The 230,686-nt window shown below is 67.7% G+C and carries 202 protein-coding genes, 9 tRNA genes and 1 pseudogene (1 of these 212 only partly in view); 154 read left to right on the top strand and 58 right to left on the bottom strand.

Annotation, left to right across the window (positions count from 1 at the left end; translation table 11 throughout):
* From CTB96_RS13900 to CTB96_RS13870, 7 genes are all read left to right on the top strand, one after another.
* On the top strand, nt 1-1,312 hold the 3' portion of the coding sequence (locus tag CTB96_RS13900; protein WP_248283379.1) for an FAD-binding oxidoreductase. Its footprint begins 149 nt before the window's first position; only the last 1,312 of its 1,461 coding nucleotides appear in the window; its start codon lies off the left edge, out of view; its stop codon occupies nt 1,310-1,312.
* A gap of 86 nt (nt 1,313-1,398) precedes the next feature.
* Nucleotides 1,399-2,433, top strand: coding sequence for an LLM class flavin-dependent oxidoreductase (locus CTB96_RS13895; RefSeq protein WP_110127451.1), 1,035 nt, complete (start codon nt 1,399-1,401; stop codon nt 2,431-2,433).
* A 106-nt stretch (nt 2,434-2,539) separates the two neighbouring features.
* Entirely contained in the window at nt 2,540-4,759 is a 2,220-nt protein-coding gene (glgX, locus tag CTB96_RS13890; protein WP_110127450.1) for a glycogen debranching protein GlgX, read from the top strand.
* Nucleotides 4,760-4,763: 4 nt separating this feature from the next.
* On the top strand, nt 4,764-7,130 hold the full coding sequence (gene treY, locus CTB96_RS13885; protein ID WP_110127449.1) for a malto-oligosyltrehalose synthase: 2,367 nt from the start codon (nt 4,764-4,766) through the stop codon (nt 7,128-7,130).
* On the top strand, nt 7,127-8,911 hold the full coding sequence (gene treZ / locus CTB96_RS13880) for a malto-oligosyltrehalose trehalohydrolase (RefSeq protein ID WP_110127448.1): 1,785 nt from the start codon (nt 7,127-7,129) through the stop codon (nt 8,909-8,911). The genes treY and treZ overlap by 4 nt, the downstream gene beginning before the upstream one ends.
* 26 nt (nt 8,912-8,937) lie before the next feature.
* Nucleotides 8,938-9,450, top strand: a complete 513-nt coding sequence (locus tag CTB96_RS13875; protein ID WP_110127447.1) for a hypothetical protein — start codon at nt 8,938-8,940, stop codon at nt 9,448-9,450.
* Between the two features lie 37 nt (nt 9,451-9,487).
* Nucleotides 9,488-10,039, top strand: coding sequence for a hypothetical protein (locus CTB96_RS13870; RefSeq protein ID WP_110127446.1), 552 nt, complete (start codon nt 9,488-9,490; stop codon nt 10,037-10,039).
* Here the strand turns inward: CTB96_RS13870 and CTB96_RS13865 are convergent.
* The gene (locus CTB96_RS13865; RefSeq protein WP_110127445.1) at nt 10,036-10,893 is read right to left on the bottom strand and encodes an oxygenase MpaB family protein; all 858 of its coding nucleotides are present in this window, start codon (nt 10,891-10,893) and stop codon (nt 10,036-10,038) included. The two genes, CTB96_RS13870 and CTB96_RS13865, sit on opposite strands and share 4 nt — an antisense overlap.
* Nucleotides 10,894-11,039: 146 nt before the next feature.
* Between CTB96_RS13865 and CTB96_RS13860 the strand changes: the two genes are divergently transcribed.
* Complete coding sequence (locus CTB96_RS13860) at nt 11,040-11,600, top strand: YceI family protein (RefSeq protein WP_110127444.1); 561 nt, start codon at nt 11,040-11,042, stop codon at nt 11,598-11,600.
* A gap of 87 nt (nt 11,601-11,687) precedes the next feature.
* Here CTB96_RS13860 and CTB96_RS13855 read toward each other — a convergent pair whose 3' ends face one another.
* The 4 genes from CTB96_RS13855 to sepH all read right to left on the bottom strand — a co-directional run bounded on the left by CTB96_RS13855 (nt 11,688) and on the right by sepH (nt 15,845).
* Nucleotides 11,688-12,419 (bottom strand): TMEM175 family protein, encoded by a 732-nt coding sequence (locus tag CTB96_RS13855; protein WP_110127443.1) that lies wholly within the window; start codon nt 12,417-12,419, stop codon nt 11,688-11,690.
* 9 nt (nt 12,420-12,428) lie between these two features.
* The gene (locus CTB96_RS13850) at nt 12,429-13,415 is read right to left on the bottom strand and encodes an FUSC family protein (RefSeq protein ID WP_345788782.1); all 987 of its coding nucleotides are present in this window, start codon (nt 13,413-13,415) and stop codon (nt 12,429-12,431) included.
* A 96-nt stretch (nt 13,416-13,511) separates the two neighbouring features.
* Nucleotides 13,512-14,666 carry a winged helix DNA-binding domain-containing protein gene (locus tag CTB96_RS13845; protein WP_110127441.1) on the bottom strand — a complete coding sequence of 385 codons (1,155 nt, stop codon included), beginning with the start codon at nt 14,664-14,666 and terminating at the stop codon, nt 13,512-13,514.
* Between the two features lie 48 nt (nt 14,667-14,714).
* Nucleotides 14,715-15,845 (bottom strand): septation protein SepH, encoded by a 1,131-nt coding sequence (gene sepH, locus CTB96_RS13840; RefSeq protein ID WP_110127440.1) that lies wholly within the window; start codon nt 15,843-15,845, stop codon nt 14,715-14,717.
* 199 nt (nt 15,846-16,044) lie between these two features.
* On the opposite strand from sepH, the gene CTB96_RS13835 reads away from it, so the two are divergent.
* A complete protein-coding gene (locus CTB96_RS13835; RefSeq protein ID WP_066599570.1) occupies nt 16,045-16,338 on the top strand; it encodes a DUF4193 domain-containing protein in 294 nt (97 codons plus the stop codon).
* A gap of 7 nt (nt 16,339-16,345) precedes the next feature.
* Here the strand turns inward: CTB96_RS13835 and CTB96_RS13830 are convergent, their stop codons facing one another.
* Entirely contained in the window at nt 16,346-16,801 is a 456-nt protein-coding gene (locus tag CTB96_RS13830) for a DUF3093 domain-containing protein (protein WP_110127439.1), read from the bottom strand.
* 38 nt (nt 16,802-16,839) lie between these two features.
* On the opposite strand from CTB96_RS13830, the gene dut reads away from it, so the two are divergent.
* From dut to CTB96_RS13795, 7 genes are all read left to right on the top strand, one after another.
* On the top strand, nt 16,840-17,364 hold the full coding sequence (gene dut, locus CTB96_RS13825) for a dUTP diphosphatase (protein WP_110127438.1): 525 nt from the start codon (nt 16,840-16,842) through the stop codon (nt 17,362-17,364).
* Nucleotides 17,365-17,447: 83 nt separating this feature from the next.
* Entirely contained in the window at nt 17,448-18,041 is a 594-nt protein-coding gene (locus tag CTB96_RS13820) for a DUF3710 domain-containing protein (RefSeq protein WP_110128491.1), read from the top strand.
* Nucleotides 18,042-18,094: 53 nt separating this feature from the next.
* Nucleotides 18,095-18,889 carry a DUF3159 domain-containing protein gene (locus tag CTB96_RS13815; RefSeq protein ID WP_110127437.1) on the top strand — a complete coding sequence of 265 codons (795 nt, stop codon included), beginning with the start codon at nt 18,095-18,097 and terminating at the stop codon, nt 18,887-18,889.
* A gap of 151 nt (nt 18,890-19,040) precedes the next feature.
* Nucleotides 19,041-21,857 carry an aconitate hydratase AcnA gene (gene acnA, locus CTB96_RS13810; RefSeq protein ID WP_110127436.1) on the top strand — a complete coding sequence of 939 codons (2,817 nt, stop codon included), beginning with the start codon at nt 19,041-19,043 and terminating at the stop codon, nt 21,855-21,857.
* Nucleotides 21,858-21,953: 96 nt separating this feature from the next.
* Nucleotides 21,954-23,921, top strand: a complete 1,968-nt coding sequence (gene dxs / locus CTB96_RS13805) for a 1-deoxy-D-xylulose-5-phosphate synthase (RefSeq protein ID WP_110127435.1) — start codon at nt 21,954-21,956, stop codon at nt 23,919-23,921.
* A 168-nt stretch (nt 23,922-24,089) separates the two neighbouring features.
* Complete coding sequence (locus tag CTB96_RS13800; protein ID WP_110127434.1) at nt 24,090-24,473, top strand: MerR family transcriptional regulator; 384 nt, start codon at nt 24,090-24,092, stop codon at nt 24,471-24,473.
* Nucleotides 24,470-25,450: an aldo/keto reductase gene (locus CTB96_RS13795; RefSeq protein WP_110127433.1), complete on the top strand. Its 981-nt coding sequence runs from the start codon at nt 24,470-24,472 to the stop codon at nt 25,448-25,450. The genes CTB96_RS13800 and CTB96_RS13795 overlap by 4 nt, the downstream gene beginning before the upstream one ends.
* A gap of 93 nt (nt 25,451-25,543) precedes the next feature.
* Here the strand turns inward: CTB96_RS13795 and CTB96_RS13790 are convergent, their stop codons facing one another.
* The 4 genes and pseudogenes from CTB96_RS13790 to CTB96_RS20825 all read right to left on the bottom strand — a co-directional run.
* A complete protein-coding gene (locus CTB96_RS13790; RefSeq protein WP_110127432.1) occupies nt 25,544-27,733 on the bottom strand; it encodes a 3-hydroxyacyl-CoA dehydrogenase NAD-binding domain-containing protein in 2,190 nt (729 codons plus the stop codon).
* Nucleotides 27,730-28,935, bottom strand: a complete 1,206-nt coding sequence (locus CTB96_RS13785) for a thiolase family protein (RefSeq protein WP_110127431.1) — start codon at nt 28,933-28,935, stop codon at nt 27,730-27,732. Before CTB96_RS13785 ends, CTB96_RS13790 begins: the two co-directional genes overlap by 4 nt.
* 77 nt (nt 28,936-29,012) lie before the next feature.
* A complete protein-coding gene (locus CTB96_RS13780; RefSeq protein ID WP_110128490.1) occupies nt 29,013-30,209 on the bottom strand; it encodes a ribonuclease D in 1,197 nt (398 codons plus the stop codon).
* Between the two features lie 631 nt (nt 30,210-30,840).
* Nucleotides 30,841-31,395, bottom strand: a pseudogene (locus CTB96_RS20825) (DUF3000 domain-containing protein); the annotation flags it as partial.
* A gap of 63 nt (nt 31,396-31,458) precedes the next feature.
* Here CTB96_RS20825 and CTB96_RS13770 point away from each other — a divergent pair.
* Nucleotides 31,459-32,694 carry an alpha/beta hydrolase family protein gene (locus CTB96_RS13770; protein ID WP_110127429.1) on the top strand — a complete coding sequence of 412 codons (1,236 nt, stop codon included), beginning with the start codon at nt 31,459-31,461 and terminating at the stop codon, nt 32,692-32,694.
* A gap of 51 nt (nt 32,695-32,745) precedes the next feature.
* On the opposite strand, the gene CTB96_RS13765 is transcribed toward CTB96_RS13770, so the two are convergent.
* Together CTB96_RS13765 and CTB96_RS13760 are read right to left on the bottom strand one after the other, a co-directional pair.
* Nucleotides 32,746-33,195 (bottom strand): SufE family protein, encoded by a 450-nt coding sequence (locus CTB96_RS13765; protein ID WP_110127428.1) that lies wholly within the window; start codon nt 33,193-33,195, stop codon nt 32,746-32,748.
* 69 nt (nt 33,196-33,264) lie between these two features.
* Nucleotides 33,265-34,167 carry a sulfurtransferase gene (locus tag CTB96_RS13760; RefSeq protein ID WP_110127427.1) on the bottom strand — a complete coding sequence of 301 codons (903 nt, stop codon included), beginning with the start codon at nt 34,165-34,167 and terminating at the stop codon, nt 33,265-33,267.
* A gap of 242 nt (nt 34,168-34,409) precedes the next feature.
* On the opposite strand from CTB96_RS13760, the gene zapE reads away from it, so the two are divergent.
* The 8 genes from zapE (at nt 34,410) to CTB96_RS13720 (ending at nt 43,612) form a co-directional block, all read left to right on the top strand.
* The gene (zapE, locus tag CTB96_RS13755) at nt 34,410-35,465 is read left to right on the top strand and encodes a cell division protein ZapE (RefSeq protein ID WP_110127426.1); all 1,056 of its coding nucleotides are present in this window, start codon (nt 34,410-34,412) and stop codon (nt 35,463-35,465) included.
* 184 nt (nt 35,466-35,649) lie between these two features.
* Entirely contained in the window at nt 35,650-36,867 is a 1,218-nt protein-coding gene (locus CTB96_RS13750) for an ammonium transporter (RefSeq protein ID WP_110127425.1), read from the top strand.
* Nucleotides 36,868-36,909: 42 nt separating this feature from the next.
* Nucleotides 36,910-37,464: a type II toxin-antitoxin system PemK/MazF family toxin gene (locus CTB96_RS13745; RefSeq protein WP_110127424.1), complete on the top strand. Its 555-nt coding sequence runs from the start codon at nt 36,910-36,912 to the stop codon at nt 37,462-37,464.
* A gap of 352 nt (nt 37,465-37,816) precedes the next feature.
* Entirely contained in the window at nt 37,817-40,447 is a 2,631-nt protein-coding gene (locus CTB96_RS13740; RefSeq protein ID WP_181397260.1) for a LuxR C-terminal-related transcriptional regulator, read from the top strand.
* Nucleotides 40,448-40,527: 80 nt separating this feature from the next.
* A complete protein-coding gene (locus tag CTB96_RS13735) occupies nt 40,528-40,950 on the top strand; it encodes a DUF6325 family protein (protein ID WP_110127422.1) in 423 nt (140 codons plus the stop codon).
* A gap of 39 nt (nt 40,951-40,989) precedes the next feature.
* On the top strand, nt 40,990-41,316 hold the full coding sequence (locus tag CTB96_RS13730; protein WP_110127421.1) for an SHOCT domain-containing protein: 327 nt from the start codon (nt 40,990-40,992) through the stop codon (nt 41,314-41,316).
* A 121-nt stretch (nt 41,317-41,437) separates the two neighbouring features.
* Nucleotides 41,438-42,874: a flotillin family protein gene (locus tag CTB96_RS13725; RefSeq protein WP_110127420.1), complete on the top strand. Its 1,437-nt coding sequence runs from the start codon at nt 41,438-41,440 to the stop codon at nt 42,872-42,874.
* Between the two features lie 9 nt (nt 42,875-42,883).
* Nucleotides 42,884-43,612, top strand: coding sequence for a YqjF family protein (locus CTB96_RS13720; protein ID WP_110127419.1), 729 nt, complete (start codon nt 42,884-42,886; stop codon nt 43,610-43,612).
* A gap of 41 nt (nt 43,613-43,653) precedes the next feature.
* Here CTB96_RS13720 and CTB96_RS13715 read toward each other — a convergent pair whose 3' ends face one another.
* The 3 genes from CTB96_RS13715 to CTB96_RS13705 all read right to left on the bottom strand — a co-directional run bounded on the left by CTB96_RS13715 (nt 43,654) and on the right by CTB96_RS13705 (nt 45,856).
* Nucleotides 43,654-44,310, bottom strand: coding sequence for a class I SAM-dependent methyltransferase (locus CTB96_RS13715; protein WP_110127418.1), 657 nt, complete (start codon nt 44,308-44,310; stop codon nt 43,654-43,656).
* Nucleotides 44,307-45,470: an NAD(P)/FAD-dependent oxidoreductase gene (locus tag CTB96_RS13710; protein WP_110127417.1), complete on the bottom strand. Its 1,164-nt coding sequence runs from the start codon at nt 45,468-45,470 to the stop codon at nt 44,307-44,309. Before CTB96_RS13710 ends, CTB96_RS13715 begins: the two co-directional genes overlap by 4 nt.
* A gap of 95 nt (nt 45,471-45,565) precedes the next feature.
* Entirely contained in the window at nt 45,566-45,856 is a 291-nt protein-coding gene (locus tag CTB96_RS13705) for an antibiotic biosynthesis monooxygenase family protein (RefSeq protein WP_110127416.1), read from the bottom strand.
* A gap of 140 nt (nt 45,857-45,996) precedes the next feature.
* On the opposite strand from CTB96_RS13705, the gene glpX reads away from it, so the two are divergent.
* Together glpX and CTB96_RS13695 are read left to right on the top strand one after the other, a co-directional pair.
* On the top strand, nt 45,997-46,926 hold the full coding sequence (glpX, locus tag CTB96_RS13700; protein ID WP_110127415.1) for a class II fructose-bisphosphatase: 930 nt from the start codon (nt 45,997-45,999) through the stop codon (nt 46,924-46,926).
* Nucleotides 46,927-47,032: 106 nt separating this feature from the next.
* Nucleotides 47,033-47,512 (top strand): hypothetical protein, encoded by a 480-nt coding sequence (locus CTB96_RS13695; RefSeq protein ID WP_110127414.1) that lies wholly within the window; start codon nt 47,033-47,035, stop codon nt 47,510-47,512.
* Between the two features lie 61 nt (nt 47,513-47,573).
* Here the strand turns inward: CTB96_RS13695 and CTB96_RS13690 are convergent.
* Nucleotides 47,574-47,649: transfer RNA gene (locus tag CTB96_RS13690), tRNA-Val, on the bottom strand.
* 159 nt (nt 47,650-47,808) lie between these two features.
* Here CTB96_RS13690 and CTB96_RS13685 point away from each other — a divergent pair.
* The 6 genes from CTB96_RS13685 (at nt 47,809) to CTB96_RS13660 (ending at nt 48,611) form a co-directional block, all read left to right on the top strand.
* Nucleotides 47,809-47,880 (top strand) — tRNA-Gly (locus CTB96_RS13685).
* A gap of 62 nt (nt 47,881-47,942) precedes the next feature.
* A tRNA-Cys gene (locus CTB96_RS13680) sits at nt 47,943-48,016 on the top strand.
* 42 nt (nt 48,017-48,058) lie between these two features.
* Nucleotides 48,059-48,130, top strand: a tRNA-Val gene (locus CTB96_RS13675).
* A 182-nt stretch (nt 48,131-48,312) separates the two neighbouring features.
* Nucleotides 48,313-48,384, top strand: a tRNA-Gly gene (locus CTB96_RS13670).
* A gap of 56 nt (nt 48,385-48,440) precedes the next feature.
* Nucleotides 48,441-48,514 (top strand) — tRNA-Cys (locus CTB96_RS13665).
* A 22-nt stretch (nt 48,515-48,536) separates the two neighbouring features.
* Nucleotides 48,537-48,611 (top strand) — tRNA-Val (locus CTB96_RS13660).
* 93 nt (nt 48,612-48,704) lie between these two features.
* Here CTB96_RS13660 and CTB96_RS13655 read toward each other — a convergent pair.
* A complete protein-coding gene (locus CTB96_RS13655) occupies nt 48,705-49,304 on the bottom strand; it encodes a hypothetical protein (protein WP_146215820.1) in 600 nt (199 codons plus the stop codon).
* A gap of 221 nt (nt 49,305-49,525) precedes the next feature.
* Between CTB96_RS13655 and CTB96_RS13650 the strand changes: the two genes are divergently transcribed.
* From CTB96_RS13650 to CTB96_RS13580, 16 genes are all read left to right on the top strand, one after another.
* On the top strand, nt 49,526-50,128 hold the full coding sequence (locus tag CTB96_RS13650) for an RNA polymerase sigma factor (protein WP_181397259.1): 603 nt from the start codon (nt 49,526-49,528) through the stop codon (nt 50,126-50,128).
* The gene (locus tag CTB96_RS13645) at nt 50,115-50,660 is read left to right on the top strand and encodes a hypothetical protein (RefSeq protein WP_110127411.1); all 546 of its coding nucleotides are present in this window, start codon (nt 50,115-50,117) and stop codon (nt 50,658-50,660) included. Before CTB96_RS13650 ends, CTB96_RS13645 begins: the two co-directional genes overlap by 14 nt.
* Before the next feature lie 59 nt (nt 50,661-50,719).
* Entirely contained in the window at nt 50,720-50,863 is a 144-nt protein-coding gene (locus CTB96_RS20550; RefSeq protein WP_181397258.1) for a hypothetical protein, read from the top strand.
* A gap of 56 nt (nt 50,864-50,919) precedes the next feature.
* Complete coding sequence (thrS, locus tag CTB96_RS13640; RefSeq protein WP_110127410.1) at nt 50,920-52,974, top strand: threonine--tRNA ligase; 2,055 nt, start codon at nt 50,920-50,922, stop codon at nt 52,972-52,974.
* A gap of 2 nt (nt 52,975-52,976) precedes the next feature.
* Entirely contained in the window at nt 52,977-53,594 is a 618-nt protein-coding gene (locus CTB96_RS13635; RefSeq protein ID WP_110127409.1) for an HIT family protein, read from the top strand.
* 131 nt (nt 53,595-53,725) lie between these two features.
* Complete coding sequence (pdxS, locus tag CTB96_RS13630) at nt 53,726-54,628, top strand: pyridoxal 5'-phosphate synthase lyase subunit PdxS (RefSeq protein WP_110127408.1); 903 nt, start codon at nt 53,726-53,728, stop codon at nt 54,626-54,628.
* An 11-nt stretch (nt 54,629-54,639) separates the two neighbouring features.
* Nucleotides 54,640-55,233, top strand: a complete 594-nt coding sequence (gene pdxT / locus CTB96_RS13625; protein WP_110127407.1) for a pyridoxal 5'-phosphate synthase glutaminase subunit PdxT — start codon at nt 54,640-54,642, stop codon at nt 55,231-55,233.
* Between the two features lie 46 nt (nt 55,234-55,279).
* The gene (locus CTB96_RS13620; RefSeq protein ID WP_110127406.1) at nt 55,280-55,813 is read left to right on the top strand and encodes a DUF1697 domain-containing protein; all 534 of its coding nucleotides are present in this window, start codon (nt 55,280-55,282) and stop codon (nt 55,811-55,813) included.
* A gap of 206 nt (nt 55,814-56,019) precedes the next feature.
* Nucleotides 56,020-56,784, top strand: a complete 765-nt coding sequence (locus CTB96_RS13615; RefSeq protein ID WP_110127405.1) for a YebC/PmpR family DNA-binding transcriptional regulator — start codon at nt 56,020-56,022, stop codon at nt 56,782-56,784.
* A 7-nt stretch (nt 56,785-56,791) separates the two neighbouring features.
* Nucleotides 56,792-57,445 (top strand): crossover junction endodeoxyribonuclease RuvC, encoded by a 654-nt coding sequence (gene ruvC, locus CTB96_RS13610; RefSeq protein ID WP_110127404.1) that lies wholly within the window; start codon nt 56,792-56,794, stop codon nt 57,443-57,445.
* Entirely contained in the window at nt 57,442-58,089 is a 648-nt protein-coding gene (ruvA, locus tag CTB96_RS13605; RefSeq protein WP_110127403.1) for a Holliday junction branch migration protein RuvA, read from the top strand. Before ruvC ends, ruvA begins: the two co-directional genes overlap by 4 nt.
* Nucleotides 58,089-59,123: a Holliday junction branch migration DNA helicase RuvB gene (ruvB, locus tag CTB96_RS13600; protein WP_110127402.1), complete on the top strand. Its 1,035-nt coding sequence runs from the start codon at nt 58,089-58,091 to the stop codon at nt 59,121-59,123. Before ruvA ends, ruvB begins: the two co-directional genes overlap by 1 nt.
* Nucleotides 59,124-59,223: 100 nt before the next feature.
* Entirely contained in the window at nt 59,224-59,640 is a 417-nt protein-coding gene (yajC, locus tag CTB96_RS13595) for a preprotein translocase subunit YajC (RefSeq protein WP_110127401.1), read from the top strand.
* Nucleotides 59,641-59,705: 65 nt separating this feature from the next.
* Nucleotides 59,706-61,463: a protein translocase subunit SecD gene (gene secD / locus CTB96_RS13590; RefSeq protein WP_110127400.1), complete on the top strand. Its 1,758-nt coding sequence runs from the start codon at nt 59,706-59,708 to the stop codon at nt 61,461-61,463.
* A complete protein-coding gene (secF, locus tag CTB96_RS13585) occupies nt 61,463-62,494 on the top strand; it encodes a protein translocase subunit SecF (RefSeq protein ID WP_110127399.1) in 1,032 nt (343 codons plus the stop codon). Before secD ends, secF begins: the two co-directional genes overlap by 1 nt.
* 93 nt (nt 62,495-62,587) lie before the next feature.
* Nucleotides 62,588-64,840, top strand: a complete 2,253-nt coding sequence (locus CTB96_RS13580; RefSeq protein ID WP_110127398.1) for a RelA/SpoT family protein — start codon at nt 62,588-62,590, stop codon at nt 64,838-64,840.
* A gap of 705 nt (nt 64,841-65,545) precedes the next feature.
* Here CTB96_RS13580 and CTB96_RS13575 read toward each other — a convergent pair.
* On the bottom strand, nt 65,546-66,778 hold the full coding sequence (locus tag CTB96_RS13575; RefSeq protein ID WP_110127397.1) for a DUF349 domain-containing protein: 1,233 nt from the start codon (nt 66,776-66,778) through the stop codon (nt 65,546-65,548).
* Between the two features lie 153 nt (nt 66,779-66,931).
* Entirely contained in the window at nt 66,932-67,738 is an 807-nt protein-coding gene (locus CTB96_RS13570) for a peptidylprolyl isomerase (RefSeq protein ID WP_110127396.1), read from the bottom strand.
* Between the two features lie 165 nt (nt 67,739-67,903).
* Here CTB96_RS13570 and CTB96_RS13565 point away from each other — a divergent pair, with 165 nt between their 5' ends.
* From CTB96_RS13565 to CTB96_RS13505, 13 genes are all read left to right on the top strand, one after another.
* Nucleotides 67,904-69,241 carry a replication-associated recombination protein A gene (locus CTB96_RS13565; RefSeq protein WP_110127395.1) on the top strand — a complete coding sequence of 446 codons (1,338 nt, stop codon included), beginning with the start codon at nt 67,904-67,906 and terminating at the stop codon, nt 69,239-69,241.
* A gap of 237 nt (nt 69,242-69,478) precedes the next feature.
* The gene (gene rpsD / locus CTB96_RS13560; RefSeq protein WP_066595696.1) at nt 69,479-70,108 is read left to right on the top strand and encodes a 30S ribosomal protein S4; all 630 of its coding nucleotides are present in this window, start codon (nt 69,479-69,481) and stop codon (nt 70,106-70,108) included.
* Between the two features lie 130 nt (nt 70,109-70,238).
* Nucleotides 70,239-70,604 (top strand): DUF948 domain-containing protein, encoded by a 366-nt coding sequence (locus CTB96_RS13555; RefSeq protein ID WP_110127394.1) that lies wholly within the window; start codon nt 70,239-70,241, stop codon nt 70,602-70,604.
* Nucleotides 70,605-70,714: 110 nt separating this feature from the next.
* The gene (locus CTB96_RS13550) at nt 70,715-70,936 is read left to right on the top strand and encodes a hypothetical protein (RefSeq protein WP_110127393.1); all 222 of its coding nucleotides are present in this window, start codon (nt 70,715-70,717) and stop codon (nt 70,934-70,936) included.
* Between the two features lie 61 nt (nt 70,937-70,997).
* Nucleotides 70,998-73,652, top strand: a complete 2,655-nt coding sequence (gene alaS, locus CTB96_RS13545; protein WP_110127392.1) for an alanine--tRNA ligase — start codon at nt 70,998-71,000, stop codon at nt 73,650-73,652.
* A 1-nt stretch (nt 73,653) separates the two neighbouring features.
* The gene (ruvX, locus tag CTB96_RS13540; protein WP_110127391.1) at nt 73,654-74,130 is read left to right on the top strand and encodes a Holliday junction resolvase RuvX; all 477 of its coding nucleotides are present in this window, start codon (nt 73,654-73,656) and stop codon (nt 74,128-74,130) included.
* Nucleotides 74,131-74,402: 272 nt separating this feature from the next.
* Nucleotides 74,403-75,674, top strand: a complete 1,272-nt coding sequence (gene mltG / locus CTB96_RS13535) for an endolytic transglycosylase MltG (protein ID WP_248283378.1) — start codon at nt 74,403-74,405, stop codon at nt 75,672-75,674.
* Nucleotides 75,667-76,656, top strand: coding sequence for a shikimate dehydrogenase (locus tag CTB96_RS13530; RefSeq protein WP_110127389.1), 990 nt, complete (start codon nt 75,667-75,669; stop codon nt 76,654-76,656). The genes mltG and CTB96_RS13530 overlap by 8 nt, the downstream gene beginning before the upstream one ends.
* Before the next feature lie 5 nt (nt 76,657-76,661).
* Complete coding sequence (aroC, locus tag CTB96_RS13525; protein WP_110127388.1) at nt 76,662-77,870, top strand: chorismate synthase; 1,209 nt, start codon at nt 76,662-76,664, stop codon at nt 77,868-77,870.
* 1 nt (nt 77,871) lies between these two features.
* Complete coding sequence (locus CTB96_RS13520; RefSeq protein ID WP_248283377.1) at nt 77,872-78,486, top strand: shikimate kinase; 615 nt, start codon at nt 77,872-77,874, stop codon at nt 78,484-78,486.
* A gap of 5 nt (nt 78,487-78,491) precedes the next feature.
* The gene (aroB, locus tag CTB96_RS13515) at nt 78,492-79,580 is read left to right on the top strand and encodes a 3-dehydroquinate synthase (RefSeq protein WP_110128488.1); all 1,089 of its coding nucleotides are present in this window, start codon (nt 78,492-78,494) and stop codon (nt 79,578-79,580) included.
* 146 nt (nt 79,581-79,726) lie between these two features.
* Nucleotides 79,727-81,262, top strand: a complete 1,536-nt coding sequence (locus CTB96_RS13510; protein ID WP_248283376.1) for a M1 family metallopeptidase — start codon at nt 79,727-79,729, stop codon at nt 81,260-81,262.
* 128 nt (nt 81,263-81,390) lie between these two features.
* The gene (locus CTB96_RS13505) at nt 81,391-82,830 is read left to right on the top strand and encodes a sigma-54-dependent transcriptional regulator family protein (RefSeq protein WP_248283375.1); all 1,440 of its coding nucleotides are present in this window, start codon (nt 81,391-81,393) and stop codon (nt 82,828-82,830) included.
* 25 nt (nt 82,831-82,855) lie between these two features.
* On the opposite strand, the gene CTB96_RS13500 is transcribed toward CTB96_RS13505, so the two are convergent.
* Nucleotides 82,856-83,530 (bottom strand): DUF6518 family protein, encoded by a 675-nt coding sequence (locus tag CTB96_RS13500; RefSeq protein WP_110127386.1) that lies wholly within the window; start codon nt 83,528-83,530, stop codon nt 82,856-82,858.
* Between the two features lie 169 nt (nt 83,531-83,699).
* Here CTB96_RS13500 and exaC point away from each other — a divergent pair, with 169 nt between their 5' ends.
* The 36 genes from exaC to pyk all read left to right on the top strand — a co-directional run bounded on the left by exaC (nt 83,700) and on the right by pyk (nt 124,880).
* Complete coding sequence (exaC, locus tag CTB96_RS13495; RefSeq protein ID WP_110127385.1) at nt 83,700-85,223, top strand: acetaldehyde dehydrogenase ExaC; 1,524 nt, start codon at nt 83,700-83,702, stop codon at nt 85,221-85,223.
* 81 nt (nt 85,224-85,304) lie between these two features.
* The gene (locus tag CTB96_RS13490; RefSeq protein WP_110127384.1) at nt 85,305-85,739 is read left to right on the top strand and encodes a DUF779 domain-containing protein; all 435 of its coding nucleotides are present in this window, start codon (nt 85,305-85,307) and stop codon (nt 85,737-85,739) included.
* Between the two features lie 82 nt (nt 85,740-85,821).
* Nucleotides 85,822-86,259, top strand: a complete 438-nt coding sequence (gene aroQ / locus CTB96_RS13485) for a type II 3-dehydroquinate dehydratase (RefSeq protein ID WP_110127383.1) — start codon at nt 85,822-85,824, stop codon at nt 86,257-86,259.
* 100 nt (nt 86,260-86,359) lie between these two features.
* Entirely contained in the window at nt 86,360-86,920 is a 561-nt protein-coding gene (efp, locus tag CTB96_RS13480; protein WP_110127382.1) for an elongation factor P, read from the top strand.
* Nucleotides 86,920-87,339 (top strand): transcription antitermination factor NusB, encoded by a 420-nt coding sequence (gene nusB / locus CTB96_RS13475; protein WP_110127381.1) that lies wholly within the window; start codon nt 86,920-86,922, stop codon nt 87,337-87,339. Before efp ends, nusB begins: the two co-directional genes overlap by 1 nt.
* 61 nt (nt 87,340-87,400) lie before the next feature.
* Entirely contained in the window at nt 87,401-88,327 is a 927-nt protein-coding gene (locus CTB96_RS13470; RefSeq protein ID WP_181397257.1) for a DUF4190 domain-containing protein, read from the top strand.
* Between the two features lie 121 nt (nt 88,328-88,448).
* Entirely contained in the window at nt 88,449-90,107 is a 1,659-nt protein-coding gene (locus tag CTB96_RS13465) for an HNH endonuclease signature motif containing protein (protein ID WP_110127379.1), read from the top strand.
* Between the two features lie 115 nt (nt 90,108-90,222).
* A complete protein-coding gene (gene pyrR, locus CTB96_RS13460; protein ID WP_110127378.1) occupies nt 90,223-90,768 on the top strand; it encodes a bifunctional pyr operon transcriptional regulator/uracil phosphoribosyltransferase PyrR in 546 nt (181 codons plus the stop codon).
* Nucleotides 90,765-91,715, top strand: coding sequence for an aspartate carbamoyltransferase catalytic subunit (locus CTB96_RS13455; protein ID WP_110127377.1), 951 nt, complete (start codon nt 90,765-90,767; stop codon nt 91,713-91,715). The genes pyrR and CTB96_RS13455 overlap by 4 nt, the downstream gene beginning before the upstream one ends.
* A complete protein-coding gene (locus tag CTB96_RS13450) occupies nt 91,716-93,056 on the top strand; it encodes a dihydroorotase (protein WP_110127376.1) in 1,341 nt (446 codons plus the stop codon).
* Nucleotides 93,053-93,625 (top strand): PH-like domain-containing protein, encoded by a 573-nt coding sequence (locus CTB96_RS13445; protein ID WP_181397256.1) that lies wholly within the window; start codon nt 93,053-93,055, stop codon nt 93,623-93,625. Before CTB96_RS13450 ends, CTB96_RS13445 begins: the two co-directional genes overlap by 4 nt.
* Before the next feature lie 3 nt (nt 93,626-93,628).
* Nucleotides 93,629-94,795, top strand: a complete 1,167-nt coding sequence (carA, locus tag CTB96_RS13440) for a glutamine-hydrolyzing carbamoyl-phosphate synthase small subunit (protein ID WP_248283374.1) — start codon at nt 93,629-93,631, stop codon at nt 94,793-94,795.
* Nucleotides 94,795-98,082 (top strand): carbamoyl-phosphate synthase large subunit, encoded by a 3,288-nt coding sequence (gene carB / locus CTB96_RS13435; RefSeq protein WP_110127375.1) that lies wholly within the window; start codon nt 94,795-94,797, stop codon nt 98,080-98,082. Before carA ends, carB begins: the two co-directional genes overlap by 1 nt.
* Nucleotides 98,083-98,096: 14 nt before the next feature.
* Nucleotides 98,097-98,999 carry an orotidine-5'-phosphate decarboxylase gene (gene pyrF / locus CTB96_RS13430; protein WP_110127374.1) on the top strand — a complete coding sequence of 301 codons (903 nt, stop codon included), beginning with the start codon at nt 98,097-98,099 and terminating at the stop codon, nt 98,997-98,999.
* Nucleotides 98,980-99,912 (top strand): guanylate kinase, encoded by a 933-nt coding sequence (gmk, locus tag CTB96_RS13425; protein ID WP_110127373.1) that lies wholly within the window; start codon nt 98,980-98,982, stop codon nt 99,910-99,912. Before pyrF ends, gmk begins: the two co-directional genes overlap by 20 nt.
* A 137-nt stretch (nt 99,913-100,049) precedes the next feature.
* Nucleotides 100,050-100,307 (top strand): DNA-directed RNA polymerase subunit omega, encoded by a 258-nt coding sequence (gene rpoZ / locus CTB96_RS13420; protein WP_066595628.1) that lies wholly within the window; start codon nt 100,050-100,052, stop codon nt 100,305-100,307.
* A 27-nt stretch (nt 100,308-100,334) separates the two neighbouring features.
* Nucleotides 100,335-101,591 (top strand): bifunctional phosphopantothenoylcysteine decarboxylase/phosphopantothenate--cysteine ligase CoaBC, encoded by a 1,257-nt coding sequence (gene coaBC / locus CTB96_RS13415; RefSeq protein WP_110127372.1) that lies wholly within the window; start codon nt 100,335-100,337, stop codon nt 101,589-101,591.
* 93 nt (nt 101,592-101,684) lie between these two features.
* Nucleotides 101,685-102,878 (top strand): methionine adenosyltransferase, encoded by a 1,194-nt coding sequence (metK, locus tag CTB96_RS13410; RefSeq protein WP_110127371.1) that lies wholly within the window; start codon nt 101,685-101,687, stop codon nt 102,876-102,878.
* 29 nt (nt 102,879-102,907) lie between these two features.
* Nucleotides 102,908-105,172 (top strand): primosomal protein N' family DNA-binding protein, encoded by a 2,265-nt coding sequence (locus CTB96_RS13405; RefSeq protein ID WP_110127370.1) that lies wholly within the window; start codon nt 102,908-102,910, stop codon nt 105,170-105,172.
* A complete protein-coding gene (gene fmt, locus CTB96_RS13400) occupies nt 105,173-106,090 on the top strand; it encodes a methionyl-tRNA formyltransferase (protein ID WP_110127369.1) in 918 nt (305 codons plus the stop codon).
* A complete protein-coding gene (locus CTB96_RS13395) occupies nt 106,087-107,583 on the top strand; it encodes an RsmB/NOP family class I SAM-dependent RNA methyltransferase (protein ID WP_110127368.1) in 1,497 nt (498 codons plus the stop codon). Before fmt ends, CTB96_RS13395 begins: the two co-directional genes overlap by 4 nt.
* 42 nt (nt 107,584-107,625) lie before the next feature.
* On the top strand, nt 107,626-108,291 hold the full coding sequence (gene rpe / locus CTB96_RS13390; RefSeq protein ID WP_110127367.1) for a ribulose-phosphate 3-epimerase: 666 nt from the start codon (nt 107,626-107,628) through the stop codon (nt 108,289-108,291).
* A gap of 70 nt (nt 108,292-108,361) precedes the next feature.
* Nucleotides 108,362-108,625 carry a phosphoribosyl-ATP diphosphatase gene (locus CTB96_RS13385; RefSeq protein ID WP_110127366.1) on the top strand — a complete coding sequence of 88 codons (264 nt, stop codon included), beginning with the start codon at nt 108,362-108,364 and terminating at the stop codon, nt 108,623-108,625.
* A 47-nt stretch (nt 108,626-108,672) separates the two neighbouring features.
* The gene (gene hisG, locus CTB96_RS13380) at nt 108,673-109,512 is read left to right on the top strand and encodes an ATP phosphoribosyltransferase (protein WP_110127365.1); all 840 of its coding nucleotides are present in this window, start codon (nt 108,673-108,675) and stop codon (nt 109,510-109,512) included.
* A gap of 83 nt (nt 109,513-109,595) precedes the next feature.
* Nucleotides 109,596-110,360: an imidazole glycerol phosphate synthase subunit HisF gene (gene hisF, locus CTB96_RS13375; RefSeq protein WP_110127364.1), complete on the top strand. Its 765-nt coding sequence runs from the start codon at nt 109,596-109,598 to the stop codon at nt 110,358-110,360.
* A complete protein-coding gene (gene hisI, locus CTB96_RS13370; protein ID WP_110127363.1) occupies nt 110,357-110,734 on the top strand; it encodes a phosphoribosyl-AMP cyclohydrolase in 378 nt (125 codons plus the stop codon). The genes hisF and hisI overlap by 4 nt, the downstream gene beginning before the upstream one ends.
* A complete protein-coding gene (locus tag CTB96_RS13365; RefSeq protein WP_110127362.1) occupies nt 110,731-112,254 on the top strand; it encodes an anthranilate synthase component I in 1,524 nt (507 codons plus the stop codon). Before hisI ends, CTB96_RS13365 begins: the two co-directional genes overlap by 4 nt.
* Complete coding sequence (locus CTB96_RS13360; RefSeq protein ID WP_248283372.1) at nt 112,255-112,932, top strand: Trp biosynthesis-associated membrane protein; 678 nt, start codon at nt 112,255-112,257, stop codon at nt 112,930-112,932. It begins immediately after the preceding gene.
* A 131-nt stretch (nt 112,933-113,063) separates the two neighbouring features.
* Nucleotides 113,064-113,285, top strand: a complete 222-nt coding sequence (locus tag CTB96_RS13355; protein WP_110127360.1) for a DUF6704 family protein — start codon at nt 113,064-113,066, stop codon at nt 113,283-113,285.
* 4 nt (nt 113,286-113,289) lie between these two features.
* Entirely contained in the window at nt 113,290-114,072 is a 783-nt protein-coding gene (trpC, locus tag CTB96_RS13350; RefSeq protein WP_110127359.1) for an indole-3-glycerol phosphate synthase TrpC, read from the top strand.
* Entirely contained in the window at nt 114,073-115,299 is a 1,227-nt protein-coding gene (gene trpB / locus CTB96_RS13345) for a tryptophan synthase subunit beta (RefSeq protein WP_110127358.1), read from the top strand.
* A gap of 11 nt (nt 115,300-115,310) precedes the next feature.
* Nucleotides 115,311-116,123 carry a tryptophan synthase subunit alpha gene (trpA, locus tag CTB96_RS13340; RefSeq protein ID WP_110128485.1) on the top strand — a complete coding sequence of 271 codons (813 nt, stop codon included), beginning with the start codon at nt 115,311-115,313 and terminating at the stop codon, nt 116,121-116,123.
* 107 nt (nt 116,124-116,230) lie between these two features.
* Nucleotides 116,231-117,196 carry a prolipoprotein diacylglyceryl transferase gene (gene lgt / locus CTB96_RS13335; RefSeq protein ID WP_110127357.1) on the top strand — a complete coding sequence of 322 codons (966 nt, stop codon included), beginning with the start codon at nt 116,231-116,233 and terminating at the stop codon, nt 117,194-117,196.
* A 118-nt stretch (nt 117,197-117,314) separates the two neighbouring features.
* Entirely contained in the window at nt 117,315-121,892 is a 4,578-nt protein-coding gene (gene gltB, locus CTB96_RS13330) for a glutamate synthase large subunit (RefSeq protein WP_110127356.1), read from the top strand.
* Nucleotides 121,885-123,342 (top strand): glutamate synthase subunit beta, encoded by a 1,458-nt coding sequence (locus tag CTB96_RS13325; RefSeq protein ID WP_110127355.1) that lies wholly within the window; start codon nt 121,885-121,887, stop codon nt 123,340-123,342. The genes gltB and CTB96_RS13325 overlap by 8 nt, the downstream gene beginning before the upstream one ends.
* 92 nt (nt 123,343-123,434) lie before the next feature.
* A complete protein-coding gene (gene pyk / locus CTB96_RS13320) occupies nt 123,435-124,880 on the top strand; it encodes a pyruvate kinase (RefSeq protein WP_110127354.1) in 1,446 nt (481 codons plus the stop codon).
* Between the two features lie 282 nt (nt 124,881-125,162).
* Here the strand turns inward: pyk and CTB96_RS13315 are convergent.
* Nucleotides 125,163-125,248: transfer RNA gene (locus CTB96_RS13315), tRNA-Leu, on the bottom strand.
* Between the two features lie 38 nt (nt 125,249-125,286).
* Here CTB96_RS13315 and CTB96_RS13310 point away from each other — a divergent pair.
* A complete protein-coding gene (locus tag CTB96_RS13310) occupies nt 125,287-125,892 on the top strand; it encodes an ANTAR domain-containing response regulator (RefSeq protein ID WP_110127353.1) in 606 nt (201 codons plus the stop codon).
* Nucleotides 125,893-125,977: 85 nt separating this feature from the next.
* Here CTB96_RS13310 and CTB96_RS13305 read toward each other — a convergent pair whose 3' ends face one another.
* Nucleotides 125,978-126,418: a hotdog fold thioesterase gene (locus CTB96_RS13305; RefSeq protein ID WP_110128484.1), complete on the bottom strand. Its 441-nt coding sequence runs from the start codon at nt 126,416-126,418 to the stop codon at nt 125,978-125,980.
* Between the two features lie 55 nt (nt 126,419-126,473).
* Here CTB96_RS13305 and polA point away from each other — a divergent pair, with 55 nt between their 5' ends.
* The 15 genes from polA (at nt 126,474) to CTB96_RS13230 (ending at nt 147,276) form a co-directional block, all read left to right on the top strand.
* Complete coding sequence (polA, locus tag CTB96_RS13300; protein WP_110127352.1) at nt 126,474-129,158, top strand: DNA polymerase I; 2,685 nt, start codon at nt 126,474-126,476, stop codon at nt 129,156-129,158.
* A 115-nt stretch (nt 129,159-129,273) separates the two neighbouring features.
* The gene (locus CTB96_RS13295) at nt 129,274-130,950 is read left to right on the top strand and encodes a DUF885 domain-containing protein (RefSeq protein ID WP_110127351.1); all 1,677 of its coding nucleotides are present in this window, start codon (nt 129,274-129,276) and stop codon (nt 130,948-130,950) included.
* A gap of 243 nt (nt 130,951-131,193) precedes the next feature.
* Nucleotides 131,194-132,651 (top strand): 30S ribosomal protein S1, encoded by a 1,458-nt coding sequence (gene rpsA / locus CTB96_RS13290; protein ID WP_110127350.1) that lies wholly within the window; start codon nt 131,194-131,196, stop codon nt 132,649-132,651.
* 153 nt (nt 132,652-132,804) lie between these two features.
* Nucleotides 132,805-133,467: a dephospho-CoA kinase gene (gene coaE, locus CTB96_RS13285; protein WP_110127349.1), complete on the top strand. Its 663-nt coding sequence runs from the start codon at nt 132,805-132,807 to the stop codon at nt 133,465-133,467.
* A 9-nt stretch (nt 133,468-133,476) separates the two neighbouring features.
* Nucleotides 133,477-135,540: an excinuclease ABC subunit UvrB gene (uvrB, locus tag CTB96_RS13280; protein WP_110127348.1), complete on the top strand. Its 2,064-nt coding sequence runs from the start codon at nt 133,477-133,479 to the stop codon at nt 135,538-135,540.
* A gap of 129 nt (nt 135,541-135,669) precedes the next feature.
* On the top strand, nt 135,670-138,540 hold the full coding sequence (gene uvrA, locus CTB96_RS13275) for an excinuclease ABC subunit UvrA (protein ID WP_110127347.1): 2,871 nt from the start codon (nt 135,670-135,672) through the stop codon (nt 138,538-138,540).
* A gap of 13 nt (nt 138,541-138,553) precedes the next feature.
* Nucleotides 138,554-140,542 (top strand): excinuclease ABC subunit UvrC, encoded by a 1,989-nt coding sequence (gene uvrC / locus CTB96_RS13270; protein WP_110127346.1) that lies wholly within the window; start codon nt 138,554-138,556, stop codon nt 140,540-140,542.
* 60 nt (nt 140,543-140,602) lie between these two features.
* Complete coding sequence (rapZ, locus tag CTB96_RS13265) at nt 140,603-141,478, top strand: RNase adapter RapZ (RefSeq protein WP_110127345.1); 876 nt, start codon at nt 140,603-140,605, stop codon at nt 141,476-141,478.
* A gap of 55 nt (nt 141,479-141,533) precedes the next feature.
* Nucleotides 141,534-142,514 carry a DNA-binding protein WhiA gene (whiA, locus tag CTB96_RS13260; RefSeq protein WP_110127344.1) on the top strand — a complete coding sequence of 327 codons (981 nt, stop codon included), beginning with the start codon at nt 141,534-141,536 and terminating at the stop codon, nt 142,512-142,514.
* 144 nt (nt 142,515-142,658) lie between these two features.
* Complete coding sequence (locus CTB96_RS13255) at nt 142,659-143,285, top strand: superoxide dismutase (RefSeq protein ID WP_110127343.1); 627 nt, start codon at nt 142,659-142,661, stop codon at nt 143,283-143,285.
* 98 nt (nt 143,286-143,383) lie between these two features.
* Nucleotides 143,384-144,388, top strand: a complete 1,005-nt coding sequence (gap, locus tag CTB96_RS13250) for a type I glyceraldehyde-3-phosphate dehydrogenase (protein ID WP_066595509.1) — start codon at nt 143,384-143,386, stop codon at nt 144,386-144,388.
* Nucleotides 144,389-144,401: 13 nt separating this feature from the next.
* Complete coding sequence (locus CTB96_RS13245; RefSeq protein ID WP_110127342.1) at nt 144,402-145,616, top strand: phosphoglycerate kinase; 1,215 nt, start codon at nt 144,402-144,404, stop codon at nt 145,614-145,616.
* Nucleotides 145,607-146,398: a triose-phosphate isomerase gene (tpiA, locus tag CTB96_RS13240; RefSeq protein ID WP_110127341.1), complete on the top strand. Its 792-nt coding sequence runs from the start codon at nt 145,607-145,609 to the stop codon at nt 146,396-146,398. The genes CTB96_RS13245 and tpiA overlap by 10 nt, the downstream gene beginning before the upstream one ends.
* Before the next feature lie 117 nt (nt 146,399-146,515).
* Nucleotides 146,516-146,767 (top strand): preprotein translocase subunit SecG, encoded by a 252-nt coding sequence (gene secG, locus CTB96_RS13235; protein WP_110127340.1) that lies wholly within the window; start codon nt 146,516-146,518, stop codon nt 146,765-146,767.
* Nucleotides 146,768-146,907: 140 nt separating this feature from the next.
* Nucleotides 146,908-147,276, top strand: a complete 369-nt coding sequence (locus CTB96_RS13230) for an RNA polymerase-binding protein RbpA (RefSeq protein WP_110127339.1) — start codon at nt 146,908-146,910, stop codon at nt 147,274-147,276.
* A gap of 75 nt (nt 147,277-147,351) precedes the next feature.
* On the opposite strand, the gene pgl is transcribed toward CTB96_RS13230, so the two are convergent.
* From pgl to tkt, 6 genes are read right to left on the bottom strand one after another with little or no spacing between them, the layout of a single operon-like run.
* Nucleotides 147,352-148,122, bottom strand: coding sequence for a 6-phosphogluconolactonase (gene pgl, locus CTB96_RS13225; protein WP_110127338.1), 771 nt, complete (start codon nt 148,120-148,122; stop codon nt 147,352-147,354).
* The gene (locus tag CTB96_RS13220; RefSeq protein ID WP_110127337.1) at nt 148,119-149,078 is read right to left on the bottom strand and encodes a glucose-6-phosphate dehydrogenase assembly protein OpcA; all 960 of its coding nucleotides are present in this window, start codon (nt 149,076-149,078) and stop codon (nt 148,119-148,121) included. Before CTB96_RS13220 ends, pgl begins: the two co-directional genes overlap by 4 nt.
* Nucleotides 149,075-150,616, bottom strand: coding sequence for a glucose-6-phosphate dehydrogenase (zwf, locus tag CTB96_RS13215; protein ID WP_110127336.1), 1,542 nt, complete (start codon nt 150,614-150,616; stop codon nt 149,075-149,077). Before zwf ends, CTB96_RS13220 begins: the two co-directional genes overlap by 4 nt.
* Before the next feature lie 46 nt (nt 150,617-150,662).
* Complete coding sequence (locus CTB96_RS13210; RefSeq protein ID WP_110127335.1) at nt 150,663-152,270, bottom strand: glucose-6-phosphate isomerase; 1,608 nt, start codon at nt 152,268-152,270, stop codon at nt 150,663-150,665.
* Complete coding sequence (gene tal, locus CTB96_RS13205) at nt 152,267-153,379, bottom strand: transaldolase (protein WP_110127334.1); 1,113 nt, start codon at nt 153,377-153,379, stop codon at nt 152,267-152,269. The genes CTB96_RS13210 and tal overlap by 4 nt, the downstream gene beginning before the upstream one ends.
* Before the next feature lie 43 nt (nt 153,380-153,422).
* Nucleotides 153,423-155,516 (bottom strand): transketolase, encoded by a 2,094-nt coding sequence (gene tkt / locus CTB96_RS13200; protein ID WP_110127333.1) that lies wholly within the window; start codon nt 155,514-155,516, stop codon nt 153,423-153,425.
* Between the two features lie 260 nt (nt 155,517-155,776).
* On the opposite strand from tkt, the gene CTB96_RS13195 reads away from it, so the two are divergent.
* Nucleotides 155,777-156,727, top strand: a complete 951-nt coding sequence (locus CTB96_RS13195) for a heme o synthase (protein ID WP_110127332.1) — start codon at nt 155,777-155,779, stop codon at nt 156,725-156,727.
* Between the two features lie 524 nt (nt 156,728-157,251).
* Here CTB96_RS13195 and CTB96_RS13190 read toward each other — a convergent pair.
* Nucleotides 157,252-158,193 carry a COX15/CtaA family protein gene (locus CTB96_RS13190; RefSeq protein ID WP_110127331.1) on the bottom strand — a complete coding sequence of 314 codons (942 nt, stop codon included), beginning with the start codon at nt 158,191-158,193 and terminating at the stop codon, nt 157,252-157,254.
* A 284-nt stretch (nt 158,194-158,477) separates the two neighbouring features.
* Between CTB96_RS13190 and sufB the strand changes: the two genes are divergently transcribed.
* From sufB to CTB96_RS13155, 7 genes are all read left to right on the top strand, one after another.
* Nucleotides 158,478-159,896, top strand: coding sequence for a Fe-S cluster assembly protein SufB (gene sufB / locus CTB96_RS13185; RefSeq protein WP_110127330.1), 1,419 nt, complete (start codon nt 158,478-158,480; stop codon nt 159,894-159,896).
* The gene (gene sufD / locus CTB96_RS13180) at nt 159,897-161,117 is read left to right on the top strand and encodes a Fe-S cluster assembly protein SufD (RefSeq protein ID WP_110127329.1); all 1,221 of its coding nucleotides are present in this window, start codon (nt 159,897-159,899) and stop codon (nt 161,115-161,117) included.
* Between the two features lie 2 nt (nt 161,118-161,119).
* Nucleotides 161,120-161,446 carry a non-heme iron oxygenase ferredoxin subunit gene (locus CTB96_RS13175; protein ID WP_110127328.1) on the top strand — a complete coding sequence of 109 codons (327 nt, stop codon included), beginning with the start codon at nt 161,120-161,122 and terminating at the stop codon, nt 161,444-161,446.
* Between the two features lie 74 nt (nt 161,447-161,520).
* Nucleotides 161,521-162,285, top strand: a complete 765-nt coding sequence (sufC, locus tag CTB96_RS13170; RefSeq protein ID WP_110127327.1) for a Fe-S cluster assembly ATPase SufC — start codon at nt 161,521-161,523, stop codon at nt 162,283-162,285.
* A gap of 4 nt (nt 162,286-162,289) precedes the next feature.
* Nucleotides 162,290-162,619, top strand: coding sequence for a metal-sulfur cluster assembly factor (locus tag CTB96_RS13165; protein WP_066595469.1), 330 nt, complete (start codon nt 162,290-162,292; stop codon nt 162,617-162,619).
* A gap of 148 nt (nt 162,620-162,767) precedes the next feature.
* Nucleotides 162,768-163,418: a TetR/AcrR family transcriptional regulator gene (locus CTB96_RS13160; RefSeq protein WP_181397254.1), complete on the top strand. Its 651-nt coding sequence runs from the start codon at nt 162,768-162,770 to the stop codon at nt 163,416-163,418.
* Between the two features lie 119 nt (nt 163,419-163,537).
* Nucleotides 163,538-165,136 carry an ABC-F family ATP-binding cassette domain-containing protein gene (locus tag CTB96_RS13155; protein ID WP_110127325.1) on the top strand — a complete coding sequence of 533 codons (1,599 nt, stop codon included), beginning with the start codon at nt 163,538-163,540 and terminating at the stop codon, nt 165,134-165,136.
* Nucleotides 165,137-165,221: 85 nt separating this feature from the next.
* On the opposite strand, the gene CTB96_RS13150 is transcribed toward CTB96_RS13155, so the two are convergent.
* Genes CTB96_RS13150 through CTB96_RS13140 form a run of 3 tightly spaced genes read right to left on the bottom strand, consistent with a single transcriptional unit; the run spans nt 165,222 to nt 166,689 of the window.
* The gene (locus tag CTB96_RS13150) at nt 165,222-166,064 is read right to left on the bottom strand and encodes an SURF1 family cytochrome oxidase biogenesis protein (RefSeq protein ID WP_110127324.1); all 843 of its coding nucleotides are present in this window, start codon (nt 166,062-166,064) and stop codon (nt 165,222-165,224) included.
* Nucleotides 166,061-166,306 carry a hypothetical protein gene (locus tag CTB96_RS13145; protein WP_110127323.1) on the bottom strand — a complete coding sequence of 82 codons (246 nt, stop codon included), beginning with the start codon at nt 166,304-166,306 and terminating at the stop codon, nt 166,061-166,063. Before CTB96_RS13145 ends, CTB96_RS13150 begins: the two co-directional genes overlap by 4 nt.
* Nucleotides 166,303-166,689 (bottom strand): DUF3099 domain-containing protein, encoded by a 387-nt coding sequence (locus CTB96_RS13140; RefSeq protein ID WP_110128483.1) that lies wholly within the window; start codon nt 166,687-166,689, stop codon nt 166,303-166,305. Before CTB96_RS13140 ends, CTB96_RS13145 begins: the two co-directional genes overlap by 4 nt.
* A gap of 164 nt (nt 166,690-166,853) precedes the next feature.
* Here CTB96_RS13140 and fabG point away from each other — a divergent pair, with 164 nt between their 5' ends.
* Nucleotides 166,854-167,564: a 3-oxoacyl-ACP reductase FabG gene (gene fabG, locus CTB96_RS13135; RefSeq protein WP_110127322.1), complete on the top strand. Its 711-nt coding sequence runs from the start codon at nt 166,854-166,856 to the stop codon at nt 167,562-167,564.
* Between the two features lie 93 nt (nt 167,565-167,657).
* Here the strand turns inward: fabG and serB are convergent, their stop codons facing one another.
* Together serB and CTB96_RS13125 are read right to left on the bottom strand one after the other, a co-directional pair.
* Nucleotides 167,658-168,302, bottom strand: coding sequence for a phosphoserine phosphatase SerB (gene serB, locus CTB96_RS13130; RefSeq protein WP_219993299.1), 645 nt, complete (start codon nt 168,300-168,302; stop codon nt 167,658-167,660).
* Entirely contained in the window at nt 168,302-169,546 is a 1,245-nt protein-coding gene (locus CTB96_RS13125) for a glucose-1-phosphate adenylyltransferase (RefSeq protein WP_110127320.1), read from the bottom strand. Before CTB96_RS13125 ends, serB begins: the two co-directional genes overlap by 1 nt.
* An 81-nt stretch (nt 169,547-169,627) precedes the next feature.
* Between CTB96_RS13125 and glgA the strand changes: the two genes are divergently transcribed.
* From glgA to CTB96_RS13110, 3 genes are all read left to right on the top strand, one after another.
* Complete coding sequence (gene glgA / locus CTB96_RS13120; RefSeq protein ID WP_110127319.1) at nt 169,628-170,809, top strand: glycogen synthase; 1,182 nt, start codon at nt 169,628-169,630, stop codon at nt 170,807-170,809.
* 59 nt (nt 170,810-170,868) lie between these two features.
* On the top strand, nt 170,869-171,651 hold the full coding sequence (locus CTB96_RS13115) for an ABC transporter ATP-binding protein (protein ID WP_110128482.1): 783 nt from the start codon (nt 170,869-170,871) through the stop codon (nt 171,649-171,651).
* A gap of 134 nt (nt 171,652-171,785) precedes the next feature.
* The gene (locus tag CTB96_RS13110; RefSeq protein ID WP_066595443.1) at nt 171,786-172,037 is read left to right on the top strand and encodes a type B 50S ribosomal protein L31; all 252 of its coding nucleotides are present in this window, start codon (nt 171,786-171,788) and stop codon (nt 172,035-172,037) included.
* Nucleotides 172,038-172,133: 96 nt separating this feature from the next.
* Here CTB96_RS13110 and treS read toward each other — a convergent pair whose 3' ends face one another.
* On the bottom strand, nt 172,134-173,831 hold the full coding sequence (gene treS / locus CTB96_RS13105; RefSeq protein WP_110127318.1) for a maltose alpha-D-glucosyltransferase: 1,698 nt from the start codon (nt 173,829-173,831) through the stop codon (nt 172,134-172,136).
* A 113-nt stretch (nt 173,832-173,944) separates the two neighbouring features.
* On the opposite strand from treS, the gene CTB96_RS13100 reads away from it, so the two are divergent.
* Nucleotides 173,945-174,847 carry an alpha/beta fold hydrolase gene (locus CTB96_RS13100; RefSeq protein ID WP_110127317.1) on the top strand — a complete coding sequence of 301 codons (903 nt, stop codon included), beginning with the start codon at nt 173,945-173,947 and terminating at the stop codon, nt 174,845-174,847.
* A 20-nt stretch (nt 174,848-174,867) separates the two neighbouring features.
* A complete protein-coding gene (locus tag CTB96_RS13095) occupies nt 174,868-175,953 on the top strand; it encodes a glycosyltransferase family 4 protein (RefSeq protein WP_110128481.1) in 1,086 nt (361 codons plus the stop codon).
* An 11-nt stretch (nt 175,954-175,964) separates the two neighbouring features.
* On the opposite strand, the gene CTB96_RS13090 is transcribed toward CTB96_RS13095, so the two are convergent.
* Both CTB96_RS13090 and CTB96_RS13085 read right to left on the bottom strand, forming a co-directional pair.
* A complete protein-coding gene (locus tag CTB96_RS13090; RefSeq protein WP_110127316.1) occupies nt 175,965-176,537 on the bottom strand; it encodes a histidine phosphatase family protein in 573 nt (190 codons plus the stop codon).
* Nucleotides 176,538-176,559: 22 nt separating this feature from the next.
* On the bottom strand, nt 176,560-177,411 hold the full coding sequence (locus tag CTB96_RS13085) for a Sir2 family NAD-dependent protein deacetylase (RefSeq protein WP_110127315.1): 852 nt from the start codon (nt 177,409-177,411) through the stop codon (nt 176,560-176,562).
* 165 nt (nt 177,412-177,576) lie between these two features.
* On the opposite strand from CTB96_RS13085, the gene CTB96_RS13080 reads away from it, so the two are divergent.
* Nucleotides 177,577-178,380, top strand: coding sequence for a TrmH family RNA methyltransferase (locus CTB96_RS13080; protein ID WP_110127314.1), 804 nt, complete (start codon nt 177,577-177,579; stop codon nt 178,378-178,380).
* Nucleotides 178,381-178,454: 74 nt separating this feature from the next.
* A complete protein-coding gene (locus CTB96_RS13075; RefSeq protein WP_110127313.1) occupies nt 178,455-179,678 on the top strand; it encodes a D-alanyl-D-alanine carboxypeptidase family protein in 1,224 nt (407 codons plus the stop codon).
* Between the two features lie 22 nt (nt 179,679-179,700).
* Here CTB96_RS13075 and CTB96_RS13070 read toward each other — a convergent pair whose 3' ends face one another.
* The gene (locus CTB96_RS13070) at nt 179,701-180,516 is read right to left on the bottom strand and encodes an SGNH/GDSL hydrolase family protein (RefSeq protein WP_110127312.1); all 816 of its coding nucleotides are present in this window, start codon (nt 180,514-180,516) and stop codon (nt 179,701-179,703) included.
* Nucleotides 180,517-180,698: 182 nt separating this feature from the next.
* Between CTB96_RS13070 and CTB96_RS13065 the strand changes: the two genes are divergently transcribed.
* Both CTB96_RS13065 and CTB96_RS13060 read left to right on the top strand, forming a co-directional pair.
* A complete protein-coding gene (locus CTB96_RS13065) occupies nt 180,699-182,534 on the top strand; it encodes a DEAD/DEAH box helicase (protein ID WP_427846505.1) in 1,836 nt (611 codons plus the stop codon).
* A 156-nt stretch (nt 182,535-182,690) separates the two neighbouring features.
* A complete protein-coding gene (locus CTB96_RS13060) occupies nt 182,691-183,170 on the top strand; it encodes an Lrp/AsnC family transcriptional regulator (protein WP_066595420.1) in 480 nt (159 codons plus the stop codon).
* Between the two features lie 190 nt (nt 183,171-183,360).
* On the opposite strand, the gene cspE is transcribed toward CTB96_RS13060, so the two are convergent.
* The 5 genes from cspE to CTB96_RS13035 form a co-directional block, all read right to left on the bottom strand.
* Nucleotides 183,361-183,564: a transcription antiterminator/RNA stability regulator CspE gene (cspE, locus tag CTB96_RS13055; protein WP_035840308.1), complete on the bottom strand. Its 204-nt coding sequence runs from the start codon at nt 183,562-183,564 to the stop codon at nt 183,361-183,363.
* Nucleotides 183,565-183,814: 250 nt separating this feature from the next.
* On the bottom strand, nt 183,815-184,654 hold the full coding sequence (locus CTB96_RS13050; protein WP_110127311.1) for a DUF3097 domain-containing protein: 840 nt from the start codon (nt 184,652-184,654) through the stop codon (nt 183,815-183,817).
* 10 nt (nt 184,655-184,664) lie between these two features.
* Complete coding sequence (locus CTB96_RS13045; protein WP_110127310.1) at nt 184,665-188,066, bottom strand: error-prone DNA polymerase; 3,402 nt, start codon at nt 188,064-188,066, stop codon at nt 184,665-184,667.
* 38 nt (nt 188,067-188,104) lie between these two features.
* On the bottom strand, nt 188,105-189,703 hold the full coding sequence (locus tag CTB96_RS13040) for a DNA polymerase Y family protein (RefSeq protein ID WP_248283371.1): 1,599 nt from the start codon (nt 189,701-189,703) through the stop codon (nt 188,105-188,107).
* 5 nt (nt 189,704-189,708) lie between these two features.
* Entirely contained in the window at nt 189,709-190,467 is a 759-nt protein-coding gene (locus tag CTB96_RS13035) for a hypothetical protein (RefSeq protein ID WP_146215819.1), read from the bottom strand.
* 84 nt (nt 190,468-190,551) lie between these two features.
* Between CTB96_RS13035 and CTB96_RS13030 the strand changes: the two genes are divergently transcribed.
* The 3 genes from CTB96_RS13030 to CTB96_RS13025 all read left to right on the top strand — a co-directional run bounded on the left by CTB96_RS13030 (nt 190,552) and on the right by CTB96_RS13025 (nt 192,429).
* Complete coding sequence (locus CTB96_RS13030; RefSeq protein WP_110127307.1) at nt 190,552-191,277, top strand: SOS response-associated peptidase; 726 nt, start codon at nt 190,552-190,554, stop codon at nt 191,275-191,277.
* Between the two features lie 87 nt (nt 191,278-191,364).
* On the top strand, nt 191,365-191,529 hold the full coding sequence (locus CTB96_RS20545; protein WP_181397253.1) for a hypothetical protein: 165 nt from the start codon (nt 191,365-191,367) through the stop codon (nt 191,527-191,529).
* A gap of 51 nt (nt 191,530-191,580) precedes the next feature.
* Nucleotides 191,581-192,429 (top strand): SMP-30/gluconolactonase/LRE family protein, encoded by an 849-nt coding sequence (locus CTB96_RS13025; RefSeq protein WP_110127306.1) that lies wholly within the window; start codon nt 191,581-191,583, stop codon nt 192,427-192,429.
* Between the two features lie 27 nt (nt 192,430-192,456).
* On the opposite strand, the gene CTB96_RS13020 is transcribed toward CTB96_RS13025, so the two are convergent.
* On the bottom strand, nt 192,457-193,104 hold the full coding sequence (locus CTB96_RS13020) for a DUF1345 domain-containing protein (RefSeq protein WP_248283370.1): 648 nt from the start codon (nt 193,102-193,104) through the stop codon (nt 192,457-192,459).
* A gap of 126 nt (nt 193,105-193,230) precedes the next feature.
* Here CTB96_RS13020 and CTB96_RS13015 point away from each other — a divergent pair, with 126 nt between their 5' ends.
* Nucleotides 193,231-194,154 carry a J domain-containing protein gene (locus CTB96_RS13015; RefSeq protein ID WP_110127304.1) on the top strand — a complete coding sequence of 308 codons (924 nt, stop codon included), beginning with the start codon at nt 193,231-193,233 and terminating at the stop codon, nt 194,152-194,154.
* 24 nt (nt 194,155-194,178) lie between these two features.
* Here CTB96_RS13015 and CTB96_RS13010 read toward each other — a convergent pair whose 3' ends face one another.
* Nucleotides 194,179-195,069, bottom strand: a complete 891-nt coding sequence (locus tag CTB96_RS13010) for a hypothetical protein (RefSeq protein WP_110127303.1) — start codon at nt 195,067-195,069, stop codon at nt 194,179-194,181.
* A gap of 64 nt (nt 195,070-195,133) precedes the next feature.
* Between CTB96_RS13010 and CTB96_RS13005 the strand changes: the two genes are divergently transcribed.
* Both CTB96_RS13005 and CTB96_RS13000 read left to right on the top strand, forming a co-directional pair.
* Nucleotides 195,134-195,505 carry a hypothetical protein gene (locus CTB96_RS13005; protein WP_110128479.1) on the top strand — a complete coding sequence of 124 codons (372 nt, stop codon included), beginning with the start codon at nt 195,134-195,136 and terminating at the stop codon, nt 195,503-195,505.
* 56 nt (nt 195,506-195,561) lie between these two features.
* Complete coding sequence (locus tag CTB96_RS13000; protein WP_110127302.1) at nt 195,562-197,157, top strand: ABC-F family ATP-binding cassette domain-containing protein; 1,596 nt, start codon at nt 195,562-195,564, stop codon at nt 197,155-197,157.
* A gap of 132 nt (nt 197,158-197,289) precedes the next feature.
* On the opposite strand, the gene CTB96_RS12995 is transcribed toward CTB96_RS13000, so the two are convergent.
* The gene (locus CTB96_RS12995) at nt 197,290-199,761 is read right to left on the bottom strand and encodes a glycoside hydrolase family 94 protein (protein WP_110127301.1); all 2,472 of its coding nucleotides are present in this window, start codon (nt 199,759-199,761) and stop codon (nt 197,290-197,292) included.
* Nucleotides 199,762-200,101: 340 nt separating this feature from the next.
* Here CTB96_RS12995 and CTB96_RS12990 point away from each other — a divergent pair, with 340 nt between their 5' ends.
* Nucleotides 200,102-202,144, top strand: coding sequence for a glucose PTS transporter subunit IIA (locus CTB96_RS12990; protein WP_110127300.1), 2,043 nt, complete (start codon nt 200,102-200,104; stop codon nt 202,142-202,144).
* A gap of 97 nt (nt 202,145-202,241) precedes the next feature.
* Here CTB96_RS12990 and CTB96_RS12985 read toward each other — a convergent pair whose 3' ends face one another.
* The 5 genes from CTB96_RS12985 to CTB96_RS12965 all read right to left on the bottom strand — a co-directional run bounded on the left by CTB96_RS12985 (nt 202,242) and on the right by CTB96_RS12965 (nt 209,776).
* Nucleotides 202,242-204,266, bottom strand: a complete 2,025-nt coding sequence (locus CTB96_RS12985; RefSeq protein WP_110127299.1) for a beta-galactosidase — start codon at nt 204,264-204,266, stop codon at nt 202,242-202,244.
* On the bottom strand, nt 204,266-205,195 hold the full coding sequence (locus CTB96_RS12980; RefSeq protein WP_110127298.1) for a carbohydrate ABC transporter permease: 930 nt from the start codon (nt 205,193-205,195) through the stop codon (nt 204,266-204,268). The genes CTB96_RS12985 and CTB96_RS12980 overlap by 1 nt, the downstream gene beginning before the upstream one ends.
* Nucleotides 205,192-206,163, bottom strand: a complete 972-nt coding sequence (locus CTB96_RS12975; RefSeq protein WP_110127297.1) for a carbohydrate ABC transporter permease — start codon at nt 206,161-206,163, stop codon at nt 205,192-205,194. Before CTB96_RS12975 ends, CTB96_RS12980 begins: the two co-directional genes overlap by 4 nt.
* A 107-nt stretch (nt 206,164-206,270) precedes the next feature.
* Nucleotides 206,271-207,623, bottom strand: a complete 1,353-nt coding sequence (locus CTB96_RS12970; RefSeq protein ID WP_248283369.1) for an ABC transporter substrate-binding protein — start codon at nt 207,621-207,623, stop codon at nt 206,271-206,273.
* A gap of 47 nt (nt 207,624-207,670) precedes the next feature.
* Nucleotides 207,671-209,776 (bottom strand): beta-galactosidase, encoded by a 2,106-nt coding sequence (locus CTB96_RS12965; RefSeq protein WP_110128478.1) that lies wholly within the window; start codon nt 209,774-209,776, stop codon nt 207,671-207,673.
* A gap of 177 nt (nt 209,777-209,953) precedes the next feature.
* Here CTB96_RS12965 and CTB96_RS12960 point away from each other — a divergent pair, with 177 nt between their 5' ends.
* Nucleotides 209,954-211,003 carry a LacI family DNA-binding transcriptional regulator gene (locus tag CTB96_RS12960; protein WP_110127295.1) on the top strand — a complete coding sequence of 350 codons (1,050 nt, stop codon included), beginning with the start codon at nt 209,954-209,956 and terminating at the stop codon, nt 211,001-211,003.
* A gap of 150 nt (nt 211,004-211,153) precedes the next feature.
* Here the strand turns inward: CTB96_RS12960 and CTB96_RS12955 are convergent.
* A tRNA-Leu gene (locus CTB96_RS12955) sits at nt 211,154-211,238 on the bottom strand.
* A gap of 167 nt (nt 211,239-211,405) precedes the next feature.
* On the opposite strand from CTB96_RS12955, the gene CTB96_RS12950 reads away from it, so the two are divergent.
* From CTB96_RS12950 to mshC, 3 genes are read left to right on the top strand one after another with little or no spacing between them, the layout of a single operon-like run.
* Nucleotides 211,406-212,731 (top strand): M20/M25/M40 family metallo-hydrolase, encoded by a 1,326-nt coding sequence (locus tag CTB96_RS12950; protein ID WP_110127294.1) that lies wholly within the window; start codon nt 211,406-211,408, stop codon nt 212,729-212,731.
* Nucleotides 212,732-212,782: 51 nt separating this feature from the next.
* Nucleotides 212,783-213,637 (top strand): undecaprenyl-diphosphate phosphatase, encoded by an 855-nt coding sequence (locus CTB96_RS12945; protein WP_110127293.1) that lies wholly within the window; start codon nt 212,783-212,785, stop codon nt 213,635-213,637.
* Between the two features lie 13 nt (nt 213,638-213,650).
* Nucleotides 213,651-214,934 carry a cysteine--1-D-myo-inosityl 2-amino-2-deoxy-alpha-D-glucopyranoside ligase gene (gene mshC, locus CTB96_RS12940; RefSeq protein WP_110127292.1) on the top strand — a complete coding sequence of 428 codons (1,284 nt, stop codon included), beginning with the start codon at nt 213,651-213,653 and terminating at the stop codon, nt 214,932-214,934.
* Between the two features lie 90 nt (nt 214,935-215,024).
* Here the strand turns inward: mshC and CTB96_RS12935 are convergent, their stop codons facing one another.
* Nucleotides 215,025-215,969: a proteasome assembly chaperone family protein gene (locus tag CTB96_RS12935; protein WP_110127291.1), complete on the bottom strand. Its 945-nt coding sequence runs from the start codon at nt 215,967-215,969 to the stop codon at nt 215,025-215,027.
* An 83-nt stretch (nt 215,970-216,052) separates the two neighbouring features.
* Between CTB96_RS12935 and CTB96_RS12930 the strand changes: the two genes are divergently transcribed.
* The 10 genes from CTB96_RS12930 to lnt all read left to right on the top strand — a co-directional run bounded on the left by CTB96_RS12930 (nt 216,053) and on the right by lnt (nt 226,414).
* Complete coding sequence (locus CTB96_RS12930; protein WP_282433146.1) at nt 216,053-216,781, top strand: HAD family hydrolase; 729 nt, start codon at nt 216,053-216,055, stop codon at nt 216,779-216,781.
* Nucleotides 216,778-217,779, top strand: a complete 1,002-nt coding sequence (locus CTB96_RS12925; protein WP_110127290.1) for a tRNA (adenine-N1)-methyltransferase — start codon at nt 216,778-216,780, stop codon at nt 217,777-217,779. Before CTB96_RS12930 ends, CTB96_RS12925 begins: the two co-directional genes overlap by 4 nt.
* Before the next feature lie 105 nt (nt 217,780-217,884).
* Nucleotides 217,885-218,850 carry an FKBP-type peptidyl-prolyl cis-trans isomerase gene (locus CTB96_RS12920; RefSeq protein ID WP_110127289.1) on the top strand — a complete coding sequence of 322 codons (966 nt, stop codon included), beginning with the start codon at nt 217,885-217,887 and terminating at the stop codon, nt 218,848-218,850.
* A 79-nt stretch (nt 218,851-218,929) separates the two neighbouring features.
* On the top strand, nt 218,930-219,970 hold the full coding sequence (locus CTB96_RS12915) for a helix-turn-helix transcriptional regulator (protein ID WP_110127288.1): 1,041 nt from the start codon (nt 218,930-218,932) through the stop codon (nt 219,968-219,970).
* A complete protein-coding gene (locus tag CTB96_RS12910) occupies nt 219,967-220,986 on the top strand; it encodes a helix-turn-helix transcriptional regulator (RefSeq protein ID WP_110127287.1) in 1,020 nt (339 codons plus the stop codon). The genes CTB96_RS12915 and CTB96_RS12910 overlap by 4 nt, the downstream gene beginning before the upstream one ends.
* Nucleotides 220,983-221,327: a hypothetical protein gene (locus CTB96_RS12905; protein WP_110127286.1), complete on the top strand. Its 345-nt coding sequence runs from the start codon at nt 220,983-220,985 to the stop codon at nt 221,325-221,327. The genes CTB96_RS12910 and CTB96_RS12905 overlap by 4 nt, the downstream gene beginning before the upstream one ends.
* Nucleotides 221,321-221,563, top strand: coding sequence for a Sec-independent protein translocase subunit TatA (gene tatA / locus CTB96_RS12900; protein ID WP_110127285.1), 243 nt, complete (start codon nt 221,321-221,323; stop codon nt 221,561-221,563). Before CTB96_RS12905 ends, tatA begins: the two co-directional genes overlap by 7 nt.
* A gap of 46 nt (nt 221,564-221,609) precedes the next feature.
* A complete protein-coding gene (gene tatC, locus CTB96_RS12895) occupies nt 221,610-222,362 on the top strand; it encodes a twin-arginine translocase subunit TatC (protein ID WP_110128476.1) in 753 nt (250 codons plus the stop codon).
* 8 nt (nt 222,363-222,370) lie between these two features.
* Nucleotides 222,371-224,815 carry a DEAD/DEAH box helicase gene (locus CTB96_RS12890; protein WP_110127284.1) on the top strand — a complete coding sequence of 815 codons (2,445 nt, stop codon included), beginning with the start codon at nt 222,371-222,373 and terminating at the stop codon, nt 224,813-224,815.
* A 9-nt stretch (nt 224,816-224,824) separates the two neighbouring features.
* Nucleotides 224,825-226,414 carry an apolipoprotein N-acyltransferase gene (gene lnt, locus CTB96_RS12885; RefSeq protein WP_248283368.1) on the top strand — a complete coding sequence of 530 codons (1,590 nt, stop codon included), beginning with the start codon at nt 224,825-224,827 and terminating at the stop codon, nt 226,412-226,414.
* Nucleotides 226,415-226,477: 63 nt separating this feature from the next.
* Here lnt and CTB96_RS12880 read toward each other — a convergent pair whose 3' ends face one another.
* The 4 genes from CTB96_RS12880 to CTB96_RS12865 form a co-directional block, all read right to left on the bottom strand.
* On the bottom strand, nt 226,478-226,840 hold the full coding sequence (locus tag CTB96_RS12880) for an RNA polymerase-binding protein RbpA (protein ID WP_110127283.1): 363 nt from the start codon (nt 226,838-226,840) through the stop codon (nt 226,478-226,480).
* 89 nt (nt 226,841-226,929) lie between these two features.
* On the bottom strand, nt 226,930-227,712 hold the full coding sequence (locus CTB96_RS12875) for a glycerophosphodiester phosphodiesterase family protein (protein WP_110127282.1): 783 nt from the start codon (nt 227,710-227,712) through the stop codon (nt 226,930-226,932).
* The gene (locus tag CTB96_RS12870; RefSeq protein WP_427846504.1) at nt 227,702-228,658 is read right to left on the bottom strand and encodes an SPFH domain-containing protein; all 957 of its coding nucleotides are present in this window, start codon (nt 228,656-228,658) and stop codon (nt 227,702-227,704) included. The genes CTB96_RS12875 and CTB96_RS12870 overlap by 11 nt, the downstream gene beginning before the upstream one ends.
* 20 nt (nt 228,659-228,678) lie before the next feature.
* A complete protein-coding gene (locus tag CTB96_RS12865; RefSeq protein WP_110127280.1) occupies nt 228,679-229,146 on the bottom strand; it encodes an NfeD family protein in 468 nt (155 codons plus the stop codon).
* Between the two features lie 58 nt (nt 229,147-229,204).
* Here CTB96_RS12865 and CTB96_RS12860 point away from each other — a divergent pair, with 58 nt between their 5' ends.
* Nucleotides 229,205-229,999 (top strand): SDR family oxidoreductase, encoded by a 795-nt coding sequence (locus tag CTB96_RS12860; RefSeq protein WP_248283367.1) that lies wholly within the window; start codon nt 229,205-229,207, stop codon nt 229,997-229,999.
* Nucleotides 230,000-230,070: 71 nt separating this feature from the next.
* Here CTB96_RS12860 and CTB96_RS12855 read toward each other — a convergent pair whose 3' ends face one another.
* On the bottom strand, nt 230,071-230,619 hold the full coding sequence (locus tag CTB96_RS12855) for an HdeD family acid-resistance protein (protein ID WP_181397252.1): 549 nt from the start codon (nt 230,617-230,619) through the stop codon (nt 230,071-230,073).
* Between the last annotated feature and the right edge of the window lie 67 nt (nt 230,620-230,686).

Here is a 230,686-nt window from a genome sequence, read left to right as displayed (position 1 = left end):
CTGGAACGGCATGATCGACCGACGGCCGATCGCCGTCGTGCGGGCCGGGTCGACCGCCGACATCGCGCCGACACTCGCGCTGGCGTCGCAGCAGAGCCTGCCCCTGGCCATCCGCGGCGGCGGCCACAACGTGGCCGGGAACGGCACCGTGGACGACGGCCTGGTGTTGGACCTATCGGGGCTCGTTGCCGTGGCGGTCGACCCCGGCGCCGGCCGGGTCAGGGTGCAGGCCGGCGCCACCCTCGCCCAGGTGGACAGGGCCACCGAACCGTTCAACCTGGCCGTGCCGGTCGGAGTCGTGTCGAACACCGGAATCGCCGGCCTCACCCTCGGCGGCGGCGTGGGTTGGTTGACGAGGGCGCACGGCCTCACCGTCGACAATCTGATCTCGGCCGAGGTCGTCACGGTGGGTGGTGAGACGGTGCGGGCCAGCGAGTCGGTCAACCCCGACCTGTTCTGGGGGCTGCGAGGCGGGGGAGGGAACTTCGGCGTCGTCACCGAGTTCACCTTCCGGGCGCATCCGCTGCCCAGCAGGCCGTTCACGGCGAACTTCATCTACCGGGCCCCACTGTGGGAGACGGCCCTGACCGCATACGAGCGCTGGACCAGGGACCTGCCCGACGCCATGACCTCTGTGCTCACCTTCACGGTGCCGCCGCCCAGCATGGGGCTCGGCTCTGATCCGCTCATCCTGCTCGGCTTCGCCTGGGCCGGCGACGACACCGACCGGGCAGAGCAGCTCGTCGACGACCTCCGGCGGGCCGCGCCGCCGTCCATGGAGGCCTCGGAACGGGTGAGCTGGTCGGCCTGGCAATCCGGGGTCGACGGCCTGTTCCCCAAAGGAGCGCGCGGGTACTGGCGCAACACCTCGTTCGACCGGCTGGATGCCCAAGTGATCGCCGCCCTGATGCGCCGGGGCGCCGAGCAAACCTGGATCGGCACCGGCTTCGACATCCATCACCTCGGCGGCGCCTTCGGGCGGGTACCGGAGGAGGACACCCCATTCCCCAGCCGCTCGGCCAGGTTCTGGCTGAACATCTACGGATTCTGGGCCGAACCGGCCGACGATCTCGCCCGGATGGCGTTCATCCGCGAGTTCGGCGCAGAGGTCGAACCCCTCGGCACCGGTGGCCGGTATGTGAACTTTCTGGGCGAGGAGCAGGGCGCAGATCCGGTGCGGCAGGCCGAGCAGGTGTACGGCGCGGCCAAGCTGGAACGACTGGCGCTGCTCAAGCGCGAGTACGACCCGCAGAATCTGCTGCGCCGCAACCACAACATCCTTCCCGCTGTCGCCACCGGCGACACCGACTGAGACCGCGGTCGGAATAGACGACGACCGACGCAGGTTGGGCCCTAGTATGCGTATGCATGCAAACTGAACTGAAGGGCGCACCACACATGGCACCGACACTGGAACTGGGTCTCGACACGTTCGGCGACGTCACCTACGCCGCGGATGGCAGCCTGCTCAGCCAGGCCCAAACCCTGCGCAACGTCGTCGCCGAAGGCATACTCGCCGACCAGGTGGGCTTGAGCTTCTTCGGCATCGGCGAGCACCACCGGGAGGACTTCGCCGTCTCGGCTCCCGAAGTCGTCCTGGCTGCGATCGCCGGCCAGACCAGCACCATCAAGCTCGGCTCCGCGGTCACGGTGCTCAGCTCCGACGACCCCGTGCGGGTGTTCCAAAGGTTCGCGACCCTCGACGCGGTCTCCAACGGCCGGGCGGAGGTCATCCTCGGTCGTGGCTCGTTCACCGAGTCCTTCCCGCTCTTCGGCCTGGAACTCAGCGATTACGAACAGCTCTTCGAGGAGAAGCTCGAATTGTTCACCGAACTGCTCAAGGAACAGCCGGTTACCTGGTCCGGCAGCACGCGCGGATCGTTGACCGACCAGCGGGTCTTCCCACCCACGGAGTCCGGCTCCATCCGGACCTGGATCGGCGTGGGCGGCAGCCCGCAGTCGGTGGTGCGCGCGGCGCACTACGGACTGCCGTTGATGCTGGCCATCATCGGCGGTGAGCCGCTGGCATTCGCCCAATTCGTGGACCTGTACCACCGGGCGCTCGACCAGTTCGGCCGCCAGGCGCTTCCGATCGGCGAGCACTCGCCCGGGTACATTGCGGCCACCGATGAGCAGGCTCGCGAGGAGATGTGGCCGCACTACCGGGCCATGCAGGACCGGATCGGCCGCGAGCGCGGCTGGGGCCCGGCGACCAAGGCCCGGTTCGAGCAGGATGCCGGTCCGGACGGCGCGCTGTTCGTGGGCTCTCCGCAGACCGTCGCGACAAAAATCGCGAAGATGGCGACGGGACTCGAACTCTCCCGGTTCGACCTCAAGTACAGCCTGGGCACCCTGTCGCACGAAAAGCTGATGACCAGCATCGAGCTCTACGGCACCGAAGTGGCGCCCCTCGTACACGAACTCATGGCCTGAGCGGCAAATCCGTCCTCCCGGACGGGGTAGCGTGAACGGGTGGGCCTGGCTCAGGCAACCGCCCACACTCAACCCGTTCGCTCTTTTTCTTCCTCGAGGAGTCTCCTTGGAAACCTGGCCCGGATCTGCCTACCCGCTCGGCGCGACCTATGACGGCAGCGGCACCAACTTCGCCCTCTTCAGTGAGGCCGCCGAACGGGTGGAGCTCTGCCTGTTCGACGAGAACGGAGCGGAGACGCCCGTCGAGGTCCGTGAGTCCAGCGCGTTCGTCTGGCACGTCTACCTGCCGGAGGTGCAGCCCGGCCAGCGCTACGGCTACCGCGTGCACGGCGAGTACAACCCCAGTGAGGGCAAACGGGCCAACCCGAACAAACTGCTACTCGACCCATACGCCAAGGCCACCTGCGGTGTCATGGATTGGGACCAGGCACTGTTCTCCTACAACTTTGGCGACCCCGATTCCCGCAACGACGAGGACTCCGCCCCGCACATGATGCTCGGTGTGGTCGTGAACCCCTTCTTCGACTGGACCGGCGACCGGTCACCGCGCACGCCATATAGCCAGTCGGTCATCTACGAGGCCCATGTGAAGGGCCTGACCGAGCTGCTTCCGGACGTGCCGGAATCCCAGCGGGGGACGTACGCGGCCGTCGCGCATCCCACCGTGATCGAGCACCTGCAGAAACTCGGCGTCACCGCGATCGAGCTGATGCCGGTGCACCAGTTCGTCAACGACTCGACCCTGCAGGACCAGGGCCTGAACAACTACTGGGGCTACAACACCATCGGCTTTTTCGCGCCGCACAACGCGTATTCCTCCAGCGGTGACCTCGGCCAGCAGGTGCAGGAGTTCAAGGGCATGGTGAAGAACCTGCACGCCGCCGGCATCGAGGTTATCCTCGACGTGGTCTACAACCACACCGCGGAGGGCAACCACCTGGGCCCGACCATTTCGTTCAAGGGCATCGACAACGCCGCGTATTACCGGTTGATGGATGACGACGGCCGCTACTACATGGACTACACCGGCACCGGAAACACCCTGAATGTCCGCCACCCGCACTCCCTCCAGCTCATCATGGACTCGCTGCGGTATTGGGCCATCGAGATGCACGTCGACGGCTTCCGCTTCGACCTGGCCAGCGCTCTCGCCCGCGACCTATACGACGTCGACAAGCTCTCCACGTTCTTCGAACTCGTGCAGCAGGACCCGATCGTCTCCCAGGTCAAGCTGATCGCCGAGCCGTGGGACGTGGGCCCCGGCGGGTACCAGGTCGGTAACTTCCCGCCGCAGTGGACGGAGTGGAACGGCAAGTACCGCGACACCGTGCGCGACTTCTGGCGCGGAGAGCCCTCGACGCTCGGCGAATTCGCCTCCCGCATCTCCGGCTCGGCCGACCTCTACGAGCACTCCGGTCGCCGCCCGGTCGCGTCGATCAACTTCGTCACCGCCCACGACGGCTTCACCCTCAACGACCTGGTCTCGTATAACGAGAAGCACAACGACGCCAACGGTGAGGACAACAACGACGGCGAGAGCCACAACCGGTCCTGGAACGGCGGCGTCGAGGGTCCCACCGACGACGACGCCATCCGCACCCTGCGCGGGCGTCAGCAGCGCAACTTCATCGCGACCATGCTGCTCTCCCAGGGCGTTCCGATGATCCTGCACGGCGACGAACTCGGTCGCACCCAGCAGGGCAACAACAACACCTACGCCCAGGACTCCGAGCTGAGCTGGATCCACTGGGACGAAGCCGACCAGCCCCTGATCGAGTTCACGGCCGCCGTAGTGCGGCTGCGCAAGGAACACCCCACCTTCCGGCGCAGCCGCTTCTTCGACGGCCACCCGGGTAATCGCGGCGAAGGCGACCCGCTGGCCGACATCGTCTGGCTGAACACCGACGGTGAAGAGATGCGGGCCGAGGAGTGGGACGAAAGCCGCTCCCGCACCGTCGCCATGTTCCTCAACGGCCAAGGCATCCGCGAACGCGACTCCCGCGGCCGGGATGTCACCGACGTCAACTTCATCCTGCTCTTCAACGCGGATGGCGAGGACGTCGAGTTCACGCTGCCCAGCGAGGAATACTCACCGGCCTGGGAGATCGTGATCGACACCGGGGGAGAGGGCGCGGACTCTCTGCCCCGCCCCGCCGGCGCGATTCACACCGTGAAGGGCCGCTCCCTCGTGGTGCTCCGGGAGTACCACGAGCCGGAAGTGGCGCCGGATCACTCCGTCGCGGCCTCCCTGGCCAGCCACCCGTCGCCGCCGACCGCTACGATCACTCTGCCCGTGGTGTCCGACCCCTACGCCGCCAAGGAGTAGCCCGGTGCGCATCCCCGCCTCGACCTATCGCCTGCAGATCACTTCCGCCTTCGACCTGGACGAGGCAGCCGCCGTGCTCGACTACGTCAGTGAGCTCGGCGCGGACTGGATCTATCTGTCACCGCTGCTCACCGCCGAAACCGGCTCGGATCACGGCTACGACGTCGTCGACCACGGCAGCGTCGATCCCGCCCGCGGCGGCCCCGATGCCCTCAAGCGTTTGTCGGAGCGGGTGGCCGCTGCCGGCCGCGGCATCCTGGTGGACATCGTGCCCAACCACATGGGCGTGAACACGCCACACACGAACGCCTGGTGGTGGGACCTGCTGCAGACCGGGCAGGGTTCCCGCTACGCCGAGGCGTTCGACGTGGACTGGCCGGCCGGCGACGGACGGCTGCTGCTGCCCGTGCTCGGCGACGGTGACACCGAACTCGACCAGCTCAGCGTGGTCGGCGACGAGCTGCGCTACTACGACAACCGGTTCCCCCTCGCCCCGGGCACCGCGAGCGACGGAGCCTCCGCTCGGGTCGTACACGACCGGCAGCACTACCAGCTGGTGAACTGGCGGCGAGCGGATGCCTCCCTCAACTACCGCCGCTTCTTCGCCGTGAACACCCTCGCCGGGGTGCGCGTGGAGGTGCCCTGGGTGTTCGACGAATCCCACCGCGAGATCCTGCGCTGGGTGCACACCGGACAGGTACAGGGCCTGCGGGTGGACCACCCCGACGGCCTGGCCGACCCGGGCGGATACCTCGACCGGCTCAGCGCCGCCATGGGCGGGGGATACCTCCTGGTCGAGAAGATCCTGGAGGGCCAGGAACAACTGCCCAGCAACTGGGCCACCGACGGCACCACCGGCTATGACGCCCTCAACGACTTCGACCGCGTGCTCGTCGACCCGGCCGGTCAGGACCGGTTGGACGCCCTGGAGGCGACCCTGCAGGCCGAGCGCCGCCCATCGGGCACCCCGGCAGAGCCGGTCTCCTGGACCGAGCTGGTCTACACCGGCAAACGCGCCATCGCCGACGGCATCCTGCAGAGCGAGGTGCGCCGGCTGGCACGCCTGCTGCCCGAGGTGGCTGACACGCCGGAGCGCACGGCCGTCGTGTGGGACGCCCTCGCCGAACTGATCGCCTGGTTCCCGGTCTACCGTTCCTACCTGCCGGTGGGCCGCCACGAACTCGACACCGCAGTGCGGCTGGCCCGGCAGCGCCGCCCCGACCTCGATGCCACCCTCACCGCGCTGCTGCCCTCCCTCAGCGACCCCGCGCATCCCGCCGCGGTGCGCTTCCAGCAGACCTCGGGAATGGTCATGGCCAAGGGGGTCGAGGACACCGCCTACTACCGGTACAGCCGGCTCACCTCCCTTAACGAGGTCGGCGCAGACCCGAGCGAATTCGCCGTGTCCGTCGACGAGTTCCACCATCGCCAGCAGACCCGGCTGGCGGTCGCTCCGGGCTCCCAGACGACCCTCTCCACCCACGACACCAAACGCGGCGAAGACGTGCGTGCCCGCATCTCGGTCCTCGCGGAGATTCCCGACGAGTGGGCGGCCGTGCTGCAGGAGTTGCGCGCCCTCGCCCCGCTCGGTGACGCCCCGTTCGAGAACCTGCTCTGGCAGGCCATCGTCGGCTCCTGGCCCGCCGCGACCGACCGCCTGATCGGCTACGCCGAGAAAGCCTCCCGCGAAGCCAACCTCTCCACCACCTGGACCGCGCCGAATGACGAGTTCGAGAACGCCATGCGCGCCCTCGTGCGGTCCCTGGCGGAACCGGGACCGCTGGCCGACACCGTGACGGGCATCGTCGACCGGGTGAAGCGGGCCGGCTGGAGCAACTCGCTCTCGCTCAAGCTCATTCAGCTCACCGCGCCCGGCGTTCCCGACGTCTACCAGGGCAGTGAACTCTGGGAGACCTCCCTCGTCGACCCCGACAACCGCCGCCCGGTGGACTACGGCGTGCGCCGCGACCTCCTGGCCCGGATCACCGGCGGTTGGCTACCGCCCATCGACGACACCGGCGCGGCCAAGCTCCTGGTCACCACCAGGGCCCTGCGCCTGCGCCGGGACCGGCCGGAGCTGTTCCGGCGGCACGCACCGGTCGAGGCCTTCGGCGCGGCCGCCGGGCACGTGGTCGCGTTCGACCGCGGCGGAGCGGTGACGCTGGCCAGCCGGCTGCCGGTCGGCCTCGCCCGCACCGGCTGGGCGGACACCACCGTGATGCTCGCCGGGCACCGTTGGCAGGATGTGCTCACCGGAGCCCGCTTCGACGGCGGCCAGGTGCTCGTCGCCGAGCTGTTGGCGACGTACCCGGTGGCCCTGCTCGTTCCGATCGACACCGACCCCACACTCGCCGAGGAGACCGCACCATGAGCACCGACGTCACGCCAGACGCCCCCGTCGCAGTCTGGGCACCGAACGCCGACACCGTCCTGCTGGCTACGGGGAACGACGAACTGGCCATGAGCCGCGATGAGGCCGGCTGGTGGCATGGCACCCTCCCCGCCGACGACGCCGGCGAGGGAACCGACTACGGCTTCCTCGTCGACGGGTCAGGCCCGTACCCCGACCCGCGCTCCCGTCGCCAGCCGCACGGCGTGCACGAGCTCTCCCGCACCTTCGACCCCGGCGCGCACACCTGGCGCGACGGCGACTGGACGGGACGCCAGCTGGCCGGGGGCAGCATCTACGAACTGCACATCGGCACGTTCACCCCGGAGGGCACCCTCGACGCCGCCGCCGGCCGCCTCGACCACCTGGTGGAGCTCGGGGTGGACTTCGTTGAAATCCTTCCGGTGAACGGGTTCAACGGCACCCACAATTGGGGCTACGACGGTGTGCTCTGGTACACCGTGCACGAAGGCTACGGCGGCCCCGCCGCGTATCAGCGCTTTGTCGATGCGTGCCACGCCGCGGGCATCGGCGTGATCCAGGACGTCGTGCACAACCACCTCGGGCCCAGCGGCAACTACCTGCCCGTCTACGGTCCGTACCTCAGCGACGCAGAGGGCAACACCTGGGGCGCCTCGGTCAACCTCGATGGGGCTGACTCCGGCGAGGTGCGTCGGTACATCATCGACAGCGCCCTGATGTGGCTGCGCGACTACCATGTCGACGGCCTGCGCCTGGACGCCGTGCACGCCCTCAAGGACTCCTCTGCCGTGCACCTGCTCGAGGAACTCGGCACCGAGGTCGCCGTGCTCAGCGCCCACGTCGGCCGGCCGTTGTCCCTGATCGCCGAATCCGACCTCAACGACCCCAAACTCATCACCCCGCGCGAGGCGAACGGGTACGGGCTCGACGCGCAGTGGAGTGACGACTTCCACCACGCCGTGCACGTGGCACTCACCGGCGAGACCGTCGGCTACTACGCCGACTTCGCCCCGTTGGGCGCGCTGGCCAAGGTGCTCACCCGGGGCTTCTTCCACGACGGCACCTTCTCCAGCTTTCGCGGCCGCCTCCACGGCCGTCCGATCGACACCGAGAAGATGCCTGCCTGGCGTCTCGTGGTGGCGTCGCAGAACCACGACCAGATCGGCAACCGGGCCATCGGTGACAGGCTCAGCGCGCACCTCGACACGGGGCAACTCGGCATCGCCGCCGCGTTGACGTTGCTCGGCCCGTTCACCCCGATGCTGTTCATGGGCGAGGAATGGGGCGCACGCACACCGTGGCAGTTCTTCACCTCCCACCCGGAACCCGAGCTCGGCCGGGCCACCGCGGAGGGCCGGATCGGGGAGTTCGCCCGGATGGGCTGGGACCCCTCCGTCGTGCCCGACCCGCAGGACCCCGCCACTTTCAGCCGGTCCACGCTCGACTGGTCCGAACTCCAGCGACCGGATGCTGGCCGGCTCCTGGCGCTCTACCGCGATCTGGCCGGGCTACGCCGGCGTTTCTCCGACCTCACCGACCCGCGGCTCGGCCGGGTGTCGGTGGACTTCGACGAAGCCGACGGCTGGCTCCGGTTCGGCCGGGGCGCGATCGACATCGTGATCAACCTGTCCACCAGCGGCCGCTGGGTGCCCACAGTGGACGGCTCTGTGCTGCTGGCCTTCGCGAACAACGCCGATGCCGCGCCGGAGCCGGGCGCCGGGCGGGTGTTGGTCGCGCCGCACTCGGTGACGGTGCTGGGCGCGGACAGCGTCTCAGACTGAGCACCACCGACTACCCAGGAGGAACGATGGGGTACTTCCTATCACCGGACAGCGCCGCGGCGCTGGCCCGGCTCACCGACGTGGACGGTGACGCGTCAGCCGCTCCCGTGGAGCGGTTGCGGGCCATCCGGGTGCTGCTGCGTGACCTCGACGCCGATCCGGCTGCCCTCGCGAGCGTGCGTGCCGCCCTCGCCGACGGCGTGAACTGGCCGGAGATCGCCGACGCGGCCGGCCTGAAACCCACCGCGGCCAAGTGGCGCTGGGCCGGTACCGACGCCGAGATCGCCGCCCGGCTGGACGCGGGACGCAAACGCAGCACCCGGCCGAGCAGCGTGCCCACCGACCTGCCCGGCCATTCCGTCACCGAGGCCGCCGCGCTGCTGGGCGTCACGGCGCAAGCGGTCTATCAACAGGTGACCCGGGGTAGGCTGATCAGTCGCACGGTCGAGCTGGCCGACGGCCGGAGCTACAAGCGCGTCTTCCTCCCCGGCGACGCGCTACCCTCACCGACAGAAACGACAGAGCCGCCAGCACCCTAACGACCGTGCCCGCGATTTCCTCGATTACGGAGTGACCATGACTGATCAGAGCTACGACCCGTTCGACCGCACCCGCCCGCTCGACACCGCCAACTCGACGGAACGCCTGGAGATGCCCAGGGCCGAGGCGACCGCGCCTGCCCCCGCCGACGACTCCGCACCGGTTCGCCCGGCGAAATCCGAGCGCCGCACCCTGATCAGCGACCTGCGCACCGGTCCGCCGCAGCGCGCCGCCCTGGTGGTGCTGGTCGGCATCGCCGTGCTCACCATCGCCTTCCTGATCATGATCTTCGTCAACGTCTCCAACGAGAGCGTCATCGCCCTGGCCGTCATCGCCACGCCGATCGCCTCGATGGTCGCCGCGTACTACGCGGTCACCCTGAGCATCCAGCAGGTCAAGACCGAACGAGGCGACAAGGAAGCGGCGATCCAGAAGCTCGAAGGCGTGCAGGCCGATGCGCGCGAAACCGAGGTCTGGGCGTCTCAGATGGAGTCGGGGCTGCGCGTGGCCATGGCCAAGCTCGACGGCGCCGGGATCTCCACCGCCGCGGTGACCCGCGCCGCCGGCACACCGGACGACTTCTTCTAACCACCGGGCGGCTGGGCCTCCCGGCCCAGCCGCAGGTAGTGCCTCATCGGCGCGTGACGCACCCAGCGGGGCAGGCGCGGGTAGACGACGCGCACGAGCCGGATCAACCGGTCGAACCGGCGCTGCCGGCCCGGTGACCAGGGCAGCGCGAAGAGGTCGCGCTCAGCAGGCTCCAGCAGCCCGGTCGTCAGAAGCCGAGCCAGCGGCATCACCAGGCGCAGCCCGATCGGACCCCGGGCCGGGTGCAGCAGCTGGTCCGCCACCGCCCGCGTCGTCCCATCCGTGGCCAGCGTGCCCACCTCGGCGCGCCAGTAGTCCTCGAAGGCCGCCCGGTCGGCCGGCCACAGGCCCGGCGGCACCTGAAGGGCAGTGCCCAGCACGCCGTAGTCCCGGTACACCGCCTCAGCGTCGATGTCGGCCAACGGCCCATAGACCAGATTATGCATGCGGGTGGCGGAGTCGTACAGGGTCGCGGCCACCCACAGCTGCAGGCGGGGATCGAAGGCGTTGTAGGCCGGCGCCGTCGGGTGCCCGACCGGGTCTGCCGAATCTGGCGCCGGACCGTGCACCGGCCGGTGGGCCAGCGCGACCCGTCGCACGGCCGCGGCCCGGTCGATCGGGGTGCCGCAGGTGACCGCATAGACATAGGCGAGCGTGCCGTGCAGCCGATTCAGGGGTCGGGTGGCGAAGTCGCTGTGCCGGGCGACACCGTGCCCGACGGCCGGGTTGGCGAGCTGCAGCAGGATGGCCCGGCCGCCGGCGAGAACCAGCACGCTCTCCGGGGCGATGTCGCGAATGCCCAGGGGAGCACGGCCCACCGCCGGTTCGGTGCCGGCGCTGCTCGCTGTGACCACGATCGTTCCCTTCGACAGGGCGAGCCTACGGCGTTAATCAGGCGTTCACATTTTTCTTCGGGATCCATGGAATAACCTGAGGTCGTATGCAATTGCATATACCTGAGGGCGACGAATCCACTTGCCCCACGTACTTGAGGAGCACCATGAGCGACATCGACACCACGAGCATCCCCGGCTACAAAGCGGGAACCTGGACCATCGACCCCACCCACAGCGCGGTCAGCTTCAGCATCCGCCACATCATGATCAGCAAGGTCAAGGGCTCGTTCGAGAAGTTCGACGCCACGTTCGTCACCACCGAGAACCCCCTCGAAGCCAGCGTCACCGCGTCCGCTCAGGTCGCGTCGATCAACACCAACGAGCCCAACCGCGACGGCCACCTGCGCACCGGCGACTTCTTCGACGCCGAGACCTACCCGACCATCGACTTCGTGTCGACCGGCGTGCGCGTCAACAAGGGCGACTACCTCGTCGACGGCAACCTCACCATCAAGGGCGTTACCAAGCCCGTCACCTTCGACTTCGAGTTCGGTGGCTTCGGCGGAGACCCCTACGGCAACTACAAGTTCGGCGCCACCGCCAAGGCCGAGATCAACCGCGAGGACTTCGGCCTCACCTACAACGCGGCCCTCGAGACCGGCGGCGTGCTCCTCGGCGACAAGGTGACCATCACCCTCGACCTGCAGGGCGCCCTCCAGGCCTAAATCTTCAGTCGGCGACAGCCTGACCGAACGGGGATCCCACCGAGTGGGGTCCCCGTTTTTGGTGTCAACCCACTCTGAGCGCGCGGCTCAGTCGACGACCACGCCGTCGGGTGTGGGTCTCACCACCCCCGTGCGCCGCAACACCCGATTGATGAGCGGGTCGAGAGCGAACAGGAAGAAGGCGGCGGAGCCGATCAGCGTGGCCAGCGGCACCACGCACACGGCCTGGGCGAGTGCGCTGACCGAGTTCACCCTGCCGTTGTGCACGGCCTCCGCCGACGCGCCCTGCACCAATTGCCGGCGCGGTGAACTCGCGTGGAACCACTGCCAGGTACTGAAGAACAGAATGAGCACGAAGTTCAGCGGCAGCAGCGTGCGCCCGAGCAGAAAACGGCTGAACTCGTCGTTGAGGCTGGTGGTGAACGGCACGAGCACCACCCCGAGCAGCCGGAAGTTGTTCAGCCAGACGATCGTAGTGTCGACCCTGGGGATGAATTCGAACTGGCGCACATGGATGAGCCAGAGAACGCTGAGCAGCAGGAAGCTGATCACCACGTTGAGGATGCTGGGGGCCACCGCGAAGACCTGGTGCACGAAACCGGCATCGGTGCGCACCGTGCCAAAACCGTCGATGGAGAGGTTGAGCACCAGCAGGGTTGCTGCGATGGCGAAGACACCGTCGGTGTACGACTCCAGGCGCCTGGTGGAGAGCACGGTGCGCCGGTCGGCGGCCGCTCCTGCCGGGCCCGCGGCCGGTGGCGTTGCGGGGCCGTGCGCGCCCTCTGGCTCTGGCTTCTCGGCGTCCGGGCTGCTCGGCATGCCGGAAGCCTACTCGCCGGTGATTTCCTCGCGCACGCGGCGCAGGTCCTCCATCAGCGCGCCGATCAGGATCCAGTGCTGAGGGTGCGGCGTCATGATTATCAGCGGTGCGGTCAGCGCCGGTGGTTCCACCACCGGATTGTCCGCCGCGGCCGCCGCCGGAGCAATGGTCAGGAGCCGGAGGTCGTGCGCCGCGCGTTCGAGTTCGATCGCGTACGCCTGCACCGTGGGTTCGAGGTGGAGCGAGTCGTCGTAGTGGTCCCGCAGTGCTCTCGTCATGCCCAGGGCACGGGTCACGAGCGGCACGAGGCGCCTGTAGAGGTCGGTGTCAGCATCCAGCACCTCGCGGTGCTTCGCCTGCCGGGGGTTGAGCGTGAGGCTCTCCTCCGCCTGGCTGATGGCCTTCTCCGCCTTCGCGAGCATGGGCCGAAGCAGGCGGGCCTGGATCATCAGTGTTTCCAGGTCGGCGTACTTCTGCGGGCTGAGCAGCGCTGTGGCCACCCGGTCGAAGGTCGCGGCGATCTCGAGCGTGAGTCGGGTGACGGCGTCGTGGGCCGGGGTGAGCAGCACCGGCGGAACGATCCAGGCGTTCACGACCACGGCGATCGCTGCGCCGAGAATGGTCTCGATGATGCGGTCCCTGGCGTAGGTGGGTGTGGCGGCGCCGAGGGTCAACACGAGCATCGCGCTGATCGGCAGCTGGTTCGCCGACCCCGGCGAGAGCTTCAACGCCCAGGCCAACAGGATGCACAGCACGATCGCCGAGAGCACGATCCAGCTGGATTGGCCGAAGACGAGCCCGATCGCGAGAGCCACGAGCACTCCGCCGACCACGCCGAGGCTGCGCTCGAGCGCGCGCCCGAGGGACTGGTTGACACTGGGCTGCACCACGAAGATGGCCGCCATCGCCGCGAAGATGGGCAGTTCCCCCGGCAGCAACCAGAGTGAAATGATCCAGGCCAAAGCCACGGCCACCGACGTTTTGAGGGTCTGCAAAAGCGGGATCCGTCTGGACACTCGCAGGTTGGCCGTTATTCGCACTGTCATAGGGTACAAGCCCGCTGAGGGGTCGAAAGGCTCTGCCCAGGCGGGTCAGCCGGCGGCCGGCGCTGCTGCCGGGAGAACGTGCACGGGGCGGCCGAGGAAGTCGCCGTATTCGTGCAGCGCCCGCTCGGCGGCCCGCACGTCGGCGGCAGGCAGTTCGTCGAAGGGTTCCGGCCGTACGGTGATCAGCCGCGGCTTCCACTCCCGCCGCCAGGTGCCGACCACGCGGCCGCCCTTGACCAGGATCGGCAGGAAGATGCCGTTCTTACCCGGCACCACCCGCTCGAAGCTGCCGGGATCCAGGGCGAAGCTGCGGTCGCGGTAGCCGAGCAGGTACTCGTCGAAGCCGGCGAGTGCCACCACGGCGGCCGGCCCTCGCCCGCGGACCGCCCGGGGGAGCGGGGCATCTTCGGCTGCGGGCAGCAGATACCCGGTGCCGTCGACTTCGAGCTCGACCAGCTGCGGCGCGGCGACGGCCTGCGCGATCTTGGCCTCGGCGACGGTGAGCTGCGACCACCAGGTGAAGTCGCTCAGGGTGGCGGGGCCGTGCCCGGTCAGGTACCGCAGCAGGTGCTCGCCAAGGGATTCATCGCGTTCGAGCCGCCGCATCCGCGGCACCCACTCGTCCAGGAGCACGAGCATCTGCTGCGAATCGAGCTGCCGACCCCAGCACAGCGTGCCGGACTGGGCGAGGTGCCAGATCAGGTGGTAGCCGCGCTGGCCGCCGGCGTCGATGCCGTTCCGCTCGAGCAGGGCCTGGAATTCCAACCGGCTCAGTTCGCGGCCGCCGGTGAGAGCCTCGACGGCCACGGCCCGCGCCTGTTCGATGGTCGCGTCGTCCAGGCCCAGGTCTCTTCGGCGGGTGGCGGAGCCCGTCCACAACCGCGGTGTGCTGAGTGCGAGCATCCAGCCGAGATCCGGACCGGGAACGAAATGCAGGGTTCCGCGCATCGGCCAGGAACGGACGATACGCCCGGAGTCGATCAGGCGGTCGACATCGGCTGAGGTGCTGCCCGGTGCGCGCACGGCGGCGGCCCACTTGGCCCAGCGCAGGTCCTGCGCCTGCAGGGCCAACATCCGGTCGACGACCAGCGCGGGACCGTCCGCGGGATCGACGCCGATCGAGCTCTGACCGATCGACCCGGTCAGCGCCTGGCTGGCCAGGCGACGTCGGGTGATATCGGAGCGGGAGGCGTGGGTCACGCCCCCAGAGTGTCAGCCGATCAGCATAAACACCAGCGGGGGGAGGGATCAGGCCAGGTCGTCGTCGGTGCGGGCGCCGAAGACGATCTCGTCCCAACTGGGCATCGACGCGCGGCCGCGGCGGCCGGTTTGCCCGGTGCGCGGCTGGCCGGTCGCGGCCTGGCTGGCCCAGACATTCCGGGCGGCATCCGGGCGTTCGGGTGCCGGGTCGGCTGCGGCGGGCGTCGGGGTGTCGGAAACCAGCCGGATGCCGGTCTCGGCCGAAGCACGTTCGTGCCTCGGTGCGTCGGCTGCGGCGTCCGATGCCTGAGCGGCGGCACCGGTCTCTCCGGCGGCGGCCTCCCGCTCGCCACGCCGACGGCGCAGTGACTCGAGCAGGTCGGCGGTTTCGCTCAGGCTCTGGGCCGGTTCGTCTGCGCGCTTGATCGCGGCCTTCGAGACGGCTTCGGTCGTGCCGGCCGGGCGCGCATACGGCACCGGGTCGTGCAGGGGAGCGGTGTCGTTGAGGATGTCGTCGGGGAGCGATTCCTTGAAGGTGAACGCGCCGCTGTCGAAACGACTGACGTCGGCGAGGCTGGTCTCGGCACCCACCGCGCGCAGGCGGGGGATCAGGGCGCCCTTGAGCTCACCCTGTTGCGACAGCGCGATGGCCTCACTGCCGATGGGCGAGAGCGAGTTCTTCTTGGGTTCGAAACCCCAGCGGGCGTCGTGGTCGATGTCGTCGGCCGTGAAGGCCAGTTTGACGATCCAGCCGGCGCCGGGTTCCTTCCAGCTCGCCCAGCGTTCGTTCGTGGCTCCGAGCGACGCCAGTCGTTCCCGGATGACACCGCCGAAGTTGGCCGGCTCGTCGGCCGGGTCCGGATCGATCGCCGTGTGCACGGGCACGCTCAACGCCGAGGAGACGATGTACTCGCGCTCGGCGACGACGGGACCCTCGAACCGGCGCACGAAGTCCAACGACGCCCCGGTCACCGCGGCGACGTCCTCCGCCGACATGCCGGCACGGATGTGCGCCTGCACCTCCCGGGGGGAGAGCTTGGCCCGAACAGACGAATCCGTTTGGGTTTGGCGAAGCCGGGACTGGAGAACTGCGTCGATGGGGATCCGAAAACGATCACCCTCCTCAGACGCTGCAAGCAGCGCGCCGTTCTCGACTCCGATAACTTTCAAATCCTGCATGGCGAAAGCCCTCTCGCGATCACTACTGATTGGCCAACCATGCCATGTGAACCCGCCATATTCGGGGAATACACCGGGCGTGCCGCAAGTTGACCACAGAGCCAACCTGAAAGGTTGGTGAAGGGTTTGCTATTCCGCACGGATTGTTGCAAACTATGGCCGCCGATTTCGTTAATCGGCGTAAATGAAATGGATGGGCATGGCAACCGACTACGACGCACCGCGAAAGACCGAAGACGACTCAGAGTCGATCGAGGCCCTCAAGGAGCGTGTACCCGACAAAATGTCTGGTGTCGTTGATGTTGACGACTCCGACAACCCCGGTGGTTTCGACCTCCCGGGCGCCGATCTGTCCGACCTCGACCTCGACGTCGTCGTTCTGCCCCCGCAGGCCGACGAGTTCACCTGCGTGGAGTGCTTCCTCGTGAAGCACCGTTCGCAGATGTCGCACGAGACCAAGCTCGGCCCGGTCTGCCTGGAGTGCGACGCCTAAAGCGCGCTTAGTTACTTGATGCTGGCCGTCGTGATCCATTGATCGCGGCGGCCATTTTCTGTGGGCGGCGACTGGAGACCAGCCAGTACGGTGCCGGGTCGGTGGGGTCCTCGAGCGGAATCCGCACCACCGGTGTGATCCAGCCGCGGATCAACAGCCAGGCCCGAGCATCCAGCCGGGTACCGCGCTCCGCCGTGGCCTCTGCTCCCTCGTAGTCGACAGCCTCGCCGAGCAGCCGGGTCTCGATGCGCGCGTGGCCGGCGATGAGCACCCCGCCTGAGACCTGCACCGTGGGCGAGGCCAGCAGCAGCAGGAGCACGCTGCCCAGGTACAGGCCGGCCGCGGTGAGCACGCCGACGAGCATGTTGATCGGGGCAAAGATCAGGATGCTCGCCGGGATGACGAGGGCGACGATAAGGAAGAGCCACGGGGATGGCCAGAGTTTTTCGCGATAATCGGGCATGGGTCTATTCGACCAGATAACTGCACTACCCTCGACACGTGGTTGAAAGCGTCGAAGTCCTGATTACAGCGTCCGTTCTCCCGACATACGCCCATCCGGGTGACGCCGGTGCCGATCTGCACGCCGCTGAAGCGCGCATCCTGGCCCCGGGCGAACGCGCCCTGATCGGCACGGGAGTGTCGATAGCGTTGCCGGATGGATACGCGGCCTTCGTCGTTCCCCGCAGTGGGCTCGCCGCCAAGCACGGCATCACCGTGGTGAACTCGCCGGGCACCGTCGACGCGGGCTACCGCGGCGAGATCAAGGTCTGCCTGCTCAACACCGACGCCACCGCACCCTTCGCGATCGAGGTCGGCGACCGGATCGCCCAGCTGATCGTCGTTCCGGTGTCCCGCGCCGTGTTCGTTCCCGTCGAACGCCTGCCCGGTAGCCACCGAGGAGAAGGCGGCTTCGGCTCGACGGGCGTCGCAGCCCGTGCCACGGTTGAGGCAGCGGCCGATTCGACCCCACCTACCATTGCGGCTCCGCACCCGGCGGATCCCCAGAGCGGAGAAACCCTGTGAGTGACAACGTGAACCCAGACACGCGCTCGAGCACCGAAACGGACGGCGCCGAACTCGCCGAAGCCGAACAGCTCTTCCCCGACATGAGCGCCAAGTCCGCTCCGGCCGACCGTGATGTCGACGGCCCCCTCGACGAATCAGAAGCCAACCCCGTGCGCCCCTACGTCGACCTCGGCGGCGTCAAGATCCTTCCCCGCGAAGGACTGCACCTCCGACTCGAAATCGAAGAGGGCAGCAAGCGGGTCGTCGCCATCGGCCTGGACTACGCCGGTTCCACCCTGCAGGTGCAGGCCTTCGCCGCGCCCCGTTCGAGTGGACTGTGGCACGAGATCCGCACCCAGATCGCCGACCAGATCGCCAAGCAGGGCGGCTCGACCACCCCGCGCGAAGGTCCGTTCGGTCCGGAGCTCGTCGCCGAGATCCCCGTGGCAGCCGGCCAGACCGGTGCCGGATCGACCCGTCTGGCCCGGTTCATCGGCGTCGACGGCCCGCGCTGGTTCCTGCGCGGGGTCATCGCCGGCGAGGGCGCCATCAAGCCCGAGGCCGCAGCGCAGATCGAAGACCTGTTCCGCAGCATCGTGGTGGTGCGCGGCTCTGCACCGATGCCCCCTCGCGACCTCATTCCCCTGCGGATGCCCGCCGCACCGGCCGGCAGCGCAGAACCCACCGGCGCCTAACCTCCGCCACACCCGCCGGGGTCGTCCCGCCCTGCCTCACCGAAAGAACCCTGATGACGGATTCCCAGTCTGAGCCCACCCGACGGACCCCGGGCGACGACGCCGGACCGGAGACCCCGGCCGCCGGCGCCCTCGGCGACAGCATGGCCGCCGCAGCACGACGGGCCGGCTTCAGTGCGGCCGCCGACGGCGAACCCATCAGCGGCCATGCCCTGCTCGCCGCGATGGGCGGCATCAGGGGAATCGTCGAAGCCGTGCTGCCCGGCCTGGTGTTCCTGGTCACGTACAGCCTGACCCTCGACCTCATTCCTGCGCTCATCGCACCGGTGCTCATCGGGGTGGTGTTCTTCGTGCTGCGGCTCGCGCTCAAGCAGACCGTCACCCAAGCCGTCGGCGGCCTCGTCGGCATCGCCATCAGCGCCGTTCTGGCCCTGCTCACCGGCCGGGCGGAGGACTTCTACCTGCCGGGTTTCTGGACCAACGCCATCTACGGCACCGTGCTGCTGGTCTCCGCTCTGGTCGGCTGGCCGCTGATCGGCGTCGCGGTCGGTTTCCTCAAGGGCGAGCAGCTCGCCTGGCGGGCGAACCCATCCAAACGACGGGTGCTCAGCATCCTCACCTTCCTCTGGGCTGGATTGTTCGCTCTCCGCCTGGCCGTGCAGCTTCCCCTGTACTACTCCGGCAACGTGGAGTGGCTCGGCGCGACCAAGCTGCTCATGGGCATTCCGCTCTTCGCACCACTGCTCGTGATCTCCTGGCTGATGGTGCGCTCGGTCTACGCCGCCACCGATCCGGCCGGGTCCCGCGACACTCCCACTGCCGAGGACAACACCCGCACGCAACCCTGACACCGGAACCGGTGGAGGCATCGGTGATATGATTATCTTGACGTCAAGATAGTTTGGTAAGGCTACCCTTGCTGGCCAAACTCGGCGTCCCATCGTCAGGATTGGGGAGTGCGGACGGTTTCCCGTCGGTTTCCACAAAGGAGAGGGCATCGTGTCTGCTGTAAATAGTTTTGGAGCTCGGGACACCCTGCGCGTCGGTTCGACAGACTATGAAGTCTTTCGCCTGGACGCCGTTGAGGGCTACCAGAAGCTGCCGTTCAGCCTCAAGGTGCTGTTGGAGAACCTCCTCCGCACCGAAGACGGCGCCAACATCACCGCGGACCACATCCGCGCCCTCGGCTCCTGGGTGCCCACGGCCGACCCCGACACCGAGATCCAGTTCACGCCCGCCCGCGTGATCATGCAGGACTTCACCGGCGTGCCCTGCATCGTCGACCTCGCCACCATGCGTGAGGCCGTTGCTGCCCTCGGCGGCGACCCTAACACCATCAACCCGCTCGCTCCGGCCGAGATGGTCATCGACCACTCCGTGATCGCGGACCTGTTCGGCAGCGACAACGCCCTCGAGCGCAACGTGGAGCTCGAGTACCAGCGCAACGGCGAGCGCTACCAGTTCCTCCGTTGGGGCCAGACCGCTTTCAACGACTTCAAGGTCGTGCCGCCGGGAACCGGCATCGTGCACCAGGTCAACATTGAGTATCTCGCCCGCGTCACTTTCACCCGTGAAGTCGGCGGCGTCCTCCGTGCCTACCCGGACACCTGTGTCGGCACCGACTCCCACACCACCATGGTCAACGGCATCGGCGTGCTCGGCTGGGGCGTCGGCGGCATCGAGGCCGAGGCGGCCATGCTGGGCCAGCCCGTGTCGATGCTCATCCCCAAGGTCGTCGGCTTCAAGCTCAAGGGCGCGATCCCCACCGGTGTCACGGCAACGGATGTCGTGCTCACCATCACCCAGATGCTGCGGAAGCACGGCGTTGTCGGTAAATTCGTCGAATTCTACGGCGAGGGCGTCGCCCAGGTGCCGCTGGCCAACCGCGCCACCATCGGCAACATGAGCCCGGAGTTCGGCTCCACCGCCGCGATGTTCCCCATCGACGACGTCACCCTCGACTACCTGCGCCTGACCGGCCGGAGTGAGGACCAGGTCGCCCTCGTCGAGGCATACTCCAAGCTGCAGGGCCTGTGGCACGACCCCGCCCAGGAGCCCGTCTTCAGCGAGTACCTCGAGCTCGACCTCGGCACCGTCGTGCCGTCGATCGCCGGACCGAAGCGTCCGCAGGACCGCGTCGAACTCAGCAACGCGAAGAGCCAGTTCGAAATCGATCTGCAGAACTACGCCACGCACGACCTGTCCATGGTGGACGCGGCCGTGGAGGCATCCTTCCCGGCCTCCGACCCGATCGGCTTCACGGCACAGGACGAGCAGAGCGCGCACCAGATCTCCCACCAGCACGTGAGCCATGCTCCCGTCTCGGTGTCGAGCCCGGTTCCGATCACGACCGCCGACGGAGCCAGCTACACCCTGGACCACGGCGCCGTCGCGGTCGCGGCCATCACCTCCTGCACCAACACGTCGAACCCGTCCGTCATGCTCGCCGCCGGACTCCTCGCCCGCAATGCCGTGAAGAAGGGCCTCAAGTCCAAGCCGTGGGTCAAGACCACCCTGGCGCCGGGCTCCAAGGTCGTCACGGACTACTACGCCAAGGCCGGCCTCACGGGCGACCTGGAGGCGCTCGGCTTCTACACCGTCGGCTACGGTTGCACGGTCTGCATCGGAAACACCGGTCCGCTCATCGACGAGGTTTCCGCCGCGATCAACGACAACGACCTCGCCGTGACCGCCGTGCTGTCCGGAAACCGTAACTTCGAGGGCCGGATCAGCCCCGACGTCAAGATGAACTACCTGGCGAGCCCGCCGCTGGTCATCGCCTACGCCCTGGCCGGCTCCATGAACTTCGACTTCGAGACGGACTCGCTTGGCATCGGCAGCGATGGCAACGAGGTCTACCTCAAGGACATCTGGCCCGACTCCGCCGAGGTGCAGTCCACGATCGACAGCTCGATCGACACCGAGATGTTCACGAAGGAGTACGGCGAGGTCTTCGAGGGCGACGAGCGCTGGCGTTCACTGCCGACGCCCGACAGCGAGGTCTTCGAGTGGGATCCCACCTCCACCTACGTGCGGAAGCCCCCGTATTTCGACGGCATGACGCTGGAGACCACCCCGGTCTCCGACATCGTCGGCGCCCGCGTGCTCGCCAAGCTGGGCGACTCGGTCACCACCGACCACATCAGCCCGGCCGGCAACATCAAGGCCGACAGCCCGGCCGGTGCGTACCTGGTGGAGCACGGCGTCGAACGTGCCGACTTCAACTCCTACGGCTCGCGCCGGGGCAACCACGAGATCATGATCCGCGGCACCTTCGCGAACATCCGACTGCGCAACCAGCTGCTCGACGGCGTCGAGGGTGGCTACACCCGCGACTTCACGAAGCCGGATGCGCCGCAGTCGTTCATCTACGACGCCAGCCAGAACTACCAGGCTGAGGGAACGCCGCTGGTGATCTTCGGCGGCAAGGAGTACGGCTCCGGTTCCTCGCGGGACTGGGCGGCCAAGGGCACCAGCCTCCTGGGCGTCAAGGCCGTCATCACCGAGAGCTTCGAGCGCATCCACCGCTCGAACCTGATCGGCATGGGTGTTGTTCCGCTGCAGTTCCCGGCGGGCGAGAGCTGGGCGTCGCTCGGCCTCGACGGCACGGAGAGCGTGTCGATCTCCGGCATCGAAGAGCTCAACGAGGGCCGCACGCCCAAGACCGTGCACGTGGTCGCGACGCCGACCGAGCATTCTGCGCCGGGCAAGGCCGTCGTCGAGTTCGACGCCGTCGTGCGCATCGACACGCCGGGTGAAGCGGACTACTACCGCAACGGCGGCATCCTGCAGTACGTGCTGCGCTCGCTCGTCTAACCGGTAATTCGCAGAATCGTCTCAGGCTGGCGCGTAGACTCGGGGAATCCGAACTGCGCGCCAGTTCTGCGTTCAGAAACGTGAGAGGTAGCACCTATGACCCTTTTGGAGACGATCCACGGTCCCCGGGACCTCGACGGTCTCTCGAAGGAACAGCTGGTCGATCTCGCCGCTGAGGTCCGTGCCTTCCTTGTCGCCGAGATCTCCAAGACCGGCGGTCACCTCGGACCGAACCTCGGTGTGGTCGAGATGACCATCGCCATCCACCGCATCTTCGACTCGCCCCGCGACGCCATCGTCTTCGACACCGGGCACCAGTCCTACGTGCACAAGATGCTCACCGGCCGGCAGGACTTCAGCCGCCTGCGCCAGACTGACGGCCTGGCCGGCTACCCGCAACGCCGCGAGTCCGAGCACGACATCGTGGAGTCGTCGCACGCTTCCAGTTCGCTGTCCTGGGCCGACGGCATCTCCCGGGCGTTCGAGATGACCGGGCAGAGCGACCGCAACGTGATCGCCGTGGTGGGCGACGGTGCCCTGACCGGCGGCATGACCTGGGAAGCGCTGAACAACATCAGCGACGACAACAACCGCCGCCTGATCATCGTCGTCAACGACAACGGGCGCTCGTACGCTCCCACCATCGGCGGCATGGCCAGGTTCCTCAACACCGTGCGGCTGCGACGCAGCTACAAGGCCGCGTACATCAGCAGCCGGGAGGCGTTCGACCACATGGGTGCGCCGGGCCGGGCGCTGTTCCGTGGTGTCCGCGGCGGCATGCACGGCTTCCTCAGCCGGTTCTCCAACAACGAGGCGCTGTACTCCAACCTCGACATCAAGTACATCGGCCCGGTCGACGGGCACGACATGGAAGCCATGCTCGAGGCGCTCAGTCAGGCGAAGGACTACGGCGCCCCGGTGATCGTGCACACCATCACCCAGAAGGGCAAGGGCTACGACCCCGCCGTGCAGGACGTGGCCGATCAGTTCCACGCCGTCGGCGTGATCGACCCGGAGACCGGCGAACCGACAGAGTCCGCCGGGGCTCCCTCCTGGACCTCGGTGTTCGCCGACGAGCTGCTGACCCTCGCCACCGGCAACCCCAAGCTGGTGGCGATCACCGCCGCCATGCTGCGGCCCACCGGGCTGCACAAAATGGCCGAACGCTTTCCCGAGCGCGTGCACGACGTCGGCATCGCCGAGCAGCACGCCGTCGCCAGCGCGGCGGGCCTGGCCTATGGCGGCCTGCATCCCGTTGTCGCGCTGTACGCCACGTTCATCAACCGGGCGTTCGATCAGGTGCTGATGGATGTGGCCCTGCACAAGGCCGGGGTGACCTTCGTACTCGACCGGGCCGGCGTCACCGGGCCCGACGGCCCCAGCCACCACGGCATGTGGGACCTCGCGATCCTGCAGGTGATTCCGAACATCCGCCTGGCCGCTCCGCGCGACTCCACCCGGTTGCGCGAGGAACTCGCCGAGGCCGTGCTCGTCGATGACGGCCCCACCGTGCTGCGTTTCCCCAAGGGGTCGACCGGCGTGGAGTTCGATGCCCTCGAGCGCCTCTCCGACGGCGTTGACGTGCTGTTGCGCAGCAAGCAGCAGGATGTTCTTATCGTCACTGTCGGCCCGATGGCCGGCATGGGCCTCGAGGTCGCGGAGCGGCTCGCCGCCCAGGGCATCGGCGCCACCGTCGTCGACCCGCGCTGGGTCGTGCCCGTGCCGCAGAGCATCATCGACCTGGCCGGCCAGCACCGCATCGTGGTGAGCCTGGAAGATGGCATCAGGGTCGGCGGAATCGGCACCCGCATCCGCCAGGACCTGCGCGAAGCCGGCGTCGACACCGCCGTGACCGAACTGGGGCTGCCGGACGAATTCCTCGACCACGGCACCCGGGCCGAGATCCTGGAACGGGTCGGCCTCACCCCGCAGCACATCGCCCGCGACGTGGTCGCGATGGTGCTCGGCAGCAAACTCCCGCACGCCCGCGCGCTGCCCGCCGACGCCGCCGCGGATCGCTCACAAACCGGCACCGTCCCCCTCCAGCGAGCCCCCCGCGACTAGTCCCGTCCCGTCCCGCAACTGTTCCCGAAGCGGACGTCTGCGGCCGGTGCGCCGGCCGCAGAAGTCCGCATGGGCAACAGTTGTGCGGGAAACATTGTGCGGGGAACCGGCGCACGTCCGCTCGTCCCGGCTTGACTTCGAGCGCGCTCGAAGTTCTAGGGTTGCTGCATGACCCCACACACTGAAGAGCTCGCCATTTCGGAGGTCGCCGAGCGCACGGGTCTTACCGTGCACACCCTGCGCTACTACGAACGAGCGGGGCTCATGCTCGCCCCGATCCAGCGGGCATCCTCCCGTCATCGCACCTACACGGCGGCGGACCTGACCTGGATCACCTTCCTCACCAAGCTGCGCTCGACCGGCCTGCCGATCAGCCAGGTGCGCGCATACGCCGACCTGGCGCGGCTCGGCGATGAGACCAGGGCGGACCGGCTCGAACTGCTGCAACGGCACCGCATCACCGTCGTGGCGCAGTTGGCAGAAATGCAGGCCAGCCTGGCCGCCATCGACTACAAGATCTCCCTCTACGCCCGAAAGGACACCCCCGCATGAAGCACATCACCCTCGGCACCTCCACCCCGCTCGACGTCGGCCGCCTCGGCCTGGGCTGCATGGGCATGTCCGCCTTCTACTCCGGGGCCGGCCAGGACGACGCCGAGTCGGTCCGCACCATCCACCGGGCCATCGACATCGGCGTCACCCTCTTCGACACCGCCGAGATGTACGGGCCGTACCTCAACGAAGAACTCCTGGGCAAGGCACTGGCCGGCCGCAGGGACCGGGTGGTGATCGCCACCAAGTTCGGCACCATCCTGCACCGCGGCGACGGGAGCCGGGGCCTGGACGGCAGCCCGGAAAACGTACGCCTCGCGGTGGAGGGTTCACTGGCGCGGCTCGGCACCGACCACATCGACCTCTACTACCAGCACCGGATGGACCCGGCCGTTCCGATCGAAGACACCGTCGGCGCCCTCGCCGAGCTCATCCAGGAGGGCCTGATCGTCCACTACGGGCTCTCGGAGGCCGCCCCGGCCACCATCCGCCGGGCGCACGCCGTTCACCCCGTCACGGCCCTGCAGACCGAGTACTCGCTCTGGAGCCGCGACCCGGAGCAGGAACTGTTGCCGCTGGTGACCGAACTCGGAATCGGCTTCGTGCCGTACTCACCGCTCGGCCGCGGCTTCCTCACCGGCACCATCCGCTCTCTCGACCAGCTGGATGCCGGCGACTTCCGCCGCGACAACCCCCGGTTCGCCGGCGAGAACCTGGCCGCGAACATCCGCATCGTGGAGCAGGTCGACGCCGTCGCCGCCGAGCTCGAGGCCACCCCGGCGCAGGTCGCGCTGGCCTGGCTGCTCGCGCAGGGCGAGCACATCGCACCGATCCCCGGCACCAAGCGGGTGAGCCGGCTCGAGGAGAACGTGGCCGCGGATGCGTTGCAGCTGAGCTCCGAGCAGCTCGCGACGCTCTCCGCCATCGGCGCTGCGGCCGGTGACCGTTACGCCGACATGACCCCGCTCAACCGCTGACGCCACTCTAACTGTTCCCTACGCGGACAATTGCGGCCGGCACGCCGGCCGCAATTGTCCGAACGGGGAACAGATGGCGGGTGGTCGCGACGCTTAGTCCAGGACCGACGAGGCGACGGGTACGCCGGCGCCGACTCCGCGGATGAGCGGGGTGTGGAAGGTGCCCCCGAACACGCGTTCGCTGGCGCCCACCCGGTCGAGGTACGGGGTGACGCCGCCCATCTGGAACGGCCAGCCGGCGCCGAGGATCATGCAGAGGTCGATGTCCTCCGGCGCGTGCACCACGTCGTCGTCGAGCATCCGCTTGATCTCGTCGGCCAGGCCGTCCTCCACGCGGCGCAGGATCTGCTCCGCGGTCATCGGTGTCGTGCCACCCGCCACGATCTTCACGGCGGTCTTGTCGAAGCCGGTGACCTTGCCCGCCGAGGTGCGCTCGAGGATCTTGCCGTGCTCCGCCAGCCGGTGCAGGTTCGTGCTCTCGAAGAACCGGTCGGGGAACGCGGCGTGGTGGGTGTCGAGCACATGCGCACCGACCTTGAGGCCCACCAGCTCGAGCAGTTCGAACGGCGTCATCGGCAGCCCGAACGGGGCGAGGGCGCCATTGACGACCTCGAACGGCGTACCGGTGTCGACGGCGTGCATGGCCTCGCCGAGCAGCTTGGCCAGCACCCGGTTGACCACGAACCCGGGGGTGTCGCGGGTGATCACGGCGTTCTTACGCAGCTTGGCCGCGATCACCATGGCGGTGGAGAGGGTCACCTCGTCGGTGGCCGGGGTGTTCACCACCTCGATCAGCGGCATCACGGCGACCGGGTTGAAGAAATGGAACCCGACCAGCCGTTCCGGGTGGGCGAGCTTGGCGCCGATCTGTTCCACCGAGAGCGACGAGGTGTTGGTGGCCAGGATGGCGGTGGGGGAGATGTGCTTCTCGATCTCCGCGAACACGTCCTGCTTGACCCCGAGTTCCTCGAACACCGCCTCGATCACCCAGTCGGCGTCGGCGAAGTCGGCCTTGTCGGTGGTGCCGGTGACCAGGGCACGCAGTCGGTTGGCTTCGTCAGGGCTGATCCGGCCCTTGCCCTGCAGGGCCTGGATTTCGTCGTGGATGTAAGCGACTCCCTTGTCGACCCTGGCCTGGTCGAGGTCGGTGATCACCACGGGAACCCGCAGCCGGCGCACGAAGAGCAGGGCGAACTGGCTGGCCATGAGTCCCGCGCCGATCACACCCACCTTGCCGATGGGGCGCGCGAGGGCCTTGTCCGGCGCCCCGGCCGGCCGTTTGGCCCGCTTCTGCACCAGGTTGAACGAGTAGATGCTGGCCTGGAGCTGATCCCCGGAGATGAGGTCGGCGAGCACGTCGTCTTCCCGGGCGAAGCCTTCGGCCTTGGTGCCGGTGCGGGCGGCCTTGAGCAGGTCGAGGGCGGCATAGGGCGAGGCGGCCACGGAGCCGATGCGGGACTGAAGCATCTTGCGGGCGATGCCGATCGCGGCATCCCATTTGACCAGGCGCTCGATCTTGCCGGGCGTGTTCGGCCGGGTCACGGTCGTGCTGCCGGCGATCACGCCGTCTGCCCAGCGGATCGAATCCTCGAGGAAGCTCACTGACCGAAACATCTTGTCGGCGATGCCCAGCTTGAGCGCATCCGCGCCGGTGAGGGTGCGGTTGTTCTTCAGCGGGTTCTCGACGACAACCTTGAGGGCGTTCTCGATGCCGATCAGGTTCGGCAGCAGGTAGGAGCCACCCCAGCCGGGGATCAGGCCGAGGAAGACCTCCGGCAGCGCGATCGCCGGCACGGTCTCGTCGACGGTGCGGTAGTCGGCGTTGAGCGCGATCTCGAGGCCGCCACCGAGGGCGAGCCCGTTGATGAAGACGAACGACGGCACACCCAGGGTGCTGAGCTTGCCGAGTGCGAAGTGGCCGAGCTGAGCGAGCATCTTGCCCACCGCGCGGGAGGGAATCTCGCTGACCTTGCTCAGGTCGGCGCCGGCGGCCAGGATGAACGGCTTGCCGGTGACGGCCACACCGTGGATCTCGCCCCGCCCGGCGCGGGCGGTGAGCTCATCCAGCACCCCGCTGAACTCCAGCAGGGTGACCGGGCCGAGCGTGTTCGGCCGGGTGTGGTCGCGCCCGTTGTCCAAGGTCACGAGCGCCAGCGTGCGGCCGCCGGAGATCGGCACGTCTCGCACGAGGGAATGGGTGACGACCTCGTCACCCGACACCACGACGAGCGGGGCGAAATCGATGGCGGCGTAGTCGGTCGTGGGTGAGATCTTGTCGGTCATCGCTTGGCTGCCTTCTTGTTGAAGTGCGGGTTCTCCCAAATCACAGTGCCGCCCTGGCCCAGGCCGACGCACATGGCCGTGAGGCCGTACCGCACCTCGGGGTGGTCGGCGAACTGGCTGGCCAGCTGGTTCATCAGGCGCACGCCGGACGAAGCCAACGGATGCCCGATGGCGATGGCACCGCCGTACTCGTTGACGCGAGGATCCTCGTCGTCGATGCCGAAGTGGTCCAGGAAGGAGATCACTTGCACGGCGAAGGCCTCGTTGAGTTCGAACAGGCCGATGTCGGTGATCGACAACCCGGCCTTGCGCAGCGCCTTCTCGGTGGAGGGCACGGGGCCCAGGCCCATCACCTCGGGTTCGACGCCGGCGAAGGCGAAGCTCACGAGTTTCATCTTCACGCTCAGGCCGAGTTCCTTCGCGGTGGCTCCGCTGGCCAGCAGGCAGGCGGTGGCGCCGTCGTTGAGCCCGGAGGCGTTACCGGCGGTGATGCGGCCGTGCGGGCGGAACGGCGTCTTCAGGGCGGCGAGTCCCTCAAGAGTGGTTTCGGGGCGAGGGGCTTCGTCCCGGGTGGCCAGGCCCCAACCCTGCTCGCTGCGCGTGGCGACGGAGACCAGGTCGGGCTGGATCTTGCCGGCCTCGTACGCGGCGGCGACCTTCTGCTGGCTGCGCAGGGCGTACCGGTCAGAACGATCCTTGGTGTAGGCGGGGAACCTGTCGTGGATGCGTTCCGCGGTCGAACCCATATTGAGGGCGTCCTCGCTGACCAGCCGTTCACTGAGGAACCGGGGGTTCGGGTCGACGCCGGAACCCATCGGGTGCCGGCCCATGTGCTCGACGCCGCCGGCGATAGCGAGATCGTAGGCGCCGAAACCGATCGCGGCACCCATCGTGGTCACCGATGTCATCGCGCCGGCGCACATCCGGTCGATCGCGAAGCCGGGCACCGAGACCGGCAGACCGGCCAGAAGCGCTGCCGTGCGGCCGAGGGTGAGCCCCTGGTCGCCGGACTGGGTGGTCGCGGCGATGGCGACATCGTCGATGCGCTCACCCGGCACAGTCGGGTTTCGTTCCATCAGTGCGGTTATGGCCTTCACGACCAGGTCATCGGCACGGGTATTCCAGTACATACCCTTCTCGCCGGCCCGGCCGAACGGGGTGCGAACCCCGTCCACGAAGACGACTTCAGTTCTCTCGGCCACTTTGCCTCCATCACTCAAAACAGGTATCGCACGATCCTAGGGTGACGGATTAACCGGAGGGAATCCTTTGACTGTTCCTACGAAACCGGGTCCGAGGGCACGCTGCTCGTTTGGTGGACATCCACAAAGGCATCCGCAATTAGTTGTGCAGTGGCCTCAATCTGCCAGGTGCGGGCACCGAGGAGGGCGAGGGCATCGCCGATAGTCTCGGGGTCGGCGGGCTCCGGCGGCTGCCAGGACACCCGGCGCAGGTGGTCGGGGGTGAGCAGGTTCTCCAGCGGCACCTGGCGCTCTTCCGAGATCGCGGTGAGGGCCGCCCTGGCGGCCTTGAACCGCAGGTCCGCCTCTGGGTTTCGGTCCGCCCAGGCTCGGGGCGGCGGCAGGGCGTCGCCATTCGCCTTCACCGACGGCAGGTCCGCGCTGGCCAAGCCCTGCTGGATGGCGCGCCACCAGCGGTCGAGTTCGGTGCGGCTGGCCCTGCCGTTGAATTCGCGCAGTTCGGCCAGTGCGGTGCGGGAGGTCGGCAACACCCGGGCGGCGCTCACCAGGGAGGCATCGGGAACCAGCCGGCCGGGAGAGACGTCCAGCTCCTGGGCCAGCGTGTCCCTGGCGACCCAGAGCTCACGGGCGACGGCGAGGTTGCGCTGGCCGCGCACGGAGTGCAGGCCCGACAGGCGGCGCCACGGCTCCGCGCGAGCGGGCTTGGCTTCCTTCGCGAGCACGGCGGCGAATTCCTGGTCGGCGATCTCGGTCTTGTCGGACTCGATGAGCAGGTCGACCATGCTGTCGCGCAGATCGGGCAGCAGCTCCACGTCGAGGGCCGCGTAGACCAGCCAGCTCTCCGGCAGCGGCCGGGTGGACCAGTTCGCCGCGGAGTGTTCCTTGGCCAGGTGAATGCCGAGCAGTTCCTCGACCACGGTTCCGAGCCCCACTCTGGGCAGGCCGAGCAGGCGGGCGGCGAGCTCGGTGTCGAAGATGCGGGTCGGGTCCAGTCCCACCTCGCGGAGGCAGGCGAGGTCCTGGCTTGCGGCGTGCAGGATCCACTCTTCACCGGCGATCACGTCGTTGAGTTCGGTGAAGTCGCCGATGCGGGGCGGATCGAAGAGGAACGTACCGGAGCCCCGGCGGTAGATCTGAATCAGGTACGCGCGCTGGGAGTAGGTGAAACCGGATGCACGTTCCGCGTCGATGCCGATCGGCCCGGTTCCCTGGGCAAGCTCGTCGATAGCCGCGAGGTACGCGTCCCTGGTATCGATGACCTCGTGCTCAGGCACGAGAGGCACGATGTGCTGACAAGTCTGCGACGCCGACGGTGCGGCCGCCCGGCGCGTTCATACCCGGCGCTCGCGTGATTCCCGCGCTGGTACCGCCATCGCTGGCGGCAGCCAGGTCCGGCTCGGCCGGTGCGGTGCTGAGTGTCGGGTTGAGCGCACTGGTGCCATCGATCGAGGAGCCGGCGCTGATGCCGGATTCGGTGATGTACTCAGCGACGGTGTTGGTGCCGGCGGTGTTCATTCCCACGGTCTCCCTGCCGGCACTGGGCGTGCCGAGCGTTGTGAGGCCGATACTGTCGATACCGACCGTTTCCGAACCACCGGAATCGAGGCCACCGGCGGCAACTCCCAGCGTATGCAGTCCGGGGCCTTTTCGCCGCATCGGGGCAGGGATTGGGCCGATCGGCGCGAGCGGACCGACCGGAATTCCGGCGGAGTCGGCGGGCATACCGTGTGCGGGATGGCCGTGGCCCTGCTGGCCGAGATCCGAACGACCGTGGTCCGAACGACCCTGCTCTGAACGACCGTGCGCATCGACTCCGGGTCCGCTGGAGCCGTGACCCATCCCGTGCTCAGGGCGGCCCCGGTCCGGCGCACCGGTGGGATGCCCCAGCCGCGGCGGCCTGGGCGCCTCACCGGCCGGCGGCAAGCCCGCGAGCATGCAGAGCAGCTCACCCCAGCCCTCCACATGGGCGGCGAGATTGCCGTCCAACGGGCTCCAGGACGCCCGGAGCTCGATCTGGGCGCCATCGCCCTGGTGGGCGAGTTCACCGAAGCCCGACGACAGGATCTTGGTGGCCGTGCCCGACGCGGCGGCGTAGTTCGCCCCGCCGGAATCGAGAGCGTCCACCAGCCAGGCCCACGCGACTTCGGCCAGGAACGGGTCGACGCCGATGTCGGTTTCGAGCGGGGCCTGCGCGAAGCAGACCACCCGGAACGGGCCGCCCCAGCTTTCGGGCTCGTCGGGGTCGTAGAGCAGGATGAACCGGCCGGTGCCGAAGTCGGAGTCGCTGCCGTGCCGCACGGGTGTGACATCGGCGGACAGTGCGACGGCGAACGGGGCGAGGTTTCCCGGCGCCGCAATCTCGGTGACAATCAACTCAGCACGGGGACTGGCATGACGGATAGCGTCGAGCGCCGCGGCGAACTGCGCGGGGCGGTGGGGCTGATCCTCTGAATCGGGCACGTCTGCAGACTAGAGTTTTTTCCGTGCGCTGGTGCGAGGCACGCCGAACAACCGGAGGTAGGCATGAAGGCGACCGATGCACGGCAGGCGCGAGCGAACGGCCTGGTCCTGGCCGCCCTGGTGCTCGCGGGCGGCGCCCTGGCCCTGGGTACGGCCGCGATCGTGTCGGCAGGGGTGCTGGCCGGCGTGATGGCCCGTCGGATCGTCACGCCGTCATCGAAGCGGGCAGACGACACCCGGGTGTTTGCTGTCGACCTGGCGGCCGGCACCATCACGTTGGAGGCGACCGTCGACGCGGTCCTCCCCGGCGACTACAGCTTCTGGTTCGCCGGCGATACCGGCCACGCCCGCCTGGGCGGCATCGAACGGCGCACCGAGAAGTCGGTGACCAGACGCGTCCTGAAGGTGGACTTCGGTGACCTCAGCACCGTCGTGTCCGGCCGGCTCGGCGGGTACTCCTTCCTCGGCCCCTGGGACCTGGGCGTGGAATTCAGCAACGTGACGGTGCCGACCGACCTCGGGGACGCTCCGGCCTGGCTCATCCCGGCCGCGCGGGATTCCGGTGACTGGGTGATCCAGGTACACGGGCGCGGGGTGCGCAGGCACGAGACGCTCCGGGCGGTTCCGGTGTTCCAGTCGGCCGGGTACACCTCGTTACTGGTGTCCTACCGCAACGACGGTGAGGCGCCGCCGAGCGCCGATGGCCGGTTCGGCCTCGGTGACACCGAATGGCGCGACGTCGAGGCCGCGATCGACTTCGCGGCAGCGAACGGTGCCACCCGCATTGTGCTGATGGGTTGGTCCATGGGCGGTGCGATCTCGCTGCAGGCCGCCACCCGCGCCAGGCACGACGGCCGGCTGGTCGGCATCGTGCTCGATTCACCCGTCATCGACTGGGCGGATGTCGTGGCCTACCAGGCGGTGCTGCTGCGGCTTCCCCGAATCGTGGTGCGAGGCGCCCTCGGCATCATGGCGCACCGCTGGGGCCGGGTGGTGACGGGTCTGCACCTGCCGATCGACCTGCCCAGGCTCGACTTCGTGGCGCGCGCGGCCGACCTGAGCCTGCCCATCCTGATCCTGCACAGCGACGACGACGGGTACGTTCCGTCCGCGCCGTCCCGGTTGCTGGCCGAGGCGCGCCCGGACATCGTCACCCTGGTGCCGTTCGCCGAGGCCACCCACACCAAGCTCTGGAACTACGACCCTGCGGCCTGGAACGCGGCGATCCTGGCCTGGCTGGGCACACTCGCATCCATGCACCCGGCCATCGCTGCGGCCGACGAGTCCGCCGGCCGCTGACCCGGTCGCGGCGTCGACTGCGGCCCGACGACGGTTCGCCGGCCGGCTGGACTACGCGGTGAGCGCTGCCGCGCGTTCGCGCAGCTGACGTTTGGTGCGGCCCAGCATGGCCGTCATGCCGCGCAGCCGGAGCGGCGACACCGCCTGGGTGAGACCGATCGTCTGCGGAAAGTCATCCGGAACGGCCAGCACCTCGTCGATGCTGAGTCCGTCCAGTCCCTGGGCCAGGATCGACGCGAAACCACGGGTGGTGGGGGACTCGGCGGGCGCGGTCGCGTACAGGTGCACGGCCCGGTCCTGGTCGACCTCCACGACGATGAACACCGGCGACTGGCACTCCACCACCCGCTCGAACAGATCGGGATGGTCCTGGTAACGCTCCGGCAGGGCGGGCAGCTCGTTGGAGAACTCCAGGAGTAGTTGCAAGCGGTCGCTCTGTTCGAGCGCCAGGAAGTCCTCGCGGATCTCCGCGAGTTGGGCAGGCAATTCCGTACTGGTCATCGGGTTAATTCTGCCATGCCCGCCGCGGCTGCTGGTGAACGCCTGCCCGACGCCGCCATCGTCCCGTCGTCACCGGGGAGCCGGGGCCGTGCCGGCTTCGGTTCCCTGCACGATCGGAACGCGCACGGCGCTGCCCCACTCGGTCCAGGAGCCGTCGTAGTTCTGCACATTCTCAATGCCGAGCAGGTGCTGGAGCACGAACCAGGTGTGGCTGGACCGTTCGCCGATGCGGCAGTACGCGATGACGGGTTCGTCGCCGGTCAGGCCCACTTCGTCGCGGTAGATGGCGTCGAGCTCCGCCCGGCTGCGGAAGGTGGCGTCGTCCGCGGCGGCCCGGGCCCAGGGCACCGAGACCGCAGAGGGAATGTGGCCGGCCCGCAGCGCACCCTCCTCAGGGTAGGCCGGCGCGGTCGTGCGCTGCCCGCTGTACTCCTCCGGCGAGCGCACATCGATCAGCGGGTGGCCGAAGTGCCCGAGCACGTCCTCTTTGAAGGCGCGAATCGGTGCATCGTTCCGCTCGACCACCGGATAGGCGGCCGGTTCGGCCGACTCGCGGTCGGTGGTGACCTCGCGCCCCTCTGCCAACCATTTCTGGCGACCTCCGTCGAGCAGCCGCACATCCGTGTGGCCGAAGAGCGTGAACACCCACAGGGCGTACGCGGCCCACCAGTTGCTCTTGTCGCCGTAGATCACGACAGTGCTGTCGCGACCGATTCCCTTGCGGCCCACCAGTGCGGCGAAGGCGGCGCCGTCGATATAGTCGCGCTGCACCGGGTCGTTGAGGTCGGTGTGCCAGTCGATCTTGACCGCACCGGGAATGTGACCGGTTTCGTAGAGGAGAACGTCCTCATCGGATTCGACGACGACAAGACCCGGTGCGCCGAGGTGCTCCTGAAGCCAGTCGGTCGAGACCAGGCGTTCCGGATGGGCGAACTCTGCGAACCGTGCGGATGGATCTGTTTCGACGGTCATGTTTCCTCCTGAGGAGCCGAGACCGTTTCTGCGGCCCGGCCCCGGTCTGTGTGCATTTAGGCTGGTGGACAACTCGCGAACCGAATCTACCTGCGCAGCCCGGCACACGCCGGGGCACGCTGGGAAGATGACGTTTCGAGGCGGGGCGTGGGCCTTCCATAAACCACAGCCCCCGAGTTCTACAAGGCAGAACCCCACACCGAAATTCCGTCAGGATGCCGGTTGCGACAGACAGGAACCGGATGTCAGAGCTGACCCAGACGACCCGCGAGACACCGTTGCGCCTGATCGACAGGTCGCCGTCGATCACCGGCGCCGAGATTGTGGCCGAACTCGTGCCGCCGCCGCAGTTCGAGCACGCGTCGTTCGAGTCGTACCGGCCCGACCTGGACTACCCCTCGCAGCTGGATGCGGTGGAGCGGCTGAACGCCTTTGCCGCCTGGCGGGCGCGGCCGGGCGGTTTCTTCTCCCGCACCCGCAAGGCCAGGAATGAACTTCCCGGCATCTACCTCGACGGCGGATTCGGGGTGGGCAAGACCCACCTGCTCGCGGCGCTCTGGCACGAGGCGCCCGGTCCCAAGTACTTCGGCACCTTCATCGAGTACACCGCCCTTGTCGGCGCGCTCGGCTATGCGCAGGCAGTGAAGCAGCTCACCGGCGCCAAACTCATCTGCATCGACGAATTCGAACTCGACGACCCCGGCGACACCATGCTCATGACCCGGCTGCTCGGCGAGCTGATCAGCACAGGAACCAGGGTCGCCGCCACCAGCAACACCCCGCCGAATTCGCTGGGGGAGGGGCGCTTCGCTGCCGCCGACTTCCTGCGCGAGATCCAGGCCATGTCGGCGAACTTCGAAACGGTACGTATCGATGGTCTCGACTATCGGCGGCGCGACACCGCCGGGCAGGCCGCCGCCGTGGTGCCGGAGGAGCTGGTCCGCCTAGCCGGGGCCTTGGTCGAACGCGGCTCGACGGTCAGCGTCGACGACTTCGGCGCACTGATCACCCACCTGAGCACCGTGCACCCGTCGAAGTACATCAAGATGATCGCCGGCCTCGATGTGATCGCGCTGCAGAACGTCTACCTGCTCACCGATCAGACGGATGCGTTGCGCCTGGTGGCGTTCATCGACCGGGTGTACGACGCGGAGATCCCGATCATCGCCACCGGCCTGCCGCTGCACGATGTCTTCGACGCGGAGATGCTGCAGGGCGGTTACCGCAAGAAGTACCAGCGCTCCCAATCCCGCATGGTCGCCCTGACGACGGGGGAGTTGCCGCCGCAAGCGGAGTAACCCCGGTCGAAACACGGTATTAACCTGCGCACCGGTTGCGTAACCTGCCGGAAACACGCCGGTGCACCTCTTGAAACGTCGTGGTCGGAGACTGAAGGGCGTACCCGAGACTGACATAGCAACCCGCACGATCGCTGCGGCCCTCGGTTACGCCCAGCAAATTCGAGAGGTGTGAGGACAAACTATGGACACGGGAAGCATTGCATGGGGGTTGACGGCCACCGCACTGGTGCTGTTCATGACTCCGGGAGTCGCGTTCTTCTACGGCGGCTTGGTCAAGGCCAAGAGCGTCGTCAGCATGATGATGATGAGCTTCGGAGCATTGGGACTGATCACCGTCCTGTGGATCCTGTATGGATTCAACATGAGCGCCGTGGACGCACCCACCCAGTTCGCCGGCAACCCGTTCTCCGACTTCGGGCTCGGCTCGCTCGCCACCGGTGAGACCGGCAGCACAGACCTCCTCGGCGCCACCTACGGTGCTACCTTCGCGATCATCACCGTCGCCCTGATCTCCGGCGCCGTCGCTGACCGCGCCAAGTTCGGGTCCTGGATGATCTTCGCCGGCATCTGGGCCACCCTGGTCTACTTCCCGGTCGCAGCCTGGGTCTGGGGCGGTGGCTGGATCATGAGCCTCGGCGACACCCTCGGCCTCCCCGGCGTGATCGACTACGCCGGTGGTACCGCAGTGCACATCAACGCCGGTGCAGCAGCCCTCGCTCTCGCTCTCGTCCTCGGCAAGCGCATCGGCTTCCAGAAGGGCATCACCAAGCCGCACAATGTGCCCCTGGTCCTGCTCGGCGCTTCCATTCTCTGGTTCGGCTGGTTCGGCTTCAACGCCGGTGCCGAATGGCTCAACGGCCTCGCCAACGTCGGCCTGATCATGGTCAACACCCTGGGCGCAACCGCCGCCGCGATCCTCGGCTGGCTGATCGTCGAGAAGGTCAAGGACGGCAAGGCCACCTCGGTCGGAGCCGCATCGGGAGCCGTCGCCGGCCTCGTCGCCATCACCCCGGCCTGCGCCAACCTCGAGCCCGGCTGGGCCCTGCTGCTCGGTGTCGTTGCCGGCGCCGTCTGCGCCATGGCCATCGAGATGAAGTTCAAGTTCGGCTTCGACGACTCGCTCGACGTCGTGGGCATCCACCTCGTCGGCGGTCTCATCGGCACCCTGTACCTGGGCTTCTTCGCCATCGACACCGGCCTCTTCGTCGGTGGAGACCTCGGCCAGCTGGCCGTACAGGCCATCGCCGCGTTCTCGGTCCTGATCTACTCGTTCGTCGTCGCCTACCTCCTGGGCCTGGCCATCGAGAAGACCATCGGCTTCCGCGTCAAGAACGAAGACGAAGTCGCCGGCATCGACACCTCGGTGCACGGTGAAGAGGGCTACGCGCTCGTCAACTAGGCGGTAGCCACCTCCGACAGGGTGGTGAGGTAGTGTTCGGGTGTGTCACGCACCCGACGCTTCCTCACCGCCCTTCGTTCTGCCCTCGTCGGCGCCCGCCCGCCGTCGGGCCGCAGCACACCACGGCCGGCTCCGAGGACGTCCGCCGGCCCCGGCGAGCCCGAGGTTGAGCCCAGCGCGGGCCAGTCCGGCCCTGCCGCCACGGTCGAACTCGACCCGGTCCAGGTGCGCCGGCCGGGGTGGGGCTACGCGCCCAGCCCGAACGGTGCTCTCGACCCTGGCGAGATCGTCTGGACCTGGGTTCCCTACGAAGAACGTGACGGCAGGGGTAAGGACCGCCCCGTTGTCGTCGTGGCGACGCTCACCGGCGGCGCCGTGCTCGCTGTGCAACTGACCAGCAAGGACCACACCGGTGACGCGGACTTCGTTCCACTCGGCGTGGGGGACTGGGACCGCGACCGTCGACCGAGTTGGGCCGCCGTCGACCGGGTGTTCAGAGTCTCACCGGACGTTGTGCGCCGTGAAGGCACCTTCATCGATTCCGCCCGGTACACCCTCATCGAACGTGCCCTGCGCACGCGGTACGGCTGGCGCTGAGCGGGCAGTCACCCGCCAGCGTGCCCGCCGGAACGCCTCGCCGATCCGGTAGGGCTACCCCCTTGACCAGGCCGGGCCACCGCGGCAGTATCACCTCACTGGCGGTGACCCGAACGCCGCGAGCAGCTCCGTCAAGGTCCCGGTGATCCGGGGCCTTGACGGAGTCCTATAGTGCGGCTCATGTCGTGCGGCTGGGGCCGGTACACACGCAGTGCGGCCAGGTCAGCCGGCGTCAGGCCCACCGGAAGCGATTCGAGGAACATGCCCGATGGCCCCTCCACTGAACCCCGCATCTTCACTGAACCCCGCATCTTCAGTGGACGCCGCATCTTCACTGCACCCCCCATCTTCAGTGAACCCCGCATCGTCCCCTCGTGGCGAAGCCGCAGCCACACCGCTCCCGCGCGACCTCCTCGACGAACCCTCCTGGTACCTGCATCGGCAACGGCTCGATGTGCTCCTCGAGCGCCTGCAGAGCCCGAATGCCCGAGTGCTCGCGCTCTGGGACGCGGCCGGATCGGGCAAGACGACCCTGATGGCGGCATGGGCACGGCGGATGCACGCGCTGAATCACCCCGTGCACTGGTTCAGCGGTCGTGACCTCGACGGGGGCAGGACAGTCCGCACCGCCTGGCCCGGGCTGGCTGTGGACCGGCAGGAGCCGGATACGGGCCTGCGCCGGTTCGTTTTCATCGATGACCTGCATCTGGCAGTGGCCACCGGACCGCGTGCGCCGAACCAGCCGTTCGGCCCGAAGCTCACCGACCTGCTCGACGGGCTCTCCGGCAGCGACAGCGACCTGCGGTTCGTGGTGTCGGGTCGGTACCGCCCCGTGTCCGGCACTGCTCCGCTGGAAGCCTCAGGCGCACTCATCGAGTGCCCGGACGACACCCTCGCCTTCACGCTCGACGAGACGTTCGCCCTCGCCCGTCACCAGGGGGTGCCGCTGAGCCAGGATGACGGTACCGCGCTCTGGCGGCACACCGGCGGGTGGGCGACGGCGCTGGCTCTGGCGATGACGCGCACGGCCGAGGGGGACGACCTGGACCTGCGCCGGTTCAATGGTGACAACCGCGCGGTGGCAGACTATCTCGGCGCGGAGATCGTGACAGGTCTCGACGACGCTGACCGGGAGGTGCTGCTCCGCTCGGCCGTGGGGGAGGTCGTGCCGCTCGATCTCGCCGTGGTGGTCACCGAGCGCGCGGACGCCGGCGACGTGCTCGAACGTCTGGCCCGGCGGAACACCCTGATCGGGCGGGAACCCGACGCCGACGGCAGCGAGGACTATCGCTATCACCCCATCCTGCTCGCCTATCTGCAGGCGGAGGGGCGCCGACGGGATTCCAGCGAGGCGGCCGCCCGGCATGCCCAGGCATCCCGCTGGTATTCAGACCGAGCCGACGGTGCCGCCGCGCTGACGCAGTCACTCCAGGCGAGCGATTCGGATGTCGTGGTCGAGATGCTCGAGCGATACGGCCTGGACCTGGCCCTCGCCGGGGAGACCGACCTGGTCGGGCGCGCCCTGGGCCGGGTTCAGCGCGCGCCGGCCGAGCCCGCCACCCTGGCCATGCGGTTGCTGCTGCTTGCACCGCACTTCCCGGCCAGGCGGCGGGTGCATCAGCTCTTCGACGCCGCAGACGGCGCGATCACGGCGACCCGGAAGGCCGGCCCGGTCGACCCCGGCCTCACCCGCTGGGCCGCGATCGTGGACATCCTGCATGCGCTGCACGCCACGGACCGCACCGATGTCGAGAGCCGGCTACACACCGTGCGCACCGGTTCCGCCTCGTTCGTTCGGGGCGACCCCGCCGTCGACCTGCTCGCGGCGACGGCAGAAGGACGGTGCCTGGACCGGCTCGGCCAGCCCCAACCGGCCGAGGACACACTGCGCGAGGTGGCGGAAACCGCGAGGGTGACCGGCTTCGAGTGGTTGTTCCTGGTGGCGAGCGACCTGGCGGCCACGGCAGCCGGACACGGCGGCAACTGGTTGCACGTGGCGATGCTGGAGAGCCAGATGGCTGCGTCCAGAGCCGCCGGTCGCGCGGCTGACGACATCTCCAGCCGCGCCATGCTGTACGCCATGATCGAGCGCTACGAACGCTGCCTGCCACTTGATCCCCTGATCCTCGACGAGCTCGCGGCCGTGGGCGAGACCCAATCGGATGCCGGGGTGAGCGTGCCGGCGCAGGTCCTGGCACTCCTGGCGCAGTTGAGCGCTACTCCGACGTCCAGGCAGGCTCTCGACCGGCTGACGCTCTTGATGCGCGAAGTGGGCGCCGAACATCCGCGTGCCCTGAGCCTGTGCTGCGTTCCCCTGATCGAGGTCAGCGGCGCGTTGGACGGACGCGCCGAAACCCAAGTGCTGGTGCGCCTGGTCGAACGGGTCCTCGGCGAGGACTCGCTGGAAGCCCTGTTGCTCAGGTTTCTGCTGGTGCCGCCGACCCGGGCGGGCCACCCCGCGGAGGCACGCTTGAGGACAGCAGCCGTCGACGAGCGCACCGCCTGGCGGGGGAGCAGTATCGTCAGCGCGTGGGTGGCCCTCGCGCACGTCGCCGACGTCTCCGGGCGTCACGTCGAATCCGACACCCGCCTCCTTCGCGCGTTGCGCCTGGCCAGCCAGTTCGGCGCGGAGCGCGCGTTCCTGCACCGCGGCGGGCAGGGGGTCGGCCTGGTCAAGGCGCGAGTGGGCCGCCTCGGCGACCTGGATGAGTTCGCCCGGCAGATTCTGCAGCGCGCTGCCGACGTGCGCGTCGACCAACGGCCGGCGACGGCCGATCGTGCGCTCAACTCGCCCGTGCTGACGCAGCGGGAGCGTGAGGTGCTGCGCGAACTGCCGTATCACCAGTCGGTTCTCGAGATCGCCCGCAAACGCAACGTCAGCCCGAACACGGTCAAGACCCACCTGCGCAACATCTACCAGAAGCTTGACGCCAAGAACCGGGCCGATGCCGTGGTCATCGCCCAGGACCGGGGACTGCTCTGACCAGATTCACCCGCTCTGGGTGAATCGACCTGGTGGGGTGCACGGCGACACTGCGAACACACGCGACGAAGGGACAGCCGATGGAGGAGTTCGAATACGGCCCGGTGGAGATACTGCTCATCTCCTTCGAGGGTGACAGGCCGGGCCCGGCGTTGAGCGAAGCCCTGCTCGACCTGGTGGAAGACAAGACCATCACCCTGCTCGACCTGGTCTTCGTCGCCCGTAGCGAAGCGGGAGACCTGCGCATCGTCGAGGTGGAGGAGCTGCCGGACAGGGCAGAACTGCCCGATCTCGAGTTGGGCGAACTGGGCCTTGCCGGACTCGAAGACGTGGAGGAGCTCGCGGGGCAGCTCCAGCCCGGCAGTTCGGCGGCCGTGCTGGTCATCGAGCTGACCTGGGCCCGGCGGTTCTCGTCGGTGTTGGCGGCATCCGGCGGTGCGGTTCTCCACCACGAGCGGATTCCGGCCCCGATCGTCAATGCGGTACTCGCCGTCGCCCGATAGAACAGCTCCCAGCTCGCACCCGACCAGATTGGATCGATCATGTCACCACGACGTTTCGGACGCCCCGGCCTCATCGGGATGGCGGCGCGCACGGCCGTCGTCGCCGGCACAGCCACGGCTGTGAGCGGCGGTGTCGCCCGGCACCAGGAAGCCAAGGCACAAGAAGCGCAACAGCAGGCCGACTACCAGGCGCAGCAGGCTCAGGCCCAGCAGGCCCAATACGCCGCGCAACAGCCGCCGCCGCCCGCCGCGCCGCCCCAGCAGAACGCCCTCCTCGACCAGCTCGGCCAGCTGGCGCAGATGCACAGCGCCGGTGCGCTCAGCGACGAAGAGTTCACTGCTGCGAAGGCGAAACTGCTGGCCTGACGACACAATCATCCCTTCCGACCCCCACACGGCCGACCGGGACCGCTAGCCTACTGGGAGGGAGCGGGGCCCCTCTGGCTGCGCGACGTCACGTTCGCCGAGTGCGGACCGGAAGGAACACATGTTTGAACTCCTCATTCCGATTCTCGGTATCGCATTCCTGGTACTGGTGGTCGGGCTCATCGTGCTGGTCTATGCCCGCTCGGTCTACAAGAACGCCGGACCAGACGAAGCGCTGGTCATCACCGGCAAGAAGTCCAAGAAGACCATCGTGGACGGTGCGACCCTCGAGGAGTCCGGCCAGCGAGTTGTGCACGGCCAGGGCGTGTTCATCACCCCGTTCTTCCAGAAGGCATTCAAGATCAGCCTGCGCAGCCGGGCGATCGAGATCACGGCCGTGGCCCAGGACCGCAACGGCATCACGCTGACCGTCGAGGCCGTCGCTATCGTGAAGGTCGGCGATGACCCCACGGCCATCCGGGCCGCCGCCCAGCGGTTCACCGGGCAGGACAAGAACATCGACAACTTCGCCCAGGAAGTGCTCAGCGGTTCGCTGCGTTCCTCGATCGGTGCGACCGATGTCATGACCATCATCCAGAAGCGCGATGAACTGGGCACGTCGGTGTTGGCGACCGCCCGGGAGTCGCTTGCCAACCAGGGCGTCGACGTCGACTCGTTCGAGATCAAGGGCATCACCGACGCCAACGACTACATCCGCGACCTCGGTCGCGCCGAGCAGGCCAAGGTGCGCCGTCAGGCCGAGGTGGCCGAGCACCAGGCGAATCGCGAGGCGCAGGAAGCGTCGATCATCGCTGAGCAGGCCGTAGCCGAGGCCCAGAACACGCTCGCTCTGCGCAAGGCCGCGCTGCAGTTGGACACCGACAAGGCGTCGGCGGAAGCCGCCGCCGCCAAGCCGCTCGCCGAGGCGAAGGCCCAGCAGAACATCGTGCAGGAACAGGAACTGACCGCACAGCGTCGCGCGAACCTGCGCAAGGCCGAGCTCGACTCCGAGGTCAACGCAGTGGCGGATGCCGATGCGTACCGGGTGCGGGTCTCCGCTGCCGCCGCAGCCGAAGCCCGCGTCGCGGCCGCCAACGCCGACAGGGACAGCCGGGTCGCGTCGGCGGAAGCCATCCGCGCTGAGGGCCAGGCCAACGCCGACGCCATCCTCGCCAGGGGTTCCGCCGAAGCCGAGGCGACACGCCTCAGCGCCCAGGCCGTCGCCGAGCAGTCCGAAGCCCTCATCCAGCTGCGACTGGTGGAGATGCTGCCCAAGATCGCCCACGAGCTGGCCGCCCCGATGGGAAACATCGACCAGCTCACCGTGATCTCGACCGACGGCGCGAGCCAGCTGAGCAAGAACGTGGCGTCGGGGTTCTCCGAGGTCGACGCCGTGCTCAGCTCCACCATGGGCGTCGGCATCAAGGATCTGCTCGGGGGCCTGATCGGCGGAACGGCCGCCGGCAGCGCGCTGGCCAAGGCCCAGGCGCGCGTCTCTGTGCACTCCGACGGCGTGAAGCCGGTGGCGAGCGACCCCGTGACGGCAGACGCCGTCTAACCACGCCCGATGTCTGACGCCTGGCCGATTTCGGCCGTCGCCCCGCCGCTGGTCGGCCGGGCGACGGCCAGCCAGCGCTGGACACACCTTGCTTTTCTGCACTGGCGGGTCGACCCCGACCAGGTGGCACCGCTGTTGCCGGCGGGCCTGCGTCCGGATGTGTTCGACGGTTCCAGCTGGGTCGGGTTGATCCCCTTCGTGCTGGACCGGGCGACCGTTTTCGGCAGCCCGCCGATCCCGTATTTCGGTGAATTCGTCGAGGTGAATGTGCGCCTCTACGCTGTCGATTCGAAAGGTCGGCGTGGCGTGGTTTTCGTCTCGTTGGAGGCGTCCAGGCTCGCCGCCGTGCTGGCGGCACGGGCCCTGTTCTCGCTTCCCTACGTGTGGTCGCGCACCACAATTCAGGTTCATGCGGGGGAGTACCGCTACAGCTCGACCCGCCATTTCCGGGCGGGAGCTCGCAGCCGCATCGTGCTGCGGCCGACCAACCGGCCCGTGTCGGGAGATGCCCTGGCCGACTTCCTCACCGCCAGGTGGGCACTGTTCACCCGGGTACGTGGCCGCACGCTCCGGCTGCGCAACCACCACGAGCCGTGGCGGCTCTACGCGGCCGAGCTGGTCGCCCTTGACGACACCCTGCTGGCCGCTGCCGGGTTTCCCGGCTTGGCCGGAGTGCGCCCACCTGACTCCGTGCTGTATTCGCCGGGCGTCACCACCTGGTTCGGCACTCGGGGTTAGAGCGTCGATCTGTCCACCGCACCGGCGCTACCCTGGCCACGTCAGCGCCGGCGGGCGCTCACCACGGCATCATGCACCATGACCCGGGTGCCGTCGGGCCTAGGCGCCACACGCGGCCGCGACTCGGCCAGGTCCACCTGCCAGTCGGCCGGATCGAGGGCCGCCGCGACCTCCTCCGCGGTGAAGAACAGGTCCGGGTCCGGGAACAGGGCGGGGCCGTGCCGGTGTGAGATGTCGTGCCCCACGATGAGCAGCGAGCCCCGAGCCGCCACGGCGGCGGCCAGCGCGGCGAAGAGGGGGCTTCTCTGCGTCGCCGGCAGGTGCATGAACTGTGCGCTCACCAGGTCGTAGGCAGCGGCAGGCGGAGACCACTCGGTGACGTCGTGTTGTTCCCAGGTGATCCGGCTCGCCGATGCCGATGCCGATGCCGACGGCGTGGCTGGGTCGCCGGCTCCCTGCCGGCTTCGAGTCGCGGCACGTTCGAGCGCCACCGCGGAGAAGTCGACAGCGGTGACCTGCCAGCCCCGGCCGGCCAGCCAGATCGTGTCAGCACCCTCGCCGCAGCCGATGTCCAGCGCCCGGCCGGGCTGAAGCGCCATAGTCTCGCTCACCAGCACCGGGTTCGGCCGGCCGCTCCAGACGTCGTCCTGGGCGCCGTAGCGGTCATTCCAGTAATCCGCGTCGAAGAGGTCGCTCACGAGCGTTCCTCCTGGCGGGCTGCGCCGACGCCGTGCCGCCTCTCACCGAGCACAGCGATCGTAGTGCGGGCCTCCGCTTCGGCGGAGAACGGGCGGCGGTAGCGCTCCACTGCCAGCGCCACCTCCTCCTGGACGAGATCCGCGTTGATGGCGGTGGCCACGCTGAGCCCGGCAGCGGCGGCACCGACGACCTGGGCCATCAGATTGCCGGCGTTACCGGCCGCCCACACCCCGGGAACCACAGCACCGGCGCTCAGCACCCGCCCGGTGTCATCGGTCTCGAGGTGCGTGCCGACCCCCATCGGATGCGGCGAGGAGCGCACCCCGAGCCCGGCCAGGAACTCGGTACGGGCGGTGAAAGTCGGTGCGACCACGAGCGCCTGCACCGGGATCACGCGCCCACTGGCGAGGCGAACGCCGGTCAGGGCGTCCTGCTGAACGACGAGGGACTCGACCGGGCCGATGATGACGCCGATCCCGCGGGCGGCGAGCTGCTCCCACTCGGTCTCGGTCGGGCCGTGCCGTTCGTCGAGGGTACCGCCGGTGTCCAGCATGCCGGAGTGCAGGAACAGGGTGACGTCGTCACTCCACTGCCGGAAGAGCAGCGCCTGGTGCACCGATGTGGGGCCGACTCCCAGGATGCCGATGGCCTGGCCGCGCACCTCCCAGCCGTGGCAATACGGGCAGTGCAGCACATCTCGACCCCACCGGTCGGCGAGGCCGGGCACCGGGGGAAGCTCATCGACCAGACCGGTTGCGACCACCAGGCGGCGGCCGACGACGGTGGCGCCGGTGCCGAGGGTGACCGTGAAGCCCTCAGCCGAGCGTTGGGTGTCCACGGCCTGGCCGGACACGACGGTGACTCCGTAGCCCCGCGCCTCGTCCTGCCCGAGGCGCACCAGTTCGGCTGGGCTCAGCCCGTCCCTGGTGAGGAAACTGTGTACGCCGCTGGCCGGCGCGTTTCGCGGCGCTCCTCCGTCGACGACGACAACGGAGCGTCGAGCTCGGCCGAGGACCACTGCGGCGCTGAGCCCGGCGGCACCACCGCCGACGATGACGACGTCGACGACGGATTCGGGTGTGGTCGGGAACACCCGATGCGATTGCGCTGTGCTGTGTGCGGGTCGGGAAAGCGGATGCGGGGCGCCGGGGGTAGTCATGGATCCATCGTGAAGCGGGCCGGCGAAATTGACAAACAGAGTTGCCAGACCGGCAAGTCGGGGCGCGGGGTGGTCGCCGGCGGGGCCGGGGAGGGTCACCTCACGTCGACGAAGTGCTGCACGTCGGGGAACGGGTCGTAGAACGGGTGCAGCAACGCTTTCCAAACCGCGTACTCAGGCGAGCCGCGGAACCCCTCGGTGTGGTCCTCCAGCCGGTCCCAGTCGACCAAGAGGAGAAAAGACGACGGCGCCTCCATCGACCGGGAGAGGCTGAGCCCACGGAAGCCCGGCATCGACTCGATCAGCGCACGGGCGGTGCGGAAAGCCACGAGGAAGTCGTCCTCCCGGCCGGGAACGACGGGCAGCAGGGCATGTTCTCTGATCACCCGACGACAGTATCGGGACTTGGCGTCGGCGCGCCGGTGCAACCGGGCGCGGCGAGTAGCATCGGCATGGTGCGCCCGGACACGGGTTGCCCGAGACCCGGCCCGCGCTCGTGGCCGGATCACACCATGACGGGAACACCATGACCAGCCCAGCCGCAACCGACGCCGTCGACCCTCTCGGCGTGCGCGCCGGGGGCACCACGCTCGACGCCCGCACCACCGTGATCGGGGCAGAACACTACGCCGCCGCCCTGGTCGCGGCCGTCGCCCACGCCACGGCCGCCGCCGCGCAGGCTGCCGGCGCCTGGTTCGGTCGTGGCGACAAAAACGCGGCGGATGCGGCGTCCGTCGCCGCGATGCGCGACGTGCTGTGGGCCGCGCCCTTCGCGGGATTCGTGGTGATCGGCGAGGGTGAGAAGGACGAAGCGCCCATGCTTGCCAACGGCGAGGAGCTCGGCAACGGCCGGGGTCCCGCCTGCGACATCGCCGTCGACCCGCTCGACGGCACCCGGCTGGTACAGGAAGGACTGCCCGGATCCGTCTGTGTGATCGCCCTGGCGCCTCGGGGAACCCTGTTCGACCCGACCGACGTGTTCTACATGGACAAGCTGATCTCGTCCACCCCGGCCAGAGGAGTGCTCGACCTGCGGGCGACCCCCATCGAGAATGTGCGCCGGCTCGCGCTGGCACTCGGCAAGCCGGTGACCGAGATCTCCGTTGCCGTGCTCGACAAGCCCCGGCACACCCACCTCGTGGCTGAGCTGCGGGCCGCGGGAGCACGGGTCGTGCTGGCGGGGGAGGGCGACGTCTCCTCCGCGATCCTCGCGGCCAGTCCCGGCGGGCCGATCGACCTGGCCATGGGTATCGGTGGCACCCCGGAGGGTGTGCTCACAGCGTGCGCGGTTCGGGCGTTGAACGGGTTCATGGAGGGCAGGCTCGCTCCTCAAACCGACGATCAGCTGCGCATGGCGCGCGCGGCCGGCCATGACCTCGACCGGGTGTTGAGCCTGGACGACCTGGTGTCCAGCGACCGGGTGCTGTTCGCGTCGACACCCGTGCAGTCCGCCTAGGCAGCCTGCACGGCGACCCGACCGGCATCAGCGATCGCCCCCGTCAGGGGGGCATTCCACCCGGTAAGCTCCGAGCACCCCTGACCATGCGCCATCAAGGAGTTCGATGCTTCGACCACTCTCATTCACCGTGCTAGCTGCCGCCACGATGCTCTGCCTCGCGGCGTGCAGCTCCGCCCCGGCGGATGACCCCACACCGGCATCCTCGCAGCCGGCCACGCCGGCGGCGACAGTGTCCACCCCGGCAGCGGAGGAATCAACGGCGCCCGCCCGTCCCACCGCCGATTTCGCGGGCGATTGGACAGGAACGGCCCAGCAGGGCAGCAGTTCACACGGCGTCGACATCAGTCTGATCGAGTCCGACGGCGGATACAGCGGCACCATCCGCCACGACGAGCTCGAGTGCTCCGGAACCCTCAGTGACGGGACGGTGTCCGACGGAGTGCTGACCATCCAGAAGCACATCGATGTCAACGGCACCTGCATCGTCGACCTCGAAGTGACCTTGACTCTCGTGGACGCGGACTCCATCGGGTACGACACCGAGGTGTCCACCGGGGTCTTGAGCAGGGTAGCCCAGCAGTAGGGCACCACTCGCCGCTGAGCACATGCCCCACGAAAAAACCCCCGCGTGAGCGGGGGTTTCCTGGTGGGCGATGCGGGACTCGAACCCACGACCTCTTCCGTGTGAAGGAAGCGCGCTACCAACTGCGCCAATCGCCCGAACTGCAGTCCTAAACCTCTCGACTGCGACATCTGATACTAGACCAGACCGGGTGCCGAGCGCACATCGAGAGGCCGCGACACGCGGTAATCGCTCGGTTTGAATATGCCCCGCAGTATCGGCTAGAGTCTTCAACGCACGCAGAAATGCGAGCAGTTGCGGATGTGGCGCAGTGGTAGCGCATCACCTTGCCAAGGTGAGGGTCGCGAGTTCGAATCTCGTCATCCGCTCGAATTGAATCGGCCGAAAGGCCGATTCTCTTTGGTGGTGAACCCAACACGGTTTCAAGCACGGTGGATTGGCCGAGAGGCGAGGCAGCGGCCTGCAAAGCCGTATACACGGGTTCGAATCCCGTATCCACCTCCAGCCTGAGAAGCACTGGTTTGTGACAGTTGTTTTGCAGGATCTGGGCGATTGGCGCAGCGGTAGCGCGCTTCCCTGACACGGAAGAGGTCACTGGTTCGATCCCAGTATCGCCCACGGAGCATCACAGGCAAGACAAGAAAACCCCCGGTAAACCCGGGGGTTTTTTTGTTTTCCCCGTGATTCCGCGGCGGAACGGGGCATTTAGGTGCCCGCAGGGACCCCGCGGGCGCGTCATGTGCACACGGTGTCCAAAAGATCGAGTAGAGTCTTCCAAGCACGCAGAAATGCGCGCAGTTGCGGATGTGGCGCAGTGGTAGCGCATCACCTTGCCAAGGTGAGGGTCGCGAGTTCGAATCTCGTCATCCGCTCGAAGGATATCGGCCGAGAGGCCGATTTTCTTTGGTGTACACGTATGACCGAACACGGTGGATTGGCCGAGAGGCGAGGCAACGGCCTGCAAAGCCGTCTACACGGGTTCGAATCCCGTATCCACCTCCAACCCGCGAGAACGTCGCGGTCTGGGCGATTGGCGCAGCGGTAGCGCGCTTCCCTGACACGGAAGAGGTCACTGGTTCGATCCCAGTATCGCCCACCAGGCATCACCCCAACGGGCGTTGCCGGCAGAGATCCCTCGTTTGCCGGCAGCGCCCGTTCCGGTTAACGCGTCACCGGCACGCCGGGTGGGAGCTCAGTGCACGCTCCAGGAACTGCCCTTGTCGTTCATGGCCCCCAGGCTGGCCGCGGAGCCTACATACCCGGTCGAGGCGCCCGAATAGCCCTCGTTCGCGAACAGGGCGCTCGTGCACCCGTTGAAGCTCCGGTACGACGATGCCCGGTCGTTCCAGCCCAGTGCCGCGAGGCTCGAATATCCCCAGCCGCATCCGCTGGCGATCGACAGGGCGTACGAGCCGCCGCCGTATGACGTGTTGTCGTAGATCACCGAGATCACGGTGGATGTCGTAGACCTCGCCCCCGCATCGCTGCCGAGGCGTGCCGACGGCGCGGTGGATCCCGGGATGTCGCCGTCCGGCACGACGAGGTTCACGCCGTACTCCTGGGCAACGGCGTCAACCAGGTCGACCCCCTCGTCCACGCACAGGCTGAGCCCAGAGCCGAGATCCGACCAACATGCGTAGTCACCCGTGGACCCGGTGTCGTCGGCACTGGCCGGTCCGGCTGCGCCTGCGACGACGACCAGTACGCCGACGACGGCGCCAACGGCCCACCCGCGCGGCCGCCACACCCGGTCGATGCCGTACCCCGGTTGATCTGGGCCGTGACGTGTCATGAGAATCCCCCTCGCCTGAGCCGCCCGCGATGAGCGACAGCTTGCTCACTCAATCCGCCTCTGGGCTCGGCGGTCAAGCCGTCGCTTACACCTGCACCCGAACTGGGGTGGCCAGAGACGACGACTTTCCCGGCGCACTGAGACGATTGGCACTGTGCCGAACACTTCACTAGTGAGACGGTTCGAACGCTGAGCGGGGGCGAGGCAGATTGGGGGAGTTCGTGCAGCCAGCCGCGCCTGTCCCCGATGCCGGAACGCCGACCGGAGACCTGGCGCTCTTCTCACTCGTCCGGCGGGGCGACCGGAATGCGTTCCGGGCGCTCTTCCGGGAACACCAGCGAACCGTGTATTGGGCGGCCTTCTCGGTGCTGGGATCCCGCCCTGACGCCGAGGAGGTGCTGCAGGACGCTTTCCTGACCCTGTGGAACAAACGCGCGTCCATCGAACTGGTGGGGGAGTCAACCGTGCCCTGGCTTGTGACGACGGCACGCTACCTGGCGCTCAACCGGCGGAGGAGCGAGGTTCGCCGCCCGCGGGACAGCCTCGATGACGCAGTCGAGGTCGCTGATGGCGCGCCGAGTCCCGAATCGCTCGCCATCGCCGACGAAGCGATGCGCTCCATCCACGCGATCATGGCGACTCAGCCCGCGGTCGACCAGCAGATCTTCGAACTGTGCCTGGTCGACGATCTGAGCTATGAACAGGCGGCGTCCCGCCTCGGAATCACCCACGCCACCGTGCGCAATCGGCTGTCTCGCCTGAAAGGCCGGCTGCGCGACGAACTGACGCTCTTGAAAGGAGGACCGAATCATGGTGCCCAGTAACCTGCTCACGCCGACAGACGACGACTTCGACCGGTTCGAAGAGCGCCTGCTGCACACCGTGGAAACCCAGCTCGTGCAGCGCCGTCGCCGTCATCGGGGGATCGTGGCCGCAGCGACCGCACTGCTCGTCGCCGGCGGCGGTGTCACCGCCTGGGTGACTCTGGCCACGCCAGAGCTCCGCAGCCTGTCGACCTACTGCTACTCGGAGGCGAGCACGGATTCGGCCTTCACCCAGGTCGGCAGCCCGACGGACAGGATCGCCGACGACGGAACAGCGACCTCGTTGCCGCCGGTGGCCGATCCCGCCGCCGCCGCAGTGTCGAATTGCCAGGCGGTTTGGGCGATCGACTTCTTCGGACCCGCCGCGCCCACTTCTCCGGCCCCGCCCGCGCCGACGGTGCCCGCCCTGCAGGCCTGCCTGCGCCCGGATGGCGTGTACGCCGTCTTCCCGGTTCTGCCCGGTGCCGAGACTGCCGACGACCCTGATGCGTTCTGCGCCGCGGTCGGCCTCCAACCGCCGTACGCTCCCTGACGGCACCGGCACCGGCACCGGCGCCACGCCCCGCCCCATCCACGTCGAAGGAGAACAGTATGAGTCCAGACAGCATGAGTCCAGACACGGGTCACCAGGACGAACCGATCGGCCTTCCCGGCATCGACCTCGCGCCCACCGTTCTCATCGACCTTGCGGCCTGGCTGGGCCGGACGCCCGCAGCATCGGCCGCCCGAACGTAACCCAACACTCCCGCCCGCTAAAGTTGGATGATTCGTTATTCAAGGGAGCAATACACGTGGTTGACGGTTTTGAGCTATTCACCGACCGATCCGTTGTCGCCATGCGCGTCAACGGCGAGCTCAGGGACCTGGCCACCACGGTGACCCCGACGGATGACGTGACCCCCGTCACCATCGACTCGACCGACGGCCTGAACATCCTCCGGCACTCGGCAGCGCATGTGCTGGCCCAGGCCGTGCAAACCGTGAACCCCGAGGCGCGCCTCGGCATCGGCCCGCCCGTCACCGACGGCTTCTACTACGACTTCGACGTCGCGGTGCCGTTTACCCCAGAAGACATCAAGGCGCTCGAGAAGGCGATGGATCGCATCATCCGCCAGGGCCAGCGTTTCGTGCGCCGGGTCGTGACCGACGATGAGGCTCGCGCCGAACTGGCCGCAGAGCCGTACAAGCTCGAGCTCATCGGCATCAAGGGGACTGTCTCGACAGGCTCGACCCAAGCGACAGACTCGACCACCGAGAACGGCGACAACGAGTCCGTCGAGGTCGGCGGCGCCGAGCTGACCATCTACGACAACGTCGACCCGAAGACGGGCGAGACCGTCTGGAAGGACCTCTGCCGCGGCCCGCACCTGCCCAACACCCGCATGATCGGCAACGGCTACTCGCTCACCCGCCTGGCTGCCGCCTACTGGCGCGGCTCGGAGAAGAACCCGCAGCTGCAGCGCATCTACGGCACCGCCTGGCCCACCAAGGACGAACTGCGCGCCTACAAGGCCCGCCTGGAGGAAGCGGCCAAGCGCGACCACCGCAAGCTCGGCCAGGAACTCGATCTGTTCTCGTTCCCCGAAGAGATCGGCTCCGGCCTTGCGGTCTTCCACCCCAAGGGCGGCATCATCCGTGCCGAGATCGAGAACTACATGCGCGAGCGCCTGCTCGCCAACGGCTACGACCTGGTCAACACCCCGCACATCACCAAGGGCCACCTGTTCGAAACCAGCCAGCACCTCAACTGGTACCGCGACGGCATGTTCCCGCCCATGCACCTCGACGAAGAGGTCGACGCGGAAGGCAACGTCACCCGTCAGGGCCAGGACTACTACCTCAAGCCCATGAACTGCCCGATGCACAACCTGATCTTCAAGGCGCGTGGCCGCAGCTACCGTGAACTCCCGTTGCGCCTGGCGGAGTTCGGCACCGTCTACCGCTACGAGAAGAGCGGCACCTTGCAGGGCCTCACCCGCGTGCGCGGCCTCACCCAGGACGACGCACACATCTACGTGACCCAGGACCAGGTACGGGCAGAGGTCGCCAGTCAGCTGGAGTTCGTCTTCGAGACCCTTCGTGGGTACGGCCTCACCGATTTCTACCTCGAACTGTCCACCCGCGACCCCAAGAAGTCCGTCGGCACGGACGAGCAGTGGGCCGCCGCGACCGACACCCTCCGCCAGGTGGGCGAGGACTCCGGACTCGAGCTCGTGGCCGACCCCGGCGGAGCGGCCTTCTACGGCCCGAAGATCTCCGTTCAGGCCCGCGATGCGATCGGCCGCACCTGGCAGCTCTCGACCGTGCAGCTCGACTTCAACCAGCCGGAGCTGTTCGACCTCGAGTACACGGCACCGGACGGCACCCGTCAGCAGCCCGTGATGATCCACCGCGCACTGCTCGGCTCGATCGAGCGATTCTTCGCGATCTTGCTCGAGCACTACGCCGGCGCGTTCCCGGTCTGGCTGTCGCCGGTGCAAGTCATCGGCATCCCCGTGTCCGAGCAGTACGAGGACTACCTGTGGGAGGTCCTGTCCACGCTCAAGAGCTCGGGCGTTCGGGTCGAACTCGACTCCTCCAGCGACCGGATGCAGAAGAAGATCCGCAACGCCACCCTGCAGAGGATCCCGTTCCAGCTCATCGTCGGCGAAGACGACCGCGCCAACGGCGCGGTCAGCTTCCGGTTCCGTGACGGCACCCAGGAGAACGGGGTGCCGGTCGCCGACGCCATCCGCCGGATCATCGCGTCGATCAGTACCCGCGCGCAGGTCCTCGGCGCCGCCGACTTCGCCGAGGCAGGCTCCCCGGTCGCCCTGGTCGGCGCCCCCGGAGCGGACGAGGCCTGAGGATGACCGAGACCACTCCGGCAGAGCCGACAGACACTCCGTGGGATCGCCTCTCCGGCAGCCCTCAAGATCTGGCCGGCGGGGTACAGGTGGAGAACTCCGGCGACTTCGCCGCGGTTCCGGATGCCTTCCAGCGACTGTGGACCCCGCACCGCATGGTTTACATTCAGGATGGCCAGCAGCCGCACAAGGACGACTGTCCGTTCTGCATCGCCCCGTCGATGGACGACGAGAAGGCCCTGATCGTGGCGCGGGGAAAGCACGCATACGTGCTGCTGAACCTTTTCCCGTACAACAGCGGCCACCTGCTGGTCTGCCCCTACCGCCATGTGGCCACGTACGACGAGGCCACCGTTGAAGAGGTCGCGGAGATCGCCAGCCTGACCCAGGTGGCCATGCGCGTGCTCAAGGCCACCTCGCGTTGCGACGGCTTCAACATCGGCATGAACCAGGGCCGGATCGCCGGAGCGGGGATCGCAGAGCACCTGCACCAGCACATCGTGCCTCGCTGGGCGCTGGACTCGAACTTCTTCCCGATCATCGCCGGAACCAAGGCGATTCCCCGGCTGCTCGGCGACGTACGACGCGAGGTCGCAGAAGGATGGCCCGCCGCCTCCTGACCCGCCCCGTCCTGCCCGTTCCGACCGCGAGGCCCATCGCCCCGCACCACCCCAGTCTCCATACCAGTTCTCATCACCCGTGCCGTTCAGCGCCACCAGGCGACACCAAACGCAAGGAATAGAATCGCAGCATGACTGACACCACGAATTCCGAGCAGTTCGGCTCCAGCCGCGTCAAGCGCGGACTCGCTGAGATGCTGAAGGGCGGCGTCATCATGGACGTCGTCAACGCCGAGCAGGCGCGGATCGCCGAGGACGCCGGCGCTGTCGCCGTGATGGCGCTCGAGCGAGTTCCCGCCGACATCCGCTCGCAGGGTGGTGTCGCCCGCATGAGCGACCCCGATCTGATCGACAGCATCATCGCCGAGGTCTCCATCCCGGTGATGGCCAAGGCCCGCATCGGCCACTTCGTCGAGGCGCAGGTGCTGCAGGCCCTCGACGTGGACTACATCGACGAGTCCGAAGTGCTCAGCCCGGCCGACTACGTCAACCACATCGACAAGTGGAACTTCACGGTTCCCTTCGTCTGCGGTGCGACGAACCTGGGTGAGGCGCTCCGTCGCATCACCGAGGGCGCCGCGATGATCCGCTCCAAGGGCGAGGCCGGCACCGGCGACGTCTCAGAGGCGACCAAGCACATCCGCACCATCAAGGGCGAGATCGCCCGGTTGTCGTCGCTCACCAAGGACGAGCTCTACGTGGCCGCGAAGGAACTGTCCGCCCCGTACGAGCTGGTCGCCGAGATCGCGGCGACCGGCAAGCTGCCCGTCGTGCTGTTCACCGCCGGCGGCGTGGCCACCCCCGCCGACGCGGCGATGATGATGCAGCTCGGCGCCGACGGCGTGTTCGTGGGTTCTGGCATCTTCAAGTCCGGAAACCCGCAGGAGCGCGCGAACGCCATCGTCAAGGCCGTCGCGTTCTACGACGACGCCAAGATCATCGCCGAGGTGTCCCGCGGCCTCGGCGAGGCCATGGTTGGCATCAACGTCTCCGACCTCGCCGCCCCGCACCGTTTGTCAGAGCGCGGCTGGTAGCTCGCGCTTCCATGACGGTTGGAGTACTCGCCCTGCAGGGCGATTTTCGCGAGCATGCCGACGTTCTGCGTGCGCTCGGCAGCGATGTTGTGCTCGTACGCCGCCCGGAGGAACTGGCCGGCGTCAACGGTCTGGTGATCCCGGGCGGCGAATCCAGCGTGATGGACAAGCTCACCCGCATGTTCGGCCTGGCCGAGCCCCTCCGGGCGGCAGTCACGGCCGGGTTGCCGGTGTACGGCACCTGCGCCGGGCTGATCATGCTGGCCGACACCGTGCTCGACGGGATCTCCGGGCAGCAGAGCATCGGCGGCCTCGACATCAGCGTGCGGCGAAACGCCTTCGGATCGCAGACGGCCTCGTTCGAGACCGACCTCGATATCCCCGCGCTCGGCAGCCCCGCAGTGCACGCCGTCTTCATCCGCGCACCCGTCGTGGACACCGTCGGGCCCCGTGCCACGGCCCTGGCTACCCTCGCAGACGGGCGCTGCGTCGCCGTGGAGCAGGGCAACCTGCTCGGCACCTCGTTTCACCCCGAGATCACGGGGGAGTACCGCTTCCACGAGTACTTCCTGAAGAAGGTGCACCGGGCCGGCTTCGGTTCCTGACCCGCACGGTGCGGGTTGCCGTTGCCGGTGCGCCAGAATGGGGCGCATGACCCGATACATCGCGCTGTTGCGCGGCATCAACGTTGGCGGCATCAACATCACGATGGCGGCGCTGGCCGAGACCGTACGTGCCCTGGGCCACACCGATGTGAAGACGGTGCTGGCCAGCGGCAACGTGGTCTTCACCAGCGACCAGACGGATGCCGCCGCGCTCAAGTCCGGCCTGGAACACGCCCTCACCGAGGCGTTCGGCTACGAGGCCTGGGTGGTGCTGCTCGACCGCACCGACCTTGCCGTCGCAGTCGACGACTACCCCTTCGACGAGCGCGACGGCTGGCACTCCTACGTCATGTTCGGCTCCGATCCGGATCGGCTCGATGAGCTGATGCGTGCGGCGCCGGACCTCGACCCGGCCGACGAGCAGGTTCGGCGCGGCGCCGGGGTGCTCTACTGGCAGGTTCGCCGGGAGGTGGGCATCAAGAGCCCGTTCAGCAGCCTGGCCGCCAAGGCCCGGTTCAAATCCAGCACCACCAACCGCAACCTGCGCACGCTGCGGAAGATCCTCGACCTGCCCGCCTGACGGTGAGGCGCAGGATGGCCGTGGGGCACCCGGGCTAGACTGGCAGGGCACCCAGCGCTCCACCGAACGCGGTGCGTGCACGCGTCAGCGAGCACCCCAGAAGCACGCCAGAACCCAGTAACACCAACCAGCGGTGCACCGATGCACCGCCATCAGAAGCCGACGCCGGATGCGCGTCGCACGAGTAAGCGACACACGGGAGATTCATGTCCGGGCATTCCAAGTGGGCCACCACCAAGCACCAGAAGGCCGTCACCGACTCACGTCGGGCCAAGGCGTTCGCCAAGCTGATCAAGAACATCGAGGTCGCGGCCCGCATGGGCGGCGCTGACCTGTCGGGTAACCCCACCCTGGTCGACGCGATCCAGAAGGCCAAGAAGACCTCCGTCCCCAACGACAACATCGACCGCGCAGTCAAGCGCGGCGCCGGCCTGTCCGGCGAGGTCGTCGACTACACGACGATCATGTATGAGGGCTACGCGGCCAACGGTGTCGCCATCATGATCGAGTGCCTCACCGACAACAAGAACCGCGCTGCCGCAGAGGTGCGCACCACCGTGAGCCGCAACGGCGGCAACATGGCCGACCCCGGCAGTGTCGCCTACAACTTCCACCGCAAGGGCATCGTCGTCGTCCCCAAGGGCAACGATGTCACCGAGGACGACGTGCTCGCCGCGGTGCTCGACGCGGGGGCGGAGGAAGTCGTCGATGACGGCGACAAGTTCGAGGTTTTCAGTGAGGCCCAGGACCTGGTCGCCACCCGCACCGCGCTGCAGACGGCCGGGATCGACTACGACTCCGCCGACATCGCCTTCGTGCCCCAGCTCAAGATCGAGGTGGACGCCGAGACCGCCCGCAAGGTGTTCCGGCTCATCGACGCCCTCGAGGAACTCGACGACGTGCAGAACATCTACAGCAACTACGATGTGTCGGCCGACGTGCAGGCCGAACTCGAAGCCGACAGCGAATAGCCAACCGATGACGGTCAGGGTGCTGGGCATCGACCCCGGCCTGACCCGCTGCGGCGTCGGCATCGTCGACGTCGCAGCCAACCGGTCGGCGACCCTGGTCGATGTGCAGGTTCTGCGCAGCGCCCCCGACCTGCCCCTCGAACGCCGCCTGCTCCTGATCAGCGAGGGGCTCGAAGAACTCCTCGACCGGCACCAGCCGCACTTCGTGGCGATCGAGCGCGTCTTCGCCCAGCAGAACGTCAGCACAGTGATGGGCACAGCGCAGATCAGCGGTGTCGCCCTCATGCTCGCCGCCAAGCGCGGCCTCACGGTCACCCTGCACACCCCCAGCGAGGTCAAGGCGGCCATCACCGGCTACGGTTCCGCGGACAAGAAGCAGGTGGGCACGATGGTCGCCCGGGTGCTCGGACTCGCCGAGATCCCCAAGCCGGCGGATGCCGCGGACGCCCTGGCCCTGGCCATCTGCCACGCCTGGCGCACCGGAGTGGGCGGCGGGGTGCTGCCCACCAGCGGCGCGGTCGCGGCTGGACGCCGGTCGACGCCGTCGCTCAGCCCCGGCGCTCTGACGCCGGCCCAAAAGGCCTGGCGCGACGCCGAACGCGGCAACGCGCCGGGACCGGCGGCAGGAACGTCGGCTGGTCCCCGTAGGCTGAATAGGTGATTTCTTCTGTGCGCGGCCCCGTCCTCTCCGCCCTGGGTTCAACGGTGGTCATCGAGGTCGGGGGAGTGGGCCTGGCCCTGCAGGTGACCCCGTCCACCGCCCTGACGGCCCGGATCGGCGCCGAGACGCGACTGTCCACCACCCTGATCGTGCGGGAGGACTCGCTGACCCTGTACGGCTTCCCCAGTGCAGAAGAACTCGCCGTCTTCGAACTGCTCGTCGGTGTCACCGGTGTTGGCCCCAAGTCCGCACTCGGGGTGCTCGCCGTGCTCAGCCCCAACCAAATCGCACAGGCCGTCAACACCGAGGACGACGCCGTCTTCCGCAAGGTCAGCGGAATCGGACCCAAGACCGCCAAGCTCATCGTGTTGTCCCTGGTCGGCAAGCTCGCGGTCACGGCCGCACCCGCCGGCCCGGGCCGGACCGCCGTCGCGTCGGCGACAGTGGGCGCCAGTGTGCAGACGGCCCTGATCGGCCTCGGCTGGTCCGAGCGGGTGGCCGCGCAAGCCGTCGACGAGATCCTGGCCGGCAGTGCCGACTTCGACGCAGAGGAGGCCGGAGTCGCGGCAGTGCTGCGACTCGCCCTGGCCCGGCTCGGGCCCGCCCAGCACGCCGGCACGGCCAACGCCGCGGAGCGCCGCTGATGTCCGACGACCCCGGAGTCGAGCTGACCAACCCGTCCCTCGAAGGCGACGCCGAGCTGGCCTTCGAGGGCGCCCTGCGACCCAAGAGCCTGACCGAGTTCGTCGGCCAACAGAAGGTCCGCGGCCAACTGCAACTGCTGCTCACGGCAGCATCCATGCAGCAGCGCACCCCCGACCACATCCTGCTGGCCGGGCCTCCCGGCCTGGGCAAGACCACCCTGGCCATGATCATCGCCTACGAGGGCAACCGTCCGCTACGGATGTCGAGTGGTCCGGCGATCCAGCACGCCGGCGACCTGGCCGCCGTGCTCTCCTCGCTCGTGCCCGGTGAGGTGCTCTTCATCGACGAGATCCACCGGATGGCCCGCTCGGCCGAGGAAATGCTCTACCTGGCGATGGAGGACTTCCGCATCGACATCATGGTGGGCAAGGGCGCCGGCGCCACCTCGGTACCGCTCGACCTGGCTCCCTTCACCCTGGTCGGCGCGACCACCCGGTCCGGCATGCTGCCCAACCCCCTTCGCGACAGGTTCGGCTTCACGGCCCACCTGGAGTTCTACGCCGACGCCGAACTCGAGCTGGTGCTGGTGCGGGCGGCCAGCCTGCTCGGGCTCGCCATCGACCGGGAGGCCATCGCCGAGATCGCCGGACGCTGCCGGGGCACCCCGCGGATCGCCAACCGGCTGTTGCGCCGGGTGCGCGACTACGCGCTGGTGCACGGCGGCGACGCCGACCTGGCCGCGGTGCACGCCGCGCTCGAACTGTACGATGTCGACGAAATCGGCCTTGACCGCCTCGACCGCGAGGTGATGAACATCGTGCTGACCCGTTTTGGGGGTGGGCCGGTTGGACTGAATACGCTGGCCGTGTCGGTGGGGGAGGAACCCGAAACCATCGAATCGGTCGTCGAGCCCTTCCTGGTACGGATAGGCTTCCTCACGCGCACCCCGCGAGGGCGGGTTGCCACTGCCGCAGCGTGGCGGCATTTCGGCCTGAACAATCCTCAGGCTGCGCTCACCTTGGATGTTCTATAATTCAAGCTGGTCAGGCACGCCGACCCGTACCCCCTCACTCCACGCTCATCAAAAACTCTGTCGCCACGCTATGTGCGCTACGGGAAGGTTTCACAGTTCTATGGATCCGTTGACTCTTGTCATGCTCGCCGTTCTGGCGCTGCTCGTATTCTTCATGTTTCGCAACGGCCGTAAGCGCCAGAAGGACACCCTGGCCCTGCAGTCGCAGATGGTGGCCGGCGCCGACGTCATGACCAACTTCGGTCTCTACGGCACCATTGTGTCGATCGACGAGGAAGCCAACAAGGTCGCCCTCGAGATCGCACCCGGCACGATCGTCCAGATCCACCGCCAGACCATCGCCCGCGTCGTTGAGCCCACCGTCGCCGACGACGACCTCGACGAGACCCCGGTCGAGGACGACACCACGGCAGCCATCACCGGCGAGCCGGAGTACGGCCAGCGCACCGCTGAGGAGCCTTCGACCGACCAGGTCCAGGCCGACACCAACACCGAACCCAAAAAGGGCGACGCGTAACACATCCCCTCTCCGTGCCCGAGTCAGCTGACTCGGGCACGAGCAAAGAAAGCTGAGTTCAATAGGTGGCTAAGTCGTCTCCGACCAAGAAGGCCTGGCGTTCCCTGTCCTGGCTTGGCGTGATCATCATCGGTCTGATCGCTCTCAACGGGGTCGGGGTGCTCACCGGCGGCGGCTCCTGGACCCCGAAGCTCGCGCTCGACCTCGAGGGCGGCACGCAGATCACCCTCGCGCCCCAGCTCGAGTCCGGCCAGACCGTGTCATCCGAACAGCTCAACCAGGCTGTGTCGATCATCCGGCAGCGCATCGACTCCTCCGGGGTCTCCGAAGCCGAGATCAACACCCAGGGCGGCCAGAACATCGTCGTGTCCATTCCGGGCACGCCGGATGACGCCACCCTGAACCGGATCGAATCCTCGGCCAAGCTCGAGTTCCGTCCGGTCCTGATCGCCTCAGCGCCCTCTGCCGACAGTGTCGGAACCGACGACTCCACCGCAACGCCCACGCCGGGCGCCACCGACGACGCCGCGGCGGAGGCAACGCCCGAAGCAACCGAGGCGGCCCCGGCCGCCACCCCGACCGTCGCGCCCACCGACGCGAGTGACCTGAACAACATCACTCCCGCGCTGCAGGCAGAGTTCGACAGCTTCCAGTGCAGCGACATTGACACCAGCAACGTCGCACCTGCCGACGAGCCGCTGATCACCTGCGAGACGGATGGCTCGGTCAAGTACATCCTCGGCCCGGTCGAGGTGAGCGGTGAGAACATCTCCGACGCCACCAACGGCCAGGTCACCACCCAGAGCGGCGCGACCACCGGCGAGTGGGCCGTGAACATCGTCTTCGACTCCACCGGCACCAAGGCCTTCGCCGACGTCACCACCCGCCTCAGCGGCCTCGAGGGCGCCCAGAACCAGTTCGCGATCGTTCTCGACGGCAAAGTCATCTCCGCCCCGCGCACCCTCGCCGTGATCACCGACGGCAAGCCGCAGATCACCGGCTCGTTCGACCAGGACACCTCAAAGGCCCTCGCCGACCAGCTCAAGTTCGGCGCCCTGCCGATCAGCTTCGCCGTGCAGAGCCAGGACACCATCTCGGCCACCCTCGGTTCCACCCAGTTGCAGAGCGGCCTCATCGCCGGCCTGATCGGCCTGATCCTCGTCGTGCTGTACTCCCTCGCGCAGTACCGCCTGCTGGGCCTGGTCACGGTCGCGTCGCTCGTGGTCGCCGGTGTCGTCACCTACTTCCTGATCACCCTGCTGTCTTGGCGAGAGGGCTACCGGCTCTCCCTCGCCGGTGTGGCCGGCCTGATCGTGGCCATCGGTATCACCGCCGACTCGTTCATCGTCTACTTCGAACGAGTCCGGGACGAACTCCGCGACGGCAGGGGGCTCGTCTCCGCCGTCGAGTCCGGCTGGCGCCGGGCGATCCGCACCATCCTCGCCTCCGACACCGTCAACTTCCTGGCCGCTGCCGTGCTGTTCATCCTGGCGGTGGGTAACGTTCGCGGTTTCGCCCTGACGCTCGGACTCACCACCCTCGTCGACCTGTTGGTGGTCGCCCTCTTCACCCACCCGGTGTTGCAGCTGCTGGCACGCACGAAGTTCTTCGGCGACGGGCACAAACTCAGCGGACTCGACCCACGCGCCCTCGGCGCCGTCTACCGCGGTCGGGCGCAGTTCCAGCCTTCCGCAGAGGTCGCCTCCCGCAGGGCGGCGTCCTCCAGCAAGGAGGCCGTGAAGCGCCAGACCATCGCCGAACGCAAGGCGGCTGAGCTCATCGGATCCGGCTCGAGTAGCTCGACCGACGGGAAGGATTCCTAATGGCCAGCTTCAACCAGTTCGGCAACGACCTGCACACCGGCAAGCTGTCGTACAACATCGTCGGGCGCCGCAAGGTCTGGTATACGGTCGCCGGAATCATGATCCTGATCGCGATCCTCGGTCCGATCCTCCGCGGTGGATTCACCTTCGGAATCGAGTTCACCGGCGGCAGCGAGTTCGTGCTGTCCGAGATCTCCACCCAAGACCAGGGTGCGGCCGCCGACGCCGTGACCGAGGTCGTGCCCAGCGCCGTGCCGAAGATCTCCGCGGTCGGCAGCGACGGCATCCGGGTGCAGACCGACCAACTCACCGACACCGAGAGCCGTGAGGTGCGCGCCTCCCTGGCCTCCGCCTACAACGTCGACCCGGCCCAGGTGACGAGCTCGTTCATCGGCCCGTCGTGGGGCCAGGACATCACGGCCTCCGCGATCCGCGCCCTGCTGACCTTCCTGGTGCTTGCCGGTGTCGTGATGGCGCTGTACTTCCGCACCTGGAAGATGGCCGTAGCGGCCATGGTGGCGCTGCTGCACGACCTCGTCATCACCGCCGGTTTCTACGGCATCACCGGCTTCGAGATCACCCCGGCCGCCGTGATCGGCTTCCTCACGATTCTCGGGTACTCGCTCTACGACACCGTGGTGGTGTTCGACAAGATCCGCGAGAACACCAGCCTCGACGGGCCGGAGTCCCGGCGCACCTTCGCCGATTCGGTCAACCTCGCGGTGAACCAGACGCTGGTGCGCTCGATCAACACCTCCATCGTGGCCGTGCTTCCCGTCGCCTCGATCCTGGTGATCGGCGCGTTCGTCCTGGGCGCCGGCACCCTGCGCGACATTTCCCTCGCGCTGCTGATCGGCATGCTCGTCGGCACCTATTCCACGATCTTCATCGCCGCACCGCTGTACGCCCAGATGCGCGAGGGTGAGCCGGAGATTCGCAAGCGCGATAAGAAGGCGCTGGCGCTGAAGGCCAAGGCCGCCGGCACCGCCGTCACCGGTACGGATGCGGCGCACGCGGACGTCTCCGCGTGAGCCGCACCGCCCGGGAATACCCGACCTCCTCCGCCGGTTTAGCGTTTATCCGTTAGTACAGGGATAATTGGCGCCAGGGAATGAGGTAACGAGATGACTGAGATTACGACGCCATCCGCTGCGTCCCTGCGTCGCCTCGTGCCGCGCATCTTCTCCAGGGCCCAACCGGCCGGAGCCGTCGACACGCTCTTGAAGACGGTGCGCACGCACCATCCCAAGGTCGACCTGTCGATCATCGAACGGGCCTATACCGCGGCCGAACGCGCCCACGAGGGCCAGAAACGGCGCAGCGGCGAGCCGTACATCACCCACCCGGTGGCTGTCGCCCAGATCCTCGCGGACCTGGGCATCGGACCCAAGACCGTGGCGGCGGCTCTGCTGCACGACACCGTCGAAGACACCGACTACACCCTCGAGCAGTTACGCGCCGACTTCGGCGACGAGATCACCATGCTCGTCGACGGCGTCACGAAGCTCGACAAGGTCAAGTACGGTGACTCGACCCAGGCCGAGACCGTGCGCAAGATGATCGTGGCCATGTCCAAGGACATCCGGGTCCTGATCATCAAGCTGGCCGACCGGCTGCACAACGCCCGCACCTGGGGTTTCGTGCCCGCAGAGTCCGCCAGCCGCAAGGCGACAGAGACCCTGGAGATCTACGCCCCGCTGGCGCACCGGCTGGGCATCCAGACCATCAAGTGGGAACTCGAAGACCTGTCCTTCGGCGTGCTCTACCCCAAGCTCTACGCCGAGATCGAGAGCCTGGTCAAACAGCGCACTCCGCAGCGCGAAGAATTCGTGCAGTACGTCATCGACGCGATCAACGACGACCTCAAGGCCGCCCGTATCCGCGGCAAGGTGGCCGGCCGGCCCAAGCAGTACTACTCGATCTACCAGAAGATGGTGGTGCGCGGCCGGGAGTTCGACGAGATCTACGACCTGGTCGGCATCCGGGTCCTGGTTAACTCGGTGCGGGACTGTTACGCCGTGCTCGGCGCGATCCACGCCCGCTGGACCCCGCTGCCCGGCCGGTTCAAGGACTACATCGCCACCCCCAAGTTCAATCTCTACCAGTCACTGCACACCACGGTGCTCGGCCCGAGCGGGCGCCCGGTCGAGATTCAGATCCGCACCCAGGAAATGCACGAGCGCGCCGAATTCGGTGTCGCCTCGCACTGGAAGTACAAAGAGCAGGTCAACGGCAAGAGCTCCGGCCCCGGCCCGCAGAGCGACACCGACATGGCCTGGCTCGCGCACATCTCCGACTGGCAGGCAGAAACCGCCGACCCGAACGAGTTCCTCGACTCGCTCCGGTACGAGATCGGCGCGAAGGAGGTCTACGTCTTCACGCCAAAGGGGCGGGTGATCGGCCTGCCCGCCGACGCCACCCCGGTGGACTTCGCCTACGCCGTGCACACCGAGGTGGGCCACCGCACCATGGGCGCCAAAGTCAACGGACGATTGGTGCCGCTGGAGAGTTCCCTCACCACCGGCGACGTCGTCGAGGTCTTCACCTCGAAGAACCCCGACTCCGGACCCAGCCAGGACTGGCTGAACTTCGTCAAGAGCCCCAGGGCCCGGAACAAGATCCGGCAGTGGTTCACCAAGGAACGACGCGACGAAGCCATCGAGCAGGGCCGCGACGCCATCGCCAGGGCCATGCGCAAGCAGAACCTGCCGCTGCAGAAGCTGATGAACCAGGACTCGTTCGCCGAGGTCGCCGCGGTGATGCGCTACGAAGACGTCTCCGCGCTGTACGCGGCCGTCGGCGAGGGGCATGTCTCCACCCAGTCGGTGCTGGAGAAGGTCGTGGCCACTCTGCAGAGCGTGGAGGAGAGCGACGCGACCGACCTGCCGTTCGCCCCGAACGGGCGCACGCAGACTCTGCGCAACAACGACTCCGGCATCCTCGTGCGCGGGGCGCCCGACATCCTGGTCAAGCTCGCCCGATGCTGTACCCCGGTTCCCGGCGACAAGATCGTCGGCTTCATCACCCGCGGTTCGGGTGTCTCCGTGCATCAGTTCGACTGCCACAACGTGCAGTCGCTGCTCAAGGAACCCGAGCGGATGATCGACGTCGATTGGGCGCCCACCTCGAAGAGCCTCTTCCTGGTGCAGATCCAGATCGAGGCGCTCGACCGTTCCGGGCTGCTGTCCGACGTCACTCGGGTGCTCTCCGAACACCACGTCAACATCCTCTCCGCGACGGTGAACACCTCAAGCGACCGCCTGGCGATCAGCCGGTTCGTCTTCGAGATGGGCGACACCACCCACCTGGACCGAGTGCTGAACGCCGTGCGCCGGATCGACGCGGTCTACGACGTCTACCGGGTCAGCGACGGCTGATGCGCCCGGCCGCACGGCCGAGACGGACAACAACCGTATGGCCTGGTGCAGCCGAACCGCCGCGACCCGGCTGAACGAGATGCCGCGCAACTGTTCCGCCACTGTTCTGCCGGCCCGGTCGGTGTCACCCGGGGCGGCACGGGCTAGGAGGCCGGCGAGCAGCGCGGCATCCACCGGTCGCCCGGCCGCCCCGCCCCACCGCGCGAGGTCCAGGGCGGTGCGGAGCGGACCGGTGACGGGCAGCCCACCGATCAGCACAGTGTCGGCGGGGGAGAGTTTCACCTCGCGCAGGTGGATGCTGCCATCGGTGGGCATCCGGGTTCGCCCAGCGATGTCGACACAGAACTGATGCTGGGCCGGCTCGGGGACCAGGCCGTAGATCCACGCCGCCGTCATCCGCTCGGCGACCGCCCGCGACGGCGCAGCCCACGCCACGGCGGCCGCGCGGGTCTCCGGGCCATCGAACGCATCGATCGGGCACCAGACACCGGCCAGGGTGAACACCTCCCCGTCCAGGCGGGCGGCGTTCAGCTCGGCCAGGGGAAGATCCGCCGGCGTGAGTTCACCGGGAAGCACAGCAGTCATGCTTCCAGGGTGCTGACCCCACGGTGGTACACGAAACGGGACCGGGAACCTGTGGACAGATTCCCGATCCCGTGTCGCCTGTGCACAGCCTGAGCCGCGCGGTTCTGTGCTGGTGGAGCGTTACTGCCCGATGGCCTTCAGCCAAGCCTTGCGGGTCTCGAGGGCCTCGGTGGCGTCCTTGATCTTGCGGGCGTCCTTGGTCTCCTGCGCTACCGCCAGCTCGGCTTCGAGCTTCGCGATCGCGTCGTGCAGCTGACCGGCGAGACCCTCAGTGCGAGCCTTGGTCTCGGGGTTGTTGCGCTTCCAGTGGTCGTCGTCGAGCTTGCGCACGGCGGCCTCCACCTTGCGCATGCGCTCTTCGACCGGCTTGACCTGGTCGCGGGGGACCTTGCCGGCGGCGTCCCAGCGACGCTGCACAGAGCTCAGCACCTCGCGAGCCTTGACCCGGTCGGTCTCGGTGAGGAGGGCTTCTGCTTCGGTGAGCAGCTCGAGCTTGACCACCAGGTTGCCGGCGAACTCCTCGTTGTCCTGCGCGTCGATCTCGCTCTTGACGGAGTAGAGCACGTCGCCGGCAGCCTTGAACTTCGCCCACATGGCGTCGTCCTGCTTCTTGCCCGAGCGCCCGGCGGCCTTCCAGTCCTCGAGCAGGTTGCGGTAGGCGGGAATGCCGTCGGCACCCTGAGGGGCCAGGGCCTCGGCCTTCTCGATCAGCTGCTGCTTGCGGTTGCGAACATCCTTGTGTGCGCTATCGAGCTCGGCGAAGAACGCCTTGCGGTTCTGCTCGATGGTCGTGCGTGCGGCGCGGAATCGCTTCCAGAGTTCGTTGGCCTCGCCCTTGGGGATGCGCGGGGCGTCGTGCTGGTGGGCCTGCCACTTGGCGAACAGGGCATCGAGGGCGGCGCTGGTCTGCTTCCACTGCGTCTTGGCTGGGTCTTCGGCCGCGAGGCGCTCGGCCTCTTCGACGATTGCAGCGCGTTCGGCCAGGGCGGCAGCGCCGGCGGCCTTGGCCTCGACGCCCTGCTGCTCGGTGAGCTCGGTGACGGTGCCGCCGAGGGCGCCCAGGCGCTCGGCGAGGGCGGCAAGGTTTCCCACCGCGTTGGCCGTGGCGACCGACTTGGACAGGTTCGCGACCGACTTGGCGATATCGGCGGCCGGAGCCCCTCCCTTCGCGCGCTGTTCGAGCAGGGTGACCTGCCCGTTCAGTTCCACATACTTACGTTCGAAGTAGGCGAGCGCCTCCTCGGGAGTCGCATCGGGATACTGGCCGACGGCACGTTCGCCGTCTGCCTCGCGCACGTAAACCGTGCCGGTTTCGTCTACGCGACCCCATGGTTGCTGATCTGTCGTAGTCAAGTGCCTCACCTTAATGATTTGGTTGGTAACCCGCGAAGGGCGAATACCTGGACGAGCCAATACGCGCACAAGCCTATTGCAAGGCTGCCCAACGTTCAGCGGAATCGACCGAACTGTTGCCGGCGAAAGGGTATTTGCCGATCTGTTCGGGTGTTATTGCACGGTCAGAGAGGTGATGGTGGTCGGAACCACCGGGGCACCATCGGTCGACCCGTCGGCGACGCCGGCGTCGACGACACCAGTGATCAGCTGGTCGAGACCGCTCGTCACCTTCCCGATGACCGTATAACCCGAGCCGTCGGCACCGGCCGGGATGGTCGTGTCGGCGTAGACGACGAAGAACTGGCTGCCCATGCTGAACGGGTCACTCGACCGGGCCATGGCCAGGGTGCCGGCCGGGTACACGGCATCAGCCGGAGCGTTCTCCACCGGACCGTAGTAGTAGTTCGGTCCGCCAGTGCCGTCGCTGTTCGGGTCGCCGCACTGCAGCACCGAGAAGCCGCCGTTGGTGAGACGGTGGCAGCTGAGGCCGTCGTAGAAACCAGACTCGGCCAGGCTGATGGTCGACGACACCGCCTGCGGTGCAAGGGAACCGTCCAACTCGATTCCGAGCGGAATGTCATTGAGAGTCAGAGTCCCGGTCCAGGTGCGGCCTTCGGCCAGGTCGCTGGACGGCACGTCGCCGGCATTGGCGCCCGGCGTGGGCGTCACGGTGTCGGTGGGCGAGTCGGTCGGCGTCGCCGTGGCCGAGGGCTCCGGCGTACCGGGTCCGCCGCCGAAATAGAACAGCTGAGCGCCCACCAGCACGACGAGCACGACCAGCAGGATGCCGCCGGCCAGGATGTTGTCGCGCACCCGGCGCTTGCCCTGGTGCGCGTGCACAGCTTGCCTGGCCTGGTAGGCGCGAACCCGGCCGCGGGTTTCACGTGCTTCGCGATCCTGTTTGTTGCTCGGTGCCACGGGAATCCTCCAGGTGCCGCCAGCGGGCGGGAAAAGTCAGCCTTCCGGGCTACACGGCCCGGTCACCCTGAACTCTACGCACCCGCGGGCGGCGGGAAAAATCAGCCGGACCGGCACCGATCCCGGGCGGAACCGGCTGTCAGCGGCACAAACTACGCTGGAGCCATGTCATCAGCACAACCGGGCCTGCGCACCGGTGCCACGCCGCTCGCGGTGCGCATGCGCCCCAAGAGCCTGGCCGAGGTCGCCGGGCAGCGTCACCTGCTGAACCCGGGGTCGCCCCTGGTGAGCCTGGCGAACGACAAGACGGGGGAGCAGGGTTCGGTGTCGGTCATCCTCTGGGGCCCGCCCGGAACCGGCAAGACCACCCTGGCGCAGACGATCGCACACAGCTCTGGACGGCGGTTCGTCGAACTCTCAGCGGTGTCCGCCGGCGTGCGGGACGTGCGCCAGGTGATGGAAGAGGCGCGCACCAGCCGCGACCTGTACGGCCTGTCGACGGTCTTGTTCCTCGACGAAATCCACCGGTTCAGCAAGGCACAGCAAGACGCCCTACTACCCGGGGTGGAGAACGGCATCATCATCCTCGTCGCGGCCACCACCGAGAACCCGTCGTTCGCGGTGATCTCGCCGCTGTTGTCGCGTTCGCTGCTGCTCACCCTGGAGACCCTGAGCGACGACGACCTCGGCCTGGTCGTCGACCGCGCGGTCACCGACCAGCGGGGACTGGCCGACAGGTTCGTCCTCGACCCCGAAGCGCGCGGCGCCATCATCCGGCTCGCCTCCGGCGACGCCCGCCGCGCCCTCACGGCACTCGAAGCGGCATCGGTGTCCGCCGCCACGACCGAGACAGAAGACGGCGAGAAGCCCGTCATCACCACCGAGATCGTCTCCCTCGCCGTCGACCGGGCGCTGCTGCGCTACGACCGCAACGGTGACGAGCACTACGACGTGATCAGCGCCTTCATCAAGTCGGTGCGCGGGTCGGACGTGGATGCGTCGCTGCACTACCTGGCCCGCATGATCGAAGCCGGGGAGGATCCCCGGTTCATCTGCCGGCGCATCATCGTGCTCGCTTCGGAGGACATCGGCATGGCCGACCCGCAGTCGCTCGTCATCGCGATCGCCGCCGCGGACGCCGTGCAATACATCGGCATGCCGGAAGGGCGCATCCCGCTCGCGCAGGCCGTGGTGCATCTGGCCTGCGCGCCGAAGTCCAACGCCGCATACATGGCGCTGGACGCGGCCATAGCGGACGTGCGGGCCGGGAACACCGGCCGGGTGCCCAAGCACCTGCGCGATGCGCACTATCCCGGTGCGAAGCGGCTGGGCCACGGCAAGGGCTACCAGTACCCGCACGACGACACGCTGGGCGTCCTGAAGCAGGATTACCTGCCCACCGAGTTGCGGCGCACTCAGTACTACCAGCCCACCGAGCACGGCAACGAGCGGGAAGTCTCCGCCCGGCTGGCCAAACTGCGCCGGATCATCCGCGGCGAGTAGGCCAGGACCCGCGTGAATCAAGGGGGAGGAGGGCTCCCGTGTGCTAGCCTTGACCTCGCCTACAACTGGTTTCGTCATGCGGCTGCGTCTCGATACCGATGTTGGAGTGGATTCGCCCTGTAGCCGGGCGGCCCGTGGCACCCACCCCTCTGATCTCCCATGACGTTCCGGCCTGCCGTAACACGCTCGCCTGACACGCCCTGGTATCCATTTTCCAGTTCCATCCGAAAGGACACTGTGTCTACCAAGTCACGTACCCGCAGTAAGACCCGCCTCTCGCGGGCCCTGGGCATCGCCCTCACCCCGAAGGCCGCCAAGTACCTCGAGAAGCGCCCCTATGCTCCGGGCGAGCACGGCCGCACCAAGCGCAAGACCGATTCGGACTACGCCGTGCGCCTGCGCGAAAAGCAGCGCTTACGCGCCCAGTACGGCATCCGCGAAGCCCAGCTCAAGATCGCCTTCGAAGAAGCGCGTCGCCGCCAGGGCCTGACCGGTGAGAACCTGGTCGAGATCCTCGAGACCCGTCTCGACGCCCTCCTGGTGCGTTCGGCTATCGCCCGCACCACCGCCCAGGCCCGTCAGATGGTTGTGCACCGTCACATCCTCGTCGACGGCCAGCTGGTTGACCGCCCGTCCTTCCGCGTGAAGCCGGGTCAGCTCATCCACGTCAAGGCACGCTCAGAGGGCACCGAGCCCTTCCAGGTTGCAGCCGCCGGCGGACACGTCGACCTGCTCCCGAAGCTGCCGCCGTACCTCGAGGTCGAACTCGACAAGCTGCAGGCCCGCCTCGTGCGCGCGCCGAAGCGGATCGAGATTCCCGTGACCTGTGAAGTTCAGCTCGTCGTCGAGTACTACGCAGCACGCTAGTCACCCCCGGCGGGTCTCCATCCGCTGGAACTGAACTACGCTGGAGGGCGGATCACCTAGGTGATCCGCCCTTTTGCGTTTGCTCGTGCATGCTCTGAACGTATTCACTGAACCGAATGGATGGTGTCGCATGACTGGTGGAGATATCGCCGGCCTGATTGCCGCGGGCGTTTTCGCAATCCTGGTGGGGTTCCTCGCCCTGCCGCTGATCAAGCTGGGGCGGGTCTTCGACGAGACCACCCTCGCCATCCGGGATCTCAGTTCCAACGTGACCCCGCTGCTCGAGGAGACCACGAGCACGATCGCGCAGACCAATCACCAGCTGGCCACGCTCGACACCATCACCACCAACGTCGCCGAGGTCACCGGCAACGTGTCTGCCCTCGTCGCGCTCGTCGCGGCCACCGTGGGCGGCCCGCTGATCAAGCTCGCCGGATTCTCGGCCGGCCTGCGCGCGGCGTTCACGGCATCGCGCCCCCGGCGGGGCAAGAACTAAGTCCACTACGCTTAGGAACCGAGAGCGTCGTGGCCGAATCGTGCTGCACCAGCCGGTTCGCATCCGCCAGTCACTCACCCACATCTCCACACACACAGGGAGCACATGCCATGAAGAACGTCATCTGGTTACTCGTCGGCGTCGGGATCGGCTTCGTTGCCGCTCACGAGGTGAACAAGACCCAGCAGGGCAAACGGTTCTTCACCGACCTTGACGCGAAGACCCGCGAGTTCGGCGAGGCCATCTCCGAGGGCTACCGCAAGCGCGAGGCCGAGCTGCACGCCGCCCTAGGCGAAGCCGAAGACACCATCGACGAGCTCTCCAAGCCGTAACCCACTTCCTCCCGCATTCCCCTGAGCAGGTCCGCCTGCTCCAGCAAACAGTACGGACACCATGCAGACTGCCGACATCCGCGGGCGCTGGCTCGACTTCTTCGCTGACCGTGGACACACCGTTGTCCCCTCGGCGTCACTCGTCAGCGACGACCCCTCCCTCCTCTTCACCGTCGCCGGTATGGTGCCGTTCGTGCCGTACCTCACCGGTCTGGTGCCCTCGCCGTACCCGCGCGCCACGAGCGTGCAGAAGTGCATCCGCACCAACGACATCGAAGAGGTCGGCAAGACCCCGCGGCACGGCACGTTCTTCCAGATGAACGGCAACTTCTCCTTCGGTGACTACTTCAAGGAGCAGGCGATCAGCTACGCCTGGGAGCTGCTCACCTCGAGTGAGGCCGACGGCGGCTACGGTTTCGCCGAGAAGGATCTCTGGGTCACGGTCTACGAGAACGACGACGAGGCCTTCGGGTACTGGCGTGCGCTGGGGCTGCCCGAACACCGCATCCAGCGACTGGGCATGGACACCAACTATTGGTCCACCGGCCAGCCGGGACCGGCCGGCCCCTGCAGCGAGATCTTCTTCGACCGCGGACCGGCGTACGGCATCGACGGTGGCCCGGCCACCGACGACGACAGGTACGTCGAAATCTGGAACCTCGTTTTCATGCAGTACCTGCGTGGCGAGGGCACCGGAAAGAACGATTTCCAGATCCTCGGCGACCTGCCCAAGAAGAACATCGACACCGGCATGGGCCTGGAACGGGTCGCGTTCCTCAAGCAGGGCGTCGAGAACATGTACGAGATCGACCAGGTGCGCCCGGTCCTCGACCGCGCCGCCGCCCTGTCCGGCCGCCGTTACGGCGCCGTACACGACGATGACGTGCGGATGCGCATCGTCGCCGACCACGTGCGCTCCTCCCTGATGCTGATGAGCGACGGCGTCATGCCGTCCAACGAGGGCCGCGGCTACATCCTGCGCCGCCTGATGCGCCGCAGTGTTCGCGCCATGCGGCTGCTCGGCGTCGACACCGCCTCATTCACCGAACTGTTCCCCGCCTCCCGCGACGCCATGAGCGCCGCGTACCCCGAGGTCGCCACCGACTTCGACCGCATCAGCCAGGCCGCGTATGCCGAAGAGGAGACCTTTCTGCGCACCCTGGCCAGCGGATCGAGTGTGCTCGACCTCGCCGTGGCGAAGACCAAGAGCGCCCAGAAGGCAGAGCTGCCCGGCGATACCGCCTTCCTGCTGCACGACACCTACGGTTTCCCCATCGAGATCACCCTCGAAATGGCCGAGGAAGCGGGCCTCAGCGTCAACCGTGAGGCGTTCGACACCCTGATGGCGAAGCAGCGCGCGATGGCGAAGGCCGACGCGAAGGCCAAGAAGACCCACCTGGCCGACCTGTCGGTCTACAGCGCCTTCCGCGCGCAGGGCGAAACCGTCTTCACCGGCTACGACATGCTGCAGACCGAGTCCACCATCCTGGGCCTGATCGTCGACGGCGCCTCGGTGAACCGCGCCGTGGCCGGCGACATCGCCGAGGTGATCCTGGCGGAGACCGCGCTGTACGCCGAATCCGGCGGCCAGGAAGCCGACGCCGGCCTGATCGTGGGCCCGGGCTACGAACTCGAAGTTCTCGACGTGCAGAAGCCCGTCAAGGGGCTGATCAGCCACAAGGTGCAGGTCTCCAGCGGAGAGGTCGGCGTCGGCGATCCCGCCACCAGCGTCGTGGACCCCGACTGGCGCCGCGGCGCACGGCAGGCGCACTCCGGCACCCACATCCTGCACGCGGCGCTCCGCCAGGTGCTGGGCCCGAACGCGCACCAGTCCGGCTCTTACAACAAGGCCGGCTTCTTCCGGCTCGACTTCTCCTGGAACCAGGCCCTCTCGCCCGCGACGCGCAGTGAGATCGAGGAGATCTCCAACAACGCCATCCGCGACAACCTCGAGGTGACCACCCGTGAGCTGCCGCTGGCCGAAGCCAAGGCGCTGGGCGCGATGGCCCTGTTCGGCGAGAAGTACGGCGACCGCGTGCGTGTTGTCGACATCGGCGGACCCTGGTCGCGTGAACTCTGCGCCGGTACCCATGTGGCCACCAGCTCGGAGATCGGCATGATCAACCTGGTCAGCGAGGCGTCGGTGGGCTCCACCAACCGCCGGGTCGAATCGCTCGTCGGCCTGGAAGCGTTCCGCGACCTCGCCGCAGAGCGCGCGATCGTGTCCCAGCTCACCAGCAACCTCAAGACGCCCCGCGAGCAGTTGCCGGCCAAGATCGCCGACCTCATGCAGAGCCTCAAGGCCGCCGAGAAGAAGATCGCCACGTTCGAAGCACGCGCCCTGGGCGACCGGGTGCCGGCGCTCGTCGCCACGGCCACCCGGCTCGGCGGCGTCAACGTGGTGGCCGAAGACCTCGGTGCGCTGAACTCGGCCGACGACGTGCGCATGCTGGTCACCAGCACCCGCGAACGCCTCGGCGGTGACGCCGCGGTCGTGGCCCTCGCCGCGACGGTGGGGGACAAGCCCGTCGTGATCGTGGCGACCAACGCCGCGGCCAGGGAAGCCGGCCACAAGGCCGGCGCGCTGGCCAAGCAGCTCTCCGGGATCCTCGGCGGCGGCGGCGGCGGCAAGGACGACCTGGCCCAGGGCGGTGGCACCAAGGTGGATGCGATCCCCGAGGCGCTGGGCACCCTGCGAACCCTGGTCGCCCGCTGATATGCGGTCGGGCGTGCGTGTGGGAATCGATGTCGGCACCGTGCGAATCGGCGTCGCGCGCAGCGACTTCCACGGCATGCTCGCCACTCCGGTGGAGACGGTGCCCAGGGAGCGCGGCGCGGCCGCGCCGGGCGACCTCGGCCGGATCACGGCGATCGTGGCCGAACTCGACGCCGTCGAGGTGATCGTCGGGCTGCCGCTGGCCCTCTCGGGCCGGCACACGGCATCCACTGATGACGCCGTCGAGTTCGCCGGAGCGCTGGCATCCGCCGTGGCGGTACCGGTGCGCCTGGTCGACGAGCGGCTCTCGACGGTGTCGGCCCAGGCCGCCCTGCGCACGGTCGGACGCAGCACTCGCACCCAACGTCCAGTGGTCGATCAGGTGGCCGCGACTATCATCTTGCAGCACGCCCTTGACACTGAACGGGCCACAGGCAAACCTGCCGGTACGCCCGTCGACCAGACCGGAAGGCCCTAATCGTGGCACCTCCTGCACCGGAATCTCCCGACGCGAATCCGTCGGGAGGCGCTGGTGGCACACCGTTGCCGTCGCGTCGGGCCAGACGTGAAGCCGAAGCAGCCCGGGAGGCCGAAGCCGGTCGCGCGGGCACAGGCGCGGCCCCGGCCCCGCTGGCGGTCGAGCCGCCCGCACCGCTGCCCGTCGAACAGCCCGCTCCGGTAGCGGCACCTGTCCGGCCGTCTGCCGCCGACCAAACCCTGCCGGAGGTCACCCCGCCCGTAGCTGCTGCGGTGACGGAGGAATCGGCCTCGGCGTGGGGCTCAGAGCACAACCCGTTCGCCGGGCTCGGCTTCGGCACGCCGCCGGAGACCACAGAACCCGCGACCCCGGTCAGCTCAGCACCTGCCGGGCCGGCCGCGCCGGTTCGCACCGGCCGCCCGAACTCCCGCGCCAACCGTCGCGCGCAGTTGATGGACCAGCCCCCGCGCGCGCCGAAGTCGCGCAGGGGCGGCTGGGGCTGCCTCATCGTCGTGCTGGTGCTCCTCGGCCTGATGGCGGCTGCGGCCTTCGCCCTGCAGGGACCGATCACCCAACTCATCGCGGCCACCCAGGGCCCAGAGGACTACGAGGGGTCTGGAGGCGATGAGGTGCTCGTGATGATCCACGACGGCGAGACCGGCTCCGACATCGCGAACACCCTCGTCGCGCAGGACGTGGTGAAGAGCTACGACGCGTTCTACTCGCTGCTCCTCGCCCAGGCCGAGGACCCGGTCTTCCAGCCCGGCGCCTATCTCCTGGCCTCCCAGATGAGCGCCGCGGCCGCCCTCGAAGCCCTGCAGGACCCGGAAACCCGACAGGAACTGACCGTGGTCATCCCCGAGGGAACCGCCGCGGTGGACGTGCTGGCCTCGCTCGCTGAAGGCACCGACATCCCGCTCGCCGACCTCCAGGCTGCGGCAGCCGACCTGTCCGGCTACGGCCTGCCCGCTGAGGCCACCAGCCTCGAGGGCTTCCTCTTCCCCGCCACCTACACGTTCCAGCCGGCCACAAGCGCGCATGACGCGATCAAGACCCTGGTCGACCGGCAATTCCAGGCCCTGGACGAGGCCGGAGTCGCACCGGAGGACCGCTGGAAGACCATCGTGATGGCCTCATTGATCCAGCGTGAGGCCGGCCTGAGGGACGACTACTACAAGGTGTCCAGAGTCTTCTACAACCGGCTCGACCCGGCCCAGTGGGACACGGGGCTGCTCCAGTCCGACGCCACCGTCGCCTACGGCACCGGCAACACCCATCTGGTGACTACCACCGACGATGAACGCGAAGACGCGGGCAACGTCTACAACACCTATGTGCACCCCGGCCTACCGGTCGGACCGATCAGCAACCCCGGTGACCTGGCCATCGACGCCGCCCTGCACCCCGCTGACGGCAGCTGGCTCTACTTCGTGACCTGGAACCTGGACACCGGCGAAACGATCTTCTCGACCACGTCAGAGGAGCACGAAGCCGGAGTCGACAAGTGGAACGACTGGATGTTGGAGCACCCCGAATATGGTTGATCCCACCCCCGAGAACCAGGCCCCGGAGGACCACACGCCTCGACGCCTGGCCGTGCTCGGTTCGCCGATCGCGCACTCGCTCTCCCCGGCGCTGCACGCCGCCGCCTACACGGCCCTCGGGCTGGGATGGCAGTACTCAGCGGTGCAGGTGGAAGCGGGGGAGCTGGACGGGTTCCTCGCCGAACTCGGTCCTGACTGGCTCGGCCTGTCGCTGACCATGCCGCTCAAGCACCAGGTGCAGGCCCGGCTGAGCGACATCGATCGGGTGGCCACACTCACCGGAGCGGTGAACACCGTGCGGTTCGGTGACGAGCCCGTCGACGGGACGGCCCGGCCGCTCACCGGCTACAACACGGATGTGCCCGGCCTGGTGCGCGCCCTGGCCGAGGCCGGCGTCGACCAGGCCGCGAGGGTGACCCTCCTCGGCGCGGGCGCGACAGCAGCATCCGCCCTGGTCGCCGCCGCGGAACTCGGCGCAGAGTTCGTGGACATCATCACGCGCACCCCGGCCCGCGCCGACGTTCTGGTGGACCTCGGGCGGCGGCTGGGCCTGGTCGTGACCGTCGCCGACCTCTCCGCCATTTCAGACCCCGGCCGCAGCAGCGATCTCGTGATCAGCACTATGCCGGGCGACGCCGCGCTGGCCACGGAGTTCCCCGCGGAGCTGCGGGCGAACACGCTGCTCTTCGACGTCGGGTATGCCCCGTGGCCGACCGCCCTGGCCTCGTCCTGGACCGCCGCCGGCGGCCGCGCCTGTTCCGGACTCACGATGCTCTTGCACCAGGCGCTCATCCAGGTGCGCATCTTCGTCGGCTCCGACCCGTTCCAGCCGCTGCCCGACGAGGCCGCTGTGCTCAACGCCATGCGTTCGGCCCTCACCGATGCCACCCTCGGGGCCGCGCTCGGTGCGTCCGCACGTGAGGCTGCCGACGGTGCCGCACCCGGGAGTGCCGCTTCGCCGGGCCACGCTGTGGAAGGATAGAACCTATGCTTCGTTGGCTTACCGCCGGAGAGTCCCACGGCCCCGAACTCCTCGCCATTGTCGAGGGTTTGCCCGCTGGGATCCCGGTCACCCTAGATGAGATCCGCCTCGACCTTGCGCGCCGCAAACTCGGCTACGGCCGGGGTGCCCGCATGAAATTCGAGCAGGATGAGTTGAACATCTCCGGCGGCGTTCGCCACGGACTGACCCTCGGCGGCCCTGTCGCCCTGCGGATCGGCAACACCGAATGGCCCAAGTGGTCTGAGGTGATGAGCCCGGAGCCGGTCGATCCCGCCCTGCTCACCCGCGGTCGCGGTGCGCCGCTGGTGCGTCCCCGTCCCGGCCACGCCGACCTCGTGGGCATGCAGAAGTACGATTTCGACGAGGCCCGCCCGGTGCTCGAACGTGCCAGCGCCCGCGAAACCGCCGCCCGCGTCGCCCTCGGCGCTGTCGCCAGGGCTTTCCTTGCCGGCCTCGGCATCGAACTGGTCAGCCACACTCTCTCGATCGGCCCGGTCCGCGTTCCAGAGGGTTCGCCGCTGCCGCACCCGAGCGACGTCGACACCCTCGACGCCGACCCGTTGCGCTGCTTCGACCCCGCCACCAGCGCGCTGATGGTGGCCGAAGTGGACGCCGCGCACAAGGACGGCGACACCCTCGGCGGCATCGTCGAGGTGCTCGCCTACAACCTCCCACCCGGTCTGGGCTCCTTCGTGCACTGGGACAAACGGCTCGACTCGCAGCTGGCTGCCGCGCTGATGGGCATCCAGGCGATCAAGGGCGTGGAGGTCGGCGACGGCTTCCTCACCACCACTCGCCGCGGATCGGCCGCTCACGACGAACTCGTGCAGGTCGACGACCGCATCGTGCGCGCCAGCGACAAGGCCGGCGGCACCGAGGGCGGCATGTCGACCGGAACCGTGTTGCGGGTGCGCGCTGGAATGAAGCCGATCGCCACGATTCCGCGGGCCCTGCGCACTGTGGACGTCACCACGAGCGAAGCAGCGCCTGCGCACCACCAGCGCTCAGACGTCTGTGCGGTCCCGGCCGCCGGAGTCGTGGCCGAGGCCATGGTCGCGCTCGTGCTGGCCAACTCGGTGCTGGAGAAGTTCGGTGGCGACTCGCTCACCGAGACCCGCCGCAACCTGGACTCCTACCTCGCCAACATCCCGGCGAACCTGCGCACCGGGGCGTCCAGCGACGCCACCGTGTAACGTGCTGTTCCTCAGCCCGGAGGCCTCCCGCCCCGCCGACGGCTGGCCGGCCGCTCCGGCAGCCCGGCGTGCGCCGGCTGCGGAGGGCGCCGAACCGGCCCGGGACACCGACACGCCGCTGTACCCGCTGGTCTTCATCGGCCCGATGGCATCCGGCAAGTCCAAGATCGGCCGCCGGGTCGCGCGCGCCCTCCGGGTGCCGTTCATCGACACCGACAAGGACATCGTCGCCGAGCACGGGCCGATCACCGAGATCTTCGCGGCGAACGGTGAGGACCACTTCCGGGCGCTCGAACGCGCGGCAGTGGCCGCTGCCCTGCAGCGCAGCAGGGCCGTCGTCTCCCTCGGCGGCGGAGCCGTGCTCGACCCGGCCAGCCGGGCAGACCTGCGCCGCGCCACGGTGATCTCACTCAGCACCACCGCAGAGGCCGTGCGCAACCGTACCAAGAACGCCAAACGCCCCTTGCTGGCTGCCGGCCCCGACGCCTGGCAGCGCATCTACGACGAACGCCGGCCGCTCTACGAGGCACTGGCCAGCGTCTCCTTCGACACCTCGACCAGACCGGTCGACGCCATCGCCGCCGACATCGTGAAATGGGTTAGAACACAATCGTGACCGACATGCAGCCCGAAGAGACCGGCACCACCACCATCACCGTGACCGGGGTCGACACCTACCCCGTGCTGATCGGCCGCGGCATCGTTGCCGACGTCGCCGCCCAGCTGGGCGACACCGTCAAGAAGGTGCTGATCGTGCACACCTCGCACCTCGGCGCCCGCGCTGTGGCGCTGCGGGAAAGCCTGCTCGACCGCTACGAGGTACTGATCGCCGAAGTCCCCGACGCCGAAGCCGCCAAGCGGGTCGAGGTGGCCGCATTCTGCTGGCAGGTGATGGGCCAGGCCGACTTCACCCGCACCGACGCCGTGATCGGCTTCGGCGGCGGAGCCGTGACCGACCTGGCCGGCTTCGTGGCGGCGACCTGGTTGCGCGGCGTGAAGCTCGTGCAGATCCCCACCAGCGTGCTCGGCATGGTCGACGCCGCCGTCGGCGGCAAGAACGGCATCAATACCGCTGAGGGAAAGAACCTCGTCGGTACCTTCTACGCCCCCGCTGCGGTGGTCTGCGACCTCGAGATCCTCGCCGATCTGCCCCGGAACGAAATCCTCGCCGGCTTCGCCGAGATCGTGAAGGCCGGGTTCATCCAGGTGCCAGAGATCCTCGATATCGTCGAGGCCGACGTGGACGCGGTCACCGACCCGACCACGCCGCAATTCCGCCGGGTGCTCGAACTGGCTATCGGCATGAAGGCCCGCGTCGTCGGTGTCGACTTCAAGGAGGCCGGACTGCGGGAGATCCTCAACTACGGTCACACCCTCGGCCACGCCGTCGAGCACGCCGAACGCTACGGCTGGCGGCACGGAGCCGCCGTGGCAGTGGGCATGATGTTCGCCGCCGAACTGGCCCGGCTCAGCGGCCGGCTCTCCGACGAGGCCGTCGACAGGCACCGCCGCATCCTGGAGTCACTCACCCTACCGATCACCTACCCGGTCGGTCGCTGGCCCACCCTGCTGGCGACGATGCAACGCGACAAGAAGACCCGCAGCGGCATGCTGCGCTTCATTGTGCTCGACGACATCGGCAAGCCCACCGTGCTCGAGGGCCCGGATGCGTCGCTGTTGTTCGCCGCCTACCAGGAGATCGGCTCCTAGCTCGACGCACGGTGCACCGAGGCCCTTCCCGATCGCGGCAAGGCGCATTACGGTGGTCAGTCCCGGCCCGCTCCCGCGCCAGCTTCGACACACGACGCCTCAGCGCAGGCCACGATTCTCCGTCACTCCCAACGAAGGGAATGTCCGTGCTGACAGCAATGAGGCTCACCACCGTTGCCCTGGCCGGGTTGGCGGTGTTCGCTGTAGCTGTTCCGGTGGCGCCGGCAACGGCAGCGTCCGGGACGGTTCCGGCCGGACCGGCGCCGGTCTCATCCGGAAACGGCGGGCCGCGCTACCCGGCCGGTGCGTCCGGAAGCGGTGATGCGTACTTCCCGTACGCCGGAAACGGCGGGTACGACGTGCAGAACTACGACCTCGCCCTGCGCTACGAACCGCCGGCTGATCCCGGAGTTCTCACCGGGCGCCTGAGCGGCGTCGCGACCATCACCCTGCGCGCCACCCAGGATCTGCAATCGCTCAACTTCGACCTTCGGGGCCTCGACGTCACGGGCGTGCGGGTGGACGGCAAGGCGGCGGCACACGGCACGTCGCACAACAAGGGCAACGCCGAGTGGTCCCAGACTCAGGACGACGCCAACCGGATCTGGGAGCTCACCGTCGGGCTGCGGCCGAAGCTCAAGGAGGGACGCACCACGACCATCGTCGTCAGCTACGGCGGGGCTACCGGCCGGCCCCTCGACACCACCGAGGCGCTCTACGGCTGGGTGACCACTGCCGATGGCGCGATGGTGGTCAACGAGCCCGAGGGGGCGTCGACCTGGTACCCGGTGAACGATGACCCGCAAGACAAGGCGACGTACACCTACCGGATCACGGTGCCTGAGGGCAAGACGGCGGTGGCGAACGGGCTGCCCGCCGGCAAGCCCAAGACCCGCGCCGGGTGGACGACCTGGACCTGGCAGGCGTCCGACCCGATGGCCAGCTACCTGTCGACGGCGAGTGTCGGCGACTACGCGGTCTCCCGGGATCGCGGTCCGCGCGGCCTGCCGATTCTCAACGCCGTCGACGATGGCGTCACCGGTGATGAGCTCACCGAGACCACGGCGGCTCTGGCGTTGCAGCCGCAGATGATCACGTTCCTGGAGAGCCAATTCGGGCGCTACCCGTTCGAGTCGTTCGGCGCGATCGTCGACGACGACACCGTCGAGTACGCGCTGGAGACCCAGACCCGTCCGATCTACTCCGAGGTCGCGGATGAATACACCGTGGTGCACGAACTCGGCCACCAGTGGTTCGGCAACTCGGTGTCCCCGGCCGATTGGCAGGACATCTGGTTGAACGAAGGCTGGGCGACCTACATCGAGTGGCTGTGGGCCGAGCACCAGGGCACGGCGACCATCGACGACCAGTTCACGGACACCGTGGCGATTCTCGACGAGAACGACGGCTGGGCGCTGAACATCGCAGACCCGGGACGCGACAGCCTGTTCGAAGCCCCGGTCTACCTGCGGGGAGCGGCCGCGATCCACGCTTTGCGCGCCGAGATCGGCGACGACGCATTCTTTGCCGGCGCCCGCCTGTGGCTGACCCGGTACAACGACTCGGCCGCCACGACCGAGGACTTCGAAGCCGTGATGGAAGAGACCGCTGGCGAACAACTCGGCGGCTTCTTCGACGACTGGTTGCGCGAGGGCGACCGGCCCAACATGCCACCGGTCTAGGGTTCCCTTCGGGACCTGCCACCGCCGTCGCGTGCCCGGCACCCTTCCACGCAGACTATGCCTACAATGAAGCACCCGACCGGCCAGTGAGCCCGGTCGCCGACGACCAGCGCTGATCGGAGGTAACCGTGAGCCGAGCCGTGAGCGACCGCGCCGGGTCCGGCAGGCCCAGCGATCCTGTTGCGGGCACCTCGATGACCAGCCCGTGGACGGTGACTGCCAGCGATTCGCCTCTCGCCTCCTTCGCCTGGCACGAGCGCCAGCACGAGGCTGTGATCGGCGACCGGATGGACCTACCGTCGACGAACGCCGGGCGTGGCGGTGTGCGACGCCTGGTGCGGGAATCCTGGCAGCGCTCCCTCTCGTTGCGCCTGGACCCTTTGACGGCGCAGGCCGCGCCCACCCTCAGCGCCGACGACCTCGACCGGCTCCGTGCGGCGCATCCACTGGCGGCCGTGTTGCCGGTGATCAACCGGCTGCTGGTTCGGCATGCCGCCGAGTTCGGGCTGATCGTGGCCGTGGCCGACGAATCCGGCCGGCTGCTGTGGATCGACGGCGACAGCGGTGTGCGCAGCCGGGCAGAGGATATGCACTTCGTGGTGGGTGCGGACTGGTCGGAGGCCCGCGTGGGCACGAGCGCGCCGGGCACGGCTCTCACCCTCGACCACGGCATCCAGATTCAGCGTGCCGAACACTTCAGCCAGCTGGCGCATTCGTTCAGCTGCACCGCTGTGCCCATCCACGACCCGGTCACGGGCGCCGTGCTCGGGGTGATCGACATCACCGGGGGAGACGGAGCCGTCGCGCCGCAGACGCTGCCGTTGGTGGAGGCCGCCGTGGCCGCACTCGAGGGTGAGCTGCGTATCCAGAGCCTGAGCGCGCCGAGACCGGCGCCCACCCGGCCGAGCGGTTTCACCGCCTCGAACCCGTTACTGACGGTGCTCGGTACGGAGCACGGCGCCCTGCGCGGCGGAGCCCCGGCCGGGCTGCCCGGGCCGTTCGGCGCGCCGGTGCCGGGCACGGGTGCCGCGGTGGACCTGAGCCCCCGGCACGCGGAGATCCTGCTCCTGCTGGCCTGGAACCGACAGGGGCTGTCGGCCGATCGGCTCGCCGCCTGCCTGAACGAGGACCAGGCGCACGCGGTCGAGAACCTGCGTGCCGAGATGGTGCGGTTGCGCCGGGTGCTGGCGCTCAGCCATCCGCAACTGCGCATCGGCTCCCGCCCCTACAGGCTGGAGACCAGCCTGGACACCGATGCCGGCGGACTCCTGGGGCTCCTCGGTCGCGGCGCCCACCGGATGGCCCTGGCTGCCTACCGGGGGCCCGTGCTGCCCGGCTCGGTCGCGCCCGGCATCGTCGAGATCCGCGGCGACGTCAGTACGCGGTTGCGGCAGACCCTGCTCAGCGACGCCGCGGTCGACGTGCTGCTCGACTACGCGCACACCGACGAGGCCAGATGGGACAGCGAGGTCTGGCGTGCCTGCCTGCAACTGCTGCCGCCCCGGTCGCCGCAACGCGCCGCCGTGGTGGCGAGCCTGGCGCGCATCGAGGCCGAACTCGGCGCGTAGACGCGGGACGGTCCGGGGACTCGGGTCAGTTCAGGATGAACACAATCACGCCGGTGTAGGCCAGGGCGCCTGCCAGCCACACGCATCCGACCAGGGAGATCGCCCGCAGAGTCAGGCCGGTGCGCAGTACCGCTGCCATCAGGAAGGCGACGGACAGCACGATCTCCAGGGACCAGTACACCGGGCTGGTGGTGTCCGCGATGGTGTTCAGCGCCCAGATGCCCTCACCCAGCAGCACAGCGCTGAGCGGAGTGACGCCGAGGGCTCGCCACACCGGGCTGCCGTGCCGTGCCAGGCCGGCCGACACGCCGAGCACCGGACCGGCGATCAGGCCGACGACGGTCCAGATGGAGGTGAACGGGTCGCCGTCGTCGAAACCGCGCCATTCCGACACCACGCTGTAGGACTCGGTGAGCAGCTGGAAGACCACGACGCCCAGGAAGGCGGCGAGGACCGGCTTGGCACGACCGAGCCAGACCAACAGGAAGCTGAGCATGGTCCACCCGCCGACCGAGTTGGCCAGCGAATTCAGCCAGGCCGGCAGGTACTGCTGGCCGAGGCTGGTCAGCCCACCGATCAGCATCGCGCCCAGTACGGCCACCAGCACGGCCCGACGGGTCGAGGCCGCGCTCTCCCGGTACCACCAGCCCTGCCGGGCGTGCGTCGGCGCGACGGAACGGGACGCTTCGAGGGTTTCCATGCTCTCCACGGTAGGCAGAGCGCCTGCCGGCGTCGTCAGTCCGGCGGATGAGTGTCCGGTGCCGGCAGAATGACATCCGCAACGTTTCGCAACCTTCGCCTTCGTAGGCTCGCCCCATGGTCCGCACTGACGCGGAAGCCATCGACAGAGTCGTCGAACAAGGAGTGAAATGACCGTTTACGCCGCGCCCGGCACGCCGGATGCCAAAGTCACCTTCAAGCCCCGCTACGAGAACTGGATCGGAGGCGAATGGGTGCCACCGGTGAAGGGCCAGTACTTCGAGGACATCTCCCCGGTCAACGGCAAGCCGTTCACCGAGGTCGCCCGCAGTACCCACGAAGACATCGACCTCGCCCTCGACGCCGCGCACAAGGCAGCGCCGGCGTGGGGCAAGACCACCGCCACCCAGCGCGCCGCCGTGCTGAACAAGATGGCGGATGTGATCGACGCCAACCGCGAACTGCTCGCCGTGGCCGAAACCTGGGACAACGGCAAGCCCATCCGGGAGCCGTTGAACGCCGACCTGCCGCTGGCCGCAGACCACTTCCGGTACTTCGCCTCGGCCATCCGCGCCCAGGACGGTGACCACGCCGAACTCGACAACGACACCATGTCGTACCAGTTCCACGAACCGCTCGGCGTGGTCGGCCAGATCATTCCGTGGAACTTCCCGATCCTGATGGCCGTGTGGAAGCTCGCACCGGCCCTGGCGGCCGGCAACGCGGTTGTGCTAAAGCCCGCCGAGCAGACCCCGGCGTCGATCCTGGTGCTCATCGAACTGATCGGCGACATCCTGCCGCCCGGGGTGCTGAACATCGTCAACGGCTTCGGCATCGAGGCCGGCAAGCCGCTCGCCTCGTCGAACCGGATCCGCAAGATCGCCTTCACCGGGGAAACCACCACCGGCCGGCTGATCCTGCAGTACGCCAGCGCGAACATCATCCCCTCCACGGTGGAGCTGGGCGGCAAGAGCGCCAACATCTTCTTCGAGGACGTGGCACAGAAGGACGACAGCTACTACGACAAGGCCCAGGAAGGCTTCGTGCTGTTCGCCTTCAACCAGGGTGAGGTGTGCACCTGCCCCAGCCGGGCGCTGCTCCACAAGCCGATCTACGACAGCTTCCTGGGTGGTGCGATCGAACGCACCAAGCTGGCCAAGCAGGGCAACCCGCTCGACACCGACACCCAGGTGGGCGCGCAGGCCAGCAACGACCAGCTGGAGAAGATCCTCTCCTACATCGACATCGGCAAGAAGGAGGGCGCCAAACTGCTGCTCGGCGGCGAGCAGGTGGACCTGGGCGGCGACCTCAGCGGCGGTTACTACGTGGAACCGACCATCTTCGAGGGCCAGAACAAGATGCGCATCTTCCAGGAGGAGATCTTCGGGCCCGTCGTTGCGGTGACCAGCTTCGACGACTACGACGACGCCATCTCGATCGCCAACGACACCCTGTACGGCCTCGGCGCCGGGGTCTGGTCGCGGAACGGCACTACCGCCTACCGGGCCGGGCGTGACCTGCACGCCGGCCGGGTCTGGGTGAACAATTACCACAACTACCCGGCTGGAGCGGCCTTCGGCGGCTACAAGAGCTCGGGCATCGGCCGGGAGAACAACAAGCTCGCCCTCGGCCACTACCAGCAGACGAAAAACCTGCTTGTCTCCTACTCGGAGGACGCGCTGGGCTTCTTCTAGGCACACGGGTTGCCGGGCGGTCCTTGCAGGCCGCCCGGCGACCACACATCCGTTCCCTCTCCCGGTCCTCTGGAGGACACCATGACAGACCTGAAAGACCCGCCCGCTGTCGCTGCGGTTGAAGCGAGCATCACCGTCCCGGGGGAGACCCGGTCCCGGGTGGCGCTGACCCAGACCACCGTCGAGCTGTTGCGGAGCCTCTGGGAGGAGCACGGGCCGCTGATGTTCCACCAGTCCGGCGGATGCTGCGACGGCAGTTCTCCGATGTGCTTTCCCGCGGGGGAGTTCATCACCTCCGACCAGGATGTTCTGCTCGGCCGGCTGGACGTCGCGCCGGCGGGGGAGCCCGAGCAGCTGATCGACTTCTGGATCTCCGCCGAGCAGTTCGAATACTGGAGCCACACGGCACTGCTCATCGATGTGGTGAAAGGCCGCGGCGGCGGGTTCTCCGCTGAGGCACCGAGAGGAGTGCGATTCCTCATCCGCTCGGAGTTGATGGACTCCTTCACCGTCTGAGACTCTCGCCGGTCGAGCGTGTCGAGACCCCGCGAGCCCACCTGGGCTCTCGCGCCGGTGCGCTCGGCCCTAGGCTGGGAGGATGCGCACAGTCCTCGTCCTCAACGGCCCGAACCTCGGACGCCTCGGCAGCCGGGAGCCGGATGTCTACGGATCCGCCAACCTCGACGACCTGCAGGCGCTCCTCACCGACGCGGCACCCGAGGACGTCACCGTGGACGTGCGCCAGACCGACGACGAAGCCGAACTCATCCACTGGCTCTACGAAGCCGTGGACACCGGCACCCCGGTGGTGCTGAACCCGGCCGCGTTCACGCACTACAGCTACGCCCTCCGCGACGCCGCCGCCCTGGTCACCAAGGCCGGCCTACCGCTGGTGGAAGTACACATCTCCAATCCGCACGCTCGCGAGACCTTCCGGCACACCAGCGTTGTCAGCGCTGTCGCCACCGGCGTGATCGCCGGATTCGGCTTCGATTCCTACCGCTTGGCCCTCGACCACATCGTGCGCCTGACCTGAAACCGAGGCCAGGAATCGATCACACGCGGCGTGTCGGCTACACTCGTCTGAGGCCTTTGGCCGCGCACCTTCCCAATTGAATCGAACGGAACACCTCTTCATGGCATCTACCGCCGACATTAGAAATGGCGTCGTCCTCAACATCGACAAGCAGCTGTGGGCCGTCATCGAATTCCAGCACGTCAAGCCCGGCAAGGGCGGCGCGTTCGTGCGCACCAAGCTGAAGAACGTCGTGACGGGCAAGACCGTCGACCGCACCTTCAACGCCGGCGCCAAGATCGAGACCGAGAACGTCGACCGTCGCGACTTCCAGTACCTCTACGCCGATGGCGATTCCTACGTCTTCATGGACGTCGCAGACTACGACCAGCTCACCGTTTCGGCCACCGTCGTCGGCGACGCCGCCAACTTCATGCTCGAGAACCAGGCCGTGACCGTTGCCCTGCACGACGGCAACCCGCTCTACGTCGAACTGCCGGCATCCGTGACGCTCGAGATCACCTACACCGAGCCCGGCCTCCAGGGCGACCGCTCCACCGGCGGCACCAAGCCCGCCACCGTAGAAACCGGCTACCAGATCCAGGTGCCGCTGTTCCTCGAGCAGGGCACCAAGGTCAAGGTCGACACCCGCAACGGTGACTACCTCGGCCGCGTCAACTAGTGAGCGCCCGCACCAAGGCGCGTAAGCGCGCCATCGACATCCTGTACGCCGCAGACGTGCGTCAGACGACCATTCCGCAGTCGCTGGCCATGGAAGCCGAGCGGGCCGCGAATGAGCCCGCCCGGATGGCCTCGTGGCTGTACGCGCGCGACATCGTTGACGGCGTCGTCGACCACCGCGACGAGATCGACGAACTCATCGAGACGTACTCGCAGGGATGGACGCTTTCCCGGATGCCCACGATCGACCGCGCCATCCTGCGGATCGGCATCTGGGAGATCCTCTACAACGACGCCGTGCCGCACGCCGTCGCGATCGACGAAGCGGTCGAGGCCGCCAAGGTGCTCTCGACGGATGACTCCGCCGGGTTCGTCAACGGACTCCTCGGCCGGATCGCCCAGACGGCTCCATCCGTCTAAGCGAAGCAGTGCCCGTCCCGGTTGCGCCCGCAGCCGGGACGGATCTATGAGGGGGAGAACCGTGACTGAGCAGGCCGACTACCCGGACCAGAATGCCCCCGGAGCAGTGCCGGCCGCAGGGCCGTATTACGGTCCGGTCGCTCCGCGCACGAACACGCTGTCGATCATTTCGCTGGTCACCGGGTTCTTCTGTTCCGTCGCGGCCGTGATCACCGGCCACATCGCGCTCAACCAGATCAAACGCACCGGTGAGGCTGGTCGGGGACTGGCCATCGCCGGGCTGGTGCTCGGATACGTGGGCGTCGGTGTCACCGCGCTCCTCATAGTGCTGGCAATAGTGTTCGCGACCACGTTCGGGCTCATCTTCAGCTCCATCGTGGGCAACACGTCGTCGGTGCCGTCACTCGACGCCTCCGGCCAGATCGGTGCGGCCTACCTCGACGACGGCTACCTGCAGGCGGGGTCAGGCGACACCATCGTCGACCTGTACATCGACCCGATGTGCCCGTATTGCGGCCAGTTCGAGCTGGCGAACGGCAGAGCGATCGCCACGCTCGTCGACGACGGCAGCATCACCGTGCGCGTGCACGCCCTCACCTTCCTCGACCCGGCCTCGCAGGGATCTGACTACTCCACCCGGGCCGCTAACGCGCTCACCTGTGAAGCGGCGATCAACCCCGATTCGATGCTCGACTACATGGCAGCGCTGTTCGCGAGCCAGCCGGCCGAAGGCACCACTGGCCTCAGCGACGACGAGCTCTCGGCTCTCTCCACCGGCGCCGGTTCGATCGATGACTGTGTCGCGACCGCACCGTATGCCGACTGGTCGCAGCAGAACACCGACGACGCCTTGACCGGTCCGATTCCCGGCGCCGAGATCGCGTCGATCCAGGGCACGCCCACCGTGCTGGTGAACGGTAGCCAGTACCAGGGACCGATCGACGACCCGCAGGCGTTCGTCGAGTTCGTCGTCGGCGCGGCCTCCTGACCCACCTGCCAGGGGCCCGCGAGCCGTGACCTAAGCCCCAGAATTCCGGGGTTTTCGGTGCTTTTCTCACGGGTCGCGGATGTTGTCCGTCATTGTCGGTGGTAGGTGAGACGATCTCATCATGAGTAGCCCATCCGTGGCACCACCGCCGGCTCCGGACGATGACGTTCCCTCTCCGAAGCCCACCCGGCACGACCGGGTCCTGGCCGAACTGGCCCGCAAAACCGAACTGGTCGCCGCCGAGGACCGCGCCATCGCGCGGGCCCAAGCCCGCAAGGTAGAACGCCTAGTGGAGCTGCAAGCCTGGAGCGAGAAAGCCGGGGTCGCCCAAGAACTGCACGGCACCAGCCCGGCCACCGTGCTCGCCGACCGGGATGCGCCGTTGACCGCCACGCAGGCCCGCGCCGCCGCTTTTGCCCGGTGGGACGACAAGGAGGTCGCCCGACGCACCATCATCAGCGAAACCGCCTGCCTGACGAACGTTGCCGAGCGCACCGTGGACCGGTTGATGGACGAAGCCCGGTTCCTCTACTACTACGCCCCAGCGACCTTCGACGCGTTGGCGGCCGGAGAGATCAGCTACCGGCACGCGAACACGATGGTCGACCAGGTGCGCACGCTGCCGGACGAGGACCAGGCGGCGTTCGAAGAACAGCTGCTGCCGGCAGCGAAGACCATGCCGGTCGGCCGGTTCCTGGAGAAAGCCCGCCGACTGCGGGAGAGGCTGCACCCGGAATCCATTGTCACCCGGGCCACGACTGCGGTCGCGGCCCGGCGCACCTACTGGGAAGCCGACTACGACGGCATGGCCTGGCTGCACTGGTACGGCACCGCCGAACAAACCAAAGCAGCGTTCGACCGGATCACCTCGATGGCCACCAGCCTGAAGAAACTCGGCGACCCCATCCCGCCCAGCGACACCCCGGCCAACGACACCCCGGCCAGCGACGGAACACGCGACGCATTCGGCCAGGCGACTGGGCAGACCGGGACCGGGCAGACTGAGCAGGCCGGGCACACCGGGAAGACCGGGAACAACGGACAGTCCGGGCAGCCCGGGGTGACCGCGGCCGAAGCGCTCGTGACCGAGAAGCGCGGTCTCGACCAGCTCCGCGCCGACGTCACCGCCGCCCTCCTCCTGGACGGCATCACCACCACCGGTCTCGGAACCGGAATCGCCGGCACCGTCATGCTCACCGTGACCGCGGAAACCCTGCTGGGCCGCAGCGACGAACCCGCGATCCTGGAGGGTTACGGGCCGATCTCACCCGAAGCCGCCCGCAAGATCGCCGGCGACGTGCCCGGCTTCACCCGGCTACTCACCCACCCCGAAACCGGTGTTGTGCTCTCCCTCGGCAAAGACCAGTACCGGAACACCCAGGCGATGAAGAAGTGGTTACGGATGCGAGATGAGACCTGCCGATTCCCCGGCTGCTCCCGCCCCGCGGTGCGGTGCGACATGGACCATACGAATGACTGGGCCGACGGCGGACCCACCGACCACGACAACCTCGCCTGCCTCTGCGAAGCCCACCACCGACTCAAACACCTCTCCCAATGGCAGGTCACCCAGCAGCCCGGCGGCATCCTGCTCCGGACCTCACCCGGCAAACGCAGCTACCGCACCGACCCCGCCAACCAAATGAGCCCACCACCACCGGCACCACCAGTCGCGCAGCCGAAAACCCGGAAGAAGCCCGCCGCCGACACCTGCCTGACTCCCAAACACCAACCGCCCCGACAGCCCTCACCACCCCTACCCGACACCCCACCGTTCTAGTCGCCGTGTCGACCACGAGGGAGCAGAGACCGGAGGGACTCGTGTGGATGCTAGGGTCGTAGGGTACAAAGACCTACTTTAAGAGCCGTCCTGTGAGACGGGAAAGGAGGTCGGTTTGACGGAGCGCACCGTGCTCACCCAGGCTGACATCACCCGAGCGTTGACTCGCATCTCCCACGAGATCCTTGAGTCCAATCGAGGAGCGGAGAACCTGGTCATCCTGGGCATCCCCACTCGCGGAGTGGCCCTCGCCCAGCGCATCGCCGAGATCATCCGGCGCATCGAACCCGCTTCAGCGGCCGTGCGCGTCGGTTCCCTCGACGTGACCATGTACCGGGACGATCTCGCCCACACCCGCACCCGCACGCCCGCGCCCACCCAGGTGCCCGGCAGCATCGACGGCGCCACCGTCGTGCTCGTCGACGACGTGCTGTATTCCGGCCGCACCATCCGCGCCGCCCTCGACGCCCTCGGCGACCACGGCCGCCCGCGGGTCGTGCGCCTCGCCGTGCTCGTGGACCGGGGCCACCGCGAACTGCCGATCCGCGCCGACTTCGTGGGCAAGAACCTGCCAACGGCCTCCCATGAACGCATCAACGTGCACGTCACAGAGGTGGACGGCGACGAATTCGTCAGCATTGAGGGAGGGGCAGAAGAATGAGGCACCTGCTCTCGACCAAATCGCTCACCCGCGACGAAGCCATCACCCTGCTCGACATCGCCGAAGACATGGCTGATGTCGCCAACCGCGAGGTCAAAAAGCTCCCGACCCTGCGCGGCAAGACCGTGGTGAACCTCTTCTTCGAGGACTCCACCCGCACCCGGATCTCGTTCGAAGCCGCCGCCAAGCGCCTGAGCGCCGACGTGATCAACTTCAGCGCCAAGGGCTCGAGCGTCTCCAAGGGCGAGAGCTTGAAGGACACCGCGCAGACCCTCGCCGCGATGGGCGCGGACGGCGTCGTCATCCGCCACCCCGCCTCCGGCGCCCCCCAGGTGCTGGCGGGAAGCGGCTGGATCGATGCCGGCATCATCAATGCCGGTGACGGCACGCACGAGCACCCCACCCAGGCGCTGCTCGACGCGTTCACCATCCGCCGCCGGCTGCACGGCACCGCCTCTCGCGGCCGCGGCCTCGACGGCGTCACCGTCACCATCGTCGGCGACATCCTGCACTCCCGGGTGGCACGCTCCAACCTCTGGCTGCTCGACACCCTGGGTGCCCAGGTCACCTTCATCGCCCCGCCCACACTCGTGCCCGCCGACACCTCGGCCTGGCCGGCCACGATCGGCTACGACCTGGATGCCGCCATCGACGCCGGCCCCGACGTCGTGATGATGCTGCGCATCCAGGCCGAACGGATGAACGCCGCGTTCTTCCCGAACAGCCGCGAATACTCCCGCCGCTGGGGGCTCGACGACGAGCGATTCGCCCGGCTGTCGTCGCATAGCATTGTCATGCACCCCGGACCGATGAACCGCGGCCTGGAGATCTCCTCCGCCGCGGCCGACTCTGAACGGTCCACCGTGCGCGAACAGGTCGCAAACGGGGTCTCCGTGCGCATGGCGGCGCTCTATCTGCTGTTATCGGGCGACCGAGAGGAACACTAAATGTCGAGCGAACGCTATCTCGTGCGCGGAGCCCAGCTCAGCGACGGCACCACCACCGACCTGCTCCTGGCCGGGGGAGTCATCACCGATGCCGGCACCAAACTGTCGGATGCCGGCGCCACCGTGATCGACGCCGACGGCCTGCTTGCGCTGCCCGGCCTGGTCGACCTGCACACGCACCTCCGCGAACCCGGCTACGAGCAGAGCGAAACCGTGCTCACCGGCAGCCAGGCCGCAGCGATCGGCGGATTCACCACTGTCTTCGCCATGGCCAACACCTCCCCGGTGCAGGACACGGCCGGCGTGGTGGAACAGGTTCTCGCCCTGGGGGAGCGCGCCGGCTACGTCACGGTGCAACCGATCGGCGCCGTGACCGTTGGCCTGGCCGGGGAACGGCTCGCCGAACTCGGCGCCATGGCCACCAGCCGAGCGAATGTCCGGGTCTTCTCCGACGACGGCTTCTGCGTCTCCGACCCGCTGCTGATGCGCCGGGCCCTGGAATACGTCAAGGCCTTCGACGGTGTTGTCGCCCAGCACTCCCAGGAGCCGCGCCTCACCGTAGGTGCCCAGATGAACGAGGGCGCGCTGTCCGGCGAACTCGGACTCACCGGCTGGCCGGCCGTGGCCGAGGAATCGATCATCGCCCGGGACGTGCTGCTGGCCGAACACGTCGGTTCCCGCCTGCACGTCTGCCACGTCTCCACCGCCGGCGCCGTCGACGTGGTCCGGTGGGCCAAGGCGCGCGGTATCAACGTGACCGCCGAGGTCACCCCGCACCACCTGCTGCTGACCGAAGAACTCGTCGCCGGTTATGACGCCCGGTACAAGGTCAACCCGCCGCTGCGCCGCCGCGAAGACGTCGAAGCCCTCCGCCAGGGCCTGGCCGACGGCACCATCGACATCATCGCCACCGACCACGCGCCGCACCCCACCGAGTCCAAGGACTGCGAGTGGGATGCCGCCGCCAACGGCATGGTCGGCCTTGAATCCGCCCTCTCGGTGGCGCACGCTGCCGTCGTGGCCACCGGCCACCTCGACTGGACCGACCTGGTGCGGGTGCTCTCCACCACGCCCGCCCGCATCGGGCGGATCAGCGGCCAGGGCCAGCAGCTCACCGTGGGAGCCCCCGCAGAGCTCACCCTCTACGACCCGAGCGCCAGCCGGGAATTCGGCCGGAACAACCTCGTCGGCAAGGGCGTGAACTCGCCGTACCTGGCGATGACCCTGCCCGGCCAGGTGATGGCCACCTTCCACGCCGGCTATGCCACGGTGCTCGACGGCGTGCTGCGCTCCGAGGCCCAGCTGAGCGAGGACCGCGGCCTCACCGGAGGGCGCTCATGAGCAGCCGCACCGTCGCCACGATCATCACCGTTCTGGTGCTGCTCGGCGTGCTCGCCCTCATGCTGCGCTCCTGGCGCCGCCGCAGCAAGCGGGATGCCGCGCTGCCGGCCGGTTACCCGCAGCCCACCACCCCGGGCCGTGAACTGGTCTCCGCCGCGGCGCTCTACGTGGCCACCACACCGCGAGACCAGCCGCTCGAGCGCCTCAACATCCCCGGCCTCGGCTTCCGCGCCAGGGGCGGCGTGTCCGTCACCGACCAGGGCGTTCTGCTCGAACTCGCGGGCTCACCCACGTTGTTCATCCCGGCGCATGCGGTCCAGCGCGTCACCGACGCCACCTGGGCGATCGACCGGGCCGTCGAGCCGGGCGGCTTGCTGCTGCTCGGCTGGGTGCTGAACGCACCCGCCGACCCGACGACAGCGACGGCGCCCACCAGCGTCGACAGCTACTTCCGCTTCAGCGACCCCGCCGATCGCCGCGCGATCAGCGAGGCACTCGCGACTCTCACCGGAAACGTCTCCAGCGCATCCGGCAGTACAGAATTCGGCACCGAAGAAAGTGAGGTGTAGCCCGTGAGCTACCCAACAACCACACCGGCTCCGGCCGTGCTCGTCCTCGAAGACGGCACCCGCTACGTGGGACGCGCCTACGGCAGCCAGGGGCAGACCCTCGGCGAGATCGTCTTCGCCACCGGTATGACCGGTTACCAGGAGACGCTCACCGACCCGTCCTACGCCGGCCAGATTGTGCTGATGACTGCCCCGCACATCGGCAACACCGGCGCCAACGACGAAGACATGGAATCCTCCCGCATCTGGGTCTCCGGCTTCGTCGTGCGGGAGCCCGCCCGGGCGCCCTCCAACTTCCGCTCGCAGCGCACCCTCGACGCCGACCTCGAATCCGGCGGCGTTGTGGGCATCAGCGGCATCGACACCAGGGCGATCACCCGCCACATCCGCTCGCTCGGCGCGATGCGCAGCGGCATCTTCAGCGGCGAGAGCTACGCCCTCTCCGAGGGCGAACAGCTTGAACTCGTGCGCGGTGGCGCCAGCATGCGCGGCCGCAACCTGTCCGACGAGGTGTCCACCGTCGAGCCGTACTCGCTGCCCGCCAAGGGCGAGCGAATCGGCTCGGTCGCGGTCCTCGACCTCGGCGTGAAGACCTCCACGCTCAACTACCTCGCCGAGCGCGGCTTCGAGGTCTTCGTGCTGCCCCAGTCCGTGACCGCGGAGCACGTGCTCTCGCTCAACCCGACCGCCCTGTTCTTCTCGAACGGACCGGGGGACCCTGCGGCATCCGACGCCCACGTCACCCTGTTGCAGGAGGTCATGCGCGCCGGAGTGCCGTACTTCGGCATCTGCTTCGGCAACCAGCTGCTCGGCCGAGCCCTCGGCTTCAGCACCTACAAGCTGCCGTTCGGCCACCGCGGCATCAACCAGCCCGTGCTCGACAAGGCCACCGGCCGGGTCGAGATCACCTCGCAGAACCACGGTTTCGCCGTCGACATGCCCATCGAGGGCATCAGCGAGTCCAAGACCGGGTTCGGCCGGGTCGAAGTCAGCCACTACAGCCTCAACGACCAGGTCGTCGAGGGCATCCGGTGCCTGGACATCCCCGCCTTCTCGGTGCAGTACCACCCGGAGTCGGCGGCCGGCCCGCACGACGCCAACTATCTTTTCGACAGGTTCAGGGATGTGGTGGTCGCGCACGCGGCCGCCGGAGCAGGAGACGCCAAGTAATGCCCAAGCGCGACGATATCAACAGCGTCCTCGTCATCGGCTCCGGCCCGATCGTGATCGGCCAGGCCTGCGAGTTCGACTACTCCGGCACCCAGGCCTGCCGGGTCCTCCGCGAGGAGGGCGTGCGGGTCATCCTGGTGAACTCCAATCCCGCCACCATCATGACCGACCCCGACTTCGCCGACGCGACGTACATCGAGCCGATCACCCCGGAGATCCTCGAGACCATCATCGCCAAGGAGCGCCCGGATGCGATCCTGCCGACGTTGGGCGGCCAGACCGCCCTCAACGCGGCCATCGCCCTGCACGAGCGCGGCATCCTGGAGAAGTACAACGTCGAGCTGATCGGCGCCAAGTTCGAAGCCATCCAGAAGGGTGAGGACCGCCAGATCTTCAAGCAGCTGGTGCTCGACGCCGGCGCGGATGTGGCCAAGTCCTACATCGCCCACACTGTGGAGGAAGCGGTGACCTTCGCCGAGGACCTCGGCTACCCGCTCGTGGTGCGTCCGTCGTTCACGATGGGCGGCCTCGGCTCCGGCTTCGCCTACACCGAGGCGGAACTGCGCCGCATCGTCGGCGACGGCCTGCACCAGAGCCCGACCACCGAGGTACTCCTGGAGGAGTCGATCCTGGGCTGGAAGGAATACGAGCTCGAGATGATGCGCGACACCGCCGACAACACGGTGGTCGTCTGCTCGATCGAGAACGTCGACCCCGTCGGCGTGCACACCGGCGACTCCATCACGGTCGCGCCCGCGCTCACCCTGACCGACCGCGAGTACCAGAAGCTGCGCGACATCGGTATCGACATCATCCGCGCCGTCGGCGTCGACACCGGTGGCTGCAACATCCAGTTCGCCATCGACCCGGCCAACGGCCGCATCATCGTGATCGAGATGAACCCGCGGGTATCGCGCTCGTCGGCACTGGCCAGCAAGGCCACCGGCTTCCCGATCGCGAAGATCGCCGCGAAGCTCGCCCTCGGCTACCGCCTCGACGAGATCCCCAACGACATCACCGGTGTCACCCCGGCCAGCTTCGAGCCCACGCTCGACTACGTGGTCGTCAAGGTGCCCCGGTTCGCGTTCGAGAAGTTCCCCAAGGCCGACCCGCGCCTGACCACCACCATGAAGTCGGTCGGCGAGGCCATGGCCATCGGCCGCAACTACGCCTCCGCCCTGCAGAAGGCGCTTCGCTCGCTCGAGAAGCGCGGTTCCTCCTTCCACTGGGGCACAGAGACCCGCTCGGTCGAGGAACTCCTCGAAATCGCCGAGGTGCCCACCGACGGCCGCATCGTCACCGTTCAGCAGGCGCTCCGCAAGGGCGCGACCATCGAGCAGCTCTTCGAAGCCACCAAGATCGACCCGTGGTTCCTCGACCAGATCGTGCTCATCAACGAGATCGCCGACGCGGTCGCCGCCTCCGACACCCTCGACACCGAGATCCTGCGCACCGCCAAGGACCACGGTTTCTCCGACGCCCAGATCGGCGAGCTCCGCGGCTTCGGCGAAGCGGATGTGCGCAAGGTCCGGCACATCCTCGGGGTGCGCCCGGTCTTCAAGACCGTCGACACCTGTGCCGGCGAATTCCCGGCCCTCACCCCGTACCACTACTCGAGCTACGACCAGGAGACCGAGGTCGTTCCCTCTGACCGCAAGAAGGTCGTCATCCTGGGCTCCGGGCCGAACCGCATCGGCCAGGGCGTCGAGTTCGACTACTCCTGCGTGCACGCCTCGTTCGCCCTCTCCGACGCCGGCTACGAGACCATCATGATCAACTGCAACCCGGAGACGGTCTCGACCGACTACGACACCAGCGACCGGCTCTACTTCGAGCCGCTCACCCTGGAAGACGTGCTAGAGATCATCCACGCCGAAAGCCAGAGCGGCGAACTCGTCGGTGTTGTCGTGCAGCTCGGCGGCCAGACCGCGCTCGGCCTGGCCAAGGGGCTGGAGGCCGAAGGCATCCCGATCCTCGGCACCTCGCCGTCCGCCATCGACCTGGCCGAGGAACGCGGCCTGTTCAGCGGCATCCTCGCCGAGGCCGGCCTGCTCGCCCCGCGGAACGGCGTGGCCACCGACTACACCGGAGCCGTCGCGGTCGCCGAGGAGATCGGTTACCCCGTGCTGGTGCGCCCGAGCTACGTGCTCGGCGGACGCGGCATGGAGATCATCTACGACAGCGCCAGCCTGGCCGACTACTTCACCCGCATGCAGGGCCAGGGCATCATCGGCCCGTCGCACCCGCTGCTGGTGGACCGGTTCCTCGACGACGCCATCGAGATCGACGTCGACGCCATCTACGACGGCCACGAGCTCTACATCGGCGGCGTGATGGAGCACATCGAAGAGGCCGGCGTGCACTCCGGTGACTCCAGCTGCACCCTGCCGCCCGTCACGCTCGGCCGCGCCGAGATCGACCGAGTGCGCGACGCGACCCTCGCCATCGCGAAGGGCATCGGTGTGCGCGGCCTGCTCAACGTGCAGTTCGCCATCGGAGCCGGTGTGCTCTACGTGCTCGAAGCAAACCCGCGCGCCTCCCGCACCGTGCCGTTCGTCGCCAAGGCGCTCGGCATTACCCTGGCCAAGGCCGCCTCGCTGATCATGGTGGGCACCACCATCGCCGAACTCAAGGCCAGCGGCCAGCTGCCGCTGATCGACGGCTCGCGTGTGCCGATGGACTCTCCGGTCGCCGTGAAGGAGGCCGTGCTGCCGTTCAACCGGTTCCGCACCCGCGAAGGACTGATCGTCGACTCCGTGCTCGGCCCGGAGATGCGTTCCACCGGCGAGGTCATGGGAATCGACCGTGACTTCCCGCGGGCGTTCGCCAAGAGCCAGCTGGCCGCGTACGGCGGAATCCCGCTCACCGGCACCGTGTTCGTCTCGGTCTCCGACCGCGACAAGCGCGCCGTGATCCTGCCGATGCTGCGCCTGCAGCAGCTGGGCTATTCCATCATCGCCACCGAGGGAACCGCCGAAGTTTTGCAGCGGAACGGAATCGGGGCCACAGTGGTGGCAAAGTTCAGTGAAAAGGCCGATGAGTCCACGGACACCGTCGTCGACCTGATCCGGCGCGAGGAGGTGCAGATCGTGATCAACACACCGAACGGTCGCACCGCTCGGGCGGATGGCTACGAGATCCGCGCCGCCGCCGTCGCCGCCGACCTGCCCCTGTTCACCACCATCGCCGAGCTGTCCGCCGCTGTCGGGTCGATCGACTCGATCCGCACCGGCTTCGAGGTCACCAGCCTGCAGGAGTACGCCACGAAACGGACGGCCGCCCTGTGACCCCAGCAGGCGCTGTGAGCCCCGCCGAACCGGTATCCACGACCGGCAGCTTCGGCGAACGCCTCCAGGGTGCGTTCGACCGGTTCGGCAGGCTCTGCGTCGGAATCGACCCGCACTCGTGGTTGCTCTCCGACTGGAACCTCCCAGACAGCGCCGCCGGCGCCGAGCGCTTCGGCCGCGCTGTGGTGGCCGCATCCGCCGGACAGGTGGGCATTGTGAAGCCCCAGGTGGCGTTCTACGAGCGATTCGGCTCCGCGGGCTACGTGGCCCTCGAACGGGTGCTCGCCGACGCGCGAGAAGCCGGATTGCTGGTGATCGCCGACGTCAAACGCGGCGATCTGGGTACCAGCGTCGAGGCTTACGGGCAGGCCTGGCTCACCCCGGGCTCCCCGCTCGAAGCCGACGCGATCACCCTGAACCCCTACATGGGCGTCGGGTCCCTCGCCAGCACGGTCACCTGGGCCGCCGCACACCGAAAGGGCCTGTTCCTGCTGTCGGCGACCTCCAACCCGGAGGCCGCCGAACTGCAGCAGGCCGTCGTGGCCGGGGGAGCGGATGCCGGCAAGACTGTGGCCGCCTCCGTGCTCGGCCAGGTCGCCGCGCTGAACGCCGACGCGATTCACGCCCAGAAGGCACCCGTCACGTTCGGGTCGGTCGGCGTGGTCCTCGGCGCAACGGTTTCCCTGTCCGACTTCGGCATCGACATCACCGCTCCCGCATCCGCAATCGTCACTCCGGTACTCGCCCCGGGCTTCGGCCACCAGGGTGCGAACCCCACCGATCTGACGAGTTTGTTTGGCGGATACGCTCAAGGCGTTATCGTGAGTGAATCGCGCAGCGTGTTGTCCGCCGGCCCAGACCGTGTGGCCGACGAAATAGCCCGCCGAGTAACCGAAAATGGAGCGACCCGTGGCTGACAATCGCCCTACACCACCCGACGTCGACCGTGTCGCGGCCTCCCGCGCCGCCGTAGCGGCCCGACGAGCCCGCGCCGCGGTCAAGGCCCAGGTCGCCGCCGGTGAGCGCACGTCGCTCGACGTGCTCGCCTCCGCGGTCAAGGATCCGAACGGAGTCGAGGGTCGCCTCCGCGTCACCGAACTCCTCGTGAGCATCCCGGCCATCGGGGTGACCAAGATGCAGCGCATCATGACCCGGCTGGAAATCTCGCCCTCCAAGCGACTGGGTGGACTCGGCAAGCACCAGCGCGACCGCCTGCGGGACTTCCTCGCCGCCCGGCCCACCGCTCGCCGGGGCGCCCCGGACTCTCGCCTGGTCGTGCTGGCCGGACCGACCGCCGTCGGCAAGGGCACCGTCGCCGCGCACATTCGCGAACATCACCCCGAGGTGCACCTCTCGGTCTCCGCCACCACCAGGGCGCCCCGCGCGGGCGAGGTCGAAGGGGTCAGCTACTTCTTCGTGGACGACGCCGAGTTCGACCGGATGATCGAGGCCGGCGAACTGCTGGAATACGCCACCGTGCACAACGCCTACCGATACGGCACTCCGCGCGGGCCCGTCGAGGCCGCGATCGCCGACGGCAACTCTGTGCTGCTCGAGATCGACATCCAGGGCGCGCGCTCGGTTCGGCGGGCCATGCCGGAGGCGCGACTGGTGTTCCTGCTGCCCCCCACCTGGGATGAACTCGTGCGCCGCCTGATCGGCCGGGGCACCGAAGATTCGGCCGAGCAGAGCCGCAGACTCGAGACCGCGAAGCTCGAATTGGCCGCTCAGGGCGAGTTCGATTACCGTGTCGTGAACACCGACGTGGCCGAAGCGGCCGAAGAAGTCGTAGACTTGATGCAGATTCGCAAGTCAGCGACGCCGTCGTAGCGCCTGCTGGACTTGAATTTCGGCGTCGAACCGACGCATCAGCGTGGCAAAGCCCAGGTTTCCGGCCACGGAAACCCCCGGCGTGACACCGCGTAGCCCGTACATTTTGCTTGAACTGCATGAAGGAGTGTGACAGCGTGCCCAACAAGCCCACTGGCATCATTGACCCGCCCATCGACGACCTGCTGACCAAGGTCGATTCCAAGTACGCCCTGGTGATCTTCGCGTCCAAGCGCGCCCGCCAGATCAACGACTACTACGCAGACCTGCACGAAGGCAGCCTGTTCGACAACGTCGGACCGCTCGTCGACTCCACCGTCGACGACAAGCCGCTCTCCGTCGCCCTCCGCGAGATCAACGAGGACAAGCTCACCTCGAAGCCCATCGTCGAGTAACCCTCGCACCTCACGTAAGCGCGCAGGATGTCGACTGGTCGCACGATCGTCGTCGGGATAACCGGCGGCATCGCTGCCTATAAGGCCGTCAACGTCGTGCGCGCTTTTGTGTTGCTCGGGGATGACGTGCACGTGGTCGCCACCGCGGCCGCGCTGCGGTTCGTGGGCAAGCCCACCCTCGAGGCGATTTCCCGTAATCCGGTGCACACCGACCTCTACGAGGGTGTCGCCGAGGTTCGGCACGTGGCGATCGGCCAGTCCGCCGACCTCATCGTGATCGCCCCGGCCACCGCCAACAGCATCGCGAAGATCGCGCTCGGCCTGGCCGACGACCTGCTCGGCAACACCATCCTCGCCAGCACCGCGCCGCTCGTTCTGGCGCCGGCCATGCACACCGAGATGTGGAACAACCCGGCCACGGTCGCCAACATCGCCATCCTGCAGAGCCGCGGCGTGACCATCGTGGGCCCCGGCATCGGCCGCCTCACCGGATCCGACTCCGGCCCAGGACGCATGGAAGAGCCGGAGACCATCGTCGACGCTGCGCTGGCCGCGCTTGCCGCGCGCCGCGGCGCATCCGGCCCAGACCAGGACTTGGCCGCCCGAAAGGTGCTGATCAGCGCCGGCGGCACCCGCGAACCGCTCGACCCCGTTCGTTTCCTCGGCAACCGCTCCAGCGGCCGGCAGGGCGTGGCCCTCGCCGAAGCCGCCCTGGCACGCGGAGCCGAGGTGACCCTGGTTGCCGCGCACCTCGAGGTCGCCGTTCCCGACGGTGTCACCGTGCGGACCGTCAGCAGCACCCTCGACCTGCAGGAGGCGATGCGAACCGCCGCCGCGGCCGCCGACATCGTGATCATGGCCGCCGCCGTCGCCGACTACCGGCCGGCAGACGTGCAGGCCGACAAGATCAAGAAAGACATCGCGGGCGACCGGTTGTCACTCGAGCTGGTGCGCAATCCCGACGTGCTGGCCGGTCTGGTCGACGGCCGCCGACCCGGCCAGGTGATCGTGGGGTTCGCGGCCGAAACCGAGCCGGACGACGCCCTGCGCCGGGAACTCGGCCGCACCAAGATCCAACGCAAGGGCTGTGACCTGCTGGTGCTCAACCGGGTCGGCTGGACCCAGGGTTTTGCCACCGAACGTAATGAAATCGAAGTGCTGGATCGTGCCGGAGATATAGTGATGGAGGCCTCCGGAACGAAGTTGTCGGTGGCCCACCGTATTCTCGACAGCATCCTCGACGGCGTCGCCCTGGATGTCGCATCGGACGCACCCGTCGCTTGAGCCGGCGTCGCCGAGGACCTCTGCGGTCATGCGGCTCGCGCGTGAAGACCAATCAACCGAAGAACATTTACCCACAGAATTGAGACGAGCCCGATGAGCGATCTGCGCCTCTTCACCTCGGAATCGGTCACCGAAGGCCACCCCGACAAGATCTGCGACCAGATCTCCGACACCATCCTCGACGCCCTCCTCACCGAAGACCCGCACAGCCGGGTCGCCGTGGAAACCCTCGTCACCACCGGGCTCGTGCACGTTGCCGGCGAGGTCACCACCGCCGGGTACGTCGAGATCCCCTCCATCGTGCGCAAGTGCATCACCGACATCGGCTACGATTCCTCCGACGTCTGGTTCGACGGACGCTCCTGCGGCGTCGAGATCTCCATCGGCGGCCAGTCGCCCGACATCGCCCAGGGCGTCGACGACGCCTACGAGAGCCGCGAGCAGGACAGCCACGACGACTACGACCGTCAGGGCGCCGGCGACCAGGGCATCATGTTCGGCTACGCCACCCGGGAAACCCCGGAGCTGATGCCGATCCCGATCTGGATCGCCCACCGCATGGCGGAGCGGCTCGCTGAAGTCCGCAAGTCCGGCGAGCTGAGCTACCTCCGGCCCGACGGCAAGACCCAGGTCACCATCGGCTATGACGGCATCGTGCCGCGCACCGTGGAGACCGTGGTGGTCTCCACCCAGCACTCGCCCTCCGTGCGCACAGAGCAGCTGCGCGCCGAGATCGCCGAACTCGTGATCAAGCCCGTGCTCGAACGCGTCGACCTCGACGCGTCGAGCCTGCGTACCCTGGTCAACCCCACCGGTCGCTTCGAGATCGGCGGCCCGCAGGGCGACGCCGGCCTGACCGGTCGCAAGATCATCATCGACACCTACGGCGGATCCAGCCGGCACGGCGGCGGCGCGTTCAGCGGCAAGGACCCGTCCAAGGTCGACCGCTCCGCCGCGTACGCCATGCGCTGGGTGGCCAAGAACGCCGTCGCGGCCGGACTGGCCGAACGGCTCGAGATCCAGGTGGCCTACGCCATCGGCACCGCGTCGCCCGTCGGCCTGTACGTGGAGACCTTCGGCACCGGTGTTCTGCCGGAGAAGGACATCACGGCCGCCATCCGCGAGGTGTTCGACCTGCGCCCGGCCGCGATCATCCACGACCTCGACCTGCTGCGCCCGATCTACGCCCAGACCGCCGCCTACGGACACTTCGGCCGCGAGCTGCCCGACTTCACCTGGGAGCGACTCGACCGGGTCGACGACCTCAGAAGCGCAGCCGGACTCTGAACCCGGACACTGGATCGAACAGGCCGCAGATGACTCGCACCGGCCTCATCGCACGGGTGCTGATCGACTCGCCCCTTCCGCAGCTCGACCATCTCTTCGACTACGCCATCCCCGACGAGCTCGCGCACCTCGCCCAGCCCGGAGTGCGGGTGCGCGTTCCGCTGCGGTCGGCGAACCGGGTGGCCGACGGCTACCTGATCGACATGATCGACCCGCAGCAGGCGGCGGCCGGTGCCTCCGCGGGGGGCGATGCGGCGACCCTGGACGGGGTCGGCGCCGACACCGGCTTCAGCGGCAAGCTCAGCCCGGTCGACTCGATAGTGTCCGCCGTTCCCGTGCTCACCGGCCCGGTCTGGCAACTCGCCCGGCGCCTGGCCGACCGGGCGGCCGGAAATGCCAGCGACATCGTGCGCCTGGCCGTGCCGCCGCGGGCCGTCCGGGTGGAGAAGGCCTGGCTGGCCAAGGCAGTGGCCGAACCGGCCGCACTCGCACCGGATGCCGCCGCCCTGGCCGAGCCCGGATTCGCTGAGTACCCGCCGGAGTCCCTCGGCACCATCGTTGCCGAACGGCTGCGGGTCGCCATCGCCGCGGTGCCCAGCCTGGTGCGCCTGCCCGCCCCCGGGGGCGACCCGGTGTCCGAGCCTCCAGCGGGCCCAGCAGCGGCCACCAACACAGCCACCAGCACAGCCACCAGCACACACCCGGGCCTCATCGAGGCTGCGCCCCAAGCGGCAGCAGCGGTCGTGACACCGCGGCGCACCGCACCAGACCTGGGCACCACCGTGGGCACCTGGGCCATCACCATGGCCGAACTCGCCGTCTCCGCGCTCCGACTGGGCAAGAGCAGCATCCTGCTGACCCCCGACTTCCGCGACCAGGACCAGCTGCAGGCCGCCCTGGCGATGCTCGCGCCGGCGGCCGACGTGGTGCGGGTCGACGCCCGGCAGAGCAACCCCGACCGCTACCGCGGCTTCCTCAGCCTGCTCGAGGGCCGCCCCCGGATCATCGTCGGCAACCGTTCTGCCGTGTATGCCCCCGCCCACGACCTCGGCTTGATCGCGCTCTGGGACGACGGCGACCCGCTCTACGGCGAACAGCTCAGCCCCTACGTGCACGCTCGCGACGCCGCGCTCATCCGCCGGGAAGCCGCCGACTGTGCCCTGGTCTTCCTCGGCCACTCGCGCAGCGTTGAGACCGAACGGCTGGTGGAGATCGGCTGGTTGCGCGCCGTGCACCCCACGAAAGACATCCACCCGCGGGTGATCCCCACCACCTTCCAGTCCGAACCCGATGCGCAGGCCAGGGCTGCGCGCATCCCGTCGGCGGCCTGGCTGGCGGCGAAGGAAGCCGTGCGCACCGGGCCCGTGCTCGTGCAGGTGGCCAGCCCCGGCTATGCGCCCATGCTGGCCTGCCGGTCCTGCGGCCAGTCCGCCCGCTGTACCCGCTGCCAGGGCCCCCTGGCGCAGGCGTTCGCCAATGCCACCCCGGCCTGCCGCTGGTGCGGCCACCTCGCCGCCGGCTGGCACTGCTCGCATTGCGAGGCCACCCAGTTGCGGGTGGTGACGGTCGGCACCGGCCGCACCGCGGAGGAACTCGGCCGGGCGTTCCCCGGCTCCCGTGTCATCGTGGCCGACGGCGAGCACACCGTGCAGTCGATCGGGCCGGAGCCCGCCCTGGTGATCGCCACCCGCGGCGCCGAACCGATCCCGCGCAACGGCTACAGCGCCATCCTGTTACTCGACGGGGAGCGGATGCTCGCCCGCGAATCCCTTCGAGTGGGGGAGGACTGCCTGCGCTGGTGGGCGAACGCCGCCGCCCTCGCCGCACCCGGCGCGTCAGTCATGCTCGCCGGGGTGGGCGGTGCCCTCGCCCACGCCCTCAACACCTGGCAGCCCGGCCCCTATGCCGCGGCCGAACTCGCCGACCGCCGGCAGTTGCGCTTCCCACCCGCGGTGCGGGTGGCCTCCGTCACCGGCAGCAGCGCAGAGGTGGAGACCGCGCTCGAATCGCTCGCGGAGCTGGCCGGACTCGATGTTCTCGGCCCGGTAGCCCACGATCCGGGCGGCAGCACCTCCGCCGGCCCGAAGCCGCCGGCCGCGCCGAGCGCCGGCCCGGCCGGCCCGACGCTCGTGCGCGCCATCGTGCGGTTCGGCTACCCGCTCGGCGACGAGGTCGCCCGTACACTCAAGGCCGCGATCGTGCGGAACGCCGCCACCAGGCGCAAGCCCAAGGGCGCCGCCTTCCGCCCTGCACCTACACTCAGAGTACGATTCGACGACCCGGAGCTGCTGTAAATGAAACTCGTCTTCGCCGGGACCCCACAGGTCGCCGTGCCCAGCCTGACCCTTCTGGCCTCCTCCGGCCACGAGATTGCCGCCGTCGTCACCCGAACGGATGCCGCACTCGGCCGCAAGCGCGTGCTCACTCCGTCCCCGGTCGCCGCCGCCGCCGATGCCCTCGGCCTGCCCGTGATCAAGGCCAACCGGCTCGATGCCACCGCCACGCAGGCGATCACCGACCTCGGCGCCGACCTCGGCGTGATCGTGGCCTACGGCGGCCTGGTTCGGGAGCCACTGTTGTCGGCGCCGCGCCTGGGCTGGATCAACCTGCACTTCTCCCTGCTGCCACGCTGGCGGGGAGCGGCACCCGTGCAGCGCGCCATCATGGCCGGCGACACCGAGACCGGCGCCGCCGTGTTCCAGCTCGTGGCTGAACTCGATGCCGGAGCCGTCTTCGCCCAGATCACCACCCCGATCGGCCGGCACGCCACGGCGGGAATCCTGCTGGAGAGCCTGAGCCGGAGTGGTGCGGAGCTCCTGGCCGGCGTGGTCGACCGCCTCGCGGCCGGAACCATCGCGGCCGTCGAACAGACCGGCGAGGTCACCCTCGCCCCCAAACTCAGCCTCGACGACGCCAGGATCGACTGGACGCTCCCCGCGGAGCGCATCCACGCGATCATCCGCGGCGTGACGCCGGAGCCCGGCGCGTTCACCGAGATCGGCGGCGCCCGACTCAAGCTGCACGACGTGGCCCCGGCACACGGCCAACCCCGGCTTGCGCCTGGACACCTCAATGAAATCGACAAGCGAGTCCTGATCGGCACCGGCACGGAGCCGCTGGAACTCATCGCTGTACAACCGGCAGGAAAAACCGCAATGAAAGCAATCGACTGGTGGCGTGGCGTGGCAGCAACCGAGGTGATCGCCTCATGAGCGGCGCCGGCGAACGCGGCCCGCACGGCGACCGCGACCGCGCGGCACGGTCGGGCGGCCCCCGCCAGGACCGCCCCACCCGCACCTCTGGCCCGGGCGGGCGGGCGAGCGCCGCCCCGACGAACCACATCGTGCAGCCCGCCCGCCGGGTCGCCTATGAAGTGATCGCCGCGGTGCGCGAAGACGACGCCTACGCCAACCTGCTGCTGCCGACCCGTATTCAGCGCGCCGCGTTGAGCACGGCGGATGCCGCCCTGGCCACCGAGCTCACCTACGGCACCCTGCGCATGCAGGGCTTCTACGACCGGGTGATCGCCGAGGCGGCCGGCCGGCCGGTCACCGCCATCGACCCGGCCATCCTCGACGTGCTGCGGCTCGGCGCGCACCAGCTGCTCGCCACCCGGGTCGCCACGCACGCCGCGGTCAACGAGTCCGTCGAACTGGCCCGACAGGTGGGCTCCCGCTCGGCGACGGGCTTCACCAACGGCGTGCTGCGCGCCATCGCCCGGGTGAGCGCCGACGAGTGGCGCGAACGCATCCTCGCCGACGCCGGATCGCCCGATGAGTCCCTCGCCACGCTGTACTCCCACCCGGTCTGGGTTGTGCGCGCGTTCCGCCAGGCACTCAGGCAGGAAGGCCGGGAGAACGAGCTCGAAGAACTCCTCGCCGCCGACAACGCCGCCCCGCGGGTGAACATGGTCGCCCTGCCCGGCCTCGCCGAGGCCACCGCCGAACTCGGCGACGCCGACCTCTACTCGCCCACCGGCTTCGTGCTCGCCGGGGGAGACCCGCACCACCTGATGAAGCAGAGCGAGGGGCGCCTGCGCGTGCAGGACGAAGGGTCCCAGCTGGCCGCCCTCGCACTCAGCCGCGCCCGGCCGATCGTGGAGGGGGAGCGCTGGCTCGACCTCTGCGCCGGCCCCGGCGGCAAGGCCGCCCTGCTCGCAGCCGAAGCGCTGAACGGCGGGGCTAGCCTGGTCGCCAACGAGGTCGTGCCCGCACGGGCGCAGCTGGTTCGTGCCGCGCTGGCCGCGGTGCCCGCCGACGTTCCGGTCTGGGAGATGGACGGCACCTGGGTGGGCGAGGACCAGCCCGAGGTGTTCGACCGGATCCTGCTCGACGCCCCCTGCACCGGACTCGGTGCGCTGCGCCGACGTCCTGAGGCCCGCTGGCGGAAGCTCCCCAAAGACGTCGCCGAGCTCTCCGACCTGCAGTCTGCGCTCATCCACGCCGCCCTCGGCGCGCTCAAGCCCGGCGGAATCCTCGCCTACGTCACCTGTTCGCCGCACATCGCCGAAACCCGCGGCATCGTCGCCACCGCCCGCAAGGCCTGGGGCGACAAGATCGAGCCGTTGGACACAGCAGCCGTGCTGCAGTCCCTGTCGGTGGAGCCGCTCGACCTGGCCGGCGACCCCGGCAGCGTGCAGCTCTGGCCGCACCGGCACGGCACCGACGCCATGTTCATCACCCTGCTGCAGCGCCGGGTGGACTAGTCGCGGTGCCGGCGGTCGCACCCGGTTCGGTAGGGTGAAATCATGGTTACCCGGATCAACCCGAGCATTCTGGCCGCAGACTTCGCCAACCTGGAGCGGGAGTTCGGCCGCATCGGCACAGCTGACCTGGCCCATGTCGACGTGATGGACAACCACTTCGTGCCCAACCTCACCCTGGGGCTGCCGATCGTCGAACGACTGCTCCAGGTCTCGCCGATCCCGTTGGACCTGCACCTGATGATCGACGACCCCGACCGGTGGGCGCCCGCCTACGCCGAGGCCGGCGCCTTTTCCGTCACCTTCCACGCCGAAGCGGCCGCGGATGCCGTCGGCCTGGCCCGCCGGCTCCGTTCCATCGGCGCCAGGGCCGGCCTGGCGCTGAAGCCCGGCACTCCCGTCGAGCCGTACCTCGACCTGCTCGTCGAATTCGATCAGGTGCTGGTGATGACCGTCGAACCCGGCTTCGGCGGCCAGAGCTTCATGCCCGCCACGATGCCCAAGCTCACCCTGCTCGCCGAGCGCGTGCGCGCATCCGGGCTCGACGTCTGGCTGCAGGTGGACGGCGGCATCACCGAAGACACCATCGTGCAGGCCGCCCAGGCCGGGGCGAATACTTTCGTCGCCGGCTCCAGCGTCTTCAACGGCGACCCGGCGGAGCGCATCAACGCCCTGCGCGCGGCCGCCGAGGCGCACTCCCACACCCACTAGCCAGGCCTGCGGGCACCCGGAGCGAGCTTCCGCGCGCTCACCGGGGCTGCCGGACCGGTAGCCTGTACGAGTGAAAACTTTCGACGACCTGTTCGCTGAGCTGAGCCGGAAGGCCGTAGACCGGCCGGAAGGCTCCGGCACCGTCCGCGAACTCGACGCCGGCATCCACGCGATCGGCAAGAAGATCGTCGAGGAAGCCGCCGAGGTCTGGATGGCAGCCGAGTACCAGAGCGACACCGAAACCGCGGAAGAGATTTCGCAGCTGATCTACCACCTGCAAGTCATGATGGTGGCGAAGGGGCTTTCTCCCGAGGACGTGTACCGACATCTCTGATGTCGCGTCCCCACTGAAATCCACCCTCGACCTTCGGAAAGATTGACATGTTAAGAATTGCCGTGCCCAACAAGGGTTCGCTCGCCGAGACCGCCGCCCAGATGCTGAGCGAGGCCGGCTACAACGGCCGCCGCGACCCGCGCGACCTGGTCGTGGCCGACCCGCACAACGACGTGGAGTTCTTCTACCTGCGTCCCCGCGACATCGCCACCTACGTCGGCAGCGGCGCCCTCGACGTGGGCATCACCGGCCGTGACCTGCTACTGGACTCCGGCTCAACCGCCGCCGAGATCGCCAGCCTCGACTTCGGCGACTCGACCTTCCGCTTCGCCGGTCCCGCCGGCCGGTTCGACCAGCTCAGCGACCTCGAGGGCCTCCGCGTGGCCACCAGCTACCCGGGCCTGGTCGGCACCTTCCTCGCCGGACACGGCGTGACCGTGCACCTGGTCACCCTCGACGGCGCCGTCGAGTCCGCCGTGCAGCTGGGTGTGGCGGATGCCGTCGCCGACGTGGTTTCCACCGGCTCCACCCTGCGCAAGGCAGGCCTGCAGATCTTCGGCCCGGTCATCCTCGAATCCACCGCTGTGCTGATCACCTCCGAGAACGAGAACCCGGGCATCAACACGCTCCTTCGTCGCCTGCAGGGCGTTCTCGTCGCCCGCCAGTACGTGCTCGTCGACTACGACGTGCACGTCGACAACCTCGACGCCGCCTGCCAGGCCGCGTCCGGCATCGAATCCCCGACGATCTCGTCACTGCGCGACCCCAACTGGGTGGCCGTGCGGGTCATGATCCCGCGGCTGGACACCAACCGGGTGATGGACCAGCTCTACGAGCTCGGCGCCCGCGCCATCCTCGTCACCTCCATCCACAACGCCCGACTGTAGCCCGCCGCACCCCACCGTGCGGCCCACCCAGGCATAATCGACGAAGAACCACCAGGCTGAACCCAGAGAGCAGACCCGCACCCATGAGCCTCGCCGTCCGAGTGATCCCGTGCCTCGACGTGGCCAACGGCCGCGTCGTCAAAGGGGTCAACTTCCAGAACCTGCGCGACGCGGGTGACCCCGTCGAGCTCGCCAAGCGATACTACGAACAGGGCGCGGACGAACTGACCTTTTTGGATGTCACGGCCACCGTCGACGACAGGTCCACCACCTACGACGTGGTGCGCGCCACCGCCGAGCAGGTCTTCATCCCGCTCACCGTCGGCGGCGGCATCCGTAGTGTCGACGACGTCTCGCGGCTGCAGGCCAGCGGGGCCGACAAGGTCGGCGTGAACAGCGCCGCGATCCTGCGTCCCGCCCTGATCTCCGAGATCGCCGATCGGTACGGCGCTCAGGTGCTCGTGCTCTCGCTGGACGTCAAGCGCAGCGACCGCACGGCATCGGGCTTCGTGGTCACGACCCACGGCGGACGCACCGAAACCGACCTGGACGCCCTCGCCTGGGCGCGCCAGGCGATCGAGCTGGGCGCCGGCGAGCTGCTGGTGAACAGCATCGACGCCGACGGCACCAAGGCCGGCTTCGACCTTGAACTGATCACCATCATGCGCGAGCTCAGCAGCGTGCCGGTGATCGCGTCCGGCGGCGCCGGCCGCCTGGAACACTTCCCGCCGGCGATCACGGCTGGTGCCGACGCCGTGCTGGCCGCCTCCGTCTTCCACAGTGGAGACCTGACGATTGGCGACGTCAAGCGTGAGCTTGCCGACGCCGGAATGGTGGTGCGCCGATGAACGTCGACGCCGCTCTGGACTCCGCCCTCTTCTCGCCCGAGGGCCTGCTGCCCGCCGTGATCCAGCAGTGGGACACGCACGAGGTGCTCATGCTGGGCTGGATGGACCGTGAGGCCCTCCGCCGCACCCTCACCGAGGGCCGGGTGACCTTCTGGTCGCGCAGCCGGCAGGAATACTGGCGCAAGGGCGACACCTCAGGGCACGCCCAGTTCGTGCGCTCCGCCGCCCTCGACTGCGACGCCGACACCCTCGTCGTGCAGGTCGAGCAGATCGGTGCGGCCTGCCACACCGGCACGCACACCTGCTTCGACGGTCGCGGCATCGACGTGACCGGGCTGATCGACGACACCGAGACCAGGGAGGCCGCCCGATGAGCGCCGGATCGACCACCGAGGAGGCCTTCACCGCGCTGCTCGCCGAACACCGGGTGATCCCGGTGATCCGGGAACTCTTCGCCGACGGCGAGACCCCGGTGGGCATCTACCGCAAGCTCGCGCACGGTACCGCCGGCAGCTTCCTGCTCGAGTCCGCCGAACAGGGCGGCATCTGGTCCCGGTTCTCGTTCGTCGGTGTGTCCTCCTTCGGCGTGCTCACCCAGACCGGCGACGCCACCGCCTGGCTCGACTACGGCATCTCCGCCGAACGAGCGTTCGGCGGCGGCACCGACCTCGCCCCGCTGAACGCGCTGGCCTACCTCTACGAACGCTGGCAGACGCCCCGCCTGGCTGAGCACCCGCCGCTGACCGGCGGGCTCGTCGGGTTCATCGGCTGGGAAGCCATCCGCCAGATCGAGCGTCTGCCCAACCGGCCGCCGGCCGACTACGACGTTCCCGGCCAGGCCTTCAGCTTTGTGGCCGACCTCGTCGTGATCGACCACAAGTTCGGCACGGTTCAGCTGATCGCCAACGTGCTCAACGACGGCGTCGAACCCACGGATGCCCTCTGGCCGGCCGCGCAGGCGCGTCTGGACGCCCTGCAGTCCCGGCTCACCCAGCCGGCGGAGGCGTTCGTCTCCGAGGTCGACCTGTCCACGCCGGCCAACCCGGCCTACCGCACCGAGCGGGCAGATTTCCTCGCCGCCGTCGGCACCTCCAAACAGCACATCGTCGACGGCGACATCTTCCAGGTCGTCATCTCGCAGCGCTTCGACCAGGAGTGTACGGCCGACCCGATCGACGTCTACCGGGTGCTGCGCAGCCTCAACCCGAGCCCGTACATGTACCTGCTCAGCCTCGAATCCACCACCGGGGAACCGTACTCGATCGTCGGTTCGTCGCCGGAGGCCCTGGTCAAGGTCGCGAACACCCGCGTGTTCACCCACCCCATCGCCGGCTCCAAGCCCCGCGGGGCGACCCCGGAGGCCGATGCGGACTTCGAAACCGAACTGGGTGGCGATCCCAAGGAACGAGCGGAGCACCTCATGCTCGTCGACCTGGCCCGCAACGACCTGCTGAAGGTCTGCCGAGCCGGCTCTGTCGAGGTCACCGAGTTCATGCGCATCGAGCGGTTCAGCCACATCATGCACCTGGTCTCCTCGGTCGAGGGTGACCTGCTGCCGGAGATGACCGCGATCGACGTCTTCCGGGCCACCTTCCCGGCGGGCACGCTGTCCGGTGCGCCCAAGCCGCGGGCGCTGGAGATCATCGACGCCCTCGAACCCACCCAACGCGGTGTGTACGGGGGAGTGGTCGGCTACTTCGGCTTCGCCGGCGACGCCGACCTGGCCATCGCCATCCGCACCGCTACCATCATGAACGGCGTCGCCCACGTGCAGGCCGGTGGCGGCCTCGTCGCCGACTCCGACCCCGCGTCGGAGTACCAGGAAAGCCAGAACAAGGCGGCCGCCCCCTTGCGCGCCGTCGCCGTCGCGAACTCGATGACCCGGGTGTACTGAATGACGTCCGAGCCCAGCACTCCAGCCAATACTCCGCTGCCCAGCACACCATCGGTCACGCCGAAGCCGGCCAGGCGGCGGTTCAAGCCCATGCTGGTGCTCGCCGTGATCGCGGCCAGCGCCCTGGCGCTGCTGGCCTGGACCCAGGTCTGGGTGATCGTGCGACTGGCCGAAGACGGCATCACCCAGCCGGCCATCGAGGTGTCCGGTTCCATCGCCTCTCCCGGACTGACCGCGCTCGCCCTGGCCGGGCTGGCGCTGGCCGGTGCCCTCACCATCGCCGGCCCCGTGATTCGCATCATTCTCGGCCTGCTCGAGATGCTTCTCGGTGTGAGCGTAGTGCTGTCGGCCGGTCTGGCCATCGGCGACCCGGTCGGGGCCAGCTCGGCAGCGGTCACGACGACGACGGGAGTGGCCGGCGCGGACTCCACCCGGGCCCTCGTGAGCTCGGCCACACTCACCGGCTGGCCGTTCCTGGCCCTGGCCGCCGGCATCCTGATGCTCCTGATCGGCCTGTTCGTGTGCATCACCGCCCGGTTCTGGCCCGGCCCGACCAAACGCTACGAAGCCACGACCTTCGAACCCGTCACGGATGCCGCGACCGGCCAGGTGCGACCCCGCGACGCCGTCGACGACTGGGACGGCTTGACGCGGGGCGACGACCCCACGGCTCGATAACCGGCCCTGACGGCGCGACCTGATTTACCGCCCGATCACCCGATTCGGCCCGTTCGTGCGGCCGCGCCGTCTGCTCGGCACCCTGACCCAAGCTAGAATTGACCCGCACGCCCACTGACCAAGGGAGAACCATGAGCTTCGAGTCGGCAGACCCCGGCCACGGCCATTCGACGGCGGCCTGGACCGCAGTCACCATCATGTTGATCGCGTTCGCCATCGGCACCGTCGCGTTCTTCTTCGACGTCGTCTGGCTCGTCTGGGCCTCCGCCGTCCTGCTCCTGGTCGGCCTCGCCGCCGGCTGGATCATGGCGAAGGCCGGCTACGGCGCAGCCTCGGTCGACGGAAGCCACTAACCCGGTGCCCGCCGACTTACTCACAGAGCTCTTGGCCGGCTCCCTGGCCGACGCCGAGACGCGTCGGCGGGGGCTCCCGTTGGCCACCCTCGAGACGGCGGCGTTGGCCCAGACGCCCGCCCTCGATGCGCTGCACGCACTCGCGCCGGCCGACCAGGTCAAGATCATCGCCGAGGTCAAGCGCGCCAGCCCGTCCCGCGGCCCCCTGGCCGAGATCAGCGACCCGGCCGCCCTGGCCGTCTCGTACGAATTCGGCGGCGCCAGCGCCATCAGCGTGCTCACCGAGCAGCGCCGTTTCCTCGGTTCGCTGGACGACCTCGAGCAGGTTCGCGCTGCGGTGTCCATCCCGGTGCTGCGCAAGGACTTCATCGGCAACGCGTATCAGGTGCTCGAGGCCCGTGCATCCGGTGCCGACCTCGTGCTGCTCATCGTCGCGGCCCTCGACCAGGACACCCTGGGCAGCCTGCACCGGCTGGTCCTGGAACTCGGCATGACGCCACTGGTCGAAACCCACAGCGCTGACGAGGTCGATCGTGCCCTGGATGTGGGCGCGAACCTGGTGGGCGTCAACGCCAGGAACCTGAGCACCTTCGAACTCGACCAGAACCTCTTCGCGAGCCTGGCCGACCGCATTCCCTCCGGCGTCATCCGCGTCGCCGAATCCGCGGTCAAGACGGCCGCAGACGTTGCGCACTACCGTGCCGCCGGCGCCGACGTCGTGCTGGTCGGCGAAGCACTCGTCACCAGCGATCCCATCCTCACTCTCTCTGAATTCTTGGCGGTATAGATGTCCATCGAACCAGATTCCCTCCGCGCCCAGGTCGGGCCGTACTTCGGTGACTTCGGCGGCCGGTTCGTGCCGGAGTCGCTCGTGGCCGCGCTCGACGAGCTGTCGGCCGAGTACGAACTGGCCAAGGTCGACCCGGCCTTCGCCGCTGAACTGACCGAGCTGCACCGCAGCTACACCGGCCGCCCCTCCCTGATCACCGAGGTGCCCAGGTTCGCCGCCCATGGCGGCGGCGCGCGCATCATCCTCAAGCGCGAGGACCTCAACCACACCGGCTCGCACAAGATCAACAACGTGCTCGGCCAGGTGCTGCTCACCAAGCGGATCGGCAAGAAGCGCGTCATCGCCGAGACCGGCGCCGGGCAGCACGGTGTCGCCACCGCCACCGCCGCGGCCCTGTTCGGCCTGGACTGCGTCATCTACATGGGCGAGGTCGACACCGAACGCCAGGCGCTCAACGTCGCCAGGATGCGCCTGCTCGGCGCCGAGGTCGTCTCCGTCACGACCGGCTCCCGCACCCTCAAGGACGCCATCAACGACGCCATGCGCGACTGGGTGACCAACGTCGAGACCACCAACTACGTGTTCGGCACCGTCGCCGGGCCGCACCCGTTCCCCGCCATGGTGCGCGACTTCCAGAAGATCATCGGTGAAGAAGCCCGGCAGCAGGTGCTCGACCTCACCGGCCGGCTGCCCGATGCCGTCACCGCCTGCGTCGGCGGCGGATCCAACGCGATGGGAATCTTCCACGCTTTCCTCGACGACCCCGGGGTCGGCCTGTACGGCTTCGAAGCCGGCGGCGAAGGCATCGAGGGCCTCCGCCACGCCGCGACCCTCACCAAGGGACGCCCCGGAGTGCTGCACGGCGCCCGCAGCATGATGCTGCAGGACGAAGACGGCCAGACCGTCGAATCGCACTCCATCTCGGCCGGCCTGGACTACCCGGGCGTCGGTCCGGAGCACGCCTGGCTCGCCAGCATCGGCCGGGCCACCTACCTGCCCGTCACCGACGCGGAGGCGATGGACGCGCTCCGGCTGCTCAGCCGCACGGAGGGAATCATCCCGGCGATCGAATCGGCGCACGCCCTGGCGGGCACCCTCGAACTCGGCAAGCGACTAGGCCCCGACTCGATCATCCTCGTCAACCTCTCCGGCCGCGGCGACAAGGACATGGAAACCGCCGGCCGATACTTCGACCTTCTCGACGCTGGAGCGCAACAGCTGTGACGAACACCGACATCCGCCCCGCCTTCACCAGTACCGTCGAGGCGCGCATCAACGCCCGGCGTGCCGCGGGCGGCGGCGCCCTGATCGGCTACCTGCCGCTCGGGTTCCCGACCCTGACCGAGAGCATCGACACCGCGGTGGCCATCGCCAACAACGGCGTCGACATTCTCGAACTCGGCCTGCCGTACTCCGACCCCGTCATGGACGGCCCGGTCATCCAGGCCGCGACCGTTCAGGCCCTGGCCAACGGCTTCCGGCTCAAGCACGGCTTCGAGGCCGTTGCCGCGATCACGGCGCAGGTCGACACTCCCGTGCTGGTGATGACGTACTGGAACCCGGTGCTGCAGTACGGCGTCGACAGGTTCGCCGATGACCTCGCCGCCGCCGGGGGAGCCGGGCTGATCACGCCTGACCTCATCCCTGACGACGCACAGAGCTGGCTGGACGCTAGCGAGCGGGCCGGGCTCGACCGGGTCTTCCTCGCCGCACCATCCTCGTCTGACGAGCGCCTGGTGCAGGCCGTGACTCAGAGCCGCGGCTTCGTCTACGCCGTATCCACCATGGGCATCACCGGTGCCCGCTCCGACGTCGACTCCGCCGCCCGCGTGCTCGTCACCCGGCTGCGCGCGGCGGGGTCCACCAGCGCCTGCGTCGGCCTGGGCATTTCCACCCCCGCCCAGGTACGCGAGGTGCTGGAGTACGCCGACGGCGCCATCGTGGGCTCTGCCCTGGTCAAGGCACTCGCCGACGGCGGCGTCGCCGCGGTGGCCCGCCTCGCGGCGGAACTCGCCTCCGGTGCCAGGGACATCCGCGCCGCCGTCTAGCCCCGCAGCCCGGTGAATATCGCACCAGGCGTTCTAAGGTAAATTATCCGAGGCGGTCGATCGACCGGCTCCCAGTGGCCATCCGGCCACGATGAAAGGTTGTTGTCGTGCACTTGAGCATCCCGAGCCCCGAGTGGAGCTACTTCGACCTGGGCATCTTCCGCATCCACGCGTATGCGATCTGCATCCTGGTCGGCATCTTCGCCGCAACCGCCCTGACCAGCCGCCGGCTGACCAAGCGCGGCGGCGAGCCGGGAGTGGTGCTCGACATCATCCTCTGGGCGGTGCCGCTGGGCATCGTCGGAGCGCGGATCTTCCACGTTCTCACCCACCCCAATGACTACTTCGGCGAGGGCAAGAACCTCTGGGAGGTCTTCGCGGTCTGGAACGGCGGCATCGCCATCTTCGGCGCCCTGCTGGGCGGCGCGGTCGGTGCATACATCGGCTGCCGGCTGTCCGGCATCCGCTTCTGGTCGTTCGCCGACGCGCTGGCCCCCGGCCTGCTGCTCGCCCAGGCCTTCGGGCGGCTCGGCAACTGGTTCAACAGCGAGCTGTTCGGCTTGCCCACCACCCTGCCGTGGGGCCTGGAAATCTCGCCCGACAATCCCGCGTACCCCGTCGGCCTGCCGGAGGGCACCCTGTTCCACCCGACGTTCCTCTATGAGATCATCTGGAACCTCGTCGGTGTCGCCGTGATCCTGCTGCTCGAACGCCAGTTCCGGCTGCGCTGGGGCTCCGCCTTCGGCGTGTACCTGATCTGGTACGGCGCCGGCCGCACCGTCTTCGAATCGATCCGGGTCGACCCCAGTGAGATCTTCTTCGGCCTGCGCACCAATGTCTGGGCGGCGCTGTTCGCCATCGTGCTCGGTCTGGTCATCATTCTTGTGCAGAGCCGACGCCACACCGGACTCGAGTTGAGCCCGTACCGGCCAGGTCGCGAGTGGAAGCCGCTCGACCCTGAGGTAGAATCTGGTGAAACCGATTCCGAGCTCGAGGATCACGGCGACGATGCTGCTGAACCCGTTGAATCACGCGACGTCGACGCCACAAGCACAACCGACTCCCGCCCCTAGCCGAGGTCATCCCACCCGGTCCACGGTTTCCGCCCGATATTGACGGGCGGTGCGGCTTCTCCTCTTCCAGCGGGCCAACGTCGTCCCCACCTGCCAGTCATTTTGTGAGGACGGTCTAATGACGCAGCAACCACTCTTCTCGCGGTTCAGTAGTGTTCCCGAAAGTCAGGGTCTCTACAACCCGCACGACGAGCGTGACGCCTGTGGCCTCGCCATGGTCGCGACCCTGCGGGGCACGGCCGGACACGACATCATCACGCGGGCGCTCGACGCCCTGCGCAACCTGGAACACCGCGGCGCCGTCGGCTCCGACGCCGGCACCGGCGACGGTGCGGGTATCGTCACGCAGATCCCGGACGAGTTCTTCCGGGCGGTGTCGACGTTCGCGCTGCCGGAGGCCGGCCGCTACGCCGTCGGCAACGTCTTCCTGCCCACCGAACCCACCGCGCGCAGCACCGTCAAGGGTGCCATCGAAGCGATCGCGCGCGAGGAGAACCTGGTCGTGCTGGGGTGGCGCGAGGTACCCGTGCGCCCCGACGAAGTCGGCAACCTGGCCCGCGCAGCCATGCCCGCCATCCAGCAGCTCTACGTGGCCAGCAACCGCACCACCGAAGACGGCCTGCTGCTGGGCGGAATCGACCTGGACCGCCAGGCCGTCCGGCTCCGCAAGCGCAGCGAACGTGAGCTGGAAACCTACTTCGCGTCGCTGTCGTGCCGCACCATCGTCTACAAGGGCATGGTCACGACCCTGCAGCTCGAACCGTTCTACCCGGACCTGTCCGACGAACGCTTCACCTCGAAGCTCGCACTGGTGCACTCGCGCTACTCCACCAACACCTTCCCGTCCTGGCCGCTCGCCCAGCCGTTCCGCATGATCGCGCACAACGGCGAGATCAACACCGTGCAGGGCAACCGCAACTGGATGCGCGCCCGCCAGTCCCAGCTCGAATCCGAGCTGCTCGGCGACCTGAACCCGTTGTTCCCGATCGTCACCCCGGGTGCCAGCGACTCCGCCTCGTTCGACGAGGTGGTTGAGCTGCTCAGCCTGTCCGGTCGCTCGCTGCCGCACGCCGTGATGATGATGGTGCCGGAGGCCTGGGAGAACCAGCCCGGGCTCGACCGTGACCGCCGAGCCTTCTACGAGTACCACTCCATGCTGATGGAGCCGTGGGACGGCCCGGCTGCGATCGTCTTCACCGACGGCACCCTCGTCGGCGCCACCCTCGACCGCAACGGCCTGCGCCCCGGGCGCTACGTCATCACCGACGAGGGTCTCGTCGTGCTCGCCAGCGAGATCGGCGTCATCGACGTCGACCCCGCCCACGTGGTGCGAAAGGGCCGGCTGCAGCCGGGCAAGATGTTCCTGGTCGACACCGAGGCCGGGCGCATCATCGAGGACGAAGAGGTCAAGGGCGAACTCGCCGCCAGCGAACCCTGGGGTTCCTGGCTCGACGCCGGCCGGATCAACCTCAAGGACCTGCCGGAGCGGGAGCACATCGTGCACCCGCCGGCATCCGTCGTGCGCCGCCAGCGCACCTTCGGCTACACCGAAGAAGAGGTGCGCATCCTGCTCGCGCCGATGGCCCGCAACGGCGCAGAGCCGCTCGGCGCCATGGGCTCAGACACGCCGATCGCCGTGCTCAGCGAACGCCCCCGGTTGCTCTTCGACTACTTCACCCAGCAGTTCGCTCAGGTGACGAACCCGCCGCTGGACTCGATCCGCGAAGAGGTCGTCACCAGCCTCAAACTGGGCCTCGGCCCCGAGCTCAACCTGCTCTCCGCCGGGCCGGAGCACGCCCGCCAGGTCGTGCTCGACTTCCCGGTGATCGACAACGACGAGCTGGCCAAGATCCAGCACATCGACACGTCGCCCGGCAGCCGCACCACCACCACCATCCGCGGCCTGTACCGCTTCGACGACGGCCCCGGCGCGCTCTCGGCCCGCATCGAGGAGATGTGCCACGAGGTCGACGCGGCGATCGAAGCGGGCGCGCTGTTCATCGTGCTCTCCGACCGGGACAGCTCGAAGGACCTCGCTCCGATCCCGTCGCTGCTCATGATCGCCGCCGTGCACCACCACCTGATCCGCACCGAGAACCGCCTCAAGGTGGGCATCGTGGTGGAAGCCGGTGACGTGCGCGAGGTGCACCACGTGGCCCTGCTGATCGGCTACGGCGCCAGCGCCGTCAACCCGTACCTGGCCATGGAAACGTGTGAGGACCTCGTCCGCAGCGGCTTCATCACCAACGTCACGCCCGAGAAGGCCGTGAAGAACGTGATCAAGGCGCTCGGCAAGGGCGTGCTCAAGATCATGTCGAAGATGGGCATCTCCACGGTGTCCTCCTACGCCGGCGCGCAGACCTTCGAGGCCGTCGGACTCAGCCAGGAGTTCATCGACCAGTACTTCACCGGCACCACGAGCAAGCTCGGCGGTGTGGGCATCGACGTGATCGCGGCGGAGAACCTCGAACGCTACGCCGGTGCCTACCCGCAGGATGCCGCCGTCACCGTGCACGAACGCCTCGCCACCGGTGGCGAGTACCAGTGGCGCCGCGACGGTTCCCCGCACCTGTTCAACCCGGAGACCATCTTCAGATTGCAGCACTCCACCCGCACCCGCCGGTACGACATCTTCAAGGAGTACACCAAGCTCGTTGACGACCAGTCGGAGAGCCTGATGACCCTGCGCGGCATGTTCGCCTTCAACGTGGGCGCCCGCAAGCCGGTGCCGATCGACGAGGTCGAGTCGGTCGCATCGATCGTGAAGAAGTTCTCCACCGGCGCGATGAGCTACGGCTCCATCTCGCAGGAGGCACACGAGACCCTGGCCATCGCCATGAACCGGCTGGGCGGCAAGTCCAACACCGGTGAGGGCGGCGAGGACCTCGACCGGCTGCTCGACCCGACCAGGCGCAGCGCCGTCAAACAGGTCGCGTCCGGCCGGTTCGGCGTCACGAGCATGTACCTCACCCACGCCGACGACATCCAGATCAAGCTCGCCCAGGGCGCCAAGCCGGGGGAGGGCGGCCAGTTGCCGCCCACCAAGGTCTACCCGTGGGTGGCCCGCACCCGGCACGCCACCGCCGGGGTCGGCCTGATCTCCCCGCCCCCGCACCACGACATCTACTCGATCGAAGACCTCAAGCAGCTGATCTTCGACCTCAAACGGGCCAACCCGAGCGCCCGCATCCACACCAAGCTGGTCAGCCAGTCCGGTATCGGTGCGGTCGCGGCCGGCGTCGCCAAGGCGCTCTCCGATGTGATCCTGGTGTCAGGGCACGACGGCGGCACCGGCGCCAGCCCGCTCAACTCGCTCAAGCACGCGGGCACGCCCTGGGAACTCGGCCTGGCCGAGACCCAGCAGACCCTCATGCTCAACGGGATGCGCGACCGCGTCGTTCTGCAGGTCGACGGCCAGCTGAAGACCGGCCGTGACGTCGTCATCGGCGCCCTCCTGGGCGCGGAGGAATTCGGTTTCGCGACCGCCCCGCTGATCGTCGAGGGCTGCATCATGATGCGGGTCTGCCACCTGGACACCTGCCCGGTCGGCGTCGCGACGCAGAACCCCGAACTGCGCAAGCGTTTCTCCGGCAAGGCGGACTACGTGGTGAACTTCTTCGAGTTCATCGCCCAGGAGGTGCGCGAGTACCTCGCCGAGCTCGGGTTCCGCAGCCTCGAAGAGGCCACAGGGCGCAAGGAACTGTTGAACGTGAACGGCGCACTGAACCACTGGAAGGCATCGGGTCTGGACCTCCGGCCGATCCTGGTCGGGCCGGACTTCTCCGATTCAGAGCCCCGCCAGTCCGGCCGTGAGCAGGAGCACGAACTCGACAAGCACTTCGACGTCGAACTCATCCGGCAGAGCGCCAGCGTTCTCGAACACGGCGGCAATATCACGATCGCGCTGCCCATCCGCAACACCGAGCGCGCCGTCGGCACCATGCTCGGCCACGAGGTGACCCTACGGCACGGCGAGAACGGCCTGCCGGCCGGGTCGATCGACGTCACCCTCACCGGTTCCGCCGGGCAGAGCTTCGGCGCCTTCCTGCCCAGCGGCATCACCCTGCGCCTCGAGGGAGACTCCAACGACTACGTCGGCAAGGGTCTCTCCGGCGGCCAGATCGTGGTGCGGCCGGACCGCGGCAGCGTGTTCGCCGCCGAGGACAATGTCATCGCCGGCAACGTGATCGGCTACGGTGCGACGCTGGGCAGCATGTTCATCCGCGGCATCGTCGGCGAACGGTTCCTGGTGCGCAACTCCGGCGCCACCGCCGTCGTCGAAGGCGTGGGCGACCACGCCCTCGAGTACATGACCGGTGGACTCGCCGTGATCCTCGGGGAGACCGGCCGGAACCTCGGCGCCGGGATGTCGGGCGGAACCGCCTACATCTACAACCTGCGCTCAGAGCTCGTCAACCGCGACTCGCTCGACTCGGGCGAGCTCACCCTGCTGCCGCTGGGCAGCGCCGACATCGAGATCGTCGGCGACCTGCTCGAACAACATCTGGAACAGACCGATTCTGTTCTGGCCGCGCGGTTGCTCGCCGACCGCGACACGACAATGAAGAATTTCGTCAAGGTATTGCCGCGCGACTACGCGGCCGTCCTGGCGACCAGGCAGAGCGCGGTGGCCGAGGGGCTCGACCCCGACGGCGACGTCGTCTGGAACCGCATCTTGGAGGTAACCAATGGCTGACCCGAAGGGATTCCTGAAGACCACGGACCGGGAGCTTCCCACCCGCCGTCCGGTCTCCATCCGCTTGATGGACTGGAAAGAGGTCTATGAGGCCGGCGACTCCGCCGTGCTCAAGCGCCAGGCCGGCCGCTGCATGGACTGTGGTGTGCCGTTCTGCCACCAAGGTTGCCCGCTGGGCAACCTGATCCCCGAGTGGAACGACCTCACCTGGCGGGACGAGGGCCGTCAGGCCATCGAACGCCTGCACGCCACCAATAACTTCCCCGAGTTCACCGGCCGGCTCTGCCCGGCTCCGTGTGAATCCGCCTGCGTGCTCGGCATCAACCAGCCAGCCGTGACGATCAAGCAGGTGGAGGTCTCGATCATCGACCAGGCCTTCGCCGAAGGCTGGGTCACCCCGCAGCCTCCCGGCCGGCTCACCGGCAAAACCATTGCCGTGGTCGGGTCAGGACCGGCCGGCCTCGCTGCTGCCCAGCAGCTCACCCGCGCCGGCCACACCGTCGCGGTGTTCGAGCGGGACGACCGGATCGGGGGCCTGCTGCGCTACGGCATCCCGGACTTCAAGATGGAGAAGAAGCACCTCGACGGCCGGCTGGCCCAGATGACCGCTGAGGGCACCCGGTTCCGCGCCGGCGTGACCATCGGTGTCGACATCACCTGGACCGACCTGCGCGCCCGGTACGACGCAGTGATCGTCGCCACCGGCGCCATGGTGCCGCGCGACCTGCCGATCCCCGGCCGTGACCTGCCCGGCGTGCACTTCGCCATGGAATACCTGGTTCAGCAGAACAAGGTGGGCGCCGGTGACACCGTCGACAACCAGATCCTCGCCGAGGGCAAGCACGTCGTGGTCCTCGGCGGCGGTGATACCGGAGCCGACTGCATCGGCACCGCACACCGTCAGCTCGCCGCATCCGTGACCAACCTCGCGATCGGCAAGCAGCCCGGCGACAGCCGGCCGGAGCACCAGCCCTGGCCGATGTCCCCGACCCTGTTCGAGGTCTCCAGCGCCCATGAAGAAGGCGGCTCGCGCCAGTACCTGGCGTCGACAATTGAATTCCTGGCTAACGATGCGGGTGAGGTTCGGGCGATTCGCGTCGCCGAGACCGAATATCTCGATGGTCGCCGTGTCCCCAAAGCGGGGACAGAACGAGAGATTCCCGCTGATCTGGTGTTGCTAGCACTGGGATTCACCGGTCCGGACAGCGCTGAGCTCACCCAGGAGCTGCACGTGCCGCTCGACGCACGGAGTAATGTCGTTCGTGATGGGGATTACCAGACCAGCCACGAGGGTGTTTTTGTTGCCGGAGATGCAGGCCGCGGTCAGTCGCTCATCGTTTGGGCGATCGCCGAAGGACGCGCTGCTGCGGCAGCGGTCGATCGGTATCTCGAAGGCGAGACTCAACTGCCCGCCCCGGTGAAGCCAACGGATCATTCGTTTGCCATCTAGGCGAACGAACTGACAACCCGCTGCCCAAATCTCCACACACAATTCAACGCACCAATGCGCCTACCCGGCGCGGAAACCGGAGATCCACCAGTATGAGACGCGCGAAAATCGTCGCAACCCTCGGGCCGGCAGCATCCAGCTACGAGCAGATCAGGGCCATCATCGACGCAGGCGTTGACGTCTGCCGCATGAACCTGAGCCACGGCGACTACACCGTGCACGAGGGTGTCTACGCCAACGTGCGCAAGGCGGCGAACGACTCCGGCCGTGCCATCGCAGTGATGGTCGACCTGCAGGGCCCGAAGATCCGCCTCGGCAAGTTCGAGGGCGGCCCCTACGACCTGGCCGTCGATGACATCTTCAAGATCACCACCGAAGACATCCTCGGCACCAAGGAACTTTCCGGCACCACCTACAAGGGTCTGCCGAACGACGTCAAGCCCGGCGACTTCCTGCTCATCGACGACGGCAAGGTCAAGGTCGAGGTTGTCGAAACCGACGGCACCGTCGTGACCACCAAGGTCATCGTCGCCGGCCCGGTGTCGAACAACAAGGGCATCAACCTGCCCGGCGTTGCCGTCAACGTGCCCGCCCTGAGCGAAAAGGACGAGGCCGACCTGCGCTGGGGCCTCCGCCTCGGCACCGACCTCATCGCGCTCTCCTTCGTGCGCAACGCGGCCGACATCGACCGCGTGCACGAGATCATGGCAGAGGAGGGCCGCAAGGTTCCCGTCATCGCCAAGATCGAGAAGCCGCAGGCCGTCGAGGCCCTCGAGGGCATCGTCGATGCCTTCGACGCGATCATGGTCGCCCGTGGCGACCTCGGCGTCGAGCTCCCGCTCGAAGCCGTGCCGATCGTGCAGAAGCACGCCGTCGAACTGGCCCGCCGCATGGCGAAGCCCGTCATCGTCGCCACGCAGATGCTCGAATCGATGATCCACAGCCCCGTCCCGACTCGCGCCGAGACGTCCGACGTCGCCAACGCCGTTCTCGACGGTGCTGACGCGGTCATGCTCAGCGGCGAGACCAGTGTCGGCGAATACCCCGTCGTCACCGTTCAGACCATGGCACGCATCGTGTCCTCGACCGAAGAGCACGGCCTGGAGCGCATCGCACCGCTCACGAACAAGCCGCGCACCCAGGGCGGTGCCATCACGCTGGCCGCCATCGAGGTCGCCGAGTTCGTCGACGCGAAGTTCCTCTGCATCTTCACCGAATCCGGAGACTCCGCTCGTCGCATGTCGCGCCTGCGCTCCAAGATTCCGATGCTGGCCTTCACGCCCGACGCCGGCATCCGCCGTCGCCTCGCCCTCACCTGGGGCGTCCAGACCTACCTCGTCGAGCCGGTTACCCACACCGACTCGATGTTCGGCCAGGTCGACGACATCCTGCTCGGCCAGGGCCTGGCCGAAATCGGCGACAAGGTCGTTGTGATCTCCGGTTCCCCTCCCGGAATCGCGGGTTCCACGAACGACATCCGGGTCCACCGCATCGGTGACGCCCACAACGGTGTCGCTCCGGCGTACGCCCAGCAGTAACCGATCACGACAGACGACACACCGTGTCGTCAGGCAGCCCCGCGGCGCAATCCGCGGGGCTGCTGTCGTTTACCGTGCCCCCACCCACTGCTGACGTGTTGAGCGGCCGTGCACGGCCGATGAGCGCCTGTGCACACCCAGCGTGACGCGGGGGACGCCGGCGGTGAATACTCGCTGAGAGAGGCGTGTGCGGCCGCTGTGCGTACGGTGCCGGCGGTGTGCCGGGTTAAACACCGCATGCCCGCGACCCCGGTCGAACCAGGGGACGGGCATGCGGTGAAGTGGTACCGGTGGTGGGACTCGAACCCACACGTCCTTTCGAACAAAGCATTTTGAGTGCTCCGCGTCTGCCATTCCGCCACACCGGCTCACAACACCTGCACCAGAATACCGTAGGCTTTTGCCTGTGACCGACCAAGAGACAACACCAGCACCCCCCCGCCGCGTCGTCGTAGCGGAGGATGAATCCCTCATCAGGCTCGACATCGTCGAGATCCTCCGTGACAACGGCTTTGAGGTAGTCGGCGAAGCCGGCGACGGCGAGACCGCTGTGGCCCTGGCCACCGAGCTTCGCCCCGACCTGGTGATCATGGACGTGAAGATGCCCCACCTCGACGGCATCTCCGCCGCCGAGCGCATCACCAAGGCGCACATCGCCCCGGTCGTGCTGCTCACCGCGTTCAGCCAGAAGGAGCTCGTCGAGCGCGCCAGCGAAGCCGGCGCCCTCGCCTACGTGGTCAAGCCGTTCACGCCGAACGACCTGCTGCCGGCCATCGAGATCGCCCTCTCGCGGTACAGCCAGATCATCACCCTCGAGGCCGAGGTCGCCGACCTGGTCGAGCGGTTCGAGACCCGCAAGCTCGTCGACCGGGCCAAGGGCCTGCTCAACGAGAAGATGGGCCTGACCGAGCCGGAGGCGTTCCGCTGGATCCAGAAGGCGTCGATGGACCGCCGCCTGACCATGCACGATGTCGCGCAGGCGATCATCGAACAGCTCTCCGCGAAGAAGTAACGTACAGCCACGCACCACCCGCCCCCGTCACGAAATAAGCGGGTCCCTCCAGGAGGGGCCCGCTTTTTCGCGTCTGCACGCCGGCTCAGGCCGAAGCGGGCCGGTCCATGATCAGGTTCGTGATGCGGATGGTGGAGCAGCGCCGGCCTCGGTCGTCGGTGACCACGATCTCGTGGGTGGTCAGGGTGCGTCCCAGGTGGATGGGCGTGCACACCGCCGTGACGTAGCCGGAGGTGGCCGATCCGGTATGGCTGGCGTTGATCTCGATGCCCACCGCGATCTTGCCTGGGCCGGCGTGCAGATTCGCCGACATCGACCCGAGCGACTCGCCCATGACCACATAGGCCCCGCCGTGCAGGAGCATGGCCGGCTGGGTGTTGCCCTCAACGGGCATCCGTGCCACCGCCCTGTCGAGCGAGAATTCGGTGAACTCGATGCCCATCTTGTCGGCCAGGTCGCCGGCGCCGCGCGCCTTCGTCCAGGCGAGGAAGTCGGCATCGTGCGCGGGCCTGTCGTACTCGGTCATGGTCACCTCGGGTTCGGCCGAGCCCCCATCCGAAAGCGGCTTGTAGGCTGGGACTGTGTCGGAATCCAAAAAGCCTACCCTGATGATCATCGATGGCCACTCGCTGGCCTACCGGGCATTTCATGCCCTCCCCATTGACAGTTTCCAGACCAGGGACGGCCAGCACACCAACGCCATCCACGGTTTCCTGTCGATGCTGCTGAGCCTGCTCCGCAACGAGAAGCCGACCCACATCGCCGTGGCGTTCGACATCTCCCGGTACTCGTTCCGAACCAGGGACTACCCGGAGTACAAGGGCACCAGGGCGATCACGCCCTCGGAGTTCAAGGGCCAGATTCCCCTGCTGCAGGAGGCCCTCAAGGCCATGAACATCACCACCCTGACCAAGGACGACTACGAGGCCGACGACATTCTCGCCACCCTCTCGGTGCGCGGCACCAACGAGGGCTTCGAGGTCTTCGTCGTCTCCGGCGACCGGGACACCATCCAGCTGGTCAACGAGACCGTCACCCTGCTCTACCCGGCCAGCCAGGGCGTCTCGGCGCTGACCCGGTACGACCCGGCCAAGGTACGGGAGAAATACGGCATCGCACCGGAGCAGTATCCCGACATCGCCGCCCTGGTCGGCGAGACCAGCGACAACCTGATCGGCATCAGCAAGGTGGGCGAGAAGACCGCCGTGAAGTGGCTCGACCGGTTCGGCAGCCTGGACGCGATCCTCGAACACGCGGATGAGATCACCGGTGTCGTCGGTGCCAACCTGCGCGAGCAAAAAGAGAACGCCATCCGCAACCGCCGGCTCAACCGGCTCGTCACCGACCTGGACCTGCCCGTCGAACTCGACAACCTGGTGCGCGGCCCGATCGACGAGGAAGCCGTGCGCGACGTCTTCGGCCGGCTGGAATTCCGCACCCTGCTCGACCGGGTGATCAAGCTCGAGGAGAACGGCAACGGCGACGGGAGCGGCTCCTCCGCAGTTCCGGCGCCGCTGCCCGATGCCCCGGCTGCCGTGCAGGCGCCGGTGCAGCGCGAACTGCTCGACGAGGAGCTCGCCACCTGGCTGGACCGGGTGTCGGCTGCCGGCACCCCGATCTCCGTCACCGTCGAGGTGATGGCCGGCCTGCCGATCGGCTTCGGGCTGGCCACCGGCACCGAGACCGCAACCGTGGCCTGGCAGCCGGGGCGCGCCGACTACCGGCCGCTCGAAGACTGGCTCGCCGGCCCTAGCCCCAAGATCATGCACGACGCCAAACCCCAGGTCAAGGCGCTCACCCGCGCCGGACTGTCGCTGGCCGGTCTTGCCGTCGACACCCTCGTCGCCGGCTGGCTGCTGCGCCCGGGCGGACCGGACAAGACCCTCGCCGACCTCGTCAAGCGCTACCTGGACGAGACAGTTCCGGTCGTCGACCCCAACCAGCTGGTGCCGGACGAGACCCAGGCCGGCGGCGTCGCCGTCGACTCCTGGTACACGGTGCGGCTCGCGGCGACGCTGATCGGCCTCCTCGACGCCGGCTCACTGAACGTGCTCTCCGACCTCGAGATGCCCACCCTGATGACCCTGGCCGACATGGAACTGGCCGGAGTGGCCGTGTCCCACGACGAACTCGCCGCCCTGTCGACACAGCTGGGCGACACCGCGGCCGAACTGGCCGCCAGTGCCTACGCCGAGATCGGTCGGGAAGTGAACCTCGGTTCACCCAAACAGCTGCAGGAGGTTCTCTTCGACCAGCTGGGCATGCCCCGCACCCGCGCCAACAAGACCGGCTTCACCACGGATGCCGGAGCGTTGGCCGACCTGCAGGCCAGCAACCCGCATCCGTTCCTCAACCTGCTGCTCAAGCACCGCGACGCCACGAAGCTGCGACAGATCGTGGAGACCCTCGACAAGGCCATCGACGAGACCGGCCGCATCCACACCACCTACGTGCAGATCGGCACGGCGACCGGCCGGATCTCCTCGAACGACCCGAACCTGCAGAACATCCCGGTGCGCACCGAGGAAGGCCGGCGAATCCGCGCCGCGTTCCACGCCGGAGCCGATGCCGAGAGCCTGCTCACCGCCGACTACTCGCAGATCGAGATGCGCATCATGGCGCACCTGTCCGAAGACGCCGGCCTGATCGAGGCGTTCAACGCGGGGGAGGACCTGCACCGTTTCGTCGGCGCCAGGGTCTTCGGTGTGGCACCTGAGGATGTCACCGGTGAGATGCGCAACAAGGTCAAGGCGATGTCCTACGGCCTCGCCTACGGGCTCAGCGCGTTCGGGCTGTCCCGGCAGCTGCGGATCGAGTCCCGCGAAGCCAAGCAGCTCATCACCGACTACTTCGCCAGGTTCGGCGCCGTGCGGGACTACCTGCGCCGCGTCGTCGAGCAGGCGAAGGTGGACGGCTACACCACCACCATCTTCGGGCGTCGCCGGCCGTTCCCCGAACTGAACAGCCCCAACCGGGTGCTGCGCGACAACGCCGAACGCGCCGCGCTGAACGCTCCGATCCAGGGCTCGGCCGCCGACCTGATGAAGATCGCCATGAACAACATCGCCGGCGACCTGCGCGCTCAGGAACTGAAGAGCCGCATGATGCTGCAGGTGCACGACGAACTGATCTTCGACGTGGCGCCGGGCGAATGGGACGCCCTGAAGACCGTGGTCACCTCCCGGATGGAATCGGCCGCCCAATTGCTGGTGCCGCTGGACGTGCAGGTGGGCCGCGGCGCGAACTGGGACGACGCCGCCCACTGACCGGCGTCCGCGGCGACGGCCACCGTCGCCGCGGGCGCGTCACCTCAGGGAGGCGTCACAGCAGGGAATAGGGCTGGCCCGTGCGGAAAACGAGACCGTGTCCTAGGCTCTGTGCATGACTCTGAACGAACAGCGGACGCCAACTCCCGTCGACCAGATCGCCGAACAGTGGGTCGACACCCTCGTCGAGCTCGACCCGACCGTCGGCACCTACATCGGCCGGAACAGGGACGGCGCCGGCTTCGCGGATTACTCGCCCGACGGCCACGCCCGGTACATCCAGGCCGCCACCGAGGTCATCACCGCGCTGGATGCGACCCCGGCCGTCGACGCCGTCGACGAGGTCACCACGGCAGACCTGCGCAGCACCCTGGCGCTCGACCTGGAAAGCTCCGCGGCACGGCTCCAGCTGCGCGACCTCAACGTGATCGCCTCACCCGCCCAGGAGATCCGCGAGGTGTTCGACCTCATGCCCACCAGCACTGTCGCAGACTGGAGCAACATCTCTGCCCGCCTGCAGGCCGTGCCCGCCGCAGTGACCGGCTACATCGAGACGCTCCGGCTCGGTATCGAGCAGGGTGTCACGCCCGCCAGGCGCCAGGTGATCGAAGTACTCGGCCAGGCTCGGCGGAACGCCGCGAACGACGGGTTCTTCAACCACTTCGTGGCCGAGGCCGGGCTCGAAACCGGATCGCTGCCGGCCTCACTGGCCAACGACCTGACCGCCGGCGCGCACAAAGCCGCCGCCGCCTACGACACCCTCGCCGGCTTCCTCAGTGACGAGCTCGCACCCCGCGCCACCGAAGAGGACGCGATCGGACGCGACCTCTACGCGCTGAGTTCCCGCCGGTTCCTGGGCGCCAGTATCGACCTCGACGAGACCTACGAGTGGGGCATCCAGGAACTCGCCCGCATGGTGGAGGAGCAGGAGAGCATCGCCCGGCAGATCAAGCCCGGTGCGACCGTGCTCGAAGCGATCGAGTTCCTCGACACCGACCCCACCCGCAAGCTGCACGGCACCGACGCCCTGCAGCGCTGGATGCAGGACACCAGTGACCGGGCCGTTGCCGAGCTGGGGGAGACCCAGTTCGACATCCCCGAGGAGATCCGCCGGCTCGAGTGCATGATCGCCCCCACCCAGGAGGGCGGCATCTACTACACCGGCCCCACCGACGATTTCTCCCGGCCCGGCCGGATGTGGTGGTCGGTTCCCGTCGGCGTGACCGAGTTCGATACCTGGCGGGAACTCACCACCGTCTACCACGAGGGCGTGCCTGGCCATCACCTGCAGATCGGCCAGGCGGTCTACAACCGGGACAAGCTCAACACCTGGCGCCGCCAGCTGGCCGGCACCTCCGGGCACGCGGAGGGCTGGGCGCTCTACGCCGAACGCCTGATGGAGCAGCTCGGCTACCTGGACGATCCCGCCGACAGGCTCGGCATGCTCGACGGCCAGCGGATGCGGGCGGCCCGCGTTGTGCTGGACATCGGCGTGCACCTGGGCAAGCCGGTGCCGGATGGCTCGCAGAAGTGGACCGCTGACTACGCCTTCGACTTCCTGGCGAAGAACGTCAACATGAACGAGGGCTTCGTGAAGTTCGAGGTCAACCGGTATCTCGGCTGGCCCGGCCAGGCGCCGTCCTACAAGGTCGGCCAGCGCATCTGGGAGCAGCTGCGCGACGAGGCCGAGGCGCGCGAGGGCACGGCCTTCAACATCAGGGAGTTCCACCGCAAGGCCCTCGACCTCGGCGGTGTCGGCCTCGACACCCTCCGCTCGGCCCTGCAACCCTGAGGGTTCGCGAGCCATGACCTAAGCCCCAGGATCTCGAGCATTCTGGTGCTTTGCTCACGGCTCGCGGATGGGTGCGGGCGAATGCGGGGGCGGGTTGCCTGGTGCGCCCGGAAACAGCTAAGCTTTACTGTCACGCTTGTGACGAATTAGCCGCTGCCAGTCGCGGAATCTTAGAACGCATCACCGTAATTTGCACGTCCCTCCCTTCTGGCCCGAATATGTCCATCCTGGAGCAACTACTACATGACAATCGCAACGACCGAACGGGCACCTAAGCAGGTCGCCATCAACGACATCGGATCTGCTGAAGACTTCCTTGCCGCGGTCGAAAAGACTCTGAAATTCTTCAACGACGGAGACCTCATCGAGGGCACCGTAGTGAAGATCGACCGCGACGAGGTTCTCCTCGACGTCGGCTACAAGACCGAGGGTGTCATCCCCTCCCGCGAACTTTCCATCAAGCACGACGTTGACCCTTCCGAGGTTGTCAAGGTCGGCGACCTGGTCGAGGCCCTCGTTCTTCAGAAGGAAGACAAAGAAGGCCGTCTCATCCTGTCGAAGAAGCGCGCTCAGTACGAGCGTGCATGGGGCGACGTTGAGAAGATCAAGGAATCCGACGGCGTTGTCACCGGTTCGGTCATCGAGGTCGTCAAGGGCGGGCTCATCGTCGACATCGGCCTGCGCGGCTTCCTGCCGGCATCGCTCATCGAGCTCCGCCGTGTTCGCGACCTGACCCCGTACCTGGGCCAGGAGATCGAGGCCAAGATCCTCGAACTCGACAAGAACCGCAACAACGTTGTTCTGTCGCGTCGCGCGCTGCTCGAGCAGACCCAGTCTGAGAGCCGCACCACCTTCCTCAACAACCTCCAGAAGGGACAGGTCCGCAAGGGCGTCGTCTCGTCGATCGTCAACTTCGGTGCGTTCGTCGACCTGGGTGGCGTTGACGGTCTGGTTCACGTCTCCGAGCTCAGCTGGAAGCACATCGAGCACGCCAGCGAGGTCGTCGAGGTCGGTCAGGAAGTCACCGTCGAGATCCTCGAGGTCGACCTGGACCGCGAGCGCGTCTCCCTGTCGCTCAAGGCAACGCAGGAAGACCCGTGGCAGGTCTTCGCCCGCACCCACGCCATCGGCCAGGTTGCACCGGGTAAGGTCACCAAGCTCGTTCCCTTCGGTGCGTTCGTTCGCGTCGCAGAGGGCATCGAGGGCCTGGTGCACATCTCCGAGCTCTCCGGCAAGCACGTTGAGCTCGCCGAGCAGGTTGTGTCGGTCGGCGACGAGGTCTTCGTCAAGGTCATCGACATCGACCTCGAGCGTCGCCGCATTTCGCTGAGCCTCAAGCAGGCCAACGATGGCGTCGACCCCGACGGCACCGAGTTCGACCCGGCACTCTACGGAATGCTCACCGAGTACGACGACCAGGGCAACTACAAGTACCCCGAGGGCTTCGACCCGGAGACCAACGAGTGGCGCGAAGGCTTCGAAACCCAGCGCGAGAAGTGGGAGCAGGACTACGCTGCAGCCCAGGCTCGCTGGGAAGCTCACAAGAAGCAGGTTGCATCCGCGAACGACGAGATCATCGCTCCCGGCGATGTCGCGTCCGCCGCTGGCAACTCGTTCTCCAGCGAGACCGCCGGAGCCGGCACCCTCGCCGACGACGAGGCACTTGCCGCGCTGCGCGAGAAGCTCAGCAGCAACAACTAGCATCACCCGCCCGGCTTGCGCCGGCGCCAGATCAAGCCGGACCCTACGGGGTCCGGCTTGTTCCGGTTAAGCCGGTCTCCCGACGAACTGCACATCCGCCCACGACGGCGGGCCGCTCCCGGGGCACTCCAGCAGGTTGGCTAGCATGGGGCCGTGTACTTGATTGGATTGACCGGCGGGATCGCATCGGGCAAGAGCACTGTGGCGAGACGGTTCGCCGAACACGGGGCCGTGGTGATCGACGCCGACCAGCTCGCCCGCGCCGCGGTCGAGCCCGGCACGGATGCGCTCGCGCACGTGATCGAGGTCTTCGGCGACGAGGTCCGCAACGCTGACGGCAGCCTCAACCGGGCTGCTCTGGGCGCGATCGTGTTCGGAAACCCGGCCGCGCTCAACCTGCTCAACCAGATCGTGCACCCTGCGGTGCGCGCCCTCTCCGCCCGGGCCATCGACGCCGCGGAGAAGGCGAACCCGCACGTGGTCGTCGTCTACGACGTCCCCCTGCTCGTTGAGGCGTCCGTCGGGCACCCCTTCGACCTGATCGTCGTCGTGCACGCCGATGCCGAAACCCGGGTGCGGCGCATGGTCGAGTTGCGCGGCATGAACGAGGCCGACGCCCTCAGCCGAATCGCCGCCCAGGCCGGCGACGACGAACGCCTCGCCGTCGCCGATGCCGTGATCGACTCCACCGGATCGCTCGATGCGACACTGAACCAGGTGGACAGGCTCTGGAAACGGAAGCTCCGCTCCCACCACGACGCGCTCCCGGAAGCGACCGACGCGGCCGCTGACTCGAGTGTCGGTGGTGCTCCTTAGACTGGAAGCATGGAACCTACCCGCGCCGTACATCCCTTCGAGGTCGTGAGCGAGTACACGCCCAGCGGCGACCAGCCGACCGCGATCAAGGAACTCGCCGGCCGCATCAACGCCGGTGAAACGGACATCGTGCTGCTCGGCGCCACCGGTACCGGCAAGTCCGCGACGACAGCGTGGCTGATCGAACAGGTGCAGCGGCCCACCCTGGTGCTCGCGCACAACAAGACCCTGGCCGCGCAGCTCGTGAACGAGTTCCGCGAGCTGATGCCCAACAACGCCGTCGAGTACTTCGTCTCCTACTACGACTACTACCAGCCGGAAGCCTACGTTCCCCAGACCGACACCTTCATCGAGAAGGACTCCTCGATCAACGAGGAAGTCGAACGCCTCCGGCACTCCACCACGAACTCGCTGCTCAGCCGCCGCGACGTCATCGTGGTCTCCACGGTGTCCTGCATCTACGGCCTCGGCACCCCGGAGGGGTACCTCGAGGCGATGGTGGCGTTGCAGGTGGGTCAGCAGGTCAATCGGGACTGGCTGATCCGCAGGTTCGTGGCCATGCAGTACCAGCGCAACGACGTCGACTTCTCCCGCGGCAACTTCAGGGTGCGCGGCGACACCATCGAGATCATCCCGATGTACGAAGAACACGCCATCCGGATCGAGATGTTCGGCGACGAGATCGAAGCGCTCTACAGCCTGCACCCGCTCACCGGCGACATCCTGCAGAAGCTCGACGCGGTCTCCGTCTTCCCCGGCTCGCACTACGTCGCCAGCACCGACGTGATGCAGCGGGCGATGGTCACCATCAAGGAAGAACTGGCCGAACGGCTGGAACAGCTCGAGCGCGAGGGCAAGCTTCTCGAAGCGCAACGGCTGCGGATGCGCACCACCTTCGACCTGGAGATGATGGAGCAGATCGGCTTCTGCTCCGGCATCGAGAACTATTCCCGGCACATCGACGGGAGAAACGCGGGGGAGCCGGGGCACTGCCTGCTCGACTACTTCCCCGACGACTTCCTGGTGGTCATCGACGAATCGCACGTCACCGTGCCGCAGATCGGCGCCATGTACGAGGGCGACTCCTCGCGTAAGCGCACCCTGGTGGAGCACGGCTTCCGGCTGCCGAGTGCCCTCGACAACCGGCCGCTGCGGTGGAACGAGTTCAAGGACCGGGTCGGCCAGACCGTGTATCTCTCGGCCACGCCCGGCAAGTACGAGATGGGCATCGCCGACGGCATCGTCGAGCAGATCATCCGCCCGACCGGCCTGGTCGACCCGCAAATCATCGTCAAGCCCTCCGCCGGCCAGATCGACGACCTGCTCGAACAGATCCGGCTGCGCGTCGAACTCAACGAGCGGGTGCTGGTCACCACCCTCACCAAGAAGATGGCGGAGGAGCTCACCGACTTCCTCACCGAGGCCGGCGTGCGGGTGCGCTATCTGCACTCCGACGTCGACACCCTCCGCCGGGTGGAGCTACTCACCGAGCTGCGCCAGGGCCTGTACGACGTGCTCGTGGGCATCAACCTGCTCCGGGAAGGCCTCGACCTGCCCGAGGTGTCCCTGGTGGCCATCCTCGACGCCGACAAGGAGGGTTTCCTCCGGTCGTCGACCTCGCTCATCCAGACGATCGGGCGTGCCGCCCGCAACGTGTCCGGTGAGGTGCACATGTACGCGGACCGGATCACCGACTCGATGGCCAGGGCCATCGACGAGACCGACCGGCGCCGGGAGAAGCAGGTCGAGTACAACACCCTCCACGGCATCGACCCGACCCCGTTGCGGAAGCGCATCGCCGACATCACCGATGTCCTCGCCCGCGAGGAGGCCGATACCGCTGAGCTGCTCGCCGGACGGGACGCCCGCCGCCGCAGCCCCACCCCGTCGATGCGGAAGGGTCTGGCCGCCAACGGCGCCAACGACCTCGAGTCGATCATCGCCGACCTCAACGCCCAGATGCTCGAGGCCGCCGGCGAACTCAAGTTCGAGCTCGCCGGGCGGCTGCGCGACGAAGTCTCCGAGCTCAAACGCGAACTCCGCCAGATGGAGAAGGCCGGGCACCTCGGCTAGCCGGCACCCGACCCGGCCGAGGCCCTGATCCGCTCGGATTCAGGGCCCGGCGTCGGCTGCGTTCGCTGTCAGCAAGTGTCAGCGGGATGCCCGTGGCACAGGAGTGTCGGTGGCACTGCATAGACTCGAATGGTGTCAATTTCAGAGGTAGAGCACGGCTCTCAACTCAGCGTCCGTGGTGCTCGCGTGCATAACCTGCACAACGTCAACCTGGACATCCCGCGCGATTCGCTCGTGGTGTTCACCGGGTTATCCGGGTCAGGCAAGTCATCGCTCGCCTTCGATACCATCTTCGCGGAGGGTCAACGCCGCTACGTGGAGTCACTGTCGGCGTATGCCCGACAGTTCCTCGGCCAGGTGGACCGGCCCGACGTCGACTTCATCGAGGGGCTCAGCCCTGCGGTGTCGATCGACCAGAAGTCCACCAACCGCAACCCGCGGTCCACCGTGGGCACGATCACTGAGATCTACGACTACATGCGCCTGCTCTGGGCGCGCATCGGTGTGCCGCACTGTGCCATCTGCGGCGAGGTCATCCAGTCCCAGACCGTGCAGCAGATCGCCGATCAGCTGATGGAACTGGAGACCGGGGTGCGATACCAGATCCTCAGCCCCATCGTCTCGCAGAAGAAGGGCGAGTTCGTCGACCTGTTCAAGGAGCTCGCCGCCGGCGGGTACTCCCGGGCGATGGTCGACGGCACCCAGATCCAGCTCAACGAACCACCCATCCTCAAGAAGCAGATCAAGCACGACATCTCCGTCGTCGTCGACCGGCTCGTAGCCGGCCCCGACCTGCTCAGCCGGCTCACCGACTCGCTCGAGACCGCGCTCAAGCTCACCGACGGCCTGGTGCAGGTCAACTTCGTCGACCTCACCGGTGACGAGGCCTGGCAGAGCTACTCCGAGAAGCTGTCCTGCCCGAACAACCACCCCGTGCAGCTGACCGAGATCGAACCGCGCACCTTCTCGTTCAACGCCCCGTTCGGCGCCTGCCCGGAGTGCTCCGGCCTCGGCACCCGCATGTCCGTCGACGAGGACCTGCTGCTCGGCGACCCGGACCTCAGCATCGCCGAGGGCGTCGTGCTGCCCTGGACCACCCAGGGCAAGGGGCTGTTCCAGTACTACGAGAAGCTGCTCGACGGCCTCGCCCGCGACCTCAAGTTCAAGCTCACCACCCCGTGGAAGAAGCTCAGCGAAGAGGTGCGCACCGCCGTCATGCGCGGCGACAACTTCGAGGTCAAGGTCAAATGGAAGAACCGGTACGGCCGGGAGATGAGCTACACCTCCGGCTTCGAGGGTGTCGTGCCGTACATCGAGCGTCAGTTCCTGCAGGCCGACACCGATACCCAGCGGCAGCGCTGGGGCGAATACCTGCGTGAGGTGCCCTGCCCGGTCTGCAACGGCACCCGGCTGAAGCCCGAGGTGCTCGCCGTGCTCGTGCACGACATGAGCATCGCCGACATCTGCCAGCTCAGCCTCACGGAGGCGCGTGAGTTCATGGACAAACTCGAACTCACCGACCGCGAGAAGACCATCGCCGCCCAGGTGCTCCGCGAGATCAAGGTTCGCCTGGACTTCCTGCTCCGGGTGGGCCTGAACTACCTCAGCCTGGCCCGCGCCGCCGCCACCCTCTCCGGCGGTGAGGCACAGCGCATCCGGCTGGCGACCCAGATCGGATCGGGCCTGACCGGGGTACTCTATGTGCTCGACGAGCCCAGCATCGGCCTGCACCAGCGCGACAACCGCCGCCTGATCGAGACCCTTGTGGCCCTCCGCGACCTCGGTAACACCCTGATCGTGGTCGAACACGACGAAGACACCATCAAGACAGCCGACTGGGTGGTCGACATCGGCCCCGGTGCCGGCGTCAACGGCGGGCACGTGGTGCACTCCGGCTCGTATGCCGACCTGCTGACGAACACGAAGTCGCTCACCAGCGATTATCTGTCCGGCCGCAAGTCGATCGCCACCCCCGCCACCCGGCGTCCGCTCGACCCCGAGCGCGAGATCACCGTCGTGGGCGCGGAGGCGAACAACCTGCACAAGGTCACCGTCAAGTTCCCCCTGGGTGTGTTCACCGCCGTCACCGGCGTGAGCGGCTCCGGCAAGTCGTCGCTGGTGAACGACGTGCTCTACCGGGTGCTCGCCAACCGGCTCAACGGTGCCCGCAAGCTGCCCGGCCGGCACACCAAGGTCACGGGGCTCGACCAGCTCGACAAGGTCATCCACGTCGACCAGGCCCCGATCGGCCGCACGCCGCGCTCGAACCCGGCCACCTACACCGGTGTGTTCGACAAGATCCGCAACCTGTTCGCCGAGACGATGGAGGCCAAGGCGCGCGGTTACCTGCCCGGCCGCTTCAGCTTCAACGTGAAGGGTGGCCGCTGCGAGGCCTGCTCCGGCGACGGCACGATCAAAATCGAGATGAACTTCCTGCCCGACGTGTACGTGGCCTGTGAGGTCTGCGGGGGAGCGCGGTACAACCGCGACACCCTCACCGTGCATTACAAGGGCAAGAGCATCGCCGAGGTGCTGGACATGCCGATCAGCGAGGCGGCCGAGTTCTTCGAGCCCATCTCCGCCATCCACCGGTTCCTCAAGACCCTGGTCGAGGTGGGACTGGGCTACGTGCGGCTCGGCCAGAGCGCCACGACCCTGTCCGGCGGCGAGGCCCAGCGGGTGAAGCTCGCCACCGAACTGCAGCGCCGCTCCAACGGGCGCAGCGTCTACGTGCTCGACGAGCCCACCACCGGCCTGCACTTCGAAGACGTGCGGAAACTCCTGCTCGTGCTCAACAGTCTCGTCGACAAGGGCAACACCGTTATCGTGATCGAGCACAACCTCGACGTGATCAAGTCGGCGGACTGGGTCATCGACCTGGGCCCTGAGGGCGGTTCCGGCGGCGGGAAGATCCTGGCCACCGGAACGCCGGAGCACATCGCCACCGTGAAGAAGAGCCACACCGGAACGTTCCTGAAGGAGGTCCTCGCCGCAAAGTAGGCGGAGGAAGAAGATGTCTGACGCTCTGAGCTATCGCCCCAAGCCGGGGGAGATCCCGACCGAACCCGGTGTCTACAGGTTCCGGGATGCCTCCCGCCGGGTGCTGTATGTCGGCAAGGCGAAGAACCTGCGCGCCCGGCTGAGCAATTACTTCGCGCCGCTGAGCAGCCTGCACGACCGTACCCGGCGCATGGTCACGACCGCCACGAGCGTGGAATGGACCACCGTCGGCACCGAGATCGAGGCGCTGCAGCTGGAGTGGACCTGGATCAACGAGTTCGATCCTCCGTTCAACGTGCAGTTCAAAGACGACAAGTCCTACCCGTACCTCGCGGTGACTCTCGCCGATGAGGCGCCCCGGGCACTCGTCACGCGTACCACCGGCATCAAAGGCGCGCGCTACTTCGGCCCGTACCCCAAGGTCTGGGCGGTGCACGAAACCATCGACCTGATGCTCAAGGCCTTCCCGATCCGTACCTGCAACAACGCCAATTACAAACGCGCCATGCAGTCGGGCAAGCCGTGCTTCGCCGGTCAGATCGGCCGCTGTTTCGGCCCCTGCTCCGGCAAAGTCGGGATCGAGGAGCACCGGGCGATCGTCAACGAGTTCGTGAACTTCATGGGCAGCCAGGACCGCAAGCTGATCAACAGCCTCACAAACCAGATGAAGGAAGCGGCCCTGGCGCAGGACTACGAGACCGCCGCCCGGCGCCGCGACCAGGTGAAGGCGCTCAACGCCGTGTTGGAGAAAAGCGCTGTGGTGCTGCGCGACAACGTGGACATCGACCTGTTCGCGATCGAACAGGACGAGCTTGCGGCGGCCGTGCAGTTGTTCCTGGTGCGCGGCGGCCGCATCCGCGGCGTGCGCGGGTGGGTCGTCGACAAGGAGCTCGACCTCAGCACCAGTGAGTTGATCGACTCGATCATGCAGACCGTCTACACCGGCGATGCCGTGCCGCCGCGGGAGATCGTACTGCCGGAGCTTCCCGACGACGCCGAGGCGCTCGAAGGCTGGCTGGGCGGGATCGCCAACCGCAAGGTGCGCCTGGTCGCCGCTCAGCGCGGCGAGAAGGCCGCCCTGCTGGCCACAGCGGCCCAGAACGCCAAGCAGGCGCTGATGCTTTACAAGACTCGGCGCAGCTCCGACTTCGTCGCCAGGTCCAAAGCCCTCGAAGACATCCAGGAGGCGCTCGGCATGTCCACTGCACCGCTGCGGATGGAGTGTTACGACGTATCCCACCTCGGCGGCACCAACATCGTGGCCTCGATGGTGGTCTTCGAAGACGGCCTGCCCCGCAAAGACGAGTACCGCCGGTTCAGCATCCCCGAGTCCACCGACGACACCGACTCGCTGTATCGGGTGCTGACCCGCCGCCTGGCCTACCTGGTACCGGACGACGCGACCCCGGAGGCGCTGCCCTCCGGCGGCGTGATCGCGGTGAAGGACGAGCCGGAGAACGGCCTGGACAGTGCCGAGCACGCCCCGCCCGCCGACGCGTCAGGAACCGATGACGAGGCTGAGACGGATGACGCGGACGTCCCCGAGGTCGCCGCAAAACGGAAGAAGTTCCGCTACCAGCCCAACCTGCTCATCGTCGACGGCGGCCAACCGCAGGTCGCCGCCGCCGCTCGGGCGCTGCGGGAGTCCGGTGTCGAGGGCATCGCCCTGTGCGGCATCGCGAAGCGGTTGGAAGAGATCTGGCTGCCGGACTCCGACTATCCCGTGATCCTGCCCCGCAACAGCGACGCTCTCTTCCTGTTCCAACGGATCCGGGATGAAGCTCACCGCTTCGCGATCACGCACCAACGTGCACGCCGTAAACGCGACATCAACACCATCCTCGGAGAAATCCCCGGCCTCGGCCCCGCGCGGATCAAGGTCCTGCTGGCGCACTTCGGGTCGGTCAGCCGTCTCAAGGAGGCGTCGGTGGACTCCATCGGCGAGATCCGCGGCATCGGACCGGCCCTCGCGGAGGGCATCCACCGGCACCTGCGCGCCTGAACCGTGCCCCCGGTCGATAAGCTGGACATTCACTCACTTCGACCGAAGGCATAATCCAGCATGAGCACGGAGACCGAGAAGCAGGAGATGCTCATCGTGACGGGCATGTCCGGCGCCGGACGATCCACCGTGGCGAACGCTCTGGAGGACCTCGGCTGGTACGTCGTCGACAACCTGCCGCCGCAAATGCTGCGCCCCCTCGTGGAGCTGGTCGGCCGAGCGGGAACGAACCTGCCCAAGATCGCCGCTGTCGTCGACATCCGCGGTCGGGACTTCTTCGGTGACTTCCAGGAGCTGGTGCAGGCACTCCGTACCGGCACCCAGGTGCGGGTGATCTTCCTTGAGGCTCGCGACGACGTGCTCGTACGCCGGTTCGAAGCCGTGCGCCGGCCGCACCCGCTGCAGGGCGAAGGCACCATCCTGGACGGCATCTCCGCCGAGCGCACCCGGCTCGCCGTGGTGCGTGAATCCTGCGACATCGTGATCGACACGTCAGACCTCAACATCCACCAGCTCGCCACCACGATCACGGAACGGTTCGCCGCCGAGAACGCGGCCGGCCTGCACCTGACCGTGATGAGCTTCGGCTTCAAGTACGGCCTGCCCACCGACGTCGACATGGTCGCCGACGCCAGGTTCCTGCCGAACCCGTTCTGGATCCCCGAGCTTCGACCGCACACCGGCCTCGACCCCGAAGTCGCCGAATACGTTCTCGGCCAGGAGGGAGCCCGCGAGTTCATCGACGCATACGCGGCAGCCGTCCGCCCCGTCCTGGCGGGATATCAGCGGGAGAACAAGCGTCATGCCACCATTGCCATCGGATGCACCGGCGGCAAGCACCGCTCGGTCGCGATGGCACGTGAGCTGGCCGGCCTGCTCCAAGAATTTCCCGGCGTCGCGGTGAGCCTCAAGCACCGCGACCTCGGACGAGAATAACGACAGCCGCCGCCATCTATGGCGGCAGTCCCGAACAACAGAATGGAAATGACGATTGGCACTCACCATCGACGTCAAAGATGAACTAGCACGCGTCGAGGTTTCGAAGACCACGGTTCGCGCGGCCGAACTGGCCACAATCCTGCGATTCTCCGGCGGTCTGCACATGATCTCCGGCCGCATCGCAATCGAATCCGAACTCGACACCGCCTTGCTGGCCCGTCGGGTGCGCAAGGACCTCGCCGAACTCTACGGAGTCCGCAGCGACGTTTCCGTGATCACGGCCTCCGGCCTCCGGCGCACCAACCACTACCTCGTGCGCGTACTCGACGGCGGCGAGACCCTCGCTCGGCAGACCGGTCTGCTCGACGCCCGCCGCCGTCCGATCCGTGGCCTGCCGAACCGGCTCACCACCGGCTCCAAGGACGAGATCGCGGCAGTCTGGCGCGGTGCGTTCCTCGCCACCGGCTCGCTGACCGACCCCGGTCGTTCCGCCGCCCTCGAAGTAGTCTGCCCCGGCAACGAAGCGGCCATGGCCATCGTGGGCGCCGCCGGCCGCCTGGGCATCGTCGCGAAGGCACGTGAGGTGCGCGGTGTGCACCGCGTCGTCATCCGCGACGGCGACGCCATCGGCGCGATGCTGGTGCAGATGGGCGCCCAGGAGACCGTGTTGAACTGGGAGGCCCTCCGCCAGCGCCGTGAGGTGCGCGCGACAGCCAACCGGCTGGTGAACTTCGACGACGCCAACCTGCGCCGCTCGGCGCAAGCCGCCGTGGCCGCCTGCGCGCGCGTGGATCGGGCCATGGAGATCCTCGGCGACGACATCCCAGAGCACCTCCGCTACGCGGGGGAGCTGCGGCTGTCGTTCCGTGACTCCAGCCTCGACGAGCTCGGCCATCACGCCGACCCGCCCATGACCAAGGACGCTGTCGCCGGCCGCATCCGCCGCCTGCTGGCCATGGCCGACAAGAAAGCCGTCGATCTGGGCATCCCCGGCACCGACGCGAACCTGCCCGCGGACCTCGACGACGTCTGACCTGCAACCTGAGGCCTGGACCCCCCGCAAGGGGGAAGAGGGGACTAACGTCCCCTGTCCACCTGAGTAGACTAAAAAGGTCACTTACAGTGCAGATGACGAGAGAAATCTCGGCTCTGCTGCATAAATGAGGAGATACGAGTTATGGCCGAATACACCCTGCCTGAACTGGCCTACGATTACTCGGCGCTCGCGCCGAGCATCAGCGGCACCATCATGGAACTCCACCACAGCAAGCACCACCAGGCCTATGTCACCGGTGCGAACACCGCTCTGGCGCAGTTGGCGGAGGCCCGTGATTCCGGCAGCCTCGTGTACGTGAACAAGCTCGAAAAAGACCTGGCCTTCAACCTCGGCGGCCACGTCAACCACTCCATCTTCTGGACGAACCTCTCCCCGAACGGCGGCGACAAGCCCGTCGCCGAACTGGCCAGTGCCATTGACGACTTCTTCGGCTCGTTCGAGAAGTTCCAGGCGCACTTCACCGCCGTCGCACTGGGCGTGCAAGGTTCCGGCTGGTCTGTGCTGGCCTGGGATTCCATCGGGCAGCGCCTGATCATCCAGCAGTTCTTCGACCAGCAGGCGAACTTCGCCGCCGGCACCGTGCCGATCCTGATGCTCGACGTCTGGGAGCACGCGTACTACCTGGACTACCAGAACGTGCGCGCGGATTACGTCAAGGCATTCTGGAACATCGTCAACTGGGAGAACGTGCAGGCCCGCTTCGCTGCAGCCCAGGAGAAGACCAACGGGCTGCTGCTACTGTCGTAGCGCTTGTTTCGGCGAACCGCACGCACCGTACCCACACTTTCGTTTTCTTTCATCCCCACCACCGGCGCCACACGCGCCATCAATAACAGGAGTCATTCGTGTCTGTAAAGATTGGTATTAACGGATTTGGCCGCATCGGCCGCAACTACCTGCGCGCCGCGCTGGCCCAGGGCAGCGACATCGAGATCGTTGCCGTCAACGACCTCACCGACACCAAGACGCTGGCCCACCTGCTCAAATACGACTCCATCACGGGTCGTCTGGACGCCACCGTCTCCGTCGAGGGAGATTCCATCCTCGTCAACGGCAAGCCGATCAAGGTTCTCGCCGAGCGCGACCCGGCCAACCTCCCCTGGGGTGCCCTGGGCGTCGACATCGTGATCGAGTCGACCGGCCGCTTCACCAAGGCTGACGATGCGCGCAAGCACATCACCGCCGGTGCCAAGAAGGTCATCGTCTCCGCTCCCGCCACCGGCGACGTTGCGACCATCGTCATGGGCGTCAACGAGGAGACGTACGACTCCGCGAAGTTCGACATCATCTCGAACGCTTCCTGCACCACGAACTGCCTCGCACCGCTGGCCAAGGTCTTCAACGACAACTTCGGCATCAAGAGTGGCCTCATGACCACCATCCACGCCTACACCGCAGACCAGAACCTGCAGGATGGCCCGCACAGCGACCTGCGTCGCGCCCGCGCCGCCGCCGTCAACATCATCCCGACCTCGACCGGTGCCGCCAAGGCCCTGGGCATCGTCCTCCCCGAGCTCGCCGGCAAGCTTGACGGCTTCGCACTGCGCGTACCGGTGCCCACCGGTTCCATCACCGACCTCACCGTCGTCGCCGAGAAGCCCGTCACGGTCGAGGCCATCAAGGCCGCCTACAAGGCAGCAGCAGAGGGCCCCCTCAAGGGCATCCTGATGTACACCGAAGACGAGATCGTCTCCAGCGACATCGTCACCGACCCGCACTCCTCGATCTTCGACGCCGGCCTGCTGCGCGTCCTGGGCGACCAGGTCAAGCTGTCCTCCTGGTACGACAACGAGTGGGGCTACTCCAACCGCATGGTTGACCTCACCGAGTTCGTCGCCGAGCGTCTCTAACTAGGGCCGCGCAGTGACGCTTCGCACTATCGAATCGCTGGGATCGCTCCACGGCAAGCGCGTCATCGTTCGGTGTGATCTGAACGTACCGTTGAAAGACGGCCAGATCACCGACGATGGCCGCGTGCGGGCGTCCCTGCCCACCCTCAAGGCTCTGGTCGAGCAGGGTGCCCGTCTGGTGATCGTTTCTCACCTCGGGCGCCCTGACGGCCAGGTCAACCTGAAGTACAGCCTGGCGCCGGTAGCGGCCCGCCTGGCTGAACTGATCGGTTCCCCGGTTGCCTTCGCCGCCGACACCGTCGGCGAATCCGCCCAGGCTGCAGTCGCAGCGCTGACGGATGGCGACATCGTCGTTCTGGAGAACCTCCGTTTCAACGCGGGGGAGACCAGCAAGGTAGAAGCAGAACGCGTGGCCTTCGCCACCGAACTGTCCGCCCTGGGCGACGTCCTCGTCTCCGACGGCTTCGGCGTCGTGCACCGCAAGCAGGCCAGCGTCTTCGACCTGGCCCAGATCCTGCCGAGCGCTGCCGGCCTGCTCATCGCAGCAGAGCTCGACGTGCTCGACCGCCTCACCGAGAAGCCGGAGGCACCGTACTCGGTGATCCTCGGCGGCTCGAAGGTGTCGGACAAGCTCGGCGTGATCGGTCACCTGCTTCCGCGGGTGAACTCACTGCTCATCGGCGGCGGCATGCTGTTCACCTTCCTCGCGGCCCAGGGCCACAAGGTCGGCGCCAGCCTGCTCGAGGTCGACCAGATCGAAACCGTGCGCGGTTACCTCGCTGAGGCCGAGCGCCTCGGCGTGAAGATCGTGCTGCCGACGGATGTCGTCGTCGCTTCGAAGTTCGGAGCGGACGCCGAGTACGTCACCACGGCAGCCGACCAGATCGAGAACACCCCGTTCGGCGCTGCCGGCCTGGGCCTCGACATCGGACCGGACACGGCCGCTGCCTTCGCAGCGATCATCCGCGACTCGAAGACTGTCTTCTGGAACGGGCCCATGGGCGTGTTCGAGCTGGCACCGTTCGCCGACGGCACCCGCACGGTTGCCGCCGCTCTCACCGAGGTCAACGGACTCAGCGTTGTCGGCGGAGGAGACTCCGCCGCCGCCGTCCGCATCCTCGGCTTCACCGATGACCAGTTCGGTCATATTTCTACCGGCGGTGGCGCCAGCCTCGAGTTCCTCGAGGGTAAGCGACTGCCAGGACTGGAGGTCCTCGGATGGCAGTAAACACGCGTGTTCCACTGATCGCAGGCAACTGGAAGATGAACCTGGACCACCTCCAGGCGATCGCTTTCGTGCAGAAGCTGGCGTGGAGCCTCAAGGACTCCGGCCACGACTTCTCCGCCACCGAGGTTGCCGTGTTCCCCCCGTTCACCGACCTGCGCAGCGTGCAGACGCTCGTGGCAGCCGACAAGCTGCCGCTCGCGTACGGCGGACAGGACGTCTCCACTCAGGAGTCCGGCGCGTACACCGGCGAGATCTCGGCTGCCTTCCTGGCCGCGCTCGAGTGCCAGTACGTGCTCATCGGTCACTCCGAGCGACGCACCCTGCACAACGAGACCGACGAGGTCGTCGCCGCCAAGGTGACGGCAGCGTTGAAGCACAACCTGGTTCCCATCATCTGCGTCGGCGAGACCGCCGCTGACCTGGAACTGCACGGCCCGAGCGCGGTTCCCGTCGCGCAGTTGAAGGCGGCCCTCGCGGGCGTCGACAACGCGGCGGACATCGTCGTGGCGTACGAGCCGGTCTGGGCCATCGGCTCCGGCCAGGCCGCAACGCCCGAGCAGGCCGAACAGGTCGCGGCCGCGCTGCGCTCGACACTGGCAGAGGTACTCGGCCAGGATGTCGCCGACAAGACCCGCGTTCTCTACGGCGGTTCGGTCAAGGGCGTCAACATCGCCGGTTTCATGAAGGAACCGAACGTTGACGGTGCCCTCGTCGGCGGCGCGAGCCTAGACATCACGGAATTCTCCAGCATCGTCCGCTTCCAGAAGCACGTCGGACTGTAGAACCCGCCCGTCGCACCCCCTCCGGGGGGCGCGACGGGTTTTGTCTGCCGTCAGGCTATAATTGCCAGTGGTCTTGGTGGAGCTGAAAGGCGTCCATCGTTTTTGTGAAAGGTTTCCGTGGACATTCTCCAAGTTGTGTTGCAGGTTCTGCTCGGTATCACGAGCCTCCTGCTCACCATGCTCATTTTGCTCCACAAGGGCCGCGGTGGCGGGTTGTCCGACATGTTCGGCGGCGGTGTCACCTCGAACCTCGGCGCCTCAGGCGTCGCTGAACGTAACCTCAATCGCATCACGATCATCCTCGCCGTACTCTGGATCTCCTGCATTGTCGTGCTGGGCCTGATCACCAAATTCGACACCGGCGCCTAACTCGCACCAAGATCGGGCGCCTGCCGCAAGCAGGGGCCCGGGACATCGCAAGCCGCGTCACATCCGGTCACCACGGCACGACCGGACTGTGGGTAGTACAACCCGAACAAGCCGAACAGTTTTTTTAGCGGAGGATCACAATGGCATCTGGTGGAAGCGCAATTCGCGGCTCGCGAGTCGGAGCCGGCCCCATGGGCGAGCAGGACCGTGGTTTCCATGCTGACCGGATCCGCGTGTCGTACTGGGACGCCCTCGGCAACGAGACCGTCCGTTACTTCGCGGCGAACCTGCCCGACGAAGAAATCCCCGACACGATCGACTGCCCGTCGTCCGGCCTGCCCGCCGGTCGCGACAAGGAGAACCCGCCGTCGGTCGTCAAGCTCGAGCCCTACAAGACTCACCTGGCCTACGTGAAGGAACGCCGCACCGAAGAGGAAGCGGAGTCCCTCCTCGAGGAGGCCCTGCAGCAGCTGCGGGTTCGCCGCGGCAAGCTCACCGCGACCAACTAGGCGCGACTGCGCAGCACAACAAGAAGCGCATCGGCTCCGAGGAGCCGATGCGCTTTTGTGTTGCTACCGTGCGGTTCAGTTGGGCTGCGCGATCAGGTTCTCCGGAACCTCAGCGGCTGCCTCACCGTCGACGAAGAAATCGGTGTAGTGCCGTCCTCGGATGCCCGCGACGGGCACCTCGTCACGACTGGCTCCGGCCAGGGCCAGACCGAGGGCCGACGCCTTGTCGGTGCCGGAGACAACGAGCCAGATCCGCTCAGACGAATTGAGCACCCAGCGCGTGAGGCTCAGACGCTCTGCCGGCGGCTTCGGCGAGTTCAGCACAGCGATGACGGTGAGGTCGTTCTCCCTGATGCCCTGCAGATGCGGGAACAGCGAAGCGATGTGCCCGTCAGGGCCGACGCCGAGGAAGGTCACGTCGAACTGCGGAACCGGGGAATCCGGACCGGCCAGGGCCTTCAGCTCGGCAGCGTACCGGTCTGCAGCCGCGTCGATGTCGAGGCCTTCATCTGACGCCGGGAACGCGTGGATGTTCGCCGCCGGGATATCGATGTGGTCCAGCAGCGCAGCGCGCGCCTGCACCTCGTTCCGGTCGGCATGGCCGCGCGGCACCCACCGCTCGTCGCCCCACCAGATGTCGATCTTCGACCAGTTCAGGCTGTCCCGGTCGGGGGAGGCGTTGATGGCCTCCAGCACGCTGGTGGCAACGGACCCCCCGGTCAGCACCACGTTGGCGTGGCCCTGGTCGTGCAGGGTGTCCGTGATCTTGCTGAGGAAGCGGGTGGCGACCGAGGTGATCAGGGCCGCCTTGTCCGCATGCACAAGCACGCGCCTGTCGTGCGTCATGAGTGGTCTCCAGTCGTCTCGGTGGGACCCGTCAGCTGCGGCAGGCCCTTGGTGATGACTTCACCGTACAGCTCATCAGGATCGAGTCGGCGCAGCTCGTCGCTCAGGCAGTCCCGCAGGCTGCGGCGCTTGAGGGTGAGGTCCTGCACCGGCTGGCCGGGCTGGGTGAGGGTCGCGATGCCGGGGACCTCACGCTCGAGCGAGATGACACCGGAAGCGCGGGTGAGGTGGACGCCGTGGATACCGTTGGCGTTTTCACCGGAGGTGAGCTCGTAGACAACCGGCACCTGCAGCTGCAACTGCAGCCAGGCCGCCAGCAGCGTGGTCGACGGCGAGTCCAGGGCGCCGGAGACCGACACCGCCGTGATGGATTCGTACGGCGGCTGGTCCAGCACAGCAGCCAGCTGGGCCCGCCAGAGGGTCAGCCGGGTCCAGGCGAAGTCAGTGTCGCCCGGGCGGTAGGACGAGCAGATCTGGGTCAGCGCGGCCTGCGGGTCGGCCTGGGCCGACGCGTCGGTGATGCGGCGGTAGGCGATCCTGCCCAGCGGCGACTCTGCGGGCACCGCAGGGGCCTCACCGGGCCACCAGGCCACCACCGGAGCATCGGGGAGCAGCAGTCCGGTGACGAGGCTCTCCGGGTCGCTGGCGGCGTCGCCGTAGGCGCGCAGCACGATGACCTCACTCGCCCCGGCGTCTCCGCCGACCCGGATCTCGGCGTCGACGCGCGGTGCGCAGTCTGCCGCCGCTGCGGCCTCGGTCGAGAGCACGATGACCCGCATCGGGTGCTCCCGCGAGGCATCGTTCGCGGCTTCGATGGCTTCCTCTTCGTGGCCGAGCTCGGCCGCGATGATGAGGGTGAGCACCCGGCCGAGGGCGACAGCGCCGCCCTCTTCACGGATGCGCACGAGCGCCTTGGAGATCTTGGCGGTGGTGGTGTCCGGCAGATCGACGATCATGGGCGTCTCCAGTTCCGGCCGTCGCGTGACAGCAGTTCATCGGCTGAGGCGGGTCCCCAGGTGCCGGGCCGGTACTGTTCCGGCTGGCCCTGGGTGGCCCAGAATTCCTCGATCGGGTCGAGGATCTTCCACGAGAGTTCGACCTCTTCGTGGCGGGGGAAGAGCGGGGGGTCGCCCAGGAGCACGTCGAGGATCAACCGCTCGTATGCTTCGGGGCTGGCCTCGGTGAAGGCGTGGCCGTAACCGAAGTCCATGGTCACGTCGCGCACCTGCATGCCGACACCCGGAACCTTGGAACCGAACCGGATGGTGACGCCCTCGTCGGGCTGCACGCGGATCACCAGGGCGTTCTCACCGAGTGCGGCGGTCTGGCTCTTTTCGAACAGGTACTGCGGGGCGCGCTTGAAGACGACGGCGATTTCCGTCACCCGGCGGCCGAGGCGCTTGCCGGCACGCAGGTAGAACGGCACACCCGACCAGCGGCGAGTGTCGATCTCCAGGCGCAGGGCAGCGTACGTCTCCGTCAGAGACTCCGGGTTCATGCCGTCTTCCTCGAGGAAACCGAGGATCTTCTCCCCGCCCTGCCAGCCGCCGGCGTACTGTCCACGGGCGGTGCCGGTGGCCAGGTCTTCGGGCAGGCGCACAGAGGCGAGCACCTTCTCCTTCTCGGTGCGGAGGTCGGCAGCGTCGAACGAGATCGGCTCCTCCATGGCCGTGAGGGCGAGTAGCTGGAGCAGGTGGTTCTGGATGACGTCGCGGGCAGCACCGATACCGTCGTAGTACCCGGCGCGTCCGCCGACGCCGATGTCCTCGGCCATCGTGATCTGCACGTGGTCGACATAGTTGGCGTTCCAGATCGGTTCGTACAGCTGGTTCGCGAAGCGCAGCGCCAGGATGTTCTGGACCGTCTCCTTACCCAGGTAATGGTCGATGCGGAACACCGAGTCGGCCGGGAAGACAGACTCGACGACACTATTGAGCTCGCGTGCGGTCTTCAGGTCGCTGCCGAAAGGCTTCTCGATGACGACACGTCGCCACTGGCCGTTCTTCTGCTCGGCCAGGCCGGAGCGGCGTAGTTGCTCGGTGACCTGCGGGAACGCCTTGGGCGGGATCGACAGGTAGAACGCGTGGTTGCCCATGGTTCCCCGTTCGCGGTCGAGTTCCTCGATCGTCTCCTTGAGGAGCTCGAACGCGGCATCGTCGTCGAAGGTGCCGGGGACGAAGCGGATGCCCTCGGCCAGCTGCGCCCAGACATCCTCATGGAATTCGGTGCGTGCGTACTCCTTGACGGAGTCGTGCACGACCTGCATGAAGTCCTGGTTGTCCCAGTCCCGTCGGGCGAACCCGACAAGGGCGAAGCCGGGTGGCAGCAGCCCCCGGTTAGCCAGGTCGTAGACGGCAGGCATGAGTTTCTTCCGCGAGAGGTCTCCGGTGACGCCGAAGATCACGAGGCTCGAGGGCCCCGCGATCCGATTCAGGCGATAGTCGGAAGGCGAACGCAACGGATTGAACTCCGGGGTGATTTCCACCGGGGACATGCGGCTCCTTTGAGGAATTAATGCGCGATGATGCGAGAACGCGGGTTTAGCGCAGTGCGGCGAACAACGTATCGAGGTCCGCCGCCGGGTTGGTCAGCGTGAGGGTGAGCACCGGGCGGCCGTGGTCTGCGAGCACGCTCGCATCGCCAGCGGCCTGGGCCTGGATGAGCTCGCCGAACGTGAACGGACGCTCGGGAATGGTGAGGTCCTCCGCCGGTGAGCTGAGGATCTGCAGGAACACGCCGGTTGGCGTGCCGCCTTTGTGGAACTGTCCGGTGGAGTGCAGGAACCGTGGGCCCCAACCGAACGTGACCGGGCGCTTGGACAGCGTCGCGAGCAGGTCGCGCACCTCGGCGAGCCGAGGGAGTGCGAGCCTGTCGACGTAGGCCTGCACGGCCACGTAACCGTCCGGGCCGAGCTCCTCGAGCAGCGCATCGATGGCGCTGGCCAGGTCGCTGGCGGCACCGATCACGTGCGGCGTGCCACGCACCTCGATGCCGTCGGCGATGAACGCGGCCGGTTCGGGTTCGGGGCGAGCGTCCAACAGACCGCGGGTCGCGATCTTCGCGGACTCCACATCCGGCTGGTCGAACGGGTTGATCCCGAGCAGTCGGCCGGCCACCACTGTCGCGTACTCCCAAACCAGGAATTGCGCGCCGAGGGTCCCGCTGACGCGGATCTCGTCTGCGCCGTCAGGCGTGGCAAAAACCTCGTCGCCGGCGTCATCGACCAGCCGCACGATCTGTACGTCGGCCAGGGCCGCCGTCAGCTCTGGAGCACCAAGGTCGAGAACGACGGGCAGGATGCCGGTGCCGATCTTGCCTGTCGACTCCGCGATCAGCTGCTCCGCCCAGTCGGCAAATCCCACGATGTGGGTACCGTCTGCAACGAGCGCAAGCTTGGCCCGGCGCGGGCTGGTCGCGGCGATGGCCGCTCCCAAGATGAGGCCGGGGTTGTCCGCCGAGTCGACGGCCAGCGCCAGCGAGACCGATTCGGCCTCGTCGAGCAGCTGGCCGATGTCGATGCCCGCCAGGCCTGACGGCACCAACCCGAATGCGGTGAGCGCCGAGAAGCGCCCGCCCACGGTCGGGTCGGCGGTGAACACCCGGTACCCGGCCGCCGAGGCGGATGCCTCGAGCGGCGAACCGGGATCGGTGACCACGATGATGCGCTCGGCGGGGTCGATGCCGAGGTCCCGGAAGGCGCGTTCGAAGACCCGCCGCTGGCTGTCGGTCTCGACGGTGCCGCCGGACTTCGACGACACCACCAGGGCGGTCGTCTCGAGGCGGTCGGCCAGGGCGGACAGGACCTGACCGGGTTCGGTGGCGTCGAGAACCGTGAGGTCGACGCCGCTGGTGCGGGTGATGACCTCCGGAGCGAGCGAGGATCCACCCATGCCGGCCAGGACGATGTGGTTGACACCCAGGGCCACCAGGTCGTCACGCAGAGCTAAGATCTCGGCCACGAGCGGGCGCGATGTAGCGACCGACTCGGTCCAGCCCAGTCGATTGCCGGCTTCAGCCTCGGCCTCTGACCCCCACAGTGCGGGGTCGAGGGAGGTGATGCCCGACGCGACGAGGTCGTCGACGAGGGTTGGCAGGGCGGCGCGGACGGCCTCGGCCGCCGCGCCGCTCACCGAGATCTTAAAACTCACTTGGCGGCTTCGAGCGCTGCGGTCACAGTGTCGAGGAGTTCATTCCAGGAGATGATGAACTTCGACACGCCTTCCTCTTCGAGGACCCGGGTCACGTCGTCGTAGGAGATTCCCTGCGCGGCGATGGCGTCGAGTACGGCGTTCGCCTCGTCGTAGGAGCCGGTCACGGCGCCTTCGACGATGACTCCGTGGTCGAAGGTGGCCTCGAGGGTCTTCTCCGGCATGGTGTTGACAACCTCGGGTGCGACCAGCTCGGTCACGTAGAGGGTGTCGGGCAGCTCGGCGGACTTGACGCCGGTGGATGCCCAGAGCGGACGCTGCTTGTTGGCTCCGGCCGCGAGCAGGCCCGCAGCGCGCTCGGAGGTGAACGCCTGCTCGAAGACCTGGTAGGCGAGCTGGGCGTTGGCGACGCCGGCCTTGCTCTGCAGGGCGAGGGCCTCGTCGGTGCCGACGGCAGCGAGACGCTTGTCGATCTCGGTGTCGACGCGCGACACGAAGAACGAGGCGACCGAGTGGATGGTCGACAGGTCGATGCCCGCCGCCTTGGCCTTCTCCAGGCCGCTGAGGTACGCGTTGATGACAGCGCGGTACCGCTCGAGGCTGAAGATCAAGGTGACGTTGACGCTGATGCCCAGCGCGATGGTCTCGGTGATTGCTTCGAGGCCTTCGATGGTGGCGGGGATCTTGATCATCGCGTTGGGGCGGTTGACCTTCGCCCAGAGCTGCTGAGCCTCGGCAAGGGTCTTCTCGGCGTCGTGGGCAGCGGCCGGTTCGACCTCGATCGAGACGCGGCCGTCGAAACCGTTGGAGGCGTCGTAGATGGGGCGGAAGATGTCGCAGGCTGCGGCGACGTCGTCGGTGGTGATTTCGAACACCGCGTCGGTGACGCTGGTGCCGGCGGCGGCCAGGGTGGCCACCTGGTCGGCGTACGCTTCGCCCTTGCTGAGGGCACCGGCGAAGATCGTCGGGTTGGTGGTGACGCCGACGACGTTCTTCTCTTCGATGAGGGTCGTCAGTCCGCCGGACTGGATGCGCTGGCGCGACAGGTCGTCGAGCCAGATGCTGACGCCTGCGGCCGACAAGGCGGCGGTGGGGGTGGTTTCAGTCATGAAAATCAAATCTCCTTGAATGCTGCGCTGGTAGGTGTCGCGCTTAGTGCGCGGCGAGGGATTCTTTGGCGGCGGCGACAACGGCCTCCGTGGTGATGCCGAATTCGCGGAACAGGGTCTTGTAGTCAGCCGAGGCACCGAAGTGCTCGATCGACACGCTGCGGCCGCGGTCGCCGACGTACTTGTTCCAGGTCAACGCGATTCCGGCCTCAACCGATACCCGGGCGGTGATCGCCTTGGGCAGAACGGATTCGCGGTACTCGGCGGACTGCTCTTCGAACCACTCGAGGCTCGGCACCGACACGACGCGGGCGTTGACGCCATCCGCCTTGAGCGCTTCGCGGGCGTTGACGGCCAGCTGTACCTCGGAGCCGGTGGCGAGCAGGATCACGTCGGGCGTGCCGTTCGGGGCCTCGGCGAGCACATAGGCGCCCTTGGCGACGTTCTTGGCCGAGGCGAAGGTCTCGCCGCTGGCGTCGCCGTCGCCGCGTTGGAAGACGGGGATGTTCTGGCGGGTGAGCACGATGCCGGCCGGGCCGTTGCGGCGCTCGAGGATGGTCTTCCAGGCCCAGGAGACCTCGTTGGCGTCGCCGGGGCGCACAACGTCGAGTCCGGGAATCGCACGGAGCGAGGCGAGCTGCTCGATCGGCTGGTGGGTGGGTCCGTCTTCGCCGAGTGCGACGGAGTCGTGGGTCCAGACGAAGATCGACGGCGCCTTCATCAGCGCTGCGAGCCGAACGGCAGGGCGCATGTAGTCGCTGAAGATCAGGAACGTGCCACCGAACGGGCGGGTGTTGCCGTGCAGGACGATGCCGTTGAGGATCGCGGCCATCGCGTGCTCACGGATACCGAAGTGCAGGACCCGGCCGTAGGGGTTACCGGTCCACTCACCGGTGGAGTGCTCGCTCGGGATGAACGATGCGGCGTTGCTGATGGTGGTGTTGTTCGACTCGGCGAGGTCGGCGGAGCCACCCCAGAGCTCGGGGATGACCGGGCCGAGGGCGTTGAGCACCTTGCCGGACGAGGCCCGGGTGGAGACCTCGGTGCCGGCCGGGAAGACCGGCAGGGCCTCGTCGACGCCGTCGGGCAGGTCGCCGGAGAGGATCCGGTCGAGCAGCACCTTGCGCTCGGGGTTGGCCTCGGCCCAGGCGTCGAAGCGCACGGTCCATTCGGCGTGCTGCTCGGCTCCTCGGTCGAGAGCCTTACGGGTGTGGGCGATGACGTCGTCGGCGACATCGAAGGTCTTCTCGGGGTCGAAACCGAGGATCTCCTTCACGCCGGCGAGTTCCTCGGCGCCGAGGGCGGAACCGTGGATCTTTCCGGTGTTCTGCTTCTTCGGGCTCGGCCAGCCGATGATGGTCTTGAGGATGATCAGCGACGGCTTGTCGGTGACCTTCTGGGCGGCTTCGATGGCGTCGTTGAGAGCGGCGATGTCCTCGACGTACTCGCCGGTCTTCTTCCAGTCCACGGTCTGCACGTGCCAGTGGTACGCGTCGTACCGGGCGGCGACATCCTCGGTGAAGGCGATGTTGGTGTCGTCTTCGATCGAGATCTGGTTGGAGTCGTAGATCGCGATCAGGTTGCCGAGCTGCTGGTGACCGGCGAGGGAGGACGCCTCGGAGGTGATGCCCTCCTGCAGGTCGCCGTCGCCGGCGATGACGTAGACGAACTGGTCGAACGGGCTGGTGCCCGCTTCGGCCTCGGGGTCGAACAGGCCGCGCTCGAAGCGGGAGGCGTAGGCGAAGCCGACGGCGGAGGCGAGGCCCTGGCCGAGCGGACCGGTGGTGATTTCCACACCGTCGGTGTGACCGTATTCGGGGTGGCCGGGCGTCTTGGAGCCCCAGGTGCGCAGCGCCTTGAGGTCCTCGAGCTCGAGGCCGTAGCCGCCCAGGTAGAGCTGTACGTACTGGGTCAGTGAGCTGTGGCCCACCGAGAGGATGAACCGGTCGCGACCGATCCATTCGTTGTCAGCAGGATCGCGACGCATCACCTTCTGGAAGAGGAGGTAGGCAGCGGGAGCGAGGCTCATGGCTGTACCGGGGTGACCGTTTCCCACCTTTTCCACGGCATCGGCCGCAAGGATGCGGGCGGTGTCAACCGCCCGATTGTCGATGGAATCCCACTGCAATGCTGCCACGTGAACTGACCCTTCTGAATCCGAAAAGGCGGCACGCTTTACCCGCGCCGCTGGAGAGTGATTGCCCGCCGACATCGTTATCGGCACCAGGTGCGCAGCGGTGCGCCGTATCAGGCGCTCACGGATGCATGCACCTTGATTGGCGAGCAATTCCATTATACGGAACGAGGCTTGGTGACGTTGTTTCGCGGATATTGCGCCACTGTCGCACGGGCGATCCGGGCCTGAGAGGTGCCGGAATGATCTAGAATCGAGGCAATATGCGAAGCGCACGAGAAGCCATCGACACTGCTGAGGAGCCCCGCTCTCAGGGGGCAGACGACCGTGGAGACAAGTTCCGTCGCACATTCAAGGCGTATCTGTCGCTGACGAAGCCCCGGGTCGTCGAATTGTTACTCGTCGTTACCGCGCCGACGATGATCCTCGCCACCGGCGGCATCCCCGACCTGTGGTTGGTACTCGCCACGCTCATCGGCGGTGCGTTCAGCGCCGGCTCGGCCGGAGCGTTCAACTGCTACCTCGACCGCGACATCGACCGGTTGATGAACCGTACCCAGGGGCGCCCGCTCGTGACCGGCGAACTCAGCGACCGGCAGGCCCTGGTCTTCGCCTGGGTGCTCGGCGCCGTGTCCATTGCCTGGCTCTGGGCCTTCACCAACTGGGTTGCCGCGCTGCTCTCGCTCGGCGCGATCCTGCTCTATGTCGTGTTCTACACGATGGTGCTCAAGCGCCGCACCGCGCAGAACATCGTCTGGGGCGGCATCGCCGGCTGCATGCCGGTGCTGATCGGCTGGGCCGCCGTGACCGGAGACCTGTCCTGGCCGCCGTTCATCCTGTTCCTGATCATCTTCCTCTGGACCCCGCCGCACTATTGGCCGCTCTCAATGAAGTACCGCGACGACTACCAGGCCGCGGGCGTACCCATGCTGGCCGTCGTGCGCGGCCGCGCGCAGGTGGGCCTGCAGGTCATCCTGTACGCCTGGGCCACCGTGGCCTGCTCCCTGTTGCTCGTGCCCATCGCGGACATGGGTCTCGTGTACACGATCGTCGCGGTCGGCTCCGGAGCGTGGTTCATCTACGAGACCCACCGGCTGTACAACCTCACCATCCGGCACGAGCACGTCTCGCCGATGCGGGTCTTCCACGGTTCGATCGCGTACCTCACCCTGGTCTTCGTTGCTGTGGGCGTCGACCCGCTGCTGCCCTTCTAGCCCGTCACGCCTCTGTCGCGAAAGCGGTGGCGTGGCTGCTTCGCGAACGCTGAAGTGACCGTTTCCCCGCTCTCGCGAGAGAGTTCTTACGCGAGAGCGGGGATGTGGCTGCTTCGCGGATGTGGAGGCAACCGTTTCCCCGCCCTCGCGAGAGACGCCATCCGCGAGAGCGGTGGTGTGGTCAACTCGGCTCGCCCAGGTGACCATTGACCCGCTCTCGCGGCAGTGGTCGTCTGCGACAGGCCTCGCTCGCGTGGCATTAGCTCGCGGGGCCGTCGCTCGCGCGGCCACCGCTCGCGTGGCCTTTCGCGAGAGGTGATTCGCGAGAGCGGTGATGTGGCTGCTTCGCGGCTGCTGAGGTAGCCATGTCCCCGCCTTCGCGAGATACGCCAGCCGCGAAAGCGGCAGCGTGGCTGCTTCGCGGGTACTGAGGCGACCGGTTCGCCGCACTCGCGGGCGTGCGCAGGATCATGAGCGGGTCAACCGGGAGCGGGTCAAGCAGGCGCGGGTCAAGCAGGCGCAGGTCAGCGGGCGAGGGTCTCGGAAGTGCTGCGGGTCGTCGGGGGAGTGAGCGCACTGGCCGGCTGCTTGAGGTTCAGCACGACGGCGGTCATGACTGAGGCGAGGATGCATGCCAGCACCATGTGGATGCCCACCAGAACGGCGGGCAACCCCAGGTTGGCCTGGATGAGGCCGACCGCGGTCTGCGCCAGTTCGACGGCGAGGAGGAGCAGCACCCAGCGGCGCACCGGCAGCCGGAGCGACACCGCCCCGATCACGAGCACAAGAGTGAGGGCCACCGTCAGGTAGGCCGGCCAGCTGTGCACGTGCTGCAGGAACTCGGAGTCCAGGCCGTTACGCGGCGCATCAGCATCGCCGGCGTGCGGGCCTGAGCCGGTGGTGAGGATGCCGACAGCGATGGTGATCGCCACGACGACGGTGGTGAGGTGGGTCACGATGAGGAACCACAGCGGCACCACCCGCTCCCGCGGGCCCTGAGCCGTGTAGAGCCGATAGACGAACGCGGTGCAGAGGCCCACGAGTCCGACCGAGATGACGAAGTGCAGGCCGACGACGTAGGGGTTGAGCTGGGTGAGCACGCTGATGCCGCCGATGACGGCCTGGGCGGGGATGCCGAGCCCGGCGAGCAGAGTCAGCCGGAAGAGGTCGGGACGGCTGCGACGCATCCGCAGCACCGCGACGAACGCGGCGATGGCGACCAGGCCCAGCACCACGCCGAGCAACCGGTTGCCGAATTCGATGACGCCGTGGATGCCCATCTCCGGCGTGTTCACCAGCGAATCGGCGGTGCACTTGGGCCACGTGGGGCAGCCGAGGCCCGAACTGGTCAGGCGCACGAGCCCGCCGGTGCCGACGAGAAAGATCTGAGCGGCGAGGTATACCCAGGCCAACACCTTGAGGCGTCGGTCGACGCTCACGGGCAACCACTCGATAATCCGTTTCACCGGTTCTGCTCCCTGCACGTGCGGGCGAATGTGAATACGCCGGGTCGCACTACTAATAACATCTCTAGCCTGTAGAATTAGGTGTTTCATGGGGCACGTGCGCGCGAAGTTCTTTTCGCAACGCGGCACGACCAGCCCTTGTTCATCTTAGGTACGCAACGTAGCCACCCATACATCTCAAGCTCGCCAGGTGTTGCACGTTCGACCACCAGGTCGCTCGAAGCGCCGAATCGGGAATGACCGGACTGATATCCGGGTTGTTGTGGGTAGGAGAAGAGGTAAAGATGTCTGACGTTCTACTTGACCGACCCGAGCTCGCAGGCCTGGGGGTGTACGAATTCGGCTGGTCCGATTCCGACGCCGCCGGCGCATCCGCACGCCGCGGTATTTCGCCCGAGGTTGTCACCGACATCTCGAACCTGAAAAAAGAACCGGCGTGGATGCTCGAGCGCCGCCTGAAGGCGCTGCAGCTCTTCGAGCGCAAGCCCATGCCCACCTGGGGTGCAGACCTGTCGGAGATCGACTTCGACAACATCAAGTACTTCGTCCGCTCCACCGAGAAGCAGGCCCAAACCTGGGAAGACCTGCCGGACGACATCAAGAACACCTACGAGAAGCTCGGCATCCCCGAAGCCGAGCGTCAGCGCCTGGTCTCCGGCGTCGCCGCGCAGTACGAGTCCGAAGTGGTCTACCACCAGATCAACGAGGAACTCGAAGCCCAGGGCGTCATCTTCATGGACACCGACACTGCGCTCAAGGAACACCCGGAATTCTTCGAGGAGTACTTCGGCAGCGTCATCCCGTCCGGCGACAACAAGTTTGCCGCGCTGAACACCTCGGTCTGGTCGGGCGGCTCGTTCGTCTACGTCCCCCCGGGCGTGCACGTCGAGATCCCGCTGCAGGCCTACTTCCGGATCAACACCGAGAACATGGGTCAGTTCGAGCGCACCCTGATCATCGCCGATGAGGGCAGCTACGTGCACTACATCGAGGGTTGCACCGCGCCGATCTACAAGTCGGACTCGCTGCACTCCGCCGTGGTCGAGATCATCGTGAAGAAGAACGCCCGCGTTCGCTACACGACCATCCAGAACTGGTCGAACAACGTCTACAACCTCGTCACCAAGCGCGCCACGGCCGCCGAGGGCGCCACCATGGAGTGGATCGACGGCAACATCGGTTCCAAGGTCACCATGAAGTACCCGTCGATCTACCTGATGGGGGAGCACGCCAAGGGCGAGACCCTCTCCGTCGCGTTCGCCGGCCCCGGCCAGCACCAGGATGCCGGCGCCAAGATGATCCACATGGCCCCGTACACGCAGTCCTCGATCGTGTCCAAGTCGATCGCCCGCGGCGGCGGCCGCGCCGGCTACCGCGGTGAGGTGCGAGTGGATGCCACCGCGCACCACTCCGCCAACACCGTGCGCTGTGACGCCCTGCTCGTTGACACCCAGTCGCGCTCCGACACCTACCCGGCCATCGACATCCGCGTCGACGACGTGCAGCTCGGTCACGAGGCCACGGTCTCCCGGGTCAGCGAAGAACAGCTGTTCTACCTGATGAGCCGCGGCATGCCCGAAGACGAAGCCATGGCCATGATCGTGCGTGGCTTCATCGAACCCATCGCCAGGGAGCTCCCGATGGAGTACGCCCTCGAACTCAACAAGCTCATTGAAATGGGCATGGAAGGATCCGTCGGCTAAATGTCCGCCGCCTCAACTTCAACCGCCCCCACATCATCCTCGTCGGAGGCTTTGCCCACCGCAGAACAGCACGGTATCAAGGAGCACTCCGACGGCCGGTTCGGCTTCGTGCCGGTGCAGACCCGCTCTGCGCGGTTCAAGAGCTTCGAGCCCGCCGACTTCGCCGCCGTCACCGGCCGGGAAGCCGTCTGGAAGCTCTCGCCCGTCGGCAAGTTCACCGACCTCACCGCCGGAGAACTCGACGGCTCCAACTACGACTTCGACACGACCCCGCACGCGGATGTCGACGTCTCCTGGGTTGACCGCACCGACGCTCGTGTCGGCACGGCCGGCGCCCCGGAGGAGCGCGCCGCTGCTAACGCCTGGAGCAGTTTCGGACAGGCGCTGGCGATCACCGTCAGCGGCGAGGAGGCCAAGGAGATCACGCTCACCCGTGCCACCCTGGGCTCCGTTCCGCGCGCCGCGCACACGATCATCGAAGCCAAGCCGTTCAGCCAGGCCGTCGTGATCCTGCAGAACATCGGCGACGCCCGCATCTCCGAGAACGTCGAGATCATCGTCGGCGAGTCCGCCAACCTCACTGTCGTGACGCTTCAGGAGTGGAACGCCGACGCCGTGCAGCTGGCCAACCACTTCGCCACGATAGGCCGCGACGCGCGCCTCAAGCACGTCGTCGTCTCCCTCGGCGGCAGCATCGTCCGGGTCAACCCGTCGGTGATCCTGGCCGGTCCCGGCAGTGACACCGAGCTGTTCGGCCTCTACTTCGCCGACGCCGGCCAGCACCTCGAGCAGCAGGTCTACGTCAACCATGACGCACCCAACACCCGCAGCCGGGTCAACTACAAGGGCGCCCTCCAGGGCGCAGGTGCGCGCACGGTGTGGATCGGTGACGTGCTCATCGGCAACACCGCACCCGGAACCGACAGCTACGAGCAGAACCGCAACCTGGTCCTGACCGAAGGCACTCGCGCGGATTCCATCCCGAACCTGGAAATCGAGACCGGTGACATCCTCGGTGCCGGCCACGCCAGCGCCACGGGACGATTCGACGACGAGCAGCTCTTCTACCTGCAGTCCAGGGGTATCGGCGAGATCGAAGCGCGACGTCTCGTCGTGCGCGGCTTCCTCAGCGAGATCGTGCAGCACATCGGCTCGGCGCCGCTGGAAGAGCGACTGCAGGGCGCCATCGAAAACGAACTCCGCGGAACAGAAGGCAACTGAACATGGCGTCAACCAAGATTTGTGCGCTCGACGACCTCGAACCCAACGAGGCCATCAAGGTCGAGATCGACGGTGTGAACATCGCCGTCGTGCGGGACTCGCACGACACCGTCTTCGCGATCGGCGACACCTGCACCCACGGCGACATCTCGCTGTCAGAGGGCTTCGTCGAGGACGACACCCTGGAATGCTGGGCGCACGGCTCCAAGTTCTCGCTCAAGACCGGGCGCCCACTGACCCTCCCGGCCTATGAGCCTGTACCCGTCTACCAGGTCGACCTGATCGACGGTGACGTGTTCATCGACCCGCTGGTCACCATCGCCGTCTAAGCACCCGCCGGCCACCCGGCCGCCCACATCCGAACGCCCGCACCACCTGCGGACTACGAAAGAGATACCGAATAATGTCTGTTCTTGAGATCAAAGACCTGCACGTCAGTGTCGAGACCGACCAGGGCACCAAGCAGATCCTGCGCGGTGTCGACCTCATCATCAACGAGGGCGAAATCCACGCGATCATGGGGCCGAACGGCTCCGGCAAGTCCACCCTGGCCTACACGATCGCCGGCCACCCCAAGTATCACGTCGACAGTGGATCGATCCTCCTCGACGGCGCAGAGGTGCTCACCATGACTGTCGACGAGCGCGCCCGGGCGGGCCTCTTCCTCGCCATGCAGTACCCGGTCGAGATCCCCGGCGTCACCGTCACGAACTTCCTGCGCACGGCCAAGACCGCCATCGACGGTGAGGCACCCGCGATCCGCACCTGGATCAAGGATGTGCGCGAGTCCATGGTCAAGCTGCGGATGGACAAGAGCTTCGCCGAGCGCAACGTCAACGAGGGCTTCTCCGGCGGCGAGAAGAAGCGCAACGAGATCCTCCAGCTCGAACTGCTCAAGCCGAAGTTCGCCGTTCTCGACGAGACCGACTCCGGCCTCGACGTGGACGCCCTGAAGATCGTCTCCGAGGGCGTCAACCGCGCCAAGGAGAACACCGGCCTGGGCCTGCTCCTGATCACGCACTACACCCGCATCCTGCGCTACATCAAGCCCGACTTCGTGCACGTCTTCGTCGACGGCCGCATCGCTGAGCAGGGCGGCCCCGAGCTGGCCGACCGTCTGGAAGACGAAGGATACGATCGCTTCCTGACCGAGACGCCCGTAGGCTAGAACCATGGTCTCGACACTCACCCCTGCGCGCTTCGACGAGATCGAAGAGGCCCTGAAAGACGTCATGGATCCGGAGCTCGGCATCAACGTCGTCGACCTCGGCCTGATCTACGACCTCGGCTGGGACGACGAGAACGACGCGCTCATCATCCACATGACGCTCACCTCGGCCGGCTGCCCGCTCACCGACGTACTCGAGGAACAAACCGCAGAGGCCCTGGACGGCGTCGTCGAACAGTTCCGCATCAACTGGGTGTGGATGCCGCCGTGGGGTCCGGAAAAGATTACCGACGACGGTCGCGACATGATGCGCGCCCTCGGTTTCTCCATCTGAATCCGAGTCGTTTCACCGCCCGCGCCGGGTGCCGATGCCCTCAGCATCCGCACCCGGCGCGGTTCTTTTTAACGCTCGTCATCCCGGGAGCGCCCGAAAACAGACGAGTGTAATGCTGCACCAATCACTGGAGGGGTATTCTAAACAGATGGATACCAGCCCATCCCGCAGCCAAGCCCGGCGAGACGCCCAGACCGCGGGCACACGCGCGGACATCGTCGACGCCGCCACGATTCTGATGCGGGACCGGGGCTACGTCGGCACGTCGATTGCCGCGATCGCCGACGGCGCCGGCGTCGCCGTGCAGACGATCTACAACTCGGTCGGGTCCAAGGCCGACGTCCTCGCATCCGTGCTCGCCGGGGCCACCGACCGAGCCGGCGCCGGCGGCAGGTCTGGGCCGGATCTGGCAGCCCGGCTCGCCGCTGCCGAAACCGCTGGAGTCGCCCTCGGTGTCCTCGCCGACTGGATCGTGGACGGCAACCAACGGGCGGCACCGATCCAGCGGGTGCTGAACGAGGCGGCTGGTATCGACCCGGAGATCCGCGAGCTGGAGCTCTCCAGCGCCGCCCGCAGCCTGGTGGCGTACGGCGATGCGGTCGCGGTGCTCCGCTCGCGGCTGGGTCTTCGCGCCGGATTGAGCGATCATGAGGCCGCGGCGTCGATCTGGGCGCTCGGTCATCCCCAGGTCTTCCAGACCCTCGTTCTCGACCTCGGCTGGTCGACCGAGACCTACACTGCCTGGCTGCGGTCGGCCCTGCCCGCGCTGCTGCCCGCCGGCCGGATTCCCGCTCACTAGGGCCGCCGAGCGAGACCCAATACCGCCCGGCGGGACCGAAACCCCGCGCGAGCAAATATACTGGTGGACTGGCCGTGTTTGGCCGGCCCTCCCACGACTCCTCTGAATGGACTATTGCTGTGCTCAGTGTGCAAGATCTCGAAATCCGAGTTGGGGCGCGCGTGCTCATGGAGGATGTCAGCTTCCGCGTATCCGCCGGCGACAAGATCGGCCTGGTCGGGCGCAACGGTGCCGGTAAGACCACGCTGACCAAGACCCTGGCCCGGGAGACCCTGCCCACCAAGGGCAAGATCGAGAGCTCCGGCGAGATCGGCTACCTGCCGCAGGACCCCCGCTCCGGCGACCCGGACATGCTCGCCCGCACCCGCATCCTCGATGCCCGCGGCCTCGGCACCATCTCGCTCGGCCTCACCCAGGCCGGCATCGAGATGGGATCGCCCGACAGCAAGATCAGCGAACGAGCGATGAAACGCTACGGCGTCCTCACGGATGAGTTCAACGCGCTCGGCGGTTATGCGGCCGAAGCCGAAGCGGCGTCCATCGCCAGCAACCTGAACCTGCCCGACCGCATTCTCGACCAGCCGCTGCGCACTCTCTCCGGTGGCCAGCGTCGCCGGATCGAGCTGGCCCGCATCCTGTTCTCCGCCGCCGAGACGATGATTCTCGACGAGCCCACCAACCACCTCGACGCCGACTCCGTGGTGTGGCTGCGGGAGTTCGTGAAGAACTATCGCGGCGGCTGCATCATCATCAGCCACGACATCGAACTCGTCGGCGACACCGTCAACCGCGTGTTCTACCTCGATGCCAACCGCATGGTCATCGACATCTACAACATGAACTGGAAGAACTACCAGCGGCAGCGCGTCGCCGACGCCGACCGTCGTAAGAAAGAACGCGCCAACGCCGAGAAGAAGGCCTCGACCCTGCAGCTGCAGGCCGCCAAGTTCGGTGCCAAGGCCAGCAAGGCCGCCGCCGCGCACCAGATGGTCGCCCGCGCCGAGAAGCTCCTCTCCGGCCTGGACGCTGTTCGCGCTGTCGACCGGGTCGCGAAACTGCGCTTCCCCGAGCCCGCTCCGTGCGGCCGCACCCCGCTGATGGCCAACGACCTGTCGAAGAGCTACGGGTCGCTGGAGATCTTCGCGGCCGTCGACCTCGCCATCGACCGCGGGTCCAAGGTCGTCATCCTCGGCCTCAACGGTGCCGGCAAGACCACCCTGCTGCGGATGCTCGCCGGAGTGGACAAGCCCGACACTGGAGAGATCGTGGCCGGCCACGGCCTGCGGATCGGCTACTTCGCCCAGGAACACGAGACCATCGACGTGAAACGCAGCGTGCTGCAGAACATGATCTCCTCCTCGCCGAACATCACCGAGATGGAAGCGCGGCGAGTGCTCGGTTCGTTCCTGTTCACCGGTGACGACTCCCACAAGCCGGCCGGCGTGCTCTCCGGTGGTGAGAAGACCCGGCTGGCCCTGGCGATGATCGTGGTGTCCGGCGCCAACGTGCTGCTGCTGGACGAACCGACCAACAACCTCGACCCGGCCAGCCGTGAAGAGATCCTCGACGCCCTGGCGCACTTCACCGGCGCCGTGGTCCTGGTCAGCCACGACGAGGGCGCCGTCGAGGCGCTCAACCCGGAACGCGTGCTCATCATGCCCGACGGCACAGAGGACCACTGGAACAAGGACTACCTCGATCTGATCACGCTCGCCTAACGACGACAAGCAGACAAAGAAGAACCCGCCGCCCCGTGAGGGCCGGCGGGTTTTCTGCTGCAACCGTGCCTTCCGGCAGCACACGTCAGCTGTGCTGGTCCATCAGTTCGTCTTCGATCTCGGCGTCGCTGCGCGGCTTCGCGGCCTGTCGCTTGGCCCGCTCCGCCGCCCGGAGCTGCTCTTCGGGAACCTCGGAGTTGATGTTGCGGAACTCCTGCCTGGCCGCCCAGCCCAGGCCGATGAATCCCATCAGGGCGAAGACAAACCACTGGAAGGCGTAGGACAGGTGCGGACCCTCGTCGCGCACCGGGCGGGCGACGGCCGTCGGCCGGTCGGCGGGGGCGGGATCCTCGGTCTTCATCAGGCCGTATGCCCCGGTGTAGGTGTCGGCGCCGAGCCGGTCGGCGATGGCGGGCAGGTTGATCGTCGCAACCTGGTTGCCGGTCGCGCTGCGGCCGGCCAGAACGGGTTCGCCCTGCTTGAGCCTGGCTACCACGGTGACCTCGCCGGTCGGCGCCGCGGGCACGGAGTCCGGCGCATCCTGATTCTCACCGGTGGGAATCCAGCCGCGGTCGACGATGAAGATGTCGCCGTTGGCCAGAAGCAGGGGAGTGAGGACTTCGAAGCCCGGGTTGATGTTGAAGGTGCGGTTGCGCACCAGCAGTTCCTGGTCGAGCAGGTAGGTGCCGGTCATCTCGACCGGCAGCCATTTCTGGGACTCCTCGAAGGAATCCAGCGTCGGCAGCGCGTCGGTGAGGTTCACGGCGTCGGCGTCGAAGTTCGCGTCGACCCGGCTGATCTCGGCCTGCGCTTCCGCCCGCCGGGCCAGCTGCCACATGCCCAGCCCCGAGCAGACCACGGCGAACACGATGGTGAGCGCCAGGTAGCCGGCCCATTGTTTCGACAGCAGGAAGCGCCAGCCACTCATGCGTGCTCCGATTCGGAGCTGTCGACGTTGGTGGGGGTGAGTGGGCTCACCCGGAGCGGGAAATCCCGGGTGGAGAGGAAGTCGCGCAGGAAGTCGACGTGTTCGGCGCAGGCCAGCCAGGTCTTCACCCGCTCCTCGGTGTGGATGCGAGGGTTGCGCCAGTCCAGCCGCCAGAGCGCGGATTCGCGGCAGCCGGCGCGCGAGCAGCTCGTCGTCTCCGGCGCGGCGCCGAAACCGATCACAGCGTCTCTCCAGGCGCACGGCCCTGTCCGTCGGGCTGGTTCTCGTCCCGGTCCCGATCGGAGGCCGTCGAATCCGTGCCCATCGACTCCGCGTTCGTCGGGGCCGACCGGCCCTGGAGGGGAACAGACGGCAGCACCGCGACAGCGCCCGGACGAAGGACGGTGGGGGAGCGCTGCTCGCCGTGCACATTGGCCGCGACGACGGCGAAATAGGGAAGCAGGATGGCGCCGAGGGCGCACACCAGCAGCCACCAACCCTGCACGAACAGCATCAGCACGATGCAGACCATGCGGATGCCCATCGTGACGGCATACCGGATCATGCGGCGACGGCGCTCGTCCTCCGGAGACGGAGGGAGCGTCGTGATCGATTGCTGCTTCATCGTGCCCATCGCCTCACCCGGTGATCACACTCGGTACGCCTGTCCATGTAGTGCATCCAGCCTACGTCCCCTGCCGGCATCCGGGGTGACATCCGAGAACGCTCTAAGCTGAATGGATCTGTGCCCGCACACCCCGCGGGCATTCCCACTGAAAGGACCGCGCCATGGCGACCGCTCGAACAGTTCTGGTAACCGGAGGCAACCGCGGTATCGGCTACGCCATCGCCGAGGAATTCCTGGCCCAGGGTCACCGCGTGGCCATCACCGCCCGCTCCGGCGAGGGTCCCGCCGGCAGCCTCACCGTGCGCGCCGATGTCACCGACTACGCCTCGATCGATGCCGCCTTCACCGAGATCGAGGCCGCATACGGCCCGGTCGAGGTCGTCGTCGCCAACGCCGGCATCACCAAGGACACCCTGCTGATGCGCATGTCGGAGGACGACTTCACCTCGGTGATCGACACCAACCTCAGCGGCGCCTTCCGCGTGGTCAAACGGGCCTCGAAGGGCATGCTGAAGGCCCGGTTCGGCCGGATCGTGCTCATCTCCAGCGTCGTCGGCCTGTACGGCTCGGCCGGCCAGGTGAACTACTCCTCGTCGAAGAGCGGCCTGGTCGGCCTGGCCCGCTCGGTCACCCGCGAACTCGGCGCCCGCGGCATCACCGCCAACGTCGTGGCTCCCGGCTTCATCGAGACCGACATGACCGCCGCCCTGCCCGAGGCGCAGCAGGCCGAGTACAAGCGCAACATCCCGGCCGGACGATTCGCCTCACCGGCCGAGGTCGCCCGGGTCGTCACCTGGGTCGCCGGCGATGACGCCGCCTACATCTCCGGCGCGGTCATCCCCGTCGACGGCGGTCTGGGCATGGGCCACTGACCCGCACGATCGATGGATGCCGTCGAGCCCGGTCGGACCATTGGTCCGGCCGGGCTCGTTCGTGTCAGTACGGCCGATGAGGCCGACGGTCCGTCAGCCGCGCAGCCCAAGGAGGGGCAGGATCTGACTGAGGTTGGTCGTGCCGATCGACAGGTCAGCCGAGCGGCGCACGATCGGCTTGGCGTTGAACGCGACCCCGAGACCGGCGATGCGCATCATGGTGAGGTCGTTGGCCCCGTCACCCACCGCAACCGTCGAGCACAGGTCCACACCGTCCAGCGCTGCCCATTCGGCCAGGGCCGTGGCCTTCGCGGTCGCGTCGATGATCGGCCCGACCAGACGGCCGGTGAGGTGACCGTCGGCCACCTCGAGCCGATTGGCCCGCCAGTGGTCCAGGCCCAGGGTTGCAGCGAGTGGATCGAGGATCTCGTGGAAGCCGCCGGAGACCACACCGATGGTGCTTCCCGCAGCGTGCAGACCGGCGATCAGGTCGTGCACACCGGCGGTGGGCCGCACGAGGGCTCCCACCTCGGCGAACACCCCGGCGGGCAACCCGGCCAAGGTCGCCACCCGCTCCCGCAGGCTCGCGGCGAAGTCGAGCTCGCCCCGCATGGCGCGGTCGGTCACCTCGGCCACTTGGGCGAGGGAACCGGCCGCGTCAGCGAGAAGCTCGATGACCTCGTTCTCGATGAGGGTGGAGTCGGCATCCAGGACAACGAGGAATCGTGCTGCGGGAATCACGGGTGTACGTGCACACCCTTCCCGACAACGGTGATTCCGGACTCGGTGACGCTGAACCCACGGGCCAGGTCGCGGTCGCGGTCGACGCCGATGCTGGCGCCGTCCTCGACGACGACGTCCTTGTCGAGGATCGCGCGGTGCACGACGGCGCCCGGACGGATCTGCACCCGGTCGAACACGATCGAGTCCACCACGTGCGCGCCGGAGTCGATGACGGCCCAGGGCCCCACCACGCTGCGCTCGAGGTGCGCGCCCGAGATGACGCAGCCCAGCGACACGATCGAGTCGATCACGGTGCCGAGGGAACCCTTGGCATCGCGCACGAACTTCGCCGGCGGCGAGTTCAGCTGCTGGCTGAAGATCGGCCAGCTCTGGTTGTAGAGGTTGAACACCGGCAGCGCGCTGATCAGGTCCTGGTGGGCCTCGAAGAACGAATCGATGGTTCCCACATCGCGCCAGTAGTACCGGTCGCGATCCGTTGACCCCGGCACCTCGTTGCGCTGCAGGTCGTACACACCGGCTTCCCCGCGAGAGACGAAGTCGGGAACGATGTCACCACCCATGTCGTGGCTGGAGTCTGTACGTTCGCCATCGCGGCGCACGGCCTCGATCAGGGCGTCGGCGTTGAAGACGTAGTTGCCCATCGAGGCGAACACCTCGTGCGGCGCATCGGCCAGTCCGACAGCGTCCTTGGGCTTCTCCAGGAAGTCCTTGATCCGGTCGGGGGTCGCGGCATCCACATCGATGACGCCGAACTGGTCGGCCAGACCGATGGGCTGGCGGATGGCGGCGACGGTAGCCTGGGCGCCCGACGCGATGTGTGCATCGATCATCTGGCTGAAGTCCATGCGGTAGACGTGGTCGGCACCGACCACGACGACGATGTCGGGCTTCTCGTCATGGATCAGGTTGAGGCTCTGCAGGATCGCATCCGCAGAACCGCTGAACCAGCGCTTACCGAGCCGCTGCTGTGCGGGGACGGAGGCGATGTAGGAGTTGAACAGTCCACCGGAAACATGCCAGGTCTGCGACACGTGCCGGTCGAGGCTGTGGGACTTGTACTGGGTCAGGACGACGATCTGGGTGACACCGGAGTTGATCAGGTTCGACAGAGCGAAGTCGATCAACCGGTAATGCCCTCCAAACGGCACCGCTGGTTTGGCGCGGTCTTCGGTCAACGGCATCAGCCGTTTTCCCTCGCCGCCTGCGAGAACGATTCCAAAGATCTTCTGGGCCTTCATAACTTCAGAGTAGGGCCATCCGGGAGGAACGACCAGCGTGTGGGGGTGTGTCCGCCCTTCACCCTGCGCTAGTTTTACTGCATGCGCGTCGATCTGCTCACCAAGGAATATCCGCCCGAGATTTACGGAGGCGCCGGTGTCCACGTCGCGGAACTGGTCAAGGCCCTCCGAACCGACATCGATGTCACCGTGCGCTGCTTCGGGGCGCCCCGCACCGAGGCCGACACCTTCGCGTATGGCGTGCCGGCAGAACTCGCTGACGCCAACGCCACCCTGACCACGTTGGGCGTCGACCTGCAGATGGCCCAGGACGTCGCCGGAGCCGACATCGTGCACTCGCACACCTGGTATGCCAACGGCGCCGGGCATATCGCCAAGCTGCTGCACGGTGTTCCGCACGTCGTCACGGCGCACAGCCTCGAGCCGTTGCGGCCGTGGAAGGCCGAACAGCTCGGCGGCGGCTACCGGGTGTCGAGCTGGATCGAGAAGACCGCGTTCGAGGCCGCCGACGCCGTCATCGCCGTCAGCGGCGGGATGCGCGCCGACATCCTGCGCAGCTACCCGGCGCTGGATGAGTCCCGCGTGCACGTCGTCTACAACGGCATCGACCTGGACCGCTGGAAGCCCACAGAGGACGACGCCACCGTGCGTGCCCTGGGCATCGATCCCGACCGTCCGTCTGTGGTGTTCGTCGGCCGGATCACCCGGCAGAAGGGCCTGCCCTACCTCTTGCGCGCTGCCGCCCTGCTGCCGCCGGAGGTCCAGCTGGTGCTCTGCGCCGGAGCGCCCGACACCGCCGGCATTCTCGCCGAGGTCACCGCGGGTGTCGAAGCGTTGCAGAAGGAACGCTCCGGTGTGGTCTGGATCGACCGGCTGCTGCCGCAGCACGAGCTGTCTGCGGTGCTCACCGCCGGAACCGTCTTCGTCTGCCCATCGGTCTACGAACCGCTCGGCATCGTCAACCTCGAGGCGATGGCCTGCGGCCTCCCCGTCGTCGGCACCGCCACCGGCGGCATCCCCGAGGTGGTCGCGGATGGCGAGACCGGCCGGCTGGTGCCCATCGACCAGCTCAGCGACGGAACCGGCACCCCGACCGACCCCGAGGTCTTCGTGGCCGATCTCGCCCGCATCCTCACCGAGGTGGTCGCCGATCCCGCTCGCGCCGCCGAAATGGGCCGCGCCGGCCGGGTCCGCGCCGAGAAGATCTTCAGTTGGGGCCAGATCGCCGCGAGCACCAGGGAGATTTACGCCGGCCTGCTCTGAGCGACCGGGAGAGGCGTGACCTGACCGCTCGCGCCGCCCGATAACATGGGCTTATGGTCATGGTCAACGTTCTTCACTTCACCGAGGTTTCCGTCGTCCGGGGTGGCACCACCATCCTCGACTCAGTGGATTGGAGCGTGGACAGCGATCAGCGTTGGGTGATCCTCGGCCCGAACGGCGCCGGCAAGACCACCACGCTGCAGATCGCCGCCGCGCTCATCCACCCGTCCAAGGGAACCGCAGAGGTACTCGAAGAACCCCTCGGCGGCAGCGATCTGTTCGAACTCCGCCCCCGCATCGGCTTTGCCTCCACCGCGATGGCCCGCCGGGTGCCGGCCGGCGAAACCGTGCTCAACGTCGTGATGACGGCGGCGTACTCGGTCACGGGTCGCTGGAACGAGGAATACGAGGAGATCGACGAGCGCCGCGCCCAACGCGTGCTCACCGAGTGGAAGCTCGACCACCTCGCCGACCGCAAGTTCGGCACCCTGAGCGACGGTGAACAGAAGCGGGTGCAGATCGCCAGGTCGATCATGACCGACCCCGAGATCCTGCTGCTCGACGAACCCGCCGCCAGCCTCGACCTCGGCGCCCGCGAAGAGCTGCTGCGCCTGCTCAGCGGGTACGCCAGCGAGCCGAACTCCCCGGCGATCATCATGGTCACCCACCACGTGGAAGAGATCCCGCGTGGATTCACCCACGTGCTGCTGCTCTCCGGCGGCAAGGTCGTCAGCGCCGGACCGCTCGCGGAAGCCCTCACCGCTGCTACTCTCAGCGAGGCGTTCGGGCTCGAGATCGAGCTCACCGAGACCGACGGACGGTACTCGGCACGCGCAATCTGACCGTTCCCGTGTCCTGGGCACCTCAGGGCCCAAGATTCTGCTAAACTCCATAGCTGGTCCTCGTGACCGGAATACTTTTCTGCCGCAACCGGCGAGCCAGAACCCACCCACCGAAACGCACCAAGGAAGTCTCCATGAAGTCTGACATTCACCCCACATACGCTCCCGTGGTCTTCCGCGACCTCGCGTCGGGTGCGACGTTCCTTACCCGTTCGACGGTCTCCAGCTCGAAGACCATCGAGTGGGAAGACGGCACCACGTACCCGGTCATCGACGTGGAAATCTCCTCCGAGTCGCACCCGTTCTACACGGGCAAGCAGCGCATCATGGACTCCGCCGGACGCGTGGAGAAGTTCAACTCGCGCTACAAGGGCTTCGGCAAGTAGTCCGACCCCAGCTGCACGACAGGGCGACCAGCTTCGGCTGGTCGCCCTTTCGGTTTAAGCCGCGCGAGATCAGCCGGAGCGCGACGCGTGCGCGATCTAGCCGCAGTGCAACCAGTAGAAACTCTGTGCACCCAGCGTCAGGGTCAGCCCGCCCGCATCGTCGAAGGGCGGGAACACCGCCCCGCCGAAGATGTCGTAGAGCCGGGTGCCGGCCAGGTCGGGTTCCTCAATCCTGAATCCCACCGGGTTGTGGGCGAAGCTGAACACGCAGAGCACCGTCTCCGGCTGATCGCCGAAGCTCGAGCCCGACCCCGGATACTCCCGCACGAAGGCCAGGATGGATTCGTGGTCAGTGGTCAGCACCCGGATTGACCCCAGGCCGAACGTCGGGTGTGCCTTCCGCACGTGGATCACGTTCCGGATCCAGTGCAGCAGCGAACCGGACTGGGCCAGGTGGGACTCCACGTTGGTCTGGGCGAAGTTGTACACCAGCGACTGCACGACCGGCAGGTAGAGCTTGCCCGGGTCCGCGGCCGAGAACCCGCCGTTGCGGTCCGGCGTCCACTGCATGGGCGTGCGTGAGCTGTCCCGGTCCGGCAGCCAGATGTTGTCGCCCATGCCGATCTCGTCGCCGTAGTACAGGAACGGACTGCCGGCGAGCGAGAACAACAACGCGTGCGCGAGCTCGAGCTCCGACCGGGAGTTGTCGAGCAGGGGCGCCAGCCGGCGGCGGATGCCGATGTTCGCGCGCATCCGCGGGTCGTACGCGTACCAGCCGTACATGGCCTGCCGGTACTCCTCGCTCACCATCTCCAGCGTGAGTTCGTCGTGATTGCGCAGGAAAACCGCCCAGCCGGCGCCCTCGGGAATGTCCGTCGTCTCGGAGAGCACCCGCACCAGTTCGCCGGCGCGTTGGGAGCGCAGCGAATAGAACACCCGCGGCATCACTGGGAAGTCGAAGGCCATGTGGCACTCCGGTTCGTCTTCAGTGCCGAAGAACGCCGCCACCTCCCGCGGCCACTGGTTCGCCTCGGCGATCATCACCCGGCCCGGATAGTCTCGGTCGACCATCGCCCGCAACCGCCTGATGAACTCGTGGGTGGGCGGTTCACCCTCACCGTTGCCTTCCTCTGACTCGTAGAGGTAGGGGATCGCATCCAACCTGAACCCGTCGACGCCCATGTCCAGCCAGTAGCGCACCACCTCGATGATGGCGCTGTGCACCGCCGGGTTCTCGAAGTTGAGGTCCGGTTGGTGGGAGAAGAACCGGTGGAAGTAGAACTGGCGGCGAACGGAATCGAACGCCCAGTTCGACTCCTCGGTATCGGTGAAGATGATGCGGATGTCGGGGTACCTGTCGTCGGTATCGTTCCAGACGTAGAACTCGCCGTACGGGCCGTCGGGGTCGCGTCGAGACTGCTGGAACCAGGGGTGCTGGTCGGAGGTGTGATTGAGCGGCAGGTCGATCACGATGCGCATATTCCGTTCGTGCGCCTTCGTCACCAGCTCCTTGAATTCCTCGAGGGTGCCGAACTCCGGCAGGATCGTGCGGTAGTCGGCCACGTCGTACCCACCGTCCCGCAACGGCGAGGTGAAGAACGGCGGGATCCAGAGGGCGTCGATGCCCAGCCACTGCAGGTAGTCCAGCTTGGAGATCAGGCCGGACAGGTCGCCGGCGCCATCGGCGTTGCTGTCGACGAACGATCGGACCATCACCTCGTAGAACACGGCCCTGCGATACCACCGCGGGTCGAGCGTGAGCCCGGGAAGTTGTATCGGTGCGGTAAAGCTCACGGCGTTCCTCCCGGCCCGGTCGCGGCGGTGGCTGGTGCTGATGCAGTGAGTCTAGGTCGATCGGCGCAGGTTCTGTCGAGCCGCGATGCTGCGGCCAGCCTAAACTGGGAACGATGATCGTTCCCTCGCCTTACGCCGACCTGCTCACCCTCATGGACGCACGCGCCCACACCCTGTCTGTGCTCGGCAGCGACACCAGGTACTGGGAATACGGCGACCCTGAATCCCCGGTCACCATCGTGATGGTGCATGGTTTCCGGGGGGATCATCATGGGCTCGAGGCCGTCGTGGCGCAGCTGCACGGCCTTCGCGTGATCTCGCCCGATCTGCCCGGGTTCGGCGAATCCGCGGCCTTCGCGACCCTGCCGCACACCATCGAGTCCTACGCCGCCTGGCTGGCCGAATTCCTCCGCCTCGCGGCGATCCCCGGTCGCCTCGTCGTGCTCGGGCATTCGTTCGGGTCCATCATCGTCTCCGCCGCGGCAGCCGCCCCCGCCGGGCTTCCCGCGCACGACCTGGTGCTGGTGAACCCGATCGCGGCGCCCGCCCTCTCGGGCCCGCGCGGCATCCTGACCCGCCTTGCCGTCTTCTACTACTGGTTGGCCGCCAAGCTGCCGGAGCGAGCCGGATTCGCGCTGCTGCGCAACCGGGTGATCGTGCGAGTGATGAGCATCACCATGGCCAAGACGCCCAGCCCGCAGCGTCGCCGGTGGATCCACAACCAGCACGACAGGTATTTCTCCGCCTTCGCCGACCGCACCGTGGTGCTCGAGGCCTTCACCGCGTCGGTCAGCAACGATGTCAGCGAGTACGCCGCCTCCATCGCGAGCCGCACCCTGCTGATCGCCGCCGAGAAGGATGACATCACCCCGGTGGCCGCGCAGGTGCGATTGCGCGCGTCCTTCCCCGACGCGCGGCTCGTGGTGCTGCCCGGGGTCGGCCACCTCATCCACTACGAGGTCCCCGAGGACGCCGCCCGTGAACTGCGCGCCTTCCTCGCCGGTGACGCCTCGTGACCGCCGCGCCCCAGGGTTCGCTGCGCATCGTCTTCGACTGCCGGTACACCCGCACCGACAGGCACGACGGCATCAGCCGGTACACGGCGGGCCTGGTCACCGAACTCGGCCGGCTGCATCCGGTGACGATGCTGATCAGTGACCACCGGCAGCTGGACATGCTGCCGGCGCTGCCGTGGCAGTTGGTGCGCTCACCCACGAGTGTGCTCGAACCTCTCGTGGCCCTGACGGTGAACAAGCTCTCGCCCGACATCGTCTTCAGTCCCATGCAGACGATGGGGTCGTGGGGTCGCCGTTACCGGCTCGTGCTGACGGTGCACGATCTGATCTACTACCGCAACCGCACCCCGCCGCGAGAATTCTCGGCCGGCATCCGGCTGCTCTGGCGGTTGTATCACCTCTCCTGGTGGCCACAACGGATGCTGCTGAACCGGTCGGACGGCGTCGTGACGGTGTCAGAGACCACCGCCGGACTGATCCAGCGCCACCGGCTCACCCGGCGGCCCGTCTCTGTCGTGCCCAACGCGGCCGACGCCGTCGCCGCAACGGGAGAGCCGACCGACCGGTCGGCCCCGGCGACGAAGCGCCTGATCTACATGGGCTCGTTCATGCCGTACAAGAACGTCGACACCCTGGTGCGCGCAACTGCGGCCCTGCCCGGCTACGAACTGCACCTGCTCAGCCGGATCGGCGACGCCGAGCGCGCCCGACTGTCCGCGCTCGCCCCGCAGGCCCGGCTGGTCTTCCACAACGGGGTCAGCGATGCCGAGTACGTGGCCCTGCTGGACAGTGCGACCGCGCTGGTCACCACCTCCCTCGACGAGGGCTTCGGAATTCCGCTGGTGGAGGCGATGAGCCTGGGCATCCCGGTGGTCGTCAGTGACATCCCCATCTTCCGGGAGATCGGCGGCGACGCGGCCAGCTATGTCACCCCGCGCGACCCCGACGCCGTCGCGGCCGCCGTGCGCAACCTCGACGTGCCGGGGGAGTGGGCCAGCCGGTCACAACGCTCGCTGGTGCAGGCCGCCCGGTTCACCTGGGCGACCTCCGCCGCCCGCCTCCTGGCCGTGTTGACCGGCACCGCTGCCACCGACAGGCAGCGCTGAGGCCGACTCGCTCAGGGCACCGAGAGGAAACTCTCCAACTCGAGCCGGCCGTCCTGCCACCGGAAGTCGTGCACCGAGCCGTTCGGGATGAGCTCGCCGGCGGCGGGGCGCGCCCCGTCGGTTGCGTAGCGCACCAGGGTGCCGATCACTCCGCCGTGGCAGACCACGATCACCTGCCCGCCCTGATGGTCGGCCGCGACCCGCTCGAGGGCGGGCAGAACCCGGTCGAGCACCGCCTGGCGGCTCTCCAGCCCCGGAACGCGCGACCCGTCCGGGAAGCGCAGCTGGCGTTCGGTGAAGGTGAGTCCCTCGATCTCGCCGTGATGACGCTCGGTCAGTTCCGGAATCACCAGGGGTGCAGGCAGATCCAATTCGCCGGCGATGATGCGGGCCGTCTCGTGGGCACGAACGAGCGGGCTGCTCACGATCGCGGCCCACGGCACACCGGCCAGGTTCAACCCGGTTTCGGCCGCCTGGGCGCGACCGAGGCTGTTCAGGGGGATGTCGGTGCTGCCCTGGATACGCTTCTCCAGGTTCCAGTCGGTCTGGCCGTGCCGAACAATCGCGAGCCTGGTTGTCTGCACAGCGCCTTCTCCTGAACGAGTCCTAGTCGGTGAGTCGGGTCACCAGCCCGGCAAACGTCTCGGACGTGCCTGCCTCCAGCTTAACCAGGGCCCGGCCGTCACCCTTGGTCGCCCCGCGGTTGATCACCACGATCGGCAGCTTGCGGCGCCTGGCCAGTTCGAGCAACCGGATGCCCGAATTGACCGCGAGCGAGGATCCCGCGATGACCAGGGCATCCGCTGCCCGCACCAGTGCGGCTGCCGCGGTGAACTTGCCGGTGGGAACCAGCTCGCCGAAGAAGACCACGTTGGGCTTCAGCAGCCCGCCGCAGACCGAGCAGTCCGGTACGACGAAGCCGTCGATGTCGACGACGATGGCGTCACCGTCCGGCGCGATCTCCACCTGTTCCGGATGCGCGAGCACCGGGTTGTTCGCTTCGAGGCGCGCCGCGATGCTGTCACGGCCGAACGCCTGCCCGCACGACAGGCACACCACCAGGTCCATAGAGCCGTGCAGGTCGACCACATGGCGGGATCCGGCGCGGGTGTGCAGGCCGTCGACGTTCTGCGTGATGATGCCGCTGACCAGACCGGCGGCCTCCAGGGTCACCAGCGAGCGATGGCCGAGATTCGGTTCGGCCGCCCGGAACCGGTGCCAACCGAGGTGGCTGCCCGCCCAGTAGCGTTTGCGGGCGCGTTCGTCGGCGAGGAAGTTCTGGAAGGTCATCGGAACCCGTACCGGCGCACCGGCACCGCGGTAGTCCGGGATGCCGGAATCGGTACTCACGCCGGCGCCGGTCAGAACGGCGGTCCGGCGGCCGCGCAGGATATCCGCGACAGCGTCCAGGTCTGCTGCGGCTCCCGCCGACGTCGTCAGGACAGTCTCGGCCGTCATGGTGCTCCATCCTCGTCACGTCCCCGCCGGGCCGGTCGCACGGGTGCGTGGCCGACAGTGATGTCCTCTGAGTCTAAACTGGTCAGTTTTCGACTGTGTTACGTCATTCCGTGTGGCTGAGACGCAGCTGTGAGCCACACTCCTCCCAGAAAGGCGGCGACCTCCGTGCAGATCGTCCCGATTACCGACCTCGATGCTCCCGGCCTCGCCGACTACTCCCGGCTGACCGATGTGGCGTTGCGCCGGGTGTCAGAGCCGGCCAACGGCCTGTACATCGCCGAGTCGGCCAAGGTCATCGGCCGGGCGATATCCGCCGGACACCGGCCGCGGTCGGTGCTGGTGCAGGAGCAGTGGCTGCCGGATGCGCTCCGGCTGCTCGCCGACTGGCCGGAGGTGCCGATCTATGTCGGCTCGGCCACGCTGCTCGAGAAGCTCACCGGCTACAACCTGCACCGGGGTGCGTTGGCCGCGATGCACCGGCCCGACCTGCAGTCGGTGGCCGACATCATCCGGGATGCCCGCCGCATCGTGATTCTGGAGGACATTGTCGACCACACCAACGTCGGGGCGATTTTCCGCAGTGTCGCGGGCCTGGGCGCCGACGCCGTGCTGATCACCCCGCGCTGCGCGGACCCGCTCTACCGGCGGAGTGTGCGGGTCAGCATGGGCACGGTGCTGCAGGTGCCGTGGACCCGGCTGCCGGAATGGTCCGAGGCGGCCCCGGTGCTGCACGAGCACGGCTTCCACCTGGCCGCCCTCGCGCTGTCCGACACCGCCGTCTCCCTCGATGCCTTCGCCGTCGACCCGCCGGAACGGGTGGCCCTGATCCTCGGCACCGAGGGCGACGGGCTCAGCCACACCGCACTGGCCGTGGCCGATACCGTCGTGACCATCCCGATGCTGCACGGGGTGGACTCCCTGAACGTGGCCTCCGCCAGCGCCGTGGCGCTCTACGCATTGCGCGCCTGACCGCTCCGGCCCGGTTCCCGGGCGCGCGGCCCGTTCTGCGCGGTCGGTCAGGCACCTTTCGTTAGAATCATCGAATGTCTCTCACCCGACGTCAGGTCTATCACCGTCGGCGTATCGCTTTCTTCGGCGGCCTCGCCGTGGTTCTCGCGGCCATCGCCTACCTCACCAGCACGGGCCTCGCACCCGTCTCCGCCACGGCTGCCGCCCTCAGCGAGCCGGTCGCCCTGACCCAGGCCGCGGCGCAGCCGGTCTGGCCGGCGCAGGGTGCCGGCGCGATCGGCGCCGTCGGTTACGACGGTGTGCTCGGCAGTACCGGCGACCAGAGTTCGGTGCCGATCGCCAGCATCACCAAGATGATCACCTCCCTGGTCATCCTCGAGGCCAAACCGCTCAGCGGCGACGACGCCGGCCCCGACATCACGTTCACCGACGAGGATGTCGACATCTACTACGACGCGATCGCCGAGAACGGCTCCGTCGCCCCCGTGGTGTCCGGCATGGTGCTGTCACAGCGGGAGGCCTTCGAGACCATGCTGATCCCGTCGGCGAACAACTACAGCGTGTCCCTGGCCGTGTGGGCGTTCGGTTCCGTCGATGCCTACCTGGACGCCGCGACCGCATACCTCGCCGCGCACTCCCTGACCGGAACCACCGTCGCCGACACCAGCGGCATCTCCGCGGAGAGCGTGAGCAGCCCGGCCGACCTCGTGGAGATCGGCAAGCTCGTGATGGCGAACCCGGTGCTGGCGCAGATCGTGGCCATGCCCTCCGCCGAGATCCCCACCGTTGGCACCGTCACCAACACCAACAAGCTGCTGGGCATCGACGGGGTGGACGGGATCAAGACCGGCACCACCGACGAGGCCGGCGCGTGCCTGCTGTTCGCCGTCGACGTTCCCGTCGGCGACACCAGCGTCACCATGGTGGGCGTGGTACTCGGCGGCGACACCCACCCGGAACTGAACGAGACCGTGCTCTCGCTCATCGACAGTGTGGAGCCCGGATTCCGTCAGATCACCCTGGTGGAGGCCGGCACCCCGTTCGGCTCGTACACGACCCCGTGGGGCCAGTCAGGGCAGGCTGTGGCCGAGACCACCGAGAGCGCCGTGGTGTGGTCGGACACTCCGATCACCACCACCGCCGACGTCGAGCCCGTCACCGTGGGCGAGGAAGGCGACTCCGTCGGCAGCGTCGACGTCACCGTCGGCAGCCAGACCATGACCGTGCCGTTGGTACTCGACGAGACCCTCACCGACCCCGGGCCTTTCTGGCGCTGGACCCACCCGGGCGAGGTCTAAACGCGAGCTCTCGCCGGAGCGGCTAACCCAGCCGTTCGAGCGGCTCGTCCGGCTCGTCGAGCCGCGTGACCGGGTCCGCGGCCGGCCGTTTGGGCAGCACGTGGTCACCGGAGGACTGGTGCCGCACCCGCCGCAAGACCCACGGCACGAGGTACTCCCGTGCCCAAGCGAGGTCCTCGGTGCGCGCCTGGCGCCAGGTCGTGCCCGGCATCGGCTCCGGCACCATCGCCTCGAGGGTGTTCGGCACGTTGAGGGTGTCCAGCACCATCCTGGCCACGGTGTGGTGGCCGAGCGGGTTGAAGTGCAGCCGGTCTGGCGCCCACATCCGGGCATCCTGGATCTCGGTGAGCGACCACAGATCGGCCACGATGCAGTCGTGCGCCGCGGCCACGGCGCGGATGTTCTCGTTGTAGATCGCGACCTTGCCGCGCAGGCCCCTGAGCACCGGGGAGAAGCGCACGTCGGTGCCGGTGAACACCACCACCGTCGCACCCTCAGAGCCCAGCAGGGTGACGGCCTCGTCGAGCCGGGACGCGATCGCGTCGGGGTCGCTGCCGGGTCGCAGCACGTCGTTCCCGCCCGCGGAGATCGTGATCAGGTCCGGGTGCAGCTCGAGGGCCGGGCGCACCTGTTCCGCCAGGATCTGGTTCATCAGCTTGCCGCGCACCGCGAGGTTGCCGTAGGCGAAATCGTCGGATCCCTGACTGAGAACCTCAGCCACCCGGTCGGACCAACCGCGGTTCCCGCCCGGGCTGGCGGGTTCCGGATCGCCCACGCCTTCCGTGAAGGAGTCGCCTACAGCGACGTAGCGGGACCAGGGATGCAGCTGCTTCGTCATACTTTCATTCTCCCTCGTCGGGCAGATGTCGGCGCGAGTTGGTAAGTTCTTATGAAGTGACTACTCCACCTGACTTCGGATCCGCTTTCCGGGAACCCTCGCATCGGGAGACCACTGAACCCGGATTGTTCCCGCCGGCCTCCGGCCCCGGGCAGCCCGATTACGCCCCGACCGGCGGCTTTCTGGCCGACACCGTCGACACGCCGCCCGTGTTCGGCCCGGCCCGCGGCCCCGCCGGCACCAGCGCCGCCGAGCACCTCTCGCCGTCGTTCCCCGAGCGCGCCGCCTGGGGCACCGCCAGCAAGCTGCGGGCCTGGCAGGCGGAGGCGCTCGAGGCGTACTTCCAGCACCAACCGCGCGACTTCCTCGCCGCGGCGACACCGGGTGCAGGCAAGACCACCTTCGCCCTGCGCCTGGCCGCCGAACTCCGCGCCCGCCGGGTGATCGACCGCATCACCGTGGTCGCGCCCACCGAGCACCTCAAGCGCCAGTGGGCGGATGCGGCGGCCCGCGCGGGTATCCGGCTCGACCCCGGCTTCAAGAACGCACACGGCCGCTACGGCAGCCACTTCCACGGCATCGCCGTCACCTACGCCCAGGTGGCCACCAGGGCCGCCCTGCACCGCGAACTCACCCAGGCCAGCCGCACCCTGGTGATCCTGGACGAGGTGCACCACGGCGGCGACGCCCTGAGCTGGGGCGACGCCATCCGCGAGGCCTTCGACCCGGCCACCCGGCGGCTCTCCCTCACCGGTACCCCGTTCCGCTCCGACACCTCGCCGATCCCGTTCGTGACCTACCTGCCCGACAAGCACGGCATCCGGCTGTCGCAGAGCGACTACAACTACGGCTACGGCCGCGCCCTCGAAGACGGCGTGGTGCGGCCGGTCATGTTCATGGTCTACGCCGGGCACATGAAGTGGCGCACCCGGGCCGGCGACGAGATGGAAGCCAAGCTCGGCGAGGGCAACACCAAGGACATCACCTCGCAGGCCTGGCGCACCGCCCTCGAGCCCAGCGGCCAGTGGATCCCCGCCGTCTTGCGCGCCGCCGACGCCCGCCTCACCGAGGTGCGGCACGGCATCCCGGATGCCGGCGGACTGGTCATCGCAACCGACCAGACCACGGCTCGGGCGTACGCGGCCATCCTCGAGGAGATCTCGGGCGAGCCGGCTACCGTCGTGCTCTCCGACGAGAAGGAATCCAGCGACCGGATCGACGAATTCTCGCACAACACCCGGCGCTGGATGGTGGCCGTGCGGATGGTGTCGGAAGGCGTCGACGTGCCGCGACTCGCCGTCGGCGTCTACGCCACCAGCGCCTCCACCCCGCTGTTCTTCGCGCAGGCGATCGGCCGTTTCGTTCGCGCCCGCCGCCGTGGTGAGACGGCGTCGATCTTCCTGCCCAACGTTCCCGGGCTGCTCAGCTTGGCCAACGCCATGGAGCTCGAACGCGACCACGCTCTCGATCGCAGCAACCGCGACGACGGCGACGACGGCATGTACAACCCCGAGGACGCCATGGTGGCGGCCGCGAACAAGACCGAGAAGGCGTCTGACGACCTCGGCGAGGAATTCACCTGGCAGGCCCTGGACTCCCAGGCCACCTTCGACATGGTGATGTTCAACGGTGACGAATACGGCGAACTGGCCGAGCCCGGCACCGACGAGGAATTCGACTTCATCGGCATCCCGGGCCTGCTGGAACCCGAGCAGGTCTCTGAGCTGCTGCGCCAGCGCCAGCAACGCCAGTCCAAGCGCGGCGCCGACCGTCGCACCGCGGCCGCCGCCGTGCCGGGGGCGCCGCCGGAGCCGATCCCGCTCTACCGCACGCTCAAGGAGCAGCGCACCCTGCTGGGCAGCCTGGTGGGGATGTGGTCGAAGCTGTCGGGGGAGCCGCACGCCATGGTGCACGCTGAGCTCCGCCGCCTGTGCGGGGGACCGGCGGTGGCGCAGGCCAGTGTCACTCAGATCCAGAAGCGCATCGACCTGCTCCGCCAAAGGCTCGGCCGCAGCTGAGCCGTACCGGACGGTCGCGGTCCGAAGCATCCCATGGGGGTCGCAGATCAGGTGGCGCAATGCCTGCGAAACCAAGCTGTGACGCAGTTGATGCACGGGCGGCTGCCAGGGTCGCAGAACGGTCGATAAACTGGGCTGCAACGAAAGAGAGCCTGCATGGATTCCAAGAAAGCCGATCTTGACCGCGTCGACCGGGCCCTGCTTCGTGCGCTCTCGGTCAACGCGCGGGCGTCGGGCGCTGCCCTGGCCGCTGAAATCGGCGTCGCCGAGTCCACGGTCTCGCTGCGGTTGCGCCGTCTGCAGCAGCTGGGCCACATCCGTGGCTACCGGGCCAACATCGACCTGGCCGCGCTCGGTGCCTCCCTGCAGGCCCTGATCTCGGTGCGCCTGGCCAAGCATGCGCGGGAACAGATCGACGACTTCCGCAGTGCCGCCCCGCACTGGCCCGGCGTGATCGGCCTGTTCCACACCGCCGGCGCAGACGACTACCTTCTGCACGTTGCGGCGGCGGATGCTTCGGACCTGCGAGACTTCGTGCTCGAGCACTTGGCGGAGCACCCGGCCGTGGCTCACACCGAGACGAACCTCATCTTCGAGTACGTCGACGGCGACGGCTGGCAGGACCTGGTCAAGTAGCTAGCCCCGCCGTCAGCTCCACTCGTACGAACTGTTCCCCGAACGGACGTCTGCGCCCGGCGTACCGGCCGCAGATGTCCGGACGGGGAACATTTGTGTGCCTGGGACTCGCGGAGCCGGGTTAACAAAACAACGCCCCCGCCGAAGCGGGGGCGTTGCTGACAGCTGTGTGTAGCTGACGCGACTCTATTTAGAGGGCGCGGATGTTCTCAGCCTGGGGACCCTTGGGGCCCTGGGTGACCTCGAATTCGACCTTCTGGTTCTCGTCGAGCGACTTGTAGCCGTTCGAAGCGATCGCAGAGTAGTGAGCGAAAACGTCGGCGCTTCCGTCGTCGGGAGCAATGAAGCCGAAGCCCTTTTCAGCGTTGAACCATTTCACGGTACCTGTTGCCATTATGAAACTCCTCCAGGAGTGTTAGAAAGGCCCCGACTTTCGAGGCCGTTCGTCGCGGTATTCGTCGTCCGCTTCCGAAAGGAATAAGCCCGTACCGACCGAAGTCAATACGTTTTTTAGACGTGCAAGCACTACAACTACTTCGACAACACTAGCCCACATCGCTCGGTCTCCGTGGAGATCTGTGCGAAAAAAGGATCAAAGTGTTACGAAATTTGACTGAAATGCCCAAAGTTGCTGCCGCGTGGCATCAGTCGACGGTGACGAAGTCGATGAGCTGTTCCACCCGGCCCAGCAGCGCCGGTTCGAGGTCGGCGTAACTGCGCACCTGGCCGAGGATCCGCTGCCACGCCCTGGCGATGTCGGCCTGGTCCTCGTGGGGCCAACCGAGCGCCGCGCAGATGCCGTGCTTCCACTCGATCGAACGAGGGATTTGCGGCCAGACCTGCAGATTCAGTCGGGCGGGCTTCACTGACTGCCAGACGTCGATGTAGGGATGCCCGACCACGAGAACGTGCCGACCGTGCGGCCCACGAGCCACAGCGTCCGCGATCCGGCTCTCCTTCGACCCGGGCACAAGGTGGTCCACGAGAACCCCGACCCGGCGGGTGGGACCGGGCTTGAATTCGGCCAGCAGTTCGGCGAGGTTGTCGACACCCTCGATGTATTCCACGACGACGCCTTCGATCCGCAGGTCGGCGCCCCAGACTTTTTCCACCAGTTCGGCGTCGTGGCGACCTTCGACGAAGATCCGGCTGGCTCTGGCGACCCGGGCGGGCGCGTCGGCCACGGCCAGAGACCCCGAGGCGGTGCGTGCCCGTGCGGCCGGCGCGGCCGTGGTCGGCGGCACCAGCACGACCGGCTCGCCGTCCAGCAGGAACCCGGCACCGAGGGGAAAGAGGCGGAGCTTGCCGTGCCGGTCTTCGAGGGTGACGACCTTCTTCTCGACCCGGATCACGGCACCACAGAACCCGGTGGCGACCTCCTCCACCACCAGGTCGCGCACCGCCTCGTGTTTCGGGACCACGCGGCGCCCGGCATCCTTCCAGCCGGCGAAAAGCACGTCTTCGGAGTATCTGTCTTCGTTCACTGGATCGACGCTAGCGGAAGTCCCGCGACGACGTGTGGGCCGCCACGGTCAACGGTTCGAACCTGTCCGCGATCAGATTGACCACCCCCTCCGGGGAGCGCTCGAGGATGCCGCGGATCATCAGGGCGGGGGATTCCCGGGCGATCCTGCGGAAGTGTGTCCAGACGCCGACGCTGACCACGACGTTCACGTTGCCGGTCTCATCTTCGAGGTTGATGAAGGTGACGCCGTTGGCGGTGGCGGGCCGTTGGCGGTGCGTCACCACTCCGCCGACTTCGACCCGCCGGCCGCTCTCACTGGTGGCGAGCTGGTCGGCCCTGAGTGCGCCCCGCGCGGCCAGGCCCGCCCGGGCATACCGGATCGGGTGGTCGTCGGTGGAGACCCCGGTGGCCCAGAGATCGTAGGCGACCTGTTCCACCGGGGTCATCAGGGCAAGCAGGGGTGGCTGAACGGTCTCGAAGGAACCGCGCAGGTGGTCGTCGGTGTCCTGGGCAGCCTCCCCGGCCGACCACAGTGCCTGCCGGCGCTCCAGGCCCAGCCCGTCGAAGGCGCCAGCGGTGGCCAGGGACTCCAGCTGTTCGGTGTTCAACCGGGCCCGCCGAGCCAGGTCGTTCATCGACCGGAACGGGCCGAAGGCCGTACGGTCCGCCACAATCCGTTCCGCCACTGCGGCGCCGATCGACCGTACCTCGGCCAAGCCGAGGCGCACCGCCAGTCCCGCGTCCCTGCGGTGGCCACGGTCGTCCACCGGCAGACTGCGGTCATAGTCCGGCACCGCCGGCTGGTCATGGTCGAGGCAGCCCGGCCGGCCGGCCGGTTCCGTGCCTCCCGACGGCAGCGACTCCATCCCGGCATCGACCCCGGAGAGCTGCACGTCGGGCCGGAGCACCGTGACACCGTGCCGGCGGGCATCGGCCACCAACGATTGCGGAGAGTAGAAACCCATCGGCTGAGCGCGGAGCAGGGCGGCGAGGAACACGCCGGGATAGTGCAGCTTCAACCAGGCGCTGGCATAGACCAACAGGGCGAAGCTGATCGAGTGGCTCTCGGCGAAACCGAAATTGGCGAAGGCCTCGATCTTCTCGTAAATCTGGTCGGCGAGGTCGCCGGTGATGCCGTTCTCGGCCATCCCGGCGTAGAGGGTCTGGCGCAAGGAAGAGATCTTCTCCACGCCCCGCTTGGACCCCATCGCCCGGCGCAGGAGGTCGGCGTCCTCTCCGGTGCAGCCGCCCACCGCCATGGCCATCTGCATGAGCTGCTCCTGGAAGAGCGGTACGCCGAGGGTGCGCTCGAGCACGGGTTCGAGTTTCGGGTGCAGGTAGGTCACCGGTTCCTGGCCGAGCTTGCGGCGGATGTACGGATGCACGGCTCCGCCCTGGATGGGGCCGGGCCGGATGAGGGCGATCTCTACCACGAGGTCGTAGAACCGGCGCGGCTGCAGGCGCGGCAGGGTACCCATCTGCGCCCGGCTCTCCACCTGGAACACGCCGATGGAGTCGGCCCGGCAGAGCATGTCGTACACCCCGGCCTCTTCACGCGGCAGGGTCTCGAGGCCCCAGGTTTCGCCGAGAGACTCTGCCACCAGGTCGAAGGTGTACTGCAACGCGGCGAGCATCCCGAGTCCGAGCAGGTCGAACTTGACCAGGCCCATCCAGGCGCAGTCGTCCTTGTCCCACTGCAGCACCGTGCGGTTCTCTTTGCGGGCGTGTTCGATCGGGCAGACTTCGCCGACGGGCCGGTCGGTGAGCACCATCCCGCCGGAGTGCACACCGAGGTGGCGGGGAAATCCGAGCACCTCGGCGGCGAGACCTGCGACCTGGTCGGGGATGTCGTGGTCGGGGCTGGAGACGGAGGCGCCCCACCGTTCCACCTGTTTGGACCAGGCATCCTGTTGGCCCGTGCTGTAGCCGAGCGCCTTGGCCATGTCACGCACGGCGAACTTCGGGCGGTAGGTGATCACATTGGCCACCTGGGCGGCATTGAGTCGACCGTACCTCTCGTAGACGTACTGGATGACCTCCTCCCGCCGGTCGGAGTCGAAGTCCACGTCGATGTCGGGTTCTTCCTCACGCAGGCTGGAGAGAAACCTCTCGAACGGCAGCCGGTAGTAGATCGAATCGACCGCGGTGATGCCGATCACGAAACAGACCGCGGAGTTCGCCGCAGACCCGCGCCCCTGGCAGAGGATTCCGCGCCCCTTGGCGAACTGCACGATGTCGTGCACGATCAGGAAGTAGCCGGGGAAATCCTTGGCCTCGATCACGGCCAGTTCCTTTTCCAGACGATCCCGCACATTGGCGTTGTACCCCGGGTACGCCCGTTCGGCGCCCTCCCAGACCAGGTGGCGGAGCCAGCTCATCGGCGTGTGCCCCTCCGGCACGTTCTGCCGGGGGAGCCGGGGCCTGGCGCGGCGCAGGGAGAAGGCGAGCTCGTCGGCGAGGGTCACGGTGCGGGCGACGGCGTTTGGATACCGGCCGAACCTGGCCTGCATCTCGGCACCACTGCGAAGGTGGCGCGTGGGCGCTCCGGGCAACCAGCCGTCCATGTCGTCGAGGCTGCGTTGGGCGCGCACGGCGGAGAGGGCGGTGAACAGCTTGAAGTCAGCAGGCTGGGCGTAGTGCACATTGTTGGTGGCCACCACGGGCAGCCCGGCTCGCGCTGCCAGGCCGGCCAGGACATCGTTGGAGGTGCTGTCCTGCGGCTGGCCGTGGTCGAAGAGTTCCACATTGACCGCGTCGTGCCCGAACAGGTCGATGAGTCGGTCCAGCTCCGTCGCGCAGGCGCGTTCGCCGTCCTGGCGCAGTGCCTGGCGCACTGCCCCCGAGTTCGAGCCGGTCAGGATGCTCCAGTGCCCGTCCGCGCGCTCGGCCAGTTCCTCGAGTTCGTAGACCGGCCGCCCCTTCTCGCCGCCGGCGAGCTGGCCGTGGGTGAGGGCGCCGGCCAGACGGTGGTAGCCCTCCTGGCCCCTGGCCAGCACCACCAGGTGGGTTCCTTCCGGCTCCGGGACACCGTTCTGACGCCGGGTGAGGCCCAACGAGAGCTCCGCGCCGAACACGGTGCGAATGCCCGGGTGACTCTCCGCTGTCTCGGCCAGCCGCACCGCCCCGTACAACCCGTCGTGGTCGGTCAGCGCCAGCGCGTGCAGGCCGAGCAGGGAGGCTTCCTCCAGGAGTCGCTCCGGCGAACTCGCGCCATCGAGGAAACTGAAGTTGGAGTGCGCGTGCAATTCCGCGTACGGAACCGTCGGCTCCATGACGGCAGACGTTTCCGCCGGGGGAGCGTAGGGCTGCCGGTGCCGCGACCAGGCCGGGCTGTCGCCACCGTCGGCCTCAGGGGGCGGGCCGCCCGGCCTCCGGTCGGAGAGCCGACGTTCCAATTCCGACCAGGGGATCGGCGGATTATTGAATCCCATCTGAATCCTCCGTTTCCTTCTCACTGTGCGGGCCGCGTTCAGTCATAGCGGGCCTCCGCCTGCCAGCCGTTGTCACCGAGGGCGAGCAACCAGGCGTTGCCGGTGTCATCCACGAGCTGCAGCCGGTGCACGGCGCGCAGGTTGGCGGAATCCCACCAGCGTTCAAGCACGGGCCACGGCCCGGCCCAGGACGACACCCCCAGCAGCGACTGTCCCGTGCGGCTGGAGAATCCGGCTGGTTGCCCGGATAGCCTGCCGCGGTCGTCGACACCGACCACCGCACCATCCGACCCGACCAGGGTGACCGGAATCGGAGCCCGGTAGACCGTGGCGGGGAGCAGGCCACCCAGGCTGCCGGCCCAGGGGCGCTCAGCCTCGGCGGCGCGCACGTCGGCGGCACCGTCATCGCCCCACGGCACCCAGCGCTGCCGGTCGGCGAGCATCCGGCCGCCACCGATGACGGCTGTGACCACCCCGTCGTGCCCGACGAGTCCCTGCACCCGGGTCAGGGCGTGGTGGATGCGTTCGTCCGGCCCCGTTCCCCAGAGGCCGTCTTCGTGGTTGGCGACGGCATCCACCCGGTCGGGCGTGAAGGCGACCCGCACGACTGCGGCGGCGAGGCCGGAGTCTGCCCTGCCTTCGCCCTGCAGCTGCCAGCGCACCCGGTCGATCAGGTCGGTGGCGCTGAACCAGCGGGGGTGGCGCCAGGTGCGTTCCGTGAGCAGGCCGTCTTCGGTGCCGACGAGGATGGTGACGATGGTGCAGACCAGGGCGTGTTCCCGCAGGGTGCGCACGAAGAGTTCGGCGGTGCCGCGCAGAGCGAACGCGAGCTGGTCGATCCGGTCGAGGGCCGGTTCGAATTCACGGAACTGGTCGAACACCGGAGTGGGTGTGCGGGGCACGATCTCGTCGTGCTCACGGCCGGCCGCCCGGGCGTGGGCCTGCGCTGCCGCGGCCCCGAACCGGTGCCGCACGTCTTGTGCCGGCAGCGCGGCGAACTGGCCCAGGGTATGCACGCCGAGCCGGGCGAGCAGGGTGCCCAGAGCCGGGTCGGCCACCGTCGACACCGGCAACGGCGCCAGGAAGGCGGCAGACCCGCCGGCCGGCAGGATGCTGATGCGGTCCTCCGGCTGTGCGGGGTCGGTCGGCGCCGCCGGTGCCGATTGCGATGCCGGTCCGCGCCTCGCGGCTTGCTCGGCAGCGAAGGGGCCGTCCGCGATGCCCGCCCTGGCTTGGGGGAGCCCGGCGCCGTGCAGGTAGCCGAGGAGGGCCGTGGCGGCTTCGGTCTCGCCGCCGTAGTAGCGCACCGGGCCGCGGGCGCGGATCGCGCAGGTGCCCGGCCGCAGCACGGCCACACCGGGGGTGAGGGCTTCGATCCCGTCGAGCACGGGGTCGAAGGCGCGGCGGTCGAGCACAGGGTCATAGGGCAGCACGAGCAGGTCGGTGCAGCGGAACTGCGCCTCCCGGAGCGTGAGCCCGCGCCGCACGCCGCGCGCACGGGCCTGAATCGACGCGGCAAAGACGAGGCCGCGGTCGATCAGAGCCAGGGGAGCATCCGACTGTATGTCCGTGGCCGATCGGGCAGCCAGCACCGGCCAGTCGGGGCACCAGAGCACGATGGTTCGCTGCCGATTCACCGGGGTCACCCCGCCACGGGATGCCGGCTCGTGGCGCCCACGGGGAGTTCGGACCGGTCGCGCCCGGAGGTGCCGTCGGCGCGGTCGCGGCTGCTCTCGGGCAGGTGCAGTCGGACCGGGCGCCCCCGGGCACCGCCCGGCGCGCTCCCGTTGCGGCCGACGACGGCAACGTCGAGGTCGCGGCCGGACAGATAGCCGTGCCCGGCCGCCAATCCCTCCCACCGGGTCGCGGTGACCCGCAGGCTAGCCTCGTTCTGCGCCCAGGCGCCGGCCACGATCAGGGTGCACCCGGTCTGGCGAAGCCGAGCGCCGAGCCTGGACGCCTCGGCATCGCCGACCCCCCGCTGGGGACGCACGACCACCAGGGGCAGTACGTCTACCAGCGCCGCCGTCACGGCCAGCCACTGATCGCCGGGGTCGGGTACCAGCACCAGCCTGCCGAGGTCGATCCCGAAGCCGGTGGCAGCCTCTGCGCCGAAATCGGGCAGTCCCACCACCGCGCTCCAGGCACCCTCGACGGCGGCGGAGCCGAGCAGGGCCATGATCAGCGAGGTGGAATTGTCGACCGTGTAAACGGTGCCGGTGCGCAACACTCCACCGGGCAGAAGCGCAGCCAACCCCGCGGAGACCGGTCGGCCCGGCGCCTCCCAACGGTCACGCTGCATGCCCTGGATGCGCGCCTGCAGCGCGCTGACCGCGGCGGGGTCGGCCGACCTGACCGCTGGCGGCGGTCCGGCGGCTGACGACGGTAGAGGAAGGGACATTCTTCAATTTTCGAACAGAGATTCGAATTAGTCAACCGGTGTGGATAACCGGGAGTGGCTGCGGGCGCCCTGTACCCTGAGGCTATGTGTGGGCGATTCATCATTACCGATTCGGCGCCTGACCTCGCCGCCATGTTCGACGTCGAGCACGAGGGCGAGAACCTGCCGGAGCCGTCCTGGAACGTGAAGCCGACCGAGCAGATCCCGATCGTGCTCGAATCGATGAAGAGCGATCCGGCGGTGCGGCGACTGGAGTCCGCGCGCTGGTCACTGGTGCCCACCTTCTCGCCCGAGCTGAACGCGGCCTTCGCCACCTTCAACGCCCGAGCAGAGACCGTGGCCGACAAACCCACCTTCCGCACCGCCTTGGCCAAAACGCGGGCGATCATCCCGGCCACCGGCTACTACGAGTGGCACACCGAGGGCACAACGAAGACGCCGTATTTCGTGCACTCCGACGACGGCCTGCCGCTGGCCCTGGCCGGGCTCTACTCGTGGTGGCGCAATCCGGCCCTCGGCAACGAAGACCCGGCGCGATGGGTGCTCACCGCCACCATCCTCACCGGACCCGCCCAGGGCGCGCTGGCCGGCATCCATGACCGGATGCCCGTCGTGCTGCCCGAAGAGTGGTGGGACCAGTGGTTGAACCCACACATCCCCGGCGACCAGGAGCTGGTGGACGGCGCGCTGGAGGCCTCAACGGAAGCCGCGGCGGGGCTGGCGTTCTACCGGGTGGCACCGATCACCGGGAACGCGCCGGAGCTCCTCGAGCCGGTCGGCCCCGAGGTGGAGGTCGGCTACACCGCGTAGCCCGCCCGCTCCCCGCATCGGCCCCGACCTAGTACTCTCGAACCCAGCCCGGAACGCTTTCGCGGCACCGTTGAGAGGACCCAGACCATGCACATTCTTTCCTTCGTCATCGCGATGGCCGCTTTCGTTCTCGGGATCTGGCTCTTCGGCCTGGCTTTCTCCGTCGACGCCTGGCAGGGTGCGATCTTCTTCTCCGGCATCCTGGCCGTGAGCGCCGCCATCGCGATCCCCGCCCACGTCCTGCGCGACTGAGCACTCGTCAGCTCGGTCCACTGATTTTCGGCTCCACAGACAAGGGCACCCATGCGCGCTGAGCAATTGACCGACCCGATCACCTTCCACGGCGAGGGTCCGGTGTGGTCACCGGCCTGGGGTGGGTTGCGCCTGGTTGACCTGTTCGCGGGCGACGTGCTCACTCTCACCGACGACGGTGAGCCGGTGCGCACGCACCTGGACGCGATCGCGGCCGCACTTCGGCCCCGCAGCGCCGGCGGCGCCGTTGTCGCGATCGAACGCGGCTTCGCCCTGGAAGACCTGGACGGCACTCTCACCCGGCTGCCGGAGCTGTGGGCGGACCCCGGCGTACGCATGAACGACGGTGGCGCGGCTCCTGACGGCTCCTTCTACTGCGGCTCGATGGGTTATGACCAGGCCACCGGCGCAGGATCGCTCTACCGGCTCGCACCGGATGGCACCGTCACCGTGGAGCTGACCGGCGTCACCATCTCCAACGGGTTGGAGTGGAGCCCCGACGGCACACTGGCCTACTACAACGACACTCCGACCGGGCGCGTCGATGTCTTCGACTGGGCGCCGGGCACCGGCCTGACCGGGCGACGCACGTTCGCGGAGATTGCCGAGGCGGATGGCTATCCCGACGGCCTCACCGTCGACAGTGACGGCGGAGTCTGGGTGGCGCTCTACGCCGGTGGCGCGGTGCGCCGCTACTCGCCGGAGGGCGTTCTCGACGAGGTCATCGAGGTGGCTGCCGGTCGGGTCACAGCCTGTACCTTCGGCGGCGCCGATCTGCGTCAACTCTTCATCACGACCTCCCGCGAAGACCTCGCTGCCGGCGAGGACCCGCTGGCCGGCTCGATCTTCATCGCCACGCCCGGCGTGACGGGGCTGCCGGCACGCACTTTCGCCGGCTGACCCCAGCCGCTCGTCGCTCACGGACGTTCAGAGGCCGGCCACCAGGTTGATCAGGGTCGCCAGGATGATCGACCCGAACAGGAACGACATCAGCGCGTGCCGCAGCACGGCGGAGCGCATGGCCGACGAGGTCAGGGACGTGTCGGAGACCTGGAAGGTCATCCCGATGGTGAACGCCAGGTAGGCGAAGTCGGCGTAGCGCGGCGCATCCGGCTGGTTGAAATCAACGCCGCCGTCGTCGCCGGCATAGTAGATGGACGCGTAGCGCAGGGTGAACAGGGTGTGCACGAGCACCCAGGACAGGGCGACGCCGACCACGGCCAGGGCGGCGAGGAAGGCCTGGCCGGATCCGGACGCGCTCCGGGCCTGCAGCAGAACGATGAGGATGCTGCCCAGGCTGGCCAGGCTGGCCACGATCAGGAGCAGGTCGGTGATCGGCCGAGAGGGATCCTCCCGGGTGGCGTGGGTCGCCGTGTTCGCCGGATCCAGCGGTGCCACGGTCACCCAGACGCTCACGATGTAGAGCACAGCGGCAGCCGCCCAGCCGAGCGCGGGAGCCAACAGCCAGTCGCCGAACAACCCCGCGGCGAGTCCGACAAGAATACCCACGGCGGCCATGACGAGAAGCCGGGTGCTGGAACGGCGTGCGCGGGGGACCGGAACTGTTGTCTTCACCCGCTGATCGTCGCACGAAACCGTGCCGGAGCGTGCCGGCCCGCGGTGTCGGCGAGATTCCAGAAAGGCTGGTTAAGCTGGCATCCGAACGAATTTCCCGTTCCAGGCCGAAAGAGACCCGCGAGAATGTCAGACAGTCCGGCCGCGACCAGCCCCTATGAGGTGCTGGGCGTGAGCCCATCGGCGACCGACGAGGAGCTTCGACGCGCCTACCGGCGCAAGCTCCGTCAGTCGCACCCGGATGTCGGCGGATCTGCCGCTTCCTTCCACGCTGTGCAACTGGCCTGGGAGCGCATCGGCAGCCCGGAGAGCCGCGCCGCCTACGACGGCGCCCGGTACCCGGAGACCTCATACGCCGGCACCGCCGGCGGCACCGCCAGTGCACGGCCCTCATCGTCGGGCATGAAGGCCAGGATGCACGGCCACCCCGGGGGTCATTCCCGGCAGCGCTATCTGGCGCTGCTCCGCGAATGGGCCGGACGGGGTACCACCATCGATGACCCCTATGCCCCTGACCTGATCCGGTCGGCGCCGCGGGAGATCCGGCACCGCCTCGCCAAGGCCCTCGCCGAAGAGAGCACCGCCCAACTGATCTCCGGCCTCGGCATCGGATACACCGCGTGGCATGACGTGGCGACCCGCGAGGACACCGAGAAGATCGATCACGTTGTGCTCGGCCCCGCCGGCCTGTTCGCGATCCTCTCCGAGGACTGGGGCTCGCCCGTGCAGCTCAAGCGCACCGAGATCGTCGGGGACGCGTTGGAACCCGGCGAAGAACCACTGGACGAATTCGCCACCGCCGCGCGCATCCTGGCCAAGTCGTTGCGGGTGCGCTTCACCGCCCTGATCGTGGTCGCCCCGGACGAAGCCGTGCCTGAGTCGATGTCTCTGCCCAGCCGCGGCCGGCGCCCCATGGTGGTGGTCATCCCCAGGTCACGCCTGGTCGGGGTGCTGCGTGATGGCATCGCCGGCATGGAGCGCGGCAGCTTCGAGAAGGTCTTCGAGCTGCGCAGTGTGTTGCAGAACGGCATCCGCTTCGTCGAAGACTGAACGGACACCCGAAACCGACCCGGGCTAGGCGGGCACAACCTCGCCGAGGCCGAGCTTCTGCACCCAGAAGGCGAGGAACGCAGCTCCCGCCTCGTCGTGGATGAGGTCGCCCTCCACGATCACGGGGTACGGCCGGTCGAGGATGCCGTCGGCCGGGCGCACATCCACGTGCGCCACGTCGAAGCCGGCCGCGAACAGGTGATCGGCCATCTTGTAGTCGCTGCGCGAGTCGCCGACCGAGCGCCAGACCCGGGGGAGGGTGCCGCCCTCGGCGAAGAACGCCAGGGCGCGCTCGGCGGCGTGGTCCTTGTCGAGGTCCACCGATTCGATGTCGGTGGAGATGATGGTGGTGTCGATCCGGAACGGCACCGCTCCGTCTGCATCGGGGGAGACCAGCTCACCGAAGCGCACACCGAGCCCGTGTTCGACCATGATCGCGTACGCGGCAGCTTCGAACGAGGCCTGCGCGAGATGGTAGGCGGCTCGGCTGACATCCGTGCGCTGCTCGACGGACACCATGGCGAGCTTGGTCTCGTCGAAGAACATGGTGTCGGCGTAGTCGGTGGCCACCAGGTCGCGGATGCGGCCGGCCACGGCCTCGGGGAGCGCGACGCTGGAATCGACGACAACCTCTCCCATGCCGGCGGCGGTGATCGGGAACCAGACGGCGCCTTTTTCGCATACCCCGTACATGCGCATCTCCTGCGGTAGTCCGGCGGCCACCAGCGGCGTCACGACCTGCTCGCTGATGAACTCGGCCGACCGGCCGGTGATGAAGCCGATCGGCACGTTCGCGCCGGCCAGGGTGATCAGGTCGGTGATGATGCTCGGCGTGCTGATCGTGCGCGTGTCGGGGCTGGCGATCGGACCGTCGACATCGAGGAGAAGGCCGAGGGGAGAGAAGGTTTCAGGCATGATCCATTGAACCAGTTCGACTTCGGGACCGGTGACCGGCCGCCACCGCCTATCGTTGAACCTGATGATTACCAGACGAGAGGCAGCGCTCCGCCTCGACATACCGCTCGAGATGGCGCAGCGCCACGACCTGCCCAGCCGCATGACCGAAGCAGAGCTCGCCGAGATCGAGTCGAACCCGCCGGCGTGGCTGGTGCAGTCGCGGGCCAACCGCACCGGCAAGAAGCCCGTCTGGATCGAGCTCACCTGCAGCGTCTGCGGATTCACCGAGGCGGCCCGGCCGAAGAAGTGGTGGCCCACCTTCACCTACCTCAGCTGTGACCACCACGGCTACGACGAGCTGCCCGCTGTGGCGCCCGGCCTCAGCCGCCGCGAGGTCGACGGCATCGGCAACCGCTTCATCGGCATCGTCGACGCCGCCGAGCACAGCGACTGACCCCCGCAGACCCTACAGAACTTCACCCCGCGTGCGAACGCGAGAGAGCAGCACCCATGAGCCTGATCCGGCTGAACGATGTCAGTGTGCGTTTTGAGAACACCCAGGTGTTGCGCGAGACCTTCTTCCGGCTGGAGCCCGGCGACCGGGTCGGCATGATCGGCCGGAACGGTTCGGGCAAGACCACCCTGATCAAGCTGATCCTCGGCCAGGTGACCCCGGATGCCGGCACCGTCACCATCGACGACGGCGTGAAGATCGGCTACTTCTCCCAGTTCTCCGAGCTGAACGGCGAGGCCACGATCACCGAGGTGCTCGACGCCCTGTTCGTGGAGATCAAGGCCGTCGAGGCCGAGCTGGCCTCGATCGACGCGGCCATCGGCGCCGATTCCTCCGCCAGCGCCGAACTCGACCGGTTGATCCACCGGCAGTCCGAGCTCTTCGGGGAGATGGACCGGTTGGACGGCTGGGACTACCCGCGCCGGATCGACGCCGCCCTCACCATCCTGGGCTTCGACGAGGCCCACCGCACGTGCCCGATCGACGACCTCTCCGGTGGTTGGCGCAACCGCGCCGCCCTGGCGAAGATCCTGCTCGAGGCTCCCGATGTTCTGCTGCTCGACGAGCCCACCAACTACCTCGACGTCGCCGGCGTCGAATGGCTGGAGACCTGGTTCCGCGGTTTCCAGGGCGCCGCGGTGATCGTGTCGCACGACCGCACCTTCCTCGACGCCGTCGTGACCCGCATCATCGAGCTGGAGAACTTCCACCTGCACGAATACCCGGGCAACTTCGGCGAGTACGTGGTGCAGAAGCAGTTCCGGCTGAAGACCCTCGAGGCTCAGTTCGTGCACGAGTCCGAGCTGCTCGCATTCGAGTCCGAGGGCATCGCCGACCGGCGCGAGGCCCAGAAGGCCGCCAGCCGCAAGCTCGGCACCCAGCTGGCGACCATCAAGAAGTCCCGGACGCCGCGCCCGGTCGACAAGATCATCACCGAGATCTACGGCAACCTGCACGTGAAGGATGTGCTCTGCCGGGTGGAGATGCTCAGCAAGGCCTATGGCGACAAGGTGCTCTTCGACGACCTGAGCTTCGAGATCCGCCGCGGCAACCGGATCGTGGTGCTCGGCGCCAACGGCAGCGGCAAGACCACCCTGCTGCGGGTGCTCACCGGCGAGGAATCGGCGGATTTCGGCGAGGTGGACTGGGCCAAGGGCGCCGGCATGGTGTCGTACAACCAGGTGCTGGCCGAGCTCGACGACACCGACACGGTCAGCCACGCCGTCAACGCACTCGAGGGCAGCCTGGCGTTCACGGCCACCCGCAAGTCGGTGAACCGGTTCCTCACGATGTTCCAGTTCTCCGAGGCGGACCTCAAGCAGAAGATCGGCAACCTTTCCGGCGGGCAGAAGGCCAGGGTGGCCATGGCTCAGTGCCTGCTCTCCGGCGCCTCTGTGCTGCTGCTCGACGAGCCCACCAACCACCTGGACATGTCCAGCACTCAGGTGATGGAGCGGGCGCTTCTGCACTTCCCCGGCGCTGTGGTCGTGGTCAGCCACGACAGGTTCTTCACTGACAAGATCGCCAACCGCCGCTTGGTCTTCGGCCAGCCCGGTGCAGCACCCGGCGAGGTCGAGGTGGCCGTAGCCTGACCGGCCGCCGGGCGCGCCCGCGCGTGCGGGTCTGCTCCTGCGGTGCGCGGGCAACGCGCCGGTTCGCGGGTGGCGTGCCACCCGCGAACCGGCGCACTACCCGCGAATCGGGGTTCGGGCCGGCGGAGCCGCCTACAGGGTTGCTCGAACCTGCACCGTGGTGCCGGCGGGGGCGTACGGCACCGTCCGGCCCTCGATGGCCACGCCGTCCACCTCGAGGCTCGCGCGGGAACCCTCCCGACCGGAGTTGGCGACCGTGATCACGTAGGTCGCCCCACGGGCCTGCCGGGTCACGGTGAACTCCGTGACGTCCGGTCCGATCTGCGGGTCGACGACCAGGCCGTCGTGGTCGGTGCGCACTCCGAGGAGGTACTGCGACACCGTCACGAAGTTCCACGCCGCCGTACCGGTGAGCCAGGAGTTCTTGGCCTCGCCGTGCCGGGAGGCCTCCTTGCCGGCGATCATCTGCGCGTAGACATACGGCTCGGTGCGGTGCACCTCGGAGATGTCCTCCCGGTAGGCCGGGGTGATCTTGCGGTAGTGATCGAACGCCTTGGCGCCGCGGCCCAGCACCGTCTCACCGATGATCACCCAGGGGTTGTTGTGGCAGAAGATGCCGCCGTTCTCCTTGTATCCCGGGGGATATGTCGACACCTCGCCGAGCTCGATGCGGTAGCTCTTGTACGCCGGGTATTGCAGCACCAGGCCGTGCTCCGAACCGAGCAACCGGTCCACGGAGTCCAGGGCCTTGAAGGCCGGGCTGCTCTTCGACGGCGTGCCGTCGGCGTTGTGCTCGACGCCCACTCCGGCGAGAACGGCGAAGCCCTGCGGCTCGATCCAGATCTGGCCCTCGGTGTCTTCGTTGGTGCCGATCTTGTTGCCGTAAAAGTCGTAGGCGCGCAGGAACCAGTCCCCGTCCCACCCGTCGGTCAGCAGCGCCTGGCTCATCGCCGCGGCCGCGGTGCGGGCGCGGCCGGCTTCCACCGGGTCGCCCCGGCGCTCGGCGATGGTGGCGTACTGTCCGGCTGCGAGCACGAACTGGGCCGCGATGAAGGTGGACTCCGCCACCCCGCCGGCCTGGTTCTCGGTGGTCTGGAAGGACTCGCCCGGCGTGGTGGAGAAGCAGTTCAGGTTCAGGCAGTCGTTCCAGTCGGCCCGCCCGATCAGCGGGAGGCCGTGCGGGCCGAGGTTGTTCAGGGTGAACTCGAACGACCGGGTGAGGTGCGTGTAGAGCGTCTCAGCGAGGGCGTCGTTGTTGTCGAACGGAACGACCTCGTCGAGGATGCTGACGTCGCCGGTCTCCTTGAGGTAGGCATCCACCCCGATGATCAACCAGGCGGGGTCGTCGTTGAAGCCGGAGCCGAGTTCGTTGTTGCCGCGCTTGGTGAGCGGCTGGTACTGGTGATAGGCCGAGCCATCCGGCAGCTGGGTGGCCGCGATGTCCAGGATGCGTTCGCGCGCGCGATCCGGGATCAGGTGGACGAAGCCCAGCAGGTCCTGGGTGGAGTCCCGGAATCCCATGCCGCGTCCGATACCGGTCTCGAAGTACGAGGCCGAGCGGCTCATGTTGAAGGTCACCATGCACTGGTACTGGTTCCAGATGTTGACCATGCGGTTGAGCTTGTCGTCGGGGGAGGTGACCGTATAGGCCGACAGCAGGTCGGTCCAGTAGACGCCCAGGGCGTCGAAGGCCGCATCCGCGGCCTCGGTGGTCGCCAGTCGGGCCAGCAGCGCCTGCGCACGGGTCTTGTTGATGACCTGCTTGGCGTCGTCGGCCCACTTCTCCTCACCGTTCTCCGGCGTGTTCTCCACGTAGCCGAGCACGAAGACCAGGTCGCGGCTCTCGCCCGGCTGCAGGGTGGTGTCGACCTGGTGGGACGCAATGGGGTACCAGCCGGAGGCCATCGAGTTCTGGGCCGTGCCCGCGTGCGGCACCTTGGCCTCGGCCAGGGTTTCGTAGAGTCCCACGAAGGTTTCCCGGTCGGTGTCGAATCCGGCGATCTCGGCGTTCACACCGTAGACGGCGTAGTGGTCACGACGTTCGCGGTATTCGGTCTTGTGGTAGATCGCGCTGCCGTCGACCTCGACCTCGCCGATGGAGAGGTTGCGCTGGTAGTTGGTCTGGTCGTCCTGGGCGTTCCAGAGGCAGAACTCCAGGTAGGAGAAGAGGGAGAACGTCTTCACCTGGTCTGACGTGTTGGTGATCGTGACCTTCTGCACCTCCGCGGTCTCGCCGAGCGGCACGAAGTAGAGGGTGGAGACCTTGAGGCCGCCGCGCTCACCGGTGATGCGCGTGTAGCCCATGCCGTGCCGGGTCTCGAAGAAGTCGAGATCCTTCTTCATCGGCAACCAGCTGGAGGTCCAGACGTCGTCGCCGTCCTTGATGAAGAAGTAGCGTCCGCCGGAGTCGGTGGGGATGTCGTTGTAGCGGTACCGGGTCAGGCGCCGCATCTTGGCGTCTTTGTAGAAGGTGTACCCGCCCGCGGTATGCGAGACCAGCGAGAAGAAGTCCTCGCTGCCGAGGTAGTTGATCCACGGGTAGGGGGTCACCGGGGTCTCGATGACATATTCCCTGGCTTCGTCGTCGAAGTGGCCGAACTTCATGCTGCACCTTTTCGGTATCCACGGACCGGATGTTGCGGCGATTCAACATCCTGAATCCGCCGTCGCAGCCGGGCCTCGTCTAAATGAGAGCGCTCTCACGGCGCTTGCGTCGACTCTAGCAGCAGGAACGGGCGAGCCACCAGAGCGCCGCGAGCCGCACCCGGTGTGCGGACAACGCCACGCCCGGGCCTAACGGCCCTGCAGAAGTTCGGCGCGAACCGTGTAACTTTCAAGAGGTGTGTGTGATTTAACAGTGTTTTCTCAGTCGACCAACCCGGTGCAGGCTGAGCTGTTGCAAGCGGAACCACGCGGTTGCAATCCACACCATAAGGAGATCCAGGTGGCGACTTCACCCGCTAAAGACATTATTCAAAGCATTGGAGGGGCCGAAAACGTCGTCGCGCTCACCCACTGTGCCACGCGTCTGCGCTTCACGCTCAAGGACGCATCCGGCATCGACCAGTCGGTCGTTGAGGCGATTCCCGCCGTCCTCGGTGCCGTTCCCCAGAGCGGGGACCGTTTCCAGGTCGTCATCGGCGGCGCTGTCGAGACCGTGTACAACGAGATTCTCGCGCTCCCGTCGATGAAGAACATCGGTTCCGGCGAGTCCGCAGACGACATCAAGGCCAAGGAACGTGCCAAGGGCCCCCGCGGCAAGTTCGCCGCCCTGGACACCTTCTTCGAGGTCCTCTCCGACTCGTTCCGCCCGATCCTGGGCGCACTGCTGGGTGCTTCGCTCTTCATCACCTTCATGGCCCTGATGGCCACCCTCGGCGTCATTCCCGCGTGGAACGCTCCGGGTGTCACCCTGGAACCGGGTTGGGCCTTCATCAACCTGATGTGGCAGGGCGTCTTCGTCTTCCTGCCGCTCATGGTGGCCTACAACGCGTCCAAGCGTCTCGGCGCCGACCCGTGGGTCGGCTTCGGCATCATGGCCGTCGTCATGCTGCCGGGCTTCTCCGCCCTGGCCGCCACCGACGGCGCCCAGACCGTCTTCGACGGCAAGGCCGCCATCGTCTCGATCTTCGGCCTGCCGCTCACCGTCACCGACTACAGCTCGCAGGTCTTCCCGCCGCTGCTCATGGCGGCCGCTCTCGGCCTCCTGACCAAGGGCCTGAAGAAGATCATCCCGGCCAGCGTGCAGCTGATCTTCGTGCCGTTCCTCAGCATGCTCGTCATGATCCCCGTCACGGCCTTCCTCATCGGCCCGATCGGCGTCTTCGGCGGAGCGGCCATCGGCGAGTTCCTCAAGTCCATCAACGACTTCTCACCGCTGATCTTCGCGATCGTCATCCCGTTGGCCTACCCGTTCATGGTTCCGCTGGGCCTGCACTGGCCGCTGAACGCCGTGATGCTGCTCAACATCCAGTCCCTCGGCTATGACTTCATCCAGGGCCCGATGGGCGCCTGGAACTTCGCGTGCTTCGGTGCGACCGCCGGGGTGCTCTTCCTCGCGATCCGCGCCAAGAACAGCCAGATGAAGCAGACCGCAACCGGTGCACTCGCGGCCGGACTCCTCGGTGGTATCTCCGAGCCGTCGCTGTACGGCATCCACCTGCGGTTCAAGCGCATCTACCCGCGCATGCTGGTCGGTTGCCTCGTCGGTGGTGTCATCATCGGCCTCGGCGGTGGCGTCACGACCAACGCGTTCGTGTTCACGTCGCTGCTCACCATCCCCGCGTTCAACAACATCCCGCTGTACGCGGTCGCCGTCACGGCGTCGTTCTTGACCGCGATGATCCTCGTGATCCTCTCCGGCTACCTGTCGCCCGAGCAGAAGGCCGAAGCGGCCGCTCAGCTCGCCGCTGACACCGCGATGGAAGAAGCCAAGCACGCTCCCGTGGCAGCTCCCGTTGCCGTCGCGACCAGCACGGCCACCGCTGCGGCACCCGCCGCCGGCGGTACGGCGACCCTGGTCGCCACCGTCCTGGCCACGATCGGTTCTCCGGTCGCCGGCATCGTGGTTCCCCTCGATGAGGTGCCGGACCCCGTGTTCAGCAAGGGCATCGTCGGTCTCGGCGTCGGAGTCGACCCGACCGAGGACACCGTGTACGCACCCGCTGCGGGCAAGGTGCTCGTCGCCCAGCCCACCGGCCACGCGTTCGGCCTGATGCTGGACGGCGGCATCGAAATGCTCATCCACGTGGGCATCGACACCGTGAACCTGGCCGGCAATGGCTTTGACGTCAAGGTCAAGGCCGGCGACCGGGTCGAGGCGGGCACCCCGCTGGTGACCTTCGACCGCGCCATCATCGAAGCGGCCGGCTACTCGCTGGTCACCCCGGTGCTCGTGACCAACCCGAAGAAGTTCGGTTCGATCGACCAGGCCGCCACCGGCCACGTCACGGTCGGCAGCCCGCTGCTCACGGTCACCGCGAAGTAGGAACGACCAAGCACGACGCGTCACACCAGACGCACCGGAAGGTGGACAGGAGATCTCCTGCCCACCTTTCGGCGTCTTTCGTGCCCGGCTCTCGGGTTCAGGGGGTACCAGCGGTCGCGATGATGACCACACCCTGCGGGTGCAGCCGCATCCCGGATGTCGGCGCACCCGTGATCACGTCGGTGCCGTCGACGAGAATTTCGGCGGGTTCCTCGCCGTGATTGATCACGAACACGTGCTCCCCGCGCCGCACGGACTCGACCTGGCCACCCCTGGTCACCGGCGCGGGCAACTCGAGACCGGCGTCCAGCGCGATGCTGGCGGCGAGCCGGCGCAGGGCGTCCGGCTCCGGCAGCGTGGCCACGTACCAGCCGGCTCCACTCCCGGTCGTGCGCCGGGTGACCGCCGGCCAGCCGGCCAGCGCCCCCTCGGTGAATGTCGCGACGGTCTCAGCATCCTCCACCCGCACGAACTCTGCCCAGACCTGGCCGGCCGCGGCACCGCCGAAGATATCGCCGCGAATCGGAACGTCCGGGGGAATGCCCGACCCGAGGTTCTGCAGGTCAGGTGCGGCCGGTGGCGCGAACTCCTCGATCCACAGCCCGAGCGCCCGGCGCAGAGGTTCGCCGAGGTATCCGCCCAGGCGCACATGCAGGTTCTCGTCGGTGATCGCCGTACCGAAGCCCACGACGAGGGTGCCCGTTTCGGCGAAGGCGGCAAGGTTCGCCACCTGCGCATCGCTCGCGGCGACGTGCGCCGGGGCGACGACGATGCGGTAGGCCGACAGGTCGGCGTCTGACCGAACGAAGTCGACGGTGAGACCCAACGAAGTCAGTGCCCGATGCCAGGCGAAGAGGGTCTGCACGTAGGACACGTCGGTGGGGGAGGCCGGTTGCTCCAGTGCCCACCAGCTGTCCCAGTCGAGCGTGATGGCGACATGCGACAGCACCCGACTGCCCGCGATCGCCTCGTTCCCCGTGCGGGCGGAGAGGAGCGCCAGCTCCTGGCCCAACTGCTCGACCTCGCGCCACAGCCGGGTGTCGGTGCCGGAGTGCGGCACGAGCCCGGAGTGGAATTTCTCCGACCCGGCCGCGGATTGCCGCCACTGGAAGAACAGGATGCCGTCGGCGCCCCTGGCCACGGACTGATACGACCAGGCTCGCATCTGCCCGGGCGCTTTCGCGGCGTTTCGCCGCCGCCAGTTGACCGCGCTCGGGGACTGCTCCATCAACAACCAGGGTTTCCCGCCACCGAGAGAACGCATGAGGTCGCGCACCATTGCCGCATAGGCCGGCGAGTCGGGGTCGGCGGGATCCGGGTAGGTGTCGTCGCTGACGACGTCCACCTCGCGCGCCCACGCCCAATAGTCGACGGCCTTGAAGAAGCCCATGAAGTTCGTGGTGATGGGCACCTCTGACCGCTCCCGGATGATCGCCACCTCCGCCCGGTAACAGGCCAACAGCTCGTCGCTGGAAAACCTGTCGAAGTCGAGCAGCTGGGTCGGGTTGCGGAAGGTCGGAGCGGCCCGTGGGGGCGAGACCTCGTCGAAGGAGTCGTAGTGCTGCGACCAGAACGCCGTTCCCCACACCCGGTTGAGCTCGTCGATCTGGCCGTACTTCGCGCGCAGCCAGCTCCGGAACGCCTCCGCGGACACCTCGCAGTAGCAGTGGCTGACATGACAGCCATACTCATTGTTGACGTGCCACAGCTCGAGCGCGGGGTGGTCGGCGTAGCGCTCGACCAGACGCCGCACGAGCTCCGCCGCCCGCTCCCGGTACACGGGCGAGCTCGGACAGTACTGCTGACGGCTGCCGACCGAGAGCCGCACACCGTTCTCGGTCACCGGCAGGGTCTCCGGATGCCGCAGCGCCAGCCAGGGCGGCGGCGATGCCGTCGCGGTGGCCAGGTCGACACGCACGCCGCCTGCGTGCAGCAGGTCGAGCACCTCGTCGAGCCAGCCGAAGTCGTACTCGCCGGGCCGCGGTTCCAGGCGTGCCCAGGAGAACACCCCCACAGTGGCGAGCGACACCCCCGCTTGGTTCATCAGCCGTACATCGTCGTCCCAGATCTCCCTGGGCCACTGCTCGGGGTTGTAGTCCCCGCCGTACCAGATCGTCATCATCAGCCCTTCACCCCGCCGCTGGCGAGACCGGATTGCCAGTACCGCTGCAGGAATAGGAACGCAATCACCAGCGGGAGGATCGACACGAACGATCCGGTGATCACGGTGGAGAACAGGGCTTGGGCGCCGCCGCCCTGTGAGGCCGCGGACTGCAACTGGGCCAGGCCAACGGTGATCGGGTACAGCTCGGAGCTGTTGAGCATGACGAGCGGCAGGAAGTAGTTGTTCCAGGTCGCCACGAGGGAGAACAGGAACACCGTCACCAGACCAGGACCCAGCAGCCGCAGCCCCACCTGCCAGAAGATCCGGAATTCGCCGGCGCCGTCCACCCGACCGGCCTCGATCAGGCCGTCGGGGATAGCATCGGCCGCGTAGACGCGCATGAGGTAGACGCCGAACGGGCTGACCAGCGACGGGATGATGATCGCCCACGGGGTGTCCGTGAGACCGGCCTGCGAGAACAGGAGGTAGGTCGGCAGGGCCAGAGCGGTCAGTGGGATCATCACGGCGCCGAGGGTCGCGCTGAAGAGGATCTTCTTGCCCGGGAAGTCGTATTTCGCGAACGCGTACCCGGCCATGGTGGCCAGCAGCGTCGCACCGAGGGCGGCGGTGACCGAGTAGACCAAGGTGTTGAGCATCCAACGCAGGAAGATCCCATCACGCACGGTGAAGAGGGTCTGCAGGTTCTCCCAGAGCGAGAAATCCCCACCGAACCACATCCCGAACGTCGAGAAGAGCGCCGAATTGCTTTTCGTCGAGGAGACGAACAGCCACCACAGCGGCAACACGAAGTACAGAACCAGGAGCCAGAGCAGCACCGTGAGCAGGAGGCTGCGGCGCCCCTCGGGCGTGTACCGACGACGGTTCCGTCGGGGTGTCGCCGTGCCGTCGCCGGCGGTCACCAGCAAACGTGTATCCGTGGTCGTCATGGCTGGGTCTCCCTGTCTGCGGCGCCGACCCGTTCTCGGCGTTCCCCGGCAAGCTGCACGAAGTACGACACGATCGCGATCACGAGTCCGAGCAGGAAGGCGATGGCGGCGGCGTAATTGAGCTCTTGGTTGATGAACGCGATGTTGTAGCCGTAGTAATTCGGGGTGAATGAATTCGAGATCGCCGCGGGAGCGATCGCATTCAGCAGGCTGGGTTCGGCGAACAGTTGGAAGGAGCCGATGATGGAGAAGATCACCGTGAGCATGATCGCCGGCCGGATCGCGGGGATCTTGATGCTCCACGCCAGCCGGAACTGGCCCGCACCGTCGATCTCGGCCGCCTCGTAGAGCTCGGCGGGAATCGACCGGAGTGCCGCGTACATGATGATCATGTTGTAGCCGACGAATTCCCAGGTCACGATGTTCATCATCGAGCCGAGGATGTTCTGGGCCGACAGGAACTCCGGGGTGCCCAACCCGACCGCCCTCGCGACCTGCGCGATCGGTCCGAAGTCCTCGCCGTACAGGTAGCCCCACATCAGTGTGGCAACAACTGCCGGAACAGCGTACGGCGTGAAGATCAGCAGCCGAACGGCCTTGGACCCCCGGGCGCGGGTGCTGTCGAGCGCGAGAGCCAGGAAGAGGGCCAGGCCGAGCATGATGGGCACCTGGATGATGAAGAACAGGCCGACCCTGCCGAGGCTGCCCAGGAAGGCGGAGTCGGTGAGGGCGCGGGCGTAGTTGGCCAGGCCCGCGAAGACCTCGCCGCCGATCAGCTTGCTCTCGAACAGGCTGAGGTAGAGGGAGTAGACCAGGGGCACCACCAGCATCGTGAGGAACACGACGAAGAACGGCAGCAGGAAGAGGTAGGCCGCGAGACGCTGTTTGCGTTTTGCTGGACTTGTTCGACGTTTCGGCAGCTGGATGCTGGCGGGGCGCTCGTCGGTGAGCGCCGGGGAGTGCGACATTGCAACTCCTTCTGTGTGAAGGGAATGGATCGGCATTCAGACCCAGGCGGTCCGGGGGAGCCGGGGGAACCGGGCGCCCGCCGACCGGCGGCGGACGCCCGACGGGCTCACTCGACGGTGAAGCCCTGGTCTTCTGCGTAGGAGACGAGCTGGTCCTGCCACGTGTCGAGGGCGGCGGCGATGTCACCCTTGTCGGTGATCACCGTGCCGATGGTGTCCTCGTAGGTGGAGTACACGTAGTCCATATACGGCAGCCACTGGAAGTCGGTGTCCACGGTTTGCGAGATGTCCGCGAACAGCGAGTTCACCTTCTGGCCGCCGTAGAACGCCGACTCCTGGTCGACGAAAGCCGGATCTTCCAGAACCGAAACCTGCGGCGGGAAGAGGAACTGCTCGGTTGCGAGCCTCATCGCGGACTCTTCGTCGTTGTTGATGAACTTGGCCAGTTCGTACGCGGCGATCTTGTTCTCGCTGGAGGCGAGGACGGCATCAGACGAACCGCCCCAGTTTCCCGAGACATTGTCTCCCGCGTTCCACTGCGGCAGCGGCGCGGCACGCCACAGGCCTGTGGTGCCCTCCGCGGTGCCCTGCAGGAAGATCGGCCCCCACGCCGCGGTGAGCCAGCCGGCGTACTTGCCGCTGGCCAGGCCCTGGTACCACTGGTCGGCGAAGTCCACATCGGTGGAGATGAGGTCCTGCTGGATCAGTTCGGTCCAGTAGGTCGCGACCTTCTTGGCCTCGTCGCTGTTCACGTTGACCGACACGGTCTCCTTGCCGTCGTAGGCGAAGGGCTTCACACCCGCTTGCCAGAAGAATCCGATCATCTGGCCCGCCTGGGTGGCTCCGAGGTTGGAAATGTAGGAGCCGGTGGAGTCCTTGACGGTCTTCGCGGCAGCCGCATAGTCGTCCCAGGTGGCCGGAGCTTCCGTGATTCCGGCTGAGGCCAGGATGTCCTCACGGTAGAGGTTGCCCATTGGACCCACGTCCTGCGGGATGGCCCACACCGGGTCGTCCGGCGAGACCTGGTTCCAGGCCCAGTCGACGTAGTCGCCCGAGAGGTCATCGGCACCGTATGGTGTCAGATCGAGCAACGAATCGTTCAACACGAACGACGGAATGTACTGGTATTCGATCTGCGTCACATCCGGAGCACCCTCGCCGGCCTCGATGGCGCTGCGCAACTTCTGGTAGTGGGGGAGACCCTGGCCGACGTTCTCGACCGTCACATCGATGTCGGGGTACTTCTCCTCGAACAGTTTCACCTCGTTCTCGATATCGGGGACCCACGTCCAGAACGTGAGCTTGGTGGGGGTGGTCATCGCGGTATCGATGTCGTCCTGGGTCACCGCCTCTTGCGAGGCGTTGTCGCCGGAACTCGGTGTGCACCCGGTCAGGAGCACCCCGATCGACACGGCGCCGGTCACCAGCGCCACTGCTGTTCTCCGTGCCTTCTTGTTCATGATCACTCTTTCTGTGGTTGGGAAGGATCGCAGGATCCTGGGGGCGCTCACTGGCTGAGAAAGGTCCGCGTCGACCATGCGGCCAGTGAGACATCTGTGCCCGTCGCCAGGATGGTCCCGGTGACGGTGTCGGAGACGGTGCGCGCCAGCGTGATTGCCTGCGGCTCCCATCCCCAGTTGAAAACGAACCAGGCCCGACGCCCGTCGGGGAGCGACCCCGAGGCAACCGTGACGGGAAGCGCGGTGTCGCCCGCGAGCTCCCGGCCGTGCCCGGCCGGGACCGCCCAGCGGATGATGTCGGCGGCGAATGGCGGAGCGGGCACACAGCCGACAACGGTCACCCGGCCGCCCTCGGCTGCGTGGCTGGTGACGGCCGGGAAATCCTGGAATCTCGGGTGGTCGTAGCGGGCGAGCACCTCGGCATCGTCGGCGATAAGGCCGTCGATCCACAGCCGGGCCGCCGCCCCATCGCTGACGCTGAGTCCGCCGGGAGTCGCCAGCACGGGAACGTCGTGTTCGAGGTTCGAATACTCCTCGTACCGTGCCCCGGCGAGGTCCGCCAGGCCGGGCGGGGCCACTTCAACCCTGGCCCGAGCTTCCTCATCGGCGTAGCCCGTGCGCGGACCGAGGATCAGATGGCCGCCGGCCGCCACGTAGTCGCGGAGCAGTTGACGGTCCACCTCCGTCGTGACGTAGACCCCGGCCGCGACGAGCACGGGGTACCGGTCGGCGAGCACGTCGGCGCCCAGGGCTGCCGCCTGGTCGAGGTGGAGCAGCCGGGTCTGGCGGCCGGCGTCAATCGCACCACGGTGGAACGCGTCGACGATCTTCTCGTAGGACTCCGGGTCGGGCTCGCCGTTCACGCGCAACGGGGGCTCGAATTGCAGGGCATATCTGCTGGGGTTCGACCAGAGAATCCCGACATCCGCATCGGGCTCGAACCCGTCGAGTGCCGTGCCGATCGCCGAGAGTTCCTGGCCGATGTCGGCGACCTCTGAATACACCCGGCCCGGAACCAGGCTGTGCGGCAGGACCCCGCCCCAGTAGGTTTCGATGCCGTATGGCAGGGTGTGCCAGTGCCAATACTCGATCATCGCGGCGCCACGCGAGATGAAGGTATACGCCGCCTGCTTGAGCTGGCCCGGGTAGGGCGGGAAATTCGTGTCTGAGTGCCCGATCGACTGGGCGTTCGTTTCGGTCACGAGATAGCGACCCTGTTTCGACGCGTACATTCGGTCGGCCTGGCGGAAGAGGGCAGGAACACCCGTCGTCGTCCATTGGCTCAGCTGGGACAGCTCGAGGGCCGCGTCCAGGCGGTCCTGCATGCCGTAGTACGGATTGCCGGCCGTGACATCCAACGCACGGTTCACCCGTTCGTCGTCCAACGCGGGGCGGCCGTACTGCAGACAGGTGGTCACGAACTGCCCCGGCCGGCTGTACTCCCGCACCAGTTCGGCCTGCCAGGCGATGAACTCGGTCGTCAGGTCGGTTTGGAAGCGGCGCCAGGCCAACTCGTACTGCGGAAAGGAATTGCCGTCGGGCCGCCACAACTCCGACCAGTCCGCCAGCCGGTGCGACCAGTAGGTGAGGCCCCACTCCCGGTTGAGGGTCTCGACATCGCCGTACTGCGCTCGCAACCTGGTCACGAACTCCGCGAAAACATGCTCGTTGTGGAACAGCTCCATGCCCGGCTCATTGTCGACCTGGAAGCCGACGACGGCGGGATGCTCGGCGTAGCGGCCGACGACCGCTCGGATGATGCGTTCGGCGTACCGGAGGAACACCGGGTGGGAGAAGTCGACTTCCTGACGCGCACCCCAGGGAATGGGCTCACCGGTTCGTCGCTCTGCGGCGATGTCGGGGTGGGCAACCTGTAGCCACGGCGGCACCGCGTAGGTCGGCGTGCCGAGGATGACCCTGATGCCGCGATGATGGGCACTGTCGAGTATCGGGCCGAGCCACTCCAGGTCGAACTCGCCGTCCCGCGGCTCCCAGGTCGACCAGACCGATTCGCCCACGCGGATCACGTTGATTCCGGCGGCCCGCATGAGGTCGAGGTCGGTTTCCACCCGGTCGCTCTGGTGGTATTCCGGATAGTAGGCGACTCCGAAGAGGAATCCGCTGGGGGAATGCACGGGCAGCGTGGGTGTCATATCGAGGCTCACTTCGTTGTGGGACGCCAGCTGAGGATTGCTGATGTTTTCGATCACATTTGGCTGGAACTAGGATGTTGTCGATAACATCCAGTTGTCAAGGGTTTTTTTCAACACGAATTGATCACGGGCTCGCGACGCCGCCAGAATGGGACCCCGGACCGAAGAGAGGATCGCATGAGCACCAGCGCAGATCCGACCGGCCCGAGCCGGGCTCCCGCCAAGGTGAAGGCCGCCACGATCTACGATGTCGCCCAGGCTGCCGGTGTGTCGCATCAAACAGTGAGCCGGTTCCTCACCGGCTTCGAAGGAATCCGCCCGGCGACCAGGGAGCGAGTGGTGCAGGCCCTCGACGACCTCGGTTACCGCCCCAACCTCACCGCGCGCAGCCTCAAATCCGGGCAATCGCACCGCATCGGCGCGTTGACGCACGAGATCTCCCAGGTTGGGCCCGCCCGAATTGTGGAAGGCGCCAGCATCGCCGCCCGCGAAGCCGGCTATGTTCTCGACATCGTGTCGCTGGATACCCGCAATCCTCTCGCCATCGAAGAGTCCCTCGCCCTCATCACGCAACACGACCTGGCCGGAGTGCTGGCGTTGGCGGTCACAGACGAGATGACCAGGGCGTTCGAAGCCACGTCGTTCCGTGTGCCGGCGTATGTGGCGTCGGAGACCGACGGAGCGGAGGACGACCCCAGGGGCATGCTCTCCAGGGTCGGCATTCCCGCTCTCGTCGCCCACCTGGCCGGTCTGGGGCATCGCCGCCTCGTGCACATCGCCGGCCCTACCATCTGGTCGGCCGCGCGCAATCGAATCCGCGCCTACGACGCTGCGATCGACGCCCAGGGGCTGGTCTCCGCCGGCATCCTGCACGGTGACTGGTCGGCGGCGTCCGGGTATCGGGCCATCGCTGAGCTCACCGACCTTCCCGACGCCACGGCGTACGTCGTCGCGAATGACCAGATGGCGCTCGGAGCGATGCTCGCCCTGAAGGAGCGAGGCCTGCGGATCCCCGACGACATCAGCATCGTTGGTGTCGACGATATTCCCGAGGCCGCATACTTCGACCCGCCGCTGACAACTCTGCGCAACGATTTCGAGGGCCAGGGTCGCGCCGCGGTGTCCAGGCTCCTGGCCCGGATTGAGCGCTCGGAGGCAGTTCCTGTGCTGGTCCCGCCGCCACTGCTGGTGGCTCGGCGCTCGTCCGGCCCTGCGCCGCAGCGTTAGCCGGGACCGTCAGGGCGAACACCGCGCTCGGGCCGGCAGACTGCCCGGCCCGGCCCGGCCCGTTAAACGAGACAGGGCCGGATCAAAAGATCCGGCCCGTGAACTGTCTCAACCAGTTCTCGTTGATCGTTGTCTTACCAACAATCTCCGTGTCCGAGGGGGGACTTGAACCCCCACGCCCTATACGGGCACTAGCACCTCAAGCTAGCGCGTCTGCCATTTCCGCCACCCGGACTGGATGTTTTGGCCGCAGTTATGTTTTGCTGCCGGGGAATAACTTAGCACGGATCCAAACCCCTTCCTGACACCGGGAGGCTCCACGACGCCTCCCGGGCGTGTCCGTTACCCCCGATGAACCGGCCTGCAGGCGCCCCGCCCCTCCGGGCCGGTAGCGTCAACTGCATGACAGCTTTCGCCAGCATCCCTCCCGCGGCCGACGCCCTCGACCTGACGGCCGAAATAGCCCGCGACCTGATCCGGTTCGACACCACGAACTACGGTGAGGGCCGCTCGAACGGCGAAACGGATGCCGCGGAATACGTCGCCGACAAGCTGCGGACGCTGGGCCTGACCCCCGAGCTGATCGACTCGGAGCCCGGGCGCACCAGCGTCATGGCCCGGGTGCCCGGCCGGGACCGCAGCAAGGGCGCCCTGGTGGTGCACGGACACCTCGATGTGGTGCCGGCCGAACCCGCGAACTGGTCGGTGGACCCGTTCGGCGGCGAGATCAAGGACGGCATGCTGTGGGGGCGCGGCGCCGTCGACATGAAGAACATGGACGCCATGATCCTGGCCTCCCTCACCGACGTCCTCGCGTCCGGCGGCCAGCCCGAACGGGATCTCGTGATCGCCTTCTTCGCCGACGAGGAGGCCGGGGGAGTCCTCGGCTCGCACTACCTGGTCGACACCCGGCCCGACCTCTTCGCCGGCGCGACCGAAGCGATCAGCGAGGTGGGCGGGTACTCGATCAGCATCGGCGGGGAACGCGCCTACCTGCTGCAGACGGGAGAGAAGGCTCTCATCTGGCTCAAGCTCGTCGCGCACGGGCCGGCCGGGCACGGCTCCCGCCTGGTCACCGACAATGCGATCACCCGGTTGGCGGAAGCCGTCGCCAAGGTCGGCCGCCGCCAGTGGCCCATCCGCCTGACGAACACCACCCGGCAGTTGCTCGCCGAAATCGCGCGCATCCTCGGTGTTGAGCCGCAATCGATGGGCCCGGACGAGCTGGCCCTGGCCACCGGCACCGCCTCCGGATTCATCCAGGCGAGCCTCCGCACCACGATGAACCCGACGGTGCTGCAGGCCGGTTACAAGCACAACGTCATTCCCGACCGCGCCGAAGCGCTCATCGACCTCCGTGCCCTGCCCGGAGAAGAAGACGCCGTGCTCGCCGAACTTGCCGAGCTGGTCGGGCCCGATATCGAGATCGTGATCATGCATCGGGACGTGGGCCTGGAAACCGAGTTCGCCGGCCCCCTGATCGACAAGATCGTGCAGACTCTCGGCACCCACGACCCCGGCGCTCCCGTGCTGCCGTACCTGATGCCCGCCGGCACCGACAACAAGGCGCTGAGCAAACTGGACATCAAGGGCTACGGATTCGCGCCGCTCAAGCTGCCCGCCGACCTGGATTTCCCGGCGTTGTTCCATGGCGTTGATGAGCGGGTGCCCCTGGACGCATTAGTGTTTGGCAGGACGGTTTTGACCGATTTGCTGTCGACGTACTAGCCCACTGTCGCGCTACCGCCCGCACACAGCACTAGCGAAACGAGTATTCACGTGGACTTCATCAACGCGGTCATCCTGGGCCTGGTCCAGGGGTTGACCGAATTCCTGCCGGTGTCCTCCAGCGCCCACATCAGCATCGTGGGGCAGTTCCTCGGTACCGGCGAAGACCCGGGCGCCCGCTTCACCGCCATCACCCAGATCGGCACCGAGGCTGCCGTGGTGATCTTCTTCTGGCGCGACATCGTTCGCATCATCGGCCAGTGGGCCAAGTCGCTCGTCGGCAAAGTCCCGCGCAGCGACGCGGATGCCCGCATGGGCTGGCTGATCATCCTCGGCACCCTGCCCATCGTTGTTCTCGGCCTGCTCTTCCAGGATCAGATCGAAACCAGCCTGCGCAACCTCTGGGTCACGGCGATCATGCTCATCGGTTTCGGCGTGCTGCTCGGCATCGCCGACTACGTGGGCGCGAAGCGTCGCAAGCTCGGCGACCTCACCGTGGGTCACGGCATCATCTTCGGCTTCGCCCAGGCACTCGCCCTCATCCCCGGCGTCTCCCGGTCCGGCGGCACCATCACGGCCGGCCTGTTCCTCGGCTACGAGCGCGCCGCGGCGGCCCGCTACGCCTTCCTGCTGGCCATCCCCGCCGTTCTCGGCAGTGGGTTCTACCAGGTGTACAAGTCGATCAAGGAGCCCTGCGTCGCCGCGGCCGCGACCTGCACCCCCGAGATCTTCGGCCCGTGGGAGACCCTCGTCGCCACGGTGGTGGCCTTCGTGGTGGCCCTGTTCGTCATCGGGTTCTTCATGAGCTACATCTCCAAGCGCAGCTTCATGCCGTTCGTGGTCTACCGCATCGTCCTCGGCATCGTCGTCATGGTTCTGCTCGGCACCAACGTCATCACCGCCTAGTTAGGCTGGAAGCATGCGCGCCTGGTCACATCCCGTCATCCCGTCGATCCCCGGAACGTCGGACGCTCCCCGCCTGCACGACACCGCGACCGCGACCATCGTGGAGGCCAAGCCCACCGACGTGGCCCGGTTGTACGTCTGCGGCATCACCCCGTACGACGCCACCCACCTCGGCCATGCGGCGACCTACCTGGCCTTCGACACCCTGCAGCGGGTGTGGCTCGATGGCGGCTACCGCGTGCACTATGCCCAGAACGTGACCGACGTCGACGACCCTCTGCTCGAACGGGCCACGGCAACCGGTGTGGACTGGCGGGAACTCGCCGCGGAACAGACCGATCTGTTCCGCGCCGACATGGAAGCCCTGGGCATCATCCCGCCCAACGACTACGTGGCCGTCACCGACGTCATCGACGACATCTCCGCCGCCGTGCAGAAACTCCGCGACTCGGCACTGGCCTACCGGGTGCCGACCCCGGATGCCCTGCCCACGCCCGACGGGCCGGGTGCCGATCTCTACTTCGACATCCGCGCCGCCGAACGCCAGGCCCCCTGGGCGCTCGGGGAGGAGAGCAATCTCGACCTCGACTCCATGCTCACCCTGTTCGCCCAGCGCGGGGGAGACCCCGACCGGGCCGGCAAGCGCGACCGACTCGACCCGCTGCTGTGGCGTGCGGCCCGGGAGGGCGAACCGTCCTGGGAGTCGCCGGTCGGCGCCGGCCGCCCCGGCTGGCACATCGAGTGTTCCGTGATCGCGCTGGCCGAGCTCGGCACCGATTTCACGGTGCAGGGCGGCGGCAGCGACCTGATCTTCCCGCACCACGACATGAGCGCCGGGCACGCTGCCGCGCTGTCCGGGCATCCGCTCGCTCAGGTCTACAGCCACACCGGCATGGTCGCCTATCAGGGCGAGAAGATGAGCAAGTCGCTGGGCAACCTGGTTCTGGTCTCCAAGCTCCGCGCCGGTGGCAGCGACCCCCGGGCGATTCGCCTGGCCCTCCTGGCGCAGCACTACCGCACCGACTGGGAGTGGACCGCGGAGCAGCTGGTGGCCGCAGAGGCGCGCCTGGCCGCGTGGACGCTCGCCTTCGGACCGATCGCCGTACCCGCCGCCGTGGCCGCCGAATCGGCCTCGGAGAGCGCAGCAGCGGTCGTCGAACGGATGCGTGCCGCCCTGGTGGACGACCTCGACACCCGCACCGCCCTGGAAGCCGTGGATGCGGCCGTGGCAGCCGGCGTCGACGACCCCGCCCTGGTGGGCAGCGCCATCGACGCACTGCTCGGCGTCAAGCTCTAGCCTCAGCTGCTCCGCCGAGTTGCCCACCCGCGGACGAGTTGCCCCGTTCTACTGGGGCAACTCGTCCGCACCGGGGCAAGTGGGAGAGGACTACGGCTGGCGCGGCTCCGGGCCGGGTCCCTGGCGGCCGTCGGCCCAGCCGCCCGGACCCTCGCCGCGCTTCCGCAGGTACTTCTCGAACTCCTGCGCGATCGCCTCACCACTGGCCTCCGGCGAGTCGACGGTGTCCCTGGCCTGCTCGAGCTGGCCGATGTACGCGGCCATCTCCTCGTCTTCGGCGGCCAGAGCGTCGATGCCCGTCTCCCACTCCGAGGCGTCGGTGACCAGGTCGCCGCGCGGAATCACCACATCGATGACCTCTTCGAGCTTGTCGATCAGCGCGAGCAGGGCCTTGGGCGACGGCGCGTTGTGCACGTAGTGCGGCACGGATGCCCAGATCGAGAGACTCGGGATACCCACGGTTTCCGCCGCGGCGGCGAGCACGCTCAGAATGCCCACGGGGCCCTCGTAGCTGCTGCGTTCGATCTGCAGCTCTGCCCGCACCTCTGGGTTGTCGCTGGACACGAAGATCGAGATGGGACGGGTGTGGGGAACATCCGCCAGCATCGCACCCAGGAACACGATGCCGCTCACATCGGCGGCGAGCACCGAATCGAGAATCTCAGCGGCGAAACTCTTCCAGCTCCGGGACGGCTCTGTGCCGATCAACAGGTAGATGTTGCCGGCGTTGGTGCCGCTCACCCGCAGCTGGGCGTCCTCGGCCAACGGCACCCCGCTACTGCCCGGCACGGCCGGGCCGTACATGATCGCGCTCGGCCACTCGATGATCCGGTGGCCGTCTTCGTCGGTGGAGATCGTGGGCCGGTTGAACTGGTAGTCGAAGTAGATCTCGGGGTCGATGCTCGTGATCTCCTCGACGTCGAGGAGCTCTTTCAACGTGCGCACGGCACCCGTTGCGGCTTCGCCCGCATCGTTCCAGCCTTCGAAGGCAACGACCAGAAGCCGCCCACTGAGGAACCCATTGCCGTCTGTCACGTTCGTAAAACCTCATGTATTCCGGCCGCCGCGACCGGGCTGCCTCATTCAAGGATAGGCCGTGCCCCCTAAACTTGAACCCCGTGACTGTGAACCCCGCTACCTCCGCCCCGCCCGCAGCCGTGCTCTGGGACATGGACGGCACCCTGGTCGACACCGAACCGTACTGGATGCGAGCCGAACACGAGCTCGTGGAATCCTTCGGCGGAGTGTGGACACACGCCGACGCCATGCTGCTGGTCGGTTCCGGGCTGCTCGGATCCGCCGCGATCCTGCAGAACCGCGGGGTCGAGCTGTCGGCAGAGGAGATCGTTGACACCCTCACCAATCGGGTGCAGGAGCAACTCGCCTCCGCGGGTATTCCGTGGCGACCGGGTGCGCACGAACTGCTCAGCGAGCTGCACGCCGCCGGCATGCCGATGGCATTGGTCACGATGTCAGAGCAACGGATGGCCCGCCAGATCGCCTCGATCGTGGGCTTCGACGCCTTCACCACGATCATCTCCGGAGACATGGTGCAGCAGAGCAAGCCGCATCCGGAGGCCTACCTGACGGCGGCAGACACCCTCCGGGTAGACCCCGTGCACTGCGTCGCGATCGAGGACTCGTTGCCCGGGGTCGCCGCAGCCGTCGCCTCCGGCGCCGTCGTCGTGGCCGTTCCGCACATGGTGCCGATCGAGCAGAGCGAGCACTACACCCGCCTCGACACCCTGACCGGCAGCACGCTGGCCTCACTCACCGAGCTCTACCGGTCCCGGCGACCAGCCCTTCTTTCCCACCCCACCACACCCAAGGACGCGACACGCGCATGAGCGACAACCAGGTCATCCAGAACAGCGGTCCGTTCCGCGCCGGCGACAGAGTGCAGCTCACCGGGCCCAAGGGCAAGCTGAACACCATCACGCTCGAACCGGGCAAGAACTTCCACACCCACCGGGGCATCCTCGAACACGACGAAATCATCGGCCTGCCCGACGCGTCCGTCGTCACCAACAACGTCGGCGTCGAGCACCTCGCCCTGCGTCCGCTGCTGATCGACTTCGTCATGAGCATGCCTCGCGGTGCGGCCATCATCTACCCCAAGGATGCCGCCCAGATCCTGGCCCAGGCCGACATCTTCCCCGGTGCGACGGTCGTCGAAGCCGGCGTCGGCTCCGGTGCGCTGTCGCTCTGGCTGCTGCGCGCGATCGGCCCGGCCGGCACCCTGGCGTCGTTCGAACGCCGCGAGGAGTTCTCGGACGTGGCCCGCGCCAACGTCGCCACCTTCCTCGGCGCCGACCCGCTGAACTGGACCATCACGCTCGGCGACCTGGCCGACACCCTGCCGGAGACCATGCCGGCCCAGTCGGTCGACAGGGTCGTGCTGGACATGCTGGCCCCGTGGGAGTGCATCGACGTGGTCTCCGACGCCCTCAAGCCCGGGGGAGTGCTGCTCTGCTACGTCGCCACCGTCACCCAGCTGTCGCGGGTGGCCGAAGCCATCCGCGCGACCGGCAACTACACCAACCCGGACTCGCACGAGACCATGGTGCGCGGCTGGCACGTCGAGGGCCTCGCGGTGCGCCCCGACCACCGCATGATCGGCCACACCGGCTTCCTGATCACGGCCCGTCGCCTCGCCCCCGACACGATCCTGCCCGAGTTGAAGCGTCGCCCGTCGAAGACCGATTTCAGCGACGCCGACGTCGAACTCTGGACCCCCGGCGCCCTCGGCGAACGCTCCGTCAGCGCCAAGGTCATGCGCAAGCGCAACCGCACCGCCGAGAACGGCGCAGCGCTCTCCAAGGCTCGCGACCTCGACGCCGGTTAGGATGGGTTTCGGCCCGCCGCCTCCATCCGGTGCGCGCCGGCATCTTCCCCACAGTTCACTCATCAGCGTCACGCTGTCTGAGCCCCCGTATCGAAATGAGGACACGTGCGTAGAGTTCCCGCACTTATCGCCACCGCCGGCCTGGTGCTCGCGACCCTGACCGCGTGCAGCCCCGGCTCCGCCGCGGCAGACTGCACCGCACCGGTGTCAGCCGGCGACGCCTCCAAGCTGGTTTCGGTGACGGGTGACTTCGGTTCGGCGCCCACCATCGATTTCCCCACCCCGCTGAAGACCGACACCACCCAGCGCAGCGAGATCATCGCCGGCGAGGGCCCCGGGCTGGTCGAAGGCCAGAAGACCCAGGTGGACATGAGCATCTTCAACGCCACCACGGGGGAGTCCATCCAGGAGGCCGCCTACGACGGTGAGTCCCTGTCCAGCTTCGTGCTGAACGACCAGACCCTGGCCGGTATCACCGACGGGCTGCTCTGCGCCCAGGTCGGCTCCCGGGTCGCCGTGGTCGCCTCGCCCGACGACACCTTCGGTCCTGCCGGCGGCAACGCCGACCTCAAGGTCGCCGAAGACGACTCGCTCGTCTTCGTCTTCGACGTGGTCAAGGCGTACCTCACCCGCGCCGACGGCGCCGACCAGCTCCCCGTAGCCGGACTGCCCGCTGTGGTCCTCGCCGAAGACGGTACCCCCGGCATCACGATTCCGCCGTCCACCGACCCGCCCACCGACCTCGAGGTTGGCGTGCTCAAGAAGGGCGACGGCGAGAAGGTGACCGCGGGGTCCACCGTCACGGTCAACTACACCGGCGTGCTGTGGGACACCAAGGAGGTCTTCGACTCCAGCTGGGCCAACGGCGCACCCGTGGCGTTCCCCATCCCCGACGGTTCGACCGAGGGCGGATTGATCCCCGGATTTGCCGAGGCCCTCACCGGGCAGACCGTCGGCTCCCAGATCGTCGCCGTCATCCCGCCCGACCAGGCCTACGGTGACCAGGCCAACGGCGCCATCCCGGCGAACTCCACCCTGGTCTTCGTCGTCGACATCCTCGGCGTCGACTGACCCCGTCCGTCTGTCCGGCCCATCCGCGCCCCCGCGGGGCGGGCCGGACGGACACGGCACCACCGATAGAATCGCGGATGTGTCGCCCACTCCAGACCAGCCGCATCCAGTCACTGTCGAAGAACGCCTCTTCAGCCTGGTCCTTGCGCTCATCGCCACCCAGATCGGCCTGACCAAGGCCGAGATCCTGTCGACCGTGCAGGGCTACCGCCAACGGTTCCAGGTCGGCGGCGACAACGCCAGCCTCGAGCGGCAGTTCGAACGCGACAAAGACGATATCCGCGAACTCGGTATCCCCCTGGAGACCATCGAGTCGCCCGATGACCCCGGCAGCAATCACCACCTGCGCTACCGCATCCCCAAGGGACTGTACGACCTGCCCGCGGACATCACCTTCTCCTCCGACGAGATCATGTTGCTCAAACTGGCCGCAACCGTCTGGCGGGAAGGCTCGCTGTCGGCGGAATCCCGGCGTGCGCTCACCAAACTCAATTCCCTCGGCATCGAATCCACCGATCCGATCATCGGCTACGCACCGTCGCTCCGCGCCCGCGAGGCGTCATTCGAGCCGCTGAGCAAGGCCATGGACCGCGGCCAGATCGTCGCCTTCCTCTATCTCAAGCCCGGCGAGAGCGCGCCCCGGCGGCGCGTCGTCGCACCGCTGGCCGTGGTGCTGCACGAGGGCCGCTGGCATCTGTACGGCACCGACCAGGATGCCGACGCACCACGCACCTTCCTGCTGTCCCGGATCGTCGGCGCCGTCGTCACCGTGCCCGGCTCCACTCCCGCCCCGGCCGACGACGGCCTCGGGCAACGCGCCCTGGCCGAGCTCGACGCCCTGTGGCGCGCCCAGGTCGCCCTGATCACGGCCCAGCCCGGGTCGGATGCCGCGGTGCGGCTCAGCAAGCGAGGAACACCGGGAGCCGGGAGCGACAGTGTCGAATTGCACTACACCGATCTCAACATCCTCGCTGACGAATTGGCCGGCTACGGGCCGGAGGTCCTCGTGCGCTCTCCCGCCGCCCTGCGAGACGCCGTCCTGACCCGCCTGCGCCAGGTACGCGACGACCATGCCCCGCACCCCACCAGCTCCGACGCTCCGACCGGGGGAGACCGATGAACGCCAAGCCGGTAGCCTTCGGCGCCTCAGACAAGCTCACCTTCCTGCTCTCCCTGGTGCCGTTCCTGATGGACCACGACAGCGTGAGCGTGTCTGCCGTCGCCGCACACTTCGGCGTCAGCGAAGAACGAGTGCGCGACGCCGTGAACCTGATCGCCCTGTCCGGGGTGCCGGGGGAGACCCGGCAGTACCTGCACGGTGACCTGTTCGACATTCAGTGGGATGAGTTCGAGAACAACGACACCATCGTGCTCACCCACCTGGTGGCGATCGACGATTCTCCCCGATTCTCCGCCAGAGAGGCCGCGGCCCTGATCGCCGGCCTGCAATACCTCTCGGCACTGCCGGAGAACGGCGACCGCGACGCCATCGCCTCGCTGATGGCCAAACTCACCCGCAGCTCCACCGGAGCCCCCAGCCAGCTCGCCGTGTCCCGCACCGATTCGGATGTGGCCATCTCGGTGATCCAGGGCGCGGTCCGCGCCGGCACCCAGGTCGAATTCGACTACCTGAACGCCCGCGGTACCGCGGAACACCGGTGCGTCGACCCGTTGCGGATCGAGTCCGTCGACAACGACTGGTACCTGCGGGGCTGGTGCCACCTGCGCGAAGCCATGCGCACCTTCAGACTCGACCGCATGAGTGCGTTGCGGTCAACGGATGCCCCGGCCGACGACCACGACGACGCCGTGGTCTTACCCGACAGCCTGTTCCAGGGGTCCGCCGATGATCTCACCGTCACGATCAAACTGCCCGGCTCGGCACTCGGGCTCCTCGCCGACTACGCTCCGGTACCCACCGGCCCGGCCGCCGCCGACGGGCTCATCCGGGCAGAGGTGAGGGTGTCCCACTTCCACGGCCTCAAACGGCTCGTCGCCGGCTTGGCCGGCGTCGTCACGGTGGTCGAGCCCGGAGCGGCCCGGCACACCGTGGCCGACTGGGCCGCCGCCGGCGTCGCCCGGTACGAATCCGCGTCCGGCGACTCCGTCGGAACCCTCACGCCGGGAGCGCCATGATGCCGTGGTGGTCGTGGATCCTGATCTGGACCGTGCTGGTGGCCGGCCTGCTCGGGATGCTGGCCTGGTTCGCCGTGCGCCTGTTCCGCAAGCTGATGGGCACGCTCGGCGCCCTGGAAGAGCTCGGTGACCAGATCAGTGAACTCGACCTCGACCTGGAACCCGAACGCACCCCGTTCCGTGCCGCCGTGTTCGCGGACCGGCACTCCCTGGCTGCCGCGATCGATCAGGCCAGGATCGAACGGGCCCATCGTCGGGCTCTCCGGCGGGATCTCGCAATCAGCCGGGGTAAACTACTGCAACACACTCCCTACAAGCCAGAGGATCGACCCCAATGTTGAGCAATCTGACCGGATGGCACTTCCTGATCATCCTCGTCGTCATCCTGCTGTTGTTCGGTGCACCCAAGCTGCCGCTCCTGGCCCGCAGCCTCGGCCAGTCCATGAAGATCTTCAAGAGCGAGATCAAGAGCGATTCTGCCGATGAGCCGGCCGACAGCACGGCCACGCCGACACGCACCGAGTCGGCTGACGGCACTACACGGCCCGTCGGCCCGGGCGACCAGACGAAGCCCTAAACCCGTGGCCGTACGCAGCAACAAGCGTGCGAACCGCGCGGGCACGATGTCACTCGGGCAACACCTGCTCGAACTGCGCAAGCGTCTCTTCCTGGCAGCCGCCGGCATAGCCGTCGGCGCGATCGTCGGCTGGTTCCTGTCCGACTTCGTCTGGGATGCTCTGCGTGAGCCGATCTACGCCATCATCGAAGCGCAGCACCGTAAGGCGCAGATCAACTACCCCGACATCACCTCGGCGTTCGACCTCAAGCTGAAGATCTCGTTCTATGTCGGTATCGTGGTCTCCAGCCCGGTCTGGCTTTACCAGATCTTCGCCTTCCTCATGCCCGGGCTCACCCGCACCGAGAAGAAGTACATCTTCGGCTTCTTCCTCACCGCCGTGCCGCTCTTCCTCGCCGGGTGCGCCGCGGGCTGGTACGTGCTGCCGCATGTCGTCGAACTGATGACGAGCTTCGCACCCCCCGAGGACGCGGCGTTCGTGAACGCCCAGAACTACTTCGATTTTGTGCTCAAGCTCATGCTGGCCGTCGGGATCGCCTTCGTGCTGCCGGTCTTCGTCGTCCTGCTCAACTTCGCCGGAGTGATCAGCGCCGCCTCGATCCTCAAGTCCTGGCGGGTCGCCATCCTGGTGATCATCCTCTTCACCGCGATCGCCACCCCGGCAGCCGACGTCATCTCGATGTTCATGCTCGCCATCCCGATGATAGTGCTGTACTTCGCGGCCTATGGCATCGCCTACCTGCACGACAGGCGCGCCGCCCGGCGCGCACTCGCCCTCGAACGGGAGTTGGCGCTCTAGCGCACCAGATGACAGACCTTCAGTCGCCGGCAGACCGGTACACCGCAGCGAGGCTCCGCGCGCAGAATCCGAAGCTGGAGGCCTTCCGCCGGGGCCTGCGGTTCGACCTGGACTCGTTCCAGATCGCCGCCGGCGCATCACTCGAGGCCGGCAACAGCGTGCTCGTCGCCGCGCCAACCGGCGCCGGCAAGACCGTCGTGGCCGAATTCGCCATCTACCTGGCTATGCAGCAGCCCACCGCGAAGGTGTTCTACACCGCGCCGATGAAAGCGCTCAGCAACCAGAAGTTCCAGGAACTCGTCGCCGAGTACGGCGCGGACCAGGTCGGCCTGCTCACCGGCGACACCAACGTCAACGCCGGCGCCCGCATCGTGGTCATGACCACCGAAGTCCTACGGAACATGCTCTACGCCGACTCCGACCTGCTGACCAACCTCGCGTTCGTGATCATGGACGAGGTGCACTACCTGGCCGACCGCTTCCGTGGCGCGGTCTGGGAGGAAGTCATCATCCACCTGCCCCAGGCTGTGCGGATGGTGTCGCTGAGCGCCACGGTCTCCAATGCCGAGGAATTCGGCGATTGGCTGCAGGCGGTGCGCGGTGACACCGACGTGATCGTCTCCGAGGAACGCCCGGTCCCGCTCGACCAACACGTGCTGGTCAAGAGCAAGATGCTCGACCTGTTCGATTCCTCCGGCCTGGCCGCCACCCACCGGGTCAACCCGGAACTGGTGCGCCTGGCCCAATCCGGCGGACGCCCCGTTCTCGACCGGTCCGGCGGCGGTCGCCGCGGTTCCAACCAGGGCCGCTACCACCAGCAACGCACCCAGTCTGATTCCGGCCGGATGGACCGGGCCGAGATCGTGCGCATGCTCGAAGGCAAGCACTTGCTGCCGGCGATCTTCTTCATCTTCAGCCGCGTGGGCTGCGACCAGGCCGTGCGACAGGTGTTGCGCGCCGGGGTACGACTGACCGACACCGCCGAGCGCGACGAGATCCGCCAGATCGTGGACGAGCGCTGCCGCACCCTGCTCGACGAGGACCTCGCCGTGCTCGGGTACTGGGAATGGCTCGACGGCCTCGAACGCGGCGTCGCCGCCCACCACGCCGGCATGCTGCCGGCATTCAAGGAAGTCGTCGAAGAACTCTTCCAGAAGAAGTTGGTCAAGGCCGTGTTCGCCACCGAGACGCTCGCGCTGGGCATCAACATGCCCGCGCGCACCGTGGTGTTGGACAAGCTGGAGAAGTTCAACGGCGAAGCCAGGGTTCCGATCACGCCGGGGGAGTACACCCAGCTCACCGGCCGGGCCGGACGCCGCGGCATCGACGTGGAGGGGCATGCGGTCATCCAGTGGCAGCAGGGCCTCGACCCGCAGGCCGTCGCCTCCCTGGCGTCCCGGCGCACCTATCCGCTCAACTCCAGTTTCAAGCCGACCTACAACATGGCCGTGAACCTGATCGACCAATTCGGGCGGGAGCGCACCCGCGAGGTGCTCGAATCCTCCTTCGCCCAGTTCCAGGCCGACCGGGCCGTCGTCGACCTGGCGCGGCGGGTGCGCCAACAGCAGGCGTCCCTGGACGGCTACGCCACCTCGATGACCTGCCACCTCGGCGACTTCACCGAGTACTCCGGCATCCGCCGTCGATTGTCCGACCTCGAACGCGAAAACGCGGCCGCGGACTCGAACGCGCGTGGACGCGACCGACGGCTGAAGGAACTCGCCGCGCTCCGCAAGCGCATGCGCGCGCACCCCTGCCACAGCTGCCCCGACCGGGAAGCGCACGCCCGCTGGGCGCAGCGCTGGTGGAAGCTGACCCGGGAAACCGAGGCCCTGACCAGCCAGATCACCGCCCGCACCGGGGCCGTGGCCCGGATCTTCGACCGGGTCACCGACGTGCTGCTCGGCTTCGGCTACCTCGTGCCCGGAGAGGGCCGGGCCGTCACCCTCAGCGAGAGCGGCCTGATCCTGCGCCGGATCTACGCCGACCGCGACCTGCTCGTCGCCGAATCCCTGCGCCGGGGCCTGTGGAACTCGCTCGACGCCCCGAGCCTGGCCGCGATGGCCTGCGCCCTGGTCTTCGAACCCCGGCGTGACGAAGGGCTGACCGACGAACGCTACCTGCCCAAGGGACCGTTCCGTCCGGCCCTGGACGCGACCCAGACCCTCTGGAGCCAGCTGGACGACCTCGAACGCGACCACAAGCTGCCCGGCAGCAACCCGCTAGCCGGCGGGCTCAGCCTTGCCATGTGGAAGTGGGCGCGGGGTGACTCGCTCGGCCTGGTGTTGGAGGAAGCCGAGATGGCTGCGGGTGACTTCGTGCGCTGGACCAAGCAGACCATCGACCTTCTCGACCAGCTCTCCCTGGTGGCTGACGGCCCCGTGGGCCGCACCGCGCGGGTGGCGATGGACTCCATCCGCCGCGGCATCGTCGCGTATTCCTCGGTCGCGTAGGCTGTTGAAGTGAAGACGGCACACCAGCAGAGCACAGGCCTGCCCCTCTGGGCGGCGATGCTCCTCGCCGCCGGCGCCGGCGCTATCCTCGACGCCGGCTTCCCCGACCGCTCCTGGTGGATCCTCGCACCGGTCGGCGTCGCCCTGATGCTGCTGGCCCTGCTCGGCCGCGGCCCGTGGACCGGCCTGCTGATCGGCGCCATTTCCGGACTCTCCTTCTGGCTCATCCACATCAGCTGGCTCACCCTGTACCTCGGCCCGGTGCCGTGGCTGGCCCTGGCCGGGCTCGAAGCCATCTTCTTCGCCGTCGGAATGATGCTCATCGGCATCGTGCTGAATGCCGGACCGCGGGTCTGGCCGAGCGCGGTCGGACGCCTCGGCATGATCCCGGTGGTCGTCGCCGGCCTGTGGACCGCAAGGGAAGCGATCTCCGCCGTCTGGCCGTACGGCGGCTTCGCCTGGGGCCGGGTGGCCATCTCCCAGGCGGAGAGCCCGTTCGCCCCGCTCGTGGCCTGGGTGGGCATGTCCGGGCTGAGCTTTGTGATCGTCTGGCTGTCCGCTCTCGTCGTGCAGCTGTGCCGGGAGCCCGCGGTGCGGATCCCGGTGCGCACGATGATCGCCGTGGCCGCCGTTGCCCTGCTGCTGGCCTTCCCGGCGTGGCCGACGTTGCAGAGCGGTACCGCGCGCATCGCCGCCGTGCAGGGCGCGTCGGATGCCGGCCTGTTCGCGCAGAACGCGCCGGGGCAGATCCTGTCCGACCACGTGTCGGCGACCCTTCCGCTGGTGGGCGAACCGGTCGACTTCGTCGTCTGGCCGGAGAACGGAATCGATGTCGACCCGTTGCGCTCGGCGGATTCCGCCCGGGTGGCCGACTACGTGAGCCGGGCGATGGACGCACCGCTGATCGCCGGTACGATCACGCTCCGCGATGGCAAGTACTACAACACGTCGCTGCTCTGGAAGGCCGGTGAGGGCGCAGTGGACATGTACGACAAGGTGCATCCGGTGCCGTTCGCCGAGTACATGCCCGACCGGGCCTTCTGGCGGCCGTTCGCCCCCGAGCTGATCGACCTGGTCTCGCGGGACTATGAGATCGGCACCCGCGACAACGTGTTCGACATCGAGGGCATCATCGCCGGGATCGCGATCTGTTTCGATATCGCCGACGACCAATTGGTGCACGAGATGATCGACGACGACGCCGAGATCATCCTGGCCCAGACCAACAATGCCGACTTCGGCACTACCGATGAGTCCGTGCAACAGCTCGCGATCGCGCGGCTGCGCGCTATCGAGGCCGGGCGCACCGTGGTGAACATCTCCACCGTCGGCACCAGTGCGATCATCGCCCCGGACGGCACGAACCTCGACAGCCTGCCTACCTGGGTGCCAGGCGCCATGGTGCAGACGGTACCACTCAGCGTCACGGACACACCCGCGATGGCGGCCGGGCGGCCGCTGGAGTGGTTCGTCTCCGGCCTGGGCCTGGCCGGTCTGCTCTTCTGCCTCGTCACCGGCCGCGCGCTGGCCCGGTCAGGCGGAGCCCGGTTGGCTCCGGCGCGTCCGCTCCCGGACCGGGCCAGGATCCGTACCCGCTGACAGCGTCCGGGTACACAAACGGCGCCGGGGTGAACCGGCGCCGAATGGTGTGTGGGGTGTCGGCTAAGCGCCAACCTTCTGTCCTCGTCGTTGCCGCAGGACCGTCAGGCGTTCCTCCAGCAGCTCTTCGAGCTCGGCCCGCGTACGACGTTCCAGGAGCATGTCCCAGTGCGTACGGGCAATCTTTTCGTCGGAGTGGTCAACGACCACGGGCTTCGAATCGACCAGCCGGGTTGCGGTCTGGGAGCAGAACCTGCACTCCCATTCGTCGGGGGCTTCTGCCTCGGCGGAGAAAATCATCACCGTCACACGTCCGCACGTCGCACACAGGTACGTGTGACTCACGCGTGGGGAAAAGGTCACACCCTCTTCGCTCTGCAGGCTCTGCGAACCCAACCTCATGCCACGCAAACTACGATCTGCCATCGTGTGGTCTCCTCTCGCGATGCTGTCCTAGTTGTAAACCATAAAGCTGGACGTTATCTTTCCGTTATCGCCGATCTGACGGGGATCTCTCAGAAACCAGCATCGTGCGCGCCGTCCCGGCCGCGGCTTCCGACCACTCTCGCGGCCAGGTCGTAGCGGTCGGTGACCAGCCCGTCTACGCCCAGTCCCAGCAACCGCCTCATCCGCGCCGGTTCATTAACCGTCCAGACGTGCACCTCGACGCCGATCCGATGCATCCGGGTGATCACCGCCGGCGTCACCACCCGCAGCCGCCCGGCCCGCTCCGGAACCTGAATCGCGCTCACCCCGCGCAGAATGCGGGGGAGTGCCCAGTGCTGCCGCAGTGCCACCGCCGCCAGCATGAGTGCGATGCCCTGGGCCGACGCCGAGGTCGCCGCACCCGGAACCGCCCGGAGCACCCGGCGGCGCCGGGTCTCGGAGAACGAGGTCAGGAGCACCCGCCGGCCGGCGCCGACGGCACGGATCGCGCGCGCTGTCGGCACCACGGCATCGGCGGACTTCACATCGATGTTGAATCTGGCCTCGGGGAACGCGTCGAGTGCCTCGGCCAGCGAACAGTAGGTCTGGCCCTGGCCCAGGTCGATCCGAGCCAGCTGCGCCATGGTGAGCCGGTTCACCGCCGCCCCGCCCGCGGCCAGGGTGGGATCGTGGCTGATCACGGCGACACCGTCGCTCGTGGCGTGCACATCGGTCTCGAGATGGGTGGCCCCGTTGGCCAGGGCGTGCAGGAAGGCCAGCAGAGTGTTCTCGGGCGCGGCTGTGCTCAGCCCGCGGTGCGCGAGGATCCGTGGTCCTGCCGGCGCCAGAAATGACGCCTGGTCAGCCGTCACGTCCAGGCACCTGGGGTTCGGCAGGCACTGTCGGGGGCATGGCGGCGGCGGGGTGCGCGCCGGGTACCGGGTTCGGACCGAACGCGCGGCCGATGCCCTTCATCGCCTCGGTCAGTTCGCTGGGCACGATCCAGAGCTTGTTCGAGGTGCCGTCGGCGAGTTTGGGCAGGGTCTGCAGGTATTGGTAGGCCAACAGCTTCGGGTCGGGGTCACCGTCGTGGATGGCTTTGAACACCGTGGTGATGGCCTCGGCTTCACCCTGGGCACGGAGCACGGCCGCCTTGGCCTGGCCCTCTGCCTGCAGGATCGCAGCCTGACGGGCACCTTCCGCGGTAAGGATGGCCGACTGCTTGGTGCCCTCCGCGGTGAGGATCAGCGCCCGGCGATCGCGCTCGGCGCGCATCTGCTTCTCCATCGAATCCTGGATGGAGTGCGGCGGGTCGATCGCCTTCAGTTCCACCCGGCCCACCCGGATACCCCATTTTCCGGTGGCCTCGTCCAGCACGATCCGCAACTGGCCGTTGATGTTGTCCCGGCTGGTGAGGGCTTCCTCCAGGTTGAGCCCGCCGACCACATTGCGGAGGGTGGTCGTGGTGAGCTGCTCGACCGCGCCGAGATAGTTCGCGATCTCGTAGGTCGCCGCCCGCGCATCCGTCACCTGGAAGTAGACGACGGTGTCGATCGACACCACCAGGTTGTCCTCGGTGATCACCGGTTGCGGCGGGAACGACACGACCTGCTCGCGCATGTCGATCAGCGGGCGCACCCGGTCGATGAACGGCACCAGGATGTTGAGCCCCGGCATCAGGGTCTTGTGATACTTGCCCAGGCGCTCGACCACTCCGGCGCTGGCCTGCGGAATGATGCGGATGGTGCGCACGAGTACCACCACCACGAACACCAGGATGACAACGATCAGAAGCAGCACAAAGAGTTGGACGATGATCTGGTCGGGACTGGGCAAGGTTAGGTCCTTTCAGCGGGGACGACGACGGCCGTTGAGCCGTCGATGGCGAAGACGAGCACCCGGTCGCCCGGGTCCACGGTGTGCCGGGCGTAGTCCGGGGCCAGGCGCGCGGTCCAGGTTTCACCGTTGTCCAGCTTCACCAGCCCACCCAACTCGGCCACCGTGGAGGCGACCCGGCCACCCATCCCGATCAGTGCGGCCACGTTACTCGGCGGCACATCGGCACTATCCCTGGCGATCAGACGCAGCAGGACGGGCCTGATCAGCAGCAAGAGCAAGACCGAGACCGCGGCGGCGAACAGGATCTGCACCCACCAGGGCCAGCCCAGCAGATTCGCGCCGAGGCCGGCGACACTGCCGACGGCGATCATGAGGAAGGTGAAATCGAGGGTGAGCAACTCGATGATGACGCAGACCAGGATGAAGACCAGCCATGCAATCCACAGGTAATCCGTCAAATCCACCATGTCGCTGCCCCTCTGAGCGTCGGTTTGCCTCCGACGCTAGCACTTGGAGGTGTGAGGCATGTTGATAGTCTTTATCCCCGTGAGCACACCATCGATGAATCCCCTCCAGCCCGGCAGCCTGACCGGAAAACGTATCCTCGTCACGGGCTCGTCCCGCGGGATCGGAGCCGACACCGTCGCCTACTTCGCCGAAGCCGGCGCCAAGGTCGTCATCAACTACCGCAATAAGGAAGCGCGGGCCAACAAGCTCGCCACCGCCATCCGCGACGCCGGCGGCACCGCCATCACTGTGGCCGCCGACCTCACCGACGCCGAGTCGGTGGCCGCGATGTTCGAGACTATTCGCGCCGAGTACGGCGGACTCGACATCCTGGTGATGAACGCGTCGGGCGGTATGGAGAGCGGCATGGCCGAGGACTACGCCATGCAGTTGAACCGGGACGCCCAGGTCAACCTGCTCAACGCCGCCGTTCCGCTGCTCAGCGACGGGTCGCGGGTGGTCTTCATCACCAGCCACCAGGCCCACTTCGTGGACACCGCGTCCAACGTGGCCGTCTACGAACCCGTCGCCCGCAGCAAGCGCGCCGGCGAAGACGCACTCCGCGCCGTGATTCCCGAACTGGCCGAAGCCGGCATCGGATTCGTCGTCGTCTCCGGAGATATGATCCAGGGCACCATCACGGCTGTGTTACTCGAGCGCGCCAACCCGGGAGCGATCAGCGCCCGCCAGGACTCGGCCGGCAAACTCTACAACGTCAGCGAATTCGCCGCCGAGATCGTTCTGGCCGCCGTCGAGCCCGTTCCCGCGAACAACACCCGCTACGTCGGCGACACCTCGGACTTCACCAACTGACCTACCACGGTCGACAACGACTGCACCGAACAACGGCGATCCGCACTCCGCGGGTCGCCGTTGTCTCGTTGTCAGGCGATGTTCTCCGCCGCACGGTTGCCGCGGCCGAAGGTGAAGGCACGCACGAGTTGCACCAGCCCGGAGATGATCAGCATGATGCCGCCGATCGTCACGAGCACGCCGAGAGTCTCGACTGGGGCGAACAACACGATCACACCGGCGATGATCGCCACCACGCCGAAGAGGATGCCGAACCACCGGCTGGAGTCCACGCTGTATTCGACCAGCGCCGCGATGCCCTCCACGATCCAGGAAATGCCGATCACCAGGCCGAGCACGGCGAGGGATCCGTCGGGGTTGCGCATCGCGATGATCCCCACGATGACCATGATCAGTCCGAAAACGATGTTCAACACCCTCCCACCGGCCGCGGAGCCGGTGCTGCCGATGCCGCGCACGATGCGCAAGGCACCGCTGACCAGAAAGTACAGCCCGAAGAGCACCGCGATCACGCTCAACGTCGCCGTCGTCCAGACGAGCAAGATGGTGCCGAGCCCGATGGCGATCAGCGCGCTGACCGCGAATGCCACCCGCACCCCGGTGATCTCCCTACTGCTCATCCGGCGAGGATCTACCGATAGTGCGAACACCACGCTCGTGGACATAGTTCTCCTTCCGGCAAACGGG

This window comes from Cryobacterium arcticum, from assembly GCF_003185895.1.
Classification (GTDB): Bacteria; Actinomycetota; Actinomycetes; order Actinomycetales; family Microbacteriaceae; genus Cryobacterium; species Cryobacterium arcticum.
Note: the sequence above shows the minus strand (reverse complement) of the source record. Positions and strands in the feature narration are given on the sequence as shown.

What these genes read in the sequence shown, in the direction of transcription:
- CTB96_RS13895 (WP_110127451.1), top strand. Translation starts at nt 1,399, where the DNA reads ATGGCACCGACACTGGAACTGGGTCTCGACACGTTCGGCGACGTCACC.
- treZ (WP_110127448.1), top strand. Translation starts at nt 7,127, where the DNA reads ATGAGCACCGACGTCACGCCAGACGCCCCCGTCGCAGTCTGGGCACCG.
- CTB96_RS13875 (WP_110127447.1), top strand. Translation starts at nt 8,938, where the DNA reads ATGGGGTACTTCCTATCACCGGACAGCGCCGCGGCGCTGGCCCGGCTC.
- CTB96_RS13870 (WP_110127446.1), top strand. Translation starts at nt 9,488, where the DNA reads ATGACTGATCAGAGCTACGACCCGTTCGACCGCACCCGCCCGCTCGAC.
- CTB96_RS13860 (WP_110127444.1), top strand. Translation starts at nt 11,040, where the DNA reads ATGAGCGACATCGACACCACGAGCATCCCCGGCTACAAAGCGGGAACC.
- CTB96_RS13855 (WP_110127443.1), bottom strand. Translation starts at nt 12,419, where the DNA reads ATGCCGAGCAGCCCGGACGCCGAGAAGCCAGAGCCAGAGGGCGCGCAC.
- sepH (WP_110127440.1), bottom strand. Translation starts at nt 15,845, where the DNA reads ATGCAGGATTTGAAAGTTATCGGAGTCGAGAACGGCGCGCTGCTTGCA.
- CTB96_RS13835 (WP_066599570.1), top strand. Translation starts at nt 16,045, where the DNA reads ATGGCAACCGACTACGACGCACCGCGAAAGACCGAAGACGACTCAGAG.
- CTB96_RS13830 (WP_110127439.1), bottom strand. Translation starts at nt 16,801, where the DNA reads ATGCCCGATTATCGCGAAAAACTCTGGCCATCCCCGTGGCTCTTCCTT.
- CTB96_RS13820 (WP_110128491.1), top strand. Translation starts at nt 17,448, where the DNA reads ATGAGCGCCAAGTCCGCTCCGGCCGACCGTGATGTCGACGGCCCCCTC.
- CTB96_RS13815 (WP_110127437.1), top strand. Translation starts at nt 18,095, where the DNA reads ATGACGGATTCCCAGTCTGAGCCCACCCGACGGACCCCGGGCGACGAC.
- dxs (WP_110127435.1), top strand. Translation starts at nt 21,954, where the DNA reads ATGACCCTTTTGGAGACGATCCACGGTCCCCGGGACCTCGACGGTCTC.
- CTB96_RS13800 (WP_110127434.1), top strand. Translation starts at nt 24,090, where the DNA reads ATGACCCCACACACTGAAGAGCTCGCCATTTCGGAGGTCGCCGAGCGC.
- CTB96_RS13795 (WP_110127433.1), top strand. Translation starts at nt 24,470, where the DNA reads ATGAAGCACATCACCCTCGGCACCTCCACCCCGCTCGACGTCGGCCGC.
- CTB96_RS13790 (WP_110127432.1), bottom strand. Translation starts at nt 27,733, where the DNA reads ATGACCGACAAGATCTCACCCACGACCGACTACGCCGCCATCGATTTC.
- CTB96_RS13770 (WP_110127429.1), top strand. Translation starts at nt 31,459, where the DNA reads ATGAAGGCGACCGATGCACGGCAGGCGCGAGCGAACGGCCTGGTCCTG.
- CTB96_RS13765 (WP_110127428.1), bottom strand. Translation starts at nt 33,195, where the DNA reads ATGACCAGTACGGAATTGCCTGCCCAACTCGCGGAGATCCGCGAGGAC.
- CTB96_RS13760 (WP_110127427.1), bottom strand. Translation starts at nt 34,167, where the DNA reads ATGACCGTCGAAACAGATCCATCCGCACGGTTCGCAGAGTTCGCCCAT.
- zapE (WP_110127426.1), top strand. Translation starts at nt 34,410, where the DNA reads ATGTCAGAGCTGACCCAGACGACCCGCGAGACACCGTTGCGCCTGATC.
- CTB96_RS13750 (WP_110127425.1), top strand. Translation starts at nt 35,650, where the DNA reads ATGGACACGGGAAGCATTGCATGGGGGTTGACGGCCACCGCACTGGTG.
- CTB96_RS13735 (WP_110127422.1), top strand. Translation starts at nt 40,528, where the DNA reads ATGGAGGAGTTCGAATACGGCCCGGTGGAGATACTGCTCATCTCCTTC.
- CTB96_RS13730 (WP_110127421.1), top strand. Translation starts at nt 40,990, where the DNA reads ATGTCACCACGACGTTTCGGACGCCCCGGCCTCATCGGGATGGCGGCG.
- CTB96_RS13725 (WP_110127420.1), top strand. Translation starts at nt 41,438, where the DNA reads ATGTTTGAACTCCTCATTCCGATTCTCGGTATCGCATTCCTGGTACTG.
- CTB96_RS13720 (WP_110127419.1), top strand. Translation starts at nt 42,884, where the DNA reads ATGTCTGACGCCTGGCCGATTTCGGCCGTCGCCCCGCCGCTGGTCGGC.
- CTB96_RS13710 (WP_110127417.1), bottom strand. Translation starts at nt 45,470, where the DNA reads ATGACTACCCCCGGCGCCCCGCATCCGCTTTCCCGACCCGCACACAGC.
- glpX (WP_110127415.1), top strand. Translation starts at nt 45,997, where the DNA reads ATGACCAGCCCAGCCGCAACCGACGCCGTCGACCCTCTCGGCGTGCGC.
- CTB96_RS13695 (WP_110127414.1), top strand. Translation starts at nt 47,033, where the DNA reads ATGCTTCGACCACTCTCATTCACCGTGCTAGCTGCCGCCACGATGCTC.
- CTB96_RS13655 (WP_146215820.1), bottom strand. Translation starts at nt 49,304, where the DNA reads ATGACACGTCACGGCCCAGATCAACCGGGGTACGGCATCGACCGGGTG.
- CTB96_RS13645 (WP_110127411.1), top strand. Translation starts at nt 50,115, where the DNA reads ATGGTGCCCAGTAACCTGCTCACGCCGACAGACGACGACTTCGACCGG.
- CTB96_RS20550 (WP_181397258.1), top strand. Translation starts at nt 50,720, where the DNA reads ATGAGTCCAGACAGCATGAGTCCAGACACGGGTCACCAGGACGAACCG.
- CTB96_RS13635 (WP_110127409.1), top strand. Translation starts at nt 52,977, where the DNA reads ATGACCGAGACCACTCCGGCAGAGCCGACAGACACTCCGTGGGATCGC.
- pdxS (WP_110127408.1), top strand. Translation starts at nt 53,726, where the DNA reads ATGACTGACACCACGAATTCCGAGCAGTTCGGCTCCAGCCGCGTCAAG.
- pdxT (WP_110127407.1), top strand. Translation starts at nt 54,640, where the DNA reads ATGACGGTTGGAGTACTCGCCCTGCAGGGCGATTTTCGCGAGCATGCC.
- CTB96_RS13620 (WP_110127406.1), top strand. Translation starts at nt 55,280, where the DNA reads ATGACCCGATACATCGCGCTGTTGCGCGGCATCAACGTTGGCGGCATC.
- CTB96_RS13615 (WP_110127405.1), top strand. Translation starts at nt 56,020, where the DNA reads ATGTCCGGGCATTCCAAGTGGGCCACCACCAAGCACCAGAAGGCCGTC.
- ruvC (WP_110127404.1), top strand. Translation starts at nt 56,792, where the DNA reads ATGACGGTCAGGGTGCTGGGCATCGACCCCGGCCTGACCCGCTGCGGC.
- ruvB (WP_110127402.1), top strand. Translation starts at nt 58,089, where the DNA reads ATGTCCGACGACCCCGGAGTCGAGCTGACCAACCCGTCCCTCGAAGGC.
- yajC (WP_110127401.1), top strand. Translation starts at nt 59,224, where the DNA reads ATGGATCCGTTGACTCTTGTCATGCTCGCCGTTCTGGCGCTGCTCGTA.
- secF (WP_110127399.1), top strand. Translation starts at nt 61,463, where the DNA reads ATGGCCAGCTTCAACCAGTTCGGCAACGACCTGCACACCGGCAAGCTG.
- CTB96_RS13580 (WP_110127398.1), top strand. Translation starts at nt 62,588, where the DNA reads ATGACTGAGATTACGACGCCATCCGCTGCGTCCCTGCGTCGCCTCGTG.
- CTB96_RS13565 (WP_110127395.1), top strand. Translation starts at nt 67,904, where the DNA reads ATGTCATCAGCACAACCGGGCCTGCGCACCGGTGCCACGCCGCTCGCG.
- CTB96_RS13555 (WP_110127394.1), top strand. Translation starts at nt 70,239, where the DNA reads ATGACTGGTGGAGATATCGCCGGCCTGATTGCCGCGGGCGTTTTCGCA.
- CTB96_RS13550 (WP_110127393.1), top strand. Translation starts at nt 70,715, where the DNA reads ATGAAGAACGTCATCTGGTTACTCGTCGGCGTCGGGATCGGCTTCGTT.
- alaS (WP_110127392.1), top strand. Translation starts at nt 70,998, where the DNA reads ATGCAGACTGCCGACATCCGCGGGCGCTGGCTCGACTTCTTCGCTGAC.
- ruvX (WP_110127391.1), top strand. Translation starts at nt 73,654, where the DNA reads ATGCGGTCGGGCGTGCGTGTGGGAATCGATGTCGGCACCGTGCGAATC.
- CTB96_RS13530 (WP_110127389.1), top strand. Translation starts at nt 75,667, where the DNA reads ATGGTTGATCCCACCCCCGAGAACCAGGCCCCGGAGGACCACACGCCT.
- aroC (WP_110127388.1), top strand. Translation starts at nt 76,662, where the DNA reads ATGCTTCGTTGGCTTACCGCCGGAGAGTCCCACGGCCCCGAACTCCTC.
- aroB (WP_110128488.1), top strand. Translation starts at nt 78,492, where the DNA reads ATGCAGCCCGAAGAGACCGGCACCACCACCATCACCGTGACCGGGGTC.
- CTB96_RS13500 (WP_110127386.1), bottom strand. Translation starts at nt 83,530, where the DNA reads ATGGAAACCCTCGAAGCGTCCCGTTCCGTCGCGCCGACGCACGCCCGG.
- exaC (WP_110127385.1), top strand. Translation starts at nt 83,700, where the DNA reads ATGACCGTTTACGCCGCGCCCGGCACGCCGGATGCCAAAGTCACCTTC.
- CTB96_RS13490 (WP_110127384.1), top strand. Translation starts at nt 85,305, where the DNA reads ATGACAGACCTGAAAGACCCGCCCGCTGTCGCTGCGGTTGAAGCGAGC.
- aroQ (WP_110127383.1), top strand. Translation starts at nt 85,822, where the DNA reads ATGCGCACAGTCCTCGTCCTCAACGGCCCGAACCTCGGACGCCTCGGC.
- efp (WP_110127382.1), top strand. Translation starts at nt 86,360, where the DNA reads ATGGCATCTACCGCCGACATTAGAAATGGCGTCGTCCTCAACATCGAC.
- CTB96_RS13465 (WP_110127379.1), top strand. Translation starts at nt 88,449, where the DNA reads ATGAGTAGCCCATCCGTGGCACCACCGCCGGCTCCGGACGATGACGTT.
- CTB96_RS13455 (WP_110127377.1), top strand. Translation starts at nt 90,765, where the DNA reads ATGAGGCACCTGCTCTCGACCAAATCGCTCACCCGCGACGAAGCCATC.
- CTB96_RS13450 (WP_110127376.1), top strand. Translation starts at nt 91,716, where the DNA reads ATGTCGAGCGAACGCTATCTCGTGCGCGGAGCCCAGCTCAGCGACGGC.
- CTB96_RS13445 (WP_181397256.1), top strand. Translation starts at nt 93,053, where the DNA reads ATGAGCAGCCGCACCGTCGCCACGATCATCACCGTTCTGGTGCTGCTC.
- carB (WP_110127375.1), top strand. Translation starts at nt 94,795, where the DNA reads ATGCCCAAGCGCGACGATATCAACAGCGTCCTCGTCATCGGCTCCGGC.
- gmk (WP_110127373.1), top strand. Translation starts at nt 98,980, where the DNA reads ATGGAGCGACCCGTGGCTGACAATCGCCCTACACCACCCGACGTCGAC.
- coaBC (WP_110127372.1), top strand. Translation starts at nt 100,335, where the DNA reads ATGTCGACTGGTCGCACGATCGTCGTCGGGATAACCGGCGGCATCGCT.
- metK (WP_110127371.1), top strand. Translation starts at nt 101,685, where the DNA reads ATGAGCGATCTGCGCCTCTTCACCTCGGAATCGGTCACCGAAGGCCAC.
- CTB96_RS13405 (WP_110127370.1), top strand. Translation starts at nt 102,908, where the DNA reads ATGACTCGCACCGGCCTCATCGCACGGGTGCTGATCGACTCGCCCCTT.
- fmt (WP_110127369.1), top strand. Translation starts at nt 105,173, where the DNA reads ATGAAACTCGTCTTCGCCGGGACCCCACAGGTCGCCGTGCCCAGCCTG.
- CTB96_RS13395 (WP_110127368.1), top strand. Translation starts at nt 106,087, where the DNA reads ATGAGCGGCGCCGGCGAACGCGGCCCGCACGGCGACCGCGACCGCGCG.
- rpe (WP_110127367.1), top strand. Translation starts at nt 107,626, where the DNA reads ATGGTTACCCGGATCAACCCGAGCATTCTGGCCGCAGACTTCGCCAAC.
- hisG (WP_110127365.1), top strand. Translation starts at nt 108,673, where the DNA reads ATGTTAAGAATTGCCGTGCCCAACAAGGGTTCGCTCGCCGAGACCGCC.
- hisF (WP_110127364.1), top strand. Translation starts at nt 109,596, where the DNA reads ATGAGCCTCGCCGTCCGAGTGATCCCGTGCCTCGACGTGGCCAACGGC.
- hisI (WP_110127363.1), top strand. Translation starts at nt 110,357, where the DNA reads ATGAACGTCGACGCCGCTCTGGACTCCGCCCTCTTCTCGCCCGAGGGC.
- CTB96_RS13365 (WP_110127362.1), top strand. Translation starts at nt 110,731, where the DNA reads ATGAGCGCCGGATCGACCACCGAGGAGGCCTTCACCGCGCTGCTCGCC.
- CTB96_RS13360 (WP_248283372.1), top strand. Translation starts at nt 112,255, where the DNA reads ATGACGTCCGAGCCCAGCACTCCAGCCAATACTCCGCTGCCCAGCACA.
- CTB96_RS13355 (WP_110127360.1), top strand. Translation starts at nt 113,064, where the DNA reads ATGAGCTTCGAGTCGGCAGACCCCGGCCACGGCCATTCGACGGCGGCC.
- trpB (WP_110127358.1), top strand. Translation starts at nt 114,073, where the DNA reads ATGTCCATCGAACCAGATTCCCTCCGCGCCCAGGTCGGGCCGTACTTC.
- gltB (WP_110127356.1), top strand. Translation starts at nt 117,315, where the DNA reads ATGACGCAGCAACCACTCTTCTCGCGGTTCAGTAGTGTTCCCGAAAGT.
- CTB96_RS13325 (WP_110127355.1), top strand. Translation starts at nt 121,885, where the DNA reads ATGGCTGACCCGAAGGGATTCCTGAAGACCACGGACCGGGAGCTTCCC.
- pyk (WP_110127354.1), top strand. Translation starts at nt 123,435, where the DNA reads ATGAGACGCGCGAAAATCGTCGCAACCCTCGGGCCGGCAGCATCCAGC.
- CTB96_RS13305 (WP_110128484.1), bottom strand. Translation starts at nt 126,418, where the DNA reads ATGACCGAGTACGACAGGCCCGCGCACGATGCCGACTTCCTCGCCTGG.
- CTB96_RS13295 (WP_110127351.1), top strand. Translation starts at nt 129,274, where the DNA reads ATGACTCTGAACGAACAGCGGACGCCAACTCCCGTCGACCAGATCGCC.
- rpsA (WP_110127350.1), top strand. Translation starts at nt 131,194, where the DNA reads ATGACAATCGCAACGACCGAACGGGCACCTAAGCAGGTCGCCATCAAC.
- uvrB (WP_110127348.1), top strand. Translation starts at nt 133,477, where the DNA reads ATGGAACCTACCCGCGCCGTACATCCCTTCGAGGTCGTGAGCGAGTAC.
- uvrA (WP_110127347.1), top strand. Translation starts at nt 135,670, where the DNA reads ATGGTGTCAATTTCAGAGGTAGAGCACGGCTCTCAACTCAGCGTCCGT.
- uvrC (WP_110127346.1), top strand. Translation starts at nt 138,554, where the DNA reads ATGTCTGACGCTCTGAGCTATCGCCCCAAGCCGGGGGAGATCCCGACC.
- rapZ (WP_110127345.1), top strand. Translation starts at nt 140,603, where the DNA reads ATGAGCACGGAGACCGAGAAGCAGGAGATGCTCATCGTGACGGGCATG.
- CTB96_RS13255 (WP_110127343.1), top strand. Translation starts at nt 142,659, where the DNA reads ATGGCCGAATACACCCTGCCTGAACTGGCCTACGATTACTCGGCGCTC.
- tpiA (WP_110127341.1), top strand. Translation starts at nt 145,607, where the DNA reads ATGGCAGTAAACACGCGTGTTCCACTGATCGCAGGCAACTGGAAGATG.
- CTB96_RS13230 (WP_110127339.1), top strand. Translation starts at nt 146,908, where the DNA reads ATGGCATCTGGTGGAAGCGCAATTCGCGGCTCGCGAGTCGGAGCCGGC.
- pgl (WP_110127338.1), bottom strand. Translation starts at nt 148,122, where the DNA reads ATGACGCACGACAGGCGCGTGCTTGTGCATGCGGACAAGGCGGCCCTG.
- CTB96_RS13220 (WP_110127337.1), bottom strand. Translation starts at nt 149,078, where the DNA reads ATGATCGTCGATCTGCCGGACACCACCACCGCCAAGATCTCCAAGGCG.
- zwf (WP_110127336.1), bottom strand. Translation starts at nt 150,616, where the DNA reads ATGTCCCCGGTGGAAATCACCCCGGAGTTCAATCCGTTGCGTTCGCCT.
- tal (WP_110127334.1), bottom strand. Translation starts at nt 153,379, where the DNA reads ATGACTGAAACCACCCCCACCGCCGCCTTGTCGGCCGCAGGCGTCAGC.
- CTB96_RS13195 (WP_110127332.1), top strand. Translation starts at nt 155,777, where the DNA reads ATGCGAAGCGCACGAGAAGCCATCGACACTGCTGAGGAGCCCCGCTCT.
- sufB (WP_110127330.1), top strand. Translation starts at nt 158,478, where the DNA reads ATGTCTGACGTTCTACTTGACCGACCCGAGCTCGCAGGCCTGGGGGTG.
- sufD (WP_110127329.1), top strand. Translation starts at nt 159,897, where the DNA reads ATGTCCGCCGCCTCAACTTCAACCGCCCCCACATCATCCTCGTCGGAG.
- CTB96_RS13175 (WP_110127328.1), top strand. Translation starts at nt 161,120, where the DNA reads ATGGCGTCAACCAAGATTTGTGCGCTCGACGACCTCGAACCCAACGAG.
- sufC (WP_110127327.1), top strand. Translation starts at nt 161,521, where the DNA reads ATGTCTGTTCTTGAGATCAAAGACCTGCACGTCAGTGTCGAGACCGAC.
- CTB96_RS13165 (WP_066595469.1), top strand. Translation starts at nt 162,290, where the DNA reads ATGGTCTCGACACTCACCCCTGCGCGCTTCGACGAGATCGAAGAGGCC.
- CTB96_RS13160 (WP_181397254.1), top strand. Translation starts at nt 162,768, where the DNA reads ATGGATACCAGCCCATCCCGCAGCCAAGCCCGGCGAGACGCCCAGACC.
- CTB96_RS13150 (WP_110127324.1), bottom strand. Translation starts at nt 166,064, where the DNA reads ATGAGTGGCTGGCGCTTCCTGCTGTCGAAACAATGGGCCGGCTACCTG.
- CTB96_RS13140 (WP_110128483.1), bottom strand. Translation starts at nt 166,689, where the DNA reads ATGAAGCAGCAATCGATCACGACGCTCCCTCCGTCTCCGGAGGACGAG.
- fabG (WP_110127322.1), top strand. Translation starts at nt 166,854, where the DNA reads ATGGCGACCGCTCGAACAGTTCTGGTAACCGGAGGCAACCGCGGTATC.
- CTB96_RS13125 (WP_110127320.1), bottom strand. Translation starts at nt 169,546, where the DNA reads ATGAAGGCCCAGAAGATCTTTGGAATCGTTCTCGCAGGCGGCGAGGGA.
- glgA (WP_110127319.1), top strand. Translation starts at nt 169,628, where the DNA reads ATGCGCGTCGATCTGCTCACCAAGGAATATCCGCCCGAGATTTACGGA.
- CTB96_RS13115 (WP_110128482.1), top strand. Translation starts at nt 170,869, where the DNA reads ATGGTCAACGTTCTTCACTTCACCGAGGTTTCCGTCGTCCGGGGTGGC.
- CTB96_RS13110 (WP_066595443.1), top strand. Translation starts at nt 171,786, where the DNA reads ATGAAGTCTGACATTCACCCCACATACGCTCCCGTGGTCTTCCGCGAC.
- CTB96_RS13100 (WP_110127317.1), top strand. Translation starts at nt 173,945, where the DNA reads ATGATCGTTCCCTCGCCTTACGCCGACCTGCTCACCCTCATGGACGCA.
- CTB96_RS13085 (WP_110127315.1), bottom strand. Translation starts at nt 177,411, where the DNA reads ATGACGGCCGAGACTGTCCTGACGACGTCGGCGGGAGCCGCAGCAGAC.
- CTB96_RS13075 (WP_110127313.1), top strand. Translation starts at nt 178,455, where the DNA reads ATGTCTCTCACCCGACGTCAGGTCTATCACCGTCGGCGTATCGCTTTC.
- CTB96_RS13070 (WP_110127312.1), bottom strand. Translation starts at nt 180,516, where the DNA reads ATGACGAAGCAGCTGCATCCCTGGTCCCGCTACGTCGCTGTAGGCGAC.
- CTB96_RS13060 (WP_066595420.1), top strand. Translation starts at nt 182,691, where the DNA reads ATGGATTCCAAGAAAGCCGATCTTGACCGCGTCGACCGGGCCCTGCTT.
- cspE (WP_035840308.1), bottom strand. Translation starts at nt 183,564, where the DNA reads ATGGCAACAGGTACCGTGAAATGGTTCAACGCTGAAAAGGGCTTCGGC.
- CTB96_RS13045 (WP_110127310.1), bottom strand. Translation starts at nt 188,066, where the DNA reads ATGGGATTCAATAATCCGCCGATCCCCTGGTCGGAATTGGAACGTCGG.
- CTB96_RS13035 (WP_146215819.1), bottom strand. Translation starts at nt 190,467, where the DNA reads ATGTCCCTTCCTCTACCGTCGTCAGCCGCCGGACCGCCGCCAGCGGTC.
- CTB96_RS13030 (WP_110127307.1), top strand. Translation starts at nt 190,552, where the DNA reads ATGTGTGGGCGATTCATCATTACCGATTCGGCGCCTGACCTCGCCGCC.
- CTB96_RS20545 (WP_181397253.1), top strand. Translation starts at nt 191,365, where the DNA reads ATGCACATTCTTTCCTTCGTCATCGCGATGGCCGCTTTCGTTCTCGGG.
- CTB96_RS13025 (WP_110127306.1), top strand. Translation starts at nt 191,581, where the DNA reads ATGCGCGCTGAGCAATTGACCGACCCGATCACCTTCCACGGCGAGGGT.
- CTB96_RS13015 (WP_110127304.1), top strand. Translation starts at nt 193,231, where the DNA reads ATGTCAGACAGTCCGGCCGCGACCAGCCCCTATGAGGTGCTGGGCGTG.
- CTB96_RS13010 (WP_110127303.1), bottom strand. Translation starts at nt 195,069, where the DNA reads ATGCCTGAAACCTTCTCTCCCCTCGGCCTTCTCCTCGATGTCGACGGT.
- CTB96_RS13005 (WP_110128479.1), top strand. Translation starts at nt 195,134, where the DNA reads ATGATTACCAGACGAGAGGCAGCGCTCCGCCTCGACATACCGCTCGAG.
- CTB96_RS13000 (WP_110127302.1), top strand. Translation starts at nt 195,562, where the DNA reads ATGAGCCTGATCCGGCTGAACGATGTCAGTGTGCGTTTTGAGAACACC.
- CTB96_RS12995 (WP_110127301.1), bottom strand. Translation starts at nt 199,761, where the DNA reads ATGAAGTTCGGCCACTTCGACGACGAAGCCAGGGAATATGTCATCGAG.
- CTB96_RS12985 (WP_110127299.1), bottom strand. Translation starts at nt 204,266, where the DNA reads ATGATGACGATCTGGTACGGCGGGGACTACAACCCCGAGCAGTGGCCC.
- CTB96_RS12980 (WP_110127298.1), bottom strand. Translation starts at nt 205,195, where the DNA reads ATGACGACCACGGATACACGTTTGCTGGTGACCGCCGGCGACGGCACG.
- CTB96_RS12975 (WP_110127297.1), bottom strand. Translation starts at nt 206,163, where the DNA reads ATGTCGCACTCCCCGGCGCTCACCGACGAGCGCCCCGCCAGCATCCAG.
- CTB96_RS12970 (WP_248283369.1), bottom strand. Translation starts at nt 207,623, where the DNA reads ATGAACAAGAAGGCACGGAGAACAGCAGTGGCGCTGGTGACCGGCGCC.
- CTB96_RS12965 (WP_110128478.1), bottom strand. Translation starts at nt 209,776, where the DNA reads ATGACACCCACGCTGCCCGTGCATTCCCCCAGCGGATTCCTCTTCGGA.
- CTB96_RS12960 (WP_110127295.1), top strand. Translation starts at nt 209,954, where the DNA reads ATGAGCACCAGCGCAGATCCGACCGGCCCGAGCCGGGCTCCCGCCAAG.
- CTB96_RS12950 (WP_110127294.1), top strand. Translation starts at nt 211,406, where the DNA reads ATGACAGCTTTCGCCAGCATCCCTCCCGCGGCCGACGCCCTCGACCTG.
- mshC (WP_110127292.1), top strand. Translation starts at nt 213,651, where the DNA reads ATGCGCGCCTGGTCACATCCCGTCATCCCGTCGATCCCCGGAACGTCG.
- CTB96_RS12925 (WP_110127290.1), top strand. Translation starts at nt 216,778, where the DNA reads ATGAGCGACAACCAGGTCATCCAGAACAGCGGTCCGTTCCGCGCCGGC.
- CTB96_RS12910 (WP_110127287.1), top strand. Translation starts at nt 219,967, where the DNA reads ATGAACGCCAAGCCGGTAGCCTTCGGCGCCTCAGACAAGCTCACCTTC.
- CTB96_RS12905 (WP_110127286.1), top strand. Translation starts at nt 220,983, where the DNA reads ATGATGCCGTGGTGGTCGTGGATCCTGATCTGGACCGTGCTGGTGGCC.
- tatA (WP_110127285.1), top strand. Translation starts at nt 221,321, where the DNA reads ATGTTGAGCAATCTGACCGGATGGCACTTCCTGATCATCCTCGTCGTC.
- tatC (WP_110128476.1), top strand. Translation starts at nt 221,610, where the DNA reads ATGTCACTCGGGCAACACCTGCTCGAACTGCGCAAGCGTCTCTTCCTG.
- CTB96_RS12890 (WP_110127284.1), top strand. Translation starts at nt 222,371, where the DNA reads ATGACAGACCTTCAGTCGCCGGCAGACCGGTACACCGCAGCGAGGCTC.
- CTB96_RS12880 (WP_110127283.1), bottom strand. Translation starts at nt 226,840, where the DNA reads ATGGCAGATCGTAGTTTGCGTGGCATGAGGTTGGGTTCGCAGAGCCTG.
- CTB96_RS12865 (WP_110127280.1), bottom strand. Translation starts at nt 229,146, where the DNA reads ATGGTGGATTTGACGGATTACCTGTGGATTGCATGGCTGGTCTTCATC.
- CTB96_RS12860 (WP_248283367.1), top strand. Translation starts at nt 229,205, where the DNA reads ATGTTGATAGTCTTTATCCCCGTGAGCACACCATCGATGAATCCCCTC.
- CTB96_RS12855 (WP_181397252.1), bottom strand. Translation starts at nt 230,619, where the DNA reads ATGAGCAGTAGGGAGATCACCGGGGTGCGGGTGGCATTCGCGGTCAGC.